We start from the raw sequence: 181,687 nt of genomic DNA on the forward strand, positions 1-181,687 counted from the left end.
ATGACCGTGCAGCAGGACGTGGTGGTACAGCAGCTGTTGCAGGCTATAAAAAATTAAAGGCTATTGTCATTAAAGCCGCACAAAAAGGTAATATGCCACAGCCTAAATTAGACAGTGAGTACAAAGAAGCAAACAAAAAAGCTGTAAAAGCGATTCTAGATGGCGGTTTAACTGCACCTAATAAGGGCGGTCTTTCTGTTTACGGAACCAACGTATTAACTAACCTTATTAATGAGGTAGGAGCACTTCCAACCAAGAACTCTCAATTAACACATTGGGATGAAGCAGAAAAACACAGTGGTGAATATGTAAACACACATTTACGTGTCGCAAACAATACATGCCATGCCTGCCCAGTTGGCTGTAAAATTGAGGTAGAAGTGAAAGATGGTAAGTATAAGACACGCGTAGAGAGTATTGAATTTGAATCTGCTTGGTCACTTGGCTCTAACTGTCTATTAAGTGATGCTGAAGCAATTTCATATATGATCGACCGTTGTAACGAGTATGGCCTCGATACCATTGAGCTTGGCCATTGTTTCTCTGTTACTATGGAAGCTTTCGAGAAAGGCATCATTTCCGAAGAGTTAATCTGGGGAGATGCTGATTCCATGATCGATTTAACGAAGAAAATTGCTTTCCGTGAAGGATTTGGCGGTATTCTTGCCGAAGGTCCTGCACGCGCTACTGCATCTTGGGGGGCTCCTGAACTTTCTATGTCTGTTAAGGGCCAATCTATCCCTGCCTATGACCCACGCGGTATTCAAGGGATTGGATTAGGATATGCAACTAGTAACCGTGGTGCCTGCCACCTACGCGGCTATACTGTAGCAAGTGAAATTGCCGGGATTCCAGAACCAACTGACCGCCTAAAACCAGAAGGTAAAGGTGAACTATTAAAGATATTCCAAGATATGCTTGCATTCTCTGATTCTATGAACATCTGTAAGTTCTCATCATTCTCTGAAAATGCAGAGCATTATGCTGAGCAGTATAGTACTATGACTGGCGTTTCTTTGACAGCTGAGGATGTCATGAAGGCTGGAGAAAGAATTTACAACCTTGAGCGCTATTATAATAACCTAGCAGGGTTTAATAAGCGTGAAGATGATTTCCTTCCAAAACGCTTTACAGAAGAACCAGCATCGGGTAATAGTGCCGGACATGTAAGCCGTATGGATATCATGCTTGAAGAATATTATCAAGTCCGCGGCTGGAAAGATGGCATCGCAACAGAAGAAAAGCTTCGTGAATTAGGGATTATTGGACCTGAAGTCACACAAACAATCTAGCAATTAAAAAGAGGAAGACTCCAGTTTAATTCGAGTCTTCCTCTTTTTTTAACCACCAATTCTAGTGGTTTTATAGCGATAATTTTTAATAAGCTCTTCAAGTTCATTTTCGTTATTTGCAATAAAACGAATGTGGACTGAATTGACTTTAAATACAGAAGTGAGCGCAATTTCTTCTTCGGCTAAAATTTGCCCACTCCATTCGTCTGCTTTATAAGTGTATGGAAATGTGTCAGTTACTAGAGTGGCTCCAAGTTCTTCAAAATACATGCCAAGGTGTTTCCGGTTAATTCCACGAAACTCTAAGTCTTTCATTTCCATATTAACCACCTGCAACGGGCGGAAAGAGAGCAAATTGATCCTTTTCATCTACCTTCGTCTGAAGGTCATCAAGATGGATGATATTTCTGCCATTCACATATACATGAACGAACGGAAGGAGTGTTTTCTCAGAAGTAAATAGTTCATCCTGTAACTCTGGGAACATTTCGACCATCTTATCCAAAACATCTATGACTCGATCCCCATCAGGCAACACCTCAACAGTTACCCCACCACATATTTGTCGGAGATTAGCAAAAACCTTTACTATCATCCAGTCTCTCTCCTCTCTTTATTTAAAGGGGACAGTCCCCCACTGCGCTAAAGCGCTGGGGGACTGTCCCCTTCTCTTTTTATGGATGTAAAAATGACATAGGCAGTTTTACAAAGCCTAGGTATAAAACTAGTAGGAAGGCAACAACAAACTGGATCCAAAAAACGGATGTATTTCTGTTGTTTTTCGCACGTCCAAGAATCATTTCAAATAATCCAATCACCCAAAGTCCCGCGACTGCTTTCAAAATATACCAGACATCAATTTTATTAACCATGAAAAGAAGTCCTATACCTGAAGCAATAATAAGTATGTATAATACTCGTAAAATCATTTGGACAATTTTTAAGCCTTTTTCTTTTCCACTTTTATGTAGGGAAAGTGCAACAAAAAATAAAATTAGAGCTAAAACCCATGCTGTAATATGACCGTGAATCATTTAATGGCCTCCTTAAGAGTGTTATTAGAGACTATCATACCATAGGCAATATAAAAATACGAAGATTAGTATGTCTAAATAGTAACAAACTTTGATAGCTTTATTCTTCAATCGTATTCGTTAATGTTCCGATGCTTTCTACAAAGATTTCAATTTGATCTCCCGGCTTTAGAAATCTAGAAGGGTTAAATCCTTTCCCTACCCCGGCTGGAGTTCCTGTTGCGATAATATCGCCTGGTTCAAGTGTTATACCTGCTGATAGTACAGAGATTATATCTTCAATTTGAAAAATAAACTTCTCGGTATTAGAACTTTGTCTTACTTCTCCATTTACTTTTGTTTCAATGTGTAGGTGGTTAGGATTTTCAATTAAGCTTTTATGCACAATCCATGGTCCCATTGGACAGGTGGTATCTAAACTCTTCCCTATGAAAAATTGCTTATGCTTAGCTTGAAGGTCTCTAGCAGTCACATCATTAATAATGGTATAACCAAAAACATAATCAAGCGCCTCTTCCTTTTTGATTCCGCTTCCCTTTTTCCCAATAATGACTGCTAGTTCCCCTTCATAATCAAGTTGTTTTGTTACAGACTGATGATTTAAAACAACGGTACCCGGCCCGGTAACAGTTGTAGGTGCCTTCGTAAAGACCATTACATGTTCTGGGATATCCTCAGCACTTCCCAATTCAAGAGCATGCTCAACGTAATTCTTACCTACACAAAAGATATTCTTGGTTGGCCTTGGAATGGGAGCTAGCAAGTTGACTTCTTCAATAGGAAGATAATAGGTTTCAGTTTTCCCAATAGTTTCTACCCAATCCAGCAAGTTTTGAACTTGATCAATAAAAGTGTCACCTAGTGCAATACATTCTTGCATAGAAGCAGGAAATATGTTATTACCCGTCCTTGCCTCCTCTGTTGGATTTAATAATAAGACCTTTTTATTCTCAGCATCTACTACCCCAACAAAGTTTTCTTTACCTTGATGAACTGTTACAAATCTCATAATTATCACCTCAAAATGAATTCATTACAACTATAATAATAGAATAAACAGAACAGTCTAACAAATTAAAAGCACCCTTGGCGAAGGGTGCTTTTAACTATTTTTAAAGGTTTCGATAAATTGAATCACCGCTGGTCCCAGCAGAACGATGAAAAGACTAGGAAAAATGAAAAGGACTAATGGAAAAAGCATTTTAATTGGCGCTTTCATGGCTGTTTCTTCTGCTCGTTGCTTTCTTTGTTCCCTGACTTCATTGGCAATGACTCTCAACACTTGGACCATTCCTATTCCAAGCTTTTCCGCCTGCAAAACACTTCCAATAAATGATTTTATTTCATCAACATTCAGTCTCTCTTTGATTCCTGTCAATGCCTCTCTCCGCGTTTTACCGAGACGAATTTCCTCCAAACATCGGTGTAACTCCATAGCGAGAGGACCTTCCTTTTTTGCAACCACTTTGGTTATCGCGGCATCAAATCCAAGCCCTGCTTCAAGACTAACCGTCAATAGATCTAAAATATCTGGAAATTCTCTTAATGCCATATGGTTCCTAGCCTTCGTTTTCTGCTTTAAATAGAAATGGGGGGCAAAAAAGCCAATAAGGATTCCAAAAAGAATAAAGACTATAACTATACCTTTTCCAGCGTCTAATAGAGCACCATAACCAAAAAAGATAAGTGGAAGGACAACAATGGAAATCATCTGAATTAATCGGAAGTCAACAGCCGTCATACCAAAGGGACTACCTGCCATTTGGACCTTCTTGTCAATCTTGGCTTCCTTCTCCCCTGGCATTCTCTTTTTAAAACTCTTTTTAAATTCCACAAATATTGGCATGATAAATCGTTTATAAAAGGATTGATGTTTTTCTTCATTTATCTCAGGTTTCTTTTCTTGTTCATTATTTAAAATAAAGAAATTTAATCGTTCCTGAACCGAAACTTTTTTCTCCGTTCTTAGCAGAAAAATACCATAGATACCTAAGGTAACAGTTAAAAATACTAATAGGTAAATCATCTCCTACACCTCTATAGTAGTGATTTTTTTAATTAAAATAAACCCGATAATACCTGAAATGACCCCTGCACCTACCATAGCTAAGCCAATTGGATGACGAAAAAGCCCACCAATATAATCCGGCTGGATTAAGTAAAGAAGAAATCCTAGAATAACTGGTAATAATGCAATAACATAACCAGATAATTTCCCTTGTGCTGTAAGCGTTGTAATTTGTCTTTGTATTTTAGTGCGATCGCGAATGGTTTCAATAATCTTATCGAGCACAGTGGCTAGATTGCCGCCAACCTGACGTTGAATCAAAATCGCCTGGATCATTAAATCTAAGTCCTCACTCGGCATTCGTTCGTTTAGATCATTGAGTGCATCTTCAATGCCTTTACCATATTGCATTTCCTTTAGTACATAATCCATTTCTTCCTTAATTGGGGAAGAAGCTTCTTCTGCCACCGACTTTAAAGCTTGCGGGAAGCTAAAGCCTGCCCTCAAACTACCTACAATCGTGGTAATCATATCTGCAAGACCTTCATTGAACTTTGTTACTCTTTCCCGCTGTTTCTTTTTTAGATACCATTTGGGCATTAAGAAACCTATTACACTGCCAAAGGGGAGAAATATCCAATTATCCATTACCAAGTAAAAAAGCCCACCAATAAGAATTGTTAAAATCCATTGAAAGAGGATGTATTCTTCTGGTTTTAACGGCAGCCCAGCTTGAGCTATTTTTATTTCAAGCCGATTGTTTTTTTCCTTGGAAAGAACTTTCTTTTGAACTCTTTCTTTTATTATTTGAATAAAAGATATTTGTTTACCTTCCACTTTCTTCTGACTTACCTTTTCTTCCTCAATAGATAAGTAATGCTGCATTCGAATTTGCAATGTATTTTCTGAGCGAAAAAACAATCTGAGTATCAACCAAAAGAATAAAATGGATGTTAATAAAAAGAAGAGTATGAGCAGGGATATCATTTTCGCCACTCCTCATGATGATCGATAAACACTGAAGCTGGAATATGAATACCAGAAGCCTCCAGCTTCTCATAAAATTTCGGTCTAACACCCGTTGGAACAAGCCTTCCAATGATTTTTCCTTCAGGGTTCAAGCCTTCTTGTTGAAAGGTAAAAATATCTTGAAGGACAATGATATCGCCTTCCATTCCTTGTACTTCTGTTATGTTAGTAATTTTTCTCGAGCCATCTTTTAAACGAGATTGTTGGATTATAACGTCAATAGCACCTGCTATTTGTTCCCTAATTGCTTTAACAGGCAGGTCCACACCAGCTAATAGAACCATTGTTTCAAGTCTGGAAATCATATCCCTTGGGCTATTTGAGTGTCCTGTAGCTAGTGACCCATCATGACCCGTATTCATGGCTTGGAGCATATCTAGGGCCTCTCCACCACGAACCTCACCAATAATGACTCTGTCAGGCCTCATCCTTAATGAGTTCCTAACAAGGTCACGAATGGAGATTGAGCCTTTTCCTTCAATATTAGGCGGACGGGATTCTAATGATACCACATGCTCTTGTCCTAGTTGAATTTCGGCTGCATCCTCAATTGTGACGATTCTTTCATCATCGGGAATAAAATTGGACAAGACATTGAGTGTCGTTGTTTTACCTGAACCTGTTCCACCACTTACAAAAATATTTAGCCTTGCTTTTACGCATGCATCAAGGAAAATTGCCATTTCCTCTGTAACTGTTCCGAAGTTGATTAAGTCTTCAATCTGGTAAGGGTCCTTTGAGAACTTACGAATCGTAATCGTTGGTCCATTTAAAGCTAAAGGGGGAATGATGGCATTTACACGAGAGCCATCTGGAAGTCTGGCATCCACCATTGGTGAGCTTTCATCAATTCTTCGACCGAGTGGAGCAACAATTTTTTCGATTACACTCATCACATGTTCATTATCACGAAATTGTACCGGTGTTAGAACTAGCTTCCCTTTCCGCTCACAATACACTTGATTAGGCCCATTTACCATTACCTCGGAAACGTCCTCATCCAAAAGAAGTGGATTTATAGGACCAAATCCAGTTAAATCATTGATTAGTTCACTAACCACTTTTTTTCTATCAATCTGACCACGGAAATCCTCGTCATCTTTAATAATTTCTACAGCCATACCATCTAGTTGTGGAATGATTTCTTCAATTTCCTGTTCTTTTAACTCATGTAATATCTTTTTATGGAGAACATTCTTTAGCTCCTGGTTTTTGTCTAGTTGACGAACCTTTACGTTCTCTTTTTTACTTTCTTTCTTCGTCTCTTTGGATTTTTGCTCCTTAAAGACTTGTCTAACCTCTAACATTGGTGAAGGCGTCGGACTTTCAAGCGTAATATCTATTAATTTTGGTTCTTTAACGAATTGATTGTTGTTCTTTTCTTGGATTCGATTTAATAGACCCATTCAATCAACCCCCTTACGATCGTTTCTTAGAAAACCATTTGGATATTGGATGACTTTTTTTCGTTTTCTGAGTAATTACGCTATTTACGCTTGATAACGACTCTGCCATCTTAAATACGCCTTTTGCGACATCAGATTTCGCATGTTTGATTACAAACGGAACACCAAGATTAATGGATTGCGAACAAATCTGAAAGTCATTAGGAATATATATTGGGTTTTCTGCAGCCAATATTTTTGCTGCATCTTCTGCATTTATAACACTTTCCATATTTGCTCTATTTATAATGATTCTTACCCTGTCTTTAAGACCAAGGATGTCGAGCGTTTCTAAGAAAAGCTTGGTGTTTTTTAATGATGCCATTTCCAAGTTTGTTACCACCAAGATTTGATCCGCCTTTTCAATAAAACGTATGGATTGTTCATTTAAGCCCACTGGTGTATCCACCACAACATAATCATGACCAGTTAAAAGAAGATCTACTATTTTATTGGCTGCTTCATTTGTAACCAAGTCCGCAAATTCCGGCCTTTCTGGTGCAGACAGGACGTTCACTCCACTGCTATGAACGGCCAAATAATTGCTGAGGCTATGCTCATCAATAGATCCGATTCCTTCTAAAACTTCTTTAACAGTAAGAGAAAATTTTAAATCCATCGCTAAGTTTACATCGCCAAATTGAAAATCCCCATCCAATACAGAAACCGAAACATTTTTCTTCCTTAGTGCTACCGCTAAATTTACAGTTAGTGTGGTACGACCAATCCCGCCTTTTGCACTGCAAACAGCAATCATTTTACCACGCTGTGGATTCATATTTTGTTCTGCAGTTTGCATATTATCGTGGCTTGTCATGAATCGTCACCTTCCATTACTTATTGATTTGCCTTTGTATTCGTAGCTTCATCCATTAACGGCCGTTTATTTAGAATGAAGTGAATCTTTCCTTCTTCTGAAGCATTGACTAGCTTTAGCGCATCCACGGGTTTTAGTTCTAATGTTACCGAGCTGTATTCCGTATACGGCTCCTTCGTTTGTTCAGGTGTCTGCATTTTTCTTCCCACAGCTAAAACCCTTGCTTTTTCCAGCAATAAATCTGATTGTGTTATAGAGTTACCTGCAGCATCTTTAGCTACTTTTGTAAGAATAACATCCACTTCATCCTCAGGCTCTATTAAATTCGAGACCGATTGGTTAATGTTTACCCCTACAGTTACAGCACGATACCCTTCCATGACTTTCCTTGATACGTAAACCCCTTCTTCTTTCTCCGATCCAAGTCGATGTGATAGTATGGGCTCCCCTTTTTCAATCATGGCTATTGCTAGTTTTCCTTCTGCATCCGTCACAGACTTTATCGTTTGTGGAAGTACATCTTTCGCCGGTTTTTGTACCACTTCTAATTTGTCTGTCGCAATTTTTTCATTTTTATCTATTTTTTCTTTTGCCACTACCACGTTGGTCATCTCGACCGTAGAAACCTTTTGTGTATTCATCTGCTTCGTATATTGAAAAAACAAAAATGTTGTAATCATTCCCATCACAAGTGATAGCAGTAATACCATTTTCGCCTTCATTTCGCTTCACCTACTCCGTTAATCGTATACTGTATGCTCCCCGGTCCAGAGCACCCACATCAAACGTCCCTGCTCCAGCCCTTTTTATAAAAACTCCTTTTATAGAGGTATCTGTCGAACTCATAGGATCCGTAATATAAAAATAGGCAAAACCAGTGATTTTTATCTGTTTTAATTGATTTGTATCAAAGCCATAAGGTTTATAAACCGGTATAAGCAGAATTCTAGAACAACTACGTAAACTGTAATCACCTGGCGGCTGTGTGCAGCCATTTACCCGTTCATTTATTGCAGATCTTGTACTTCCTGCAATATTCCCTGTTTGCGTGTCAACAACATCGCCTAGTTTTAGAAGTTCCGAATATCCGTATCTTAAATTTTGCTCATAGGTTTTTGCCCCAGGTCCACTAAGTGCCAAGACACCAAAATTTCCTGATGAAACTCCTGATGAGTCTACTTTCAATTGGTACGTTTTGTTATATTCTAGGACAACACTTTCGTCAATCCCTAATGGAGCGGCCCCTACTGCTTTTCCTATCGCTCCTAAGCCTGCTGTAGCTTTGGCTGTGACGTCTGTTTTTTCGAAACCAAATAATTTCATAAATGTCAGGTTAACTGACTTTGTTAACCGTATGGTAACTTTACTCCCCATGTTAATATCTAAATTTGTTAACGTACTAGCAGCTTTATGAGAGTCTAAGATGTATTGAACCGTATTGCTAACCTTTTGTTCTGTATTTGGCAGCTCCTGCGCCCCTGAGAGAACGGCTGCATTTGCAACCTTTTGTAACTTCGCTTTTTCCATATAAATTAGGCTTCCATCTATCGCCAGGCCTGCCATGCATAGAATTGTCATTAGTGAGATTGCACCTAGAATGAGAACATTCCCTTTTTCATCCCTCAGAAATTCATTAAAAAAGTTACGCATTTTTATCCCTCACTCTACGCGAATCGTTGAACTTGTTTCGATGGCAAAATCGGAGGGGAAGAACTTGGAAATCATAGGAGTTAAAAAAGTCATTGGATATTTTAGCTTGACCGTTACATAGTCACCTGAATGCCTGACTGTATCCGCTGGAGTGATTGTCACCTGTAATTTTGTCGTATCCCCTAAATGAATATATTGGTGGGCGAAAGTTGAAATGTCAGCATCCTTCTTCCCAAGACCTCCTTGCCTAACCGTTTCCTGCGCAGCCATCTGCAAATGCGCATAGGAATAGATCACTCTACCAAAATCAAGGATTCCCACTAAAATTAATAGAAAAATAGGAACGATAAGCGCTGTTTCCACCAACGATTGGCCCCGCTCATCCTTTTTCATAGAGAGAATACTCCTGGAAAATAAGCTTGATAGATGGCACCTGCAGCGATGGCTACTCCGTAAGGAAGAGTTGTTTTCATGGAATTACTATCTTCTATTAGCGAAAGCCTCATGCCATGTCGTACGCCATGAATCATGTACAGGAATCTCTTTAACAATCCTTTACGATAAAGGAGAAAAATGATGGCCATGATTCCACCCGCTAGAGCCATATATAAAGATGCCATTAAAACAAAACTAATCCCCTTTAACCCACCAATGACAGCAAGTAGTTTGACATCTCCTGCCCCCATTCCTCCAAGTAGATAGGGAATAAATAATATTCCTAAACCAACAGCTGTGCCAAGAAATGCTTCCGTTAATCCGTGCCATCCTCCGTTAATGGTGTGAAAAAACAATGCTATGATTAAAAAAGGAAATAAGACCGCATTATAAATCTTCCGTTCCTTGATGTCTGTAATAACACATATAGATAAAAGAATGATTAATAAATAATTACTCCACACCTTGAGTCTCTCCTCTCCTAAAGGATTTCATCTTTTTGAAAGAAAATAGCCTCACGTTTTGAGAGAACGCAAGGCTATGTAGAACATCAAGCTTAGAAATATATTAATTAGTGCCGCCAGTTGTATCAGCGGCGTCTGCTCCTGCGCCTGCAATAGCATCTTTAGCATTATTAAATAAAGTTTCAATTTGACCACGCATTGCGATCAAAACTGCCACTACTCCAACCGCAATAAGTCCTAACACCAAACCATACTCAGTCATACCTTGTCCTTGTTCTTCTGTAAATAAAGCTTTCATTTTTTTCATCATTTGTAAAAACCCCTTTTCAATTTATAGTTAAATAGTTTCCAATTTTTGTTTCCGTTTTTTGAATCATGCCTGCTGGCAATTCTAATACTGACTTTGCTCTTTTGTGATACTTTCCTACTGTTGCAGGCTTTACCGTTTCGTCCAGGCCTACAATTTCAAAATCTTCACTTAAGTAAAGGACATCGATGGAATAATTCATGAAGAATGTGTGAATGGATTGGCAGGGTTGGATTAACAAGCCGTGTCCTGCTGGTAAACTTTTCGAAAACATCAGACCTTTTAATCTTTTAAAAAAGGTATCAGCTGTTGATAGATTGTTTGCCAGTTCCGCTCCGTTTGACAGATTCACGACTTTCACTTTTTTCACCTCCGAATAAAAGAAATAACCCCGCCTTTACCGAAAGGGGGGTTAGTAAAATAGACTGCTAAATAGACATAGGAAACCTATGAGTAAATAGTAGTGCTAATATGAAACACCCTGTTCTTTCGGTAACTGGCTGGCGTAGTGCAAAAGCACCTTAGCCCCTGTAGCTTTGCGTCACTGATTTTCATCAGCTTTGCCTTTATCGAGAATCAGTGTTTGTTTGTCCGACTGATCTCTTACTCACATAATAGAACTTTTTCCCCTTAGAGAATATCCTACTAAAATACTATTTTACATCGAAGTTTATAGGTGTTTTTACCTATTTTTCACTTATACCCTTATAAAATCGACATAAAATGCGTATATAATCCTCAATTTACCTCAGTTGCCAATTTTTTTAGGCGAATCATTCACCATACAATCGCCCAGACATATAATTTATAGATATCAATAAAAAAGGATGTTGATCATGCCAGCCATCGTTGGAGTTGCACAGGTTATTACCCTTGGAAGCAGTTCAGTTTTCCATATTGGCGATGTGTATAAAATTATGCCATTATCTACGGCCAAAACTTTCTCTGGAGCTGGCTCCTTTAATACAGGAGAGAGTTTACGTCTCAACAACAACATGAGTTCTACAAATACATCAGACCAAGATGGAATCGATCAACCAATTACCCTCAACGCTTAAAAAATGGGTGGTCTAAAATGAATTACTATATTCAGCAGTCAATTCAAATTAATTTTATACGAATTGGAAGTATTTCCAATTCTTCTGTTATGCAAATTGGAAGTGCTGGAATGATAAAACCTTCAGCATACCTATATAATACAGGGGGATTTACAGCCCCAGCTCCATCCCCCAAGCCAATTCAAGCTCTAGGAAGCTTAGTAGGTACACCCGCCGTTCCGTTACAGGCAGCTGTTAGAAAGCAAGACAATGCAAACTAAGACAAATAATACTTCCAGCTATCTTTTTGGGCTGTTCGAGACTATCTATAGTGAGGTGATTTCATGTATCAGGATTATTCTCAATACCTTCAATGGCTGCAAATGTATATTCAAGCACAGGAAAAGAGAATCGTTACCTTGGAGGCTACTGTTCAAAAAATGCAAGAAGAAATGAAGCAAATAAAGGAGAAGCAACCAATTCGAGTCGATAAAATTGAATATAAATTTGATCAATTGAAGGTAGAAACTCTTGAAGGAACATTAAACATCGGCCTTAATCCTTCTGACTTATCTGAAATTGAAGACTTTGCCGTTCAAAATCAGCAGATGAACGTCACGCCTCCACCGAAGGACCAAATGCAGCGATCCATGAAAATCGAAGAAGCGATTTACAGATATCTTGAGACAGATTTACCTTCAATAGTAGAATCCACCCAAAGAGAATTAAATGTTCCACCGAATGGATCTTATTTATCCTTTATCAAGCAAGATATAACGAAGCAACTTCCTAACCGGATTGAACATCATTTAAAAGCTAATCTACAAAATCAGCGGTCATCAGAAAATACAAATGGTGATGACTTAATCATCGAAGCAATCAAGCAGGAGATTAAAAATGGAGTAAATGTGTTTTTTACAAACCTGCCAGAACACGTGAAAGGGATGAAACCGGAATGAACTTTGAAGTCTATAACCGTGAGCTAATCGTCCAAAATATAAAAATTATTGGGGTAGCCAGCTCGTCATTAGTCTTGGTAGGCGATACGGAATCGATTCAATTAGCATCAACTTTTGATACACCTGCTGAATCCTTAATTATCGGTCCCTTTGTCCCACTGCAATCGGACGTGACTTGATTATGCTTGCCAGAACATCATGTGTCGATGCAATTAATATAGACATCGTCTCGTTTGCTTCTATCCTCCAACTAGGAGATTCCTGTATTATTAATGGATTTTCTAAAGCACTCGCTGTACAAAGGGAAACAGAGCAGTTTTATGGAAATGAAGGGGATCTTTTTTCCTATCCTGTCTATAGTGAGCCAATACCCTTCGAACCAGTAAACGAGGACCTTTTATTTTCTCAACATCACTTAAACCCAGTTATTAAGGTTCATAACATTGACATCATCGCTATTTCATCCTCCTCGCTCTTACATGTAGGTAACAGCAAAGATGTTTCAATGGAGGTACGGGTAAAGCATATCAGACAGCTTCTGCCTATTCCTAGAGAGGAAGATCAAGAACAAGGACAATGATCCACGCATAGGTTAAATATTATATGGAATCAGTCAATGAAAAGGATGTTTTAGATGCCAGCGATTATCGGTCCAGTACAAATTGTTAACGTGGGCGGGGGAATTGTGCAATTTGGGGATGCCTTATATATTTCACCGAAAAGCGGGTCCAAAACAAATGCCGGTTCAGGAGCATTTAATACTGGGGGATTCATTATAACTAATAATGGATTAAGCGGTACGAATGTTCTTGATACAAACCTTATCGACCAGCCTATAGCGGGTAATAATTAAAAAATGAGGATGACTCAATGTCAGCCTCATTTTTTAATTAACTTATTTATTAACCTTTAAGATATGGGCTCCATCAAAGAAAAATAAATATCTTTCTACAACATTTCTTTTCCAAATCTGTTCAATCGCCCTTGTATATAAATTAATTTGCAGCTTGTAACGCTCTTCAAGGATGGGACTTGCCTGTGAAAAACCACCTTTATACCTGTCTGTAATTCCATCTGATTTATAATCAATTAGTACCAAGCCATTTTCATCTTCAAGGATGCAATCAATAATTCCTTGTACAAAAACAGCTTCCTCTGAATCTTTCCAATTTGGATAAACTTCATTTGCAGGCAGTGAGAGTGTGAACGGGATTTCCCTATGAATAGCTTTCGCATGAAAATACCTTTGTCCCAGTTCTGAATGAAAAAACTGAACAATTAATTTGCTATCAATGACCTCCGCTTGCTCTGGGGTAAGCAACTCATTATTTACCATCCATTCAAGTTGTTCCTTTATAGATTCCTCACTAATAGGTCTTGATAGGTCCACATGCTGCATCACCATATGCATGGCTGTCCCCCGCTCAGCAGGGCTTAATTGTTTTTCCTGCATAAACTTAGGTCGCTTTGAGATCGTCTTCTTAAAATGCCGAACAAGTTCTGTACCGCTATGTTCATCCGCTATTTCCCTGCTGCGCTTGATTTCAGAAACCGATTGCTTTGAGCGATGGATTGCTGCGCTTGGATAAGAATATTCCCAAGTTAATCGGTCTTGTATTTCCTCAGCAAAAAGGGATTCTACTGGTACTGGCTCTGCCTTTTGTACCATATCCATAAAGTGGTCTTGTTCCATTTCAAGTGTTAGTTCCTGTTTTTTAATTTCTTCCGCATTTATTAATGAAATGTTCCATGAAGAAGGATGATTGGTAATTTCTGATGGAACTAGTATATTGACTTCACCTCTGGTTCGCAATTCACTGCAGTCTTGATGACGAATAAGTGCAGGACCAATCCAATCGATGTAGCTGTTTGCTGATGCCCTTTCATAATCCTTTAACAACCATTCTGTATTAGAGGAGACATCATTCCACTGATCGATTTTTTTTATGGCATCCTTTAAGGTAGCCGTTGCATATAGCTTCTCTTTTGCCCTTGTCATTGCCACGTATAATACACGCATTTCCTCGGCGAGCATTTCCATTTTCTTCTTTCGCTTAAAAGCAATTTGCGGCAGTGATGGATACGATATCCGTTTCTTTATATTGACATACTTTGCAGCAAATCCATATTCTTTATCTAGCATATATGGTTTACGAATATCGGACAAATTAAATTGTCTTGCCATTCCTGCCATAAACACAACCGGAAATTCAAGCCCTTTACTGCTATGGATGGTCATAATTCTCACAACATCCTCTTGCTCACCTAAAGCTCTGGCAGCACCTAAGTCATTCCCTCTTTCAATCATTCGTTCAATAAAACGTAAAAACCGGAATAACCCACGGAAGGAGGTTTGTTCATATTGCCGTGCTCTGTCATAAAGAGCTCGTAAATTCGCTTGGCGCTGTTTTCCACCCGGCAAACCGCCGACAAAATCATAGAACTGAGTATCACGGTATAACTGCCAAATTAACTCCGACAGTGAACCTCGTCTGGCCATTGAACGCCATTCTGTTAGAGCATCATAAAAGCGTCGGACTTTTTCATAAAAAGTTTCAGTTGTCTCGTCAGGCTTGCTATGACAAAAAGTGGTAACGGCATCCCAAAAAGACCCCTTTTTCTGGTGAATGCGAATTTTAGCAAGTTCCTCTTCATTTAGACCGACGATAGGTGAACGCAGCACGGATGCAATCGGGATATCCTGGGAAGGATTATCAATCACTCGGAGCAAGGACATCATAATCGCAACTTCAGTTGCCTCAAAATAGCCTGTGGATAAATTGGCATAGATTGGAATGCCTTGCTGCTTAAATTCCTCCATGATTTGCGGTGCCCATGTCATGGATCTTAGCAGGATGACAATGTCTCGGTACTTTAACGTACGGTTCGTCTTCGTTTTCGTATTATAAACAGGTGAACCCTGTTGGACTAATTCTTTAATTTTAGCAGCCATTACTCTGGCTTCAAGTTGAGATTGTTCAAGTTCTGTCGCATCAAATCCGGCCTGGGCCATTTCAGCCACTGCTTCTGTTTCCTCAGATGTTTCTTGTAATTCAGCATTTTGATCGATAAGAATCAGCTCTACAGGAAATGGTTCATCGTCTGGATACGGTGCCCCATTCCGCAGTTCTGCTGCTTCATCGTATTCAATTTCACCAACTCTTACACCCATGATTTGTTTGAATAAATAATTGGTCGCCTCGAGTACTTCTTTCCTGCTTCTAAAATTTCGTGCCAAATCGATTCGCAATCCTGTTGATTCACCAGTAACAGTAAAACGATTATACTTACCTAAAAACAGGTTTGGCTCTGCCAACCGGAACCGGTAGATGGACTGTTTCACATCCCCGACCATGAACAGGTTGCCAAATTGCTCCTCATCCTTCGTCACTAGCTTCAGTATTGTTTCTTGCACCAAATTTGTATCCTGATATTCATCACAGTAGACTTCTTTAAAATGTCTCCTATATGCAAGTGCTGCCTCTGAAGGTTGAAATTCACCTACACCAGGACTTTCTCCTGTTAAAATTTGCAGACAAAAATGCTCGAGATCGGCATAGTCCACTAGTCCTTTTTCTCTCTTTGCTTTTTCAAACCGCTCAGCAAAGTCTTTTACAAGATAGACAAGTGTTTCAATTAACGGTTTCATTTCTTCCATATCTCGCAAGAAACCATCTGGCTTACGCGAAAAGAGTTCTTCACCAATATCTTGAATTTTCTTTTTTGCTTTTTCCCGCAGTTTTTGGGCTTTCTCTGCTAATTCCTTATCGAAGTGATCACCCTTCACTGGCTTTGCACGTGAAAAGGACCAGGTTTGCATGGCTTGATACAATGTCTCCCAAGAATCTTCTTTCGCTTTTATTAGTGTATCAATTACATGCAGATCATCTAAAAAATTCTCCGCCCTAGGTGCTGGTCCATTCGGTAGCTTGGTAATCTCCAAGCCTCGCTTTATCATTTCCTTTGCAGCTTCCAGTTGCAATTCAATATCAAAAAGAAGCGCCTGGACAAATGGAAGGTCTTCAATATTTGTTGTCGGAACAACGTTATACATATCAATAATAGATTGTAAATATTGCTCTGGAATCGGATTTGAACGGGCAAAATCATAAATCGATCGCACAATATCCTGTAGCGCATCGTCGCTTCGATCACTCGTAAACGAATCAACTAGATTAAAAAAGGCTTCGTTTTCTGGTTTACCGTATTCTACTTCAAAAAGCTCGTCCATTACTTCATCTCTAATTAGCTGTGCTTCGGTTTCATCTGCGATTCGAAACCCGGGGTCCACATCAATCAAGTAATAATACTTCCGGATAACCTCCATACAAAAAGAGTGAAGAGTGGAAATGGAGGCTTTATTTAGTAAGCTGAGCTGCTTTCGTAAGTGCCGAGAACCAGGATCCGCATCAATCGCTTTTTCTAATGCTTCTCCAATTCGATGCCTCATCTCCGCAGCGGAAGCATTCGTAAATGTCACCACTAATAATTCATCCACATTGATGGGGTCATCGGTTGAAAGAATCTTTTGAATGATTCTTTCAACAAGGACTGCCGTTTTTCCTGATCCGGCCGCAGCTGCTACGAGAATATCTTTATTCTTAGCCATAATCGCTTTCCACTGATCTTCTGTCCAAGTAGCATCTGCAGGTTTCGGCGGGATAAAAGAATTACTCATTTCCACTCAACTCCTCTCGGATTAAATCAAGTACCTTTTCATTTGATAATGGTGTAATCACACGGTAAGGACTATTCTCAATTCCTTCATCTAATTGACAAACTGATTTATAAGGACAGAAGGTACAAGCCTTTTTGTCCTTCTGTTTATATGGAGAAATCTCTACATGTCCATCGACGATAGCGTTCCCCGTTTTCTGATACAGCGTCCTTACATAATTTCTTAAATCATTAAAATGCTCCATACTAGCCACTTTTGAACGCTTGGTTAAGTTCCCATCCTTCTTAATTCCAGCAGAAATAATATGCGAATCACCTGACTCAAGCGTTTGATCCATGAGTTTGATTACACTTTGATCACTTAATAATAATCCATTCATCTTAAATTTCTTCATAATTTCTGCTTCGATTTCATCCATCGTCAACAATTTTGTTGAGTTAATAAGCGGATTATGAACGTGAAAATAAAGGACACCTGCAGGACTTGCCTCCATCTCGACTAATTCCTTTGAGTAGGTCATAACAATATCCAAATAGGTGATCATTTGCAGTGAGAGACCATAATATACATCACTTAAATGAACGTCTTTTTCACTCGATTTATAATCAATTACCCTTAAGAACACATTATCGTCTTCACTCTTTGCTTGATCTACCCTATCAATTCGCCCAGCTAACTCCATTCTCTTTCCATTTTTTAATGGAAAACTTAATGGCGGCAGTTCCGCATTTGCTCCAAATCCCAATTCTAATCCAATTGGGGAGAATCCACTTACTTTTGCATGCTCACTTAACACAAGTGAAGCACGGGTAATAATTTGCTCTAATTTACGCTTGATATAATGATGCCTCTCGGAACTCAACAAAATCTCATTTTGTAATTTTGGAGCTATAGCATTGACTGCTTCTTTGGATAATTCCTCACATTGCACTTTCGTTAACTGTGCCCATGAGATGTTTTGTGTATTAACTGTATCAGAAATATACTTTATAGCTGCATGAAATAACTCTCCGATATCAGGCGCTTCTAAGCGGAAAATTTGTCTTTCTCGAAGCCTCAAACCATGCTGAACAAAATGAGTAAAAGCACAGCTATTAAACAATTCCATTCTCGATACACTCGCCTGAATGGTATCACCGTATAATTCGTCTGCCACCTGTGTAGAAAGCTGAACCGTCTGGTTCGTATAAAAAAGGCTCGAAAACACTTTTTTTGCCTTTTCCTTTCCCGGACTTTCTAAATAATAGTTATACACATCCCACCATAGATTTGAAATCGGGTAATTTCGTTTGTTCAGCTGAAGTTGGGAGGTCAAATAAGATAATGTTGTGGTAAAGTTTGTAATAAAGCTTAACTGTCCCTCTTCCGGCAATTCAGCTGGGTCTGAAACATAATAATGTTCTCTCGCCTCAGGGAACATATCTTTTATCCTCTTGATATAAGAGGAGGCAATTAGAGCTTTCCCCTCATCATTTGCTAATGGATAGGTTACGTAAAGCACCTCAGCGGGTGCAGTAAAAGCTTTATAGGCTAGAAAATTCTCATCTAGCAAACGTGTTCGACTGCTTGGTGCGACGTTGATACCTGCTGAAAGAAGCATTTCCCGGTCTTCATCTGATAGTATTCCTTCGTCTGATATTTTCGCTGGTAATACTCCCTCATTGACGCCAACCACGAAACAGACCTTGATATCCATTAATCTTGATTTCTCTAAGTCTCCAATTAAAACTTGATCTAGTGCAGGTGGTATTAGGGAAAAATGTAAAGACTCAAATCCAGATTCTAAGATAGCTGCAAAGGACTTTAGTGAGACTGGTTCATCTCCTAAAATCTCTACATATTGATCTAATAAATCAATGACCGCGTTCCACACCTGTTCGTGCTCTCGCATTTTCACAAGATTACCCTTTTCTTCCGCTTCCACTTTCCACTTTTCAAGCTTCTCAGGAATATCTAATTCTTCTAAAAATAAATAGATGGCTTCGCAAAGTTTACGTCCGGTATCTGCCTTCTTCAATCGCCTTGAAAGGCGGAGAATCGGTGCTGTTACCATTAGCTTTAACTCATTTAATTCCTGCTCCATTTTACGTTCGGCATCGGTTTGGCCATTTCCATCCAACTCTAGCCCTCTAATTCTCCGGTAACTCCAGCGATCCTTTTTCGTCCACTTACTTCCTTTAATGCCGTAAGCCAAGACGTAATTTTCAAGCCTATCCATCTTCTCCCGCATTTTTATCGGATTTTCCTGTAACGGATAGATTAATTCCGTTTTAATGACTCTGAAAATAGATTCATAGCGCCAGTATGTGTTAGTAACTTCCAGCGTCGAGCGGATTAGCTCAATAAGAGGATGATTTAACATTGTCCGTTTTTGGTCAATAAAATAAGGAATCTGATAATCTTCGAATACTGGCTCAACAATTTCATGATAGTCTTGTCCGTTACGGATTAGTAATGCGATGTCTCGGTAGCGGTACCCTTTTTCTCTAACTAAGCGGCGAGTTTCTCTTGCAATTCCTTCAATTTCAGCTCGGCGGTTGACAGCTTGGCAAATATTTATTTCCGTCTTCCCATAAAAAGGAATGGCCGGGCGGGCATCAAAATTTCCCTCTAAATGACGTAAGGACAGATGACTCCATTTTTTTTGCTCTTGGAGGGTAACAGGCTCCTCCACTTCTATCCCTTCTGCCCTTGCCAAATCATAAATGGAGTAACTGGTTTCACTTGATAAGCGAAACAAATCAAGCTCATCTGGTCCAGATTCTACTGAAAGGTGCTCCGTTGTCAACGCGATGGAAACCCTTTGGCAATGTTTCATCAACTCGGTTAACACACGATATTCCTGCGGTGAAAAGTTATAAAATCCATCAATATAGATTTCTGCCTCTCTCAAATAGGAAGAGCTGGATATCTTCTCTGACAGAAGACGAAAATAATCCTCAGAATCAAGATATTTTCCGAATATTTCCTCTTCGAATTTTTGATAAATAATTTCTAAATCCATTAATTTATCATTCAGGGCCATTGAACCAGAGGTTTCTCCTGCTCCAACCTGTTTTGGGGCTTGCATTAGTTCCTCGGGACTAATGCAATACCTCTTAAATTCGATAATCATTTGCTCTACTTGCTGAACGAATCCAGTCTTATCTGCAGCCCTTTGAAAAAGCTTCAATTGGTCCTTCTGCTCATCAATTATTTTGCGGATTAACATATTAATTCCGACATTACTTAAATGTACACGGCTTATACCGCCTGTTTCCTGAAGGATTCTCCACGCTAACCGGGAAAAGCTAAATACTTGTGCCCGAATCATCCCCCTTAGCTTTAGGTCAGTAGCCAAGCGGTATTCAGATAAGAATGTCATCTGATCAGGAACAATATATATAATGGGAGTGCCTTCTGGTTGATTGATTAGTCGAGTACGTATTTCATCAAGAAACATGGCAGTTTTGCCGCTTCCTGATCGTCCAATTACCATTCTTAATGTCATATGCCAACCTCACTTCCTATAAACTGTAAAAAACTCTATCTTTCATTTTATCATAAAAAGCAGTACAAATGTTTGTATCTGATTACTGTGATTAAAACCATAATTGGTATTTTTCCGCAAAAAAAAACACGATTTTACCAATCGTGCCTGTCTTGCTCTAAAAATATTGGCTTTGTTAAAATTGTCTGTTGATTTCCGCTCCAGGCGCTTCGCTTTCCGTGGGCGTTTCGGCGAGCCTCCTCGGCGCTTGCGCCTGCGGGGTCTCCCCTGAACCGTACTCCCACAGGAGTCTTCGCGCCCTCCACTCCAATCAACAGGGTATAAATATCAACAATGTTGTTTAACACAGCCAAATTATTAAAAATGGACGTCCATTTCATTCAATGGCCAGTAGCGTAAATCTACTTTCCCAACCACTTGGGTTGCGGAGATAAAGCCGAATTGACGGCTGTCCCAGCTTCCTAGTCGATTATCACCCAGTACGAATAATTTCCCTTCAGGCACTGTATTTTCGCCTGTTATTTCTTTCAAACTAAAATCGCCTGTTATTTTTAAACCAGGTGACTTCTGTTTGTAAACATCTAAAAACGGCTCTTCATATTTATGCCCATTAATATATAATTGATCATTACGATACTCTAGTTTATCACCTGGAAGCCCAATAATTCTTTTAACAAAGTCTTCTTTTGCATTTGCGTGAAACACGATTACGTCAAAGCGATTCAATTCCCCCACTTGATAGCCAAGTTTATTCACTACAAGTTTGTTTCCATCCTGTAGGGTTGGCATCATTGATTCGCCTTCCACAATATAGTTGGAGAAGAAAAATGTCCGAATAAAAGCAAAAATAATAATACCTATTGCAAACGCCTTAACCCATTCCATTCCTTCCTTTTTCCATTCAATCTTCATTGTAACTCCTCCTTTTCTCCAGCTCTTTGTCTCTATATAATTCTTCATTATGGTCAGTTTCTGTACTCTTATTCAATCTAAGTTCAATTCTTTTTCCTATATACCAAAGAATGAAAATAACAAGAAATACTATGACCGTGCGAAAAGGTTTAGTTATTAATGAATGAATATCATATCCTATAAAACTTATCGTGAAAATCATCACCATTTTACCAATGCAAACAGCAAGCATATATTGGGCAGTGCTAATTTTTGAAAGACCAGCGACAATATTGACAACTGCCGAGGGTGTAAATGGAAAGCACAGTAGTAAAAAAAGCGGACCAAAACCGTGGTGCTCCACCCAATCCATGAGCTTTCGAACCTTAGGGTGCTTCGGCAAAAAAGATAATAATCTTCTTTGCCCATATTTCCTGACTAGCAAAAAAACCAGTAGTGCCCCGATACAAGTTCCAATCCATGAATATAAAAAACCTAACCACAGTCCGAATGCACTTGCATTAGCCATTACAAATAGGAATAATGGGAGAAACGGAAGAAATGCTTCAATAATGGTTAGCAAGATGCCAGGTAATGGACCCAGGGCTCGATATTCCCGTATTAGACTCATAATATTTTCAAGCGTAAACCATGCTTTCAATGCATCAAAGTCCATCCCATTTCTCCTTTATTTTTTGTCCTATTCATTTTGTACTAGAGAAATTTCACTGTGTAATGAATTGATGAAGAGCTTCTTTATTCTTTTCGACATCAATATCTAAAACAGCACCTTCTCCTTTAATTCTCGGCTCTGTAAAACTGTCTTCCACTGGGATTCGTAGGGTAGCTACATTTCCTCTTTTATCTGAAAAGAAATCCTTTCCCATAAATAACATGTCAGAAGTGTCCATGTTAGTTTTCACATACGGGGTAACAACCCCAATAAGTTTGGGCAATTTCGTAATGGTTTGAAAACCACTCAACTGGTCTCCAATTGCCTTTACTACCTTTTGTTGACGTTCGACCCGCCCAAAATCGCCTACAGCATCATGACGGAAGCGAACATATCCAAGCAATTGTGTACCATTCAATCTTTGTAATCCTGGTTCTAATGTGACATCGATATTTGCAGACATCTTTTTCTCTACATCAATCTCTACTCCATTCGGAAAAGCTTCATCAATCAACTGAGCAAAACCTTGAAAATCAACAATAGCATAGTATTGTAAATCAATATCAAAGTTCTGTTTAATTGTTTGTCTCATTAACTCTGGACCCCCAAGTGCGAAAGCCGAATTAATTTTATGGTTCCCGTGACCAGGAATTTCCAGATAACTATCCCTCATAATGGATGTTAGTTTGAAGGTCCCTTTGTCCTCGTTATAATGTGCAATCATAATGGTATCTGCCCTGGACTTTTCTTTCCCTCTTGCATCACTTCCAAGCAATAAAATATTCGTATCTCCATACTGGTCCTTTTGTCCTTCAAATGTATAGACTTCTTCGGTATCCGTATTGTCCTTATTTATTTTCTTTAATGATTGATTTACTCCTTGTTTAAATTGAAAATAGGCATAACCCGCTCCTGCTCCAATTAAAAGTAAGAATACAAGCAAAATGGACGTCCATCTTCTCTTTTTCTTATGTTGATGTTTGTCAGCTCTCATTTGTTTACCACCCATTCGTCCCTGTTTTATCTTCACCTATATATGACTGGTATTTCTTTTTAAAGGTTTCTCCATTTAATTCATTTTCCCCTACCAGATATCCTTCTATTAATAAAAACTTTCTCATAAATCTGGCGAAATTTGCAACAAAGAAAGCTCGCCACATGACGAGCTTTGGTAAAAATAAAGTCCTATTGCTTTTATTGTTGCTTTTTCGTAAAATAACAAGGAACACTTGTTCTTATTTTTACAGAAAGGTGGAGTATCCATGACCCGAATTCCAGAGAGTGATCGTGACATTATGGAGAAAGCCATCTATTTACCGATGGTTCTGATTGTCCTAAACCGTGATTTATCTGTTGTAGAAAAAAGCCCCTTCAAATTAAAAAAACCGTATTTGGATTTGATTGAGGAAACAATGAAGGAAATTCAGCGGGAATTGGCTGAGGTAAAACAATATATGAAAAAAAATAAACTCCAAATCATTGAAACAAAACGGGACGACGCTTTTACGATGTACATGTTTATTTACAAAGGCTATGAGGAAAACCATAATTACTTTAATCCACGAATTCGAAATAAGGTTCAAGAATTAATGGAAGCCTACTTACTAAAAAAACATCTGTCCCGTTAAAATAATGGGTAGCAACTCTTATTTCGGATTCGAAGTTTTACTGTGATTCGTAAATTCTCTTTGGGTTTCTGATGCCTTCCCTAATTTAGGTCTGTTTATTAAATAAAACGTCTTTTTATTTCCTTTTCTTTCCAACCTTTGTAAAAACCTCGTTTTTACATGAGAAGTTCTTTCCATCTGCTTGTTAAATGTAATATAAGGAACATCGAAAAGAAGTGATTGTTTATTTTGAAACAGAACTTTAGTTTTCACACCTGGTGCTGGCGAATGGTTTTCAATTTGTGATGGCGAAAACCACATACAAACAGAACTCTCGGGTGAAGCAGTAGGGAAAAAGAAGATGTCGTTACTCGGTTCAATCGCAATTGGTACTTTACGTGTGTAATTAGTTAGATCTTTAGTTGCCCTTCGTCTTGATTGGTAATCAGCTCCATAATATTCGCAGCTATGTTTGATGATTTCAAATGGTTTAAATGGAGACAAGAATTCAGCATCCGTCTCATAGATCTGAGAATATATTTTACTACCGTATTCTACTGGTAGTATAAACATGGTGGATGAATTTACCTCATATTCTTCAATTATTTTTTGCTTCAACCCATTCAGCTCCTTTGATAGTATCTACCACATCTTACCACTTTCGACAAATAATTTATTGTTTTTTCTGAATTGTTGCTAAATTATTCACAAAATGTGTCAAGTAATTATTTTTCAGAAAATTATAAATAGTATTGATAATACTGAGAAAACTCCATATAATAGAAAAAAGCATCAGAGGTGATTTTCATGAATGAAAAATCATACACAGAATTAATGAAACTTGGTGCCATGAAACGCAATCAACTGAAAGAGAACTTCGTCCAGGATTTATACATCGACATGCTTTTATCGGAAATTCAGCTAACTGTGGAAAAGGAAAAATTATTACGTAAGATTGATTTGGCCATCGACAGGCGAGACAAACGATTATTTCACCTTCTATCTGGACAGCTCAAGGACATTAACAAACGATTTGGAACGTAAATTAACCTTCGCGAACCGCCTGAATTGGGCGGTTTTTTGTTTTAAGAAAAAGAGGCTAAAGTCACGTATGATCTTTAGCCTCAGTTTGGTTATTTATTTTTTAGTTTGATTTCGTATTCCTCCAGCTTTGAAATTCGATCGAGCATAGAAGGATGTGTATAACGGAAAATTTTCACCAAGAAAGGTGGGTTGACTTGACTTAACCCTGAGCGACTTAACTCCTGGAACGAAGCAATCGCAGCTTCTGGGTTTTTTGTCATCTCAATCGCATATTTGTCCGCCCGTGTTTCCTGATAGCGAGAAGCAAAATTTGTAAATGGACTGGCCGCAAACATAAGCATGGATAAAATCATGAAAAATAAAGGCAGTGAACGTATATCTGCTACATCCGTTATTTTCAGTTCCTTACCCCAGCGCTTTGTTGCCCAGTTCATCAACCTATAGGTCAAATATAATCCGAGTAGCGAGAGCAGCAGATACCCCCCAATGCCGAAGTATATATGTTTTTCGACGTAATGACACATTTCATGTGCCATTATGAAGAGGATTTGGTTATCATTCAGCCGATTCAAGGTAGTATCCCATAGGACAATCCTAGCATTCGAACCAATCCCCGTTACATACGCATTTAAAGAATTTGTTTTATCTGCCATATTTACTTCAAAAACATGCTGTGCGGGAATGTCTGCCTTCTCTGCTAAGGCTAAAATCTTTGTTTCTAATTCTTTATTTTTTAAGGTATAAAAATCATTGTATAGTGGATCAATAACAACGGGTTGCAGGAACATCATAAATAAGGTAAACGGTATGGACAACAACCATCCATAGAGCCACCAGCGTTTACTGCTTTTTTTCATAAGCCAATATAAAACTGGCACAATAATCAACCATGTCCCATAATTAAGCCAAAAATCAATTAATTCATCCTTCATCCAAGAAGGGAAGGATTGAGTGGAAATATGATACGTCTTAGATAAGGTATAGCTAATATAGTTTAATGGAAATGTTGCTAAGAAAGCAAAAAAGGATAACCAAATTAGATAGATCGCCGTTTGCAGAAATTTGTACTTAGAGGAGCTTTCTGCCCAGCGTTTAAAAGCCTTAGAAAAGCCAAACAATAATAGTAAAAAATAAAACAGCCATTCAAAAGGTGTTGATAAAAAAAACAATAGATTTCTAATTTTTGAATACTCTTCGCTCAACATAAGCTCCCTTCCATTTAAAAAGGTAGCCGGGTCAGCTTTAGATCCTTCATATTCAAAAGGTAACTTTGTATCAGCAAAGTAAAATAAGTACCAATAAAAAAACAATCCAAACAGACAGAAGGCCAATACCGCATAGACCCCCATTTTTCTTACCATCACTTTGTCCCCCTTTGTGTACAGCCTCTCTCTATATTTAGTTTAGTTTAATCTCCTAGTTTTAGAACCATAAAAAAAAGCCAGTACATGACCGGCTTACATAAGATACGAATAAAGAGAAAGAACTGCAATAGATCCAAGGACCACCACAATCACATTTGCACCTAAATATGCGGCAATAAAAGCTGCGGCTGCCCCAAGTACACCGTACCAAATATCTCCCTTTTGAATGAAAAGAATAGCTGGAAAAATCAAAGCACCAAGAGTAGCGTATGGAACATTTTTCAAAACACCCTGAACAAATGGTGGCAGCTCTTTTCCTTTAAATAAAACAAACGGCAGCATTCGAGGAATATAAGTGACTAATCCCATTCCAATAATCATCCAAATAATTTCACTCTTCATGTTGTACACCCCGATGCTTATTTTTCAAAACTTCTCCTAACTCAATAAGAACCGCTGATAAAAGAGTTGCTGTAACTATAGCCCATCCTTGGGCCATAAGTTGATTAATTGTGAAAATGGAGTTAAACACCGCACCAAGTGCAGCTAGAAAAACCACTTTTACACTTTTTTTCATGGAAGGGACTAATAGACCAATAAACATGGCATAAAGTGCCACACTCATGCTTTCTTGTAGGGTTTGTGGCAGACTTGCACCGATGAGGTGACCGACTCCAGAAAATACAACCCAGCTTGAATAGGATACGGAAATAACACCAAACATAAAGCCTGTTGTAGCGGTGCCTTCTTTCGTGGCAACCACAGAAAACGTCTCATCCGTAATGCCAAAAGAGTATATCAGTTTATTCAGTAAATGGTCTTCCTCACATTTTTCCGTTAAGGTGGTGCTCATTAAAAAGTGACGAATATTCACAATAAACGTCGTTAGAATAATTTCGAAAATCCCCGTCCCGTAAGCGATCAGACTTAATGATATATATTGTGATGCACCAGCAAATACAATGATACTCATTAAAACGGTTTCGTAAATGGAAAGGCCTGAAGTTTTTGCGAGAAGCCCAAAAGTTAGTGCAATAGGAAAATAACCAATCCCGATCGTAATGCCTGCCTGGAGCCCCTTCTTAAACTCAGATGTCTCTCTCCCAATTGCCAAATCTGCCAACCTAATTCCCCCCATAATCCATTTCTCATATAAACATAAATTTTAGCAAATTTTCAGGTAAAATAAAAACAAAAAACATGGCGGAGGCCATGTTTATTTTCCTTTAAAAACTGGTTTTCTTTTTTCTGCAAAGGCTTGCAATGCTTCCACCCGATCTTCAGTTGGTAGCGTTACCTCATAAGCCTTCCGTTCAATTTGAAGACCTGTATGTAAATCTGTATTCATTCCATTTTTTATCGCAAACTTTGCCTGCTGTAATGCGACGGGGCCATTTGCAAGCAATTGTTCGCAAAAAGCAAAGCACTCATTCAATAAGTTTTTCCGCACAACAACCCTTGTCAGCACCCCAGCACTCAATGCCTCATCAGCCGTCATTCTACGGGCAGTTAGGATAAGTTCTAAAGCTTTGGCCTGACCGATTAAGCGTGGGAGCCGCTGTGTTCCACCAGCGCCAGGGATGATAGCCAAACCTGTCTCAGTTAGTCCCATTAACGCTTCTTTGGCAGCTAAGCGAAAATCACAAGCTAGCGCAAGCTCCATCCCCCCGCCAAAGGCAAAACCGTTTATCGCTGCAATAGTAGGCTGTGGTAGCTGATCGATTGCATTAAACACCTCATTGATTTTAAATAAATTTCGTTTCACTTGCGCATCCGTTAAAGTCTTGCGCTCTTTTAAATCTGCACCCACACTAAAAGACTTTTCCCCCGCTCCAATAAAGATTACAACCCGAACATCGGGATGAATCCGAATCTCTTCGACCTTTTGCTGTAATTCTAACAGTGTCTCATAATTAAACGCATTCAGTGATTCCTCACGATTAATAGTTACTATTGCAAGGTGATTAGATATTTGTAGTAAAATTTGTTCCATCAAAACTCCCCCTTTATATAAATCAATTCGAAAAAGACAGGCTAAATGCCTGCCTTTCATAGAAAAAATTTTAACTTACTTTCCAACGGATTGTGTAACTTGCGTTCTTAATGCTCGTCTTAATATTTTCCCGGTTGTGTTTTTCGGGAGTTCTTCTAAAAACTCAATCGACGATGGAACTTTATATTTTGCTAGGTGTTCTTTACAATATGCAAGTACTTGAGCAGCTGTCAAATCTGGATTTTTGCTGACAACATACGCACTCACTGCCTCACCCTGGTTTGGATCAGGAATTCCAAGAACAGCTACTTCGACGACATCAGGATGGTCATAGATTACTTCTTCTACTTCACGTGGATAAACATTATAACCGCCAACAATAATTAGATCCTTTTTCCGGTCAACAATATAAAAGTATCCGTCTTCATCCATTTTTGCAATATCACCTGTATAAAGCCAACCATTTCGAATAGCAGCCGAAGATTCTTCTGGCATTTTATAATAACCCTTCATTACATTGGGACCTCGAACGATTAACTCGCCTGCTTCACCAACAGGTACATCCTCCCCAAGCTCATTCACAATTTTGTTTTCCACGTGGAGAATGGAGCAACCAATGGAACCAGGCTTGCGCGGACGATCAAGCGGGTTAAAACACGTGACCGGCGATGCTTCGGATAAACCATACCCTTCTGAAATCAATACATTGAACTTCTGTTCAAAATTCTTTAACAAGGCAACTGGAAGGGAGGCTCCACCTGAAATACATAAACGTAAGGATTGTAAGTCATCTGGATTTCCTTCTGGAAATTGATAAAGGAAGTTATACATAGTCGGAACACCGGCAAACACAGTAGCCTCGAAGTCTTTTATTAGCGAAAAGGTTTCTTTAGGACTAAATTTCGGTGCAATCAACAGGGTTGCTCCCGTTAATAACGGGGCATTTAAAGCAACCGTCAAACAAAAGACATGAAACATCGGGAGAACAGTTACCACTCTGTCATCTTGATTCATTTTCAAATAATCCCCAACATCACTGGCATTGCTATACAAATTCTGATGGGTTAACATGGCTCCCTTAGGTTTTCCAGTAGTTCCAGACGTATAAAGAATAATAGCTACATCGTCATCTTGCAGTTCAGGCCCTTGAAATGAACTATCTCCCATTCCCACCACTTCTGTAAACGATTTCATTTTGGGGTAGACTGAAAGAGTTTCAATTTCAGATGTTTCCAGACTATTTGGCTTTGTTTCACAAAATACATAATGCTCTATCTTTGGTAAGAAAGTGTGCATTTTGTCCGCCAATGGGATCGCGAGGTCGAGGGCAACGACTGCTTTTACATCACCATTATTTAAAATGTAGCCAATTTCATCTGCGGTATAAATCGGATTTACGGGAATAACAGTTACCCCTAACCGTAAAGCTCCATAGAGACTAATGACAAAATGCGGTGAGTTGCCTAACAATAGTGCAATGTGGTCGCCTTGTTTTATCCCTAATTTTTCGAGACCTGAGGCAAATTTCGTAATTGCAACATCTAATTCAGCATAGGTACTCGATTGTCCCATAAAATAGTACGCTGGTTTATCAGCATAGACCTTTGCAGTTTCATGAAACTTGGTTGATAAATTCATAGTTTCCCTCCCCATATGAATGAATACTCATTCACTTAATTATAAAAATTTTCTAAATATATTATATTGCTAGAAATTTGAGTATTCAAGTATAATACCTTAAAATCTCACAAAAAAAGAAGCTGATTCAGTTGGTGCCTGTGTACCTTCCTGAGTCAGCTTCCTTATTAATAGATCAAATTAACGAACTCCTCCTTGGTGATGTTTCCAAAGTAGCGGGAAATCTCCAAGTCTGCAAGTGCCTTTTCCAATTCACTTTTTTCATAGCGGAGACCTATTAACCTCGTCTCGATGTCACTAACATCCCCAACGCCGAAAAAGTCACCATAAATTTTACAATTCTCAATTATTCCTTTATTAACCTCCAGGCGTACATCAATCGACCCAACAGGGAACCGATGTGAGTGCTGCAGGTTGAACTTCGGTGACTTCCCATAGTTCCATTCCCAATTTTGGTAGCGTTCCTTCGAAAGCTGATGGATTTTTTCCCAATCCTCTTCCGTCAATACATATTCAGGAATATCCTCTTTTCCTTCAAAAATATGCTTGAGAATGAGAGAACGAAATTCTTGAATATTTATTTTTTCAGGTAGAAACTCAGAGATATTGGCCACGCGGCTGCGAATAGATTTAATTCCCTTTGATTCAATCTTATCCTTTTTCACCTTTAAAGCAGAGACGACATGATCCATTTCTGAGTTGAATAAAAGAGTACCATGGCTGAACATTCTACCTCTGGTTGAAAATTGAGCATTTCCAGAAACCTTTCTTCCTTCCGCAAGTAAATCATTTCGGCCACTTAGTTCCGCGTTGACTCCTAAGCTTTTTAATGCCTCCACAACTGGCTCAGTGAATTTCCGGAAATTATGAAAGCTCTCACCATCGTCCTTTGTGATAAAACTAAAGTTTAAATTACCAAGGTCATGGTACACGGCGCCACCCCCAGATAACCTACGAACGACATGGATCCCATTACTCTCCACGTACTCTGTATTAATTTCTTCAATGGTGTTTTGATTCTTGCCGATAATGATGCTCGGTTCATTTATGTAGAATAATAAATAGGTCTCATTAATATCCAGATTTTTTAGTGCATATTCTTCTATTGCTAAATTAATACGAGGATCTGTGATGCCTTTATTATCGATAAATAACATACTATATTTCCCCTTTTTATAATGAAATAGATTGGAACTCTTCTGCAAGCTTAATTATACCAGTAAATTGTGTAGATGCCTCTTCCATTAACTCAGATAATGTACCGTATTGGGGTAAATGAGTAAGGACCAATTGCTTGACGGATGCCTGTTGAGCCAATTTACCCGCATCTAGACTATTCATATGACCAGCTGGCTTTCCGTTTTGAATTCCGTAGAAATTACACTCACATAACAAGACATCTGCATTTTTGCTAAACTCAATAAATTCTTCTTTAAATGAAGTGTCTGCCGTATATACCAGCGACTTTCCATCGGCTTCAAATTTCATCGCATAGCATGGGACAGGATGGTCTGTCTTTAAGAACGATACAGTAAACGGGCCGATTTCAATAGTACTTGCAGGATCATAAGCAATCCCTTTTGTAATTTGTTTGTATGTTAATTTCGTAAATTCATGTTGATCATAATGGTGACCATATATAGGAAGATTTGGGGATGCCTTCCCTAAAAATCCAAGTATTAATCTTGCATGCTGCAACACACCAATATCCGCAATATGATCAGGATGGTAATGTGAAATAATAACGGCATCCAGGTCTTCTGGTTGAATCACATTCTGCATCTTGGAAAGCACTCCACTTCCACAATCTATTAATAGTCGAAAGCCCTCATGTTCAAGTAGATAGCCTGCACTTGCTCCATTTTGTTTAGGGTATCCACCCCAAAAACCAATGGTTGTTAACTTCATAATGAATCCCTCCGTTTAGAGTACTATTTTTAATATACTCAAAAAAAGTCTAATTTCCTAATGAAGAAGACCAGCCGTAATAATTCGGCTGGTCTCCTTGCTTTTATTCATTTATTGCATGTTTAAATTGGTGTCTAACTCTCATTGTAAAATATGCAATAGTTCCAAGTGCGAATGCAAGTAAGAAACTTAATAAAATCATCGCATTTTCCCACATAAAACTATAATCACCACTAGAAATCACTGCCTTAAAACCAGAAACTGAATAAGTCATTGGTAGGAAAGCATTAAAATGCTGTAAGAAATTAGGAATTAACTCAAGCGGGAAGGTTCCAGCACTTGTAGTCAATTGGAAAATAAGAATAATGATTGCAAGAAAACGTCCTGCATCGGAAAATACCGAAACAAGCAGCTGAATTAATGCAATAAAAGTTAGACTTGTAATGATAGAGAATAAAATAAACTTCGGTACACTTTGAACATCAAGGCCTAATCCAAGTAGAAGGATCATATCTGCCATTAATGCTTGAATCACGCCTACACCAGCCATAATGGCAAACTTGCCAGCAAACCAATTAAAGCCACTTGATGGAGCAACCGCTGTATCCCTAAGTGGGAAGACAATAGATAGTAATAATGCACCTACAAATAAACCTAATGAAAGGAAGTATGGCGCAAAACCTGTTCCATAGTTAGGGACATGATTCACACTTTCCTTATCTAATTTAACTGGTTTCGCCATCATGTTATAGGTCTTATCATCAGCATGTACTTTCGATGCCTCCTGAGCACCGTCAGCGAGCTTATCTGCCAGTTCTTTAGCCCCATCAGATAATTTAGTTGAACCATCTTTTAATTGGTTTGAACCATCTGCTAACTGTCCTGCACCCGAGCTAAGGGCGGTTGAACCAGCAGATAATTGATTCATACCGTTTGAAAGGTCGCTAGTTCCTTTAGATAGTTGTACTGAACCAGTATATAACTGATGAATGCCTTGCTGTAATAATTTTTGATTTGCATTGATGGTACCAATGCCACCAATTAATCGATCAAAATATGGGTCTGTTTGTGTTTTTATTTTTTCATCTAAACCACTGGATGCACTCGTTAATTTGTCATTGATAGCTAATTTAAATTGTTTGAAGCCACCATCTAATTTAGGACTAAGTTGTGATGAGATTTGTTGTTGTAGCTGTTCTTTTGTTGGTGCCTTTTTTTGCTCTTCCACCATAATTGCATTTACAAGTTGTGGAGATACACCATTCGCTATTAATACATTGGCAAGTTCTTGCATTTTTGCCGTTTGTGCTGTAATAGTTTGATCAGCAATCTGTGCTGTCAGGGAAGCTGTTAATTGTGATTCAAATTGATCAATCCCCGTGTTCAGCTCTCCCATACTACCAGCTAATTGTTTTTCAAATGCATCAGCGATTCCAATAGGCAGGTCACTCTTTAATTTCTCAGCACCGGAATTTACATCCTGTGTGCCCTTAATAAGGAGTGGTAAATTAGAATCAGCTTTAGCCAATCCATTTTTTAAATCGCTTGAACCTGTAGCAAGTTTGTTTGTTCCATCATTTGCTGCCATCATTCCATTTTTAAATTCGATTGATTTCTCTGCTAGTGTGCTAAGTCCGTCATTTAACTCTTCAGACCCCTTATTTAGCTTAGTCGAACCATCACTTAATTGACCCGCACCATCACTTGCTTTTTCGACCCCATCGGCAAGTTCACTGATTTTACCAAACATGGTTTCTGCATACGTTTCAGTTACCTGTTCTGACACTGCCGTTTTTATTCTTTCAGCAGCTGTTCCACCAATCTGTGCTGAAAGGAAATTATAGCTTTCATTTGGGGTGTAAATCAGTTCCAACTTTTTTGGTTGCTTATCTAATAAGGTGGTTGCATTTTCAGAGAAGTGTTTAGGAATTTCAATGACCATGTAATACTTTTGGTCCTCTAGCTCTTTATAGGCTTCCTTTTTATCAACCAATTGAAAATCAAATTGTTTGCTCTTCTTTAGTTTGGACGCTAAGTCATACCCAAGCTGCAGGTGTTCCCCATCCAGTACTGTACCTTCATCATTATTGACTACTGCAACCGGTAGCTCATCCAGCTTGTCATATGGGTCCCAAAAAGCCCATAAAAACATACCAGCATACAAGACTGGGACAAACATGACAGCTATAATGGGAACGAGAATTTTTCTATTTTTAAAGATAGATAACAGTTCTTCCTTTAACAAGATGTTTTTCAACCCTGATGCCTCCTTTTTATTCTGACTGTTTTGTTCATTCGGTCATTTTGTTTTTTAAAATAAGGACTATCTATTTAGACAATCCTTTGAAAAAAAGTATTCTTGTAAATCGTTAGTGACCAAATGAACATTTCGGTCATTTAATACTTAAGAAGTATACCTCCATTTTTAAAGGTTTGCAAGCAGAAAATGAAAGTTCTCCTTCGCTATATGAAAATATAGAAAAAGAAGCTGTTGTTATTGAACAGCTTCTTTTAACGGTGTCTTCTTTTTAAAGTATTCTAAAACATTCTGTACAGCCGCCTCACCCTGGTCAATGCAATCTGGAACGCCTACTCCTCCATAGGAAGCACCTGCAAGGAAAACACCAGGCAGCTCCTCTTTAACATGGTCTAGAATGGTAGCAAGCCGTTGTTTATGCCCCACCGTATATTGCGGCATTGAATTCTTCCAACGTGATACAATTGCGAAATCAGGGTTCAATGTAATATCCATCGTTTTCTTTAAATCATCCAAAACAATTTTTATTATTTGGTCATCTGATAAATCGACAATGGTTTCATCACCGGCTCTTCCCACATAGCAGCGTAGGAGAACTTTACCCTTTGGAGTCGAATGGGCCCACTTTTTATGAGTCCACGTACAAGCAGTAATCGAATAATCACTATTTCTTGAGACAACAAATCCGGTTCCATCAATATCCTGCTTGATTGCTTCCGTTGGAAATGCCAACGCAACGGTGGCAACAGATGTAGATGGGACCGATTTAAATGGATCAAAAAAGCGATAATCTGAAAACATCCCTTGCGTTATTTGATGAGGAGTGGCAGCAATAATACTATCTGCCTGAATGGTTTCCCCATTATTAAGATATATCTCATACGTTTGATTGGACTTTGTAATCTTTTCAACACGATGGCCTTTTAAAATAGAATCCGGGTCTAATTTACTTTCAATGGCTTCCGCAAAAGATTGGAGCCCCGTTTTGAAAGTTAAAAAAGCTCCTTTAGTACTCTCTTTACTTTCGGTCTTTTTCGGTTGGGAAGGAGTCGCTTGTTTCATGCCAACGATCAGGCTTCGGTATTTTTGTTCCACCTCATAAAATTGTGGGAAAGTAGACATTAAACTTAATTGATCAATGTCACCCGCATAAATGCCTGATAACAATGGTTCAATTAAATTCTCAACCACTTCATCACCTAATCTTCGTCTAAAAAACTCTCCTAAAGATTGGTCTTTCCCGCTTTCAGAACGAGGTAAAATAAAATCGGCCGCAGCTCTTAATTTACCAGGAATCGAAAATAAGCCTGTTGTTAAAAAGGGGCCTATTTGTGTTGGAATCCCCATGATCGAACCACCGGGCATTGAGTGTAGCTTCTCATTCACTAAAACATATGATTTACCCGTGGAATTATGAACTAATTGATCGTCCATCCCTACTTCTTTAGCAAGTCGGATCATGCTTGTCTTCCTTGCTAAAAATGAATCAGGGCCTCTCTCAATTGTAAAACCGTCTCTAATAACGGTTTGCATTTTGCCTCCGAGACGGTGGGAAGCTTCTATAAGTTTAATTTCAATAGGAAGGCTGTGTTCATGAATCTGTTTTTGAAGATAGAATGCAGCTGTTAAGCCTGCTATTCCTCCTCCAATAATTACAACCTTCTGTTTTTCTTCCGCCACGGACGTCACCTTCTTCCCTTATATTCCCTATTTTTTTTAATAAGACAATCTTTTTAAGATGACGGTAGAAAGGCAATCAATAAATTCTTCCTTTGCGTTTGGCATTTCAGGACGATAATAGCTAACACCCAATTCATCCGTCACTGCTCTACATTCGATATCATTATCAAAAAGAACTTCCAGATGGTCACATACAAATCCAACTGGTGCAAAGACAAATGCTTTATATTGATGCTGCTGATACAAGTCCCTTGTTAAATCTTGTACATCCGGACCGATCCATGGCTCTGGAGTATTTCCTGCACTTTGCCACCCAATGGTATAATTATTAATTCCTGCTTGTTCAGCAATTAAATCAGCCGTTTCTTTTAGCTGCTGCGGGTAAGGATCACCAGATTGTAAGATTTTCTCTGGAAGGCTATGCGCAGAAACAATTAGTATCGCATGATTTTTTTCCTCTTGAGGCATTTGTTCAAAGACCTGTTTCACTTTGTCAGCCCAATAACCAATAAATTTAGGCTCTTCGTACCAGCTTTCAATACTAGTTATTTTAAGTCCGCCTAATTTCTCTGCTTCCTCTACTGCTCGTCCGTTATAGGATTTAACACTAAACGTTGAAAAATGAGGAGCAAGCACAATACTAACTGCCTCTTTAATACCATCTTCGTGCATTTGTTTCACTGCATCTTCGATGAAAGGCTTAATATGCTTTAATCCAAGATACATTTTAAATTCAATGTCATCCTGAATGGTATTTAAATGTTCCTCCAACTTCTCTGCCTGGTCTTGCGTTATTTTAGCGAGTGGAGAAATTCCTCCAATAGCTTCATACCGATTTCTAAGATCTTCAATCATTTCAGGCGATGGCTTCCGTCCATGACGGATATGCGTATAATATCCTTCTAAGTCATCTAATGTATAAGGGGTACCGTATGCCATTACTAGCAGACCCATTTTCTTTTTCGCCATATTCACACCTCATCTTTAAGTCTGTTTCTCATGATCCATTTTTTTATGGAATAGGCCAGTAATAATAATCATTGGGCTATGAAAATTCACCTTGTCATATTAATGGCCCAGTAAAAAAGCAACTCATACTATTGTGCCAAAAAATTGGACGTCTTACCAATTTTAACACTCAAAATGAGTATTAACGACTTAATTTGGATGCTGAATATTCATGAATAAATGAAGCTAGTCTCTTTAATGTTTCAGGATTTACTGACGGGAATACACCATGTCCTAAATTAAAAATATACCCATCCTGTGCCATACCTTGGTCTAGAATAGCTTTTGCTTTTTCCTCAATCACTTCCCAAGGAGCCAATAATATTGCAGGATCAAGATTTCCTTGTACGGTTTTATGAATTCCAAGTTCCCTTGCCTGGCTAATTGGCAATCTCCAATCTAACCCTACTACATCCAGCGGTAGTTCATTCCATTCTAAGGCAAGATGGCTAGCACCTACCCCAAACATGATTAACGGAACATTTTCTTCTTTCAATGAAGAAAAGATACTGTTCATGACAGGCTTGATAAAATAACGGTAATCCTCGACATTTAATGCTCCAACCCAAGAATCAAAAATTTGGATTGCTTTTGCACCTGCCTTTATTTGTGATTTTACATATGTAATAATCATATCGCCCAGCTTATCCATTAAGGCAAACCATGCCTTAGGCTCTGTGTACATGAATGCTTTTGTTTTATTGTAGTTTTTTGATGGTCCCCCTTCAATCATGTAGCTCGCTAGGGTAAATGGTGCTCCTGAAAAACCAATAAGAGGTACAGACAACTGTTCCTGTGTTAATAATTTAATGGTATCTAACACGTATGGAACATCTTCTTCTGGGTTGATTTCTCCCAACTTTTCAACATCTGCTAACGAGCGGATTGGATTATCAATAACTGGGCCAATTCCACCCTTGATTTCTACTTCCATACCGATTGCTGGCAGTGGAGTCATAATATCTTTATATAAAATGGCTGCATCAACGTTATATTGCTCAACAGGTAACCGTGTGACATACGCACATAGTTCAGGCTGGTGAGTAATTTCAAATAAAGAATATTTTTCTTTAATCTCTCTGTACTCAGGTTGTGAACGTCCTGCTTGACGCATATACCATACAGGTACATAGTCTGTTTTCTCACCTCTTGCTGCTTTTAAGAATGTTTCATTAATCTGTCTTGTCATTTTTATTGTCCACCTTTCAAACACATGTCTGTTTTCCATTTTAATATAGTTGGCTTAAATTTAAAAACTTTCTTATCATATTTGAAATGATTGTTATATTTAGACTGTCTTCACTATATCTATTAATCCTATTTGTGTATAGGTAACACTAATAACTGTCAAAAAAAAGTCGTTTTTAGGTTCCGAGAATTGTTAAATTTGATGCTGTGTTAAACTTGCCTGTTGATTTCCGCTCCAATCAACAGGGTGTAAAAATCAACAATGTTCAAATTTAAAGGAGAATACTGACTTAAGGTGGGTATACACTAATTAATGGATACATAAGGAGGAGAAAGTCTATGAATGCCTATATGACTACAGGAACGTTAGATTTTTTAAAAAAGATTGAAGCTAAATACCCTAATGAAATAATGATTACAATGATCAACGAAAACAACGCCCAATTATTTCATGAAACGACTGGTGAAACAGTATTTAATGAACCTCGAAAATTTGAAGAACTACTTTCCATTGGAGAGATACAAAAAGAAGGTTTGGTTGTTTTAAACAATGTACCAGTAACAGATGAAGGAAAGGCAGTATTTGAGCATCAAGTTAAAAATCAAATAATCGCTGTTAAACGTCAACAAGGATTCTTAGCCGTGCGAGTACTACGCCCCCTAACATCTAGTCAGTATGTAATCATGACTGTCTGGAAAGATGAAGCCTCCTACCTATCATGGCAATCTTCTCAAGCTTTTTTTGATGTTAGTAAAATGACAGGAATGGACTCACAGGCAAAGATATTTTCGAGCGCACCTTATGTTAGCAAATATATGATAACGGATAAATAACAAAAACCACTTGAATGGAGTCGAGGCTCCATTCTTTTTTTGTACTAATAAATATTTTCTCCTCTCCTTCACCACTTTTGGCTATTTTCATATTCTGTATTACATCCAACAGGGCTATAGCCCTGTTGGATATAAGAAAGGAGGGAATTTAAATGATCGTCGAACTTACGGCTCTTCATTGGATATATGTGACTTTTATTGTTCTTATTATTGGGTTTATGATAATGAGAAGGGACACGACCATCATTTGTATTGCGGGGATATTTTTAATTGCCCTGGTTGCCACTGGCAGTTTAAGTCATTCAGTGAGTAGTATATTCAACAGTTTTAGTTATGCCATAACTGAATTATTGTCTACGATACTCGTTATTTCTATTATTGTCGCAATGAGCCATACATTAACTGCCACTGGCATTAATGATGTCATGATCTCACCCTTTACAAAATTAATTCGTAACCCTACCCTTGCCTATTGGACGATTGGTATTTTAATGATGGTGATCTCTTGGTTCTTTTGGCCTTCTCCTGCAGTTGCCCTTCTAGGTGCCGTCCTCCTTCCAGTAGCCATTAGAGCAGGATTGCCAGCATTAGGTGTCGCCATGGCAATGAATCTATTTGGTCACGGTATTGCATTGTCTGGGGATTTTGTCATTCAAGCTGCTCCAAAGCTTACGGCAGATGCTGCTGGACTTCCGATACAGGATGTCATTAATGCCAGCATTCCCTTAGTTTTTATAATGGGGCTTGTTACCACCGTTACCGCCTTCTATTTTCTAAGAAGAGATATGAAACGTGGGGTTCTTCAAGTCAATTCATCTGTCTTATCGGATTCAACAGATGAATCCCCTCAGCATAACAACCTCTTATCTTTAGGACAAAAACGTTTCTTTGCCATTTTGGTACCATTGTTATTCGCTACCGACGTCGCTGCCATGACGATTCTAGATTTGACTGGCGGTGATGCTACAGCCTTAATCGGTGGAACCTCCATTCTTATTCTTCTATTAATTACCTTGACTAGTCATAAAAATAAAGGCCTGGAGCAAACCACCCAGTATTTAATTGAAGGGTTCCAATTTGGATTTAAGGTTTTTGGTCCAGTTATCCCAATTGCCGCCTTCTTCTATTTAGGTGACAGCGGTTTCACAAAAATCATTGGAGAATATTTGCCAAAAGCATCTCATGGCATCGTTAATGACTTAGGTGTGGCACTTGCTAGCATTGTTCCGTTAAGCAAAGCAGTTGGCGCCGTCACATTAACGACTGTGGGGGCAATCACTGGATTAGATGGTTCAGGTTTTTCAGGAATCTCCCTTGCTGGTTCTATTGCTAGCCTTTTCGCAACAGCAATTGGAAAAGGGGCTGCTACCCTTACTGCTCTAGGACAAATATCAGCTATTTGGGTCGGTGGTGGAGTTCTCGTACCATGGGCGTTAATTCCAGCGGCAGCAATATGTAAGGTGGACCCTTTTGAACTAGCAAGAAGGAACCTAGTCCCAGTAATAATCGGGCTAGTCGTAACAACCATAGCAGCTATGTTTTTAATATAAAATCAGAAAAGAGGCTGAATCCAGCCTCTTTTCCTATTTAATCTTCTTCTTTTTAAGATAATTATAGAGAATAATCGAAAGGGATACCCATATATATCCTAATGCATAACCCCCAAGAACATCTGATGGATAATGTACGTGTAAGATAATCCGGCTTGCTCCAATTAAAAGCAGTAAAATAGCCGCACATGCACCAATAATAATTTTAGACATTTTTGATACAGTTGACTCAATCAATAAATAAGCAATTAAAAAATACACAGTCATCCCAACCATTGCATGCCCACTTGGGAAGCTGTAGCTTTTTACATTGACAAGATGCTCAAGATCAGGCCTTGGTCGAGCAAAGTAATCCTTAAGAAGCTTACTAATTTCATTACCCAATGCTATAGATAAAGCAAAAACTGCCGCCCCGAGATAATTTCTTTTTTTAACCAATAACCAAATTAACATTAATATGGCGACAACCCCAATTCCCTTTTTATCACCCATTTCGGTTAGTTGAATAAAAAATGGAATGACAGAATTAGGTACATGCGAAAATAATCCTGCAATTTTATCATCCATCCAGAAGATACTGTGTGTGGCCACTTTAATGGTTGTAAATAGTGCAAATACAATAACCAAACCCATAAAAATAAAAGAGTAATTTACTTTGCTTTTTGATTCCATTCCCCTATTCCTTTCACTTTCTTTTTAAAATCCTTTAAAAGTATAAATAAAATAAACTTAAAAATCTATATAATAGTAAAAAAGTGTTAAAATAGTTTGAAAATACATTCTTTTTTAACTAATAAATTGGGGGGATTACCTATGTTAAACCAGCTTTTTGCAAAATTAGAAGGATACTACGATGAGATGGTCTCCATCCGTCGCTACATGCATCAGCATCCTGAGTTATCATTTCAGGAATATGAAACAGCCAAGTTCATTTATTCTTATTATAAAAAGTTAGATATTGAAGTGAAGGGTAATGTTGGTGGAAATGGAGTCGTTGCGAAAATTCATGGGAAACTGCCAGGAAAAACAGTTGCACTTCGGGCTGACTTTGACGCACTTCCCATCCAGGATGAAAAGGATGTACCCTACAAGTCATTGGTTCCAGGGATCATGCATGCCTGCGGACATGATGGACATACAGCCACTCTCCTTGTCCTTGCAAAAGCATTAAACGAATGCAAAGATGAACTTAAAGGAACCTATGTTTTTATCCATCAACATGCCGAGGAATACGCACCTGGTGGAGCAGCCTCCATGATTGAGGATGGTTGTTTAGACGGTGTTGATGTCATATTTGGTACTCATTTATGGGCAAGCGAACCCACAGGTACAATCCAATACAGAACGGGACCTATCATGGGAGCTGCAGATCGTTTTGAAATTGAAATCCAAGGTCAAGGCGGCCATGGCGCACAACCCCATAAAACGAAAGACGCTATTGTCACGGCATCCCAGCTAGTTCTCAATTTACAACAAATTGTCAGCCGAAAGGTCAATCCTGTAGAAGCTGCGGTAGTGACGGTTGCCTCATTTACAGCTCAAAATGCATTTAATGTTATTGCAGATAAGGCAAAACTAGTTGGTACTGTTCGTACTTTTAATGAAGAAATAAGGGAATTTATTGAAAAAGAAATGGAGCGAATCATTCATGGCACGTGCTATACATCTGACTGCACGTATAAGTATACCTTTGTAAGAGGCTATCCCGCTGTAGTTAATCATGCTAATGAAACAGAATTTCTTATTTCATGTGCCCAAGAAGTACCTGAGGTAAAAACAATTGAAGAAACCGAGCCACAAATGGGCGGCGAAGATTTCGCCTATTACTTGCAAAAAGTACCTGGCACATTCTTCTACACAGGGGCAAAGCCATTGGGTGAAAAGACAGCCTTTCCACACCACCACCCTAAATTTGACATTGATGAAAACGCCATGTTGATTGCAGCCAAAACACTAGGCACTGCAGCTCTGAACGTTCATATGTAAGAAACAACCCCTGAATTTCTCACCATTCAGGGGATTTTTGCAATAATCTCAACCGATAGGCGTTCATTGCTGTTTCTCCAAGGTGCTTCAGTAGATTATTATTCGCATAGGCTCCTACAAAAGCACCAATCCCTGGTACCAGCTGCAACATCTTGGCAAGGTCAATATAATCACGGTACTCCTGTTGAAATTTCCGCCAATCCATTTCAACTAACACTTGTTTTCTTTCTTCCCAGTGTTCAATCTCGTAAAGCGTGCTTCTTCGAATGTCATCACTTGAAAAGGCCAATTGAAAAATATGCAAGATGAAAAGTCTTTCCTCGTATTGATTTGTGTTAAATCCATAAACTTCCGCCGCTTCAAAAAGAAATTTCATCTTAATTGTAAGGAGAAGTGGAAAATCAGCAAGTCCGAGCAAGATCCCTCCAGCACCGGTTCCTGCACCCTCAAGGATGGCAGTTTTCTGATATGTGGATATTTTTTTTCGTACCAATTCATCTCTTTCAGAAAGAGTTAAGCCCTTTGCTTGATCTTTTTTTGTTGTAAGTTTTGAGCCAAATAAAGTTGCTTTTACCATACCTTTTATACTTTCAGTCATGACCTCATGGACCTTTTCTGGAATCCATTCATTAAATTTCACTTGAGCTTTCTTAGAAATTCGATTCATCATCCCAGAACGTCTGGATAATTTCCGTTTCCATTCTTCGACTTCATCATAAACTTTTAATTCATATTCATTCATTAGCCTCTCTCCTTCCATAAACATTTTATGCTTACCTACGATAAAACCCAGCCAATGGTTTCAAAAAAATCCCCTTCATTTCCAAAGGGGATTTTAATTTAAGTCTTTATACGTTTTTCACTGTAAATATAAACAAATAAGTAATTAAATACAAACCCTAAAATTAAGGCAAACAGACTATTCATGATTTCGCCTTTAAGGGCAATAAACAAAGCAAAAGTAACCGCTTCTGTAGATAAGATGATCATCATTAGAAAATGAAACGAGGAAACTTTACATTTTTGAGCAACAGGATATAAGTCAACCCAGAGCTTGTTTTGATGGTGGTTCCATAATGGAAGCAGCTGAAAACCTGTTAAATACAAAAATAAAATGCTCAATAAGAGTTGTCCTAATCCAAACGAAATGAAATAAATGGCCACCGTGCCAATGACTGTTAACCTGATAAACAGACCTAAGTAATCAGAAGAACGTAGAAATGCACGAGAATACAAATACAAATATGTTTTATCCTGAGAAAAAGAAATGTTGCTAATGAGCCAATCAAGCCACTTTCTTCTTTTAACTGTATCCTTTAGCTTCGGAACATCTGTAAACATATTGGCCAGTCGGTAGAACGACGCCATTCTCTTTTCTTCATGATCAATTAACAGATCCCATTTAAGCCCCATTTTCTTTGTTCGAACATAAAAGAAACGATAATAAAAGGCCATCACTACAACAAGAATGAGCAAAATAAATACATTTGCTTGTTTGAATAGTAGGAAGGTACATACAGCATTGATAAAATACCGGACAACCATATCCCATCTATGTACAGAATTCTGAACAAAATAATGAATTCGCCAGCTAGTGGCTAAATTCCATCCCTTTAATGCTAATAGGACAACTAAATAAGGTAAAAACAATTGAAAACCGCTACTGTCTACATGGGCATACATTGGCATAAGTACCGCAAGTACCATAAGAAGTATATAGCCTTGAAAAACAAAACTCGCTATACCAGAACGAAAAAAATACCCTTTTAGCTTATCCTCGAGTGGCAGGATATACACTTTATCAGCTTCAAGCAGAAAATTATAAACCGGACTGTACGTTAAGAATATCCCTATAACAACAGCAATAATGATTTCCGCTGGAAAATTGGAAGAAAGCTTCTCAACCCATTGTTGATAGTAAAATGCACCTGTTCCAATTAGGAATAACAAAACAATGACCAGATGCCCATTGAATATATAACGTAGGTATCTCCCTAAATCCCTTACACGACCTCCAGCACGGTCCTTCCACAGTTTTTTATCATCAAACATATTTTTCTTCCTTCGTCAATTGAATATATAGATCATCCAAAGAAGCAGTAGGCATAGAGAATTGCTCTCTTAGCTCTTCAAGCGTTCCTTTGGCTCGTATTTTCCCCTCATGTAAAATGATAAAGCGGTCACAATATTTCTCCGCGGTCGCAAGTATATGTGTGGACATCAAAATACCTGCACCGTTCTCTTTCATCTTCTTCATTAAATCAAGGAGTGACTGAATTCCTAGCGGATCCAAACCAACAAATGGCTCATCTACAATATAAAGGGAAGGTTGAACTAAAAAGGCGCACATGATCATAACCTTTTGTTTCATCCCTTTTGAAAAATGCGCAGGAAACCAATTTAACCGCTTTTCCATCCGGAACTCCGATAATAATGGACCCACTCTCTGTTTAAAGTCCGCTTCCTTCAACCCATAAGCCATAGCAGTTAATTTCAAATGCTCTTCCAGGGTTAGTTCCTCATATAATACAGGCGTTTCCGGAACAAAGGTAAATTGACGTCGGTAAGCTTCTTTATTTTCCGTAAACAACTGGTCGTTAATTTTTACCGTTCCTTTATGTGGTTCCATTAACCCGATAATATGTTTAATGGTCGTACTTTTACCTGCTCCATTAAGTCCAATCAGACCAACCAGTTCTTTTTCTTTTACATCAAAGGATATATCTTTTAGTACTGGGTTTCTTGTATATCCTCCAACAAGATTCTCAATCGATAATAGCGACATTTGCATACGTCCCTCCGTAGCAGATTATGCTTTTCATTTTATCAAATCCAGCTAGATAAAAACAGGAATACAATTTTTTGATATTTTTTTGTATATTTCTTTTGCAATCGGACATCATAATATTCGAAGGGGAAACAACTTACTTCGATGAAGAAATTCATCAAAAATTGAAATGAGGTGTCTGTTAAAGACAATTTCCTTTCAAAACAAGTAGAGCTTCCAATTCGTTTCAGATAAGGGGATGGTTGTTTTGTACAAAGTGCATGGTAACCATTTTGAGTTCAAGTAACACCACGGTTAAGGTTTATTCACAAATAAACTAAAAATGAGGTGTTTACCGCAGATCGCTACCCGTTTTTATAAGTTGGGAAAACATATAAAAACAAATAGGGGATGGTCAGCTTGAACAATATTGTTTCTTTATAAAAAACACTCTACGAAAAATGAGGTGTTTATCAAAGAACACTCCTGAATGAACGTACCTTTTGAAGCAATTCCCCTTCGAGAGGGCAGGATTCCATGCGGATCCTGCTCTTTTTCATTTTGTTTTTATATGGTAAAATAATACAAACTAATTACAAGGGGCTGTATTGTGATGAGCGATTGTATTTTTTGTAAGATTGTCAATGGAGAAATTCCAGCTGCAAAAGTTTTTGAAAATGAACATGTACTTGCCTTTTTGGATATCAGTCAAGTAACAAAAGGACACACACTTGTCATTCCAAAGATACATAAGGAAAACTTATTTGAATTGACTCCTGAAATAGCTAGAAATCTTTTTGAAGTTGTCCCAGCCATCGCCAATGCGTTAAAACATGAATTTGAACCAATTGGATTAAATACAATTAATAATAATGGAGAACATGCAGGTCAATCTGTGTTTCATTACCATATGCACTTGATTCCTCGATATGGCAAAGGTGATGGGTTCGGTGCCGTTTGGAAGAACAACCAAAGTGAATACACACCACAGATCCTGCAGGAAATGGCTGAAGGAATAAGTAAACAACTTTAACTTGTCTTTCACCACCTAAATTATCTGAAAATTATTTCTTTAAAATTATTACATTATTATGTTATAATGAAATCAAGTTTTTCGCTGTAGGCAATGAGGGCACTGCAGGAGAAACAAATAGATTAGTATAGCAGAGGAGAGAAGAGAAATGAATACGAAGAACATTGTTATTTTAGCACTTTTAGCGGGGATTGGGGTAGTTTTGCATACGGTTATGCCAGCCTTCCTAACAATTAAGCCAGATATGATGCTGGCAATGATGTTTTTAGGAATTATTCTTATTCCAGAATTAAAAAGTGTGATGCTTCTAGCTATTGTGACTGGCGTATTGTCTGCATTAACAACTAGTTTCCCGGGTGGACAGATTCCAAACATCATCGATAAACCTATTACTGCGTTAATATTTTTCGGTTTATTTTTAGCCTTAAAAAAGTACCAGAATTCCCTTGTTAGTGTTGGAATTTTAACAGCTGTAGGAACGTTGATTTCTGGAACCGTCTTTTTATCAGCCGCTTATTTTATTGTTGGTTTACCCGGACCTTTCACAGCGCTATTCGTGGCGGGTGTTTTACCAGCCATCGCACTAAACACGGTAACAATGGTCATTTTGTATCCAATTGCTCAGTCAATTTTTAAAAGAACTAAATTATCTTCAGCTTCCGTGATTCAAAAATAAAACACGGGATCCTTTTAAGAAAAAGAACCCGAAAGGGTTCTTTTTCTTAAATTCCCATTAAACTTTAGGACAAGTAAGAAAGCATTAATGCAACTAGCAAACACACGATTCCACCGCCAGCTAATGCAGCAGCTCTTTTCTTTATTACTTGTTTTGGCGGAAACACACCTGGTTTAGAAATATCCAATAAATGTTTGATTGTCCCTAATACTAGTATGGCACTTAAGATAAAAAACATCACAGCTACACTCTTCATCTTTCTTATCCCCCTACTAACTTTTGAAAATTCGAAACAATTGTTGTAACTATTTATATGTTTTATCGTCCATTCCTATGAACAAGGCATCGTTTATCCAGGGGGGATCTGTGTATTAAACTATTTAAATAAACTAATTTATAGATTTACTTTATTACAGAACATTTTTAATTTTTACACCCTGTTGATTGGAGCGGAAGGCACGAAGACTCCTGTGGGAGTACGGTTCAGGGGAGACCCCGCAGGCGCAAACGCCGAGGAGGCTCGCCGAAACGCCCACGGAAAGCGAAGTGCTTGGAGCGGAAATCAACAGGCAATTTAACAAAGGCTATACGTTAAATATTCTAAAAGTTGCCATTATTTATAGAGAGAGATTAAAATAAAATAGAAATTTCAATATTATTTTGTTAAATTTACAAATTTCAACATAAATTTTATATAATTTCTAAAAATTTTGTGAATTTATATCTTTATTAATTTTTATTTTATTGGCATAATGATAATAGAGAAATATAAAAGTGGGTGAAAATGGGGATGACTGAGAAACAATATTCAATGAAGGAAGCGATGCTTTTTAGTCAGAGAATTGCACAATTAAGTAAAGCCTTATGGAAATCAATTGAGAAAGACTGGCAGCAATGGATTAAGCCTTTTGACCTAAACATTAATGAACACCATATTTTATGGATCGCATACCATTTAAATGGTGCTTCCATTTCAGATGTGGCAAAGTTTGGGGTCATGCATGTCTCAACAGCATTTAATTTCTCGAAAAAACTGGAAGAAAGAGGCTTACTCCAATTTTCAAAAAAGGAAAATGATAAACGCAATACGTATATTCAGCTTACTGCTGAAGGAGAAGACATTTTGCTCAAACTAATGGAAACCTATAATCCGGACGGTAATGCAGTGTTTACAGGCGCTTTACCCCTTCGCGAATTATATGGAAAATTCCCTGACATCATTGAAATGATGGCGATCGTTCGAAACATTTATGGGGATGACTTTATGGAGATTTTTGAACGTTCTTTCCATAACATCGAAAGTGAATTTGTAGAAGAAAATGGAAAGTTACAAAAGCAGAACAAGACTCAACAAGAACTAGTTTAAAAGCAACTCAAATATACTTTTTTAGTTCTTGAAAAAGAAATTCATAAAGATTATGTGTTAAACATGCCATGATTGCTTCATCGACAGACAGATTTTTCGGTAATGAATCAGCAAATTCATTGAAAAGCGGATGAAAGTATACATACCCTTCCGCTTTTTGTTCTTCCAATTGTATGCTCATTTTGTCACATAATTGAAAAAAATCTTTCACTTCCTTTTCAGTGAGACCTTTCTCAATGATAAGTTTGTAAAACTCAAGCTTCGGATTGATTAATAATTGCAGTAAAAGTTTTTGGTGGTATTCTAAAAGATTAATTCTTTCCAACAATCCATCAATTTCATTCATTTAATAACCCTCTTTTCAACCCAACAATACTCTATGTACATTATTCACCTTTTAAAGACGTAGGTAAACCTAATTTAAGCAACTGATATATAAATTATTTATAAATGATAAGAAAGTCTTACAAGCTTCTATTCTTTATGACTATCTTTTTTTTCTAATTTTTGATATTGTATAAAACATAATATGAACAACTGGGGAGGGAATCATTGATGATCTCCGTTTTTATTGTCTTTGCTATTTTCATCTTGTTTTATGTAAATAAAATGACCAATTCTCTATGCATCCAAAAAGAAATACCGGAAGAAAACCAGCATAAAGTATTTCGTACGATCAATGTCCTTATTACGATTTTACTGATTTCTTCCTATTTGGAAATTTTATATACATAATCCTGTTTATAGCGGGATTTAACTTAAGAATAAAAAATCGAAGCGATGAGGAATTTCTCATCGCTTTTAATTTTTTATTTATCATTAATAGATCCAAGATGCTCCAATGATAATTAATAAGATGAAAAGGACTACAACTAAAGCAAATCCTCCACCGTATGCTCCTCCTGACATATATTTCCCCTCCTCTTCATGACCTTAAAATTGGTTTTATTTAGTAAACCCAAGAAGCTCCAACTATAATCAATAAGATGAAAAGGACTACAATTAGAGCAAATCCAGCTCCATATCCTGCGCTCATCGTAATACCTCCTTTTTCATTTTCTAAGATATACTATTCAGACAGGATTGATTTCGTTTAGGCACTTACCATTTTTTTTTTGGAAAAGGTCTAGGTTCCATTTGTAAATTTTCTAAAAACAATCACAACTTAATTTTTGCAGTAGTTACCATTTATGTTATAGTAGAGATTGTGGACAAGAAATTACTGTTTAGGAGAGATTTCATCATGAAAAAATGGATATTAGCCCTTACTATAGCAGGCGGGGTTCTTGCACTAAGTGCATGTAATCAAAGTGGCTCTGGTTCTGATACTGTAGCTGAGAGCAAGGTTGGAAATGTAACACAAGAAGAGCTATATAACTCAATGAAGGAAAAATACGGTGAACAAGCCCTTCAACAGCTTGTATATGAAAAAGTTCTTTCAAAAAAGTACAAAGTAACGGATAAAGAACTAAATGAAAAAATTGACCAGCTAAAAGCTGACCTTGGTGCAAATTTTGAAACTACTCTTGCACAATATGGCTATAAAAGCGAAGCAGATTTAAAGAAAACGATGAAGCTTGGCATGATGCAAGAAAAAGCGGCAATGAAAGATGTAAAGGTAACTGAAAAAGAATTAAAGGATTACTACGACAGCTACCAGCCTGAAATCAAAGCACGTCATATCCTAGTTGCAGATGAAAAAACTGCTAATGAAGTGAAGAAAAAGCTTGATGGCGGGGCAAAATTCGAGGACGTAGCAAAAGAATATTCAACCGATACAGCGTCAGCACAAAATGGCGGAGATCTAGGTTGGTTCGGTACTGGAAAAATGGACCCTGACTTTGAAAAAGCTGCATATGCGCTTAAAGTGAATGAAATTAGTGCACCAGTGAAAAGTCAATTCGGTTATCACATCATCCAATTAACGGATAAAAAAGAGAAAAAATCATATGAAGATATGAAGAAAGAAATTGAATATCAAGTTAAATCTTCTAAATTAACAAGTGATTCAATTAATAAAGCAATGAAACGGGAACTAAAAGCTGCAAATGTAAAAGTAAGCGATAAAGATTTAAAAGACGCTCTTAACCCACAAACACCAGCAGCTGCTGCACACCAATAAGAAAAGCGCAAGCGCCTTGGTCAGCCCCGACAGGCAAATGTTCTTCTGCAAAAAAAGTCGCTCTTTGACTTTTATTGCAGAAGGTTATTTGACCCGAGGGGCTAGGTGCTGGAGCTGGACAATTCTCGAAGTCGACTTTTAAACTTTTCTATTATAAATAAGACAAGGAGAGACCCAAAATTTGAGTCTCTCCTTTTTTATTCCCCCGTAACCTTTAATTCTTCCCTTTGTTCCTTTTCTCTTTCTAAACGTTTGATGTAGATTTCCCCTTCTTGTTCAATGCTTTCAAGTTCTAGTTTCCGCTCTTCTCGACCCGTTTTTATGGCCATCAATGCACTAATCACGATTCCAACCACGACTGCATAAATCCAAATAGGTATAGTCATTATCATTGCTCCCTCCATTGTGGTTGTCCACTTTTTATTACAACTTATTCATTCTTCAGAAGAAATATTCTTCTTTTATAGCAAAAAAAATAACCCTATTCGGGTTATTTATGGAAAACGGGCTTATAAAATGAACGATTATCCAATGCAAAGATCCGCTCTGTAAATTCTCCAGGCTTTACCCTTTCTAATGCACGATCAAGCATATTCATTTTTGCATCCAGATTATCTATATAATGAAGAATTTCTGCTTCTTTAATCAATGGTGGTTTTGGACTCCCCCACTCGGCTTTTCCGTGATGGCTTAGGACAAGATGCTGTAAGATGAGTACTTCCTCTCCTGAGATCCCTAATTCCTCCGCAGCCTTGCCGATTTCATTGATCATAATTGTGATATGGCCTAATAAGTTACCTTCAATAGTATAAACGGTTGAAATAGGACCAGATAACTCTATCACCTTTCCCATATCATGCAGGATCACACCCGCATATAGCAAGTCCTTATCGAGGCTAGGATACAGTGAAGCGATAGCTTTGGCCAAATCAAGCATGCTAACCACGTGAAAGGCGAGACCGGAAACAAATTCATGATGATTTTTTGTTGCTGCAGGATATTCCAAAAATGCCTTTTGATGTTTCTTAATTAAATGACGAGTAATCCTTTGAATGTTAGGATTTTTCATTTCAAAAATATATTGAGTCAGCTTGCTGACCATCTCTTCTTGACTTAACGGAGCTGTTTCCAAGAAATCGTCCAATTTCACTCCATCTGCAGGACCCGTTTTTCGAATCTGCCGGATTTTCAGTTGGCTTTTCCCTCGATAATTTTGCACATCACCGATTATTTTAACAATATTCTGGGCCGCATAGTTCTTTTCATCCTCATCATTCGCATCCCAGAGCTTTGCTTCTATTTCACCACTCTGATCTTGCAATATCAATGTTAAAAAGGGTTTTCCGTTACTTGCAATCCCCTTAGTTGAACTCTTTATCAAAAGGAATAACTCTACCTGTTCACCCACATCATAATTTAATATTCCTTTACTCAAGCTATTCACGCTCCTCCCATTAATAAAAGTATAACATATCCAACTATCACTCTAGGAAATAATCTGAACTGCACCTTTTGTTATATTAAGGATATTTTTCTTTTCGAATAGCTGCAGTAAATGTTCATGACAAGTAAAAAATAGCACTTGATTGGTCTGTAAACTTTGCAAAAGTTCAATTACTTTTTGTGTTCTTTTGGCATCAAAATTAACAAAACTATCATCAATGATGATCGGGAATTGAAACTTTTCATATAATGTTGTTGCTAAGGCAAGCCGTATAGAAACATATAATTGTTCCGTTGTCGCTTGACTGAGTTCATTTGCCTCAAAAATAGTGCGATCCTTTCTTTCCACTAAAAAGCCTGTGCCTGTTTGTTGCAGGTGGATTTTTTGATAATTGTCATTGGTGAGGAAGGATAGATATTCCTCTGCTTTCGAAATCATTCTTGGTACGTGGACCTTCTTATACTTTTCAACGGTGTTTGATAGTATTTCTTGGGCGATACAATAGACTGCCCACTCTTTTGCCGACTCTTCTAATTCATACTTCTTCTGTTTATAGTTGTGAAGAATAGTCGAATAAACTCCACCTTCCTCTAGTACCTGAATTTCGTAGTTAAGAGCGGCAAGTTCTTCCTGTTGTTTTTTTAATCTTGTTTGTAAATGTAGAACTTCATGATTGTGTTCGGCTATGATTTCATCACTATTATGGATGTGCAAAAAGGTTTCCCAAATCGGCCTAGGTAGGAGGGAATACTCAAGCTGACTTTTGAGTGTTCCAAGTATTCCTAAGAGTTCCCCTTGTTTTTCTGCCTTCTTACCAAGTTCGTAGAACTCCTGCTCTGTTTCTACCCCCGCAGCATGTAGAAGCTTGTTATATTCAGTTTTTAAGTGCTCAATTTCATGCCCCTTTTGTTTTACATCCGCCGCAAGTTCTGCAATCTTCCTCTCTCTCTCTTGACTTTTTATTTTCTTTTCATGCTCCTCTTTTAATCTATTCCGTAATAGATAGGCTATTTCTTGTAAAGCCAACCCCTGCTCTGTTAAAAAACGTGTTGCAAATTTATTCAGTTCTTTATAGAGCTTAGCTTGTTGATGATTAATTTGCTCTACTTTCGTTTGGAATTGATTTTTTTCTCGAGAGGTAGTTTTATATTGTTCTATAAGCTCGAATGCTTCCAATAGAAACGGAACCGCGATATATTCAGGTATGTTTAACTCTAAACTAAGTGATAACAGCTTTTCTTTGTTTTGCGCAAATTCCAATTCCCATTCTTCAAACTTGGTAATTACCTTATCATATTGTGATTGCTGTTGTTTCAGCTTCAGCTTAAGTACTTGAACCTCTTCGCGCTGGAGAGTATCCCTCTTTAAATGCTCTTCGAGTTTTGTCAAATCCATATATTCTGCTGAATGAAGCTTTTCTACTAATTGTTTTTCCTTTTCTTTTAATTCTACTAGGGTCTGTTGCATCTCCTCTGCTTTCGACTCTTTTGAAGCTTTTGTCATGAAATATGCAGTTAGGATACAGCCAATCAATCCTATAAATAAAAGTACCCACTGCTTCGTCAATAAACCATAAAATAGTAGTCCTAGTAGAATTCCTTCAAAAAGGAAAAATTGGAGCCTTTTCTGCTTTCTACTATTCACCCATTCCTTTTGATCTCTATCATAATCTAGTTGGTAAAATTCAATCTTATCCCTTAATGCTTTCAACTCAGCGTCTAAACCCTTCTTATCGTTACCATTAATCACTTGCTTCTCCAGGTGCTCCCTATCCTGTTTTGCAAGAAGGTTGCTTTCTGCCATTCGAACTTCTTTTTCTATCTCCTGCAATATTCTTGTTTCTTCCTGAAAGCGTTCCTCTAATTCTTCCTTTACTTCTTGTAATTTTTGTCTTTTTCTTGAGGTGATTTCTACTTGGTTCCTCATATAAATATTTGTATTAATAGCAAAAACATCTTTTTCTGCTATAGGCAAATGCAGTTTCTCTCTAATTACTGAAAGCTTTTCATCATATTCAGCAATTTTGAGTTCGCATTGCTGTTTCTCAATTGTCAATTGCTCCATAAGTGGGACTTGATCAAGTAAAGTTAAGAGTACAGACTCACTTTCAAGTAAAGCTCGTTCAGGTCTCATTTCAGCAAGTTCTTTTTTTTCATTTTCGATTCTTTCTGATAGGCTGATGAGCTCCGCCTCATATGGATGGATGAGCTCTAATAATTTTTCTAATCTTTCCAATCCATGAGTAGGAAATGAAACCTCTCCTAGATCACTAAGCTCCTTCTCTGTCCATTTTTCTTCTCTTACATTTGACTCTATTCTTTTCCACTCATGTAATTGATTGATCTTGCTCCCTAGTTCCTTAAGCCGACCATTGATCTCTTGCATTTCCTGAATATGCATCTCTCTTTTTTCTAGCAAGCTTTCATATTCTTTATTTTTCGATGCTGCCTTTTTCAGTTCTAGATTGATTTCATTAAGTGCTTGTAACTTTTCATTTATAATAGGCTTCTTTCCCGAAGGTTTAAATCTGTTATCCAGTTCTTTCTGCAGGAAAGACTCCGTTTGGGATAGCCGCTCCGTCCCTAACGTTCCAGCAGAAAAAAGGAACTTCCCAATATCTTCACCTTTCATTTGATGAACGTTCTGAAGTCCGTGAATATTAAAGGAGAAAACAGCTTGAAATAAATTTTTATCAAAGCCGGCGACTAGTTCTTTTAGAAGCTCTTCCCCGCCCATCATACCGTTATCCATAACTACTTTCACATCACCTGCTGCTTTTCCCTTTACACGCTCAATAACGGCAAATCCATGTTCTTCATGATAGACTCTGATTTTTCCGCCATAGTTGTTGCTATGTTTTGGTTCGTACCTAAGTTCAGTTTGTTGTTTTGTTGGGAATCCGAAAAGAATACCGTGGATAAATGCCATAATAGTTGACTTCCCTGCCTCATTTTCTCCATAGAACACTTGGAAATCAGCAAGGTCTTTAATGATTACATTTTCTAATTGTCCATAACCATAAATGTGTAACTCCAGAATTCTCATAGCATCTACTCCTTTCTTCTAAGCTTCACTAAGTAATTCTATTAATAATTTCTCCGCTCTTTCTATTAGTTCTTTATGTTCTGATTCATGTAAATGTGATACATACTTTCTGCCCAATGGGTGCTCATATAAAGGGGCTAATGCGTAATCAGCATCCTCATACTCTTTAATTGTTTCAAAAAGCTCTGAATAAAAATTAGCTTCCATTTTTAATTGCTCTTTATCAAATAGTTGACTGTCGGTTATATGTATGTCAACGGTCCACACAAAAGAGGCTTCGTCTTTTTCATCCTCTAATAGAAGGTCTAGAAGTTCACCATCTAAGTTCCTTTTTTCCCGCTCATCATTTAATTGGACGTTTTTTAAGAAAAGAGTCAATAAAGTCCCCTGTTGATTCTTTCGCACTTGGTTGAGGGTCATTTGACATAATTGAAAAATGTCATTAAAGCTGTTGGCTGATGTAGCATCGACTTCTGTCTCTTCCCAAACAACATCTGATGTTTCAACAAAATTCAGTTTGGCATCGAAATCAGACAATTCAACATGATAATAACCCTTGGGACCTATTTCCTTCTTATTTCTTCCTTGTATATTTCCTGGATAGATAATGGGGGGGGATTCAGATAAAATAGCCCTTTTATGAATATGGCCTAGTGCCCAGTAGTCAAAGTCTTTTTCTACTAAGTCCTTAATTGCAAACGGCGCATAATTATCATGCTCAGACCCCGAACTTTCATTGCCATGAAGAATACCAATATGGAATCCAATATTATTTAACTTTGAATAGTCATCTATTTTCCTAGTGAACACATGCCTTGTCGGATAGCTGAATCCGTATAAATGGACGATTTCTCCGTTCCTCGTGTGCAACACTTTTGTTTCTACATCACTAGTAAATACATGAACATTTGCTGGCATGCTTAACTGTACCCATGTACCATTTAGATGATCATGATTTCCATGGACGACATAAACGGGGATCCCATTCTCTTCTAACTTCAGCATTTCACTGCGAAAACGGGATTGTGCCCGTAAGCTCCGATCCTCTCCATCAAATAAATCTCCCGCTAAAATAACAAAGTCAACCTGCTTTTCAATGGCGTCTTTCGTTATTTTCTTCAATGCTGTAAAGGTGCTTTCCTTCACCCTTGTAAAAATACTTTCCGGTAAATGCTTTAATCCGACCATAGGGCTGTCCAAATGCAAATCCGCTGCATGAATAAACGATATTTTTTTCATAGGATATTCCTTTCGACGTCTTTTCTTTATTGTAGCACCTCTGAAATACGAATGCACGTTCTATTTAGAAAAGCGCAAGCGCCTTGTTCAGCCCCGACAGGCAAATGTTCTTCGGCAAGAAAAGTCCGCTATTTGACTTTTATTGCCGAAGGTTATTTGACCCGAGGGGCTAGGCGCTGGAGCTGGACAATTCTCGAAGTCGCATTTTATACTTTCTATAAAGTAAAAAAGAGGCTCTCTCTTTGAGCAGCCTCTTGAAAAATTATTCGTTTTTTGTTAATTGGAGTGCTTTTTTAATATCTTTAAAGGAATTTGACTGACCATACATTAGGACGCCTCCGCGGTAGACTTTTGCACCAAAGATAGCTAACACAGCAATTGTGGCAACGAGGATTGAAATTCCTAGGAGCGCTTCCCATAAAGGGATGGTCAGCATTCCTACGCGAAGAAACATAATCATTGGTGTGAAGAAAGGGATATAGGATGTAATCGTAATGAACGCGGCATCAGGCTTGCCCAGTCCAAACATGGCAATCATAAATCCGCCAACCACAAGCAAGGTCATCGGAGTGATCATTTGTTGAACATCTTCAATGCGACTAACAAGTGAACCTAAAAAGGCTGCGAGTGTAGCATAGAGAAAATAACCAAGTATAAAGAATATAACCGCATAGATAACAGTTTCAAATGGGATATCTTCAAAACCATAGACGCCGAAAAACCCATCCTTCAAAGAATCCATATTTTTTGAAAGAGAATAATAACCGACAATAAGAAAAGCAGCAAGTTGCGTAAGACTTAATAAACCTATCCCAATTATTTTTGCAAACATCTGCTTAATCGGCGAAACACTAGAGATCAATATCTCCATGACCCTCGATGACTTTTCAGTTGCCACTTCCATTGCAATCATATTTGCATACATAATGACTGAAAAATAAATAATGAACAGTAGAACATAGACAAGTCCTCTGGCCTGATTTAATTCCTCTTCCGTTTTTGCATTTTTCTCAAGTGCATATTTTTCGAATGATACCGGCTCATACAATTTTTGAAGCTGAGCTGGAGCTAAGTTGATTTGTGAAGCGGCAAGCATTGTCTTGACTTGCTGTAACCCTGTTTGAAGATCAGAAAACAGCGCAGAGTCAGCAATACTCATAGCTTTAAAAGTGGCTTCTGGCAATTTTTCCTCATTAAAACGTAACAGAATGACTCCCTTATACTTTCCTTCTTCTACCGCCTTTTCTGCCGCATTTTCATCGCCTTTATAAAGTGTCAGTTTTAAATCCTTATTAATAGTGTGAACCTGCTGCTTTAATGGCTCATAGAGTTGACCGGCTTCATCGAGTACAGCTATTTGGTCCTTGCCGCCATTTTGATCAAATAAAGCAATGATATTATTAATATTTGTCAAGGCCAGGACAATCACGATTGTCAGAATGGTCGTCACAATAAACGATTTGCTTTTTAGCTTGTTTAAATAAGTATGAAACAGAATAATCCAGAAGCTATTCATAAGAATTACCTACTTTCTCGATAAAAATATCATTTAAAGAAGGCTCTTCAAGTGAAAATCTCCTAATAAAACCATTCCCCACAATCTTTTTAAGAATTCTTTCGGCAATGTCCTCTCCTTCAATCTGTAAGTGGATTCCTTCTGTTGTCAATTTTGACTTTACCACCCCAGGGAAGTCTTTCAATGAATCTAATGGAAAGTCTGCATGGATCACTAAGTTCTTTTTTCCGAAGGCTCGCTTTATTTCTTTTAATGCTCCATGAACAACCGGGCTGCCTTTATGTAAAATGCATAAATGCTCGCACATTTCTTCTACATGCTCCATTCGGTGACTCGAAAAAACAATCGTGGCTCCATTTTCCCGTAAGGATAGAACAGCCTCCTTTAACATTTCCACATTCACAGGGTCAAGCCCGCTAAACGGTTCGTCTAGAATTAATAGCTTAGGCTTATGTACGACAGCCGCAATAAATTGAATCTTCTGTTGGTTACCCTTGGACAACTCTTCTACCTTTTTATTCTCATATTCTTGGATTTTAAAACGCTCAAGCCATAATCTTAATTCAGAGAGTGCTTCAACCTTGGGCATTCCTCTTAACCTGGCTAAATATACTATTTGTTCACTGACTTTAAGCTTAGGATACAAACCCCTCTCCTCAGGTAAATAGCCGACCAAATGACTGGTGGTGTAATCAATTGGTTTTCCATCCCAAGTAATACTTCCCCCACTACTATCTAGTAATCCTAAAATCATTCGGAATGTTGTCGTTTTCCCCGCACCGTTCGCCCCTAGAAAGCCAAACATCTCTTTATCGGGAATCGTTAATGATAAATGGTCCACTGCCGTAAATTTTCCAAACCGTTTAGTGACATCTTCAAGTTTAAGTACCATGTTACACACTCCTCTCTGTTTTAATACGTATTATCCATTTTTTGGTTTCATTTTTCTTTTGCACAATTTAGTAAACTATGCAAAAATAATAGTAAGAATTTTTGAACAAAGGGGTTTTATGATGAAAACTTATAAATTAACCGCGTTTGAAGCGAATGGTGAAAAGATTTTAGATGAAGCTTTTCAAGCAGAAACTGATCAAGCAGCCAAAGAACAAGGGGAAAAACTATTATCAGAAAAAAACTTATTAGAAAAAACGCACCGATGCACCTCACCTAGCGGCAAGCTGCTTCTTTTCCACTCATAAGTGAAAGTGAACAGAAGGGTAGCGGAGGTCTACGTGACCCTCATCTATCGAAAACATCAACTACGGTCGTATAGCGGGGATCTATGCGACCGTTTTCTTTTGAAAAAATCAATCACGGGTTCATAGCGAGGTTTTACGCGACCTTCCTCTTTCGAAAAACTCATTCATGGGCTCGTAGCGACGTTCTACGCGACCTTCCTCTTTCAAAAAGCTCACTCATGGGCTAGTAGCGAGGTTCTACGCGACCTTCCTCTTTTGAAAAGCTCATTCATAGGCTCGTAGCGAGGTTCTACGCGACCTTTCTCTCTCGAAAAGCTCATTCATGGGCTCGTAGCGAGGTTCTATGCGACCTTCCTCTTTCTAAAATATCAAAGACGGTCGCGTAGTTAAGCTCTTACACGACCGTCTCTAGTAATTTATTTCCCTATAAAGACTGGTTTCCTTTTTTCAATAAATGCCTTAATTCCTTCTTGATGATCAAGGGTTTCGCGCATTTTTTGCTGACCGTGCTTTTCTAATTCTAAAATTTTCAGTAGCTGTGGTCGATTTTTTTCCGCTAATATTTTCTTTGTTTTAACCATTGCTTGAACAGGACGACTTAACCAATCCGTTACCCTCGCTTCTAAAGCTGGCTGTAGATCACCTTCAGCTACTTCCTGAATAAGTCCCCACCTTAAGGCTTCCTCTGCACTCATCATTTTTCCGTCCCAAATCACATGTTTAGCTCGGGTTTCACCTAATCTCTTTTCTAAAAAGAAATGCGCCCCTCCATCTGGTATTAAACCGATTCCAATAAAATTCATTGCAAGCTTACTAGTTTTATCTGCAAGAATATAGTCCGTTGCTAAAGCTAAACTAAATCCTAATCCTGCAGCTGCACCTGTAATAGCACTAATAGTCAATTTAGGGATGCTATAAAGAGTAATAATTAATTCGCTAATAGCATCCATCACAGGAAAGAAGTCGTTTTCATTCATATTGGAAAGCATGGTTTTAATGTCTCCACCTGATGAAAAGGCTCTTCCTTTTCCTCTTAACACAACAATATCAACATCATCCGATTCACTTATTTCTTTAAGTTTACAGATTAACCCTTTAATTAAATCAGCATCCATTGCATTTAACGATTCTGGTCTATTCATTTCTAATGTGGCTACACGACCATTTACCTGTAGGCTCACCTTGTCCGTTACAAAATTCATTGTAAGCACACTCCCCCCATTTTCTTCATCCATTACCATTATATATGGAATGAAGAGGAATAAAAATAAGATTTCTTTATATTTTGAATTTTCTTCACTACTATCTTAGTAGTAAAAAGGACAAAGGGAGCTCCCTTTGTCCTCAATTGTTAACTTTTTCTGAGTACTTCTTTTTGAACTTGTTCACGTAATGTCATCTTTAGAAATTTACCAACCGAAGTTTTCGGAATTTCTTCCAGGAAAAGAATATCATCTGGAATCCACCATTTAGCAAATTGCGGCTTCAAAAAGTCAAATAAGTCTTCTTTCTCAACATTGTTCTTATAAGCGTCTTTTAATACTACACATGCGATTGGTCTTTCCTGCCACTGTTCATGTGGCACAGCCACAACCGCTGCTTCGAATACTGCTTCATGGGCCATCAATGCATTTTCTAAGTCGACAGAGGAAATCCATTCTCCCCCACTTTTAATTAAGTCCTTCGTCCGGTCAACAATTTTTACAAAGCCTTCTTCATCAATCGTGACCACATCACCTGTATGAAGCCAACCGTCACGGAAGGCATCTTCTGTTCGTTCATCCTTATAATATTCAGAAGCAATCCATGGGCCTCTAATACACAGTTCACCCATTTCTTTCCCATCCCAGGCAACTTCTCCATCCTTACCAACGATTTTTATTTCTAATCCTGGTACAAGAGTCCCCTGCTTAGCTCTTAACTCTAATCTATCCTCTGGTTCAAGTTCTTCTTGGTAGCTTTTTAATGTGGAAATGACGACTAGGGGACTCGTTTCTGTCATCCCATAGGCATGCATAAATGGTACCTTATGCCGTTGTTCAAATGCCTTAATCATTCCTTTCGGTGCAGCAGAGCCTCCACACAGAACTCCTCGTAAACTACTCATATCATAAGTCCCTTCATCTAGCTCTTTTAATAATCCTAGCCAAATGGTTGGAACTCCTGCTGTTATGGTTACTCTTTCCTGCTCAATTAACTCTGCAAGTAGTTTTGGAGTAAAGTATGGTCCAGGTAATACCAAGGATGTCCCAAACCACACGGCCGCAAAAGGCATTCCCCATGCATTGGCATGAAACATAGGAACAACAGGAAGAGCAATATCCTTTTCACTCATTGCAGCACTATCAGCTAAGCCCAAAGCCATACTGTGGAGAACAATTCCTCTGTGGGAATAAACGACACCCTTTGGATTTCCTGTAGTGGCAGATGTATAGCACATACCAGCAGCATCATGTTCGTCTATATCATTCGGATATTGAAATTCTGGATTCGCTTCAGCTAACAGCTTTTCATAATGATAGACTGGGGATAGTGAAGTTTCAGGAAGCTCCTCTTCATCCGTCATAATGATAAAGGCTTTTATATTCTTAATATCAGGAGCACATTTTTCAAGTAATGGCAGAATGTCTGAATCAACTAGGAGAACTTTGTCTTCTGCGTGATTAATAATGTAGGAAATATGCTGAGGGGATAGTCTAATGTTGATGGTATGGAGGACAGCACCCATACATGGAATAGCAAAGTAGGCTTCTAAGTGGCGGTGATGATTCCACGCTAAGGTTCCTACCCGGTCTCCTCTTTCTACCCCTATTTTTGTGAGGCTATCTGCAAGACGTCTCGTTCGTTCTGCTATTTGCTTATAGGTAAGTCTGTGGATTCCTGTTGCCGTCCTTGAAACTACTTGTTTCTTTGGAAAATACTTTTCTGCTCTTTCCATCATTTGCGTCATCGTTAAAGGTGTTTGCATCATAGCGATATCCCCTCCATTAATGAAAGCTTCTCATCATAGAATTCTATGATGATCATCCTATTAATTATTCTTCATTCAGATAGATATTTCCTTTATAAAGAACACACCTAAATAAAAAAAGCCCCTGCTTGTTAAGCAGGAGAACCTTTTTCGGTGAATAGCTCTTCTAGGATGTTGATTTTATCCTCAGTATATTTTTCAAAACTATCGTTATAAGTTTTAGGATCTTTAGGGTTAGCAAAGTGAGTAATTTTCCCGCTTAACGGATCAATAAATTTACTCGCTGCCCCACAGCCGAGCCCGATGATTGTTTGCTGTTCCTCCATAATCATAATATTATAGATACTCTCTTGATTTGGAAGAGAATAGCCAACATTCTCTAGATTACCAAGGATGTTCTTTTGTCGGTATAAGTAGTATGGCACATACCCATGTGTGGTGGTCCAATCTTGGGCTAGCCCCATCATCTTTTCAACCTCTTCACGATCTGCTACCTTATACTTTTGTTTGTTCTTGGTCATTTCTGATGCCCGCTTGAATGAAAGTGTATGAACAGTCAGTGATTCAGGCATTAACTTCTCTGTCTCGGACAAAGAGTGAGTAAATTCAGGAATCCCTTCACCAGGGAGACCAATAATTAAATCCATATTAATATTGTTCATGCCCATTTCACGAGCTAAGTGATATTTATTAATCGTTTCGGTTACCGTATGATGTCTGCCAATGGCTTTTAACGTCTCCTGCGTATATGACTGCGGATTGATACTAATCCGGTCAATATTCCACTTCTTTAAGACTTCTAATTTTTCAGGAGTAATGGTATCAGGACGTCCTGCTTCAACTGTAATTTCACGAATGTTTTCTACATCAGGAAAGGACATATACATTTCTTCATATAGCATATCCATCTCTTCAGCAGTAATACTCGTTGGGGTACCTCCCCCATAATATACAGTGGTGATACGAACACCTTTTTCTTTTAACCATGCTCCAATTCTCTTCATTTCGTAATGAAGTCCACCAAGAAAGGAATCCACAGATCCTTGACGTCCATTGATTGCATAAGCAGGAAAAGTGCAGTACGCACATTTCGTCGGACAGAATGGGATGCCAATATAAATACTGACTTCTTTTTGAAGCGAGTAGAGATCGGGAACGACAGTAAGCTGACGGTCGACAATGTGCTGCATTAGTTCAATTTTCTCATCAGATATTAAGTAATCATCCTTTAATTGCTGATGAGAATCCTTTAATGGAATCCCTTCTTGAACTTTTCGATGAAGTAATTTTGTTGGTCTTACTCCTGTTAAGACACCCCACTTTTGGATAATACCAGTAAAGTCCTGCAAAACGGATAAATAGACATGGGCAACCGCATTTTTTATTTGCTTAAAGTGTTCCTTTTCGGAATTTGTGGGGGACCACTCTTTTTCATATTCAGCAACTAGTACTTTTTCCGCCTGGTCCTTTAACTCAGCAGAAACAGAAATAGTTTCCTGAACATTCATCTTAAACTCTATACATATATCCGCTTCCTCATTTATTGCTTTTACAATCTGCGATTCTTCAAAGAACAAATTAGCAATCAACTGAAGTGGACGATTAAATCTTTCATCCTCTAACCCTATTATAGAAATTATCAAAAAATCACCTCTAGGAAAAAGCAGAAGCGCCATCACCGGCGCCCAAGCTTTTCATCTCAATCCCCCTTAAGTGTACAAAATCAAGAAAATAAGGTCAATACGGTGGAAATTATTCACTAAATAATAAAAAGAAGATATGTTAAAGCTCTTTGTTGATTGGAGCGGAAGGAGCGAAGACTCCTGTGGGAGTATGGGGCTGGGGAGACCCCGCAGGAGCGAAGCGACGAGGAGGCTCCCCGTCACACCCACGAACCGCTCGCGCCTGGAGTGGAAATCAACAAGTACAATTTTAATAGAACTAAAATAAAAAATATCAAAGGCAATTGCCAATGATATTTTTTCAAATTAGTTTTTAATAATCTTCATTTTTCTTAAAAACTCAATTGGCTGTTGCTTTCGAAAATGTTCTTTCACCATATAAGCTACACCATTTTCATTTTCCGATCTGGTTACCCAATCCGAAGCTTTTTTCACTTCGAAATCAGCATTCCACATGGAAACACCAAGGCCAACCGCTTCAATCAACGGAATATCATCGGTTCCATCGCCAATATAAACCATTTCACCTAAACGAATTCCTAATTGACTTCCTAGGTAGGTTAATCCGTCTAGCTTGGAGACACCTGCTGGAACGATGTCTAAACGCAGTGAATCTAGTTCAATGATATCAATTTCATTAAACATTTTACCCAATGCCGTCTTCGCATCAAGGAGATCATTCTTGCTTTCAAAATAAACCTCTATTTTTGGCGGTGTAACTGGCTGGTCATGTAAGTACTCACTTAGAGATGAGACAAACTGCTGCGAATAAAACATGGGATCACCTGAAGTGAAGATGGTTTTTGCTAACAGTTGATTGTTTAGTTTAAATTTATTGGCTAAAGAAAATTGTTCATGAACCAAACGAATTTGGCATGGTAATGCCTCTAAAAAGCGGATCGTATCATAGGTAATATCCTCATTAATTCTTTGTACGTATACTGGTTTTTCGGCGGAGTTTGCAATGAAAGCACCTTGATGGGTAATAAGTGGTGATTTTATTTTTAATGCTTTGGCTATCTTTTTTGCTGAAGGAAAACTACGTGAAGTGACAAGCGTGACATAAATGCCTTTTTGTTGTACATACTCAATAGCTTCTTTTGTTGATTTATGAATTTTCCCATTCGTTTGAAGAAGCGTACCATCAATATTTAACGCAAGTAAGCGATAAATCATTAATTTGCCCCCTGTCCTTGGTGAAATTGCCTTATTACACTTTTATGACTTTTCACTTCTGAATAGAACAGTACAAAAAAAAGAGGGCTCAGTAACAAAGAAAAAGACCCTCGGTTTCTAGTACCGAAGGTCAATGGGTAAGATAGCTTACATTTTTCCGTATAAATCCTCTAATGGTTTCATAATGATTTGATTTAATTCACCAATAATCATACTCATCCGTTGTTCCGCCTGCATAAGATTGGCAATTTTAGGATTCTGCTGAACGAGTCCAACTGTGGACTGTGCCTGTTGAATCTCTTGCTCAGAAATATCTTGGCCCATCATCTGCTTTTGGGATAAGTTCATTTGAATTTGACGGAATTGATCAAACATTTGCTTTGCTTGGGGATCTGCGTTAACTACTTTATACGCCTCTTGTAATTGAGTATATTCAGCACTTTGCCGGATCGCTGTTTCTAAAGCATAAGCGGTATCATGTAAATTCACTGCCACTTTCGTTCACTCCTTTTTTTGAATGGCTTTGTTAAAGTTGTCTGTTGATTTCCGCTCCAGGCGCGAGCGGTTCGTGGGCGTTTCGGCGAGCCTCCTCGGCGCTCACGCCTGCGGGGTCTCCCCTGAACCGTACTCCCACAGGAGTCTTCGCGACTTCCGCTCCAATCAACAGAGTATAAAAATCAACAATGATCTTCAACACAGCCTTTAATATAACAATTCCTAACAACTATAACAAACTATTCCGATAAACGCGAGAATGTTAAAATCACCTTACCGATTGAATGAACATACCATACTATATCAGCAAATACCCAGAAGCCTAGTAAATGAGGAGTGTGTATGTCAGTTCCGTTAATCCCCATTACGATGATTCCAACAAAAATAGATAATGAAAACAAGTACCTTTTACAAATGTCAGATACACTGGTTGCTCAACTACAATTAAATAAAGGGCAGCTTCTAAAAGTAACGATCGGACAAAAAACAATAACCATGTACGTGCAGCAAATCGCAGGAGCAGTGAACGAATTATTTTTATCTGAATCTACTCTCGAAGAATTTTATCTTCCAATTAGAAAATTTACATTACAAGCCATGTATCAACCGGACAATCAAGAACTGACCCTCGGACCTATCATTGGTTTATTAACCAATTTACCTTCCACTAACACTAGTGACATTCATTTTCGTTCCATCCATGCCTTCTGTGAAGAGCTGCATCAGGAAGTAACTGATCGTGGTGGGTTCTTTTACGTGTTTACTTATGATCAACCTATGGGCCAAGGGTATTATTTTGAAAATGGAAAATGGACCTTAGCTAAACTACCTTTACCAAATGTGATTTATAACCGTATACACTCTAGAAGACTCGAGAAACAGAAGTCCTACCTAGATTTTCGCCAAAGACTCGAACAATTGATGATTCCTTTATTTAATGACCGCTTTCTTTCAAAATGGGAAATTTACGAACATGTAAAGGAAGAAAATCAGCTTACTCCTTTTATTCCGGAGACTAAACTCTTTTCTAAAGATCATCTGAAAGAGTTCGCTAATAAATATCAGACGATATTTCTAAAGCCTATCCATGGAAGTCAAGGAAGAAACATTATTAAAATAATCAAAAATACTGAAGAAAACCACTATACACTTCAAACCTCCTTATCCGTTCCGTTTAAAAATTTGTTAGCACAATATACTATTGAAGAGATTTATCAACTTTTAAAACCCATACTTAATAATCGAATCTATATTATTCAGCAGGGTATTGACTTATTCACCCACAATTCTTGTGCAGTGGACTTTAGAGTCTTGTGCCACAAAAACTTAAATGACAATTGGAAGGTAACTTCAACAGTTGCGCGAATTGCAGCAGAACAGGAATTTGTGTCCAATATCGCAAGAGGGGGAACCATTACGAGACCTATATATGCTTTACAGAATGGGATGACTCAAAAAAAGGCGGTAGAGGCTATTACCCTTATGAAGGAATTAGCAATTGAGACTGCTTCAGTCATTAGCCGACATACTGAAGGTTTGTTTGGCGAACTTGGAATTGATATAGGCATAGATCAAGCTGGTAAACCGTGGTTAATTGAAGTAAATTCTAAGCCTTCCAAGAACTTTGAGGATGGCTTAGGAAAAATTAGACCGTCTGCCAAAGCAATCATTCAATTTTGCACAGAACTTGCTTTTGACTTTGCGGTAGTGAAGGAGGATTTTACTTGATTACGCTTGGAATAATGACTTTAACTATGGATAGTGAACAGTCTTATATTAACGATATAGCTCGTCATGCGAAAGTATGCCAAATGGAGGTTTTCCGGTTCTCTCCATCCCTGATTGATCCACACACGCTTATGGTTAACGGGAGAAAATATCACCCAATAGACCAATCCTGGGTCGAATGTGAATGTCCTATTCCAACCATTATTTATGATCGATGTTTTTACGGTGATGATGACCATTCCAAACAATGCATGCCAATTGTCTCCTGGCTAAAATGCAGACAGGAGATTACTTTTTTAGGATATGGATTACCAAATAAACTTGAATTATATCATTCATTGAAAGAAACACTTCTTTCTTCCTACCTTCCTGTAAGTCAAGCCGTGTCAGAACCATCCATAATCATACAAAAATTATCTTCCATTCAAAGAATTATTTTAAAGCCAGTTAACGGGTCACAAGGGTACGGTATTTATTACTTAAAGAGGAATGACAAAACCTATCAAGTAAAAACAGAAAAGAACAAAGAAATTATTACGCGGATTTTTCCAAATGAAACGAAACTTCTTCTTTGGCTAAACACATTGCTAAAAAAGCATAAGTATCTACTACAACCATACCTAGAGTTAACCAATAATGAATTACAGCCATTCGATATACGCGTTCTTCTTCAAAAAAATGAAAAAGGCGGTTGGGTTGAACGTGGCAGAGGGGTTCGTGTAGGCAGTACTGGGGGAATCTTATCAAACTTAAGTGCCGGTGGCTCGGTGTTCCCTTTTAATACCTGGCTAAAAACGATACCCACTATAACTGCCGAGTATATCCGCCAAGAATTAAATTATATTCTCACGAACCTCCCATCCATTTTAGAACAAGAATTTATGCCTTTATTTGAAATTGGAGTGGATATAGGCGTGGCAAAAAATGGAGGGTTATGGATTCTTGATATGAATTCAAAACCAGGAAGAAAAGTTCTTTTACAAACCCAACCAAATGTTCAAGAGGTACTCTCGCGCGCTCCCCTTCTTTATGGAAAATACCTTTCTCAGTCGGAAGAAACAGAAAGGAAGATCTATTATGAGAAAACATTATCTCATTGAGGTAGTTGATAATGACCAAATGGTTGTTTTTTGTCCATCAGCTTTAATTCGAGACAAACAAATAAAAAGTATTGCTTTTGGTTCAAAATCTGTGGAGGTTGATTTTCTTCCACATCCAGACAATGAAGAGACAATCGTAATGAGTCGGAGAATTCAAAAAGCCATTCAGCTTCCCTCCTTTAAGGTTCCCCTTCATGCGTTCATAGACAATCAAATCCTCTCCATCGGTCCACTTGTGGGCATATTTACGGCAGGTTTTACAACCGATCCATTCCTTCCAATGGGTGACAGGACGACTTTTTTTGCAAAACTGCTCTCTGTTAATAAAACCGTAGGTGCCCTGCCTTTTGTCTTTGGAGAGCAGCATATTAATTGGGAACATGGAACGATTGAGGGGTATTTTTATCATCAACATTCATGGGAAACAGTGGATGTGCCGTTTCCAAATGTAATTTACGACCGCCTTCCCAATCGGAGAAGTGAAGGAAATCCTAAACTAATTATGGTTAGGGACAGATTGCAAAAGGAATATCTCATTCCGTGGTACAATCCAGGATTCTTTAATAAGCTTGATATTTACGAGCGACTTCAACAGGACACATCTGTGACAAGCTATCTTCCTGAAACCTTTCCTTTTATCTCATTTTCTATTATTGAAATCATGTTATCCAAATATGGTCATATTTTTATAAAGCCCAAAAATGGCAGCCTAGGATTAGGTGTTCATCAAATTATCTATGACAAATTAACGGACGATTATTATATTCGATACCAGGACAGAGAAGGAACAAACCGCTTGCGTAAATTCTCTACTATTGAAAAACTATTCAACTCTGTTTTTGCGAATCAACCGCTTGAAAACATGATAGTTCAACAAGGCATTCACTTGCTCAGAAACGAACAGCGTTCTATAGACTTTCGTGTTCATACGAATAAAGATGAATTTGGGAAATGGCATATGACCGCGATTGCTGCAAAAATTGCTGGTCCGGGCAGCGTGACAACACATACCAGAAGTGGTGGGGAAATTAAAACACTTGAAGAGATTTTTCCGAAAGAAGAATGCAATTTATACACAGAAAAGTTGTCTACCGCAGCTCTGATGCTCAGTTCGGCTCTTGATCAAGTAATTGAAGGAATTATTGGTGAGATTGGATTTGATTTAGGGATTGATCGCAATGGAGAGGTTTGGCTTTTTGAAGCAAATTCAAAACCAGGCCGTTCCATTTTTAGTCATCCTGAATTAGAGGAGTTTGATTTGCTAACCCGTAAGCTTTCGATTGCATTCGCCGTTTTTCTTACCGAGCAATCTTTGTTACACCCTGAGGAACTTTTCAAATGATTTCTAAAAGTGAGCGTCCACTGATTGGAATTATGACTGCAAAAAAAGCAAATGGAACGTTAGCGGGTAATGGACTCCTCTTTATAGAATTACAAAAAAAGCTTATTTCATTAAACGGAATAAGCTTTGTTTTTACTCCAGAGGATGTAGACGAAGAACGAATCATTGGCTATTCCTACTCCCTTGAAAAAAAATGCTGGAAAAAAGAAACATTCCCCTATCCAGCTCTAGTTTATAATCGCATTCCCTTTCGAAAATCAGAACAAGACGTACCAAGTCAAAGATTTTTTTCTATGTTAAAAGAAAAAAAGATTCCGTATTTTAATCCTGGTTTTATCGACAAGTATGAGCTCTATGAACTGTTAAAAAATCATGATGTCCTTCACCGCTTCCTACCACAAACAATACAGGTCAATCACAGGCAGGAATTGGCTTTCTTTCTAAACAAACATACAAGCATTTATTTAAAACCAGCACAATCAGCAAAAGGAAAAGGCATCTTTCGCTTAAAACGGATTGGCCCGGAACAACTCCAGTTTGATTCCATTCAAATGACTGAAAATTTTCGTTCCTTAGATGACTTTTGGGAGAAATGGAGTAAGGAACTGCTCGACAAAAACTATTTGGCACAGGAAGAAATACAATCTGCAAAATATGAAGGGGCCCGATTTGATTTTCGTATTCTAGCCCATGCAGAATATGATACCTATATTCTTACTGGAGTTGGCATTAGGCAATCCCACAAACAAGTCATTACCACGCATATACCATCTGGAGGAAAACTCCTTCCATATAAGCTACTGCAATCAGAGGAACATGATCAATTCTTTCAACTGATTGTCCCTTATATCGGCAACGCATTATCAACCAAGTTTGGCTATTTCGGTGAATTTTCTATTGATGCCTGCATTAGTGAAGATGGTGAGTATTATATCTATGAGGTAAACTCGAAACCGATGAGTTTCGATGAACGGCATATTGAAGATAGAAAAATAGAACAGCTTTGCCGCCTATTTCTTCAGTTGATAAAAAATTAACTGAAAATTATATTTAAATACTCATTCTTTAAAGGTAATCTATAGTTAAGGTAACTTTAATAAATGGGGGTTATTAGCATGATTATGCACTTTCAGTTCAAACCGTTATTTGATAATAAGAATATTCCTGGTTGGAATTTTTCCTTTTACTATAAAAAACAAAGATATACAGGCATATATCATCAGACAGGAAAGGTAGAATGGACAACAAACACTCCTGAACAAGAAGAGATTGAGTCCCTAACGAGCCAAATTCATGAGTTAATGCTTTATCATGTGTACGAATAATTCTGAATGAAAATGTTTCCTTTCCATAAACTATTGTTAGAAATGTGGAAAGGACTGGTGAAATGAAAGGAAGAAAAAATAATCCAGCAGATCAGGGTTCTGCCTATGAGGGTCGGGATCAGGCATTTGTTGATGTGGACCGGATGATTAATGAGGGTCTCTCCGGTGGGTCGGTGCATTCTCGCTATGAATCAACAAATATTGAAGAAGCACGTGAACTCCCTGAAGAGCAACCACCATATGAATGTGATTAAATTAAAAGAGAAAGAGCTGACCTCAAATAAAAGGTTCAGCTTTTTTTATTGTCCTCCTACCTTTGTTATAATAAAAGGAAATAAAAATTATATAGAAAATCTAAATAAGGGAACTAAACTATGCTAAAAAAATTATTGTTACTATATGAGAATTCCATTTTGTTTACTGAAAAACCAAAGAATCCACCTGACCAATTATATGTTTTTTTTAATGACATAGGAGATGAATGGATTGGAATCCCCAAGAATGAGATCAGCGATAAGGAATTAACCCTATTAAAAACCATTTATACATTAGTTGATTATCAAACAACATTTGTCCAATCGCCTGCTAAGGGCTGGTATGATTTTTTATTGTTAGACGGGCCTCTTCCCATATTTCCATCTGATAGCTATGGTCGATTCATTCAGTTTCATATTAACAATAGCGATGTTAGTCAGATAGAAATGGAATCGGCTTTAAAAGGTTTTTTCACGGAAGAGGTCAACATCGTCTGGGAAAGCAGCCGGCGAGGAATTGTCATTGAAGAAAAAAAACAGGTATCTTTATCAGAAGAAGAATTAATATCCATGTCGGAAACATTGGAAAGTGATTTTTATGTAAAAACCTCTTTTTTCATTGGGAAATTCCATCCCATTTCAGAGCAGCTCCGGTTAAGATTTCTTCAGGAGAAGGAATATTTTTCTTTTGGAATGTCTTATTTAGGAACACATGATATCTTTACTTTTGAACATATATTTCCAGCTTATTTAGCTGCCCACTTGCCCATGGAATTAAAGAATAGAGGCATTCAGGGAATCTCAGAAGTATTTACTGAAGACCAAGACTTGTTCTCGACTATAAAAGTTTTTCTAGAAAGCAATTTAAATGCGAGTTTGACGGCTAAAAAATTGTATATTCACAGGAATACGCTCCAATATCGTATCGATAAATTTCACGAGAAAACAGGGATAGGTTTAAAGGATTTTTATGGAGCCTTTACGGTTTTCTTAGCCTGTCTACTTTTTGAACAAAACCATAAATAATAACAATGTGCCTAAAAAAAGCGTTTTCATCTTTGTGCAACTTGTCTATTCTGATTCTTTCACTTTACCTGTAAACTAGGTTTATCAAAAGTACTAGGAGGAATCACTAGTGGCAGAACTTAAATTAGACCATATTTATAAAATTTATGATAACAAGGTAACAGCTGTTCAAGATTTCAATTTACACATCGAAGACAAGGAATTTATCGTATTCGTTGGACCATCTGGTTGTGGTAAGTCAACTACACTTCGAATGATTGCAGGACTTGAAGATATTTCAAAAGGTGATTTTTTCATTGATGGAAAAAGAGTAAACGACGTAGCTCCAAAGGATCGTGACATCGCGATGGTTTTCCAAAACTACGCTCTTTATCCACACATGACTGTATATGATAACATGGCTTTCGGTTTAAAACTACGTAAATTCCCTAAGGATGAAATTGACCGTCGTGTCAAAGAAGCAGCAAAAATTCTAGGATTAGAAGCTTACTTAACACGTAAACCAAAAGCTCTTTCAGGTGGTCAGCGTCAGCGTGTTGCTCTAGGACGTGCGATCGTGCGTGATGCAAAAGTATTCTTAATGGACGAACCATTATCAAACCTTGATGCAAAGCTTCGTGTACAAATGCGTGCCGAAATTGCAAAGTTACACCGCCGTTTAGATACAACAACTATTTATGTTACTCACGACCAAACAGAAGCCATGACAATGGCGACAAGATTAGTCGTTATGAAAGACGGGATCATTCAGCAAGTAGGTTCACCAAAAGAAGTGTATGAAAAGCCTGAAAATGTGTTCGTAGGTGGATTCATTGGTTCTCCTGCTATGAACTTCTTTAATGGTAAACTAGAAGACGGTAAGTTTGTCATTGGGAAAAATTCAATCGCTGTTCCAGAAGGAAAAATGAAATTCCTTCGTGAGCAAGGCTATGTAGGAAAGTCAATTATCCTTGGGGTTCGCCCAGAAGATATTCATGATGAGCCAGTGTTCATTGATGCTTCTGTAGGTACAAAAATCTCAGCAACAATTGACGTAGCTGAATTAACAGGCGCAGAATTAATGGTTTATTCATCTCTTAGTGACCAAGATTTTGTCGCACGCCTTGATTCTCGTGCAGATGTCCACCCTGGCGATACAGTAGACCTTGCATTTGATTTAAACAAAGCCCATTTCTTTGATGCTGATTCAGAATTTAGAATCCGCCCATAATGTTTTTAATGAATCAAGAGGCTGACTCATTGGGGTCAGCCTCTTATTCTTTTATGAAAATAAGTTCATCGTTATCACAGACTGGACACCGGTATAGATGAGGGCATTTCTGTCCAGAATGGGAATCAGGGTACCCGTCTTCCATTTTCATTAAATCAATCTCCATATATGGGCTATAATCATCGTAATAATCACTTAGCCTCCCACTTTCCATCATTGGATTTCCACACTTTGTACACAATAAATAAACTTCCCTCAAGCCATTACATACTGGGCAGATTGACATATGCTTCACCCTTTTATTTATGATTAATCTTAGTTTGCGTTAGATTAACCGCCCTATGTAATGGAATAAATTACTAATTAATATCTCGAATAAGTCCTCAAGAATGATTCATAATAAACATTACAAAGCAACACAACAAAGCAACACAAACAAAGCAACACAAACAAAGCGGTGGATGAAACAAACAACCATTTATAATATGGGTTAGGCCTAAGGTGGCAATATTATGGTTCAATTCCATACTGACCCCAAAATTATTAAGAGGAGTGTTATTCAACTATGGCAAGTAACAACAACTCTAATCAACTTTTAGTACCAGGCGTAGAGCAAGCATTAAGTCAAATGAAGTATGAAATCGCATCTGAATTTGGTGTAAACCTTGGTGCAGATACTACTTCACGTGCTAACGGATCTGTAGGTGGAGAAATCACTAAGCGTCTAGTTGCAATGGCTGAGTCTCAACTTGGCGGCGGGTTCCAACGCTAATTTTTAGTAAAACCAAAACAAATTAATAATATGGCTAAGCCCTCTCCTTTCTGGAGAGGGCTTTCACATTTCACACCATATTATCAGGCTTAATCCATTCTTCAAACTGTTCTGATGTAACGTATCCCGTGTTTATTGCTGCTTCTCTTAAGGAGCTATTTTCATTAAAGGCAAGCTTGGCAATTTCTGCCGCCTTTTCATAACCGATATGAGGATTTAAGGCTGTCACTAGCATGAGTGATCGTTCCACATGTTCCTTGATGACCGCCTCGTTTGCTTCTAGCCCAACCACACAATTTTTGTTAAAGGATCTGAGTCCATCAGTCAGCAGCATGACTGATTGAATTAAGTTATAGATAATAACTGGCTTAAACACATTTAATTCAAAATTTCCTTGGCTTGCTGCAAAGCCAATTGTTGCATCATTTCCAAACACTTGGCATGCAATCATCGTTAAGGCCTCAGTCTGAGTTGGATTTACTTTTCCCGGCATAATCGAACTCCCTGGCTCATTGGCTGGAATGCAGATTTCCCCGATACCACTTCTCGGCCCACTTGCCAGCCATCGTACATCATTGGCAATTTTCATTAAATCGGCAGCTAAAGCTTTTAGGGCTCCATGAACAAAGACAATTTCATCATGACTAGTTAATGCATGGAATTTATTTTCTGATGAACGGAATGAGTAGCCCGTTAGTTGTTTCAGCTGCTCAGCCACCATCTGACCAAATTGAGGGTCCGCATTAATTCCTGTACCTACTGCCGTACCTCCTACTGCTAAGTCAAGTAAATATTGATTTGCTTCCTTAATCATCTTTTCATTTTTCTCAAGCATATATCTCCAGCCGCTAATCTCTTGTCCCAGTGTCAATGGAGTTGCGTCTTGTAAATGGGTTCTTCCAATCTTAACAATCTTTGCAAAAGCTTTTTCTTTCTCTATTAACGTATTTTTAAGTTCTATTATTGTCGGTAAAAGTTTCTCGGTAATCATCATATACGATGCAATATGCATGGCTGCTGGGAAGGTGTCGTTAGAACTTTGTGACTTATTAACATCATCATTAGGATGTATTTTCTCAAGGATTTCTTGCTCTTCTAACCACTTGTTTCCAAGATAAGCTATTACCTCATTAACATTCATGTTGGATTGGGTGCCACTACCTGTTTGCCAAACAACTAATGGAAAATGTTCATCATATGTGCCTTTAAGGATTTCATCACATACATAATCTATTGCTTTCTGTTTTGCTTCGCTGAGCTTTCCTAGCCTATAATTGACCAGTGCTGCTGTCTTTTTTATAAAAGTGAGCCCATAGATTAGTTCTAAGGGCATTTTCTCGATACCAATTTTGAAGTTCTCTCGGCTCCTTTGTGTTTGTGCCCCCCAAAATTTATCAATTGGGACTCGTACCTCACCAAGCGTATCCTTTTCTAATCGGAAGTCCTCCATTATCTTCACCCCACTATTTTTACTCATCCATTATGTATACCCAATTTTACCCAAATTATTATAATAAAAAAACTGCGGACATTTTGCCCACAGCCTATGCTTTATAAATCGTATATCCGATATAATAAGAAAGAATTAAAAAACTACCGATTAACAGTACAACTGAATACTCACCCATATCCATCCCACCTTACATAATAATTTAAATACCTAAACATTTTTAAATTATCATAGAAAAACCGATGAACAAGTGATAGAAGTTACACTTTAGTGAATGAGGAGTGAATTTTTTGTGAACATTTGCCTTTTAGGTGCAACAGGTAGAGTTGGATCTGTAATTCTGGAGAATGCCCTGGAACACAAGTTATCTGTAAAAGTACTCGTTAGAGACCGATCTAAATTACAAGTAACGTCTGATGGCCTTACTATGAGGGAAGGGAATGTTTTAAATGAGAAGGATCTTGCCTTAACCATGATGGGAAGTACCGTGGTTATAAGTGCACTGAATACAGATAAAAGTTCAACTCTTTCAGAATCGATGCCACTAATTATTAAACAAATGAAGCACCATGGAATTAAACGAATAATTACAGTTGGTACTGCTGGAATTCTTCAAGCACGGTCTGCTCCACATCTCTACCGCTTTCAATCTTCGGAGTCCAAGCGAAAGAGCACACGGGATGCAGAAGAACATCTGAAGGCATATTTATTACTCAAGGATTCCGGCCTTGAGTGGACCATTGTCTGCCCTACTTATTTACCCATAGGAGAAAGGGTAGGACAGTACAGGTATGAAAAGGACTTCCTTCCGGAGAATCCATCTTCCATTTCGATTTATGACACCGGGGATTTCACCTTTCAGCAGATTTTTTCCAATGAATTTATAGGAGCTAGGGTGGGGTTAACGTATTAAAAAAAGTGGAGTAACCAAATTCGGTTACTCCCTTTACACATGTTATCCTGCTAACTCCGAACTTCCCTGCTGAAGTTGATACATCTGATAATATTTACCTTTACTGGCCATAAGCTCCTCATGATTGCCTTTCTCCACAATAACCCCTCGGTCTAACACCAAAATTTGGTCTGCATTCCGAATAGTTGATAATCGATGAGCAATGATAAAAGTGGTTCTCCCCTTCTTAAGGACATCCATTGCTTCTTGAATGAGTGCTTCTGTTTCAGTATCAATACTTGAAGTCGCCTCATCGAGGATAAGGATGGCGGGATTAAATGCTAAGGCCCGGGCAAAGGATATTAACTGCCGCTGACCACTTGAGAGAGTACTTCCCTTTTCAATCACTGGTTCATCAAAACCATGTTCTAGATTTCTAAACACTTTATCCGCCCCAACATCTCTAAGTGCTTTTTCCACCGTTTCCCTTGAAATGGAAGGATCGTTTAGGCTTACGTTTGAAGCAATAGTTCCGGTAAACAAGTAAGGGTCCTGTAAGACAATCCCCATATGGTTCCTAATGGTTTGGCGAGGAATAGTTTTAATATCCTTTCCATCAATGGTTATCTGCCCTTTCTGAACATCATAAAAGCGGAAAAGTAAGTTCATAATGGAGCTTTTTCCGGAACCAGTATGACCTACTAAAGCAATCGTTTCACCATGGGTCGCCTCAAAGTCAATGCTCTTTAATACATATTCTCCTTCTTTATAACCAAAAGAAACATGATCGAACTTTACATTTCCTTTAAAGCGATCAGTTCTCACATTGCTAACATCTTCCCCAGGTTCATCCATTAATTTAAACACCCGTTCACCTGCAACTAATGCCTGTTCTAAGTTAGCTAATTGATTGACAATCCCTTGAACCGGCTGAAACAAACGATTAATGTAATCGACAAAAGCATATAGCACCCCTAAGGAAATAACGTTAGCTGGGAGCAGTGCTTGTGCACCAAAATACCAGATGAAGGCTACAAATACTAAATTCCTTAATATCCCGACTAAATTATGTGAGGTTAAGCTATTCAAGCTTAATAATTTATTTTGATAGTGAAAATGTTCTTGGTTAAGCTTTTCAAACTCTTCTTTTGTATCCCTTTCTCTGCTAAATGCTTGAATAATGCTCATTCCCTGGATTGATTCATTAATCATCGCATTTATATCACTGTTTCTTGATCGTATGACACGGTTATATTTCGCTGCATACTTTCTGTAAATTATAGTCCAAGCATATAAGATAGGTAATAATAATAAACAAATCGCAGCAAGTTTTACATTTAGAATGAACAAAGCTGCATAAATCCCTGTAATATAAATGGCACTTGTAAAAAATGTGGCTAAAACTGTGACGTAAAGCTCTCTTATTGCTTCTGTATCATTTGTGATCCGTGCCACCACTTTACCGGCGGGAAGGGTATCAAAGTATTGAATAGGTAATCGTTGAATCTGTCCAAAAACATCCTCACGCATCTTTTGAATAATACGGTTAGCTGACTTTTTCAAGAAAAACCGTTCACCATATTGAAAAATAGCTGACAGTACTAAAAGACCAAAATAGAGAGCTAATAGTTGAAAGATACTCGGAATTTCCGGCTGATAAAATGCTAATAATTCAGAACCAGTCAGGATTTCCACCTGATATTCAGCCTTATTTTTTCCTTTTTGAATAGTAAGCTTTTCTCCCTTTAAGCTTCTTTTTCCATCGAATTCAAGCTTTTGGTCTACGAATACAAATGTTGAATTCACCTGCAAAATACGAATGGGTTTCCCTTTTTCTTGATTGGTAGTGTGATATTTCTCTCTTATATAATATTTCCCATTAAATTTGACAGCCTTTTTGCCCGCTTTTGTTTCATACCAAATGGACTCAATCCCTAAAATATGCTGATCAATGATATTTTTTGCAATAAACGGTCCAGCCAAATCAGTTACAACCGAGATGGTCAGCATGAACAATGCAGCAACAATAATTTTCTTATAACCCAAAGCATATTTAACTAAACGACGTCCTGTTGTCATGCTGTCACCTCATTCTCTACTATATTTTCAATCTGCTGGCGTAAAAATTGTTCCTTATACCACCCGTCTTTTTCTAAAAGCTGTTCATGTGTTCCTTCTTCGATAATCCGGCCTTCGTCCAAGACTAAAATATGATCGGCATGCTGTACTGCTGACATTCGATGAGTAGTAATAATGGTCGTTTTTTCTTTTCTTACTTCACGTATATTCTCTATGATTCTTTTTTCCGTTTTTGCATCTACCGCTGACAAGGAATCATCTAGAATAAGAATTTCTGGATTTCTAATTAATGCCCTCGCAATGGATATCCTTTGTTTTTGCCCACCAGATAAAGCGACTCCTTTTTCACCAACGAGTGTATTTAGACCTTCAGGAAGCATGTCTAGGTCTTTACGAAAGGCAGCTAAATCTATAGCCGTATCTAAATCTTTCTCACTCGCCTCTCGTCTTCCAAAAAGAATATTTTCTCTCACACTTTTTGAAAAAAGCACATGATCCTGAGGAACATAGCCTATCCAATGGCGAATCTGGTTAAGTTTTTGTTGCTCTAACGAAACATTGGATATGGACAACTCCCCTGATCCTAATGGGTATTGCCTTAATAATTGTTTAATAAAAGTGGTCTTTCCGCTACCCGTTTTCCCAACAATCCCTAATGTTTGCCCTTGGAACAGCTCAACATTTACATTGATAAGATTATCCTCCTTAGAAGACGGATAACGGAAGGTAACCTCTTTATAGTCAATTCGACTAGGTTCTGATACTTCAACCGCTTGAACTGGATTTTCCACATCCTCTTTGTAACTGAGAGTCTCATTAACACGATCTAGCGAGGCATTTCCACGCTGCATGACATTAATTAACTCTCCTATTGCAAACATCGGCCAAATTAGCATTCCTAAGTAAACATTAAAGGAAACAAGATTTCCTAATGTAATCGCTTGGTGGAAAACTAGATAGGCTCCATATCCAAGTCCAATTAAATAACTAATTCCAACAAGCACTTTGATAGTTGGGTCAAACAATGAATCAATCTTTGCTACTCTGATATTTTTTTCATACACATCTTCCGTTAATTGATGGAATCGCTCACAATCAGCCTTTTCTTGAACATAGGCCCGAATCACCCTTACTCCAGCGATTGATTCTAAGACACTGTCATTGAGCTCACCAAAAGAATCTTGGGCTTCCATAAAGCGAGTATGCAGTCTTTTTCCATACATTTTCATTAGTAGTGCCATTATGGGGAGTGGAATAATGGCAGCTAAAGTTAGCTTCCAACTAATCATAAGTCCCATCGTGATAAGTAGAGTCAACATCCAGACACTTGAATCAACAAGGGTTAATATTCCAAATCCAGCTGTAATCGAAATAGCCTTTAGGTCATTAGTGGCACGTGCCATTAAATCACCTGTACGGTTTTGTTCGTAAAAGGCTGGTGTCATCTTTAACAAATGGTTCATAAAACGGGACCTTAGCTTTCTCTCAACTAAAAAGGCTCCTCCAAACAATTGATACATCCATATATAGGTGATAGCATAGGAGCTTACCATGATGATTAAAAGAATACTAAGATAGTGTATAATTTTTTCTTTATTCATTACACTGATATGAATATCATCGATTGCCATACCAATTATTTTTGGCGGTATTACGTCTAGAAGACCTACTAAAATCAATAGCGTCACAGCTACCACATATCGTTTCCAATTCTCTTTAAAGAACCAGCTTAATTTTTTTAATACCGAAAACATTTCCGAATTCCTCCTTTTGTTAACCTATCCGCCTTCTGTCTCCTTTTTTGTGTGTGCTAGTCTCACTTCTGAAATGATTAACATCGTTCATTCCTCCTATAAATTAATATTTATAAAGCCTCTGTTAAACTTGTCTGTTGATTTCCGCTCCAGGTGCTTCGCTTTCCGTGGGCGTTTCGGCGAGCCTCCTCGGCGCTTTGCGCCTGCGGGGTCTCCCCTGAACCGTACTCCCACAGGAGTCTTCGCACCTTCCGCTCTAATCAACAGGGTATAAAATTAACAATGTTCATTAACACAGCCTTTATAAAAAAAAGCATACTGCAAATGGTGCAGTATGCCTCCTTTTAAAATGGGACAAAAAAACACAAGTTGCGCAGCGAAGTAAACGCAACCTGTGTTTGGTTTAATCACGTCAAACAGAAAATAATTAACAGAAAATGATTGATGGTAAGGTTACATTCACATATTCAGTTGTTGAATTTAAATTGTTCTTTTTCATGTTGTAACCCTCCATTTCCTTTTTTTCTTCTTTGTTAGATTATCATCGACAGTTTTTAAAGTCAATTCCCATTTTTCAGAATCATTCAAACTTCTAGTTAATGCCCCTTACCTTTCCCTTTATTCTTGTTCTTTTTATCCCACTTTTCCTTTTGTTTATTCCATTTATTTTCCCATTTTTGGACTTCGTTATTAAACTTCTGTTGGATTCCCCATTTACTCTCTTCTTCTTTCTTTTTCTTCTCAATCAAAGTAGAAATATGGGTCACTTTAAAGCTTTGATTAGGTTGGTTTATAAGAGCGTCCGTCATCACTTCACGGAATAACACCGCTGAACCTGTACCGCTTGTTGGAGTTATATAATGACTGGAATCTGTTTTGTCATAGCCAACCCAAAACGCTCCAACTAGTTGAGGGGTATAGCCAACGAACCATTGATCTTTCAACCCATTGATCCCTTTAATTGGCACCTGAGTGGAACCTGTTTTCCCTGCTGTTTCCCTACCAGGTATTTGCGCCGCTTTTCCTGTTCCTTGTTCCACTACACCTAAGAGCATGGTTGTCATATTATCCGTAACTGATTTTGTCGTCACTTTCACTTTCTTTTCTTTCCACTCGGCGACAACCTGACCATCTGCGTCAACAATTTTTTTGATTACATGTGCTTCTATACGGACGCCATTATTAGGAAACACAGAAAAGGCTTCTGCCATATTAAGAGGGGAAACCCCCTTATGCAACCCGCCAAGAGCAAGTGATAGATTACGGTCAGCTTTATCCAAGGAAATACCAAACTTTTTGATTGAATCCAACCCTTTTTGTATCCCAAGTTGATTAAGTAGCCAGACGGCAGAGACATTTTTTGATTCTTTTACTGCCTCATACATCGGTACTTCGCCCTCATATTGATGATCATAATTGCTCGGCTGATAACTTCCGAACTTCATTGGCTCATCCTTTAACATATCAGTAATTTTCCAACCCTCTTCAAGGGCAGGCGTATATACGGCTAAAGGCTTAAAAGAAGACCCTGGTTGTGCTTCCAATTGAGTAGCACGATTATAGCCTCTAAAGGTGTGTTCTCCTCTACCACCGACAAGTCCCCTCACACCACCAGTTTTGGGATCAACGATCACCCCACCACTTTGAACAAGCCGGTCGTTTCCTTTAGGGAACAAGGTATCATTTTCATACGTATTCTCCATCGCTGCTTGCACTTTTGGATCAAGCTCCGTGTAAATTCGGTATCCCCCTGTTAATAAATCATCTTGTGATAAACCATATTGTTTAATTGCTTCCTCTAACACTTGATCAACATAATAAGGGAATTTTCCACGAAACGGGTCCCCACCCTTATCATTCAAGACTACTTCTTCATGGAGAGCTTTTTCATATTCTCCGCTCGAAATAAATCCTTGCTTTTTCATTTGTAATAAGACGATATTACGACGTTCCGTTGCACTTTTCATATGGTCGTACGGATTTAAAGCAGAAGGAGCTTTAATTAAGCCTGCAAGTAATGCAGATTCACTAACTGTTAAATCTTTCACCTCTTTAGCAAAATATTTACTCGCTGCTTGTTTAATTCCATATGCTCCATTTCCAAAATATATTTGATTTAAATACATTTGGAGGATTTCTTGTTTTGAATATTTTCTTTCAACCGCAAGGGATAAGAAAACTTCCTGTATTTTTCGGTTCAATGTTTTTTCAGATGTAAGTAGTGTGTTTTTTGTTAATTGTTGGGTGATTGTACTACCGCCTTCCACCATTCCTCCTGCTTTAAGGTCCCGGAAGAGAGCTCTCGAGGTACCTATCAAATCGACACCATTATGTTGATAGTATCGATGATCCTCGATGGCAACAACAGCATTTTTCATTGACACGGGAACTTCCTTAATAGGAACTCCTTCATTCTTATTAGCTGAAACCTTACTTGCCACTTTCCCATTCACATCATAAAACACTGTGGGCTGTGGCAGTTCATTTTTCAATTTAGATATATCGGCACTATTTGCAAAATAAGAAATGATTCCAAAAAAACCTAGGATGATGATTAATACAAATAAAACTATGAATTGAAGCAAATGCCACTTTTTCCAGTTCTTAAAAATATCTTTGAATATCATTTGATGACTTCCTTCTCTGTAAATTATGACAGGTATAATTTTCGTTGATTCAAAGTTTTTTATGACGGTTTCAAAAAAAATAAGTATATGTTAACGTGTCTGTTGATTTCCGCTCCAATCAACAGGTTATAAAATTATCAATGTTCTTCTACACAGCCAAAAATAAAAAAAGATGAGTAGTTCCCATCTTTTCAATAAATTTTATTCCTAGTTTTTAGCAATTTCTTTAAAGCGTTGTTTTGTAAGCTTTTCATCGAAGCTACTAAAAATCCTATAGTTTTGCTCATCTAGTATTCGAAAATGTTTACTAAGTATATTTTGTTGAAGAATAAATCCATTCTTCTTATTTACTACTTTCCACCAAATTCGGCCGCCAAGAGTTTTCGTTTTACGAAAATCTATTCCTTCACGTGCGACAGTTTCCAATACTTCCAGAGGCTCATTTCCAAATAAGAATTGAACTGTTTCTGTTTCACGAAAAAGAGCACAAATAGAAACAGCAGTGGACCAGTTGGCAAGAACTCTTCCCTTCTCAATTTGTACAAGTGTTTTTTTTGAGACTCCAATAATTTCTGCCATTTTATCCTGAGTATATCCTGCTTCCGTCCGAATAAGACGAAGCTTTTCAGAAACCTGCATAATAATTTCATCCCTGGTCACATATAAGCCCTTCCTTCACTAGCATCTAGTGTAATTTTACACAACTTCCTTCTCTCGTTCAAATATTATGAAAAAAACTGCTATCCATTCAACTGATAGCAGTTTTATATCTAGGTTATTTATTTATGTTTGGCGGAAGTCCGCACTGACTTGAACAGGAATTTTTAAGTTCACATGCAGCACATTTCCCTTTTTTAGATTTATTTATGAACTTTACTAAAGCCCATGTTGCATATCCAAAAATCGCTGCCCCAATAATAATATTGGCAATCATAGCTTTCACCTCTTTTTAGAATTAACCAATTCCCAACATCATACCACCTTGGTAAATGATTAATGACAATACATAGGCAATCACAAAGGCATAAATCATAGAAAAAGCTGTCCATTTTTTTGAATTAGTTTCTTTATATATTGTTGCTACAGTTGCTAAGCATGGAATATATAACAAAATGAATACCATGAAACTATAAGCAGCAAGCGGTGTGTAATAATTAGCCAGCAATGCTTGTAAACCATCATCATTCGGAACAAAATAAATAATATTCATCGTTGAGATAATTGCTTCTTTTGCTAGAAATCCAGTAATTAACGATGCCGAAGCCTGCCATGTTCCAAAGCCAATTGGATCAAAGATTGGAGCAATTATGTTTCCAATTGCTGCTAAGAAACTATGATCCATATCTACATTTAGACCTTTGGGACCCGCATAGGATAACAACCAAATAAAAACAGAACCTGCAAAAATAAATGTTCCAGCCTTTCTTACAAACCCTTTCCCTTTATCCCATGTGCTTCTCCAAAGAGATTGAAACTGTGGCAACCTATATGGCGGCAGTTCAATAACAAACAAGGAAGTTTCAGATTTTAGTAAAGTAGTAGAGAATACTTTGGCCAATACTAAAGCAACAACAATCCCTAGAACATAAAGACTTAACACAACAAATGCTTTATGAGCGGCAAAAAATGCTCCGACAAATAGGGCATATACAGGTAATCGTGCGGAACATGACATTAACGGGGTGAGCAGAATCGTTAACAAACGCTCACGTGGGGTTTCAATTGTTCGTGCTGCCATGATTCCAGGTACATTACAACCAAAACCAATCATCATCGGAATAAATGCTTTTCCGTTTAGTCCAACCGATTCCATAATTCGGTCCATTACTAGTGCAACACGAGCCATGTACCCAGAGTCCTCAAGTAACGAAATAAAGAAGAAGAGAATAAAAATTTGTGGAACAAACACAAGTACGCCACCGACACCTGCTACCAAACCTTCAATAATTAATGCATGGATAAATGCTGATGCATGAATGGCTCCTAACACTTTCTCAAAGCCAGCCGTTACAGGTCCGGTTAAGAAAGCATCTAAAACGTCTGATAAAGGAGTTCCCAACCAATCAAACGTTAACATAAACATAAAATACATTAACAGTAAAAAGATCGGCATACCAAGGTATCGATTTGTAACGATAGAATCTATCTTTTCAGACAAAGGGATAACTGTATCACTTTTTCTAGCCACTTCAGCAATGATTTTTTCAATAACTTCTTTTCTTTTTAGATAAATAAAGTTTGTTAATGATTTAAAGTCGGTCTGTTTTTGTAACTCCGATTCTAGTTTCTCCATAATAGCTTTAAGCTTTTGTGGGTTGGTTAGGCCATTAACATAGTTTTTTACATATTCATTGCCTTCAAAGTATTGGACCGCTAAAAAACGTAGAGAGTGATTTGTTTTTCCAGTTAATTCCCCTGAAAATGCAGTAATTGCTTCCTCGAGCTCTTTACCATAATAAGTGAGATTCTTTTTAGTTGGTTGGATGGATTTCGCTCCAATCACATCTACAAGCTTATCGCACCCTTTCCCACTTCTTGCCACAACAGGCACTACTGAAACACCGAGAATCTCTGAAAGTTTCATATAATCAATTTGAATGCCTCGCTTATTAGCAACATCTATCATATTTAATCCGATAAGTGCTGGCTTTTCAAACTCAAGCAATTGGAGTGTTAAATGGAGATTCCGCTCCAATTGTGAGGCATCTAAAATATTCAATAAACGATCCACTGATTCATTTAAAAAGAAGGAAGTGACAACACCTTCATCTTTTGATAATGGATTAAGAGTGTATACTCCAGGTAAATCGATTAAATGTCCAAGGTTTTTCTTAAATACTCCAACCTTTTTTTCAACTGTTACACCGCTCCAGTTCCCAACATATTCATAGGAACCTGTTAAGTTATTAAACAATGATGTCTTTCCTGTATTTGGGTTTCCTATAAGAGCAATTTCCATTAGATTCTTTCCACCTCAATCTGAACGGCTTCCTTGCGGCGGATTCCAACGCATTGTCCGCAGGACTCTATCATAATTGGGCCACCAAACGGCATGACGCATTTTACACATACTTCTGAGCCTTCTGTGATTCCTAAATCAAGCAATCGTCTTTGAACTAGGTGACCAACATGAGAAAGATCTAATATTTTCCCTTTATCTCCCGCTTTTAATGAACCAAACATGTATATCACCCTTATCTAGGTTAATTGAGAATGATTATCTTTCTATATTGCCATTTTAACACTTTTTTTAGGTAATAAGCATATTAAATTTGACAAAGTTTCGAAAAAATTTCATAAAAAAAAGGTAAAGCGTCTCGCTTTTCCTTTTTTTTACTAACCTGGTTTATTTGAACAGTCTTTTTGGTAATGCACTGATAACTAGAATAATGATAATGGCACTGATAATAAAACTTGGGAGCATATAGGTACCATTATATAGCAGGGAGTAAACAGCTACTGGCTGCCCTTTTGGAGCATACTCTCCAAAAAATACAATTCCTGATACAACATGGCAAAGGTAACGAAGAACACTTCCTAAGAAGGCTCCAAGTACTACGTAGGTCATCCATTTTCCTTTGTTCTGATCATTAAGTGCATTCTTTATTTGTGCTGCAAAAATACCGGCGAAGCCCACAACAGTAAAGGCAATAAAGTAATCAATAATTCCTTGAATCAGGGTATATATTTGTGAATATCCAAGAATAAATTGTAACAGGCCTAGTAAGAATCCTGTAAGGACGCCACCTTTAACCCCCCAGCGATAAGCCATAAGAAACACCGGGACCATGGCAATCGAAATAGATCCCCCTTGTGGCCAAATTTTAAATGAAAGGATATTCCCAACATAATCTAATAAATAAGCAAGTGCGGTAAACACCGCTACTTCTGTAATAAAAAGCGTGTTACTCCTGTTCTTGTTCATTTCTCTTTCCCCCTCTGAATTGTAAAGCAATAAAACAATCCACAAAAAAAAGCAATGCACGACAATTAGGAATGTCTGCATTGCTTTGCTATCGGCAAACCACATCCCTACGCTAGCGTTAACTAACAGGTTCATAGGGTCAGAACTCTACCGTTCACTCTCAGCCGCATAAAAGCAGCTCCCCCTGTGGAAATATTCTATTGTTTTCCCTTAAAAATATACTACTGTTTCTTTGTTTTTACAAGGAATATCTACATGCTGGGCCTTATAGAAACAATAATTAAAAGATAGGCTCTGTTTGCCTTGCCTGTTGATTTCCACTCCAGGCACGAGCGGTTCGTGGGTGTTTCGGCGAGCCTCCTCGGCGCTTGCGCCTGGGGGGTCTCCCCTGAACCATACTCCCACAGGAGTCTTCGTGCCTTCCGCTCCAATCAACAGGGTGTAAAAATCAACACTGTTCTTTAACACAGCTAAAAGATAAAATACGAAAATCCAACTTCGTTTTATTTATAGAAATTATTGGGAAATATTTTTTTTATTTATTTCTTAGAGGATTTTTGCCTTTACCCTCGAATTTACATGGTAATCAGTTTTGTTAAAACCATAGGGGGACACAACAATGTTTACGGGAGAACAAACGGATTTAGTTGCTTTTTTTCAAAAAAATAAAGAAAAACTAGTTCAAGAGTGGGAAGATTCCATTGTGATTAATCATGGGGACCCCTTCAAGTTGAAAATCAGGGAAAATGGGGAAGCCCTACTTAATGTAATCCTTTCTATGCATAAGGTATCTAAAGAGGAACTTATAGAAATCGTAAAAAAGATTGCCATAGAAGTTTCAGAAGAAAGGGTACTGGCTAATATCAATATTGGTGATTTTGTCTACAATGTTAATCTCGGTCGGACCATTCTATATAGTTATTTGAGTAAAACAGGAATTTCCTGGTCAGATTTGCAGGAATCCATAAATAAAATCAATTTTTGTTTTGATAAATTTTTATACTATGCAGTTTCCCATTATTCAGAAGCTAAAAACAAGATTATTGAAGAAAAGACGATGTTCATTGATTCAACTCACCAGGACCGATTAACCCTTCTCGGTCAAATGACATCAAGCTTTATTCATGAATTTAGGAATCCACTCACTTCTGTTCAAGGATTCATCCAATTACTTAAGGCAGATTATCCAAACATGAGATATTTAGATATCATTTCAGGGGAGTTAGACCAACTTAATTTTCGAATATCCCAGTTTCTTCTGCTTTCAAAGAAGGAACTTATTGGGAAAGAAAAAATTGATTTCAAATTGAATCAACTTATCGATGAGGTGTTAAATTTCCTTTATCCTAGTATATTGGATGGAAAAGTGAAAATTAAAAGAGATTTGAGCAAAGATTTCACTTTGAATGGATATGCTGATGAAATTAGACAAGTCTTTATTAATATTATTTTTAATGCAATTGATGTTCTAAATCATCACGAAGTGGACTTACCTACAATTGAAATAAGTACCTGGGTGGAAAATGAAGAGTTGATTAAAATCAGTATATCTAATAATGGACCTGCCATTCCGGCGGAATTAAGAAAAACCATTTTTGAACCCTTTTTTACAACTAAAAAGCTAGGTACTGGTCTTGGATTATTTGTTTGTAAAGAAATTATTGAGAAACATAAGGGAGAATTAACATGCGATTCCTCTCTTGATAAAACGACTTTTTCTATCTGCTTACCTGTGCTTCCTTAGAAAGGAACAATCATACATTCTTTCAAATCCCACTTTCAAAAAGCAGGGATTTTTTTATTTCTTCCTTATATACATCTTCCGCAATATAACCATTTTGCATATGATGTACTAAAAATTTGGGGAGACTAGGCGCATGTTTACATTAAAAGTTGATAATGAAATTGAACTTCAGTTGTTTCAACACCACCACGCTCTAAAACTTTATCAACTGGTTGAAAAGAATCGAGACCATTTACGAGAATGGCTGCCTTGGGTGGACACCATGAATTCCCCCTATCAATTTGAATCCATTATCCCCATCTGGCTCAACCAATTTGCTGAAAACCAAGGATTCAACGTTGGAATTCTGTTTAAAGGTGAACTCGTCGGTTCCATTGGCTTACACCAAATAGATTGGCATAATAGAACGGTTAGTATTGGCTACTATCTTTCCCAATCCGCAGTAGGACATGGCGTCATGACACGCTCCGTTCAAGCCTTACTTAATTATGCTTTCTTCGATTTGGGTTTAAATCGGGTAGAAATACGCTGCGGTGTAAATAACAAAAAAAGTCGTGCCATTCCTGAAAGGCTTGGTTTTGTAAAGGAAGGCACAATAAGAGACGGTGAACAATTATACGGTAAATATCATGACCTCATTTGCTATGGCATACTTGCTCGCGACTGGAATGGTTTGGTCTCGAGCTAAGCTATTTTTTTTATGGATTGATTTACCTTAAAAAAAAGACAAATTAACATTATTTGGACAATCGGATAGAACGGAAATGAATAAAAAATCATGTACCCTTCTCTATAATGATACACACCAAGTTCATGGGCGAACCATTCAAGAGTAACCCCAAAAAGTGACCAGCAAAGAATGTAGAAAAAGAAATACTTGAATGGTATCTTAAACCAGTCCCAAAAATAAATAAAAAAATATGAGGATGGGCCAAACATGGTATAAGAGAAAAAATCAATCAACTGAAAGGAAGAATTATCATTTACATTGTAAAAATTGAATGGTTCGATACTAATGGTATGATCGAAAAAGAAACCAACAAAAATACCAAATAACATTAAGAAGAGGCTTATATTAAATGAAAAACGCTTTTTCATAAAAAAAATGGCCCCGAATCCAACAATATTCATAATGATGACAAACCATTCATTTTGATTGAATGAATGATCATATATGGTCATATTTCTTCCTCACTTTCTTTATGCTCTAGAAATTTAAGAAAATAAACCAATATGACAAAAAAACTTAAGTAAAGCAGGACAGATAATATCAAATGCCAATGTATATAAACTAAAAGCTTTGCCTTAATGGCTGTAAATTCAATTACAAAGAATGAAGCTATCATCCCTAAAACGAGGAGTGTTTTCACCTTGTTTTTTTTTATTTGTTTATAAGCATTAAGGAATATTAAAAAAAGTAGTGGACATACGCCATCACGATAGAGAATGAATGCAAAGAATCCTTCCTTTTGATGTGTGTATTCAATGAAGTGCTTATTTAACGAAAGGATAGTCATTGAATTGATCAGCAGCATCGAAGAAAGAAAGAAAAGATTCAACTGATTCACAAAGGATATTTTTTTCGATTGAAAGGTAAAAATAGCTGCTAAAATTAAGGTCATTAGTGTTGAAAAGAAAATAATCATTTTGCCCCCACTTAGCACTAGAAAATTTCCTTTATTATTCCACATTGTAGAAAATTTAAGCATTATCATATTCGATAGGAAGCGATTAAAAGTTTATTGCCTCTCTTCAAGTAGAAATACGGAGTTAGGGCATAATGAAAGAAAAGTAATCGTAAGTGAGGTGGCACCCTTACTATTGTAAGGTGAGATATGATTGGGATAAATGTAGGGATTATTGTTATCCTAGTTGCTTTTACTGCATTTTTTGTGGCCTCTGAATTTGCAATGGTAAAGGTACGAACAACAAGAATTGATCAATTAATCGCAGAAGGCAATACAAAAGCAGAGAAAGCGAAGAAAATACTCTCCAATTTGGATGGATATTTATCCGCTACTCAAGTAGGAATTACTATTACCTCCTTAATACTCGGCTGGCTAGGGGAGCCAACCATAAGAGTATTACTAAATCCCCTATTTGAATGGATTCAATTACCCTTTTCAATAAAACAGATTCTCTCGTTTATAGTGGCCTTTGGTGTTATCACTTATTTTAATGTTGTGGTTGGAGAACTCGCTCCTAAAACATTTGCTATTCAGAAAGCGGAACAAATCATTTTGCTGTTTGCTCCAGCACTTATTTTGTTTTATAGACTAATGTATCCTTTTATTTGGGCCCTCAATAGATCAGCACGCTTTGTTACCGGTCTTTTCGGGATTGCCCCAATCTCTGATCAAGACATGGTTCTTTCCGAAGAGGAACTAAGGATGATACTTTCCCAAAGCTATGAGAGTGGAGAAATTAATCAATCTGAATATCGCTATATGAATCGAATTTTCGAGTTTGATAATCGGATTGCGAAAGAAATTATGGTACCAAGGACAGAAGTGATCACCCTATCGAAAGATGCTTGTATGGAAGAAATTATTAATATTGTAAAGGAAGAAAAATATACAAGATATCCATTAATTGATGGGGATAAGGACAATATTTTAGGTGTTGTAAATATTAAAGAAGTACTAACGGATTGTATCCAGCAAAAATGCAATGGTAAGGATCCCCTCCTTCCATACTTGAAACCAGTCATTCATGTGATAGAAACGATTCCCATTCAAGAACTATTAGTAAAACTGCAAAAAAACAGAAGCCATATGGCAGTATTATCAGATGAGTATGGTGGCACAGCCGGTATTGTAACCGTTGAGGACATACTTGAAGAAATTGTGGGAGAAATACGGGATGAATTTGATTTGGACGAGCTCCCTCTTATTCAGAAAAAGGAAGAAAACCACTACGTGCTGGATGGAAAAGTACTAATAAGTGCGGTAAATGATCTTTTAGGTACCAACCTCGAAGAAGAAGAGGTTGACACGATTGGAGGCTGGTTTTTAACACAAAAATTTGATGTACATGAAGGAGACAGCATTGATATGGATGGATTTGTCTTTCAAATAAAAGAAATTGAAGGACACCATATATTATATATTGAAGTTAAAAAAGCACCAACGTCTTCTGTTCAGTAGGAGGCGTTTTTTTGATCATTTTTTTATTATAAACCTACATTTTATTATTCATATTTACATTGCTTTCCCATAAAATGTTGATAACAACTACTAATTAACCAGAACGTTTGACTGTATAGTTTAAATTATTTATAATTATTGTAATTTTAATTATGTTGAGGTGGTATGATGGGGCTGTCTATCGTATTGGCGAAATAGCCGAAATAGCGCATGTATCAAAGAGAACGATCGACTATTACACGTCTATTGGCTTATTAAAAGCAGAACGCTCTAAGTCAAATTACCGCATCTATTCGGATGATTCATTAGAGGATCTAAAATTTATAGAAGAATGCAAGAGTCTGCATTTCCCTTTAGACGAGATTAGAAGAAAGCTAGAAATGAGAAAGGCAAAGAATATTCGTGAATCAGAAGTAGATAGACATGTTAGTGCAGTAACACAGCAAATGAAGCAGCTTCATAGCGATTTATTTGATCTCATACCAGTTTTAGAAAACTTGGATGAACATCAGAAGGAAAAATTAATGAACAACTTGAGCCTGCTCAGAAATGCACTAAAGACGTCACTGATGAAAGTAACGAGTTAATTTTTTTATTATATTGGGAGGTGACTCCTTACTCGTCTTACAACGGGTTAAGGGAACTTATTTGGACATATTTAACTTGGTTATTATAGCCATTTTAATTGCTTTAACTGCTTTTTTTGTAACTTCAGAGTTTGCAATTGTAAAAATAAGAAGTTCAAGGATAGACCAGTTAATTGAGGAAGGAAGTTCGAAGGCAGTTTCTGCAAAAAAGGTGATTTCAAACCTGGATGAATATCTTTCTGCCTGTCAGTTAGGAATTACAATTACAGCCTTAGGTTTAGGGTGGATTGGGGAATCAACCATTGAGCATATGCTAAGTCCTCTTTTCCATAAAATAAACATTCCTGAGAGTGCAACGCAGGTATTATCGGTAGGAATTGCGTTTGCAGCCATTACCTTTTTGCATGTAGTGGTTGGAGAGCTCGCACCTAAGACTTTGGCCATTCAAAAGGCTGAATTAATTACCTTAATTGTGTCACGTCCACTCATCCTCTTCTATAAAATCATGTACCCTTTTATTTGGGTACTGAATGGGTCTGCACGGGTTGTTTCCAGTCTATTTGGACTCAAGCCCGTATCAGAGAACGAAATTGCTCATACAGAGGAAGAACTTCGAATCATCCTTTCTGAAAGCTATAAAAGTGGTGAAATTAACCAATCAGAGTTTAAGTATGTAAATAAAATTTTTGAGTTTGATAATCGAATTGCTAAAGAAATAATGGTCCCTCGGACAGAAATGGTTTCTTTATCAAAAGATGACTCATTAGAAACATTTCTACAGGTGTTACGAGAAGAAAAGTTTACAAGATATCCAATTATTGATGGAGATAAAGACCATATTATCGGATTAGTGAATATTAAAGAAGTGATGACTGATATAATAGGCAATGAAAGTCTTTCTTCTCAAACATTAGAAAACTATACTCGACCAATTATTAGAGTGATAGAGACGATTCCTATTCATGACCTACTTGTAAAAATGCAAAAGGATCGAGTCCATATGGCTATTTTAATGGATGAATATGGTGGTACTTCCGGCCTTGTAACCGTTGAAGATATACTCGAAGAAATTGTAGGGGAAATTCGTGACGAATTTGATATGGATGAAATTCCAGAAATCCGTAAAATAAAAGAAAACCATTATATCATTGACTCTAAGGTTTTAGTTACAGAGGTTAATGATTTATTGGGAATTGAAATTGATGATGAAGATATTGATACTATTGGCGGATGGATCCTAACTGAAAATTATGAAGCAAAAGAAGGAGACACCTTTATTCACGACGCCTTTACCTTTAAAATCCTGGATATGGAGGAACATCATATCCGGTATATTGAAGTCACAAAAATCTCTAATGATGGTGAAGCTGTTATTAAGCAAATGGCAGTACCGAACTCGGAAGTACTATCTTAAGGAAAAAAGACCGAATAGATCGGTCTTTTTTTTTCCTAATAATCCTATGTTTAGGACATTTATCCAATCAATCCCTCCTTTTATAACATATCCTGCTCTTAAAGGAGGGATGAAACAATGAACCATTTATCAGTGTTATTTTTAGCTTGTATTCTGGCTGGGTTTGCCCTAATGAAAGTGGCAACAGTTGGATTCTTATCAAGCCTGTCATCATTTATTGTTATTGTTGGTGCTCTAGTAGTTATCGTTTTTGCTCTTGCTATTATTTACCTTGGTCTTAAATCGCTCACAAAAATGTAAACGTTTTAAATAATTTTAAATAAAGGGATCAGATGAAACCCATCTGATCCCTTTTTGTATCAATATTCAAAAATTATCTGTCTTTTAATATGATGAGATCCTCTTCCGCTTTAGCTATTTTAACTAAATGTGAATCAAGCCGGCGATTAATGTGCTGAATTTCTTTTCCCTGTGTGTCTTCAATACGCTGCAGAGAATCTTTAATATCAGATAAGTCAATTTGATTGACCTCTACTCTATGTTCAATGCTATCCATCTTTTCTAGTCTGGAAAGCCTCTTTTCAATATTCTCTAAAGTTGTATTAAATGTATGAATTAAACTTTTAATATCCGTGATATTTTCCGTTAATTTTTCAAGTTCCTTTTCCATCTGGGAACACTCCTTTAACTTTTTCTTTTTCTTTTATTTTAACATCGTTTTCACTATCAACATGTTACAAAAACAGCAACAATGAAAAAGTGAGCAATAATAAGTCTAAGGAGGTTCTACATCATTCCTACATCATTCCTACTTCAATTTCCAAACCCTCAGTACATACCCTCCACACCCACATTGGTCAATAAATTTTATTCTTACATGTTCTGCATACAACTCTTGGATTAAGGGCTGTAAATAGTCCACCGGATTACCAAAAACAACAGATGTTACTAGATTAACAAAACAGCCAACTTTAGTTTCTTCTATTGCTAATAATGCATCACTTATAATCAGGTCTATATCGTGCTCATATTCATCATGTTCTAAATCCTTCGTCCAATCTTTATTCATATAATCCTCCATGCAGGTGAATTTTATTTGTAATTTAATTAAAACCTTTTTTTTAGTAAAAGTTATTGATTTTCCTCACATATGTGAACAAATAGAATCGAAAAAATGAACATTTTTTTAATTAGGTCACTGGTGTGCGTTAACCGTGAATTTTATCACAGGCAAAACAATAGAAAAGTTATACTCTTTCACTATAAGGAAAAAGGCAATTAAACAATCATTATTTGCCTTCACTCTGGCCTTAAATTGATAATCAACTAGGAAAAGGTTGGTGTATAAATATGTTTATTTCAATCGACGAAAAAGCTACCTCATGGTTTACGAAAGAATTTGAATTCAATAAACCATTCAGTATTCGCATGTTTCCTCAATATGCAGGATTTGGTGAGAAGCATAAGGGTTACAGCCTTGCTTTTTCTGCTGAGATTCCTGCAAATGCTGGATATGTAAAAGAAATCAATGGAATTACCTTTTTTGTAGAGGGAAATGATGTGTGGTTTTTTGAAGATACGGAAACATACCTATCAGTTGATGACTTGGTGGATGAGATTTTAGTTACGTTCAAGGAAGAATATAAAACTACAATTAATTAACTTTCCAATAAAAACAAAAGGTATCCACGTTTTGATTAGTGGATACCTTTTGTTTTTGATGTAAATTAATTTTGACGTAAATTAATTTAATTTACTTGCTTATCTAAGCTTGGTGCCATTAGTTTTGCACTTTCAAATACGGTTTTAAGTTTTTCTTCACCTTGAGCAAAAGTTGCATCTGCCGCATCTAATGATGGTGCATCCTTTTTCAGTTCGTCCGCTTTTGCTTGGTAAGATGCTGCATAATCCTTCACAGCCGCCTCAAGGTCAGCTTTTTGATCTTTTAGTGCATCAGGTACTTTCACACTATTTAAATCAGCAGCAACAGCTGCTGCTGCTTCACTGGCTTTTGCCTTTTCCTCAGCCGTTGGTGCATCCTCAGGTTTAGAATCTGGTGCAGCTGCTTTAGCTGCTTTTGCTAAGTAAGCATTTAAATCCCCATCTTTTGCATTAATTCTCTTTCCAAGATCCATATAGAATCTCACTAATTCTTTTTTAACGTCAACTTTCGGTACTTCTGCTTCTTTGGTTACTTCTTTCTTTTCTGTTGTTTTCGTTTCATCAGAGCTTGAACAAGCAGCAAGTCCGATTGCCATTGTAAATGCTGATACTACTAATAAAAACTTTTTCTTCATCGTTACTTCCCCCAATTTCTCTTTTTGTGCATTGTTAATTCTACAACAACTTATCTGACGAGGAAAGTTTTTAAAGGTTACAAAAAAATGTACTTTTTTATAAAATTCCTCTCACTGAAAGAATATATGTAACGTAATTTAAGTTTTTTATACTTTTTACGTTAGTCGCTTTATTTTTCAGAAAATTAAGAATAAGTTGTGAACTATCTTACAATAATAACTATTTTTGTATATAATAAACATGACATAAGTTTTCTATTTTCTCCACGTTCCATACTAAAGTCCATTCATTTTTTGTTAAAGGGAGGTTGGACATCTTGGAACATACAAGACCACAAATATCTTTGTTTCATTTAACGTTTGATTTATCCATTCTACTTACCACAACTATTGTCGCTATAATTGTTTTCCTCATTGCCTATCTATTGACAAAAAATTCTTCCATACACACTCCAAATAAATGGCAAAATCTCATGGAATGGATTTTAGAGTTTGTTAAGGATATTATGAATAACTCCATTGGAAACTCTAACAATTTATTCATCTTATCCACTGGTGTAGTCTTACTAATGTATCTACTTATTTCAAATCTTTTAGGAGTACCATTTTTAATTGTTACTACTGAAGAACATCCTGTGTCTTGGTGGAAATCTCCTACTGCAGATGCACACGTAACCATGACCCTGGCTATAATGATAATTGCCTATACACATTTTATTGATATCCGTATGAATGGATTTAAACATTTTACTCTTAGCTTTTTCAAACCCTTTACATTCTTTTTTCCTATTAATGCTGTAGAACAACTTGCAACAACCTTAACCTTAGGGTTACGTTTGTTTGGAAATATTTATGCAGGGGAAATCCTTCTTGCCTTGTTAGCAAATGCAGTAAACCATGGTTTTATTGTTGCTGCTCTGGCATCAATCCCTATGTTGATTTGGCAGGCATTTTGTATCTTTATTGGTGCAATCCAGGCTTATATCTTTGTCACTCTGACAATGGTTTATATTGCTCACCGATTAACATAATAATTTGAAGGGAGTTGATTGTCTTGGGCGACTTTTCATTATTCGGACTTCCAGTTTCTTTAGGGACCATGATTTATCAAGCTATCATTTTTACCATTCTTGTTTTTATACTAAAAAAATTGGTTTTTAAAAAGATGGTGGATATTCTTGAGAAGAGGAAACACCACATCGAAAAACAGCTACTTTTAACTGCACAGTATAAGCAGGAAGCTGAACAACACTTAGAAGCGAGCAAAGACGTTCTTAAACAGGCAAAAAAAGAGGCCAGAGAGATCCGAACGTATTCTGAGAATGAAGCAAAGCTAATAATTCATGACGCTAAAGAAGAGGCCAAAAATATAGTAAAAAAAGCTAAAGAAGAGGCCTTTTTGCAACATGCCCGACCCTTTTCACACTCAGAGCAAATAAAAGAGGGGGCATAAGGTATGAAACACAAGTTCACTAAATATTTAGGTAGAAATACGGAAAACCTAGAAATTGGACTAGAAGAGAAATGGATTTATGTTCACTACACAAAAGGTTCTATTGAAAAAACAGCGTGTCTGTTAAAGAATGAAAATAAATCAGAGGAAGCATATCTTGAGGCTTTTCTTGAAGAAAATAAGGTGTCTGCGGAAATGAGAAAAGAAATTAAAACATTTTTTAAAAATGGACAATCACAAAGCGATAAACATTGGAATGAATCCACAAACTTTCTAATAAAAGCCGTGTCCTTGAATATGGTTTTTGGTATAGCAATTGCTATCTCCGTTTTTGCTGGCTATAAGCTAGGTGATTTATTAGATAATCGTTATGATATCTACCCTGTATTTACTCTAATCGGGATATTTCTAGGCATAGGTGTTGGTGGTGCTACCGTTTATTCATTGGTTCATAAATATTTTCTCACCTCACAAAAAAATGAGGTACCTGAACCAAAATTGGAACAAATTAAAGACTATCCTGTTATAGAGGTTAGTATCGATGAAGTTCGAAAAGCGGTTAGAACCTTTTCGGATAATTTACCGAAGGGTGTCTACAGGACCATTTTGGTTAAAGAGGATCATAGTATCGACTTCAACCAACTTGCTCCCATCCTCGGAGGTGTCCCATCTAAAAATTTCTATATGTCTAAAGAAACTTATGATTTATTTGAAGAGCATGAGAAACAAATCCCCAACGAAATGGACATGGTGCAAAAGGCTGTTGACCAATATGTAAAGGACCATAAGGAGTTTCCTATGTTAAAATTTGATCCCCAGCACAGAGTGAATTATTATCAGTTATTACAAGACCACTATTTAAAGAAAGCACCCGAAATTCAATTTTATCTCACAGACCTAGATGGATTAATCACTCATATAAAACCAAAGAAAAAAAACTCCTCTCTATCTTGAGAGGAGTTTTTCTGTTCTTGAAATGGTCTTGTTATTGAATCCAAGCTCCATCTTTACCAACTTTGTACTTTCCAATTGTTGTATTAGCAGCCATGTGTCCATCGTTATAAAGGAAATACCACTTCTTATTAACTAGAACCCAACCAGTTTGCATAGCTCCATTTCCGTTTAAGAAGTACCATTTATTACCACTATAAACCCATCCTGTTTGCATAGCTCCATTTCCACTTAAGAAGTACCACTTATTACCACTATAAACCCATCCTGTTTGCATGATACCCTTTGCGTTTAGGAAGTACCACTTTCCGTCAACCTTAGCCCAACCGGTTTGCATTGCGCCGCTAGAAGCTAAGAAGTACCACTTATTATCTGATTTAACCCAACCAGTTTTCATCGTACCATCTGCATTTAAGAAGTACCATTTTCCACTATCTTTAACCCAACCAGTTTGCATTGCGCCGCTTGCAGCAAAATAATACCATGAACCGTCAATTTCCTTCCAGCCAGTTACCATTAGATACTCTTCTTCATCAAGGAAGTATGTCTTCCCATTGACTTCAAGCCATCCTGATACTAATTCACCTGTTGCAGGATCAACATAGATCCAAGTATTATCTTCTACTTCTATCCAACCAGTTTCCGCTTTAATAACAGTTACTTCTAGCTGGTTACTCACATTTCCAGCTGCGTCAGTAGCTGTGATAACTAATTTTGTTCCCACGGCTTGTGTAGCAATTTCAAACTCAAAATATCCGTCTTCATCTGCTAATCCAGAACCGATTAACTTACCGCTTACCTTCACTTCAACTTTTGTGCCTGGATCTGCATAACCAGCTACAAAGGTATCGAATTGAGTTACATCATACAGTAGTTCAGGTACTGCAGGTGCAGTTCCGTCTGTTACTGTTACTTCTGTTGCTGTACTTACGTTACCAGCAGCATCTTTAGCTGTTACAGAAATCTTAGTTCCTGTTGCTTGTTTTGCAATTGTAATTGTAAATTTGCCTCCTGCATCGGCTGTTGCTGTGCCGATTTCTTGGCCGTTTACTTTTGCTACAACTGTTGCTCCTGCCTCAGTGGTACCCTTAACTTCTACGTCTTTATCTGTTACTCCATTTACTACTGGAGCTTCAGGTGCTGTAGTATCAGGTACTACTGTTGCTGTTACTGTTACTTCTGTTGCTGTACTTACGTTACCTGCAGCATCTTGTGCTGTGACAGCAATCTTTGTTCCTGCTGCTTGTTTTGCAATTGTAATTGTAAATTTGCCTTCTGCATCGGCTGTTGCTGTGCCGATTTCCTGGCCATTCACTTTTGCTACAACTGTTGCTCCTGCCTCAGTTGTACCCTTAACTTCTACATCTTTATCTGTTACTCCATTTACTACTGGAGCTTCAGGTGCAGTAGTATCAGGTACTACTGTTGCTGTTACTGTTACTTCTGTTGCTGTACTTACGTTACCTGCAGCATCTGTCGCTATGACAGCAATCTTTGTTCCTGCTGCTTGTTTTGCAATTGTAATTGTAAATTTGCCTTCTGCATCGGCTGTTGCTGTGCCGATTTCCTGGCCATTTACTTTTGCTACAACTGTTGCTCCTGCTTCAGTTGTACCCTTAACTTCTACATCTTTATCTGTTACTCCATTTACTACTGGAGCTTCAGGTGCTGTAATATCAGCCGCTTTCGTTCCAACTAACTCTCTTGTGTCTCTGACACGGATACGAGTACCTTGTGCAAATGCACCAGATAATCCTACCGCTTCTAACGTGTCACCTTTTTCAAGAGCTGGTACTGGTACGTTCGTTTGGTTCACAATGTAACCATCTGTAAACACTAATACATCACCAGAGCCGTCGTTAATCACGTAAGAATTTTCGTCAAACTTAGATACAACAGTACCTTTTACCTTCACTAGGAAACCTTGGTTAGCTTCTGATGTCGCTTCACCTGTAGCAACTAGTTTTGGCTGGACAGGATCAACTGATCCAATTTTAATAACATCTTTTGCAAAGCTAGTAAATTCTAACTCAATGTTATTATCAAACTTCTTAATATGGCCGTACACACGGACTTTATCTCCTGGTTTTAACGCACCATCTGGAACTTCTAGATATGCCATGATACCGCCTGTTTCATCTTGCAGGTTGAATGCGTCGAAGAATACACCAGATCCAGTTGTAACTGTTCCTTCTACTACTACATCCGTGTCTTCAGCAAGTTTACGTGCATCAGCAATATTAGTTACCTTTGTTTCACGATGTGCTAACCAGTTTAATGCATTTAAAGAGAACTCATCATTTCCTTTTGGCTCATATGACTCATCCATTTGTTTGTCATTGAAGATGTTCATACCTGAAACTACGATACGACCTTTTTCACCGATTTCTTCAGACGCAATCATAGGAATAGCAGAACCGCCAGTTTCATCGGATACAGAATCGTAGGTATATCCGCCTTTGATGTTTCCTTGATAAGTTGTTTCGTTACCTTTTGCTAGGATAGTAACTTTGCCTGATTGTGTTAAAGGCTGATTATCTACGCCTGATAAGCTTGTACCACTATAGTAGTCGATAAACGATACGCGGTCAGTGATATAGTTAGAAACTAATCCAGGGTGTAATCTAACCGCATACGGGCTAACAGTTGGATCACTCCAGAAGTTACCGCTCTTGCTTAAGTCAAATACGCCATCGTTACCCATACGGATAGATGAACCTAAATCAGCTAATAATGCATTATTAATAGTAGGGTCTGTGCTGTTATTGCTCTTACCTGCCATTAATACAGAGCCGCCATTGTTAACAAACTTAGTTACCGCTAATCTTTCATCTGCTGTAAGTTCAGTTCTTGCATGTGTTAAAACTAATACTTTAACAGTGCTTAACACTTCATCTGTAAGGGCCACTTTATTTTCAACAACTGTATACCCTTCTTTTTGAAGCATAAGTGTAAAGGATTTTAAGTTATCCTTATACGTACCACTATCTCCACTTGTATTTTCGTTACCATGGTTTGCATCAATTAATACTTTAATGCCCAGTGGTTCTTTAATTTTTACTGGTAATACAAATTTCACATCACCAATATCAAGTCCGTCTGAAGAGGTGACAACAGCAATAATTTGGTGATCCCCAGTTAATGGGCTAGCCCAAGTTGCAGAGGCTGTTGCTGAGCTCTTAGTTAGAATTGAAGAAATATTATTTGTACCAATTAGGTTGTCTTGCTTTACCTCATCATAGTAGAAGTCTACTTTAAGGTTTTTAATCACTTCAGTTCCATTGTTAGCAACTGTTGCTTTTAATGTAGCTGGGTTGCCGCCAATAATTACACCGCCGTCAATATCAATGCTATTAACTTTTACGTCAACAGCCTCTTCTTTTGACCAGATTGGAGAAGAATAGATTCTTTCGCCATCCATTTGTGTTACTTTAACCACGAACCATTGTTGGCCGCCTGTTACTGTGTAAGATGGAGACCATGTGAAATCTTTTGTCATCGGTGTAATAGAGTCTACTACATTTCCACTATTTGAGATTAGTTCAACTTTTGCAATTCTATCATCTGACTTATAAGAAGTTGGAAGATAGTTATAGTCACTATCATTATGTGCTTCTGCCACTAAGTCGCTACCTGAAATGCTAAAGTTTAGTTTTTTGCTATCAACTGTTGAGCCCATATAATAACCATTTGCTAAAACGTCAAGTGTGAAGTTTGGATCTTCTTCCATGTACACACGCATATTACGCATAGAGTGTAATAATGATGCTTGAGAAAGGTCATCTGCAACGATAACTGTACGAGCATTTACTTGTCCCCAAGTTCCTTCATGGTTATCTTCACCATAAGTTGGAGCAACATGCCATCCTAAGTCTAGAGCTGAATAAAACTTAGTTTCAGCATTGGCATAGCCATAGTGCCCTGAACCATTACCCACTTCTAACATTGTGAATAACTTATCTACGTCTTTATTGTATGGTTTAAAGTTATTGAATGCATTCGCAGACATGTCTGGATGGTTGAATTGACCAACAATATCATCGTATGTCATAACCCATGCATAATACTGGCTTAAATCTTGGTATTGTTTTCCGTTAATATTTCTGTCAATAAAATTGTCTGTTCCAAAGATATTTGAGTGACCCCAAGTAGTTGAAGTCATTTCAAACGCTGGGAAAACAACATAGTCGCTGTTTGTATATTGCTTTGCAAGATCTTTTGTTAATTGCCATTGAGATCCACCAGTACGTTCCTGCATTCCATCACGGACTACAGTATCAGTTCCTAATTTCTCTGGGTCAATATCATGTGAGTGATCTGAGAATGCAAACCAATCATAATGATGCGCTTTACCAGCTTTTAATGCATCTTCTGGAGTACCCGCACCATCGTGAGAAATGTTTGTGTGGTTGTGTGTTGTACCACGGTAGTGATTTCCACCTGTGAAACGAGGAACCACTTCAAATGTCCATTCTTTCTCTGTTAAGTTGCCCTTTACGTCTTTTGCAGAAACCTTCACTTTGTGTGTACCAATTGTAAGGTCAGTTTCTGGCTTGTATTTAACCTGTGTTTTGCTAATTGAAGCAGCAGGTGCTTTTAACTCTTGATCATCTAACCACATTTGTACAGTAGTTTCATCCACTCCGCTTGGGTCATCGATCAACGCAGAAATTTCGGGAGTTGGACTCTCTACTTTTGTAGTGTCTTGTGGTGTCATCCCAGTAATTGCTGGTCCAAACGTATCTTCAATTAATGTGACTGGATATGGAGATGCACTTGTTCCAGCTGTTTGTACTTGTGTTCCCGCTTTAGCTTCGATATAATATTCGAATCCGTTTGGAGGTACGTTAGCTGCTTCTAATGTGACAGTGTAACGACCTTCGCTGCCTTTAGCCATCTGTAATGCTGTATATTCAGTAGCACCAGTTGCTCTGTAATACACAGTTACTGATTCAGCTCCGTCAGCATTCGCCTCGAATTCTACACTTGCACCTTTGTATACTTGTGTTAATGCAGTGTGTGTAATACCTAGGATTGGAGCAATATCCTTTACATCACGTGGATAAACTTGGTATCCACTTGTTGCAGAAGCATTGGATGTAAATTGCCCTAAAACACCTGTAACAGTATAGCTTTTACCTATTACTAGATCTGTATCAGGCTTAATTCCTGTTGCAGCCATTACCCTTAGGGTAGTTGCTTTGTTATTTTCATCTACAAATGTAACATTATAATTTGCACCAGATGCAGCAGAAGCTGAAACTTTACCTGTTACTGTTATAAGACTTCCTTCAACAGGTTCTGCAACTGCGTAAGTATTTAAATCAAGGATTGTTAAATTTTTGGCAACTGGAATTGGATTCCCTTCACTAATTTTCTCAATAGAAGTTGGTTCAAATTCAGTTAAACCGTTATAAACTAAAACTTTACCAGTAATTCGTAACTTGTCACCTTTAACAACTTTGAAAGTAGTTTCAAGTGAAGAACTAAAAATGTTGATACCAGCTGTATCATCTTGAAGATAGAAATTTTGCTTTTGTGTTCCAAGAATTTGATTATCAACTGTAGCAACACCTTCAACAGTAAAGAACTTATTTAGGTTTACTGGTTGACCATTAGAATTAGACAAACGAACGTCAGTTAGCTTTGATACAACAGTGGTATCAGCTTTTGTGATAGAAACAGGAACACTCTGTAACATTATTCCTTTTGCAGAGTTCGTAATTTGAGTTACATATACAGTATTTGGTGCGTTATTAATCGTTAGAGAAAAATCTCCGGAAGTACCTGCTTTAATATCTTGGGTATTTAATTTTTCAGCTGCAGTAGCCGTGTCATTTGGATAAACATTAATGATTGCATTTGCTGCTGCTGCGCCTGTACCGCCAATTAATGTACCCACACCATCTTCTGCAACTACGTAGCTTAATTTAGCTTGTACGACAGAAGCACTGGCTGTTGCTACATTAATTTGAATAGCTGCACTTTCGTCTAAACCATCTTGTTTCGCAGCAACATAAACACTTGCTAATGTTTTATCAGTTGTAAAACTAATATCAAAGGATCCATTAGCTGCGGCTGTTCCAGTCGTTAGAGCCGTTCCTTTGGATGCGGTTTCATAAACTTTTATTGTAGAATTAGCTTCAGCTGCCTCAGCTTGACCTGTTACTTTAACTGAAGTTCCATCTTGAACAAATTGAATATTGTTTCCTTTTGGCTGTAAGCTCAAAACTGGAACCATTGGAGCTTCCGTTGGGCTTGCAGTGTTTCTTGGAGTCGGAGTAGCTACCACAAAATCCGTCGCATTATCATTTGAATCCCACGCATTACCAAGACCTGGTGCAGGTACAGTATTTGCATAAGGAATGCGGATAGCACTTAATGTTGCAGAAGGTGTTTTTGTCGGACCTGTTCCTTCATAACCGATTGATCCAGTTCCATAAGCTACAAAATCAACCACACCTGTAGGATATTGTCCTGAGACAGTAGTAACAGAATTAACTAGTACTACTTTACCCGAACCAGCTCCCATGGTAAAAGGACCTGTTGCATCAGGTGTTGGTAAAGGTTTATCCTTTACAGTTGTTCCTGCCGCTTCTTGAATAAGATAATAGCCGTGCGATTTAATTGTTCCTGACAGTGTATTGACTGCCCAAGTAGTACCTGTTCCACTTGCCCACTGAACAGACCAACCATCCAATGCTACTTCCTTATCAGTTGGATTGTATAATTCAATAAAGTCATTCGTATAAACGGCACTACCATTACCTCCTCCGCCATAGACTTGAGAGATTACCACATGATCAGCCTGCTCAGCATGAGCTTTGCCAATTAAACTACTTGGCAAAAAAGTGCTGATCAATAGAAGAGCTGCCATGAACGTACTCGTCCAACGCTTAAACTTCCGATTACTAACTATCATTCACTTACCACCTTTTATCTATAAATTTTGAAAATACAGAATAGAAAACGGTTTCATATAGGTCTTCTATCATGCATAACTTTCACTATTATTCTACAAAATTTTCAAACTGAAAGATATATATTTTTTTAAAAATTATTATATGGAAATTTAAAAAAAATTTATTAAATATATACAAATCTGCGTAAAATATGGTTATATAAAGGAGAAATTATCTCATTGCTTTAATTTGGTAAATTAGGGAAATTATTTTGATATAATATTTTTAGGGGGATTTATTACATGTTCCGTTTCAACATTTTTCGTCAATGGTTGAATGTCAGACCTCTAACCTTGATATTGCTGTCTTTTATAGTCATTACCTTTATCTCCTTTCCTTCGAGAACATCTGCACATGCCTATAGTGCAAGTTATTCACAAATAACAATCGATAACAAAAAAACCGAAATTATCTTCTCTATCGATACTTTATCAATTTTAGAGTTACTGCCTACAATTGATAAAAATAAAAACTGGGTTCTTGAAAAATCAGAAATTAAAAAGGAAAAACACCATTTAGAAGAACTCATTACTGAAGGTCTTACCCTTGATAAGGGTAACAAGGAACAAACCCCTAAAATTGAGCAAATGAAAATCGTTAAAAAAGAAAATAAAGAATTTCTCTCAACTTATATGAGTTTCCCTGCCTTTTCTCCGGGGGAAACAATAGTTTATAATGATGGTTTTTATTTTCATGACACTGGTACAAACTATGTTGACCTTATCTCTGCAACCATTAACGGTGAAACAAGCGAAGCAATTTTACAAGGAAAGGAACGAACCTGGACCATTTTATTGACGGAAGCACAGCAGGAGCAGCAATCCACAGAGCAACAAACTGACCATCAGGACCAACAAAAAGCTGATCAAGCAAAGCCAGTTACGCCTTCGTCTAATACGTCTACCTGGTTTTCATTCTTTAAACTTGGAATGCTTCATATATTAACTGGCTACGACCATCTATTATTTCTTTTAGCCTTACTATTAAGAAAACAAACCTTTAAACAATACGCTGCCATTGTAACTTCTTTTACCATAGCGCACAGTATTACTCTGAGCCTGGCTGTCCTTGGCTTGATTACCCTTCCTTCTAGGTTCGTAGAGGCGGTCATTGCTTTTAGTATTTGTTATGTAGCATTAGAGAACATTTTCAGAAAAGAAATTAAACATCGCTGGAGTATCACTTTCATGTTTGGGTTAATTCATGGATTGGGGTTTGCTAGTATTCTGAAGGAAATGGCGATCCCTAAAAGCCACCTGGCTGTTGCATTAATTAACTTTAACTTAGGAATCGAGGCCGTTCAGATATTTATCGTATTACTTCTACTACCGATTCTTCTTTGGATACAAAAAAAGATGCAATATGGAAAAGTAGTCCAAATAGGCTCAATCATCATTACACTATTAGGTGCTTTTTGGCTAATAGAGCGAATCTTCTCCTAATGAAAAAACTTCCTTTTAAAACAAATCTTGTTTAAGAGGAAGTTTTTTTTGCTTTTTTTTCTGGTAAATTGAGATAATAGCAATAGATAACTATTTATAAAGGGGTACAAGTAGTATGCAAAAGCAGAAAAATAAATCACAGCATTTAGCAACAATTTCTCTTGCTATGATGGGAGTAGGCTTTTTAGCTACCCTTCCATTACAGCATTCAATATGGGGTATGATTTTACAAGGAGGGTTTGAAGCGGGTCTTGTAGGTGGTTTGGCTGACTGGTTCGCAGTGACTGCTTTATTCCGGCACCCATTAGGTATTCCCATTCCACACACAGCACTTCTGCCGAAAAATAGAAAAAGAATTATTGCTGGAATAATCTCCATGCTAGAAAATGATTGGTTAACAAAAGAAAGTATCCGAAGTAAAATTGAGACCATTCCTTTTACTGAAAAATTATTTGCTCTTTTTCAAAAAGAAATTACTTCTCAAGGGGTTAAGGAAAATCTCATTACACTAATTCAGCATTTTATTATGAAAGTCGATAGTAAGAAAATAGCGCCAATGATTGAAAAAGAAATAAAGCAACATTTAATTAAATTAGATAGTAAGGACTATCTTCCACTTCTGATTGATCAAGTGATGGTCAGAAAATATGATGAAAAAACACTGGATTATATTCTAAAAGAAATCGACGAATGGGCTCAAAAGGATAGTACAAAATATAGGCTTGGCGGAATGGCAGTCGATGCCGTTGAAAATATTAAAGCAGATGGATTTATGCAGTTCGCTTTAAAATCCTTTAGCAGCCTTGTTAATGAAGAAAAGCTCGGTAATATTATTCAAAACCTTATTTTAAAAGGGGTTGATAGCTACCGTGACCCTTTTAATCAAAATAGACAATCATTAATCAGTCATATTCACACTAAACTGCATTCGATAAAAAATGATGAACAGTTGTATGGAGAACTAAATAATCTCAAAACACATCTAATTGATAAATGGGAACCACAAGAACAAATAACTGAACTTCTAAATCAGTTTCAGAAAAAGGCCCTTGATTTTGTTTCAGAACCTACCTTTTTCGATGAATACCTGCTTCCCCTTTTAAAAAATAGTCTTAATCAAATCGAAGCAAATCCTGAAAAAGTTAGTCAGTTTGAGGGTTGGATTAAGTCGCAAATTTCTAATTTTGTAGATAAAAATCATGAAAAAATCGGCAAGTTGGTCGAAGAAAATTTAGAAAAGCTTGATGACAAGACTCTCATTAAAATGGTGGAAACAAATGTCGGAAAAGACCTTCAATGGATCCGTGTAAACGGGGCAGTATGTGGGTTTCTAATCGGACTTCTATTAGTAGGAATTAAATCCTTTTTCTAAGGAAGAGCAACCAAAACACGGTTGCTTTTTTTTTATTCAAAAACCGCCTTTGTCCCTAAAAATCAATGTTCTAGTTCACATTTCTGTCACATATTTACTACTATAGGTACTATTTTTAGGTAAAAGGAGGCAGGAAAATGGGCATAAAGTTTATTAAAATTTCTGTCTGTTATTTTGTCGTTGGGGTATGTTTAGGCATGTATATGTCAATGACTGAGAAGTTTGATTTTACTCCTGTCCACGTCCATATTAATTTATTAGGATGGACGGCCATGACTCTTGCTGGACTTATTTATGTAGCTTTTCCTAACGCAGCGGAAACAACTTTAGCAAAGGTTCACTTTTGGCTCCACAATATCGCATTGCCCATCATGATGATTGGGCTCGCCTTCTTAGTATCTGGGGTAAAATCTGCTGGTCCTGCCGTTGCGGTCGGTGGAACCCTAATGGTATTAGGCATCATCCTGTTTGCAATTAACATCCTTAAGAATGTGAAGAACTAATTGTCTTTGTTATCATACTCTAATTACATTTTCCAATATCAAGTAAAAAGACACCGGAAAATCCGGTGTCTTTTTAATATCCTCTAAAAACGTATTGTTCTTTTGGAGCCGTGGTCTTTGACCACTCTTTAACCTTTAAATAAGGAATATTCATTTTAAAAGGTTGATAATAAATCGTTGAGACTTCTCCTTTTACTCGGATCCACTCATCATTTTTTAAGGTGGTTCCCTTTGGCATGTCAACAAGCATCCCGAACACACCTGAGTCTGCAATACAGTGAATGACTCCAAATCGGAAAACAAACAGCTGATTTTTTTCAATCGTTTCACTATCATTAAAAACAAAGCCCTTGAACTCAATTTCTTTCCCTAGGAAATCCCCCGAGTAATTATAGATAGTCTCCATTGCTTTTAAATAATTTTGATCATTTATAACGATTGTATCTTTGTTAATATATTTCTTTTTTTCTTTTTTCATTAACGCATCGTACGCTTCTTTCCCATAATAAACACTGGTATCAGGACGTAGGAATTGTTGCTGCATGAACGAATCCCCTTTCCCTTCATCATAAATAGGAAAGTGGAAACCTTTCGCCTTTACAATATTACTATCAAGCGTTGCGATTGGGAAAAATAATCCCGAAATAATAGGGAAGATAAAGATAGGATAAATGAAAAGCTTTTTGTACCATTTGTCTTCCTTAGCATGATTATGTCCACAATGTTCATGGCCACACTCATGCTCTTTAGATTGATCCTTGTTCTGCATAAATATTTGAACAATCGTTAAGACCAACAGGGCATAGCCTGCGGTTGCAGATAAATAGGAATATTTCATATTAATATATTTATTAATATCTCCGGTTATATGCAAATGAAATAAAAAATAAGTAAATCCAATGAGTATTAAACTTCTTATCATAATATAATCACTCCTTAAAACAATAAAGAGTATAGAAAGACGGTAATTGTTACGCCTGCCACAATCATAAATACCAACCGTTTTTTAAATGTAGCCAACATCATCATTAAATTTTTGATATCGATCATTGGTCCAAATACTAAAAAGGCTAATAGTGATCCTGTAGAAAAAGTCGTTCTGAACGAGGACGCGATAAAAGCATCCGCTTCTGAACATAGAGATAAAATGAATGATAGTGTCATCATCACGAAGGAAGATGATACTGGGCCTTGACCTATAGAAACAAGTGTAGCTGTTTTAACATACGTTTGTACGGCTGCAGCAATTAAGGAGCCAATTATTAAATACTTACCCATGGAGAAAAATTCTTCTACTGCATGCTCAAGTGTTTGCCATATTTTCTTTAACAAACTCTTCTCTCGATGTACATGATGGTGATGAAATTGTTCTTTAAATGGAGAATCCTTATAGCCATAGGCGATTAAAATACCAACTAGAATGGAAACAATGATAGCACCTAAAGCACGATAAAGCGCAATTTTCCAATCACTTCCAAATGCGATGTATGTCGCAAACAATACAACGGGATTAATAATCGGTGCAGTTAACATAAAGGCAATCCCAGCTGAAATCGGTACACCCTTTGATACTAAACGACTAACAATGGGAACAATCCCGCATTCGCATGATGGAAATAATATCCCCAGAAAACAAGCAAAAATGACAGCTAGGATTTTATTTTTCGGCATTATCCTCGCTATCATTTCTTCTGTAACAAAAATTTGAATGATACCAGAAATTAGAACTCCCAGCGTCACAAACGGCAATGCCTCAATTAGGATCGAGATAAATATAGTGTTCATTTGGTAGAATGATTGCGGTAATGTTATTCCAAACATAGTAGTCCTCCTATTACCTATAATCATGGAGTCTACTATACTATTATTTTATTAGTACGTCCAACGAAAAATATGGTCTTAAATGATAAATTTCCCCAAAACAATAAGGCTGATTTCATTACAAATAAATCAGCCCCTTCGGTTGCTATCTTGTCTCCAGGTTTTCTATCCTTAGTTTAGCTTTTTCTTCATCCGTTTTCCTATAATCATAATTATAAATGGCTTCTTCCCAATCCCCGTACATTGGATTAGGTAGAACGATAAATTTCTTTCCCCAAATATCTTTGTATTTCTCAGTTTCCTTTATTCTTTCTGTTACGGATAAACCTTCAAATTCATTAAAATCGCCTAAATTATCGCCAAATAATAGGACAATGTCATGTGTTTTGGCTACATATTGGCGTCTTGACTCTTTCCCTTTTTCACCTAGTTGAAGTAAAAGGATATGATCTCTATCTGCTTGCGGAGCACCAACCATTTGTAAATTCTTAATCGTTGCATTCTTTTGTGCTTCGAAACGGTTTGATATGTAAAATATCTCAATCCCTTTAGAATCTGCGTACCTCAAGAATTCAATTGCTCCGGGAAGAGGTTTGGCTTCTGCACGGTTAAACCACCTACTCCAATCAAAAGGGTTTCCATTCCCTGAAACAGCATACGAAGCCAAGTATGGACTATTGTCTAGTATCGTTTCATCGATATCCAAAACAATCGCTGGCTTTAAGCTATTGTGCTTCATCTTTTTGCCTAAATAATCATCCAATCTTAATTTTCCTAAGTTATAACCTTGATAATATAAAGCTTTAGCTTCACCAGATTGTTGAAACCATAATACAGACATCGTATTTTGTTCATGCAGCTTGACTGGTGTCCCTTGGACAGTTTGTGCCTTTGTATAGCTGCAGCACCCTAAAAATAATGTAATTGTCATGCAAATCGAAAACCATTTTTTCACTAAGGTACCCCCACTTTTTTCTTGTTAGTATGGAAAAAAAAATCTTTTTTACTCACTTTACATTTTCCTATTTTTTCTATATAGTTTACTTATCAACTGATAAGCAAATTATTCCGAAAGGACCCTATGTCTAAAATGGGTAAAGATTTTAAGCATAATGATGAAATAAATCCTAAAGAAACCTATCAAATCATAATCAAAACAGCTGAGCGTTTATTTATGGAATATGGGTATCGCGCTGTATCCACAAGGCAAATTGCAGACCTGTGCGGCATAACCCAACCTGCTCTATACCATCACTTTAAAAACAAACAAACACTTTATGTGGCAGTGATCGAGCATGCACTCCATCACACTGAAAAGGATTTAAATGGGATCTTAACTCAATTTACAGCCTTTGATGATAGACTCACTCAAATTACCACCTACATGATGGTGCATTTTGAAATGGATATGTCACAAATGTTTCATGACATGCAGCATGAAATAAGCCCTGAAGATCAGCAACGAGTTCATCAATTATGGGTAAAAGGATTTCTAATGCCAATAGTTACAATGATTAATGATGGGGTCTCTAATGGAGAAATAAAAAATCCAGAAGAGATTGATTCAACTTCTACTGAGATGGCTTTTTTAATACTTAACATTATTAAATCCATCCTGCAGCCCTCAAACATTGGAAGCTTGCCAAAGAATGAACAAACCGCAATGATAAAGCATAAAGCCAATCTCATTGTTGAAATTTTTTTAAAAGGGATTAGTCGTTAAATAGAAGGCTGAATAACAGCCTTTTCTCTTTGCCTATAGCTTATCAATTGATAAGGAAAATTTTCGATTGGAGTGAACTACATTGGAGAAAAAATGGATAAAAAATTATGGAAATGCAGTCAGTGGTAAAAAAGGAAGATGGATTGTCCTTTTGGCTTGGCTCGTCCTTGCCGCTGTTCTAAACGTGACTCTTCCTCAAGCCAATTCGCAAAAGAATGAAATGGCACCAAATTTAGCGGAGGAAACTTGGTCGGAGCAAGCAAATAAAATTGCCGAGAAGGAATTTCCAGCAAGTTCAGGGACTCCTGCGCTCCTAACCTGGTACCGAGCTTCAGGGATTACAGACAATGATCTTTCACTTATTCAGCAATATACAAAGGATGTAACGGAAAATCCAGTTTCATCCCAAGATACAATTGTTCCTTTTTATCAGTTCCCACTCCCTGTACTAAAGGAACAGTTATCTAAGGATGGAACAACACTCATTTTGCCCCTAAGCTTTAAAAAGGGGGCAGACAAGGAAAAGATTGCAGAAGGAATAAAACAATTAAAAGATAAATCAGCTTCGATATTTTCACCAGATCCAACGAAAGCAAAAATAAAAGATGCAAACAAGTTAATTCTGCGGGTAACAGGTCCTGCAGGTATCGCACAAGATGCAACAGAATTATTTAGCCAAGGGGATCTTTCCTTACTGCTTGGTACAGTTGCTATCGTTCTAGTACTCCTACTTGTTATTTACCGCTCCCCTATTTTAGCTCTTATCCCTTTACTTGGAGTAGGAATTGCATACGGGGTTATAAGTCCAATACTTGGAGGAATTGGTAAAGCAGGCTGGGCAGTCTTCGATTCACAAGCGCTTTCCATTATGACGGTACTACTCTTTGGCGCAGGAACAGACTATTGCTTATTCCTTATCTCAAGATTTAGAAGTTATTTGGAAGTAGAAAAGGATAAACGTGTGGCAATGATCCGCTCCTTAAAAGGTTCATCCGGAGCCATTGCGATGAGTGGTCTAACCGTTGTCTTTTCATTGTTAGTGTTATTGTTATCAAAATACGGTGCCATCCATCGTTTTGCTATACCTTTTAGCCTATCAATTTTAATTATGATGATTGCCAGCTTAACCTTGATTCCAGCCCTATTAAGCATTTTTGGCAGAGTCTCCTTCTTCCCGCTCATCCCACGTACAACTGAGATGCAAGAAGAACGGGCACGTAAAAAAGGAAAATCCATCCCAGTAAAAATAAAAAAAGAAGGGTTTGGATTAAAGCTTGGAGATTTCATTATTAAAAGGCCGAAGCTTCTAATGACGGCTACCATTCTCTTTCTAGGGGTATTCGCTTTATTCTCAACTAAGATCCAATATACGTACGATACCTTATCTTCTTTTCCAAAGGATATGCCATCAAGAGAGGGATTTGACCTAATTGCAGAACACTTTAATCCAGGCGAACTTGCCCCTGTTCAAATCATCCTGCAAACAGACGGGAAAGAAAGTTCAGTTAAAACTGGTGTAGAAAAGCTGCCATACGTGGCACATGTCTCTGATCCAAATCAAGGCGCCCAGGATCAAAATATCGTTAGCTACAATGTGGAATTAGACGTTAATCCATACTCAAATGAAGCCATGGATTATATCCCTGACCTCCGTAAGAAGATTGAATCCATCATGAAAAATGATGGTATTGCTGATTCTTCTAAAAAAGTTTGGATAGGTGGTCAAACTGCCGTACAATTTGATACCAGACAAACAACAACAGATGATGCATTTGTTATCATCCCCATTGTTATTGGTATCATTGCCTTACTATTATTAGTCTATCTTCGTTCAATTACTAGCATGCTTTATTTAATCGGAACGGTTCTGTTGTCATACTTCAGTGCGCTTGGCCTTGGTTGGGTCGTTTTGCATTATCTATTTGATGTAGACGCAATCCAAGGATTTATTCCTCTTTATTCCTTTGTATTTATTGTCGCATTAGGGGAAGATTACAACATCTTTATGATTTCGAGTATTTGGAAAAAGAGCAAGGAAATGCCCCTGCTTCAAGCCATTAAAGAAGGGGTGGCTGAATCTGGTGCTGTAATTACCTCTGCGGGACTAATTCTCGCAGGAACTTTTGCCATTTTAACTACTCTGCCAATTCAAGTACTAGTCCACTTTGGCACGATCACAGCAATCGGTGTCTTGTTAGACACATTTATTGTTCGTCCATTACTAGTTCCTGCACTTACGGTGCTCCTCGGAAAATGGGCATTCTGGCCTTCCAAGCGGAACTTGTTAGCAGTCGAACGGAACATAGAAAAATAACAAAGCAAAAAGCAGTGGAGAAAATCCACTGCTTTCTTATTAGCTTACACGTTTTTTCGATGAAGATTGAAGGGATTCTTTCTTATGGAATCCCTTCATATAGTAAACTACTACCAAGAATACTAAAAATAGCGGTCCAATGACTAACGCAATTCGAGTATCTGGATTATATACCATCAGACCAATAACAAATGCTAAAAACGCTAAGGAAATATAAGAGGTATAAGGGAATAACGGCACTTTATATTTTAATGTTTTTATTTCACTTGGCTTTAACGTTTTACGGTAACGAATTTGTGATAAAAGGATGACGGCCCACGTCCAAATAGCTCCGAATGTAGCAATACTCGTAACCCATGTAAAGACTTTTGCCGGAACGATATAATTTAAGACAACACCGATTAACAAGGCACCAGCAGAAGCTATTACAGCCATGCCTGGAACACCATTTTTCGTAACCTTACCAAATTTCTTCGGTGCTTCTCCATGCTCTGCAAGGTTAAACAACATTCTTGCGGTACTAAAAATTCCGCTATTACAAGATGAAAGTGCAGCTGTCAGTACAACGAAGTTAATAATTCCTGCTGCACCTGGGATTCCAATTTTCTCGAATGTAAGTACAAACGGACTTCCCTTTGTTCCAATTTCTTCCCAAGGATAGATAGACATGATAACAAACAAAGCCCCTACGTAAAAAATAAGAATACGCCAGAACACAGAATCAATGGCCCTTGCAAGAGATTTTTCTGGATTCTTTACCTCACCTGCAGTAACACCAATCATTTCAATGCCAAGGTATGCAAACATAACCATTTGTAATGACAGTAAAACACCCTTTATTCCATTAGGGAATAAACCGCCATGTTGCCATAAATTATGAATACCAGTTGAAATTCCGCCATTTCCTAACCCGAAGAAAATCATCCCCGCTCCGACAATGATCATCGCCAGAATGGTAACAATTTTAATCAATGCAAACCAAAATTCGAGTTCTCCATATGCTTTTACTGCAAGAAAATTAACCGTAGCCATGATGACAAGAGCTGCTAACGCCCAAATCCAGCGTGGAACATCCGGATACCAATATTCCATATAAATTCCAACGGCTGTAATCTCTGCCATACAGGTAACTACCCATAAGAACCAATAGTTCCAGCCTGTTATGTACCCTGCAAGTGGTCCTAAATAGTCTCTTGCATATTTACTAAATGACCCTGCAACAGGTTTTTGAATAGCCATTTCCCCAAGGGCTCTCATAATAAAAAACATGATTAAACCACTAAATGCATATCCGAGCAGAATACCAGGTCCAGCCATTTTTATCGCTGTTGCAGACCCAAGAAATAAACCAACTCCAATAGCTGCCCCTAAAGACATTAACGTAATATGCCTTTCTTCTAATCCGCGATGAAGTTCTTTCCCATGAGTGTTATTACTCATATCATAACCTCCCCTTGATCATCAAACGTCTAATTTTCCCATTCTCCACTTTGTTAAAACTCACAATTCCATTTAATAATAAACTTTCTTAAAATATAAATAATACTATTATTTTTAAGAAAATTCATTAATTTTTTAGCTCTAATCCTCCTTTTCAGAATGTGTTAGCGCTTACAAATTAGTATTTATGAAAATAAATACTATTGTGACAAATACTCGAAATTATCTTAACATTTTTGTGAACAAAGTTTTTTGTAGAAATACGAGAAATTTCCATGTTTTTTTTGTAAAATTAAACAAAGTAACTTTTATTTCTCGTAATCTTGGAGGAAACCGAATTGAATATGAAACACCATGATCCATTTAAAATTACCTTTGAAAGCTTAGATGAATTTGCCGATCTTATCAGCCAAGTTCTTAAATGCCCAATTACCATTGAAGATGCGAATCACCGCCTTCTTGCCTATAGTACACATGACGAACGGACAGATCCCGCTAGAATTTCTACGATTATCGGCCGAAGAGTTCCGGAAAAAGTAATCAACCAATTGTGGAAAGAAGGAACTATTCCAGCGCTTTTAAAAACGGATGAACCTATTCGTGTGAAAAGTATGAATGACATTGGTCTTGGCGATAGAGTGGCTATATCGATTTGGAAACAGGATGAGGTATTAGGATTTATTTGGGCAATAGAGATTGATAAAACATTAACAGATGAGGACTTTACCCTGTTAAAAAAGGCTGCAGATGCCGTAAAAAATAAACTGTTACAGCTACAAACTAGAAAAAATAAAAAAGAAGAACGCTCCCAAGAATTCTTTTGGAAACTATTAACTGGCCACTTAAAAGAGAAAGAGGAGATTATTCAGCACTTTCAAACATTGCAAATTACTCCCCCATCGTCTTTTGCTGTTTTTGTTTTTCAGTTCCAACAAAATATCACAACTAAAGAAGAACATGAAATTTCTTATCTATTAAAGACCGCTCAGCGAATGAAGATTTTACTAAATACCATTGACTGCAACCAACTGATCTTACTGGTACAAGCATCTCATATCGAGAATCCCTTACAAGAACTCGATCATTTTGCCGAAAACTTCCTCTCAAAAATGAACGACCGCTATGGAATGAGGAATATCCATCCGGTCTATAGCAGTATTTATGATGACTTTCAAAAAATAGGAAAAGCGTATAAGGAAGCATTAATTGTTTTATCAATAAAAGAAAAATTCCCTATAGAAACGAAGGAGATCTTTAGTTATCAACGACTGGGAATTTATCAACTCTTTGAAATGATCCTTGAAAACAGAAAAAATGAAGCGTACGAAAATTATGCATTAAAAAGAATCCAAGAATATGACCAAAAACATAAAAGCAATCTCATTGAAACGTTAGAGGTTTTTTTAAATAAGGATTCAAACATTAATGATGCAGCCAAGGAATTAAATGTCCATGCCAACACGCTAAATTATCGACTCAAACGTATTACAGAGATTGGTGAGGTTAATTTCAAGGACCCCAATCAAAAAATAATTCTTTTTCTCGATTTGAAGCTAGCCAAATACCAGGGGATTTGAACATTTTGTGAAAATCCCCAAAAAGAATGAAAATCTTTCTCCTTTCTTAACAAAGAAATTCTTTTGTAAACGTTTTATACTTTAGCCATAGCAAATCAATTCAAGGTTTCAAGGGGAGGAAATAGATTATGTTTATTGGGGTTCCTAAGGAAATTAAAAATAATGAAAATCGTGTAGCTCTTACTCCAGCTGGTGTTGTTTCAATTAGAACTGCTGGTCATACAGTTCTAATTGAAAAGGACGCTGGAATTGGAAGCGGTTTCACAAATGAAGATTATGCTAAAGCTGGTGCTGAGATTATTGATACAGCAGAGCAAGTATGGACAAAAGCTGAAATGATCATGAAGGTTAAAGAGCCTTTATCAAGTGAATACAAGTACTTCCGTCAAGGGCTAATTTTATTTACTTATTTGCACCTTGCAGCAGAACCTGCTTTAGCAGAAGCATTAAAGCAGTCAGGCGTAATCGCCATCGCTTATGAAACTGTATCAGTAAACAGAACTCTTCCACTTCTTACACCAATGAGTGAAGTTGCAGGACGTATGGCTGCTCAAATTGGCGCACAGTTCTTACAAAAAAATAACGGCGGACAAGGTATCTTACTTGCGGGTGTCCCTGGTGTGAACCGTGGGAAAGTAACCATAGTTGGTGGCGGTATCGTTGGAACAAACGCAGCTAAAATGGCGATCGGCCTTGGGGCTGACGTAACTATTATCGATTTAAGTGCGGACCGTCTCCGTCAGCTTGATGATATTTTCGGAAACCAAATCAAAACATTAATGTCTAATCCATTCAATATCGCTGAGGCTGTAGCTGAAGCTGACCTTTTAATTGGTGCAGTCTTAATTCCAGGTGCAAAAGCTCCTAAGCTTGTGACTGAGGAAATGGTTAAGGCAATGAAACCTGGTTCCGTGATTGTCGACGTAGCTATCGACCAAGGTGGTATCGTTGAATCAATCGATCATGTAACAACTCACGATAACCCAACATTTGTTAAGCATGGTGTCGTACACTATTCTGTAGCTAATATGCCTGGAGCAGTTCCAAGAACTTCTACTATTGCTCTAACAAACGTTACTGTACCATATGCGTTGCAGATTGCTAACAAAGGGGTATTCAAAGCTATTTCTGAAAATGCTGCATTATTGCTTGGTGTGAACGTGGCAAACGGAGAAATCACTTACGAAGCAGTGGCAAAAGATCTAGGCTATGACTATGTAACAGTAGAAAAGGCATTAGAAAAAGAACTAGCTGCTAATTAATAATTGATTAATCCCCTCGAGACAACTCTTGAGGGGATTTTTTCTTTATAGGGAGATGGTATTAGATGCACCAAATGAGCTACCGTGATACTTGGGCCGAAGTATCGCTTGATCATATTCAAGCTAATGTGATTCAGTTCAGACAATTTGTCCAACATCAATCTAAACTAATGGCTGTTGTAAAGGCAGATGGATATGGACACGGGGCTGTAGACGTCGCTAAAGCTGCCATTTTGGCAGGTGCTGACTATTTAGGGGTGGCTCTTTTAGATGAAGCTATTCAGCTTAGAGAGGCTGGATTAGTAACACCCATTCTCATTCTAGGTTATACGCCTCCACGATCAGTTAAAGAAGCTATTCAGTACAATATTACATTAACTGTATTTGAAGATGAAGTATTGGACGAAATTATCTTCCATTCTGCTCAGTTATGTAAAACCGCATATGTCCATTTAAAGATTGATACTGGCATGTCTAGAATTGGTGTGACTTCCTCTGAAGAGGCCTCATTTCTTGCCGAAAAAGTTATGACTGCTGAATACGTATATCTTGAAGGGGTATTTACTCATTTCTCCAATGCAGACAATGAGGATCCCACTTATACTTATAAGCAGTTCCAAAAGTTCCAATCAATCCTGGCCTATTTGGACAGCAAGCAAATTCCCATTCCAATTAAGCATTGTTGTAATAGTGCTGCCACCATGAATTTTCCAGAAATGCATATGGATATGGTCAGAATCGGAATTGTCTTGTACGGTTTGTATCCAGATAAGACTTTAAAAAGTCACCCCATTCAACTAAAACAAGCCATGAGTCTGAAAACTAGAATTGCTTCTTTGAGAAATGTAGAGGCTTTTCAACCAATTAGCTATGGATGTACTTGGAGTCCAAAAAAAGATAGTAAGATTGCCACTCTTCCAATCGGATATGCTGACGGCCTTTCCCGTCTTCTTTCAAATAAAGGAAAGGTTTTAATTCGTGATCAGCATGCTAATATTACAGGCCGGGTATGTATGGACCAAACAATGATTGATATATCAGATATAGAAAATTGCACGGTAGGTGATGAAGTAACCGTTTTTGGGAACAGTCATTCTTCCTTTCAATCTATAGATCAACTGGCAGAATGGATGGACACCATTAATTACGAAGTTGTTTGTTTAATCGGGAAACGAGTACCAAGAGTATATTTATTTAAGAAAGACTCAGTTGATTTTGAAGTAAATAAACAGAAATACTATGTTAGCTAATAATAATCCCTCTTTTAACATAAGAGGGATTATTTCATTGGGCTTTATTGATGTGTTATTTTTTTAAAAAAGGGAAAAACAATTTTAGAGCACCCGAGTATGATTCGTTCTGCATAAATCCTGCACATTTAGGTTGTATAATGAATCAGTAACTAACTACAGGGAGGTAATAATAGTGCAAAATCGTACTGTCTTATTTCTATTCACCGTGATTACTGCCTTATTTTTAGCGGCATGTTCAAATGTTAACGGGAATGAACATTCAAATACTAATCATGGTGAGAAAAAAACAGAGCAAGATAAGGATTCAAGTAATATGAACCATAAAGGTATGGAAGGCATGAATCATTCAAGTACTGGTGAAGTACCAGAAGATTTAAAAGAAGCCGAAAATCCAACCTTTAAAGTCGGAAGTCATGCAATAATTCACGCAGACCATATGGAAGGAATGAATGGTGCAGAAGCAACCATTGTAGGTGCTTATGATACTACTGTTTATACAATTTCTTATACACCGACAACTGGCGGAGACAAGGTGACAAATCACAAATGGATTATACATGAAGAAATTAAAGACGCTAGTGACAAGCCCTATAATCCAGGGGACGAAATTATCGTAGAGGCAGACCATATGAAGGGGATGAAGGGTGCGACTGCTGTAATTGATTCAGCCCAACAAACAACAGTTTATATGGTTGATTACACACCGACAACTGGTGGAGAAAAAGTGACAAATCATAAATGGGTAACAGAAGGCGAACTTTCAGCTAAGTAATAATCATAAAAGTTTAAGGAATAGCCGTTACATATTTGGCTATTCCTTTTTCACTATTACTTATTTAAATTTCCATTATTAATTGGTAAAAGCAACTCTACAATAGTTCCTGATCCCTCTTTGCTAATTATTTTAATGTCACCTTTGTGTAGTTTTATAATACTTTTGGCAATATGAAGACCCAATCCAGAACCTCCAGTTTCCCGGCTTCTTGCTTTATCCACTCTGTAAAACCGTTCAAAAATATTGTCTATTTCTTCATTTGGTATTCCAATTCCATAATCTTTTATATTGATAATTGCATATTGCTGATCCTTTTTTAGGAAGACTTCAATTCTGTCATTGCTATATTTAATTGCATTATCAAGCAAAATAATGATAACTTGTTTAATCTTTAATTCATCTGCACGAATGATGATGGGGATCCCTTCATAATGTAATGTTATTTCCCGCTTATAAACATCTTTTAGTTGTTTTAAAATATCTTTGCATAAATTAACCAAATTTACTTCGTTTATTTCTAATACATTTTCTTTCTCTAATGTGGCTAATTCTAAAAAAGTTTCGGTCATTTTTTGTATTCTTGTTGCCTCTGAATGAATGGCTTTAAGTGCTTCTTCCGCCATTTCATTATTTTCTATTCCATGTCTCCTTAGAAGATTAGCGTAGCTCTTAATGACTGTTAATGGTGTCTTTAATTCATGTGATGCATCCGAAACAAACTGTTTTTGTCTTTCCATATTTATTAGAAGCCTATTAATCATACGATTAAATGTTCTCGCCAAGGTTTGGAGCTCATCTTTTGTCTTATTTTGAACGGTGATGGTTTTAGGAACACCACTTTTTTCTATTTCCTCCATCGTTTTAATCATATTAGCTATCGGTCTCATTATCATATTAGCTAGCCATCTTCCTCCCAGCAAAGATATTAAAGCAGCTAATACAGTACAAATAATTAAGATTGCCCTTAGCATTTCTTTTCTCGCTTCTAGCCCTCGTAATCGTTCCCCAATTTCCAAGGTTTTATTTCCTTCATTAAATGGGACACGAACAATCAATACTTCCTCTTCTCCATGTTCAGTAGAAATCTGATCGGTTTTAGTCTGTTTTGTTAAAATTGATCGTCCTACCATTTTTTCTGAAAGTAACTTGTCATTTGTCGCCTCATAGATCAGCTTGTTTTTATGGTCCAAAATTCTGATATAGGAATGTTCCGTTAAATAATCTTCTATTTCCCTTTTCATACTATCTAAAGATTGAGTGGTATTATAATCCTTTACTAAATCACCTGCTTTTTGAAAAAGTATATCTTCTTCCATATTTACTGTTGTCTTCATAAATAATAAAAACACAACGAAGTTTATAAGAATTAATATGCAAAGCATCCAAGCAGTCGTTAATAGATTAATTTTTGTTGTGATCTTCATCATTCATCTCCCTTATGGTAAACCCAATTCCTCTTATAGTAGTAATTAATTGAGTAGGGAAGTCTTCATCAATTTTTTTTCTAAGATGTCTAATAAATACATCAATGACGTTAGTTTCCCCCTCGTATTCATACCCCCAAACCTTAAGAATAATGTTATCTCGTGTAACCACTTTATTTTTATTGAGTACTAGATACACCAAGAAATCATATTCCTTGGGTGTTAATGTAATAGATTTTCTTCCTCTTTTTACTTCTCTTGTTTCTGTGTTTATGATTAGATCATCCACTGTCAAAATGGAGTTCTCATCGTTGGATTCTGCATTTTTAGGAGTATTTCGAAGGCATGCACGTATTCGCGCTAATAATTCTTCTATTTCAAAAGGCTTTGTGACATAGTCATTAGCTCCTTGATCCAATCCCGCTACTTTATCAAAAGTAGTATTTCTAGCTGTTAAAAGAATGACAGGGGTATGACAGTTTTCCTTTCTTAACCTTCTTAAAACATCTATTCCGCTTAACCCAGGCAGCATAACATCCAACAAAATCAAGTCCATTTTCGATTGCAAAGCGGTTTCCAATCCTGCCTTACCATCATGTTCCACTGTTACTTGATAACCCTCGTACTCCAATTCCACTTTTAAAATGCGCGCAATTTGAACTTCATCTTCAATCACAAGAATATGTGTACTCATCTACACTCTTCCCTTCTAACCAATATGAAAAAGTAAACAACATATGAAGAACATTCATCGTTTTATTAACAATTTACCACCATTTTAGATTGAATTATATTTTTTAATGGATTATTAATGTTTTATTAAGAGTACAAAAAGGTTAATGGATAAAATAAAAAAGCTAAATCCCTACGAATGAAGGGTTATTAGCTTTTTTTATGAAAGATTGATTAAAATTTTTTAACCCTAATGGGACTTACCATTAAAAGAGCTAGAATTATGGTAATCCATGCATTGCTATATGAAAAGAACCCCATTGCAGCAAGTGGCAATCCAGCTGCTGGAATCGGCAATCCACTAAAATAGCCTATCGTTGGTTTAACATTAAACTTAGCTAATCTTAACGCTCCCATTAATGGGAAAAGAATAAACGCCAAAGAAGTTAAAATGGACGGTGTTGCTATTGTATGAAATAGAAGTGCAGGAGCAACGCCGAAACTAACAATATCAGCTAAGGAATCCAATTCTACACCTAATTCACTGTTAACTTTTAATCCCCTAGCAACCCTTCCGTCAAGAAGATCAAAAATAGCTGAACAGAAAATTAAAATGGAGGCTACTTGTATAAGGCCACTCATATTACTGGTAATTGAAAGAACACCACACAATAAATTTCCCATTGTAAATAAATTAGGTACCGCTTTTGCTACCTGACTAAACAAGGTAGTTCCCTCCCTTCAATAGAATCCTCTCACTTAAGTAGCTTCAAAGAAATAATCCCTTTTCTTTTTTGGGGTTGTATTTTTAATGGAATATTAATGCTTTGTTAAGGGAAAAACCCAAGTTAATTTTATATTATTAGAATGTCCAATTGACTAAAGATGAAACATTCTTGAATTCACGACATAAAGCACAACAAAGCGATTTAACTAGAAATGAGGGATAGAATGAATTACCATATTTTTCGAGTGATCAACCAACTTTCTGGTCATCATCCTTTTATTGACAAGATAATGATTTTTACAACGCACTATGCTCTGATTGTTTACGCCATCGTTTTACTTCTTATGTGGTTTTTTGGCAAAGAACAACATAAATATTCTGTTGTGTATGCTGCAATAACTGGTGGGTTAGGGCTGTTTATAAATTTTATCCTAGGGCATATTTATTATGAACCCCGACCATTTGAAACACATAAGGTTCATCTGCTAATTCAACATGCAAAAGATACTTCTTTTCCAAGCGACCATTCAACAGGGGCTTTTTCCCTAGCGCTAGCGGTATTGTTGCGCCAACGGAAAATTGGTTTAGGTATGCTTGTGTTTGCAATTTTAACAGGGATATCTCGAATTTACGTGGGACATCATTATCCATTTGATGTACTTGGCAGCTTGGTTGTAGGGTTATTTGCAAGTACACTTATTTACAAATTTAGTTCCTTATTAAACCCCATTCCTCAAACAATAATTAATATTTATAATCAAATCCCTTTAGTTCCGAAGACTAATCAAAAAGTAAAACATAATTGATGTTGAAATATCTTAAAGGGACAGCTAAAACATTAGCTGTCCCCCTTGTTTTATATGAGCTTCCATTAAACATGGATGTAAAATCATAATTTTATTTGAAATTGAAGATGCAAAAAAAGCCTGTCACCAAGGCATAATTATCCCTTGGTGACAGGCTCCTTCATTTTCAAAAAATTAGAGCAGAATGTGTATTTAACCCTTTAGTGACTAGCAACTTTCTCAAGTCCACCAGGCTTGTTATGAACTGCAATTTTGTCAATGAGTTTATTGCTTTCCGTGTTTAATCCTTTTAGATTTACCTTAACACCATTTTGATGATACTTAATGACCACTTTATCAATGGCACCAACAGCAGAATCATCCCAAAGATGAGCATTTGATAAATCCAAATCAATTTCATTTATGTTTTCTTTATAATCAAAACTTTTAACAAAATCGGTTACGGAAGCAAAGAAAAGTTGACCCGAAACATGATAAATCTTTTTATGAGAACCCTTAGCTGAAAGGCTCGTTACTTTCACTTTTGAAATCTTTGATGCAAAGAAAATGGCACTTAGTATAACTCCCACCAAAACACCCATAGATAAGTTATCCGTCTTTACCACTGTAATAACAGTCACGATCATAACAATCGTATCGGTAACTGGTACCTTTTTTAATGTTTTTAGGCAAGACCAATCAAAAGTTCCAATTGAAACCATAAACATAACTCCGACTAATGCAGCCATTGGAATTTGTACTAGGAATCCTTTAAGCAACATGATTAGTGTCAATAAAAATGCACCTGCAACAAATGTAGATAAACGTCCTCTACCACCAGATTTAACATTGATGACAGACTGACCAATCATCGCACATCCAGCCATACCGCCAAAAAATCCTGATACAATATTAGCGATACCTTGCCCACGTGCTTCCTTATTTTTATCACTTTCTGTATCTGTCATGTCATCTACAATAGAAGCAGTTAAAAGTGTTTCCACTAGTCCTACCATAGCAATAGACAAGGAATAAGGAAAAATGATTTGCAATGTCTCTAAGTTAAACGGAATGTCGGGAATTAAAAATATCGGTAATTTGGAGGTCAATTCACCCATGTCCCCAACAGTACGAACATCGCTTCCTGTAAATATTGAAATTGCTGTAATTACAATAATCGCAACTAATGGTGATGGAACAGCTTTTGTAAAACGAGGTAGGATGTAAATAATAGCTAAAGCACCTGCGACCATGGCATACATCTGCCATGTTGCTTCTTTAAATTGAACTAATTGAGCTGAAAAGATTAATATTGCAAGGGCATTAACAAATCCAGTCATTACGGATCTAGGGACAAATTTCATCAAACAACCTAGTTTTAAAGCTCCCATGATTATTTGTAAAACTCCAGTTAGAATGGTTGCTGCCAGTAAATATTGCAAACCATGATCTTTCACCAGTGTCACCATTAATAAAGCCGTTGCACCCGTGGCAGCTGAAATCATCCCAGGTCTTCCACCCACAAAAGCAATCGTAACGGCAATACAAAATGAAGCGTACAATCCCACCATCGGATCTACACCTGCGATAATTGAGAATGCAATTGCCTCTGGAATTAAAGCAAGCGCAACAACAATACCTGCTAAAACATCTCCCTTGACGTTTCCAAACCATGAATATTTAATTGTACTTAAATTCAAACTTAGCACCTCTCCCTTTGTTTTGTTTTTTTTATGACTTTCAACTCTCATGAAAGTCGGGTCCGTTGTTAACAAAACAAAGTATAAAGGATTGTGACAAATTTGTGAAATTAAATGAAAGCGTACACATCTTGTCACATCTTAGGTTTACGCCATTTTCCTTCGTTTTTCGGTATAACACCTATTTTACTAATAATTTTATTGGAAGTTATAGGAATATTAATAGTGTGACATTAGGAGTTCTCTTTGGGATTCTATGGGGAATTGGCGGGGGAATTGAACGAATTACGCTCATTATCGTTTGGTCTAATTATTTTGGTCGAAAATATCTTGGAAGTATTACTGGAATTCGATGAGGGTAATGGTTATTGGTTCTGCTTGTGGACCATTACCTTTAGGAATCGGTTTTAATAAATTCCACACTTTGTACATTTTCTTTGTAATCAAATTTCGTTAAAAGCTCTGTATAAATAAGGCTGCTGTATCGTTATCAGCAGCCTTACTCCTATTTATAAGTATTTCCGATGGACACCTTTACCATCATAAGAGAATAGCATTCGTCTTTCTTCAATCATTGTTTCCATGTGAACAGGTCTGCCCCAAAGCTGCTGCATATAGGGAAGCACTTTTTCAAGGTATTTTACGTCTAGTTCGATTCCCTCATACCAGTGTTTTACATAGAGCTCTCCATTTTTCATATAATCACCGTCAATCACGGTAAGGTATGGAAATCCTCCATTTACCCGCATGTTGACTAGCTGATCACGGATATGCTCCCATGCTTTATCCACTACTTTGTAATCACGACCTTGCTTTTGAAAAAGGTACATATCCTCTCTCATCACAAGATCCTTATTTAAATAATTGCGGAGGAAGGATATATCGGACTCTACTTCACGGACCTCAAACATTTTTTCTCTGCCTGACCCTGGCTTTACCCCTCTGCGCATCATTTCTTCTGTTGGATTATTATACCGTTCTTCAATGTCCTCAAAGATTTTGATTCCAAGATAATAAGGGTTAATTCCAGTCTTTGACGGCTGGACAACGCCTGCATTTAATTTCGCAAACTCAATAGCTTCTCCACTAGTTAAATCCATTTCCCTTAAAATCCGTTGGTGCCAATAGGAAGCCCAGCCTTCGTTCATGATTTTTGTCTCAAGCTGCGGCCAAAAGTAGAGCATTTCTTCCCGCATCATCGTTAAGATATCGCGCTGCCAATCTTCTAGCTCCCTGCTGTAGGTTTCTATGAACAATAATAAATCCTTTTCTGGACGTGGAGGGAATTTCTTTTTTCTTGATTGGGTTGTTTCTTTCTTTTCCTTGTCATCCAATTTCCAAAGGTCATCATATGGAGTCGCAATAATTGGATTTTCATCCTCTTCCTCCTCATCTCCAATAGACCAGCTTAGTTTCGGTCTCATAAGAGAAGGGTCAATATGTTCATCAATAGCTAAGACGGCATCGAGGAAGGTTTCTACCTCTTTTTTTCCATACTGAATTTCGTATTGGTGAATTCTTTCAGCTGTTGCTGCCATACTCTCAACCATATCCCGCTTCGTATTTTGGAAACGGACATTATTTTTAAAGAAATCACAATGAGCTAACACGTGCGCGACGATTAACTTGTTCTGGATTAGCGTATTGGAATCCAGTAAAAACGCATAGCATGGATTAGAGTTAATGACAAGTTCATAAATCTTACTAAGGCCTAAGTCATAATGAAGTTTCATTTTATGAAATTGCTTTCCAAAGCTCCAATGAGAGAATCGAGTAGGCATTCCATAGGCCCCAAATGTATAAATAATTTCTGCCGGACAAATTTCATAACGCATTGGATAAAAGTCTAGTCCAAAGCCATTTGCAATTTCGGTAATTTCACTTATCGCATACTCTAGTGATTTACGCTCTTCCGCATTCATTGCCACTCCCCCTTTTCCTCTTACCACAATGTATGAAGAAAAGCCGGGATTGATGAAAAAGAAGGTAAAAAACAATAAGCTAGATCGCTTATTGTTTTTGAGATTCAACCGTTAAGTTGATTAGTTTTTTGTTGGTAAGATCATGATTTACCTTTATGATAACAAAAAGGTTCTGATTATTTTCTTGTACTTTAAAACGGAAGCCGTCCTCCGCCTTTGATGCATCTATATTTTTTCGACCTAAATATTCATACTCCCTGATAGGCGCGCCTGGAAAATCCACCTGTACAACCGCCATTGCAATTCTGCCGTACTTTTCATAATCTGGCTTCTGTGCATGACCTGAATTAGTAAAACTAACTAGAAAAAAAGCCATTATTAATAAAGAAATAACCGTTTTTTTCATTTGTTTATCCTCCTGTTTATTTGGATATTTTATTTTCCCCAATCATTTTTCTCTTATGAGTTAGTCAGGGATTTTTCTGGCTTCTGCAGCTAACTTAAGGCCCACCATTCGATTTCGTTTCCATTCTGTCTTAAAAACGGATAATGGAGGACTCGTTTCACCCACAAGATAGCTAATTTCTATGGTCATGGCTGGACGATGGTAGGTTGTAATAAACCAATCTGTAAACCCGCCCCCTGTTGCTTTTTTAGGTGGCTTCGCTAATTTATAGCCTGTTAATTTTGCGATTTTTTTTGCCATCTTTTTGTCCCTTTTGAGATGTTTTCCATTTTTATAGTTCCAGAAAATCTCTCTTCCCGCTGAATGATAGGCCACTGCTATTGAAGGGTCCACCTCTTTAATAAAATTCGTTAGTGCAATGACTTCCTTTCCCTCAAGTGGCTTTTTCCCTTTATAAAATTGATAGTGTGGAGATGAGGGCTGCTTAGGAAGCTGCATCCAACCGGCAGGGTATTGCCTATTTAAGTCAATCCCCACCCCATTTGCTTTCCATCTTGTAAAATCACTAGAGCCTTTATTCATGCTTTTAATATGGTCTCGTTGTTCTTCTGTAATCCTTTCGAAATGGTTTTGTTGAATTTCTGCACCATCTGGATTTAACATGGGAACAAACCAAATGGAAACATCATTAAGGATAGAGGCAGAAGTTAAAGGGTATTTCCTTGATTCCTCATAAGCATCGGCATAAGACTCCAACATCTTCATTAAAAGCATACTTGTTATCCATTCCCGTCCATGATGGGTACCAACTAAAACGATATTCTTTTTCCCTTTACCGAGCTTGATTGCCCAAATATCTCTTCCAAAATGAGTGGTTCCAATGGATTTTACTTCTAATTTCCCTTTATGTATTTTCCTTAATTGATTGATGTCTTGTTCTAAACGTTCAAAGCTATAGGGTTTATTCGTTTGAATCACTTTAGCTTCGCCAACCGTTTCGAAAGAAAATAGCATCAACATGATCACGCAAAAAATTTTCACATAAGAACCTCCATTTTTACAATTAACGAAAGAATTATACAGGTAAAAGTTGAAAACCTTGTTAACAATGGGTGTCCAACATTTTCTGTGAAAGTTATCTGCAGAATGTCATACAATAATCTCAACTCCTAATAAGGAGGAGATAACGTAAATGAATAAAGTGGATTATGATCGGGCGTTATATTATACACACCGGTCTGAATGGGACAATTTGCTTATTTTAATGGTTCGGACAAAAGACCAGTTTTTGTCCAAAAGAATTGAACAATTTCTTCATGCATACAACTTTGAACGTGACTACACTGTAATTGAAACGAAACTCTATAATTTGCTTCGTTACATCGACCATGCAAACGAAACAATAGAAGCTGATGCAAATGAGATACCGATGTATAGTCTTTCCTGAAAAAACAAGTGGATACAGATTTTGTTGAGAGAAAATTTTTACAACCGGGCCAAAGAATTCCACCAAAAAAAAACGGCTTCCATTTCTGGAGCCGTTTTTTACCGATTTTTATCCTATCTTATCATTTTTGATTACTCCATTACGTACGGCAAAAAGAGCAGCCTGTGTGCGATCCGCTAGCTCAAGCTTTGCTAAAACGTTTGAAACATGGGTTTTTACCGTCTTCTCAGTAATAAATAACGATGAAGCAATTTCTTTATTACTTTTTCCACTAGCTATCTCCTTAAGGACTTCCAACTCTCTTTTGGTCAACTCATTCAGATGGTTCCTGTCCTCATTTTGTTTGGAGGTTAGATGGGTTAATAAATGCGTAGTTGCCTTTGGATGCAATTGATTTTCACCATTCATTAACATCTTTATTGCCCTTACTAGCTCATCGGGTTCTATATCCTTTAATTGATAGCCGGAGGCACCCGCTTCAATTGCAGGTATTACATGGTTCTGGTCCGAAAAACTGGTTAGTATCATTACCTTCATACTTGAATGCTTTGCTTTAATTTTCTGTGTGGCTTCAATCCCGTCCATAACCGGCATGACTAGATCCATTAACACTAGGTCTGGCATTAATCGGTCTACTAACTCAACCGCTTCTTCTCCATTTTTTGCTTCTCCTACAATTTCAATATTTTCTTGTGTCTTTAAGAAAAACACCAAGCCTCTACGTACGACATGATGATCATCCGCTATTAGTATTCGAATACTCAAAATAATCCCCCTTAAAACGGAATACTGACCCGTAACTTTGTCCCTTTGTTTAGCTCACTTTCCAAATAAAAGGTTCCGCCTAAAGACTCCGCTCTGTTTCTCATGCTTTTTAGACCGAGCGATGGAAGCACTAAACCTTCATCATAAGTAAACCCACATCCATTGTCTTTTATTTCTATGGTTATTCTGCTATCACTTCCATGAACAAATAAATGAACATCAGATTGTTGTGAATGTTTTTTACAATTAGCTAATGCTTCTTGGCTAATTCGAAAAACAGCCTCCTCAATTCTGCTTGGTAGATTAATGACCCCGTTTATTTTAATGTTTGTATTTAATCCTAGCATTTCACCATAACTCGATAGTGCACTAACAATGCCTTGCTCTAATCCCTTTGGCCGCAGTTGCCAAATAAGCGCTCTCATTTCATTTAATGCCTCTTGCGCTAAATCTTGAATATAACTAAAGGTTTCTTTCACTTCTTGATCCGTTGTCATTTCTTTCCCTCCACGAGCAGTCAGGCTTAAGGAGAAAAGGAGTTGATTAACAGAATCGTGGAGGTCTCTTGCTAATCTATTTCTCTCTGCTGTTAAAGCAATTTCTTGTTCTTTTTGTGTTAGATTTATCCTTTTTATGGCTGAGCCTATCTGCAAGGCAACTGATTCTAATAGAGCTAGCTCCTCATTGTTAAAGCTTGTTTTATTCGGTGACCCTACATTTAATAATCCAAATTTTTCTTTCCCTGCTTTGAGTGGTACGGTCGCATGATGGGTTAATCCCCATGTATCCCCTAACTTATGTTCAATTGCATCTTCCAAGCGCATACATTCAATAATATTGGTTGCCTTATCTATTCGGCCTTTATTATAGCGGTTAATACACCAGCAATCGCCGCTGCACATGGGGGCATACTGGTTGTCGGATAACGCGGGGGGAAGATTTTCTTTCGCAGCTAATGTAAAGGAGCCAGCATCATCAATAAGAAAGATCCATCCAGTTTGTAAACCGGTTACATGTAAAAGCTTCTTTAGAACCTCTGAAAGTACATTGTTTATGTCAGTCCCTTGGTTCAATAACTCGGCAATTTCTTTTAAAATTTGTAAATCAGAATGGTGACACGTACTCATAACCAATCCCCCTGAAAATTCCAACTCTTGCAATTATTATAACGCTTTTCTTATACTAATTCCTTAGAAAAAAGTATGGTTTCTTCTCCGACTTAAGTCGGAAAGAATAGAGGCTGACTCCTATGAGCCAGCCTCTAATACTTATGCTATCGGATATTGCTGTGCGAATGGATGAATGACAATCTCATACTCTTATCGCTCTTGAATCATTTTCATTTTTCTTTCCACTACATCCATAAAGTCTTTTTCCACTGCTTGAAGTTTCAGCTTACTATCCTCCAAACGATCACTGTTTACACCAAAGTAGAATTTAACCTTTGGTTCAGTGCCTGATGGTCTTAAGCAAATCCAAGTACCGTCTTCAAATGTATATTTTAGCACATTAGATTTAGGCAGCTGAATCTTCTCTTCTTTTTTATTAGTTAACCGAATACCAGTTAAATAATCCTCCGTTGTGGCGGTCTTTAAGAAACCTAAATTTGTTAATGGCTCCATTCGGAAGGAAGCTAGTAGACTTTGAATCATTTCTGCTCCTTCTTTCCCCTTTAATGTTAACGATCGAAGACCTTCCTGATAAAAACCGTATTTTTCAAACACCTGCATCATTCCATTATAGAGGGACAAGCCTTGTTTTTTATAAAAGGCACAAACCTCTGTGGCTAAGAGAGCAGCCTGAATGGCGTCTTTATCACGGGCAAAGTCGCCGATTAAGTACCCATAGGACTCTTCATAACCAAATAAGAAGGTATGGTCACCTGTTTCTTCATACTCTTTTATTTTCTCAGCAATAAACTTGAAACCTGTTAAAACGTCTATTGTTTCAAGGCCATACGCTGAGGTGATTTTTCTTCCTAACTCAGAGGTAACAATCGTTTTTAAAACCACTCCATTTTGAGGCAATGTTCCCTTTTCTTTTTTCTGAGAAAGGAGATAATCAAGCAATAATGCCCCAGTTTGATTTCCAGTCAGAACGACATACTCTCCTTCCTCATTAAGTACCGCGATACCAAGACGGTCTGCATCTGGATCGGTTGCAATTAGTAGGTCAGCTCCCACTATTAAGCCATCGCGGATAGCTAATTGAAAAGCAGCATGCTCTTCCGGATTAGGACTTTTCACTGTAGAAAATTCAGCATCCGGAAGCTCCTGTTCCTTTACAACTGTTACATTTTTATACCCTAATGCAGAGAGTGCAGCGCGAACCGGCTTATTGGCTGTCCCATGTAATGGTGTAAAAACCACTTTAACATTGGCCTCTTCTGAGAGATTGGGATTCTCGGAAATCGTTTTGAGTTTTTCAATATAAGCTTGGTCTATTTCCGAACCGATTGTTCTAATTAATCCAGCAGCTCTTAATTGATCTTCACTGCCGACTTCAATCAATAGCTCGTTTTCTATTTCATTGACCTTTGAAATAACCTGATCAGCCGGAATGGGCGGAAGCTGACCACCATCTGATCCATACACTTTGTACCCATTATACTCTGGTGGATTATGGCTGGCAGTTATGACAATACCAGAAAAGGCATGTAGGTACCTTAAGGCAAAGGAAAGTTCAGGGGTCGGTCTTAATTCGTCAAATATATAGGTTTGAATTCCTTTGGTAGCTAGTGTTTTTGCAGCCTCCAAGGCAAACTCAGGAGACTTATGACGTGAATCATAAGCAATAACAACCCCTCTTTGTTTTGCTTCTAATCCTTGTTCCTCTATGTATGCAGCTAGACCTGCAGATGCTTTACGAACCGTATAGATGTTCATTCGATTTGTACCTGCACCAATCTCACCGCGCATTCCGCCTGTTCCAAATTCTAAATTCTTATAAAAAGCCTCTTCTAGTTGTTTTTCATCATTCTCCCACTCTTTTAGTTGAGCTTGTAATTCAGCATCTAAGCCTTCGAACTCCATCCAGCTTTTTGCAACTGTTTTCCAATTCATTTGTTCCCCTCCTCATCCATCTATTTAATATTGTTTCTAAGTAATAGCCTGATACTCCTTTAAAAATCACTCAAAATAAGCCGACAATTTTTGCAAAAAGTGTTGAAATAGAAAAAAGCCTGATTTGCATCAGGCTCGGTTTGTTCCTATATTATTAATTCATTATCAGCTTTTGTGTAAATACTAAGCATTGAATGTCTCATGCTTTTCACACTGAGAAATTGTTCAAAATCAAAAGGGAAGGATAATCCAAATTCTTCAAGTGTGTCCACATTTTTATTGTATAGTGCAGCATATTGTTCATCCAACGGAGAAGATTCAAGAATGGAAATTAATGTTTGTATACATGTCATTACCTGAAAAGCATCTTTTAATGTGCTAAAATCTTCAGTAGGATGTAAAATTCCTAATTGCTCAAATTGACAAATCTCTTCGTCACTAAAATAGAGGGGAAAAATATTAGAGTAAATGTACCTCACCAGTTCATTGATTTCTTCTTCTTGACTTGGTGTCGAGGCAAAAACAATTTTCACTTATAACCCACCTTTGCCATCGCTATATTCTGTCGTATTATATAAAATAAGAATAACATAATTTACGAGGATAATCGGTGGTAATTGTAACCACATTTCAAAGCGGAAGCGCCTTGGTCAGCCCCGACAGGCAAATGTTCTTCGGCAAGAAAAGTCCGTATTTTGACTTTTATTGCCGAAGGTTATTTGACCCGAGGGGCTAGGCGCTGGAGCTAGACACATAGAAAAGCGGAAGCGCCTAAAATAAGGAGATATATATGCTTAAAACAATGCGTAAGGGCGAATGGTTTCACATGGTAATACCTAATGAATGGGAAGGAAAGACACCAGAAGAGGTGTTCCGTCAAATATGGGAAGCTCCTAAGAAATTAACTTATAGCTTTAGAATGGAAAATACAGTTCTATTAGATGGAAACCGGATCAATTGGACTTTACCATTACATTCCGGCAACGTGTTACAAATCAAACTGTTTGTTGATGAGCCACTTACTGTGATCCCTCAATTCCATGATATTGACGTAATCTACGAGGATGACCATGTAATGGTGGTAAACAAGCCCCCATTTATGAACACTCATCCAAATGATATTACAACGGACCACACTACACTGATCAACGCCCTTGCTTTCTATTTACAATCAAAGGGAGAAGATAGAAACATTCGCCAAATCCACCGATTAGACCGAGATACTTCAGGGGCAATTTTGTTTGCTAAGCATGCCTTAGCAGGAGCAATATTAGACAAAATGCTGGAAAAACGGGAGATAAAGAGAACATACATAGCTGCGGTACACGGTCTGATAAGACCAAAAAAAGGACGAATTAATAAGGCAATTGGCCGGGACCGCCACCATGCGACGCGAAGAAGAGTGTCCGATACTGGACAGGAAGCTATTACTAATTATCAGGTACTAACTGAGGATAAAAATAAACATTTTTCGATTGTAAGATGCTGGCTTGAAACTGGAAGAACCCATCAAATAAGAGTCCATTTAAGCCATTTAGGTAACCCTTTAATCGGTGATACACTTTATGGTGGAGAGGAAATAGTGAATCGGCAGGCATTGCATGCGGCGAAGCTTGAATTCAATCATCCTCTTACCCAGGAACTAATTACATGCCATGCCCCTATTCAAGATTTACAAAACCTGTTTCAATCCATCGATATTTACTCGTTGTAATGTGGAAGTAAACATAGTATGAAGAAAAGCCTCCCTATTTCAGGAGGCTTCTCTTAATCCAGGTATATTTTTGTATTAATCGGCTTTTCTGAAGGCTCTCATTACAAAGCTTAAAAGAAGAACCAACACTGCAGCTCCAATTATTGCGGGAACTATAGCAAAGTCAGCTACATGCGGACCCCAGTTTCCTAAAATTGCTGTCCCGATCCATGCACCAACAAATCCAGCAATAATGTTACCTATAATTCCACCAGGAATATTTCTTCCAACAATAAGCCCAGCTAACCAACCAATCACTCCGCCTACAATTAATGCCCAAATAAAGCTCACTTTAGAACACTCCTTTTTAGTATTCATCATTTCACTTATTTATTAGCATTTACCACTTCTCAGGCAGTAGTGGAAAGTTAATTCTTGCTGCCTGTACTAATAAAGTACCCAGTTTTCTTTTTTATACTCCTAGGAGAACTAATATAATAAGGCTATGTTAAAGAACATTGTTGATTTTTATCCCCTGTTGATTGGAGCGGAAGACGCGAGACTCCTGTGGGAGTACGGGTCAGGGGAGACCCCGCAGGCGCTAACGCCGAGGAGGCTCGCCGAAACGCCCACGGAAAGCGAAGCGTCTGGAGCGGAAATCAACAGACACGTTTAACAGAGGCAATAACAAAAATAATTAAACAAACTGTATACATAAATTATTGAACCAAGGCAAAAATAAAAAAGAACTTTATTTAGCGAGATGTAGTTATCAGAAAATTCTAATGTTAAGTTTTTGTAAATTTCGTAAAGATGGTTTCTTTTTTCGACATATTTCATATAAAATAGCTTAGGGTTGTACATATTTAATTTAATGGGGGTAATCCACATGGCATTAAAGAAAACTGATAAGTTCTCAGTATTACTTAGCAAAATTTCCGCTAACTTGAAAGAAAGTACAAATTTCTTCACAGAATATAAGTTGAAAAACGTAAGTGATTTGAAAATCTTCTCTGAGAAAATGAAGGAATTAGAAACTAAGGGTGACTCTTTTGTACATGAAGTCATTAAAGAACTGAATGATGCCTTCATTACTCCAATCGAACGTGAAGACATTCTGCACCTTGCAATGAGTATGGATGATGTCCTCGACGGTCTTGAGGGATGTGCGGCACTATTTGAAATGTATTCCATAACAAATGCTGATAACTTCATGATTCAATTCGTAGATGCCATTCAAGGAAGCGTCCATGAAATTGATAAAGCTGTTGAATTACTTTCCAATAAAAAACTAGCTCAAATTCGCGAACATGCAATTAAAATTAAGGATTTCGAATCAAAATGCGATAATATCCTACGTCAGTCTATTAAGAATTTATTCACAGTTGAAAAAGATCCAATTCGCATTATTCAATATAAAGAAATTTATGAAGAACTTGAGGATATCGCTGACTACTGTCAAGCAGTTGCCAATACTCTTGAAACCATCATTATGAAGAATGCATAAGGAGCAAAAATATGAGCCTTGTTTTAATTTTAACCATATTAATCGTTATTGGCGCTCTTGCATTTGATTTTATTAATGGCTTCCATGATACTGCAAATGCGATTGCTACCTCTGTTTCAACTAAAGCATTAAAACCACGCCAAGCTATTTTATTGGCTGCCGTAATGAACTTTGTTGGTGCACTTACATTTACGGGTGTTGCTAAAACAGTTTCTAAGGATATTGTTGATCCATTCATGTTACACAATGGTTCTGTTGTTATTCTTGCAGCATTACTTTCAGCTATTTTTTGGAACTTACTTACTTGGTATTTTGGAATCCCAAGTAGTTCTTCTCACGCAATTATTGGGTCAATTGCTGGTGCAGCTATTGCAGCAGAAGGGTTTAATGTCCTGAACTATACTGGCTTTATTAAAATCTTAGAAGCACTTATCATTTCTCCAATTTTAGCATTTGTAGTTGGTTACATCATTTACAGTATTTTTAAAGTAGCATTTAAAAACTTTAATTTAACGAAAACGAACCGAAATTTCAGATATATTCAAATTGCCACTGCGGCATTACAATCTTATTCACACGGGACAAATGATGCTCAGAAATCAATGGGAATCATCACTCTTGCTTTAATTGCCAACAACTATTTACATCCAGATGCGGGAATCCCATTCTGGGTTCAATTATCCTGCGCCATTGCAATGGGATTAGGTACTTCTATTGGTGGATGGAAAATTATTAAAACGGTTGGCGGTAAGATTATGAAAATCCGTCCAATTAACGGTGTTGCAGCCGATTTAACTGGAGCAGCAGTTATTTTTGGTGCTACTTTTGCTCACTTACCAGTAAGTACAACACATGTTATTTCTTCAGGGATCTTAGGTGTTGGTTCTGCACATCGCCTAAAGGGCGTTAAGTGGGATACCGCACAGCGTATGCTTATCACATGGGTTATTACCCTTCCAATTACTGCACTAATAGCAGCAATCAGTTATTTTATTCTAAATTTATTCTTTTAAGATTGAAAAAGCAGCTGAACCTCAGCTGCTTTTTTTTATTGTTCACTTCTAAATCATAGACTCCCACATATTTTTAATGTAAAAGGACAAGGTTGGGGCTGATCTAATATATGAAACAAAAAATCGCTGCAATGCTGCTTGGGAGTTTACTACTAAGTCTTGGAGTAAATGGCTTTTTAGTACCATACCAGCTCTTAGATGGTGGTGTCATCGGGTTAGGGTTAATTATTCACTACTTTTATGGTTGGCCAACGGGACTGAGTATCATTTTATTAAGTTTACCTCTCTACGTACTTGCGTGGTTCTTCGAGAGACGTTATTTTTTTTATAGCCTCCATGGGTTAATTATTTCATCCTTTTGTATCGATTTATTTTCATTTATAAATGGGAAGATTCATCTTGATATACTGCCAAGCACAGTAATAGGTGGGATTCTGGTTGGAATAGGAATTGGCCTTATGCTTCGCTATGAAACAAGTACAGGAGGTACAGATTTATTAGCTCAAATATTAACAAAATTTACTTCTATCAATATTGGCATTATCATTTTTTTGATTGATGGATTAGTTATTACAAGCGGCATTCAAGTCGTTGGATTAGAAAAATTTTTCTACTCCCTTCTTACCATCCTCTGTGTTGGGTTAATGACAACAGTTACGGTTTCTCGAAGACCCGAAACAAATTAATGAACTTTATCTTTAGAAAAGAGGCTGGCTCCATTTTTTGAGCCAGCCTCTTTTCATTGCAAATTACTACTTGACCGTCTATTTTTGAAGTTTGGAAATACAACGATAAAAATGCTTCCTTTTCCCAATTGGGATTGAACAGTTATTTCTCCACCATGAGCGATGACAATCTCTTGGGCAATCGCTAAGCCTAAACCTGTCCCACCAATTTTCCGTCTATCCGAGTTATCCACCCGATAAAATTTTGTAAATAACTTGTCAATTGAATCTTTTGGAATACCCAATCCGTTATCCCTAACAGCAATTTTTAATTTCCTATCACTTTTAAAGACTTGAATCTTTATATTCCCACCCTCCGGAGAATATTTAATAGCATTATTTATTAAATTTGTGAAAACCTGAATGATTTTTGTCTGATCACCCAGTATGACGGGATGGGCTACAAAGGCTTCAAGCGTAATATCATGGTGTCTGGTTGTCATCTGCTGAACCTCAATTACCTTCTCTAAGAGCGGTACCACTTCAATATACCTTTTCTCATAAGATTGTTTACCTGACTCCAAACGCTGCAAGTCGAGAAAATCATTGATTAAAGCTGTAAGCCGTTTGGCCTCATTAAAAATAGTGGTAAGATATTTTTCTTTTCGCTCTGGTTTTAATTCACGGTGCAGCATTAATTCAGAAAAACCTAAAATACTTGCTAATGGTGTACGTAATTCATGGCTAACCGTATTAACTAATTCTGATTTGATTTTCACAAGTGAATCTAATTCTTTATTTCTCGCGATCAATGACTGCTCATTTTCTTGGACCTTTACGACCATTTTTTGAAAGGCATATGATAAAGCACCAATTTCATCGTCGCGATTCATATAGGTAGGTATGACCGCATCTTTTCCATCAGCAATATCATTTGCAGCAAAGGTAAGTTGGGTTAAAGGCTGTCCAACTTGTTTTAACATTAAGCGAATAATCCTTAACAATAACAACAGAATGAAAAAGATAAATAAAACAAAACCAATTTGAATATAGGTTTTAATCCTTATTAGTTTTTGATAGAGAGTTTCACTGTCTTGATCAATGTCATGCAAATAATTATTCATGAATTGTCTAAATTGAATAACCCTCGCTGTTCCTTGGTTATTTGCTATGTTTACCACTTCTTCTTTATTTCCCGTTTCATATTCGTGAATGACTTTAGGAAGCGTGTCATAAAAATAATATTGTGTAAAATCATGAATAGTAGCTAGTAATTGTCGATCTTGCTTAGTAGTAGCATGTTTAGTTAATTCAATGACCCGACTCTTTATTTTAGGCTCTTGTGCCAATGCATTATCTCTCAAATTTGGATTATCATAGGCAATATAGCCTCGAATATCGAATAATGCTTGATTAAAATAATCATTTACTTCCACTGCAATTTTCTGTTTTGCTTTTAATTCATCACGCTTCGTAATATAGGAGTTATTTAGAAAGTTTTGTGTTGCCAATAATAGCGTTGAACCAATAACAAAACAAACAAGAAAGAGTCTGGTGAGTGTGACGAATCTTTTTACTAAACTTCTTTTAAAAACTAATTTACTTTTCATTAAAGATTTCCTCAACCATTTGCAAAAGCTGACTTGGAATAAATGGTTTTGTCATGTAATAATCTGCGCCTGCCTCAAACACCTTCTCTTGTTCGAATTGCTGGCTTTTTGCAGATAACATCAAGATTTTTGTATGGGTATGTTCAACCATTGGCTTAATCTTCTGAATGACTTCAAGTCCCGTTAAAAATGGCATCATATAATCTAATATAATTAGATCGTAGAAACTTCGTTCGATGAATTCTAAAGCCTCCTGACCATCCTCTGCTTCATCTACTTGATATTCCTTCTCTTCGAAAGTATCAATAATTAGCATTCTTAATATTTCTTCATCTTCCGCTAATAAGATTCTTTTCACTTCAAACCATCCTCAATATCTGTCTTAAGGAACGTATCTGCCATGATTTGATAGGATTTCTTCAACCGTTCATAATAGACCGGTGAATCCCAAGGCTTCCAACTAAACAAATAACTTTCTTTTTGACGGACAAGATTTCCAGTTACTTTCGGATATGATTGTTGAATTTTCCCTCCTTTTGTTGTTACAACAGCTGTTCTGATCCCTTTTGTTTCTAAACTACCGGATAATCCTTGTTTCCAAAAATCCCCCATTACTTCTCTTAGGCTCGGATCTTTAAAGTTTAGGAGCTGCCAAGGTATACGCACCTCAATATTTTTGTTGTCACCACTAATACTAATATCCGTTAATGAATCAAACTTTTTATTAGAAGGATTAGCATTTCCAAAGCGAAGTACGCCCGTTTCATAACTCTGAAACGGAATAACAGTATTCGTTGTGGGAATGGTTAACTTCTTGTATAACGCCAAACGAATAGGATGAAAAATGCCACTTTCCTTCTTGTTAGCATAAGGCTCTTCTGGAACCATATGTAAGAGTGCTGCATACTGAAAGTAGAAGGTGTCATAATAGCTATCTACCATTACCCGTGAATCATTAGGTCCATTTATCTTAACTAAAAAATCAATTCCATAGTCTGAACGGATCTTGGAATCCTTCGTTAATGCAATAGTAGACTGACCTTGGTTATCTATTGTATCTAATAACAAATAAATTCCATCCTGTTTATAGTCCACTGGCTGATTATACTTTAATAGAAAATACACATAGCCACTGTTAGTGGTCATACGTACTTCACTTAAAGAGTCCTTCCTGTTGCTTGAATGGTAAATAGGCTTAACGCCTGCTAAGTCCCAATCCTTGGTCTCACCATCAACAATAACCTCTGTTTCCTTCTTCCCTGGTTCAAAACCAAGTAAACCAAAGTGCTGCTCATTAGTTTGCTGGTTATCCCAGTAAGGCCTGCGATCCGGATTATCAAAATCCATGGTATTCCATGTACGCTTAAACCACTCATCCTGCCAGGTAAAAACAAGACCACCCGCATATCCTTCACTTACAATGGAGTGATATAACTGTCGATCAATCTTTCCTTGTTCTTCTTCTGAATGGAAACCTTGATTCATTCCATTGGTATTTTTGTGTGTTAAGCCTCTGGAGGATGGAACTCCGAACTCAGCCACTAAAACCGGCATGTTATGGGCTTCACGCAGTTCATGTAAATATCCAGCATAATTGCTTTTCTTCCCACTAGAATTAACATAGTTGGTATATTTCGGTTCATAGTTAAGAAAGTCAGGATAATATGGATAGATATGATAGGAAGCAAACAATCCTGCATGAAAATTGTTCGTTGCTACAATATGATTGGGATTGATTGAAACCATATCTTCTGTCTCAAGCGGCTCACTCGGATGATTCAACAAGTCTGTTGTTACCCAGTTGGTAAAGCTAAGCGAGTGCTGCCATCGATATTGTTTCGACTCATACTCTGAAGCATAGTCAAGTAACCCTGCGAGCCAAATTTCAAAAGGATTGCCTTTTTCCGTTTTAAAATATTTTCCACTGTATTGTCCAATAGCAGCATGCTTTGCATTTGTGTTGGTTACCATGGAAGGGTCCCACTCGGTTCCTATTATCATTCCAAGTACATAATTAGAAATATCATATTTATATACGCCCGATGCATGTCCTGGACGGGCAGGCAACTTAGCGTTTCCATGAATAATATCAATCATATTTTTTATTTCTAATCTCGCATCCTCAACGTTCTCGGATGCATATGCATCTTGAGTACGAATTAGATTTTCCTCATTCACCCATGTACCATGCATGATATACAGCGGTTTATTTGCCATTTGATTATATTCGTAAAAGGCTTCATAAAATTGTGGAGGATGGAGGGTATAGACCCTTATTGCATTTGCATTCATCGCACCAATTTCTTTAAACCAGCGGAAATATTCCTCTTTTGTAATGGCTGTTTCCCCAGGAAAATAACCGGGCTTACCAATCCCCATATTGACCCCTTTAATCAAGAAATCCTGCCATTTTCCATCCTTTTGTATTTGAATATAGGAATCTCCAGTTTTTGAATTAAGATTGATTCCGTCTTGTTTAACCAATGCTACTTTTTCTTGTGTGGTTACCTGATGTAAGCCATTTTTAAGAATATCCTTCATCAGTGGCACATAGGTACTCCAATAGAAGGAATCTCTTGCCCCTATCGTTCTTTTCCAAGTATCAAAGCCCTTTGTTTGATAAATTTCTGGAACCTCCGCTTCATCAGCATAATCACCGGAAAAATAATAAGACGAATATCTCGCATTTTTGTGATATATGACAGCAGGAAACGTGGAGGGTATACCGTAACCTTGTAACTGTTTTTTGGCCTGCTTTGTTACTGGAAGGCTGTAATTGGCTAATACTTCGGTATGATTTTTGGGGCTTATAATATCAAACCAATACTGATAATTGCCTTTCAAATTACTTTTGAAATGTTTTTCCCCATTTTTCGTCAAACTTAAATGAAGTCCATCATCCTTAATATCCGCTTTACTAATGACCACAATAAAATTACTTTTACTTACAAAAACAAAACCCTCTCCAGTAAATGTCCATTTCTTGTTTTGTTCTTTATAATGTGTTTTCACCCATTCTGGTACCTCTGTTCCGTCAAGGTCTGAAAAATAACGTCCAATCCACCCTGACCATTCAACGTTTAATAAATTAGAAATTTTGTCTTTAGCCTGCTCTGATGTTGGACTAGCAAATGTATTAAATTCTGCTATCAATGTTTTACCTTTAGAACGTAATAGTGCCTTTTCAATTTGATTGATTTCGCTTGATGTTAATCCTCCAAAGATTTTTTCTGATCTTTCACCAGAAGGATTTTGAGCAAAAAACTCTTTCTCATACACTCCATATTGGTCGGTCAAATAGAAAACATCATATGGGTTTAAGTTTTTCGGTAAAGAGGAGATTGAATATTTCTGATCCTTTAGTGGTTCAAACCCTTTATAATCAGCAGTCTTTGAATACGGTTGATTTCCGTTTTTAAAGTATTTCGCATTATTTAAAATCCAAACTAATCCCTTATGCTCCCGATAAGATTGGTTTGGAACCGTTTTGTCTAAAATGAGTACATTCAACTTATTTGAGGGCTGAATTTTCCAAAGCCAAAAGGGGCTAGTTATAATGACGATTAATACTATGGTATAGATGATAAGATACGTTTGCTTTTTCATTCTGAAACACCTTTTCTTTTCATTTCTCCCCAGCTTTTATCACCTATTACCATCTGCCATATTCCTTCACATCTCCAAAGCACGGTTAGTGGACGATACCATAGCGTTTCTGTTAGGGAATATAGAAAAAGTTTTACTATATCTGATACTTTTGGGTATTTTGTTAAACTCCACTCTTCTAGTAAAACGGCAGCCATTGAAAAAATCGACCCGTATAAACAAGATAGAAGAAACAGTAAAATAGAATATTCAATGTAAATTCCCCCCAGGAATAAACATAAAATCATAAAAATATAGCCGGATAATTCCACAATCGGCCCAAAAAACTCAACAATCCAAAAGTACGGAAAAGCTAGGAATCCTATTGAACCATATTTAGGATTAAAGGTTAATTTTTTATGTGTCCATAGGCTCTCAAATAGCCCTCTGTGCCAGCGTCGTCTCTGTCTCCGTAAATAGGTAAGGTCCTCAGGTACCTCTGTCCAACAAACGGGATCAGGGACATACACGATTTTCTTTTTTTGTCCTTTTTCCTTTAAAAGCCGATGCATACGTACAACTAATTCCATATCTTCACCAACGGTATCCACCCTGTACCCGCCCGCAGCAATCACCCAATGCTTTGAAAAAACGCCAAATGCACCTGAAATGATTAAAAGAAGATTATGCCTACTTAGACCTATCCTGCCCATTAGAAAAGCACGTAAATATTCAATGATTTGCATCACCACAAGAGGCTTATCAGATAGCCCGATTTTATGAATATGACCATTTTGAATTTGGCAGCCATTCGCTATTCTCACGCTTCCACCTGAAGCAATAACCTCTTCATTTGAATCAATAATAGGCTTCATAACCTTTAAGAAGGCGTCTTGTTCCAAAACAGAATCACCATCTAGTGAGCAAAAATAAGGATAGTGAGAGAAATTAAGGCCGACGTTTAAGGCATCCGCTTTTCCTCCGTTTTCCTTATCGACAAGAAAAAGATTTGAAAGGATTTCAGATTGGTATATTTTTTTAATGGGTTTCGAATCCACTTGCTTTCGAATGACCTTTTTTATTTCCTTCATTTCATAATGCTCAATTATCTTTTCAAGTGTGAGATCGGTAGACCCGTCATTTACAACAATGATTTCATATGTTGGGTAATTAACACTTAATAAAGACCGAACGCTCTGAATAATCCCTGCCTCTTCATTGTAAGCGGGGACTATAATAGAAACAGGCTTCGTATAAAATTCATCCATATAATCTTCATAAGCCTGTACTCTGTCCAGCTGGTATTCCTTTCTTAATTGAAATAAAGAAATAACCAAAATGGCTGTGTAAAAAACAATTACGATTATCATATAAACGGCTATAAACCAAGCAAAAACTGCGACAATATCTCCCCATTGAAAAATCATGGTTATACTCCTTTATGAAGCCATTCCCAGGCCATATCTTTCGCGAAGACATCATTTGATGTTTCAAAGACGGAACGCAATATTTCTTTTCCATTAGTAAATTGATCAATGGCTTGCCCAGCTTGTGAACGGACCCACCAGGATTGATCATGCAACAACTCAATTAATCTTTGAATTCCTCTTTCTTCCTTTAAAGAACCTATTAATTTGGCTGCAACCATTCTTTCTTCCCACTTATTGGAGTATAAAAGTTCTAAGTACGGCTCAACATTTTTTACATAGCCGATTTCCGCCAATGCCTTTAAAGCCCTTAGTTTAATTTCTCCTTTATAGCTTTCAAAAATCCTCTCTAAAAAAGAGAGATACGTCATCTCTCTTTTCAGGGAAATGATATCAAGAATTGCCTTCTGTAGGGATATATTGCTTTTATGAAAATGGAGAATAAATTGATCGAATTGTCTACGTTCCGTACGAATTAAAATATTACGGTAATCGTATTCAGATAAATGGTCAAACTCCTTTGTAAGGAGTTCAAACATCTGCTTGGAGTGAAACTTGGCAAGAATTCTCAAGACATGCACAAGCTCCTCACGTGACATTCGTTTCCTACTTAATAATCTTGAGACGTCTTCTAAAAGATGACTCATTTGAAAATCCTCAATATGATAAAGCGTATTCATCCGAGTACTCCATCTTTTGCTTTTAAGTTGCCTTCTATAATAATCCGTTAAATATAAGGAAGCGAGTTCAGACAAACGCGATTTTTCCTCTTCCCCTTCAAGTAAGGTAGTATACCTACTTAGCAACTCCTCTATCGCCTTTTGCTGCAGTGCTGTTTCTGGAGTAAGTCTCCTCGCATAACTTCCTTCTGTTAACATAAAAAAAAGGAGAGGGTTATATTGTACTTTGTAGTTACTAATCCTCTCCCTTCTCTTAATATCAACTGCTTTTCGAATAGTTAAGTATCCTAACAAAATGAACAACATGCCAAAGATGGAGAGTGTTAAGATTGAAAGGAAAAACAATTCAAGATTTTGCATCTTATTTCATCCTTTTGATAAGCCTCTGTATTCTTGCTTGCAGTTCTTTTATACTGAAAGGCTTGGTTACATAATCATCTGCACCGAGCTTTAGTGCTCTTTCAATATCGGACTCACTTTTTCTTCCCGTTAACATTAAGACATGCATATTCCTATCCTTTTTTAGTCTTTTCACCTTTTGAAGTATTTCTATCCCGTCCATTACAGGCATCACACCATCTAAGATTAGAAAATGCTCCCCTGATTCTGCGATCCGTTTCGATTCAAAAAATTGAACTCCATCTTCGAATGCTTCCAGGTTTAATTCAAAATGGTCAAAGTCCATCACCTTAAGTATTCGTACCAACATCGTTCGAATGATGGCATCGTCATCAATAATTGAGACAAACAATGTTTTTTTCGATAATTCGATTGGAGAATGATTAATCACTTCAACTCTTGCCCTACCATTTTTCTTTGCTTGATATAAAGCTTGGTCCGCTATTTTTAAGGCCTCTTCCAGCCGAATATCTGGATTATGAATGGTAAACACTCCAGCGGAAAAGGTAACGGTAAATATCGATTCATTTTTTTCAAAATTTGTCATACTAAACTCTCTTAAGAGACGGGAAACAATCTCGACAGCATCATTTTGAGCAGTATTTTGAAAAAGGATGACAAACTCTTCCCCGCCATATCTAAATGCAATATCCGAAGTTCTTGTATGCTCCTTTAAAAAGTTAGCAAATGTGGAAAGAACATAATCCCCAGTGAGATGGCCGAATGAATCATTTATCTGTTTAAAATGGTCAAGGTCTATGATGGCTATACTAAATAGTTGTTTGTTCCGAATTAAATCTTTAATATTTCTATTAAAAACATCATTTAAAAATTTCCTGTTGTAAAGTTTCGTAAGCTCATCTAGCATCACTGATTGGTCGTATAATTTTTTTCGTGTTAGAAGCCGTTCTACCCTGACGGTTAATTCCTCCAAATCAATTGGCTTTTCAATAAAGTCATCTGCGCCCAACTTGTAAGCCTTCATTCTTGTTTCGCGGTCATTTAAAAGACTGATCATAATTTTTGGAACAAATTTCTGCTTGTTATGCTCATTCAAGTCATTGAGGACTTGAAACCCACTGATGTCAGCTAAATTTATGTCAATAATTACACAATCAGGATTTAAATCATAGTAATGGGCTATTGCCTTCTCTGGTGTGGTGTTTGCTGCAACCATCCAGCCTTTTTCTTCAAATGTGTCCTTTAACAAAATAAGCATAGAAACATCATCATCAATAATTTGGATTAGAGGGAGATGGTCGTCGTGACGAATTTCTTTGTTTTCCCCTATTTCATAGAAGTTTTCAAATTCATAGGAAAGATTAATTAAATCACCAAGAAAATTCATTAACTCTTCTTTTTCCCATTGTTTATAATCTGTTTCTTCTATCTGTTCAATTAGTCTCCCTGAAAGTTGGTGAAGCCCTCCCAGTTGAAGGGTTCCCGAACTTCCATGGACCGAGTGTAGAAATCGATATACCTCTGAATTGGAAATTTGTGATTCTTCCTTTGCTTCAAACCACATGGAAAATTGACTCTTTATCTTTTGAAACAGTAAGTTTTTATATTTTGTAAAATCCATACCCTCTACACCCCTATTTGACTAAAGCAAAAATCCAAAAATAGTTCATTTCGTGTTCAACTATTATTCCCAATATCTTCGTTCCTTGTGTATATTGAGTTTATAATTTTTTGATTAATGATACAACGAATTACCTACAGAAAAACGAGAAAAATGACAAATAAGGAAGAATTTTGTCGAATTTCTCGTTTGTAGATAAAAAAAGACCCATTTACATGGGTTCTTGAGTTTACTCACTTTAAATTTTTAATCTTATTTGTACAGCTCTCCATAGCAGTAAGAATGGCTCCACGAAATTGTTCTTTTTCGAGAGCAGCAACAGCTTCGATCGTTGCACCTCCTGGGGTACATACATTATCTTTCAGTTCTCCAGGATGCTTTCCCGTATCAAGAACCATTTTAGCTGCGCCAAGAACGGCCTGGGCTGCGAGACGATAGGCCTTATCTCTCGGAATTCCTTGTCTAACGCCTCCATCAGCCAAGGCTTCTATGAACATATATACATACGCTGGCGATGACCCACTTATAGCAGGGATGGCATCCATTAGTTTTTCCTCTAGGCGCTCACTTTGACCAAAACAGTGAAATAATTGCTCCACTTCTCTGATTTCTTCCTCGCTAAGGACATCATTGGGACATAATGCACTCATTCCTTCCCCCACTAGGGATGGCGTATTTGGCATTGTCCGAACGGCTTTTACTCGATAACCAAACCATTGTTTTATATCTAAAAGTGTAATGCCTGCTGCAATCGTTATAATAATAGCATCTTTCTGGATTTCCTCTTTAATTTCAGAAATAACCAATTCATGAAGATCTGGTTTAACTGCTAAGATCAGTATATCTGAAAATCTTGCTACCTCTTTATTATTTAGGGATGTGAGGATTCCATATTTATTCTCCACTTGTTTAATGGTTTTTTCAGTCACAGCACTAGCCATTATGTTTCGTTTAGGAATTACATTTGAAGTGACTAACCCTTCCATCATTGCTTGAGCCATTTTCCCCGCTCCGATAAAACCTATATTTTTATTCATTTCTCTCAGCACCTATCTTCTACTTATACATTTCATTTTCCAATATAATCACTTTCTCTGAAAAATTGGTCCTTCCAATATCTTTTGTATTTTCTACTAACTGATAAATACTATCGCAGCACTGTTTAGCCCCTCTCACTAATAGTGGAACACCAATAAAATCAATATGTAACCCTCTAGAAAAAAAGCCTCCTATTGACATAACAAAGGGAACGGTTGGTGAAGTATTGGAAAATACAATTTTTTCATCAAATTTAAATTTCTCTTGTAATAATAAACTCATATCTTTCATTGCTGGAACAACATATTTATTTCTTTTCCGTCCAATCGTATAAACGGAGTGGCCTTCCTCGTCAACCCCGTGGAAAATAAGTTTTCCAAAATCCTCCTTTGTTAATTTGTTGAAATATTTCACATTTAAAATTTCCTCAGTTGTTAGTTTCCGTTCAGATTGAGGTAATTGCTTTAAGTGATAGGCCGCAGCCAATGAAGTCGTATGTGTCCCGCCATAATCATTATAAATATAAATCATCATATCATCCCTTAATTTATATTACATAATAGTATGTTTATTTTTTTCATTCTCAATGCAACGGACGACAAAAACAAAAAAAGAGAAGCTAATCTATCGATTAACTCCTCTTTTTACATTTGTTTACTTTTGTAAATCTTTTGGAGAAAATGCCCCTGGAAGTAGGTCTCTTACTTGAATTTTTTGGACATCGCCTCTTAAATTTGTAAGAACAACTTCCATCTCAGGGTCACATAACTCAGAAATCACCTGACGGCAAGCCCCACAAGGAGACACAGGTCCCTCGGTATCTGCAACAACTATAAGTGATTCAAATTGGGTCACACCCTCTGAGTATGCTTTAAACAAAGCTGTTCGTTCAGCGCAGTTCGTCATGCTGTAAGCTGCATTCTCAATGTTACAACCGTGAAAAACCTGACCATCTTTTGCTAATAAGGCTGCACCAACTTTGAAATTTGAATATGGCACATAGGCAAACTCTCTTGCTTTATTCGCTTCTTGGATAAGTTCTAATTTTACCATCCTATTCACTCTCCGCCAGGGAATTTTAATGTTGAATTAACTTTGTAATCCAGTCTAAAACAATACCACCAAAATACACACCGAATACCCCAACTACAGCTGAAAACACAGGAGGTGCAGGTAAAGGTAATTTTAAAAACTTAAATAGCATACCAACAATTAAACCAGCAATTAATGCCATAATAACATCTTTCATCTCGGTACCCTCACATTATATATTAATAATTACTATAAGAAAGCTCACCTTTACTAATTGACACACCAGAACTTGCTCCAATTCGAGTAGCTCCTGCTTCCACCATTGCTAACGCATCTTCACGACTGCGGACACCACCAGATGCCTTTACACCGATTTCTGGACCTACTGTTTCTCTCATAAGTCGGATATCTTCCACTGTTGCTCCACCTGTTGAAAACCCTGTAGATGTTTTCACAAAATCTGCTCCTGCTTTAACAGATAGCTCACATGCTCGTACCTTTTCTTCTTTTGTTAACAGACAGGTTTCAATGATGACCTTTACTATAGCTTTCCCTTTTGCTGCTTCAACAACCGCACGAATATCTCTCTCAACCAACTCATCTTGCTGATCTTTAAGCGCAGCAATGTTGATGACCATATCAATTTCATTTGCCCCATTTTCAATAGCATTCTTAGTTTCAAATGCTTTTGTTTCTGGAGTAGATGCTCCCAGTGGAAAACCAATCACAGTACATACTTTTACTTCTGGAGTGCCTGCAAGCATATCTGCTGCTGTACGAACCCAAGTAGGATTTACACACACGGATGCAAATAAATATTCTTTTGCTTCTTCTACTAATGTAACAATCTCTTCCTTTGTTGCGTCTGCTTTTAATAATGTATGATCAATCATTCTTACGACATTTTGTGTCATTTTAAAATCCCCCATGTCCTTTTAATAAATTTATATAAAAGATTAATAGTTTTTTATCACAATGTAACTATAACAAGTGCGTGAACATTTGTAAATACTTTTATGAACAAATGTAAAGTAATGTTCAATTTCTCGACCGACAACAAAAAAACTGCCTAATTTGCTTAATGGCAGTTTTTTTATGTTTACTTATCGAGTAGGAATTTAGCTGTAAATTGATCCGTAATAAGAACATTTGCATATTTTCCTTTTAATGCCCCGTATATTCCATCTATTTTATTTGGTCCCCCAGCAACAAGAATGGAATATTCCTTCTTCCTTAGCTCATCAAGATTTACTCCAAGCGTTCTTTCATTCAAGCTTTCATTACAGATTTCCCCATTCTTATCAAAGAAACGAGAACAAATATCTCCGACCGCCTTCCCATACAGTGATTCCAAGTCGCTCTCTGTAAAATAGCCCAATTGGAATAGTAATGAATCTGTTTTTATGGGACCCATTGTAAATAAGGCAATATTCGCTTGCTTCCCTAATTCAAGAATCTTTCGAATATGGCGGTCAGCTTCCATCGCTTGTTTGACAACTACATGGTCTACAATAGCTGGTAATGGAAGGTTGTGGGGGGCTGTATTATAGGCCTTCCCGAATAGATATAAGATTTCAGAAGCATACGTATTTGTTTCAGCGTAACTTACTCCACCTTTTAATTGAACGACCTTTACATTTTTTACAAACTTCTGTTTCAATTCTGTGGCAACATGATAAATGGTTGTTCCCCAGGTGACCCCGATTATGTCATCATCCTTGACTATTCCATCAAGATACAACGCTGCTTTTTCGCCCAGATAATTTTTAATAATATGATCATCATATTGAGGAATGGAAGCTACCATAGCTTTCTTTAAATTAAATCGTTTTTCTAATTGTTTGCCTAAATTTTCAACATCCTCAGTAGGATCCATGATATTAATTTGAACAATTCCATCACTCTTCGCTTGTTGTAGTAATCTAGAAACAGTTGGACGGGAGATGCCCAACATTTTTGCAATTTCATTCTGATTATAATCCAATAAATAATATAATTTAGCTGCTTCAATGACCTTACTTATCTTTTCTTTATCCACCTGCATCACCTAAATAGTTATATATTTTCTTTATTGTAACAAAAAATAGGAGCGAGTTCATCATTACTTTACATTTGTAAAATTCCATTTGAACATTTTATCGTAAAATGATAACGACTAAAGTTGGAAATAGTATGATAAAAGGAGGTTATCCCATGGAAAAATTAGGAGGACTTCTATATGCCTATAGAAAATCGGTCCTATTAGGATGGATCATAGCCATCGTCTTTTTTGGCATTTTCGCCTTAAAATTGCCCTCTGTTTTAAGCGGAAATGGATTTGAATATAAAGGTGAATATAGTGAAACAAGAAAACTGCTTGAAAGAGACTTCGGCCATGCAAAATCCTCTATCATCCTTGTTTTTGAAAAGGAACCAACTGTCAGTAAAGAAGGCTTTCAAGAATTCATCCAAGACACTTATAAAAATTTACATGACTTTAAAGCTGCCACGCAGAAGACTTCTCCCTTAGAAAGAGATGGGATGATAAAGGAAAATGTAGCTTATGGTCTTCTAACATTTAACCAAAAAGCAGAAAGTCTTGGAAATGAGATTCATCAACTAAAAGGTATCCTCCACACTAAAAAGGGCTTAAAGGTCACAATGACTGGAGAACCCATTATTGTTCAGGATCTAAATGTGGCGAGTCAAGAGGATTTGGCAAAAGCAGAAATGATTGGACTTCCTATTGCCTTAATCGTGCTGATTTTTGCTTTTGGTGGTCTCGTTGCTGCTTCATTACCGATTATCATCGGGATCGTCTCCATCTTAACCACTATGGGAACGGTCTATTTCTTTAGTTACAATGCAGATTTATCCATTTTCATATTAAATATCGTTCCCATGATTGGACTTGCCTTGAGTATCGATTTCGCTTTATTGTTTATCAACCGATACAAGGAAGAAGTAGCAACTAAACCCGTTCAAGAGGCAATTAAGATTACATTTGTTACTGCTGGACGGTCGATTATCTTTTCGGGATTGTGTGTGTTCATTGGGTTGTCAGGCCTTTGGTTTATCAAAATTGATATTTTTCAAAATGTTGCCCTTGGAGGCATGACGGTTGTATTTATTTCTGCTTTTTGCGCGTTAACTTTCCTTCCTGCCGTACTGGCCTTAATAGGAAAGAATATAAATAAACTAAGCCTGCTACGGGTATCCAACCACAAAAGAAGTGTTTGGCATAGCTTTGCAAAATTTGTCATGAGACGCCCTTTTCTTATGACGGCTTCAGCACTTGTTTTTCTTTTAATTGGATTGATTCCAGTGAAACAAATGATATTGGCCATTCCTGGAACAGAATCCCTTCCACCAAAATACCCTTCAAGGGTAGCTTTAGAAACCTTTAAAGACCAATTCATTGCAAAAGAAAAGCGGGATGAAAAAAAAGTGACGCTGGTGCTTGAATCTAAAGGAAACATTCTTGAAACTCACAATTTAGAAAAGGTGAGCCAAGTGATACAAAAATTAGAAAAGGATCCTCTTGTCAATGCAGTAGATTCACCTTTTTCAGTCACTGGTGTTTCGGATAATGTTCAACTTCAGCAGTTTCTTACCCATGGGGAGCAAAGAAAAGTAGCCCCAATCGTAGACTATTTTATAAGAGATAATAAAATGCTGTTAGACGTGTACTTAAAAACAGGTGAGCATTCATCAAAAGCACGGCAATGGGTACGTAACTGGTCCAAGAAGGATTTAGGAATGCAAGCCTCATTTGGTGGTCCGATTAAATTCGAGGAGGAAATATTCTCTGAAATATTTCAAAAAGCTCCCTATGGATTACTATTAATTGTCGTCTCAACTTTCTTTATTCTAATGGCAGCTTTCCATTCGCTCCTTATCCCAATCAAAGCAATACTAATGAATATCTTAAGTCTTGGTTGTACGTTTGGGATTCTGGTATGGATTTTCCAGCAAGGGCATTTGGGAGTAGATCCCGTGGAAATTGCCTTAATTTTACCGGTATTTGTTTTCACTCTTGTTTTCGGTCTTTCCATGGATTATGAAATTTTTTTAATCTCAAGGATTCAGGAGTTTTATTTAAATACAGGTGACAATAATGAGGCAACCATTTTAGGGTTGACTTACACTAGTAAGATTATTACTTCTGCAGCAGCCATCATGATTGTTGTAACTGGAGCGTTTGCCTTTACTGGAGTTATGCCTGTGAAGCAATTGGGAGTAGGAATTGCTATCGCCATTTTTATTGATGCTACGATCGTAAGGATGGTGTTAGTTCCTGCCTTAATGAAGTTATTAGGGGATTGGAATTGGTGGTTTTTTGGGTTAAATATGAATAAACAGTTGAAGCAAAGGAAAAAGCCAGCCTAGTGATGTAGGCTGGCCATTTTTAAATATTTTTAGCATAATTTTCATTAGGATATTTGCTTAATACCACATACAAGCTTACTGGCTCATTACCGTTATTTTTGAAGGACATTTCTTCTTCACTATTTACATGGATTAAGTCTGCTTCGGACACTTCAGAATATTTCCCATCAATGACGATTGTTCCCGTTCCTGTTACGACAAAAATGTATACTTCGGTACCTGGATGCTTATGAATAGGGAGCTGTTGACCTGGCAGGAAGTTTAGAACGAAAGCTGTGGTTTCACCTTTTTTATACATAACTCTTTTGGTAAATCGCTCTTCACTATATTCCATATATGACTTAACTGAATTCTTTTCCATCAATAATTCCTCCTTAGCATCTTTCTACACTTATTTTAATTGAAAATCATTTTCAATTAAGTGAGCCACATCACATTATCTTGTATGACACAAAAACTATATTTTAATCTCTGCTTTTTTGGGAATAGTTGCTCTGACCAGTTACCGTTTTCTCTCTTTTTTTCCCTTCACGGGCACTAGTCACTCCCACTAGTTACCGTTCCTTCTCTTTTTCTCCCTACTCGGGCACTAGTCGTCCTGACTATGCGAACGTCCCCCCTTCTACTTCAGGCAATTCGGGCTCATAGAACTTGTCTATGCGACCGTACCCCTTCTCTTTCATGTAATTCGGGCTCATAGAGTCTGTCTATGCGACCGTAATCCTTCTCCATTAGGCAATTCGGGCTCATAGAACCTGTCTATGCGACCGTAACCTTCTACATCATGTAATTCGGGCTCATAGAGTCTGTCTATGCGACCGTAATCCTTTACCATCAGGCAATTCGGGCGCATAGTTACCATTTTCTCTCTTTTTTTCCCTTCACGGGCACTAGTCGTCCTGACTAGTTACATTTTTCTCTCTTTTTTCCCCTTCTTGGGCACTAGTCGCTCCCACTAGTTACCGTTCCCTCTCTTTTTCTTCCTTAACAGGCACTAGTCGCTCCCACTACGGTGAAATCTCTTTTTTGTTGCTCTTTGGGCACTTGTGACTCATCCTATTTACCCAGTGAACATTTTCACATAAAAAAAATCAGCCGTTTGGAACGACTGATTTTCGTTTTAAGAAATTTTGACCTCCACAAGAGACGCTCCTTTTTTCAGTGCCTGTTCATTAATTTCTATTAAATGATGTTTTTCAGCTGATAGGACTTTCTTTAAAGATTCAAGAATCGCTTCCTCCGAAACAATTTTGGTCCTCTCTAGAAAAGCTCCTAACAAAATCATATTGGCCACCCGAGAATTTCCTAAATCATTGGCAAGGTCTGTCGCACTGATTTCAATCGTTTGAATATCCTTTCGCTCCGAAGTCCTGACTACCAATGATGAATTTAGAATTAAAAGCCCTCCCGAACGAACTCGCGGCTCAAACTTATCGAAAGAAGGATTATTCAAAACGATTGCTGTAGATGGTTTGGTAACAAGTGGGGATCCTACTGGTTCATCACTGACAACGACCGCACAATTCGCTGTCCCACCCCTTTGCTCAGGTCCATAGGAGGGAAGCCATGAAACACCTTTCCCTTCAAGCATTCCAGCGTAAGCAATGAGTTGCCCCATTGACATCACACCCTGCCCACCAAAGCCAGCAATAATAATTTCTTCTTGCATCACTTAATTCCCTCCTCTTTATTTTTAACTACTCCGAGAGGATAAGCAGGAATCATATTGTCTTTTACCCAATCAAGAGATTCATGAGGGGCAAGTCCCCAATTAGTTGGGCACGTTGATAACACTTCAATCATTGAAAAGCCTAACCCTTTCTTTTGTGTTTCAAAGGCCTTACGAATCGCCTTTTTAGCCTTCATTATATGTGGAACGTCATGTGAAGAAACACGCTCAATATAAGCAGCTCCATCAAGAGTTGCAATCATTTCTGATACTCGAATGGGTAAACCCTGCACACTTTCGGTTCTTCCATACGGTGTGGTTGCTGTTTTTTGGCCAATTAAGGTTGTTGGTGCCATTTGCCCACCAGTCATCCCGTAAATTGCATTATTGACAAAAATGACAGTTATTTTCTCGCCCCTCGCTGCAGCATGAATGACTTCACTTATACCAATGGAGGCTAGATCTCCGTCGCCTTGGTAAGTAAACACAAATCGATCAGGGAGTACACGCTTTATTCCCGTTGCTACCGCAGGTGCACGGCCATGTGCAGACTGTGTCATATCACAATTAAAATATTCATACGATAACACTGAACAACCCACAGATGCGACACCAATCGTATCTTCAAGTATATCCATTTCTTCTAGTACCTCACCCACAAGGCGATGAATAACACCATGTGTGCATCCAGGGCAATAATGAGTAGGTTTATCAGTCAGCCCGTTTGTTTTCCTAAAAACCGTTTTCATTGTCATACGTTCACACCCCCGGCAACCGTCATAATCTTATCGTAAATTTCTTCTTGTGTCGGTACTACTCCTCCAGTCCTGCCAAAGAAGTCAACAGGTGCATGACCATTTACCGCTAGACGAACATCCTCAATCATTTGACCTGCGCTCATTTCTACTGAAATAAAAGCTTTCACCTGGTCTCTTGTTTCTATAAATGGCTTTTCAGGGAATGGCCAAAGGGAAATGGGTCTAATTAAGCCAACTTTAACACCTTTTTGTCTTGCCTGATTAATGCTATTCATCGTAATCCTCGCAACGGTTCCATAGGCAACCATGATATAATCCGCATCTTCAACTTGATAAGTTTCATATCTGACTTCATTTTCTTTGATTGTGGCAAACTTCTTCTGAAGCTTCCAATTTCGCTGTTCGAGGCTTTCTGCATCCAGTTCAAGAGAAGTAATAATCCTTGGCCCTCCATCTCCACGTGTACCGGTTGTAGCCCACTCTTTTTCGTCTATAAGTGCTTTTTCACGTTCTCTAAATTCCACTGGCTCCATCATTTGCCCAAGCATGCCATCACCCATTAAAATAACCGGAGTTCGGTAACGGTCAGCAATATCAAAGGCATCCTGTGTTAGTTCAACAATTTCCTGCAGGCTTGCTGGTGCCAATACAGGGATATTATAATCTCCATGTCCCCCACCTTTTGTCACTTGAAAATAATCGGATTGGGCAGGCTGGATATTCCCTAAACCAGGACCCCCTCGAACGATATTACAAATCACCGCTGGAAGCTCTGAACCGACTAAATAGGATATTCCTTCTTGTTTTAAACTGAAGCCTGGGCTGGAAGAAGAAGTCATCACCCTTACACCGGTCCCTGCTGCCCCATACACCATATTGATGGCAGCGATTTCACTCTCCGCTTGAAGAAACAACCCGCCTACCTCGGGTAGTCTTCTTGCCATATAGGCAACAAGTTCACTTTGCGGTGTAATTGGATAGCCAAAAAAGTATTTACAACCAGCATGGACGGCTGCTTCCGCTATGACTTCATTACCCTTCATTAACACTTTCCCCATGAAAAAAACTCCTTTCGAATCACACAGTTTGCAAGATTTTTACTGGTCTATACACGGCTATGACAGATTCAGGACATATTTGTGCACACTTCGCACAGCTAATACAATGCTCCTGGTCAACAACTGCAGCTGGCCGATATCCTTTTCCATTTAAATAGTCTGAAAGAAAAATAACGTTAGTGGGACAAACTTGCACACATAAGCTACAAGACTTACAAATTTCTTCATTAAAAACTACCCTTTTCTCCAATGTCATTCACTCCTTTTACATTCCCATGGTAATTTCAAAAATCGATTAATAAAAACAACATCGTGGGTTTTGGCGAACTCTTCAGCTTCTTTTTTCAAATGAGACGATATAGTTGAATAGAGTAAAGGAATTTCGAGTTTCTCTGCTACGTTTTTACTAAGCTCATACCCTTTTTCTATGTCATTCATCGTGGTTTCCGCAGATAAATTTGAATTGTTAATAATCCCTGTCACTTTTAACCGTGAGACCTTTTCTATCTGTTCAACTGTATACAATGCTCCTTCTAACGTGCTGACATATGGCCGATTCCCATTTAGGACAAAGAGAAGTTCCGGATTTAAGTCCTTCCATTCGTGATAATATTGCCCTAATGCTGTAGCACCGTCCTTATCACCACCTGCATCTACGATTAGCCTATATCTATAGTCATGCAATACACGATACATTTCTCCTGAAACGATTGGTAGGTCGGAGGTGGCCAAGTGACTCTTGGGAGAAATCAATTCAATGTCGTGCGCCTGAAAAATAGGTGCAAGATCCCGGGAGCGATAATATGGATTTATGATATCTAAATCATTAATGGCCACCCTTCCATGGCTCAGCCTCTCGGTTAAAGCTAAATTGATAGCAATCTCAGTTTTCCCGCTGCCAAAATGGCCAGATACAATGGTTATTCTTGTGCTAGGATTCATTTAAAGAGTCCCACCCATCTTTTTGTTGTAAGCGTTTACAATAGGGTTAATCTTGGAAAATTTTTCAACTACTTCACTTCTCATTATAAGCTACTTTTTTTCTACATCGCTTTGACCAATGTCACACTTCACATGATTGTCATAAAAGGGAAAAGAAGACTTGAATAAATTCTTCAAGGTATTAAACCTCATATTTCTAAAAAGAAAACAAATACTAAGTTTACTAAATACAATCAGAAATTTGAGGGAGGTCATCTTGGTGCAGATGAATAGGTTTACTTTTTTTCTTATAGTTTCTTTCTTTATGCTTTCAAGTTCCTCATTAACTCACGCAGCTGAAGTCACTCCAACCAACCATGAAATTGTCCGTTTGAGAATCCTCGAAACAACTGACCTGCATGCTTCACTTCTCAATTATGACTATTATCAAACAAAAGTGGACAATCGGATTGGACTCGTTAAAACTGCCACTCTCATCCGTAAAGCAAGGAAAGAAGCTGATAATTCCTTATTATTTGATAACGGTGATCATTTAAAAGGAAATCCACTCGGTGAGTACCTTGCAAGAATAAGAGGAATTAACAAAGGAAAGACACACCCTGTTTATCGTGCATTTAATTATCTTAAATATGATGCTATAGCTATCGGAAACCATGAATTTAATTATGGATTAAAATTTTTAAATGCGGCCTTAAAAGGGACAAAGATGCCTGTCTTAAATGCCAATGTTTATTCAGTTAAAAAAAATACACCTTACTTTACTCCATATGTAATATTAAAAAGAAATGTAGTGGATCAAAATGGATTACAGCATGAACTGAAGATTGGTGTTATTTCGTTCATGCCTACACAAATAATGAAGTGGGATAAAACAAACCTAGAGGGAAAAGTATTCGCAAAACCTATTGTTGATTCTGCTAAGGAATTTATTCCGATCATGAAAGCTGATGGTGCTGATATCATCATTGCTTTGGCTCACACCGGTATAAGTAATGAACCTTATAATCCCGAATCAGAAGATGCAGTCTACTACTTAACCAAAATATCGGGTATTGATGCGGTATTAGCTGGACATTCCCATAGTGTGTTCCCTGGACCTGTTTATAAGCATCTTCCCAACACGAACATGGAAACAGGAACAATTAATGGAAAGCCCGTTGTCATGGCAGGCGCTTTCGGTAACCGACTTGGGATTATTGACCTAAAATTAAAGAGAGCTGCAGGAAAATGGAGAGTGATTGATGGAGAGTCCAAAACTGTCCCCATTGCTGATGAATCGGGGAAATCTCTAGTCCCAATTGATAAAGGCTTATACCATTTGATGAAATCAGAACATCAGGAAACAGTAGATTTTATTAAAAAGTTAGGGCTATAGAATGTCTTTTACGCAATTTTTAGACAAATTGTCCCTTTACTTTCATAGTATACTTTTATAAAATAAAGGTAATAATATATTCGGTGAATTTTAGGTGGAGTCTGTCAAATACGGGCTCCTTTTGTATTTTTTTCACCAATGGATAAAAAATTTGGGAGAAGAGGTCGATCATGTCAACACAAGCAATAATCGCAATTGGCGTATTTCTCATCACCTACGCCTTTATAGTTACAGAAAAAATCCATCGAACAATCATTGCCATGGCCGGCGGTATCATGATGGTTTTACTGGGAATTATCGGTCAAGAAAAGGCCCTACACCATATCGATTTTAATACTCTCGGATTACTGACAGGAATGATGATCATTGTTGCTATCACCTCCGAGACAGGTCTTTTCAAATACATAGCCATTTGGGCAGCAAAAAAAGTGAAAGGGGACCCATTAAAAATACTACTTGTCCTTGGCATTATTACTGCCTTAGGATCAGCCTTTCTAGATAACGTAACTACAGTACTTTTAATGGTACCAGTAACTTTTAGTATTACTAGACAATTACGGGTTAACCCGATACCTTTTTTAATCACTGAAATTATTGCTTCCAATATTGGAGGAACGTCGACTCTTATTGGGGATCCTCCGAATATCATGCTAGGAAGTGCAGTTAAAGAATTAACGTTTATGGCCTTTATCGATAATCTTACAGCGATATCATTTTTTATCTTATTTGTGAACATTGCCATTTTAGCGCTAATCTATCGGAAACAGCTTCGGACAACAGCCGAATTAAAGGCAAGCTTAATGGACTTAGATGAAAAAGAAGAAATCACAGACAGAACTCTTTTAATTAAGTCGTTAGTTGCTCTTTCATTAACCATTTTGGGATTTTTCCTGCACCAGCTGTTTCATATCGAATCAGCAACAGTTGCCTTAGCAGGGGCCTTTCTGTTACTTCTCTTAACAGGAGAAAAATATTTAGACAAGTCTTTTGGAAAGGTTGAATGGACAACCATTTTCTTCTTTATCGGGCTATTTGTACTCGTTTCAGGGTTAATTGAAACAGGAGTTATTTCATTACTAGCAGATTACTCCGTTCATCTAACTGGGGGAGATGTAACCTCTACGTCAATCTTAATTCTTTGGGTCAGTGCGATTGCGTCTGCGTTTATTGATAATATCCCGTTTGTCGCAACGATGATTCCAATGATTAAAGATATGGGGGAACTTGGTATCAATAATTTAGAACCACTTTGGTGGAGCTTATCACTTGGAGCTTGTCTAGGGGGGAATGGAACATTAATCGGGGCAAGTGCCAATGTTATTGTAGCCGGACTTGCAGCAAAAGAAGGACATCACATTACATTTGGAAAATTCCTTTTAATTGCCTTTCCGCTTATGATCCTTTCTATCGTAATTTGTACCGTTTACATTTATTTAAGATATCTAATTTAGGGGGAGTATGATGAAAGTAGAGTATAAATATGACGCACAGCTTCTCGATATAAAAGAAACCACTAACGGAGATGACTTTGAATTCACGATCACCTTATTGGATAGCCAGTTAAAAAAAGGACTTAAACTTGTTCGAGAATACTTTGAGGAAAATAAAATTTTAACAGATATTCATTATTACATTCATCCTAATAATAGGTATCAAATCATCGTAAGAAAAGATTTCTATAATGAATTTTTAATTCAATTGTTTAGACAAGGATTATTGCAAGAAGTAAAATGGGCGTAAAGGAATGAGGCTGACTAATATTTGTCAGCCTCATTTTTTTATACTAATAAACAATTCCCTACCATCTCTCTAATTGAATTAATTTCCACAGGTTTACTAATGTAAAAACCCTGTGCAAGATCACAGGCACCCAATTGTAAAAAATCCAATTGATCTAAAGTCTCTACACCTTCAGCAACGAGCTTTAATTTGAGTATATGTGCTAGTGCAATCACAGCTGTTACAATGGCGCTATTTTCTTCATCATAGCCAAGGTTCATAATGAAAGATTTATCTATTTTTAGAGTATCAATCGGAAAGTTCTTTAAATAGCTTAATGATGAAAAACCAGTACCAAAATCATCAATTGAAATGGAAATCCCAAGAGACTTAAGGTTCTTTAGTATTTTTGCTGCAAGTTCTGGTTCCTTCATCACAGTGCTCTCTGTTAATTCCAATTCTAATGCCCTTGGCGGCAAACCTGTCTCAGAAAGAATCACACTAATCACTTCTTCGAGATTCTGTTTTTGAAATTGTGCTGGCGATATGTTTACACTAACTGTCAGCTCGTCAAACCCAGCATCATGCCACATTTTACATTCAGAACATGCTTTGCGTAATACCCATTCCCCAATAGGAACAATTAATCCAGATTCCTCAGCAATTGATATAAATGTATCTGGATATAAGAGTTTGTTTTCATCACTTTTCCACCTGATTAAGGCTTCCATACCGGAAATCCTGCCTGTTTTCAAATTCATTTTAGGTTGATAATGGAGGACGAACTCCTGTTTTTCAAGGGCTTGCCTTAAATTTATCTCCATATCCATACGTACCATTGCGTGGACTTTCATATTAGGAACAAACAATGAATAACAATTTCTCCCTTTTTCTTTTGAATGATACATTGCAAGGTCAGCATTTTTAATTAAATTATTCATATCACTCCCATGTTCTGGATGCAAACATATTCCAATACTAGGCGATATAGTAAACCTTTGTTTATTTATCCAAAATGGTTCTTTCATTACATCAAGAATGAAGTCACATAATTCATTAACCATGTCTAAACTAGAAACATTAGGAATTATGAGTACAAATTCATCTCCACCAAATCTCGCTAGTATATTTTCTTTCCCGACTGTATCTCTTAATCGTTCTGCCACTGCCTGCAATAAAGCATCCCCTGCTTGATGTCCTAAACTATCATTAATGACCTTGAAATGATCTAAATCTAAGAGAACCACTCCTAGTATTTGGTTATTCCCCATATGAAAATCATGTAGATATTTTTCAAGGTATGCCTTTATAAACCACCTATTCGGCAGACCGGTTAAAGCATCATGGTAAGCCATATGCTCTATCTTCTTTTCTGCCTTTTTCAAGTCAGTTATATCTAATCCAAAACCAAGGAGGAAGTCTTTTCCTGATTCAGGTAGTTCAATTATCGTTTTACCAGAAAACATAATTGATTCTTTCCCTTGAAATCCAACCTTTGCTTCCCTTGTTATAAGACGACGCTCTTCCCATACTTCGAGGTCAATTTCACGATTTAATTGGGCTATATGTTGCGGGAAAAAATCAAACACTGTTTTTCCTACCAGTTCATCCAATGATAGACCATTTGCAAGACAAGCCTGTTTATTTGCAAATATTGTTCTGCCCTCAGGGTCCTCTAAAAAAACATTTATTGGCAGTGCATCTAAAACCCTGGAATGTAAGGATGTATGTAAACGCAATTGTTTTTGGAGCTCCACTTCCCTCTTCTCGAGCTCATCTATTCGTAATTGTAATTTCTCTAAGGTTTGGCCATTTTGGGAATGTTGGTTCACTTATTGCTCCCGCCTTTATCAACAAACTTTTTAATTAAAAATTACCATAACCATATTTTATATCTGTTTTTATTGCATTATTTTTTTATTTCTTACAATTTGATGAAAGAAATAATAAAAGGCGGAAGCGCCTCGTTCAGCCCCGACAGGCAAAGAGAAAGAGAAGAAGGTCGCATAGGAGCAGTCTACGGGCCCAAACTGGCTGAAAAAAAGAGAAAAAGGTCGTATAGGAGCAGTCTACGGGCCCAAACTGGCTGAAAAAAAGAGAAGAAGGTCGTATAGAAGCAGTCTACGAGCCCCAACTGGCTGAAAAAAAAGAAGAGGTCGCATAGGAGCAGTCTACGAGCCCCAACTGGCTGAAAAAAAAGAAGAAGGTCGTATAGGAGCAGTCTACGGACCCAAACTGGCTGGAAGAAGGAGAAGAAGGTCGCATAGAAGCAGTCTACGGCCCAAACTGGCTGTAAAAAAGAAATTTGTACTCAATGGCAAATTGCATCAATGCAGACCAAAAAACGAGTGTATACCCATTTCTGAATCAAGAAAATGGTGCCTTTTTCATAAAACTTGATTAATTGTTACTTGTGAAAAAAAACGAAAAAAACAGTAAGTGTGTTTGAGTTACCCTAAAATTTGAAAAAAGCATTTGACATTGTACGCTAAACAAAAACAAAAGACCGCTAAATATTCTTAGCAGTCTTTTTGGCAGTTCAACATATCTCACTTGCAATCCAGAAGAATTACTCCATCCAGTTCGTATGAAACACTCCCTCTTTATCCACACGTTGATAGGTATGTGCGCCAAAGTAATCACGTTGAGCCTGTAATAGGTTAGCTGGAAGGGTTTCTGTACGGTAACTATCGTAGTAGGCGATTGCACTGGCAAAGGACGGAACAGGAATTCCTCGTTCAATCGCTAGAGCAACCACTTGTCGTAATGATCCCTGATAGTTTTCAACAATTTCTTTAAAGTAAGGATCTAATAAAAGATTGGCTAGTTCAGGATTTTGGTCATAGGCATCTTTAATCTTTTGGAGGAACTGCGCTCGAATGATGCAGCCGCCTCTAAAAATCATGGCAATATCACCATAGCGAAGATTCCAATCATATTCTTCTGATGCTACACGCATTTGTGCAAATCCTTGTGCATAGGAGCAAATTTTGCTCATGTACAAAGCTTTTCGGATTGCTTCAATTAGTTCGTCTTTGTCTCCCTCAAATGCACGAACTCCAGGTCCATTAAGAATTTTACTTGCTTTCACACGCTCGTCCTTCATTGCCGAAATAAACCGAGCAAATACGGATTCTGTAATAATTGGTAGTGGTACCCCTAAATCTAATGCATTTTGACTGGTCCATTTGCCGGTACCTTTTTGACCCGCTGTATCCAGAATCATATCAACTAGTGGTTTACCCGTTTCATCATCAACCTTTGTAAAAATATCTGCTGTTATTTCAATTAAATAACTGTCTAATTCTCCTTTATTCCATTCGGCAAATACCTTATGAAGTTCTTCCGCGCTTAAACCAAGGACATTCTTTAGAATATTATAGGCCTCGGAAATTAATTGCATATCTCCATATTCGATCCCATTATGTACCATTTTCACATAATGCCCCGCTCCATTTGGTCCAATATATGTACAGCATGGGTCACCTTTTACTTTAGCTGAAATGGCTTCGAAGATTGGCTGCACTAGTTCGTATGCCTCTTTTTTTCCACCTGGCATGATTGCCGGACCTTTTAATGCACCTTCTTCACCACCAGAAACACCTGTCCCTATAAAATGGAAACCAGCTGACTCGAGTTCTTTGTTTCGTCTGATTGTATCTTGAAAGAATGTATTCCCACCATCAATAAGAATGTCGCCTTCTTCTAAATATGGTTTTAAGGAATCAATTGTTGCATCTGTTGCGGTTCCTGCTTTCACCATTAATAAAATTTTTCTTGGTTTCTCTAATAAATTTACAAATTCTTCAACTGATTGAGCACCCGCAAAATTTTTCCCTTCAGCTTCATTCTTTAAAAATGCTTCTGTTTTATCATAAGAACGATTAAAAACAGCCACAGAATATCCTCGACTTTCAATATTTAACGCAAGGTTTTTCCCCATAACAGCTAAACCAATGACTCCAATTTGTTGTTTTGTCATTCTAACGCCCTCTTTCTATTCGTTCTATTTTAACATTTAAGTTCTACCCTCTATAGTTTGGCTTTCTTTAAAAAGTATAACACTTATTAAATTTTTATATAAAAGAAACAGCCTCATTACGCTTTTATTTAGTAAGGCTTTGTTAAACTTGCCTGTTGATTTCCGCTCCAGGCACGAGCGGTTCGTGGGTGTTTCGGCGAGCCTCCTCGGCGCATGCGCCTGCGGGGTCTCCCCTGAACCATACTCCCACAGGAGTCTTCGTGCCTTCCGCTCCAATCAACAGGGTAAAAAAATCAACACTGTTCTTTAACACAGATTATAGTTGACACTTAATGTTCATGAACGTCACTGTTTGTTCAATATTGAGCAAAGATATTTTTTCTATAATGAGAGTAAGAAATTAAATACTTTCAGATAGGTCGTGTTTTAGTGAAAAAATTACTTTATGTAACAGCAAACCCCAAAGGACTTGAAAAATCAAAGGGATTGCAAATCGGTGAAGCCTTCCTCGAGGTCTATCAACAACAGCGTCCCGACGTTGAAATTAAAAGAATGGATTTATTTTCATTAGATTTTGCTCAAATGGATGCAGACTTGGTGTTTGCTAGAGGGAAATTAGCTGGGTATGGATATACATTAGATCAATTGTCCGAAGTGGAAAGAGAGAAAATCTTAAAAATGCACGCCCTTGCGGATGAATTTATCTCTTATGACTATTACGTTTTTGTGTCACCCATGTGGAATTTAAATTCCCCCGCGGTAGTAAAAGCCTTTTTAGATAACCTATTTATTGCAGGCAAAACCTTTGCCCATACAGCAAACGGACCAAAAGGACTTTTAACAGATAAAAAAGCCATTCATATCCAGACAAGGGGTGGACAATATACAGGAACCCCACTTCAAGATATGGAATCTGGTGACCGTTATTTAAGAATTGCCCTTACCTTCCTTGGTATAAACGTCATGGATACTGTCGTTGCTGAAGGTTTTGATCTTTATCCCCAAAGGGTACCTGAAATCTTAGCAAAAGCAAAGGAAAGTGCAAAACTGGCTGCCATAGAATTTAGCCGTGAACCAGTCACTGCACAAAACTAGGAGGCCTCATTAAGAGGCCTTTTTTGTATAACTTTCTAAAAATTTCGCAAATATTGTTGTATAATAAGGGAAATACCTGTAAAATTTTCCTATGAGCCCTAATGGACGGTGATGTTTATGGAAATTACGAAACACCTTTTCTTAAATCTCTCCCTTTTAATTATATTGCTTTTCTTTGGTTTGTTAATTCTTGAAAAAAGTAAAAAATTCACCTTTTCTAAACCCTCTTTAGTCTTAATATTTAGTATCTTGATATTGTTATGTATTCAAATCTCCTATAATCCAGTTCCCTATGCTAGGTACGATTTAAGAATTATTCCATTAGTACTTGGCGGCCTTTATGTAGGAATTGGACCCATCCTTGTATTATCACTAATAATCCTAAGAAGTTTCTACGGATTAAATTTAGGTTTTCTTCAAACATCCGTTCTTTATGCACCACTTATTATTATTTTTTGGCGTATGTATCCATGGTTTTGGAAGCAGGTTCCCGTTCGACGAATATTTACCACAGTTTGTATGGGTATGATCCTTTCCATCGTTACAGTCCTGGGCATGAGCTTCAGCAATACTAAAACAAACTGGTTCGATGCTTGGTTTGCCTATTTGGTCATACCTTCCCTCGGAATCGGCATTCTTTCTTACTCGATAGAATTTGTTATAAAAAATACTGAGATGCGCCAACAACTAATAAAGGCAGAAAAATTAAAAGCCGTTGAACAAATGGGGGCTGCAATTTCCCATGAGATCCGCAATCCGCTAACTGCAGCCAGCGGTTTTGTTCAACTTCTACAGGATGATTATCTACCTAGACAAAAAAGGAAGGAGTATTTATCCATCGTAAAGGAAGAATTACATTCTGCCGAAAGGGTCATCCAAGATTATTTAACCTTTGCTAAACCAGACTTAGAAACCTTTGAAGAACTGAATGTAAAAAGTGAACTCCGACAAATTATAAATATTCTTCAGCCTTTGGCCAATCAAAATTCGGTTGAGATTATTACCGATTTCTCAGTAATCGGATTCATTAAAGGGGACAGACAAAAATTTCGACAATGCTTTATTAATGTCCTAAAAAATGCGATTGAATCAATGTCTCATGGCGGCCATCTAACGTTATCAACTGAATATAGCCAAAACTGTATCACCATTAGAGTGACAGACACGGGAGTTGGCATGACAAAGGAGCAGCTTGATCGATTAGGTGAACCTTTTTACTCCACAAAAGGTAAAAATGGTACCGGTTTAGGCATGATGGTGGTGTATAGCATTGTGCGTGCCCTGGATGGTGAAATTTGGGTTGATAGTGAAGTAGGCAAAGGAACAATCTTTCAATTCGAATTCCCTGCTCTAACGAATTTCTTGAATATGACTGATTCAAAAGCGAAAGAAGGCTGACTCAATGAGTCAGCCTTCTTTTACAGGTTTATTTGCCAATAAACATTTGTGTCCAATGCTTCCCAGTCTGTTCAAATCCAACTCCAATGTGAGTGAAATTTGGACTGAGGATGTTTTTACGATGCCCTTCGCTGTTCATCCAAGCAGTTACTACTTCTTGTGGTGTTTGTTGTCCTTGTGCAATATTTTCACCAGCAGACTTATAAGTCACACCAAAATCCCTCATCATGTCGAAAGGAGATCCATACGTTGGACTAGTATGTGAAAAGTAATGATTTTGCTGCATATCTTGTGATTTTTTCTGTGCTACCCCACTTAATTGAGTATCAGCTTTCAATGCCGGAAGTCCGTTTTTGCTTCGTTGAGCGTTTGTTAAGTTTATGACTTGTTGTACATATTGGCTAACCGCTCCACTAGTAGGCGCATTGGTTGCTGGCTGTTTTTGTGCTGGTTGTGCAGGTTGTGCCTGTTTTGGTGCTGGAGCCGGAGCTGTTGGTGCCGGCTGTGCCTGCTTCGGTGCCATCGGTGTTGTCTGCTTAGGAGCAGGTTGAGTCTGCTGTGGTGCCGGCTGACCCTCAGGTGCTTGACCAGTTGGAAACTGTTGATTGATATACGGCTGGATTTGATTCATAATCCCTGCCCAACCCTGTTTTGGGTCCATTTGAACAAATTGATACTTGGCGTCGCGAATCAATACTGCCCTAGTATGAGGATATTGATTACTGTCCAAATTGGTTTGGTAAGCAGAAATCATATCATCATTTTTTCTATTTATTTTCCGTTTATTATTAAACCAATTACGATCTGTATCACTTTGGCTGTTGTTAGTATTTGTATAATCCTCTGTAAGCGGACCATTATGGTCAATCCCATCATCCCGTCCATTCCGAACATCAAGAATGTGGTCATTTCGGTTTGTGTTCATTCCCACTCGGTCACGATCGTTGATATCATTACGAGCATTGTTATTACAAGCTGCTAACCCCATTGTGAGGACCGCTGTTAGAAGGATCCCTGCTGGTTTTTTTATCAATCGAAAAACCCCCTTTTTCTCAAAAGTTTTCTTGCCTTCTTATTCTTTATTTTTTGTGAAGAACTATGAATGGTAATAAACGTCTGAATGAAAAGAAAAAGGATTTTAGGGTAAAAAAAAACAACAGATGAAAGTTCCATCTGTTGTTCTACCAGTTCAATTATTTACTGACAACTCCGTGTCCGCCAAATTCATTTCTTAAAGCAGAAACCACTTTTCCTGAGAAAGTGTCTTCTTCCAACGAGCGATATCTCATCATAAGGGATAGAGCAATTACTGGGGAAGCCGTTTGAAGGTCTAAGGCTGTTTCTACTGTCCATTTTCCTTCCCCTGAAGAATGCATAATTCCTTTAATTCCTTCAAGCTTTGCATCCTTTGAAAAAGCATTTTGCGTCAATTCCATTAACCAAGAACGGATAACAGACCCGTTACTCCATACCCTTGCAACCTGCTCAAAATCATAATTATATGGACTTTTATCAAGCAGTTCAAAACCTTCAGCAATCGACTGCATCATTCCATACTCAATTCCATTATGTATCATTTTTAAATAATGGCCGCTTCCACTTTCTCCTGCATAAAGGTAGCCGTTTTCTACACAAATATGTTCAAAAATTTCTTCTACATGCTGGAATGCTTCTTTGTTTCCACCAATCATAGTACAAGCACCATTTCTTGCGCCTTCCACTCCTCCACTCGTACCAACATCAAGGAAATGAATACCCTTTTCAGCAAATTCTTTTCCACGAGCGATTGATTCTTTATAGTGAGAATTTCCACCTTCGATAACAATATCTCCATCGGCAAGTAATTCTTTAAGCTCTTGAAGTACGTTATTTGTAATTTGACCCGCTGGTACCATTACCCAAACGACTTTTGGAGATGGAAGAGATGAAACTAATTCTGTTAATGAGCTAACACCTTGTCCACCTTTTTCGGAGATTTCTGCAACAGCCTTTGCATTTACATCAAATGCTGCAACCTCGTGTTTATGATCTAATAAGTTTAAAGCTAAACTATATCCCATTTTTCCTAAGCCAATTAATCCAATTTTCATTTATATGTCCCCTTCATGAAATATTTTTTCATCTTCTACTACTATAGTCAAAAAAATTTCTTTTCGCAATTGATTTGATGAAATTTTTTTTCATAAACTCTTTTTATGCTATAATTTATTTAAATCTATAGCTATGTTAAAGAACATTGTTGATTTTATCGCCTGTTGATTGGAGCGGAAGGCACGAAGACTCCTGTGGGAGTATGGTTCAGGGGAGACCCCGCAGGCGCAAGCGCCGAGGAGGCTCGCCGAAACACCCACGGAAAGCGAAGTGCCTGGAGCGGAAATCAACAGACAAATTTAACACAGCCAATTCAATAAAAAATGAGGGTTGCAGATGAGCTGCATTAGTAAAATACGCTCTTACTATGCCAGATTTAGTGAAAAGGAAAAGCAAATTGCTAATTTTATATTAGACAATCCTGAAAAAATTCTTCACAGCACGATTAATGAAGTCGCTGAAGATCTCGGGATGGCCGACGCCACGGTTTTCCGCTTTTGTAAACGGATCGGATTTAAAGGGTACCAGGCAATGAAGATTGCACTGGCTTCAGAAATCATTACTCCCATCCAGCAAATTCATGAGGAAATTACGGAGGGTGATAATGAAAAGGCTGTCACTGAAAAAGTATTCCAATCAAATATTAGAACCTTAGAAAATACCTTACAGCTCCAGGACAGCGATTCGATCCAAAGGGCAGTTAAGATGATTCATACGGCTGAAAGAGTTCATTTTTACGGAACAGGTGGGTCAGCTGTTATTGCAATGGATGCATTTCATAAATTTATTCGAACAGGAATTAAAGCGTTTGCATTTATTGATTCCCACTTTCAACTCATGTCCGCTTCACAGTTAACAGAAAAAGATTTGGCCGTTGTCATCTCTCATTCTGGAGCAAATAAAGACACAATTGATATTTTGAATGTGGCCAGTGAAAATGGAGCTAAATCCATCGGGATCACCAGTTTTCCAAAATCACCAATAAGTCAAAAAGTAGATGTAGCGCTATTTACCAGTTCAGAAGAAACTGAATACCGATCTGAAGCGTTAGCATCACGGATTGCACAATTAAGTCTCATCGATGCCTTATACGTAAATATCATGGTCTTAAATAAAGAACATGCCAAAACGTCTCTTGGTAAAATAAGGTCTGCCATATCAGACACTAGAATTGAATTATGAACAACTTTTTTATGGTCCTATAATTATTATTCACATTTTTTCATTTTACATTACGGTCTTTTACACAAACAAAGAGGCTGACCACTTTGCTTTTGAGTCAGCCTCTTAAACGATTATGCGTATTGTTTGGATTCTTCCTGTTGAAAAAAGCTCTTCATGGCATGGAATACATCTGCTTTTTGTTTGAGGATATAGTGTCTGAAATGTTCATCCTTGATATTCTTGTATGCGGACATGAGAGTTGAATGGCGGTTGTACTGATTAACTTCACCATATCCAAACATGTTGGATACCTTCATTAACTCTTCTACAAGCTTCACACAACGAGCGTTATCCGATGTAAGATTATCACCGTCTGAAAAATGGAATGGATAGATGTTGAACTTTCGTGGATTATACTTACTGTCAATGATCTCTAACGCCTTTCGGTAAGCAGAAGAACAAATAGTTCCACCACTTTCACCTTTTGAAAAAAAGTCTTCTTCCGTCACAATTTTTGCTTCGGTATGATGTGCAATAAACTCAATTTCAACTGTTTCATACTTGGTTCTTAAAAAGCGTGTCATCCAGAAGAAAAAGCTGCGGGCCATATACTTTTCCCAAATTCCCATGGAACCGCTCGTATCCATCATAGCAATAACAACGGCTTTTGAATCTGGTTTCACCACTTCATTCCAAGTCTTAAACTTTAAATCGTCCTTATAAATAGGATGAAACGCCGGTTTCCCACTCATGGCATTACGTTTAAAAGCAGACATCATGGTACGTTTTTTATCAATATTACCCATTAAACCTGTTTTTCTAATATCGTTGAACTCAATATTTTCAACGAGATGTTCCTGCTCTTCTTTTCTTTTTAAATTCGGAAGCTCCAATTGTTTAAATAATGCTTCCTCGAGCTCCATTAATGACACTTCTGCTTCAAAATAGTCTTCTCCGGCCTGATCCCCTGCTCCTTGGCCTTTGCCTGGACCTTTTTGCCCACTAGAACCGTCACGTGCTACAACATCACCGACTTGACTGTCACCGTCACCTTGGCCCACGTGTTTGTTTTTGTCATAATTATAGCGAATTTTATATTCGTCCAACGAACGAATTGGAATTTTTACCACATCTCGACCATTCGACATGATTATGCTCTCTTCAGTAATGAGATCGGGAAGATTGTTGCGAATTGCCTCCTGGACTTTTTCCTGATGCCGCTGCTGGTCATCGTGGCCTTTACGGTGGAGGGACCAATCTTCTCTTGAAATGACAAATTGATGATTGTTAACAGACAATGTAAACCCCTCCTTATGAAATTATTTAAATCCGTGTTGCACACTTTTTCCTACAAATACATAAAATAATCCGATTAAAAAGTTCAATTAAAATATGGATTACTTTATCCTATGCAAGAGTGAAGAATAATTTACTAATAATTTTGACAATTGTGTTTTTTGCCTAGTAAATTGGACGAGTAACGAGATGGAAAAAAAGAGACTGACAGATTCTCTCTGCCAGTCCTTCCTATTTTAATCCTAGTTATCGGTTTAATAAACTTCCAACATAACGTAGTAATTCATTTGCTGAAGTTGAATTATATCCATGTTCATCTACTAAACGGGCCACTACATCATTGATTTTCTTCAACTGCTGCTCATCTGGAGTTTTTGAGGAAGTAGTAATTTTTACAACATCCTTTAAATCAGCAAAGAGTTTCTTCTGAATAGCTTCTCGTAGTCGGTCATGCGAATTATAGTCAAACCGTTTTCCTTTTCTTGCGAAAGCAGAAATACGGATTAATACTTCTTCTCTGAAGGCTTTCTTCGCATTTTCCGAAATCCCTATTTGTTCTTCTATTGAACGCATAAGCTTTTCGTCCGGATTGATTTCTTCTCCAGTTAATTGATCCCTGAGCTTATTCTTATTGCAGTATGCTTCTACATTATCCAAATAATTGTCCATGAGTGTTTTTGCAGACTCTTCATACGAGTACACAAACGCTTTTTGAACTTCTTTCTTCGCAATATTATCATACTCTTTTCTAGCTAAAGAAATATAATTCATATAGCGTTCACGCAGTTCTGCTGTAATAGAAGGGTGTTGGTCCAACCCATCCTTTAACGACCTTAACACGTCTAAGGCATTAATTGAAGGTACTTCTTTTCTAATAATAGTAGAGGAAATTCTATTGATCACGTAACGTGGGTCAATACCGCTCATACCCTCATCAGGATACTCCTTTTTGAGTTCATCTATGTCGGCGGTGTTAAAACCTTCTACGCTTTCTCCATCATAAAGGCGCATTTTCTTCAGTAAATCAATATCCCCTTTTTTAGGCTCCTTTAAGCGGGTTAGAATAGTGAACATTGCCGCTACCTTTAACGTATGTGGTGCAATATGAACATCGGATACATCACTTTCATTTATCATTTTTTCATAAATTCTTTCTTCTTGAGAAACCTTAAGGTTATATGGAATTGGCATAACAATAATCCGTGAATGCAATGCCTCATTCTTCTTATTGGAGATAAAGGATCGGTACTCGGTTTCGTTCGTGTGAGCCACAATTAATTCATCAGCAGAAATTAACGCAAACCTTCCAGCTTTAAAGTTCCCCTCTTGTGTCAAGGAAAGTAAATGCCAAAGGAATTTCTCATCACATTTTAGCATCTCTTGGAATTCCATCATCCCTCGATTTGCTTTATTCAGTTCACCATCGAAACGATAGGCTCTAGGGTCAGACTCGGACCCAAATTCGGCAATCGTTGAAAAATCAATACTTCCTGTTAAATCGGCAATATCCTGTGATTTGGGATCGGATGGACTAAAGGTTCCAATTCCAGTTCTCTTATCCTCTGAGAAAAAGATTCTTTCTACTTGAACATCTTCAATCCTGCCACCATACTCCTTCTCAAGGCGCATCATATTGAGCGGCGAAAGATTTCCTTCAATTCTTATACCATATTCCTCAAAGAAATCTTTACGTAGATGATGTGGAATTAAATGCAGCGGGTCTTCATGCATCGGACAGCCTTTAATGGCAAATACAGAACCCCTATCGGTATGCGAGTAGGCTTCTAATCCTCTTTTTAACATAGTAACAAGTGTTGATTTCCCGCCACTTACTGGACCCATCAACAGTAAAATCCGCTTTCTGACATCCAGTCTTTTAGCTGCAGGATGGAAATATTCTTCCACTAGACGTTCCAAAGACTCTTCTAAACCAAATAATTGATTGCTGAAAAAGTTGTACCTTTTCGTCCCTTTTACCTCTTCAATCCCTGCATCTTTAAGCATATTATAAACTCGAGAATGTGCAGATTGTGCTACCCATGGCTTTTCCTTTAGCAACAGTAAATAATCAGCGAATGATCCTTCCCAACGAAGTTTTTCCTCTTCTTCTCGATACATCTCGATTTTTTTTAAAATATCCATAAGGCCCTCCCCCTGTAGCTTAATCAGAGACGATTAATATACTCTATGCGCCAATGAACTTGAACATGCGTATGTGAGTAACTCTTTATCTTTTTTATTCGTTACAGGAAATCTTACACTTTTCATTTTTTAAAGTTAGGATATAATAAAATCATATGGGTAAAAAATGAAAATACGCAAAACGAAGGGGGAATACATAACATGAACACTTTCATCGTTGTTTTAGTAATGATCACATTTTTGTCAGCAATCTTCACTGCAGGTTATAATGACAAGCCCGGTTCAACTAAATAGAAAAGCGGAAGCGCCTTGGTCAGCCCCGACAGGCAAATGTTCTTCAGCAAGAAAAGTCGCTCTTTGACTTTTATTGCTGAAGGTTATTTGACCGAGGGGCTAGGCGCTGGAGCTGGACAATTCTCGAAGTTCGAAGATTATCTATCTTAAAATGTGAAAAAAAGGCTGCCATATAAGGCAGCCTTTTATCGTAGATCTAATTTATTTTTTTGAATAAACTCCTTCATATACATCCTACTTTGGTTTTCCAGCATCTTTGCCATTTGCGCTGTCCAACGATCCTTTCTTTTCCCGCCAGTTCTTTGTTCATAATAGTCTGAGATGAGTTCATCATACTCCCTTAGCTGTTGTAAATAAGTAGCCATACTCTGTTCATATTCATTTTCATGATAGATATGCTCAAAAGACAATCTCGGCTTTTGCTCCGTCATTTTTGCTGGATACCCCACCGCAAGTCCAAACAAAGGAATGACACGGTCTGGTGTTTTTAAGAGCTTCTTTACCTCTTCTAAGTTGTTTCGAATCCCTCCTATGTAACAAATCCCTAGCCCAAGTGATTCAGCGGCTATCGCTGCATTCTGAGCAGCTAAGGAGGCATCAATGAGACCCACCATAAATTTTTCCGTACTTTCTATAGATTGAGTAACATCTTTCTGCTCCTCTTTACCTATTAAGGTATGACGATAAAGGTCAGCACAAAATACAAAAAAATGGCCGTTTTTCTCAACGTATTCCTGATTGCCTGCTAATTCAGCCAACTTTTTCTTTTTCTCTTGATCCTTCACACCAATAATGGAATAGGCTTGAATATAGCTTGACGTTGAAGCCGCCTGAGCACTCAATACAATTGTTTTAATTTGCTCATCTGTTAAGGGCTTATCCTCAAAATGCCTTATGGAGCGATGGTTTAGAATCGTTGTGATGATATCATTCATTGTAGGTTCCCTTCCTTTTACAAAAAGAGGCCCAAGAACCTGGGCCTCCTTCACTTAATCGAGATTTGGATAGTTTTGCTGACGAAGTGCTTCATAAATAAGTATAGCTGCAGTATTAGAAAGATTTAATGAACGAATATTATTGGTCATCGGAATCCTTAGGCTTACGTCCTTATTATTTTCAATGACGTCCTTCGGTAAACCGGTTGTTTCTCTTCCGAAAATAAAATAATATTCCTTTTCAGAGTTACTGTAATCAAAACTGCTATGAGGCTTTTGCCCGAATTTTGTTAAGTAAAAAAATTCCCCGCCAGCATTTTTTTCGTAAAATTCTTCTAAGGAATCATAATACGTAATATTTACATGCTCCCAATAATCTAGACCTGCTCTTTTCAACATCTTATCATCTGTCGAAAAACCTAACGGCCGAATTAAATGTAAATGGGTATCAGTGCCTGCACATGTCCTTGCGATGTTTCCTGTATTAGAAGGTATTTGTGGTTGATATAGTACTACGTGTATAGCCAAAAAACTCACCCCAGTTGAAAAAACTATAAAAGCAATTATACCACTCTCATTCCTTCTTTTAAAGAATCACACACCAAAGAAATGGCAGACAAAGAAGTGTGTGGTCTTATAAATCGATAATGCTAAAGAACTTATACTTAATATTCGGGGTATAAGCTGAGGAATCCTCATATGCCCAATAACGCTTACGACTATTATAGGTATGAGCATTCACTAAAGGCATTCCATTAGCATCTTTTCCGGTTACAATGGTGTTGTGATTGTAACGGCCGTCCCCCTCAAAATCATAGCAAATAACGTCTCCCAGTAATAATTGATCTGGACTGCTGACTTCTCTTGCCCTTAGACCCGCCTTTGAATTCCCTAAGTATAGCCTTAGTGAATTGGCTACAGCCCAGCTGTAGCTCCAGTTGCTGCTCCGCAGCCACCACCCAGTCCCGCGATTGGGATACCCTCTCATTGGGGCTCCCCCTGCATGAAGGCATTGTGAAATAAAGTTAGTACAATCTACTTCAAATTTCTTGTAAGCAGGGTTGTAGGTATTCCACCAGCGCTCCGCATATTGTACTGCTTTCAAGCGATCGTATTGATAGCTTAACCGTTCATCTGTTTCATCAATCACTTCTTCTATTGTCTCTTGATGAGAGTATACATCTTCCTTTGGGATTCTTTCCTCATCCATAACTAAAGCACCTTTGTAGAACTTCGCCAGTCTTTCTTCCATCTCTTCTTCCAAGTAGAAGATTCCTTTTTGCTTAATTAAGTATTGATAGTGTGCAAGGTATTTTACCGTTTGAAATTCTTCTTCCGAAACTTCCTCCATAATTTTTCCTGTGGCTTTCACCTTTACAATTTCTGCTGACCGTTTGGCTAATGCTGCTTGTTTTTTCTCAGCTTTCGGAAAAAATACCCTATGGCTTCTTTTATCAGTAACAAATTGATTCACTCTTTTTTCAAACAAATCCTGGAGCAATTCAAACATTATTTCTTCACCCCTTTCTTTCATACATATGAAAAAAAGTTGGTTTTAATATAAAAAAGAGCGAAACCAATTTGGTTCGCTCTTCATTTATTTAAATTGAGTTAGACTTTTTTCAATTTCTAGTTGAACTTCGCTCTCGACTTCTTTCTTTTTTGCCCTTAAAAGAGCAACGCGAACGGATTCACCACCTATTTTCCCAAGCGCCCACGCAGCCGTTCCTCTCAATACCAGACTTGCTTCCCTTTCTAATACTTCGATTAAGTCAGGAATAGCTGTATCATCTTTAAAATGAGCAAGGGCAATAATTGCATTTCGTTGAATTGGTTTTTTTCCTCTCCAAGAGCCAGCCACCGAACCGAACTGGTTTTTAAACTCGCGGTTACTCAATTTTAATATTGGCTTTAGTAACGGCTTGGCTACCTCTGGATTGGGCTCCATCTCTTCGTGGAAATGATAGTTTTTCCCTTTATTCACCGGGCAAGCAGTTTGGCAGGAATCACATCCATAAATACGGTTTCCTATCTTATCGCGAAATTCATCCGGAATTAGCTCTTTTGTTTGTGTTAAAAAGGAAATGCAATGCTGTGCATTAATCTGTCCTCCTTGGACTAATGCACCCGTAGGACAAGCATCTAGGCACTTTCTACAAGAACCACACTGGTCCTCAATAGGTGTATCCGGTTCAAATGGTATACTTGTAATCATTTCACCTAAATAGACATAAGAGCCAAACTCTGGAGTAATGATGGCACAGTTCTTCCCGCTCCAACCGATGCCTGCTCGCTCGGCAACGGCCCTGTCAGAAAGTTCTCCCGTATCGACCATTGATTTTAACCTTGCCTCCGGGACCTTTGTTAAAATAAACTCTTCAAGCTTCTTTAGCCGGTCACGTAAAACATGGTGGTAATCGAGCCCCCAAGAAGCCCTGCTGAAAAATCCTCTTCGTTCACCCATCTTTCCTTCTACACGTTCATTCATCTTTGATGGATAGGCAAGGGCAATCGCAATAATGGAACGTGGCTCCTCCATCAAAAGGGCGGGTGTTACACGTTTCTCTATGTCTGGCTCCTCAAAACCAGATTGATAGCCAAGTTCTTGTTGTCTGATTAATCTATTTTTCAATTCACTGAACATGTCTGCGTTTGTAAAACCGATCTTATCGATTCCAATTTCCTTGCTGTAAGCAATGAGATCTTTTTTTAATTGCTTGAGATCCATATTGGTTCCTCCTTCCCCCAAAGTATGTTTATATTAGTTGTGGTTTGATTGTTTTAATTATTGGTTGCACATCTATTTATGATAAACTATTTTAAATGAAATTTGGAGGTGGAATCGTTGGAAATTCAACTCTCACAAGAAATAAAGGGACAAGTTCCTGACTTTAAACTAGCTGTTATCGAATATAAAAATATATTGGTCGGAGATTCACCGCAAATGCTAAGAGGCAGACTCCAACTCTTCCAGGAGTCTATTTATTTTGATTTAGAAAATACACCTGTTACAGAGCTTCCTGGAGTTCAGGAATGGCGAACTATTTTTAAAAAGAATGGTAAGGACCCCAACCGGTACCGTCCATCTGTCGAAGCTTTATACAGAAGGGTACAGAAACAGAATTACCTTTCGTCTGTACAAAGTGCAATCGATATTAATAATTTTTTCTCTCTACAATATCAAGTACCTATCGGAATCTACGACCAAGAATGTTTGAATGGTCCCGTTAGTATTCGCTTTGGGGACGAAGGAGAGGAATATGTGGGCTTAAATGGGCGGTTAAATTCTTTGGAGCGCCTTATTTTATCAGCCGATGAGAACGGCCCATTTGGAAGTCCTTTTGTAGATTCTGATAGAGCCCCTGTTTCGGTAGAAACAAAACATGCTCTTCAACTCATCTATTTAAGACCATCCACTGATCTTCATAACGCAGAAAAGCTAACAGAATCTCTAATGAACATGTTTGTTCAAATACACGGCGGGGAAGCAACCTACCACATTCTAAAATGATGCCAGTTTGGCATCTTTTTTCTATATAAAGAAAAAACGCAATGCATCGTTCTCTATGTAACGATACACTGCGTTAGTTATGTATGGAGCGGGTGATGGGAATCGAACCCACTACATCAGCTTGGAAGGCTGAGGTTTTACCAGTAAACTACACCCGCATATATTTTGTGACAACTCATTGAACGAGTTGACCCTTACAATAATACACACTTTTTTTGGACGCGTCAAGAGAGTTATGCAAATTTTGTCGAATAACATCAAAAAACATATGACTGATTTATTCCCTTTTTAAATGACATCAATAAAAATATTTGCTACTCTATATTAAAATCTTTAAATACTAATCTAGTGAGGTGAGCTTTATTCGAAGAAAACCGATCATTTTCTCTACAATCTTATTCATAGCTATTGTGGTTGGCTCCGCTGTTACGATTTATTTCAAGTCTTACCGAGCTGCCTCAAATGAATTGCCTGTTCAGCAGCTAGTACAAGCGAATGTAAACGAAGCGGATATTGGAGAATACATTAAAATTAATCATAATTATTGGAATGAAGAGTTATGCTGGGGGAGAAGTAAAGATTTTAATTTTACTCTTTTTCATAACAAATACAAAGATTACATAGAAAATTTGAATAAAATGATTGACGCAGTTGATGATCCAGATTTAAAAACGGATTTTAATCTAACACTTGATTTATTGGAACAGGCGGATGAAACGAAGGATGTTTCTTATTTAATAGATGTACATCGGATGTTTCATGATTTAGATGTTAAATATAATGATTACGCAACAAGTGATTATTTCGGCGTAACCAATTATGGAAAAAACAACAAACGAACAATGCTCGTTTTTTTTCTATTATGGTTATTTATTGTGAGTTTACATTGAGAGGCTGGCATAATTGCCTAGAGGTGGAGGGGAAGCAAGGTGTTTTTGTTTCTCCATCAGACAGTTCGGCTCGTAGAACCCTTCTATGCGACCGGAACCCTTCTCTTTCAGGCAATTCGGACTCATAGAGCCTGTCTATGCGACCGTAACCCTTCTCCATCAGGTAATTCGGGCTCATAGAGTCTGTCTATGCGACCGGAACCCTTCTCCATCTAGTAATTCGAGCTCATAGAGCCTGTCTATGCGACCGTAATCCTTCTACATCAGGTAATTCGGGCTCATAGACAGATTTTTCGTACCCCTTTTCTCTGTTTATCATTCATTTGTGGCACATAGACCCTATACTGCTTCGTTGAATATCATTTACAAAACAAAAAAGCACTTCTTATAATGGAATAAGAAGTGCTTTTCATGATACCGGTGGCCGGGGTCGAACCGGCACTCCAGAGGAACACGATTTTGAGTCGTGCGCGTCTGCCAATTCCGCCACACCGGCATATTAAAATGTTTTTGTAAATCAGTGCCGAGGACCGGAATCGAACCGGTACGGTAGTCACCTACCGCAGGATTTTAAGTCCTGTGCGTCTGCCAGTTCCGCCACCCCGGCGTATATAAAAAGTAGATTATGCACTGTATGAATTTTATGGAGGCGGCAACCGGATTCGAACCGGTGGTAAAGGTTTTGCAGACCTCTGCCTTACCACTTGGCTATGCCGCCGTAAATTATGGAGCGGAAGACGGGATTCGAACCCGCGACCCCCACCTTGGCAAGGTGGTGTTCTACCACTGAACTACTTCCGCAAAATGGCTGGGCTAGCTGGATTTGAACCAACGCATGTCGCAGTCAAAGTGCGATGCCTTACCGCTTGGCTATAGCCCAATGCTAAAGTAATTTAAAATATTATGGGGCGACTGATGGGAATCGAACCCACGAATGCCTGAACCACAATCAGGTGCGTTAACCACTTCGCCACAATCGCCACAATATATAATTGGCAGGGGTAGTAGGAATTGAACCCACACCAAAGGTTTTGGAGACCTTCGTTCTACCTTTAAACTATACCCCTGTATATATGGTGGAGGGGGACGGATTCGAACCGCCGAACCCGGAGGGAGCGGATTTACAGTCCGCCGCGTTTAGCCACTTCGCTACCCCTCCACATATAAAGTGTTTCATAGAAATAAATGGTGGCTCAGGACGGAATCGAACCGCCGACACAAGGATTTTCAGTCCTTTGCTCTACCGACTGAGCTACTGAGCCAACAAATGGCGGTCTGGACGGGACTCGAACCCGCGACCTCCTGCGTGACAGGCAGGCATTCTAACCAACTGAACTACCAG

173 protein-coding genes, 10 tRNA genes and 2 riboswitches (1 of these 185 running past the window's edge) are annotated in these 181,687 nt (G+C 37.6%); of the genes, 63 read left to right on the forward strand and 120 right to left on the reverse strand.

Features of this window, described 5'->3' with window-relative positions; genetic code table 11:
* Positions 1-1,292 carry the 3' portion of an aldehyde ferredoxin oxidoreductase family protein gene (locus AC3A54_RS09050; protein ID WP_487654199.1) on the forward strand. 541 nt of this gene lie to the left of the window's left edge, so 1,292 of the gene's 1,833 nt are visible here — the last part of the coding sequence; its start codon lies beyond the left edge, outside the window; the stop codon is at positions 1,290-1,292.
* A 48-nt stretch (positions 1,293-1,340) separates the two neighbouring features.
* Here the strand turns inward: AC3A54_RS09050 and AC3A54_RS09055 are convergent, their stop codons facing one another.
* From AC3A54_RS09055 to AC3A54_RS09120, 14 genes are all read right to left on the reverse strand, one after another.
* On the reverse strand, positions 1,341-1,613 hold the full coding sequence (locus AC3A54_RS09055; protein WP_487654200.1) for a MoaD-like domain-containing protein: 273 nt from the start codon (positions 1,611-1,613) through the stop codon (positions 1,341-1,343).
* A 1-nt stretch (position 1,614) separates the two neighbouring features.
* Positions 1,615-1,887, reverse strand: coding sequence for a ubiquitin-like small modifier protein 1 (locus tag AC3A54_RS09060; RefSeq protein WP_308080577.1), 273 nt, complete (start codon positions 1,885-1,887; stop codon positions 1,615-1,617).
* A 79-nt stretch (positions 1,888-1,966) separates the two neighbouring features.
* Positions 1,967-2,326, reverse strand: coding sequence for a YisL family protein (locus tag AC3A54_RS09065; RefSeq protein WP_487654201.1), 360 nt, complete (start codon positions 2,324-2,326; stop codon positions 1,967-1,969).
* A gap of 100 nt (positions 2,327-2,426) precedes the next feature.
* Entirely contained in the window at positions 2,427-3,335 is a 909-nt protein-coding gene (locus AC3A54_RS09070; RefSeq protein WP_487654202.1) for a fumarylacetoacetate hydrolase family protein, read from the reverse strand.
* Between the two features lie 93 nt (positions 3,336-3,428).
* Positions 3,429-4,352: a type II secretion system F family protein gene (locus AC3A54_RS09075; protein WP_335547941.1), complete on the reverse strand. Its 924-nt coding sequence runs from the start codon at positions 4,350-4,352 to the stop codon at positions 3,429-3,431.
* Between the two features lie 3 nt (positions 4,353-4,355).
* Positions 4,356-5,321 (reverse strand): type II secretion system F family protein, encoded by a 966-nt coding sequence (locus tag AC3A54_RS09080; protein ID WP_487654203.1) that lies wholly within the window; start codon positions 5,319-5,321, stop codon positions 4,356-4,358.
* Positions 5,318-6,769 (reverse strand): TadA family conjugal transfer-associated ATPase, encoded by a 1,452-nt coding sequence (locus tag AC3A54_RS09085; RefSeq protein ID WP_487654204.1) that lies wholly within the window; start codon positions 6,767-6,769, stop codon positions 5,318-5,320. Before AC3A54_RS09085 ends, AC3A54_RS09080 begins: the two co-directional genes overlap by 4 nt.
* Before the next feature lie 13 nt (positions 6,770-6,782).
* Positions 6,783-7,625, reverse strand: coding sequence for a CpaE/TadZ family protein (locus tag AC3A54_RS09090; protein ID WP_487654205.1), 843 nt, complete (start codon positions 7,623-7,625; stop codon positions 6,783-6,785).
* Between the two features lie 20 nt (positions 7,626-7,645).
* Positions 7,646-8,347: a Flp pilus assembly protein CpaB gene (gene cpaB, locus AC3A54_RS09095; RefSeq protein ID WP_487654206.1), complete on the reverse strand. Its 702-nt coding sequence runs from the start codon at positions 8,345-8,347 to the stop codon at positions 7,646-7,648.
* A gap of 10 nt (positions 8,348-8,357) precedes the next feature.
* Positions 8,358-9,275, reverse strand: coding sequence for a pilus assembly protein TadG-related protein (locus AC3A54_RS09100; RefSeq protein WP_487654207.1), 918 nt, complete (start codon positions 9,273-9,275; stop codon positions 8,358-8,360).
* Between the two features lie 9 nt (positions 9,276-9,284).
* Positions 9,285-9,668 carry a TadE/TadG family type IV pilus assembly protein gene (locus tag AC3A54_RS09105; protein ID WP_487654208.1) on the reverse strand — a complete coding sequence of 128 codons (384 nt, stop codon included), beginning with the start codon at positions 9,666-9,668 and terminating at the stop codon, positions 9,285-9,287.
* Positions 9,665-10,174: an A24 family peptidase gene (locus AC3A54_RS09110; protein ID WP_487654209.1), complete on the reverse strand. Its 510-nt coding sequence runs from the start codon at positions 10,172-10,174 to the stop codon at positions 9,665-9,667. Before AC3A54_RS09110 ends, AC3A54_RS09105 begins: the two co-directional genes overlap by 4 nt.
* Before the next feature lie 103 nt (positions 10,175-10,277).
* The gene (locus AC3A54_RS09115) at positions 10,278-10,484 is read right to left on the reverse strand and encodes a Flp family type IVb pilin (RefSeq protein WP_335547953.1); all 207 of its coding nucleotides are present in this window, start codon (positions 10,482-10,484) and stop codon (positions 10,278-10,280) included.
* Between the two features lie 16 nt (positions 10,485-10,500).
* Positions 10,501-10,842, reverse strand: coding sequence for a DUF192 domain-containing protein (locus AC3A54_RS09120; RefSeq protein WP_308080590.1), 342 nt, complete (start codon positions 10,840-10,842; stop codon positions 10,501-10,503).
* 127 nt (positions 10,843-10,969) lie between these two features.
* Positions 10,970-11,056, reverse strand: a riboswitch (cyclic di-GMP riboswitch).
* Between the two features lie 261 nt (positions 11,057-11,317).
* On the opposite strand from AC3A54_RS09120, the gene AC3A54_RS09125 reads away from it, so the two are divergent.
* The 6 genes from AC3A54_RS09125 to AC3A54_RS09150 all read left to right on the forward strand — a co-directional run bounded on the left by AC3A54_RS09125 (position 11,318) and on the right by AC3A54_RS09150 (position 13,330).
* Positions 11,318-11,539, forward strand: coding sequence for a spore germination protein (locus tag AC3A54_RS09125; RefSeq protein WP_487654210.1), 222 nt, complete (start codon positions 11,318-11,320; stop codon positions 11,537-11,539).
* A 17-nt stretch (positions 11,540-11,556) separates the two neighbouring features.
* Positions 11,557-11,799 (forward strand): spore germination protein GerPB, encoded by a 243-nt coding sequence (locus AC3A54_RS09130; protein WP_487654211.1) that lies wholly within the window; start codon positions 11,557-11,559, stop codon positions 11,797-11,799.
* Between the two features lie 63 nt (positions 11,800-11,862).
* On the forward strand, positions 11,863-12,477 hold the full coding sequence (gene gerPC, locus AC3A54_RS09135; protein WP_487654212.1) for a spore germination protein GerPC: 615 nt from the start codon (positions 11,863-11,865) through the stop codon (positions 12,475-12,477).
* Positions 12,474-12,656, forward strand: a complete 183-nt coding sequence (locus AC3A54_RS09140; RefSeq protein WP_308080594.1) for a spore gernimation protein GerPD — start codon at positions 12,474-12,476, stop codon at positions 12,654-12,656. The genes gerPC and AC3A54_RS09140 overlap by 4 nt, the downstream gene beginning before the upstream one ends.
* Before the next feature lie 2 nt (positions 12,657-12,658).
* Entirely contained in the window at positions 12,659-13,057 is a 399-nt protein-coding gene (locus AC3A54_RS09145; protein ID WP_487654213.1) for a spore germination protein GerPE, read from the forward strand.
* 54 nt (positions 13,058-13,111) lie between these two features.
* The gene (locus AC3A54_RS09150) at positions 13,112-13,330 is read left to right on the forward strand and encodes a spore germination protein (protein WP_308080596.1); all 219 of its coding nucleotides are present in this window, start codon (positions 13,112-13,114) and stop codon (positions 13,328-13,330) included.
* Positions 13,331-13,372: 42 nt separating this feature from the next.
* Here the strand turns inward: AC3A54_RS09150 and addA are convergent, their stop codons facing one another.
* From addA to AC3A54_RS09175, 5 genes are all read right to left on the reverse strand, one after another.
* Positions 13,373-17,155 (reverse strand): helicase-exonuclease AddAB subunit AddA, encoded by a 3,783-nt coding sequence (gene addA, locus AC3A54_RS09155; RefSeq protein WP_487654214.1) that lies wholly within the window; start codon positions 17,153-17,155, stop codon positions 13,373-13,375.
* A complete protein-coding gene (gene addB, locus AC3A54_RS09160) occupies positions 17,148-20,645 on the reverse strand; it encodes a helicase-exonuclease AddAB subunit AddB (RefSeq protein ID WP_487654215.1) in 3,498 nt (1,165 codons plus the stop codon). The genes addA and addB overlap by 8 nt, the downstream gene beginning before the upstream one ends.
* Positions 20,646-21,002: 357 nt before the next feature.
* The gene (lepB, locus tag AC3A54_RS09165) at positions 21,003-21,557 is read right to left on the reverse strand and encodes a signal peptidase I (RefSeq protein WP_335547967.1); all 555 of its coding nucleotides are present in this window, start codon (positions 21,555-21,557) and stop codon (positions 21,003-21,005) included.
* Positions 21,547-22,212, reverse strand: a complete 666-nt coding sequence (locus AC3A54_RS09170; protein WP_335547969.1) for a TVP38/TMEM64 family protein — start codon at positions 22,210-22,212, stop codon at positions 21,547-21,549. Before AC3A54_RS09170 ends, lepB begins: the two co-directional genes overlap by 11 nt.
* Positions 22,213-22,261: 49 nt before the next feature.
* Complete coding sequence (locus AC3A54_RS09175) at positions 22,262-23,203, reverse strand: LCP family protein (protein WP_487654216.1); 942 nt, start codon at positions 23,201-23,203, stop codon at positions 22,262-22,264.
* 268 nt (positions 23,204-23,471) lie between these two features.
* On the opposite strand from AC3A54_RS09175, the gene AC3A54_RS09180 reads away from it, so the two are divergent.
* Positions 23,472-23,837, forward strand: a complete 366-nt coding sequence (locus tag AC3A54_RS09180) for a YhjD family protein (RefSeq protein WP_335547972.1) — start codon at positions 23,472-23,474, stop codon at positions 23,835-23,837.
* An 18-nt stretch (positions 23,838-23,855) separates the two neighbouring features.
* On the opposite strand, the gene AC3A54_RS09185 is transcribed toward AC3A54_RS09180, so the two are convergent.
* Positions 23,856-24,434, reverse strand: a complete 579-nt coding sequence (locus AC3A54_RS09185; protein ID WP_487654217.1) for a competence protein ComK — start codon at positions 24,432-24,434, stop codon at positions 23,856-23,858.
* 189 nt (positions 24,435-24,623) lie between these two features.
* Between AC3A54_RS09185 and AC3A54_RS09190 the strand changes: the two genes are divergently transcribed.
* A complete protein-coding gene (locus AC3A54_RS09190) occupies positions 24,624-24,860 on the forward strand; it encodes an IDEAL domain-containing protein (RefSeq protein ID WP_487654218.1) in 237 nt (78 codons plus the stop codon).
* An 89-nt stretch (positions 24,861-24,949) separates the two neighbouring features.
* On the opposite strand, the gene AC3A54_RS09195 is transcribed toward AC3A54_RS09190, so the two are convergent.
* The 11 genes from AC3A54_RS09195 to hemE form a co-directional block, all read right to left on the reverse strand.
* On the reverse strand, positions 24,950-26,221 hold the full coding sequence (locus AC3A54_RS09195) for a M48 family metallopeptidase (RefSeq protein WP_487654219.1): 1,272 nt from the start codon (positions 26,219-26,221) through the stop codon (positions 24,950-24,952).
* Between the two features lie 96 nt (positions 26,222-26,317).
* Complete coding sequence (locus tag AC3A54_RS09200; RefSeq protein WP_487654220.1) at positions 26,318-26,626, reverse strand: AzlD domain-containing protein; 309 nt, start codon at positions 26,624-26,626, stop codon at positions 26,318-26,320.
* Positions 26,616-27,347 (reverse strand): AzlC family ABC transporter permease, encoded by a 732-nt coding sequence (locus AC3A54_RS09205; protein ID WP_487654221.1) that lies wholly within the window; start codon positions 27,345-27,347, stop codon positions 26,616-26,618. The genes AC3A54_RS09200 and AC3A54_RS09205 overlap by 11 nt, the downstream gene beginning before the upstream one ends.
* A gap of 93 nt (positions 27,348-27,440) precedes the next feature.
* A complete protein-coding gene (locus AC3A54_RS09210) occupies positions 27,441-28,217 on the reverse strand; it encodes an enoyl-CoA hydratase-related protein (protein WP_487654222.1) in 777 nt (258 codons plus the stop codon).
* A gap of 75 nt (positions 28,218-28,292) precedes the next feature.
* Positions 28,293-29,855 carry a fatty acid--CoA ligase family protein gene (locus AC3A54_RS09215; RefSeq protein ID WP_487654223.1) on the reverse strand — a complete coding sequence of 521 codons (1,563 nt, stop codon included), beginning with the start codon at positions 29,853-29,855 and terminating at the stop codon, positions 28,293-28,295.
* Between the two features lie 167 nt (positions 29,856-30,022).
* Positions 30,023-31,012, reverse strand: coding sequence for a lipoate--protein ligase (gene lplA, locus AC3A54_RS09220; protein ID WP_487654224.1), 990 nt, complete (start codon positions 31,010-31,012; stop codon positions 30,023-30,025).
* Between the two features lie 16 nt (positions 31,013-31,028).
* Positions 31,029-31,763: an MBL fold metallo-hydrolase gene (locus AC3A54_RS09225; protein WP_487654225.1), complete on the reverse strand. Its 735-nt coding sequence runs from the start codon at positions 31,761-31,763 to the stop codon at positions 31,029-31,031.
* A gap of 103 nt (positions 31,764-31,866) precedes the next feature.
* The gene (locus tag AC3A54_RS09230; RefSeq protein ID WP_487654226.1) at positions 31,867-34,020 is read right to left on the reverse strand and encodes a YhgE/Pip family protein; all 2,154 of its coding nucleotides are present in this window, start codon (positions 34,018-34,020) and stop codon (positions 31,867-31,869) included.
* Positions 34,021-34,257: 237 nt separating this feature from the next.
* On the reverse strand, positions 34,258-35,700 hold the full coding sequence (gene hemY, locus AC3A54_RS09235; protein WP_487654227.1) for a protoporphyrinogen oxidase: 1,443 nt from the start codon (positions 35,698-35,700) through the stop codon (positions 34,258-34,260).
* Positions 35,701-35,736: 36 nt separating this feature from the next.
* On the reverse strand, positions 35,737-36,669 hold the full coding sequence (hemH, locus tag AC3A54_RS09240; RefSeq protein ID WP_487654228.1) for a ferrochelatase: 933 nt from the start codon (positions 36,667-36,669) through the stop codon (positions 35,737-35,739).
* A gap of 181 nt (positions 36,670-36,850) precedes the next feature.
* Complete coding sequence (hemE, locus tag AC3A54_RS09245) at positions 36,851-37,897, reverse strand: uroporphyrinogen decarboxylase (RefSeq protein ID WP_487654229.1); 1,047 nt, start codon at positions 37,895-37,897, stop codon at positions 36,851-36,853.
* 338 nt (positions 37,898-38,235) lie between these two features.
* On the opposite strand from hemE, the gene AC3A54_RS09250 reads away from it, so the two are divergent.
* Positions 38,236-38,730, forward strand: a complete 495-nt coding sequence (locus tag AC3A54_RS09250; protein WP_487654230.1) for an antibiotic biosynthesis monooxygenase family protein — start codon at positions 38,236-38,238, stop codon at positions 38,728-38,730.
* A gap of 152 nt (positions 38,731-38,882) precedes the next feature.
* Entirely contained in the window at positions 38,883-40,280 is a 1,398-nt protein-coding gene (locus AC3A54_RS09255; protein ID WP_487654231.1) for a hypothetical protein, read from the forward strand.
* Between the two features lie 33 nt (positions 40,281-40,313).
* On the opposite strand, the gene AC3A54_RS09260 is transcribed toward AC3A54_RS09255, so the two are convergent.
* Positions 40,314-40,952, reverse strand: a complete 639-nt coding sequence (locus tag AC3A54_RS09260; RefSeq protein ID WP_487654232.1) for a phosphatase PAP2 family protein — start codon at positions 40,950-40,952, stop codon at positions 40,314-40,316.
* Positions 40,953-41,093: 141 nt separating this feature from the next.
* Between AC3A54_RS09260 and AC3A54_RS09265 the strand changes: the two genes are divergently transcribed.
* Positions 41,094-42,266, forward strand: a complete 1,173-nt coding sequence (locus AC3A54_RS09265) for a M20 family metallopeptidase (protein ID WP_487654233.1) — start codon at positions 41,094-41,096, stop codon at positions 42,264-42,266.
* Positions 42,267-42,285: 19 nt separating this feature from the next.
* Here AC3A54_RS09265 and AC3A54_RS09270 read toward each other — a convergent pair whose 3' ends face one another.
* The 3 genes from AC3A54_RS09270 to AC3A54_RS09280 form a co-directional block, all read right to left on the reverse strand.
* Positions 42,286-43,008, reverse strand: a complete 723-nt coding sequence (locus AC3A54_RS09270) for an EcsC family protein (protein WP_487654234.1) — start codon at positions 43,006-43,008, stop codon at positions 42,286-42,288.
* Between the two features lie 98 nt (positions 43,009-43,106).
* Positions 43,107-44,318, reverse strand: a complete 1,212-nt coding sequence (locus AC3A54_RS09275) for an ABC transporter permease (RefSeq protein ID WP_487654235.1) — start codon at positions 44,316-44,318, stop codon at positions 43,107-43,109.
* Positions 44,311-45,051 (reverse strand): ABC transporter ATP-binding protein, encoded by a 741-nt coding sequence (locus AC3A54_RS09280; RefSeq protein ID WP_335546280.1) that lies wholly within the window; start codon positions 45,049-45,051, stop codon positions 44,311-44,313. Before AC3A54_RS09280 ends, AC3A54_RS09275 begins: the two co-directional genes overlap by 8 nt.
* 595 nt (positions 45,052-45,646) lie before the next feature.
* On the opposite strand from AC3A54_RS09280, the gene AC3A54_RS09285 reads away from it, so the two are divergent.
* Positions 45,647-46,066 (forward strand): HIT family protein, encoded by a 420-nt coding sequence (locus AC3A54_RS09285; protein WP_487654236.1) that lies wholly within the window; start codon positions 45,647-45,649, stop codon positions 46,064-46,066.
* Between the two features lie 148 nt (positions 46,067-46,214).
* A complete protein-coding gene (locus tag AC3A54_RS09290) occupies positions 46,215-46,742 on the forward strand; it encodes a tryptophan transporter (RefSeq protein WP_335546271.1) in 528 nt (175 codons plus the stop codon).
* A gap of 64 nt (positions 46,743-46,806) precedes the next feature.
* On the opposite strand, the gene yhzF is transcribed toward AC3A54_RS09290, so the two are convergent.
* Positions 46,807-46,998, reverse strand: a complete 192-nt coding sequence (gene yhzF / locus AC3A54_RS09295) for a membrane protein YhzF (protein WP_487654237.1) — start codon at positions 46,996-46,998, stop codon at positions 46,807-46,809.
* A gap of 534 nt (positions 46,999-47,532) precedes the next feature.
* On the opposite strand from yhzF, the gene AC3A54_RS09300 reads away from it, so the two are divergent.
* Positions 47,533-48,108, forward strand: coding sequence for an HTH-type transcriptional regulator Hpr (locus AC3A54_RS09300; RefSeq protein ID WP_308080627.1), 576 nt, complete (start codon positions 47,533-47,535; stop codon positions 48,106-48,108).
* A gap of 7 nt (positions 48,109-48,115) precedes the next feature.
* On the opposite strand, the gene AC3A54_RS09305 is transcribed toward AC3A54_RS09300, so the two are convergent.
* Positions 48,116-48,454 carry a DUF1878 family protein gene (locus tag AC3A54_RS09305; protein ID WP_487654238.1) on the reverse strand — a complete coding sequence of 113 codons (339 nt, stop codon included), beginning with the start codon at positions 48,452-48,454 and terminating at the stop codon, positions 48,116-48,118.
* A 209-nt stretch (positions 48,455-48,663) separates the two neighbouring features.
* Here AC3A54_RS09305 and AC3A54_RS09310 point away from each other — a divergent pair, with 209 nt between their 5' ends.
* Complete coding sequence (locus tag AC3A54_RS09310; protein WP_007084261.1) at positions 48,664-48,843, forward strand: hypothetical protein; 180 nt, start codon at positions 48,664-48,666, stop codon at positions 48,841-48,843.
* An 84-nt stretch (positions 48,844-48,927) separates the two neighbouring features.
* Here AC3A54_RS09310 and AC3A54_RS09315 read toward each other — a convergent pair whose 3' ends face one another.
* On the reverse strand, positions 48,928-49,017 hold the full coding sequence (locus AC3A54_RS09315) for a YjcZ family sporulation protein (RefSeq protein ID WP_307289594.1): 90 nt from the start codon (positions 49,015-49,017) through the stop codon (positions 48,928-48,930).
* Positions 49,018-49,057: 40 nt separating this feature from the next.
* A complete protein-coding gene (locus AC3A54_RS09320) occupies positions 49,058-49,144 on the reverse strand; it encodes a YjcZ family sporulation protein (protein ID WP_074432824.1) in 87 nt (28 codons plus the stop codon).
* A 207-nt stretch (positions 49,145-49,351) separates the two neighbouring features.
* On the opposite strand from AC3A54_RS09320, the gene AC3A54_RS09325 reads away from it, so the two are divergent.
* Entirely contained in the window at positions 49,352-50,230 is an 879-nt protein-coding gene (locus tag AC3A54_RS09325; RefSeq protein ID WP_487654239.1) for a peptidylprolyl isomerase, read from the forward strand.
* 197 nt (positions 50,231-50,427) lie between these two features.
* Here the strand turns inward: AC3A54_RS09325 and AC3A54_RS09330 are convergent, their stop codons facing one another.
* The 6 genes from AC3A54_RS09330 to AC3A54_RS09355 form a co-directional block, all read right to left on the reverse strand.
* Complete coding sequence (locus AC3A54_RS09330) at positions 50,428-50,616, reverse strand: sporulation YhaL family protein (protein ID WP_335526899.1); 189 nt, start codon at positions 50,614-50,616, stop codon at positions 50,428-50,430.
* A gap of 104 nt (positions 50,617-50,720) precedes the next feature.
* Positions 50,721-51,665 (reverse strand): 3'-5' exoribonuclease YhaM, encoded by a 945-nt coding sequence (yhaM, locus tag AC3A54_RS09335; protein WP_335548391.1) that lies wholly within the window; start codon positions 51,663-51,665, stop codon positions 50,721-50,723.
* A 51-nt stretch (positions 51,666-51,716) separates the two neighbouring features.
* Positions 51,717-54,719, reverse strand: coding sequence for an AAA family ATPase (locus AC3A54_RS09340; protein ID WP_487654240.1), 3,003 nt, complete (start codon positions 54,717-54,719; stop codon positions 51,717-51,719).
* Between the two features lie 18 nt (positions 54,720-54,737).
* The gene (locus AC3A54_RS09345) at positions 54,738-55,958 is read right to left on the reverse strand and encodes a metallophosphoesterase family protein (RefSeq protein WP_487654241.1); all 1,221 of its coding nucleotides are present in this window, start codon (positions 55,956-55,958) and stop codon (positions 54,738-54,740) included.
* A 262-nt stretch (positions 55,959-56,220) separates the two neighbouring features.
* Positions 56,221-57,474 (reverse strand): ABC transporter permease, encoded by a 1,254-nt coding sequence (locus tag AC3A54_RS09350; protein ID WP_487654242.1) that lies wholly within the window; start codon positions 57,472-57,474, stop codon positions 56,221-56,223.
* Positions 57,467-58,366, reverse strand: coding sequence for an ABC transporter ATP-binding protein (locus tag AC3A54_RS09355; RefSeq protein WP_487654243.1), 900 nt, complete (start codon positions 58,364-58,366; stop codon positions 57,467-57,469). Before AC3A54_RS09355 ends, AC3A54_RS09350 begins: the two co-directional genes overlap by 8 nt.
* Before the next feature lie 121 nt (positions 58,367-58,487).
* Here AC3A54_RS09355 and AC3A54_RS09360 point away from each other — a divergent pair, with 121 nt between their 5' ends.
* Complete coding sequence (locus AC3A54_RS09360; RefSeq protein WP_308084233.1) at positions 58,488-58,673, forward strand: YhzD family protein; 186 nt, start codon at positions 58,488-58,490, stop codon at positions 58,671-58,673.
* A 416-nt stretch (positions 58,674-59,089) separates the two neighbouring features.
* On the opposite strand, the gene AC3A54_RS09365 is transcribed toward AC3A54_RS09360, so the two are convergent.
* From AC3A54_RS09365 to AC3A54_RS09385, 5 genes are all read right to left on the reverse strand, one after another.
* The gene (locus AC3A54_RS09365) at positions 59,090-59,875 is read right to left on the reverse strand and encodes an enoyl-CoA hydratase (protein WP_487654244.1); all 786 of its coding nucleotides are present in this window, start codon (positions 59,873-59,875) and stop codon (positions 59,090-59,092) included.
* 149 nt (positions 59,876-60,024) lie between these two features.
* Complete coding sequence (locus AC3A54_RS09370) at positions 60,025-61,644, reverse strand: long-chain fatty acid--CoA ligase (protein ID WP_487654245.1); 1,620 nt, start codon at positions 61,642-61,644, stop codon at positions 60,025-60,027.
* A 131-nt stretch (positions 61,645-61,775) separates the two neighbouring features.
* A complete protein-coding gene (locus AC3A54_RS09375; protein ID WP_487654246.1) occupies positions 61,776-63,287 on the reverse strand; it encodes a coproporphyrinogen III oxidase in 1,512 nt (503 codons plus the stop codon).
* 345 nt (positions 63,288-63,632) lie between these two features.
* Positions 63,633-64,502: a Cof-type HAD-IIB family hydrolase gene (locus AC3A54_RS09380; protein WP_487654247.1), complete on the reverse strand. Its 870-nt coding sequence runs from the start codon at positions 64,500-64,502 to the stop codon at positions 63,633-63,635.
* Positions 64,503-64,649: 147 nt separating this feature from the next.
* Positions 64,650-64,997, reverse strand: coding sequence for a YlbF/YmcA family competence regulator (locus AC3A54_RS09385; protein ID WP_335546743.1), 348 nt, complete (start codon positions 64,995-64,997; stop codon positions 64,650-64,652).
* Positions 64,998-65,339: 342 nt separating this feature from the next.
* Here AC3A54_RS09385 and AC3A54_RS09390 point away from each other — a divergent pair, with 342 nt between their 5' ends.
* The 8 genes from AC3A54_RS09390 to AC3A54_RS09425 all read left to right on the forward strand — a co-directional run bounded on the left by AC3A54_RS09390 (position 65,340) and on the right by AC3A54_RS09425 (position 72,982).
* On the forward strand, positions 65,340-66,725 hold the full coding sequence (locus AC3A54_RS09390) for a YheC/YheD family endospore coat-associated protein (RefSeq protein ID WP_487654248.1): 1,386 nt from the start codon (positions 65,340-65,342) through the stop codon (positions 66,723-66,725).
* A complete protein-coding gene (locus AC3A54_RS09395; RefSeq protein WP_487654249.1) occupies positions 66,722-67,825 on the forward strand; it encodes a YheC/YheD family endospore coat-associated protein in 1,104 nt (367 codons plus the stop codon). Before AC3A54_RS09390 ends, AC3A54_RS09395 begins: the two co-directional genes overlap by 4 nt.
* Positions 67,803-69,167 carry a YheC/YheD family endospore coat-associated protein gene (locus tag AC3A54_RS09400; RefSeq protein ID WP_487654250.1) on the forward strand — a complete coding sequence of 455 codons (1,365 nt, stop codon included), beginning with the start codon at positions 67,803-67,805 and terminating at the stop codon, positions 69,165-69,167. Before AC3A54_RS09395 ends, AC3A54_RS09400 begins: the two co-directional genes overlap by 23 nt.
* The gene (locus AC3A54_RS09405) at positions 69,164-70,204 is read left to right on the forward strand and encodes a YheC/YheD family endospore coat-associated protein (RefSeq protein WP_487654251.1); all 1,041 of its coding nucleotides are present in this window, start codon (positions 69,164-69,166) and stop codon (positions 70,202-70,204) included. The genes AC3A54_RS09400 and AC3A54_RS09405 overlap by 4 nt, the downstream gene beginning before the upstream one ends.
* 78 nt (positions 70,205-70,282) lie before the next feature.
* Positions 70,283-70,492, forward strand: coding sequence for a YheE family protein (locus AC3A54_RS09410; protein ID WP_487654252.1), 210 nt, complete (start codon positions 70,283-70,285; stop codon positions 70,490-70,492).
* A gap of 62 nt (positions 70,493-70,554) precedes the next feature.
* Positions 70,555-70,746, forward strand: a complete 192-nt coding sequence (locus AC3A54_RS09415; RefSeq protein ID WP_487654253.1) for a hypothetical protein — start codon at positions 70,555-70,557, stop codon at positions 70,744-70,746.
* Positions 70,747-70,866: 120 nt separating this feature from the next.
* On the forward strand, positions 70,867-71,772 hold the full coding sequence (locus AC3A54_RS09420) for a PucR family transcriptional regulator (RefSeq protein ID WP_487654254.1): 906 nt from the start codon (positions 70,867-70,869) through the stop codon (positions 71,770-71,772).
* A 109-nt stretch (positions 71,773-71,881) separates the two neighbouring features.
* Positions 71,882-72,982, forward strand: a complete 1,101-nt coding sequence (locus AC3A54_RS09425; protein WP_308080649.1) for an ABC transporter ATP-binding protein — start codon at positions 71,882-71,884, stop codon at positions 72,980-72,982.
* A gap of 43 nt (positions 72,983-73,025) precedes the next feature.
* Here AC3A54_RS09425 and AC3A54_RS09430 read toward each other — a convergent pair whose 3' ends face one another.
* Positions 73,026-73,199, reverse strand: a complete 174-nt coding sequence (locus AC3A54_RS09430; protein WP_309866058.1) for a hypothetical protein — start codon at positions 73,197-73,199, stop codon at positions 73,026-73,028.
* A 348-nt stretch (positions 73,200-73,547) separates the two neighbouring features.
* Here AC3A54_RS09430 and AC3A54_RS09435 point away from each other — a divergent pair, with 348 nt between their 5' ends.
* Complete coding sequence (locus AC3A54_RS09435; RefSeq protein ID WP_308080650.1) at positions 73,548-73,754, forward strand: alpha/beta-type small acid-soluble spore protein; 207 nt, start codon at positions 73,548-73,550, stop codon at positions 73,752-73,754.
* 70 nt (positions 73,755-73,824) lie between these two features.
* Here AC3A54_RS09435 and fumC read toward each other — a convergent pair whose 3' ends face one another.
* Positions 73,825-75,204, reverse strand: coding sequence for a class II fumarate hydratase (fumC, locus tag AC3A54_RS09440; protein ID WP_487654255.1), 1,380 nt, complete (start codon positions 75,202-75,204; stop codon positions 73,825-73,827).
* A gap of 292 nt (positions 75,205-75,496) precedes the next feature.
* On the opposite strand from fumC, the gene AC3A54_RS09445 reads away from it, so the two are divergent.
* A complete protein-coding gene (locus AC3A54_RS09445; protein ID WP_487654256.1) occupies positions 75,497-76,117 on the forward strand; it encodes an NAD(P)-dependent oxidoreductase in 621 nt (206 codons plus the stop codon).
* A 42-nt stretch (positions 76,118-76,159) separates the two neighbouring features.
* Here the strand turns inward: AC3A54_RS09445 and AC3A54_RS09450 are convergent, their stop codons facing one another.
* The 8 genes from AC3A54_RS09450 to thiT all read right to left on the reverse strand — a co-directional run bounded on the left by AC3A54_RS09450 (position 76,160) and on the right by thiT (position 86,481).
* A complete protein-coding gene (locus tag AC3A54_RS09450) occupies positions 76,160-78,175 on the reverse strand; it encodes an ABC transporter ATP-binding protein (protein ID WP_487654257.1) in 2,016 nt (671 codons plus the stop codon).
* Entirely contained in the window at positions 78,172-79,929 is a 1,758-nt protein-coding gene (locus AC3A54_RS09455; RefSeq protein WP_487654258.1) for an ABC transporter ATP-binding protein, read from the reverse strand. The genes AC3A54_RS09450 and AC3A54_RS09455 overlap by 4 nt, the downstream gene beginning before the upstream one ends.
* A 596-nt stretch (positions 79,930-80,525) precedes the next feature.
* Positions 80,526-82,556, reverse strand: a complete 2,031-nt coding sequence (locus AC3A54_RS09460; RefSeq protein ID WP_487654259.1) for a transglycosylase domain-containing protein — start codon at positions 82,554-82,556, stop codon at positions 80,526-80,528.
* A 207-nt stretch (positions 82,557-82,763) separates the two neighbouring features.
* The gene (locus AC3A54_RS09465) at positions 82,764-83,216 is read right to left on the reverse strand and encodes a helix-turn-helix transcriptional regulator (RefSeq protein WP_335545094.1); all 453 of its coding nucleotides are present in this window, start codon (positions 83,214-83,216) and stop codon (positions 82,764-82,766) included.
* 115 nt (positions 83,217-83,331) lie between these two features.
* Positions 83,332-83,490 (reverse strand): FeoB-associated Cys-rich membrane protein, encoded by a 159-nt coding sequence (locus AC3A54_RS09470; protein ID WP_308080658.1) that lies wholly within the window; start codon positions 83,488-83,490, stop codon positions 83,332-83,334.
* Positions 83,491-83,511: 21 nt separating this feature from the next.
* Positions 83,512-85,515, reverse strand: coding sequence for a ferrous iron transport protein B (gene feoB, locus AC3A54_RS09475; protein ID WP_487654260.1), 2,004 nt, complete (start codon positions 85,513-85,515; stop codon positions 83,512-83,514).
* Positions 85,515-85,739: a FeoA family protein gene (locus tag AC3A54_RS09480; protein ID WP_307289639.1), complete on the reverse strand. Its 225-nt coding sequence runs from the start codon at positions 85,737-85,739 to the stop codon at positions 85,515-85,517. Before AC3A54_RS09480 ends, feoB begins: the two co-directional genes overlap by 1 nt.
* 163 nt (positions 85,740-85,902) lie before the next feature.
* Entirely contained in the window at positions 85,903-86,481 is a 579-nt protein-coding gene (gene thiT, locus AC3A54_RS09485) for an energy-coupled thiamine transporter ThiT (RefSeq protein ID WP_308080661.1), read from the reverse strand.
* Positions 86,482-86,568: 87 nt separating this feature from the next.
* Positions 86,569-86,676, reverse strand: a riboswitch (TPP riboswitch).
* A 424-nt stretch (positions 86,677-87,100) separates the two neighbouring features.
* On the opposite strand from thiT, the gene AC3A54_RS09490 reads away from it, so the two are divergent.
* Both AC3A54_RS09490 and AC3A54_RS09495 read left to right on the forward strand, forming a co-directional pair.
* Positions 87,101-88,225: a histidine kinase N-terminal domain-containing protein gene (locus AC3A54_RS09490; protein WP_487654261.1), complete on the forward strand. Its 1,125-nt coding sequence runs from the start codon at positions 87,101-87,103 to the stop codon at positions 88,223-88,225.
* A gap of 133 nt (positions 88,226-88,358) precedes the next feature.
* Positions 88,359-88,913: a GNAT family N-acetyltransferase gene (locus AC3A54_RS09495; RefSeq protein ID WP_487654262.1), complete on the forward strand. Its 555-nt coding sequence runs from the start codon at positions 88,359-88,361 to the stop codon at positions 88,911-88,913.
* Here AC3A54_RS09495 and AC3A54_RS09500 read toward each other — a convergent pair.
* Both AC3A54_RS09500 and AC3A54_RS09505 read right to left on the reverse strand, forming a co-directional pair.
* Positions 88,910-89,407: a hypothetical protein gene (locus AC3A54_RS09500; protein WP_487654263.1), complete on the reverse strand. Its 498-nt coding sequence runs from the start codon at positions 89,405-89,407 to the stop codon at positions 88,910-88,912. The two genes, AC3A54_RS09495 and AC3A54_RS09500, sit on opposite strands and share 4 nt — an antisense overlap.
* A complete protein-coding gene (locus AC3A54_RS09505) occupies positions 89,404-89,871 on the reverse strand; it encodes a hypothetical protein (RefSeq protein ID WP_487654264.1) in 468 nt (155 codons plus the stop codon). Before AC3A54_RS09505 ends, AC3A54_RS09500 begins: the two co-directional genes overlap by 4 nt.
* 189 nt (positions 89,872-90,060) lie before the next feature.
* Between AC3A54_RS09505 and AC3A54_RS09510 the strand changes: the two genes are divergently transcribed.
* The 4 genes from AC3A54_RS09510 (at position 90,061) to AC3A54_RS09525 (ending at position 93,672) form a co-directional block, all read left to right on the forward strand.
* Positions 90,061-91,371, forward strand: coding sequence for a hemolysin family protein (locus AC3A54_RS09510; protein WP_487654265.1), 1,311 nt, complete (start codon positions 90,061-90,063; stop codon positions 91,369-91,371).
* A 152-nt stretch (positions 91,372-91,523) separates the two neighbouring features.
* Positions 91,524-91,958, forward strand: coding sequence for a MerR family transcriptional regulator (locus AC3A54_RS09515; protein WP_487654266.1), 435 nt, complete (start codon positions 91,524-91,526; stop codon positions 91,956-91,958).
* Between the two features lie 61 nt (positions 91,959-92,019).
* A complete protein-coding gene (locus tag AC3A54_RS09520) occupies positions 92,020-93,372 on the forward strand; it encodes a hemolysin family protein (RefSeq protein WP_487654267.1) in 1,353 nt (450 codons plus the stop codon).
* A 117-nt stretch (positions 93,373-93,489) separates the two neighbouring features.
* Entirely contained in the window at positions 93,490-93,672 is a 183-nt protein-coding gene (locus AC3A54_RS09525; protein ID WP_335526835.1) for a hypothetical protein, read from the forward strand.
* 73 nt (positions 93,673-93,745) lie between these two features.
* Here AC3A54_RS09525 and AC3A54_RS09530 read toward each other — a convergent pair whose 3' ends face one another.
* Together AC3A54_RS09530 and AC3A54_RS09535 are read right to left on the reverse strand one after the other, a co-directional pair.
* Positions 93,746-94,042 carry a hypothetical protein gene (locus tag AC3A54_RS09530; protein ID WP_335545105.1) on the reverse strand — a complete coding sequence of 99 codons (297 nt, stop codon included), beginning with the start codon at positions 94,040-94,042 and terminating at the stop codon, positions 93,746-93,748.
* Between the two features lie 138 nt (positions 94,043-94,180).
* Complete coding sequence (locus AC3A54_RS09535; RefSeq protein WP_335545106.1) at positions 94,181-94,441, reverse strand: CGCGG family putative rSAM-modified RiPP protein; 261 nt, start codon at positions 94,439-94,441, stop codon at positions 94,181-94,183.
* Between the two features lie 281 nt (positions 94,442-94,722).
* Between AC3A54_RS09535 and AC3A54_RS09540 the strand changes: the two genes are divergently transcribed.
* Positions 94,723-95,034: a HesB/YadR/YfhF family protein gene (locus AC3A54_RS09540; RefSeq protein WP_308080672.1), complete on the forward strand. Its 312-nt coding sequence runs from the start codon at positions 94,723-94,725 to the stop codon at positions 95,032-95,034.
* A gap of 86 nt (positions 95,035-95,120) precedes the next feature.
* On the opposite strand, the gene AC3A54_RS09545 is transcribed toward AC3A54_RS09540, so the two are convergent.
* Positions 95,121-95,669 (reverse strand): hypothetical protein, encoded by a 549-nt coding sequence (locus tag AC3A54_RS09545; RefSeq protein WP_487654268.1) that lies wholly within the window; start codon positions 95,667-95,669, stop codon positions 95,121-95,123.
* A gap of 317 nt (positions 95,670-95,986) precedes the next feature.
* Here AC3A54_RS09545 and atpB point away from each other — a divergent pair, with 317 nt between their 5' ends.
* The 3 genes from atpB to AC3A54_RS09560 are packed head-to-tail and all read left to right on the forward strand — an operon-like array spanning position 95,987 to position 98,076.
* Positions 95,987-96,700: a F0F1 ATP synthase subunit A gene (atpB, locus tag AC3A54_RS09550; RefSeq protein ID WP_487654269.1), complete on the forward strand. Its 714-nt coding sequence runs from the start codon at positions 95,987-95,989 to the stop codon at positions 96,698-96,700.
* A gap of 23 nt (positions 96,701-96,723) precedes the next feature.
* A complete protein-coding gene (locus AC3A54_RS09555) occupies positions 96,724-97,122 on the forward strand; it encodes a F0F1 ATP synthase subunit B (protein ID WP_487654270.1) in 399 nt (132 codons plus the stop codon).
* Between the two features lie 3 nt (positions 97,123-97,125).
* Positions 97,126-98,076, forward strand: coding sequence for an AtpZ/AtpI family protein (locus tag AC3A54_RS09560; protein ID WP_487654271.1), 951 nt, complete (start codon positions 97,126-97,128; stop codon positions 98,074-98,076).
* A 31-nt stretch (positions 98,077-98,107) separates the two neighbouring features.
* Here the strand turns inward: AC3A54_RS09560 and AC3A54_RS09565 are convergent, their stop codons facing one another.
* Positions 98,108-104,995 carry an Ig-like domain-containing protein gene (locus AC3A54_RS09565; protein WP_487654272.1) on the reverse strand — a complete coding sequence of 2,296 codons (6,888 nt, stop codon included), beginning with the start codon at positions 104,993-104,995 and terminating at the stop codon, positions 98,108-98,110.
* Between the two features lie 282 nt (positions 104,996-105,277).
* Here AC3A54_RS09565 and AC3A54_RS09570 point away from each other — a divergent pair, with 282 nt between their 5' ends.
* From AC3A54_RS09570 to AC3A54_RS09580, 3 genes are all read left to right on the forward strand, one after another.
* A complete protein-coding gene (locus AC3A54_RS09570; protein ID WP_487654273.1) occupies positions 105,278-106,477 on the forward strand; it encodes a HupE/UreJ family protein in 1,200 nt (399 codons plus the stop codon).
* A gap of 115 nt (positions 106,478-106,592) precedes the next feature.
* Positions 106,593-107,849 carry a DUF445 domain-containing protein gene (locus tag AC3A54_RS09575; protein WP_487654274.1) on the forward strand — a complete coding sequence of 419 codons (1,257 nt, stop codon included), beginning with the start codon at positions 106,593-106,595 and terminating at the stop codon, positions 107,847-107,849.
* A gap of 137 nt (positions 107,850-107,986) precedes the next feature.
* Positions 107,987-108,352 carry a cytochrome-c oxidase gene (locus AC3A54_RS09580; RefSeq protein WP_487654275.1) on the forward strand — a complete coding sequence of 122 codons (366 nt, stop codon included), beginning with the start codon at positions 107,987-107,989 and terminating at the stop codon, positions 108,350-108,352.
* Between the two features lie 73 nt (positions 108,353-108,425).
* Here AC3A54_RS09580 and AC3A54_RS09585 read toward each other — a convergent pair whose 3' ends face one another.
* The 3 genes from AC3A54_RS09585 to AC3A54_RS09595 all read right to left on the reverse strand — a co-directional run bounded on the left by AC3A54_RS09585 (position 108,426) and on the right by AC3A54_RS09595 (position 111,104).
* The gene (locus AC3A54_RS09585) at positions 108,426-109,274 is read right to left on the reverse strand and encodes a TIGR03943 family putative permease subunit (RefSeq protein WP_487654276.1); all 849 of its coding nucleotides are present in this window, start codon (positions 109,272-109,274) and stop codon (positions 108,426-108,428) included.
* Between the two features lie 14 nt (positions 109,275-109,288).
* Complete coding sequence (locus AC3A54_RS09590; protein ID WP_487654277.1) at positions 109,289-110,173, reverse strand: permease; 885 nt, start codon at positions 110,171-110,173, stop codon at positions 109,289-109,291.
* Between the two features lie 145 nt (positions 110,174-110,318).
* Positions 110,319-111,104, reverse strand: coding sequence for a 5'-nucleotidase, lipoprotein e(P4) family (locus AC3A54_RS09595; RefSeq protein WP_487654329.1), 786 nt, complete (start codon positions 111,102-111,104; stop codon positions 110,319-110,321).
* A gap of 150 nt (positions 111,105-111,254) precedes the next feature.
* Between AC3A54_RS09595 and AC3A54_RS09600 the strand changes: the two genes are divergently transcribed.
* Together AC3A54_RS09600 and AC3A54_RS09605 are read left to right on the forward strand one after the other, a co-directional pair.
* The gene (locus tag AC3A54_RS09600; RefSeq protein ID WP_487654278.1) at positions 111,255-111,896 is read left to right on the forward strand and encodes a TetR/AcrR family transcriptional regulator; all 642 of its coding nucleotides are present in this window, start codon (positions 111,255-111,257) and stop codon (positions 111,894-111,896) included.
* 82 nt (positions 111,897-111,978) lie between these two features.
* The gene (locus AC3A54_RS09605) at positions 111,979-114,210 is read left to right on the forward strand and encodes an MMPL family transporter (protein WP_487654279.1); all 2,232 of its coding nucleotides are present in this window, start codon (positions 111,979-111,981) and stop codon (positions 114,208-114,210) included.
* Between the two features lie 39 nt (positions 114,211-114,249).
* Here the strand turns inward: AC3A54_RS09605 and alaP are convergent, their stop codons facing one another.
* Positions 114,250-115,650 (reverse strand): alanine permease AlaP, encoded by a 1,401-nt coding sequence (gene alaP / locus AC3A54_RS09610; RefSeq protein ID WP_487654280.1) that lies wholly within the window; start codon positions 115,648-115,650, stop codon positions 114,250-114,252.
* A gap of 344 nt (positions 115,651-115,994) precedes the next feature.
* Between alaP and AC3A54_RS09615 the strand changes: the two genes are divergently transcribed.
* From AC3A54_RS09615 to AC3A54_RS09630, 4 genes are all read left to right on the forward strand, one after another.
* The gene (locus AC3A54_RS09615; RefSeq protein ID WP_487654330.1) at positions 115,995-117,227 is read left to right on the forward strand and encodes a PucR family transcriptional regulator; all 1,233 of its coding nucleotides are present in this window, start codon (positions 115,995-115,997) and stop codon (positions 117,225-117,227) included.
* A 128-nt stretch (positions 117,228-117,355) separates the two neighbouring features.
* Positions 117,356-118,489 (forward strand): alanine dehydrogenase, encoded by a 1,134-nt coding sequence (gene ald / locus AC3A54_RS09620; protein WP_487654281.1) that lies wholly within the window; start codon positions 117,356-117,358, stop codon positions 118,487-118,489.
* Between the two features lie 65 nt (positions 118,490-118,554).
* Positions 118,555-119,739 carry an alanine racemase gene (gene alr, locus AC3A54_RS09625; RefSeq protein WP_487654282.1) on the forward strand — a complete coding sequence of 395 codons (1,185 nt, stop codon included), beginning with the start codon at positions 118,555-118,557 and terminating at the stop codon, positions 119,737-119,739.
* A gap of 172 nt (positions 119,740-119,911) precedes the next feature.
* Complete coding sequence (locus AC3A54_RS09630; protein ID WP_487654331.1) at positions 119,912-120,514, forward strand: YdhK family protein; 603 nt, start codon at positions 119,912-119,914, stop codon at positions 120,512-120,514.
* 56 nt (positions 120,515-120,570) lie between these two features.
* Here AC3A54_RS09630 and AC3A54_RS09635 read toward each other — a convergent pair whose 3' ends face one another.
* The 3 genes from AC3A54_RS09635 to pssA all read right to left on the reverse strand — a co-directional run bounded on the left by AC3A54_RS09635 (position 120,571) and on the right by pssA (position 123,339).
* Positions 120,571-121,941: a sensor histidine kinase gene (locus AC3A54_RS09635; RefSeq protein WP_487654283.1), complete on the reverse strand. Its 1,371-nt coding sequence runs from the start codon at positions 121,939-121,941 to the stop codon at positions 120,571-120,573.
* Positions 121,919-122,635 (reverse strand): response regulator transcription factor, encoded by a 717-nt coding sequence (locus AC3A54_RS09640; protein WP_487654284.1) that lies wholly within the window; start codon positions 122,633-122,635, stop codon positions 121,919-121,921. The genes AC3A54_RS09635 and AC3A54_RS09640 overlap by 23 nt, the downstream gene beginning before the upstream one ends.
* A gap of 212 nt (positions 122,636-122,847) precedes the next feature.
* Positions 122,848-123,339 (reverse strand): CDP-diacylglycerol--serine O-phosphatidyltransferase, encoded by a 492-nt coding sequence (pssA, locus tag AC3A54_RS09645; RefSeq protein ID WP_487654285.1) that lies wholly within the window; start codon positions 123,337-123,339, stop codon positions 122,848-122,850.
* A gap of 225 nt (positions 123,340-123,564) precedes the next feature.
* Between pssA and AC3A54_RS09650 the strand changes: the two genes are divergently transcribed.
* Positions 123,565-124,146: an undecaprenyl-diphosphatase gene (locus AC3A54_RS09650; protein ID WP_487654286.1), complete on the forward strand. Its 582-nt coding sequence runs from the start codon at positions 123,565-123,567 to the stop codon at positions 124,144-124,146.
* A 200-nt stretch (positions 124,147-124,346) separates the two neighbouring features.
* On the opposite strand, the gene AC3A54_RS09655 is transcribed toward AC3A54_RS09650, so the two are convergent.
* Positions 124,347-125,825 carry a SulP family inorganic anion transporter gene (locus AC3A54_RS09655; protein ID WP_487654287.1) on the reverse strand — a complete coding sequence of 493 codons (1,479 nt, stop codon included), beginning with the start codon at positions 125,823-125,825 and terminating at the stop codon, positions 124,347-124,349.
* A 227-nt stretch (positions 125,826-126,052) separates the two neighbouring features.
* Here AC3A54_RS09655 and AC3A54_RS09660 point away from each other — a divergent pair, with 227 nt between their 5' ends.
* Positions 126,053-126,181: a hypothetical protein gene (locus AC3A54_RS09660; RefSeq protein ID WP_487654288.1), complete on the forward strand. Its 129-nt coding sequence runs from the start codon at positions 126,053-126,055 to the stop codon at positions 126,179-126,181.
* Positions 126,182-126,334: 153 nt separating this feature from the next.
* Here the strand turns inward: AC3A54_RS09660 and AC3A54_RS09665 are convergent, their stop codons facing one another.
* The 3 genes from AC3A54_RS09665 to AC3A54_RS09675 all read right to left on the reverse strand — a co-directional run bounded on the left by AC3A54_RS09665 (position 126,335) and on the right by AC3A54_RS09675 (position 129,194).
* Complete coding sequence (locus tag AC3A54_RS09665) at positions 126,335-127,747, reverse strand: SpoVR family protein (protein WP_335546792.1); 1,413 nt, start codon at positions 127,745-127,747, stop codon at positions 126,335-126,337.
* An 88-nt stretch (positions 127,748-127,835) separates the two neighbouring features.
* A complete protein-coding gene (locus tag AC3A54_RS09670) occupies positions 127,836-128,153 on the reverse strand; it encodes a DUF3889 domain-containing protein (protein ID WP_487654289.1) in 318 nt (105 codons plus the stop codon).
* 60 nt (positions 128,154-128,213) lie between these two features.
* Positions 128,214-129,194, reverse strand: a complete 981-nt coding sequence (locus AC3A54_RS09675) for a M14 family zinc carboxypeptidase (RefSeq protein WP_487654290.1) — start codon at positions 129,192-129,194, stop codon at positions 128,214-128,216.
* 151 nt (positions 129,195-129,345) lie between these two features.
* On the opposite strand from AC3A54_RS09675, the gene AC3A54_RS09680 reads away from it, so the two are divergent.
* Positions 129,346-129,600 carry a YhdB family protein gene (locus AC3A54_RS09680; protein ID WP_308080699.1) on the forward strand — a complete coding sequence of 85 codons (255 nt, stop codon included), beginning with the start codon at positions 129,346-129,348 and terminating at the stop codon, positions 129,598-129,600.
* Between the two features lie 108 nt (positions 129,601-129,708).
* On the opposite strand, the gene AC3A54_RS09685 is transcribed toward AC3A54_RS09680, so the two are convergent.
* From AC3A54_RS09685 to AC3A54_RS09700, 4 genes are all read right to left on the reverse strand, one after another.
* Positions 129,709-130,365, reverse strand: coding sequence for a response regulator (locus tag AC3A54_RS09685; protein ID WP_487654291.1), 657 nt, complete (start codon positions 130,363-130,365; stop codon positions 129,709-129,711).
* An 11-nt stretch (positions 130,366-130,376) separates the two neighbouring features.
* Entirely contained in the window at positions 130,377-131,492 is a 1,116-nt protein-coding gene (locus AC3A54_RS09690) for a GAF domain-containing sensor histidine kinase (protein WP_487654292.1), read from the reverse strand.
* A 192-nt stretch (positions 131,493-131,684) separates the two neighbouring features.
* Positions 131,685-133,427, reverse strand: a complete 1,743-nt coding sequence (locus AC3A54_RS09695) for a phospho-sugar mutase (protein WP_487654293.1) — start codon at positions 133,425-133,427, stop codon at positions 131,685-131,687.
* A gap of 146 nt (positions 133,428-133,573) precedes the next feature.
* Positions 133,574-133,960 carry a YhcU family protein gene (locus tag AC3A54_RS09700; RefSeq protein ID WP_487654294.1) on the reverse strand — a complete coding sequence of 129 codons (387 nt, stop codon included), beginning with the start codon at positions 133,958-133,960 and terminating at the stop codon, positions 133,574-133,576.
* A gap of 257 nt (positions 133,961-134,217) precedes the next feature.
* Here AC3A54_RS09700 and AC3A54_RS09705 point away from each other — a divergent pair, with 257 nt between their 5' ends.
* Entirely contained in the window at positions 134,218-135,141 is a 924-nt protein-coding gene (locus AC3A54_RS09705; RefSeq protein ID WP_487654295.1) for an RluA family pseudouridine synthase, read from the forward strand.
* 75 nt (positions 135,142-135,216) lie between these two features.
* On the opposite strand, the gene AC3A54_RS09710 is transcribed toward AC3A54_RS09705, so the two are convergent.
* On the reverse strand, positions 135,217-135,471 hold the full coding sequence (locus AC3A54_RS09710; RefSeq protein ID WP_308080709.1) for a GlsB/YeaQ/YmgE family stress response membrane protein: 255 nt from the start codon (positions 135,469-135,471) through the stop codon (positions 135,217-135,219).
* Between the two features lie 538 nt (positions 135,472-136,009).
* Between AC3A54_RS09710 and AC3A54_RS09715 the strand changes: the two genes are divergently transcribed.
* From AC3A54_RS09715 to AC3A54_RS09725, 3 genes are all read left to right on the forward strand, one after another.
* Positions 136,010-136,627, forward strand: a complete 618-nt coding sequence (locus AC3A54_RS09715) for a DUF47 domain-containing protein (RefSeq protein WP_309866175.1) — start codon at positions 136,010-136,012, stop codon at positions 136,625-136,627.
* Between the two features lie 11 nt (positions 136,628-136,638).
* A complete protein-coding gene (locus AC3A54_RS09720; RefSeq protein ID WP_335533578.1) occupies positions 136,639-137,640 on the forward strand; it encodes an inorganic phosphate transporter in 1,002 nt (333 codons plus the stop codon).
* Positions 137,641-137,750: 110 nt separating this feature from the next.
* Positions 137,751-138,326, forward strand: coding sequence for a YitT family protein (locus AC3A54_RS09725; RefSeq protein WP_413302438.1), 576 nt, complete (start codon positions 137,751-137,753; stop codon positions 138,324-138,326).
* A 53-nt stretch (positions 138,327-138,379) separates the two neighbouring features.
* Here AC3A54_RS09725 and AC3A54_RS09730 read toward each other — a convergent pair whose 3' ends face one another.
* The 12 genes from AC3A54_RS09730 to deoR form a co-directional block, all read right to left on the reverse strand.
* Positions 138,380-139,915 (reverse strand): sensor histidine kinase, encoded by a 1,536-nt coding sequence (locus tag AC3A54_RS09730; protein WP_487654296.1) that lies wholly within the window; start codon positions 139,913-139,915, stop codon positions 138,380-138,382.
* Positions 139,905-140,273, reverse strand: a complete 369-nt coding sequence (locus tag AC3A54_RS09735) for a response regulator (protein ID WP_308080714.1) — start codon at positions 140,271-140,273, stop codon at positions 139,905-139,907. Before AC3A54_RS09735 ends, AC3A54_RS09730 begins: the two co-directional genes overlap by 11 nt.
* Positions 140,270-143,521 (reverse strand): hypothetical protein, encoded by a 3,252-nt coding sequence (locus AC3A54_RS09740; protein ID WP_487654297.1) that lies wholly within the window; start codon positions 143,519-143,521, stop codon positions 140,270-140,272. Before AC3A54_RS09740 ends, AC3A54_RS09735 begins: the two co-directional genes overlap by 4 nt.
* The gene (locus tag AC3A54_RS09745; protein ID WP_487654298.1) at positions 143,518-144,927 is read right to left on the reverse strand and encodes a glycosyltransferase family 2 protein; all 1,410 of its coding nucleotides are present in this window, start codon (positions 144,925-144,927) and stop codon (positions 143,518-143,520) included. The genes AC3A54_RS09740 and AC3A54_RS09745 overlap by 4 nt, the downstream gene beginning before the upstream one ends.
* A 2-nt stretch (positions 144,928-144,929) precedes the next feature.
* Positions 144,930-145,967, reverse strand: a complete 1,038-nt coding sequence (locus tag AC3A54_RS09750) for a HEAT repeat domain-containing protein (protein WP_487654299.1) — start codon at positions 145,965-145,967, stop codon at positions 144,930-144,932.
* Position 145,968: 1 nt separating this feature from the next.
* The gene (locus AC3A54_RS09755) at positions 145,969-147,588 is read right to left on the reverse strand and encodes a GGDEF domain-containing response regulator (RefSeq protein WP_487654300.1); all 1,620 of its coding nucleotides are present in this window, start codon (positions 147,586-147,588) and stop codon (positions 145,969-145,971) included.
* 233 nt (positions 147,589-147,821) lie between these two features.
* A complete protein-coding gene (gene proC / locus AC3A54_RS09760; protein WP_487654301.1) occupies positions 147,822-148,625 on the reverse strand; it encodes a pyrroline-5-carboxylate reductase in 804 nt (267 codons plus the stop codon).
* Between the two features lie 19 nt (positions 148,626-148,644).
* Positions 148,645-149,157, reverse strand: a complete 513-nt coding sequence (locus AC3A54_RS09765; RefSeq protein ID WP_487654302.1) for a DUF3189 family protein — start codon at positions 149,155-149,157, stop codon at positions 148,645-148,647.
* A 123-nt stretch (positions 149,158-149,280) separates the two neighbouring features.
* Positions 149,281-149,679 carry a cytidine deaminase gene (locus tag AC3A54_RS09770; protein ID WP_487654303.1) on the reverse strand — a complete coding sequence of 133 codons (399 nt, stop codon included), beginning with the start codon at positions 149,677-149,679 and terminating at the stop codon, positions 149,281-149,283.
* A gap of 25 nt (positions 149,680-149,704) precedes the next feature.
* Entirely contained in the window at positions 149,705-149,875 is a 171-nt protein-coding gene (locus AC3A54_RS09775) for a DUF1427 family protein (RefSeq protein WP_335533597.1), read from the reverse strand.
* A gap of 22 nt (positions 149,876-149,897) precedes the next feature.
* Positions 149,898-150,572 carry a deoxyribose-phosphate aldolase gene (deoC, locus tag AC3A54_RS09780; RefSeq protein ID WP_487654304.1) on the reverse strand — a complete coding sequence of 225 codons (675 nt, stop codon included), beginning with the start codon at positions 150,570-150,572 and terminating at the stop codon, positions 149,898-149,900.
* A 185-nt stretch (positions 150,573-150,757) separates the two neighbouring features.
* Positions 150,758-151,702: a DNA-binding transcriptional repressor DeoR gene (deoR, locus tag AC3A54_RS09785; protein WP_487654305.1), complete on the reverse strand. Its 945-nt coding sequence runs from the start codon at positions 151,700-151,702 to the stop codon at positions 150,758-150,760.
* A gap of 149 nt (positions 151,703-151,851) precedes the next feature.
* Here deoR and AC3A54_RS09790 point away from each other — a divergent pair, with 149 nt between their 5' ends.
* Positions 151,852-154,026 carry an MMPL family transporter gene (locus tag AC3A54_RS09790; RefSeq protein WP_487654306.1) on the forward strand — a complete coding sequence of 725 codons (2,175 nt, stop codon included), beginning with the start codon at positions 151,852-151,854 and terminating at the stop codon, positions 154,024-154,026.
* Between the two features lie 19 nt (positions 154,027-154,045).
* Here the strand turns inward: AC3A54_RS09790 and AC3A54_RS09795 are convergent, their stop codons facing one another.
* The 6 genes from AC3A54_RS09795 to AC3A54_RS09820 all read right to left on the reverse strand — a co-directional run bounded on the left by AC3A54_RS09795 (position 154,046) and on the right by AC3A54_RS09820 (position 158,453).
* Positions 154,046-154,387, reverse strand: a complete 342-nt coding sequence (locus tag AC3A54_RS09795; protein WP_335547885.1) for a cupin domain-containing protein — start codon at positions 154,385-154,387, stop codon at positions 154,046-154,048.
* Positions 154,388-155,146: 759 nt separating this feature from the next.
* The gene (locus tag AC3A54_RS09800; protein WP_335547920.1) at positions 155,147-155,695 is read right to left on the reverse strand and encodes a 2-oxoacid:ferredoxin oxidoreductase subunit gamma family protein; all 549 of its coding nucleotides are present in this window, start codon (positions 155,693-155,695) and stop codon (positions 155,147-155,149) included.
* Complete coding sequence (locus AC3A54_RS09805) at positions 155,695-156,450, reverse strand: thiamine pyrophosphate-dependent enzyme (protein WP_487654307.1); 756 nt, start codon at positions 156,448-156,450, stop codon at positions 155,695-155,697. Before AC3A54_RS09805 ends, AC3A54_RS09800 begins: the two co-directional genes overlap by 1 nt.
* Positions 156,447-157,511 (reverse strand): 3-methyl-2-oxobutanoate dehydrogenase subunit VorB, encoded by a 1,065-nt coding sequence (locus AC3A54_RS09810; protein WP_487654308.1) that lies wholly within the window; start codon positions 157,509-157,511, stop codon positions 156,447-156,449. The genes AC3A54_RS09805 and AC3A54_RS09810 overlap by 4 nt, the downstream gene beginning before the upstream one ends.
* 19 nt (positions 157,512-157,530) lie before the next feature.
* Complete coding sequence (locus tag AC3A54_RS09815) at positions 157,531-157,767, reverse strand: 4Fe-4S dicluster domain-containing protein (RefSeq protein WP_487654309.1); 237 nt, start codon at positions 157,765-157,767, stop codon at positions 157,531-157,533.
* Positions 157,764-158,453 carry a hypothetical protein gene (locus AC3A54_RS09820; RefSeq protein WP_487654310.1) on the reverse strand — a complete coding sequence of 230 codons (690 nt, stop codon included), beginning with the start codon at positions 158,451-158,453 and terminating at the stop codon, positions 157,764-157,766. The genes AC3A54_RS09815 and AC3A54_RS09820 overlap by 4 nt, the downstream gene beginning before the upstream one ends.
* A gap of 265 nt (positions 158,454-158,718) precedes the next feature.
* Between AC3A54_RS09820 and AC3A54_RS09825 the strand changes: the two genes are divergently transcribed.
* From AC3A54_RS09825 to AC3A54_RS09835, 3 genes are all read left to right on the forward strand, one after another.
* Positions 158,719-159,828 carry a metallophosphoesterase gene (locus AC3A54_RS09825; RefSeq protein ID WP_487654332.1) on the forward strand — a complete coding sequence of 370 codons (1,110 nt, stop codon included), beginning with the start codon at positions 158,719-158,721 and terminating at the stop codon, positions 159,826-159,828.
* A 170-nt stretch (positions 159,829-159,998) separates the two neighbouring features.
* Positions 159,999-161,279: an ArsB/NhaD family transporter gene (locus tag AC3A54_RS09830; protein WP_487654311.1), complete on the forward strand. Its 1,281-nt coding sequence runs from the start codon at positions 159,999-160,001 to the stop codon at positions 161,277-161,279.
* A 10-nt stretch (positions 161,280-161,289) separates the two neighbouring features.
* Positions 161,290-161,568, forward strand: a complete 279-nt coding sequence (locus AC3A54_RS09835; protein WP_487654312.1) for a hypothetical protein — start codon at positions 161,290-161,292, stop codon at positions 161,566-161,568.
* A gap of 38 nt (positions 161,569-161,606) precedes the next feature.
* On the opposite strand, the gene AC3A54_RS09840 is transcribed toward AC3A54_RS09835, so the two are convergent.
* A complete protein-coding gene (locus tag AC3A54_RS09840) occupies positions 161,607-163,379 on the reverse strand; it encodes a putative bifunctional diguanylate cyclase/phosphodiesterase (RefSeq protein WP_487654313.1) in 1,773 nt (590 codons plus the stop codon).
* A 737-nt stretch (positions 163,380-164,116) separates the two neighbouring features.
* Positions 164,117-165,529 carry an NADP-dependent phosphogluconate dehydrogenase gene (gene gndA / locus AC3A54_RS09845; RefSeq protein WP_487654314.1) on the reverse strand — a complete coding sequence of 471 codons (1,413 nt, stop codon included), beginning with the start codon at positions 165,527-165,529 and terminating at the stop codon, positions 164,117-164,119.
* Positions 165,530-165,958: 429 nt separating this feature from the next.
* Here gndA and AC3A54_RS09850 point away from each other — a divergent pair, with 429 nt between their 5' ends.
* Positions 165,959-166,624, forward strand: coding sequence for an FMN-dependent NADH-azoreductase (locus AC3A54_RS09850; protein ID WP_309866236.1), 666 nt, complete (start codon positions 165,959-165,961; stop codon positions 166,622-166,624).
* 117 nt (positions 166,625-166,741) lie between these two features.
* The gene (locus AC3A54_RS09855; RefSeq protein WP_487654315.1) at positions 166,742-168,022 is read left to right on the forward strand and encodes an ATP-binding protein; all 1,281 of its coding nucleotides are present in this window, start codon (positions 166,742-166,744) and stop codon (positions 168,020-168,022) included.
* A gap of 28 nt (positions 168,023-168,050) precedes the next feature.
* Here AC3A54_RS09855 and AC3A54_RS09860 read toward each other — a convergent pair whose 3' ends face one another.
* Both AC3A54_RS09860 and gnd read right to left on the reverse strand, forming a co-directional pair.
* Positions 168,051-169,055, reverse strand: a complete 1,005-nt coding sequence (locus tag AC3A54_RS09860) for a CAP domain-containing protein (RefSeq protein ID WP_487654316.1) — start codon at positions 169,053-169,055, stop codon at positions 168,051-168,053.
* A 160-nt stretch (positions 169,056-169,215) separates the two neighbouring features.
* Positions 169,216-170,112, reverse strand: coding sequence for a phosphogluconate dehydrogenase (NAD(+)-dependent, decarboxylating) (gene gnd, locus AC3A54_RS09865; RefSeq protein WP_487654317.1), 897 nt, complete (start codon positions 170,110-170,112; stop codon positions 169,216-169,218).
* Positions 170,113-170,449: 337 nt separating this feature from the next.
* Here gnd and AC3A54_RS09870 point away from each other — a divergent pair, with 337 nt between their 5' ends.
* Complete coding sequence (locus AC3A54_RS09870) at positions 170,450-171,295, forward strand: MurR/RpiR family transcriptional regulator (protein ID WP_487654318.1); 846 nt, start codon at positions 170,450-170,452, stop codon at positions 171,293-171,295.
* A gap of 113 nt (positions 171,296-171,408) precedes the next feature.
* Here the strand turns inward: AC3A54_RS09870 and yhbH are convergent, their stop codons facing one another.
* From yhbH to queG, 6 genes are all read right to left on the reverse strand, one after another.
* A complete protein-coding gene (yhbH, locus tag AC3A54_RS09875) occupies positions 171,409-172,575 on the reverse strand; it encodes a sporulation protein YhbH (RefSeq protein WP_308080743.1) in 1,167 nt (388 codons plus the stop codon).
* A gap of 244 nt (positions 172,576-172,819) precedes the next feature.
* Positions 172,820-174,715, reverse strand: coding sequence for a PrkA family serine protein kinase (locus tag AC3A54_RS09880; RefSeq protein WP_487654319.1), 1,896 nt, complete (start codon positions 174,713-174,715; stop codon positions 172,820-172,822).
* A gap of 479 nt (positions 174,716-175,194) precedes the next feature.
* Positions 175,195-175,944 (reverse strand): oxygen-insensitive NADPH nitroreductase, encoded by a 750-nt coding sequence (gene nfsA / locus AC3A54_RS09885; RefSeq protein ID WP_335548498.1) that lies wholly within the window; start codon positions 175,942-175,944, stop codon positions 175,195-175,197.
* 54 nt (positions 175,945-175,998) lie between these two features.
* The gene (trmL, locus tag AC3A54_RS09890) at positions 175,999-176,472 is read right to left on the reverse strand and encodes a tRNA (uridine(34)/cytosine(34)/5-carboxymethylaminomethyluridine(34)-2'-O)-methyltransferase TrmL (RefSeq protein ID WP_487654320.1); all 474 of its coding nucleotides are present in this window, start codon (positions 176,470-176,472) and stop codon (positions 175,999-176,001) included.
* A gap of 106 nt (positions 176,473-176,578) precedes the next feature.
* Positions 176,579-177,454 (reverse strand): amidase domain-containing protein, encoded by an 876-nt coding sequence (locus tag AC3A54_RS09895; RefSeq protein ID WP_487654321.1) that lies wholly within the window; start codon positions 177,452-177,454, stop codon positions 176,579-176,581.
* Positions 177,455-177,541: 87 nt separating this feature from the next.
* Positions 177,542-178,672, reverse strand: a complete 1,131-nt coding sequence (gene queG, locus AC3A54_RS09900; protein WP_487654322.1) for a tRNA epoxyqueuosine(34) reductase QueG — start codon at positions 178,670-178,672, stop codon at positions 177,542-177,544.
* A gap of 117 nt (positions 178,673-178,789) precedes the next feature.
* Here queG and AC3A54_RS09905 point away from each other — a divergent pair, with 117 nt between their 5' ends.
* Complete coding sequence (locus tag AC3A54_RS09905; protein WP_487654323.1) at positions 178,790-179,455, forward strand: B3/B4 domain-containing protein; 666 nt, start codon at positions 178,790-178,792, stop codon at positions 179,453-179,455.
* Positions 179,456-179,539: 84 nt separating this feature from the next.
* On the opposite strand, the gene AC3A54_RS09910 is transcribed toward AC3A54_RS09905, so the two are convergent.
* Positions 179,540-179,613, reverse strand: a tRNA-Gly gene (locus tag AC3A54_RS09910).
* Between the two features lie 195 nt (positions 179,614-179,808).
* Here AC3A54_RS09910 and AC3A54_RS09915 point away from each other — a divergent pair.
* A complete protein-coding gene (locus AC3A54_RS09915; protein ID WP_487654324.1) occupies positions 179,809-180,345 on the forward strand; it encodes a hypothetical protein in 537 nt (178 codons plus the stop codon).
* A gap of 415 nt (positions 180,346-180,760) precedes the next feature.
* Here AC3A54_RS09915 and AC3A54_RS09920 read toward each other — a convergent pair.
* The 9 genes from AC3A54_RS09920 to AC3A54_RS09960 form a co-directional block, all read right to left on the reverse strand.
* A tRNA-Leu gene (locus AC3A54_RS09920) sits at positions 180,761-180,841 on the reverse strand.
* Positions 180,842-180,866: 25 nt separating this feature from the next.
* Positions 180,867-180,952: transfer RNA gene (locus tag AC3A54_RS09925), tRNA-Leu, on the reverse strand.
* Positions 180,953-180,989: 37 nt separating this feature from the next.
* Positions 180,990-181,063, reverse strand: a tRNA-Cys gene (locus tag AC3A54_RS09930).
* A gap of 8 nt (positions 181,064-181,071) precedes the next feature.
* Positions 181,072-181,146: transfer RNA gene (locus AC3A54_RS09935), tRNA-Gly, on the reverse strand.
* Positions 181,147-181,150: 4 nt separating this feature from the next.
* Positions 181,151-181,225: transfer RNA gene (locus AC3A54_RS09940), tRNA-Gln, on the reverse strand.
* Between the two features lie 24 nt (positions 181,226-181,249).
* Positions 181,250-181,325, reverse strand: a tRNA-His gene (locus AC3A54_RS09945).
* A gap of 13 nt (positions 181,326-181,338) precedes the next feature.
* A tRNA-Trp gene (locus AC3A54_RS09950) sits at positions 181,339-181,412 on the reverse strand.
* A gap of 7 nt (positions 181,413-181,419) precedes the next feature.
* Positions 181,420-181,504, reverse strand: a tRNA-Tyr gene (locus AC3A54_RS09955).
* A 27-nt stretch (positions 181,505-181,531) separates the two neighbouring features.
* Positions 181,532-181,607: transfer RNA gene (locus AC3A54_RS09960), tRNA-Phe, on the reverse strand.
* Positions 181,608-181,687: the final 80 nt, after the last annotated feature.

It is taken from the genome of Neobacillus sp. Soil_C_43, from assembly GCF_057656715.1.

Coding starts and splice junctions, on each gene's coding strand:
- AC3A54_RS09055 (WP_487654200.1), bottom strand. CDS start 1,613: ATGGAAATGAAAGACTTAGAGTTTCGTGGAATTAACCGGAAACACCTT.
- AC3A54_RS09060 (WP_308080577.1), bottom strand. CDS start 1,887: ATGATAGTAAAGGTTTTTGCTAATCTCCGACAAATATGTGGTGGGGTA.
- AC3A54_RS09065 (WP_487654201.1), bottom strand. CDS start 2,326: ATGATTCACGGTCATATTACAGCATGGGTTTTAGCTCTAATTTTATTT.
- AC3A54_RS09070 (WP_487654202.1), bottom strand. CDS start 3,335: ATGAGATTTGTAACAGTTCATCAAGGTAAAGAAAACTTTGTTGGGGTA.
- AC3A54_RS09075 (WP_335547941.1), bottom strand. CDS start 4,352: ATGATTTACCTATTAGTATTTTTAACTGTTACCTTAGGTATCTATGGT.
- AC3A54_RS09080 (WP_487654203.1), bottom strand. CDS start 5,321: ATGATATCCCTGCTCATACTCTTCTTTTTATTAACATCCATTTTATTC.
- AC3A54_RS09085 (WP_487654204.1), bottom strand. CDS start 6,769: ATGGGTCTATTAAATCGAATCCAAGAAAAGAACAACAATCAATTCGTT.
- AC3A54_RS09090 (WP_487654205.1), bottom strand. CDS start 7,625: ATGACAAGCCACGATAATATGCAAACTGCAGAACAAAATATGAATCCA.
- cpaB (WP_487654206.1), bottom strand. CDS start 8,347: ATGAAGGCGAAAATGGTATTACTGCTATCACTTGTGATGGGAATGATT.
- AC3A54_RS09100 (WP_487654207.1), bottom strand. CDS start 9,275: ATGCGTAACTTTTTTAATGAATTTCTGAGGGATGAAAAAGGGAATGTT.
- AC3A54_RS09105 (WP_487654208.1), bottom strand. CDS start 9,668: ATGAAAAAGGATGAGCGGGGCCAATCGTTGGTGGAAACAGCGCTTATC.
- AC3A54_RS09115 (WP_335547953.1), bottom strand. CDS start 10,484: ATGATGAAAAAAATGAAAGCTTTATTTACAGAAGAACAAGGACAAGGT.
- AC3A54_RS09125 (WP_487654210.1), top strand. CDS start 11,318: ATGCCAGCCATCGTTGGAGTTGCACAGGTTATTACCCTTGGAAGCAGT.
- AC3A54_RS09130 (WP_487654211.1), top strand. CDS start 11,557: ATGAATTACTATATTCAGCAGTCAATTCAAATTAATTTTATACGAATT.
- gerPC (WP_487654212.1), top strand. CDS start 11,863: ATGTATCAGGATTATTCTCAATACCTTCAATGGCTGCAAATGTATATT.
- AC3A54_RS09140 (WP_308080594.1), top strand. CDS start 12,474: ATGAACTTTGAAGTCTATAACCGTGAGCTAATCGTCCAAAATATAAAA.
- AC3A54_RS09145 (WP_487654213.1), top strand. CDS start 12,659: ATGCTTGCCAGAACATCATGTGTCGATGCAATTAATATAGACATCGTC.
- AC3A54_RS09150 (WP_308080596.1), top strand. CDS start 13,112: ATGCCAGCGATTATCGGTCCAGTACAAATTGTTAACGTGGGCGGGGGA.
- addA (WP_487654214.1), bottom strand. CDS start 17,155: ATGAGTAATTCTTTTATCCCGCCGAAACCTGCAGATGCTACTTGGACA.
- addB (WP_487654215.1), bottom strand. CDS start 20,645: ATGACATTAAGAATGGTAATTGGACGATCAGGAAGCGGCAAAACTGCC.
- lepB (WP_335547967.1), bottom strand. CDS start 21,557: ATGAAGATTGAATGGAAAAAGGAAGGAATGGAATGGGTTAAGGCGTTT.
- AC3A54_RS09170 (WP_335547969.1), bottom strand. CDS start 22,212: ATGGACTTTGATGCATTGAAAGCATGGTTTACGCTTGAAAATATTATG.
- AC3A54_RS09175 (WP_487654216.1), bottom strand. CDS start 23,203: ATGAGAGCTGACAAACATCAACATAAGAAAAAGAGAAGATGGACGTCC.
- AC3A54_RS09180 (WP_335547972.1), top strand. CDS start 23,472: ATGACCCGAATTCCAGAGAGTGATCGTGACATTATGGAGAAAGCCATC.
- AC3A54_RS09190 (WP_487654218.1), top strand. CDS start 24,624: ATGAATGAAAAATCATACACAGAATTAATGAAACTTGGTGCCATGAAA.
- AC3A54_RS09195 (WP_487654219.1), bottom strand. CDS start 26,221: ATGGTAAGAAAAATGGGGGTCTATGCGGTATTGGCCTTCTGTCTGTTT.
- AC3A54_RS09200 (WP_487654220.1), bottom strand. CDS start 26,626: ATGAAGAGTGAAATTATTTGGATGATTATTGGAATGGGATTAGTCACT.
- AC3A54_RS09210 (WP_487654222.1), bottom strand. CDS start 28,217: ATGGAACAAATTTTACTACAAATATCTAATCACCTTGCAATAGTAACT.
- AC3A54_RS09215 (WP_487654223.1), bottom strand. CDS start 29,855: ATGAATTTATCAACCAAGTTTCATGAAACTGCAAAGGTCTATGCTGAT.
- lplA (WP_487654224.1), bottom strand. CDS start 31,012: ATGTTATTTATCGATAATAAAGGCATCACAGATCCTCGTATTAATTTA.
- AC3A54_RS09225 (WP_487654225.1), bottom strand. CDS start 31,763: ATGAAGTTAACAACCATTGGTTTTTGGGGTGGATACCCTAAACAAAAT.
- hemH (WP_487654228.1), bottom strand. CDS start 36,669: ATGGCGAAAAAGAAAATGGGTCTGCTAGTAATGGCATACGGTACCCCT.
- hemE (WP_487654229.1), bottom strand. CDS start 37,897: ATGACAAGACAGATTAATGAAACATTCTTAAAAGCAGCAAGAGGTGAG.
- AC3A54_RS09250 (WP_487654230.1), top strand. CDS start 38,236: ATGAATGCCTATATGACTACAGGAACGTTAGATTTTTTAAAAAAGATT.
- AC3A54_RS09255 (WP_487654231.1), top strand. CDS start 38,883: ATGATCGTCGAACTTACGGCTCTTCATTGGATATATGTGACTTTTATT.
- AC3A54_RS09260 (WP_487654232.1), bottom strand. CDS start 40,952: ATGGAATCAAAAAGCAAAGTAAATTACTCTTTTATTTTTATGGGTTTG.
- AC3A54_RS09265 (WP_487654233.1), top strand. CDS start 41,094: ATGTTAAACCAGCTTTTTGCAAAATTAGAAGGATACTACGATGAGATG.
- AC3A54_RS09270 (WP_487654234.1), bottom strand. CDS start 43,008: ATGAATGAATATGAATTAAAAGTTTATGATGAAGTCGAAGAATGGAAA.
- AC3A54_RS09275 (WP_487654235.1), bottom strand. CDS start 44,318: ATGTTTGATGATAAAAAACTGTGGAAGGACCGTGCTGGAGGTCGTGTA.
- AC3A54_RS09280 (WP_335546280.1), bottom strand. CDS start 45,051: ATGTCGCTATTATCGATTGAGAATCTTGTTGGAGGATATACAAGAAAC.
- AC3A54_RS09285 (WP_487654236.1), top strand. CDS start 45,647: ATGAGCGATTGTATTTTTTGTAAGATTGTCAATGGAGAAATTCCAGCT.
- AC3A54_RS09290 (WP_335546271.1), top strand. CDS start 46,215: ATGAATACGAAGAACATTGTTATTTTAGCACTTTTAGCGGGGATTGGG.
- yhzF (WP_487654237.1), bottom strand. CDS start 46,998: ATGAAGAGTGTAGCTGTGATGTTTTTTATCTTAAGTGCCATACTAGTA.
- AC3A54_RS09300 (WP_308080627.1), top strand. CDS start 47,533: ATGACTGAGAAACAATATTCAATGAAGGAAGCGATGCTTTTTAGTCAG.
- AC3A54_RS09305 (WP_487654238.1), bottom strand. CDS start 48,454: ATGAATGAAATTGATGGATTGTTGGAAAGAATTAATCTTTTAGAATAC.
- AC3A54_RS09310 (WP_007084261.1), top strand. CDS start 48,664: ATGATCTCCGTTTTTATTGTCTTTGCTATTTTCATCTTGTTTTATGTA.
- AC3A54_RS09315 (WP_307289594.1), bottom strand. CDS start 49,017: ATGTCAGGAGGAGCATACGGTGGAGGATTTGCTTTAGTTGTAGTCCTT.
- AC3A54_RS09320 (WP_074432824.1), bottom strand. CDS start 49,144: ATGAGCGCAGGATATGGAGCTGGATTTGCTCTAATTGTAGTCCTTTTC.
- AC3A54_RS09325 (WP_487654239.1), top strand. CDS start 49,352: ATGAAAAAATGGATATTAGCCCTTACTATAGCAGGCGGGGTTCTTGCA.
- AC3A54_RS09330 (WP_335526899.1), bottom strand. CDS start 50,616: ATGACTATACCTATTTGGATTTATGCAGTCGTGGTTGGAATCGTGATT.
- AC3A54_RS09340 (WP_487654240.1), bottom strand. CDS start 54,719: ATGAGAATTCTGGAGTTACACATTTATGGTTATGGACAATTAGAAAAT.
- AC3A54_RS09345 (WP_487654241.1), bottom strand. CDS start 55,958: ATGAAAAAAATATCGTTTATTCATGCAGCGGATTTGCATTTGGACAGC.
- AC3A54_RS09350 (WP_487654242.1), bottom strand. CDS start 57,474: ATGAATAGCTTCTGGATTATTCTGTTTCATACTTATTTAAACAAGCTA.
- AC3A54_RS09355 (WP_487654243.1), bottom strand. CDS start 58,366: ATGGTACTTAAACTTGAAGATGTCACTAAACGGTTTGGAAAATTTACG.
- AC3A54_RS09360 (WP_308084233.1), top strand. CDS start 58,488: ATGAAAACTTATAAATTAACCGCGTTTGAAGCGAATGGTGAAAAGATT.
- AC3A54_RS09365 (WP_487654244.1), bottom strand. CDS start 59,875: ATGAATTTTGTAACGGACAAGGTGAGCCTACAGGTAAATGGTCGTGTA.
- AC3A54_RS09370 (WP_487654245.1), bottom strand. CDS start 61,644: ATGATGCAAACACCTTTAACGATGACGCAAATGATGGAAAGAGCAGAA.
- AC3A54_RS09380 (WP_487654247.1), bottom strand. CDS start 64,502: ATGATTTATCGCTTACTTGCGTTAAATATTGATGGTACGCTTCTTCAA.
- AC3A54_RS09390 (WP_487654248.1), top strand. CDS start 65,340: ATGTCAGTTCCGTTAATCCCCATTACGATGATTCCAACAAAAATAGAT.
- AC3A54_RS09400 (WP_487654250.1), top strand. CDS start 67,803: ATGAGAAAACATTATCTCATTGAGGTAGTTGATAATGACCAAATGGTT.
- AC3A54_RS09405 (WP_487654251.1), top strand. CDS start 69,164: ATGATTTCTAAAAGTGAGCGTCCACTGATTGGAATTATGACTGCAAAA.
- AC3A54_RS09410 (WP_487654252.1), top strand. CDS start 70,283: ATGATTATGCACTTTCAGTTCAAACCGTTATTTGATAATAAGAATATT.
- AC3A54_RS09415 (WP_487654253.1), top strand. CDS start 70,555: ATGAAAGGAAGAAAAAATAATCCAGCAGATCAGGGTTCTGCCTATGAG.
- AC3A54_RS09420 (WP_487654254.1), top strand. CDS start 70,867: ATGCTAAAAAAATTATTGTTACTATATGAGAATTCCATTTTGTTTACT.
- AC3A54_RS09430 (WP_309866058.1), bottom strand. CDS start 73,199: ATGATGGAAAGTGGGAGGCTAAGTGATTATTACGATGATTATAGCCCA.
- AC3A54_RS09435 (WP_308080650.1), top strand. CDS start 73,548: ATGGCAAGTAACAACAACTCTAATCAACTTTTAGTACCAGGCGTAGAG.
- fumC (WP_487654255.1), bottom strand. CDS start 75,204: ATGGAGGACTTCCGATTAGAAAAGGATACGCTTGGTGAGGTACGAGTC.
- AC3A54_RS09450 (WP_487654257.1), bottom strand. CDS start 78,175: ATGACAACAGGACGTCGTTTAGTTAAATATGCTTTGGGTTATAAGAAA.
- AC3A54_RS09455 (WP_487654258.1), bottom strand. CDS start 79,929: ATGTTTTCGGTATTAAAAAAATTAAGCTGGTTCTTTAAAGAGAATTGG.
- AC3A54_RS09460 (WP_487654259.1), bottom strand. CDS start 82,556: ATGATATTCAAAGATATTTTTAAGAACTGGAAAAAGTGGCATTTGCTT.
- AC3A54_RS09470 (WP_308080658.1), bottom strand. CDS start 83,490: ATGATTGCCAATATTATTATTGGGGCAGCGATTTTTGGATATGCAACA.
- feoB (WP_487654260.1), bottom strand. CDS start 85,515: ATGGAAATTGCTCTTATAGGAAACCCAAATACAGGAAAGACATCATTG.
- AC3A54_RS09480 (WP_307289639.1), bottom strand. CDS start 85,739: ATGTTTGGTTCATTAAAAGCGGGAGATAAAGGGAAAATATTAGATCTT.
- thiT (WP_308080661.1), bottom strand. CDS start 86,481: ATGAACAAGAACAGGAGTAACACGCTTTTTATTACAGAAGTAGCGGTG.
- AC3A54_RS09490 (WP_487654261.1), top strand. CDS start 87,101: ATGTTTACGGGAGAACAAACGGATTTAGTTGCTTTTTTTCAAAAAAAT.
- AC3A54_RS09495 (WP_487654262.1), top strand. CDS start 88,359: ATGTTTACATTAAAAGTTGATAATGAAATTGAACTTCAGTTGTTTCAA.
- AC3A54_RS09500 (WP_487654263.1), bottom strand. CDS start 89,407: ATGACCATATATGATCATTCATTCAATCAAAATGAATGGTTTGTCATC.
- AC3A54_RS09505 (WP_487654264.1), bottom strand. CDS start 89,871: ATGATTATTTTCTTTTCAACACTAATGACCTTAATTTTAGCAGCTATT.
- AC3A54_RS09510 (WP_487654265.1), top strand. CDS start 90,061: ATGATTGGGATAAATGTAGGGATTATTGTTATCCTAGTTGCTTTTACT.
- AC3A54_RS09515 (WP_487654266.1), top strand. CDS start 91,524: ATGTTGAGGTGGTATGATGGGGCTGTCTATCGTATTGGCGAAATAGCC.
- AC3A54_RS09525 (WP_335526835.1), top strand. CDS start 93,490: ATGAACCATTTATCAGTGTTATTTTTAGCTTGTATTCTGGCTGGGTTT.
- AC3A54_RS09530 (WP_335545105.1), bottom strand. CDS start 94,042: ATGGAAAAGGAACTTGAAAAATTAACGGAAAATATCACGGATATTAAA.
- AC3A54_RS09535 (WP_335545106.1), bottom strand. CDS start 94,441: ATGAATAAAGATTGGACGAAGGATTTAGAACATGATGAATATGAGCAC.
- AC3A54_RS09540 (WP_308080672.1), top strand. CDS start 94,723: ATGTTTATTTCAATCGACGAAAAAGCTACCTCATGGTTTACGAAAGAA.
- AC3A54_RS09545 (WP_487654268.1), bottom strand. CDS start 95,669: ATGAAGAAAAAGTTTTTATTAGTAGTATCAGCATTTACAATGGCAATC.
- AC3A54_RS09560 (WP_487654271.1), top strand. CDS start 97,126: ATGAAACACAAGTTCACTAAATATTTAGGTAGAAATACGGAAAACCTA.
- AC3A54_RS09565 (WP_487654272.1), bottom strand. CDS start 104,995: ATGATAGTTAGTAATCGGAAGTTTAAGCGTTGGACGAGTACGTTCATG.
- AC3A54_RS09570 (WP_487654273.1), top strand. CDS start 105,278: ATGTTCCGTTTCAACATTTTTCGTCAATGGTTGAATGTCAGACCTCTA.
- AC3A54_RS09575 (WP_487654274.1), top strand. CDS start 106,593: ATGCAAAAGCAGAAAAATAAATCACAGCATTTAGCAACAATTTCTCTT.
- AC3A54_RS09580 (WP_487654275.1), top strand. CDS start 107,987: ATGGGCATAAAGTTTATTAAAATTTCTGTCTGTTATTTTGTCGTTGGG.
- AC3A54_RS09585 (WP_487654276.1), bottom strand. CDS start 109,274: ATGATAAGAAGTTTAATACTCATTGGATTTACTTATTTTTTATTTCAT.
- AC3A54_RS09590 (WP_487654277.1), bottom strand. CDS start 110,173: ATGTTTGGAATAACATTACCGCAATCATTCTACCAAATGAACACTATA.
- AC3A54_RS09595 (WP_487654329.1), bottom strand. CDS start 111,104: ATGACAATTACATTATTTTTAGGGTGCTGCAGCTATACAAAGGCACAA.
- AC3A54_RS09600 (WP_487654278.1), top strand. CDS start 111,255: ATGTCTAAAATGGGTAAAGATTTTAAGCATAATGATGAAATAAATCCT.
- alaP (WP_487654280.1), bottom strand. CDS start 115,650: ATGAGTAATAACACTCATGGGAAAGAACTTCATCGCGGATTAGAAGAA.
- AC3A54_RS09615 (WP_487654330.1), top strand. CDS start 115,995: ATGAAACACCATGATCCATTTAAAATTACCTTTGAAAGCTTAGATGAA.
- ald (WP_487654281.1), top strand. CDS start 117,356: ATGTTTATTGGGGTTCCTAAGGAAATTAAAAATAATGAAAATCGTGTA.
- alr (WP_487654282.1), top strand. CDS start 118,555: ATGCACCAAATGAGCTACCGTGATACTTGGGCCGAAGTATCGCTTGAT.
- AC3A54_RS09635 (WP_487654283.1), bottom strand. CDS start 121,941: ATGAAGATCACAACAAAAATTAATCTATTAACGACTGCTTGGATGCTT.
- AC3A54_RS09640 (WP_487654284.1), bottom strand. CDS start 122,635: ATGAGTACACATATTCTTGTGATTGAAGATGAAGTTCAAATTGCGCGC.
- AC3A54_RS09650 (WP_487654286.1), top strand. CDS start 123,565: ATGAATTACCATATTTTTCGAGTGATCAACCAACTTTCTGGTCATCAT.
- AC3A54_RS09665 (WP_335546792.1), bottom strand. CDS start 127,747: ATGAATGCGGAAGAGCGTAAATCACTAGAGTATGCGATAAGTGAAATT.
- AC3A54_RS09670 (WP_487654289.1), bottom strand. CDS start 128,153: ATGAAAAAAACGGTTATTTCTTTATTAATAATGGCTTTTTTTCTAGTT.
- AC3A54_RS09680 (WP_308080699.1), top strand. CDS start 129,346: ATGAATAAAGTGGATTATGATCGGGCGTTATATTATACACACCGGTCT.
- AC3A54_RS09690 (WP_487654292.1), bottom strand. CDS start 131,492: ATGAGTACGTGTCACCATTCTGATTTACAAATTTTAAAAGAAATTGCC.
- AC3A54_RS09695 (WP_487654293.1), bottom strand. CDS start 133,427: ATGAATTGGAAAACAGTTGCAAAAAGCTGGATGGAGTTCGAAGGCTTA.
- AC3A54_RS09705 (WP_487654295.1), top strand. CDS start 134,218: ATGCTTAAAACAATGCGTAAGGGCGAATGGTTTCACATGGTAATACCT.
- AC3A54_RS09715 (WP_309866175.1), top strand. CDS start 136,010: ATGGCATTAAAGAAAACTGATAAGTTCTCAGTATTACTTAGCAAAATT.
- AC3A54_RS09720 (WP_335533578.1), top strand. CDS start 136,639: ATGAGCCTTGTTTTAATTTTAACCATATTAATCGTTATTGGCGCTCTT.
- AC3A54_RS09725 (WP_413302438.1), top strand. CDS start 137,751: ATGAAACAAAAAATCGCTGCAATGCTGCTTGGGAGTTTACTACTAAGT.
- AC3A54_RS09730 (WP_487654296.1), bottom strand. CDS start 139,915: ATGAAAAGTAAATTAGTTTTTAAAAGAAGTTTAGTAAAAAGATTCGTC.
- AC3A54_RS09740 (WP_487654297.1), bottom strand. CDS start 143,521: ATGAAAAAGCAAACGTATCTTATCATCTATACCATAGTATTAATCGTC.
- AC3A54_RS09745 (WP_487654298.1), bottom strand. CDS start 144,927: ATGATTTTTCAATGGGGAGATATTGTCGCAGTTTTTGCTTGGTTTATA.
- AC3A54_RS09750 (WP_487654299.1), bottom strand. CDS start 145,967: ATGCAAAATCTTGAATTGTTTTTCCTTTCAATCTTAACACTCTCCATC.
- AC3A54_RS09755 (WP_487654300.1), bottom strand. CDS start 147,588: ATGGATTTTACAAAATATAAAAACTTACTGTTTCAAAAGATAAAGAGT.
- proC (WP_487654301.1), bottom strand. CDS start 148,625: ATGAATAAAAATATAGGTTTTATCGGAGCGGGGAAAATGGCTCAAGCA.
- AC3A54_RS09765 (WP_487654302.1), bottom strand. CDS start 149,157: ATGATTTATATTTATAATGATTATGGCGGGACACATACGACTTCATTG.
- AC3A54_RS09770 (WP_487654303.1), bottom strand. CDS start 149,679: ATGGTAAAATTAGAACTTATCCAAGAAGCGAATAAAGCAAGAGAGTTT.
- AC3A54_RS09775 (WP_335533597.1), bottom strand. CDS start 149,875: ATGAAAGATGTTATTATGGCATTAATTGCTGGTTTAATTGTTGGTATG.
- deoC (WP_487654304.1), bottom strand. CDS start 150,572: ATGACACAAAATGTCGTAAGAATGATTGATCATACATTATTAAAAGCA.
- deoR (WP_487654305.1), bottom strand. CDS start 151,702: ATGCAGGTGGATAAAGAAAAGATAAGTAAGGTCATTGAAGCAGCTAAA.
- AC3A54_RS09790 (WP_487654306.1), top strand. CDS start 151,852: ATGGAAAAATTAGGAGGACTTCTATATGCCTATAGAAAATCGGTCCTA.
- AC3A54_RS09795 (WP_335547885.1), bottom strand. CDS start 154,387: ATGGAAAAGAATTCAGTTAAGTCATATATGGAATATAGTGAAGAGCGA.
- AC3A54_RS09800 (WP_335547920.1), bottom strand. CDS start 155,695: ATGCAAGAAGAAATTATTATTGCTGGCTTTGGTGGGCAGGGTGTGATG.
- AC3A54_RS09805 (WP_487654307.1), bottom strand. CDS start 156,450: ATGACAATGAAAACGGTTTTTAGGAAAACAAACGGGCTGACTGATAAA.
- AC3A54_RS09810 (WP_487654308.1), bottom strand. CDS start 157,511: ATGGGGAAAGTGTTAATGAAGGGTAATGAAGTCATAGCGGAAGCAGCC.
- AC3A54_RS09815 (WP_487654309.1), bottom strand. CDS start 157,767: ATGACATTGGAGAAAAGGGTAGTTTTTAATGAAGAAATTTGTAAGTCT.
- AC3A54_RS09820 (WP_487654310.1), bottom strand. CDS start 158,453: ATGAATCCTAGCACAAGAATAACCATTGTATCTGGCCATTTTGGCAGC.
- AC3A54_RS09825 (WP_487654332.1), top strand. CDS start 158,719: ATGAATAGGTTTACTTTTTTTCTTATAGTTTCTTTCTTTATGCTTTCA.
- AC3A54_RS09830 (WP_487654311.1), top strand. CDS start 159,999: ATGTCAACACAAGCAATAATCGCAATTGGCGTATTTCTCATCACCTAC.
- AC3A54_RS09835 (WP_487654312.1), top strand. CDS start 161,290: ATGAAAGTAGAGTATAAATATGACGCACAGCTTCTCGATATAAAAGAA.
- gndA (WP_487654314.1), bottom strand. CDS start 165,529: ATGACAAAACAACAAATTGGAGTCATTGGTTTAGCTGTTATGGGGAAA.
- AC3A54_RS09855 (WP_487654315.1), top strand. CDS start 166,742: ATGGAAATTACGAAACACCTTTTCTTAAATCTCTCCCTTTTAATTATA.
- gnd (WP_487654317.1), bottom strand. CDS start 170,112: ATGAAAATTGGATTAATTGGCTTAGGAAAAATGGGATATAGTTTAGCT.
- AC3A54_RS09870 (WP_487654318.1), top strand. CDS start 170,450: ATGAGCTGCATTAGTAAAATACGCTCTTACTATGCCAGATTTAGTGAA.
- AC3A54_RS09880 (WP_487654319.1), bottom strand. CDS start 174,715: ATGGATATTTTAAAAAAAATCGAGATGTATCGAGAAGAAGAGGAAAAA.
- nfsA (WP_335548498.1), bottom strand. CDS start 175,944: ATGAATGATATCATCACAACGATTCTAAACCATCGCTCCATAAGGCAT.
- AC3A54_RS09895 (WP_487654321.1), bottom strand. CDS start 177,454: ATGTTTGAATTGCTCCAGGATTTGTTTGAAAAAAGAGTGAATCAATTT.
- queG (WP_487654322.1), bottom strand. CDS start 178,672: ATGGATCTCAAGCAATTAAAAAAAGATCTCATTGCTTACAGCAAGGAA.